This is a genomic window from Paenibacillus sp. Y412MC10 (assembly GCF_000024685.1).
GTDB classification, from domain to species: Bacteria; Bacillota; Bacilli; order Paenibacillales; family Paenibacillaceae; genus Paenibacillus_AQ; species Paenibacillus_AQ lautus_A.
The window spans coordinates 6187501-6402500 of the sequence record NC_013406.1 but is presented as its reverse complement, the minus strand read 5'-3'; the positions used below and the strand labels follow the sequence as shown (position 1 = coordinate 6402500).

At 52.1% G+C, this 215000-nt stretch carries 186 protein-coding genes, 11 tRNA genes, 2 rRNA genes and 2 riboswitches (1 of these 201 running past the window's edge); of the genes, 164 read left to right on the top strand and 35 right to left on the bottom strand.

Going from position 1 to position 215000, the window contains the following annotated elements; genetic code table 11:
* Positions 1 to 162 precede the first annotated feature (162 nt).
* The 20 genes from GYMC10_RS28295 to glmS all read left to right on the top strand — a co-directional run bounded on the left by GYMC10_RS28295 (position 163) and on the right by glmS (position 15718).
* Positions 163 to 3091: ribosomal RNA gene (locus tag GYMC10_RS28295) — 23S ribosomal RNA — on the top strand.
* A gap of 67 nt (positions 3092 to 3158) precedes the next feature.
* Positions 3159 to 3275, top strand: a 5S ribosomal RNA gene (rrf, locus tag GYMC10_RS28290).
* 9 nt (positions 3276 to 3284) lie between these two features.
* A tRNA-Asn gene (locus tag GYMC10_RS28285) sits at positions 3285 to 3360 on the top strand.
* A 3-nt stretch (positions 3361 to 3363) separates the two neighbouring features.
* A tRNA-Thr gene (locus GYMC10_RS28280) sits at positions 3364 to 3439 on the top strand.
* 37 nt (positions 3440 to 3476) lie between these two features.
* Positions 3477 to 3551 (top strand) — tRNA-Glu (locus GYMC10_RS28275).
* 43 nt (positions 3552 to 3594) lie between these two features.
* Positions 3595 to 3670: transfer RNA gene (locus tag GYMC10_RS28270), tRNA-Val, on the top strand.
* Between the two features lie 53 nt (positions 3671 to 3723).
* Positions 3724 to 3798 (top strand) — tRNA-Gln (locus GYMC10_RS28265).
* Positions 3799 to 3864: 66 nt separating this feature from the next.
* A tRNA-Lys gene (locus GYMC10_RS28260) sits at positions 3865 to 3940 on the top strand.
* Between the two features lie 14 nt (positions 3941 to 3954).
* Positions 3955 to 4038: transfer RNA gene (locus tag GYMC10_RS28255), tRNA-Leu, on the top strand.
* Between the two features lie 5 nt (positions 4039 to 4043).
* Positions 4044 to 4118, top strand: a tRNA-Gly gene (locus GYMC10_RS28250).
* A 3-nt stretch (positions 4119 to 4121) separates the two neighbouring features.
* Positions 4122 to 4198 (top strand) — tRNA-Arg (locus GYMC10_RS28245).
* 20 nt (positions 4199 to 4218) lie between these two features.
* A tRNA-Pro gene (locus GYMC10_RS28240) sits at positions 4219 to 4292 on the top strand.
* A 76-nt stretch (positions 4293 to 4368) separates the two neighbouring features.
* Positions 4369 to 4442 (top strand) — tRNA-Gly (locus tag GYMC10_RS28235).
* 276 nt (positions 4443 to 4718) lie between these two features.
* A complete protein-coding gene (gene ppc, locus GYMC10_RS28230) occupies positions 4719 to 7505 on the top strand; it encodes a phosphoenolpyruvate carboxylase (protein WP_015737611.1) in 2787 nt (928 codons plus the stop codon).
* Between the two features lie 242 nt (positions 7506 to 7747).
* Positions 7748 to 8317, top strand: coding sequence for an RNA polymerase sigma factor SigW (gene sigW / locus GYMC10_RS28225; protein WP_009589526.1), 570 nt, complete (start codon positions 7748 to 7750; stop codon positions 8315 to 8317).
* 221 nt (positions 8318 to 8538) lie between these two features.
* Entirely contained in the window at positions 8539 to 9153 is a 615-nt protein-coding gene (locus GYMC10_RS28220) for a zf-HC2 domain-containing protein (RefSeq protein ID WP_015737609.1), read from the top strand.
* A gap of 313 nt (positions 9154 to 9466) precedes the next feature.
* Complete coding sequence (gene cdaA / locus GYMC10_RS28215) at positions 9467 to 10300, top strand: diadenylate cyclase CdaA (RefSeq protein WP_015737608.1); 834 nt, start codon at positions 9467 to 9469, stop codon at positions 10298 to 10300.
* Positions 10293 to 11777, top strand: coding sequence for a YbbR-like domain-containing protein (locus GYMC10_RS28210; RefSeq protein ID WP_015737607.1), 1485 nt, complete (start codon positions 10293 to 10295; stop codon positions 11775 to 11777). Before cdaA ends, GYMC10_RS28210 begins: the two co-directional genes overlap by 8 nt.
* A gap of 32 nt (positions 11778 to 11809) precedes the next feature.
* Complete coding sequence (glmM, locus tag GYMC10_RS28205) at positions 11810 to 13150, top strand: phosphoglucosamine mutase (protein ID WP_015737606.1); 1341 nt, start codon at positions 11810 to 11812, stop codon at positions 13148 to 13150.
* A 735-nt stretch (positions 13151 to 13885) separates the two neighbouring features.
* Positions 13886 to 15718 carry a glutamine--fructose-6-phosphate transaminase (isomerizing) gene (gene glmS / locus GYMC10_RS28200; RefSeq protein WP_015737605.1) on the top strand — a complete coding sequence of 611 codons (1833 nt, stop codon included), beginning with the start codon at positions 13886 to 13888 and terminating at the stop codon, positions 15716 to 15718.
* Between the two features lie 171 nt (positions 15719 to 15889).
* Here glmS and GYMC10_RS28195 read toward each other — a convergent pair whose 3' ends face one another.
* Genes GYMC10_RS28195 through GYMC10_RS32685 form a run of 3 tightly spaced genes read right to left on the bottom strand, consistent with a single transcriptional unit; the run spans position 15890 to position 18902 of the window.
* Complete coding sequence (locus tag GYMC10_RS28195; protein ID WP_015737604.1) at positions 15890 to 17806, bottom strand: hypothetical protein; 1917 nt, start codon at positions 17804 to 17806, stop codon at positions 15890 to 15892.
* Between the two features lie 15 nt (positions 17807 to 17821).
* A complete protein-coding gene (locus tag GYMC10_RS28190; RefSeq protein ID WP_015737603.1) occupies positions 17822 to 18757 on the bottom strand; it encodes a hypothetical protein in 936 nt (311 codons plus the stop codon).
* Positions 18750 to 18902, bottom strand: coding sequence for a hypothetical protein (locus GYMC10_RS32685; protein ID WP_009589533.1), 153 nt, complete (start codon positions 18900 to 18902; stop codon positions 18750 to 18752). Before GYMC10_RS32685 ends, GYMC10_RS28190 begins: the two co-directional genes overlap by 8 nt.
* A 312-nt stretch (positions 18903 to 19214) precedes the next feature.
* On the opposite strand from GYMC10_RS32685, the gene GYMC10_RS28185 reads away from it, so the two are divergent.
* From GYMC10_RS28185 to GYMC10_RS28150, 7 genes are all read left to right on the top strand, one after another.
* Positions 19215 to 21002 carry a vWA domain-containing protein gene (locus tag GYMC10_RS28185; protein WP_015737602.1) on the top strand — a complete coding sequence of 596 codons (1788 nt, stop codon included), beginning with the start codon at positions 19215 to 19217 and terminating at the stop codon, positions 21000 to 21002.
* Positions 21003 to 21327: 325 nt separating this feature from the next.
* Positions 21328 to 24717 carry a tubulin-like doman-containing protein gene (locus tag GYMC10_RS28175; RefSeq protein WP_015737600.1) on the top strand — a complete coding sequence of 1130 codons (3390 nt, stop codon included), beginning with the start codon at positions 21328 to 21330 and terminating at the stop codon, positions 24715 to 24717.
* A 3-nt stretch (positions 24718 to 24720) separates the two neighbouring features.
* Positions 24721 to 27105, top strand: coding sequence for a hypothetical protein (locus GYMC10_RS28170; RefSeq protein WP_015737599.1), 2385 nt, complete (start codon positions 24721 to 24723; stop codon positions 27103 to 27105).
* A gap of 37 nt (positions 27106 to 27142) precedes the next feature.
* The gene (locus GYMC10_RS28165; protein ID WP_015737598.1) at positions 27143 to 28408 is read left to right on the top strand and encodes a vWA domain-containing protein; all 1266 of its coding nucleotides are present in this window, start codon (positions 27143 to 27145) and stop codon (positions 28406 to 28408) included.
* 17 nt (positions 28409 to 28425) lie between these two features.
* Positions 28426 to 29067 (top strand): hypothetical protein, encoded by a 642-nt coding sequence (locus GYMC10_RS28160; RefSeq protein ID WP_015737597.1) that lies wholly within the window; start codon positions 28426 to 28428, stop codon positions 29065 to 29067.
* Between the two features lie 78 nt (positions 29068 to 29145).
* On the top strand, positions 29146 to 30405 hold the full coding sequence (locus tag GYMC10_RS28155; RefSeq protein WP_015737596.1) for a hypothetical protein: 1260 nt from the start codon (positions 29146 to 29148) through the stop codon (positions 30403 to 30405).
* Positions 30405 to 33383, top strand: coding sequence for a hypothetical protein (locus tag GYMC10_RS28150; protein WP_015737595.1), 2979 nt, complete (start codon positions 30405 to 30407; stop codon positions 33381 to 33383). The genes GYMC10_RS28155 and GYMC10_RS28150 overlap by 1 nt, the downstream gene beginning before the upstream one ends.
* A gap of 67 nt (positions 33384 to 33450) precedes the next feature.
* Here GYMC10_RS28150 and GYMC10_RS28145 read toward each other — a convergent pair whose 3' ends face one another.
* Positions 33451 to 33801, bottom strand: coding sequence for a winged helix-turn-helix transcriptional regulator (locus GYMC10_RS28145; RefSeq protein WP_015737594.1), 351 nt, complete (start codon positions 33799 to 33801; stop codon positions 33451 to 33453).
* A 124-nt stretch (positions 33802 to 33925) separates the two neighbouring features.
* Here GYMC10_RS28145 and GYMC10_RS28140 point away from each other — a divergent pair, with 124 nt between their 5' ends.
* Together GYMC10_RS28140 and GYMC10_RS28135 are read left to right on the top strand one after the other, a co-directional pair.
* Positions 33926 to 34549 carry a nitroreductase family protein gene (locus tag GYMC10_RS28140; RefSeq protein ID WP_015737593.1) on the top strand — a complete coding sequence of 208 codons (624 nt, stop codon included), beginning with the start codon at positions 33926 to 33928 and terminating at the stop codon, positions 34547 to 34549.
* A 124-nt stretch (positions 34550 to 34673) separates the two neighbouring features.
* Positions 34674 to 35495: a DUF4362 domain-containing protein gene (locus GYMC10_RS28135; RefSeq protein ID WP_015737592.1), complete on the top strand. Its 822-nt coding sequence runs from the start codon at positions 34674 to 34676 to the stop codon at positions 35493 to 35495.
* Between the two features lie 158 nt (positions 35496 to 35653).
* Here GYMC10_RS28135 and GYMC10_RS28130 read toward each other — a convergent pair whose 3' ends face one another.
* A complete protein-coding gene (locus tag GYMC10_RS28130; protein WP_015737591.1) occupies positions 35654 to 36292 on the bottom strand; it encodes a nitroreductase family protein in 639 nt (212 codons plus the stop codon).
* A gap of 119 nt (positions 36293 to 36411) precedes the next feature.
* Here GYMC10_RS28130 and GYMC10_RS28125 point away from each other — a divergent pair, with 119 nt between their 5' ends.
* The gene (locus GYMC10_RS28125; RefSeq protein WP_015737590.1) at positions 36412 to 36771 is read left to right on the top strand and encodes a MerR family transcriptional regulator; all 360 of its coding nucleotides are present in this window, start codon (positions 36412 to 36414) and stop codon (positions 36769 to 36771) included.
* Between the two features lie 138 nt (positions 36772 to 36909).
* Here the strand turns inward: GYMC10_RS28125 and GYMC10_RS33375 are convergent, their stop codons facing one another.
* The gene (locus GYMC10_RS33375) at positions 36910 to 37065 is read right to left on the bottom strand and encodes a MerR family transcriptional regulator (RefSeq protein WP_410002350.1); all 156 of its coding nucleotides are present in this window, start codon (positions 37063 to 37065) and stop codon (positions 36910 to 36912) included.
* 124 nt (positions 37066 to 37189) lie between these two features.
* Here GYMC10_RS33375 and GYMC10_RS28120 point away from each other — a divergent pair, with 124 nt between their 5' ends.
* The 4 genes from GYMC10_RS28120 (at position 37190) to GYMC10_RS28105 (ending at position 43191) form a co-directional block, all read left to right on the top strand.
* Positions 37190 to 37558, top strand: a complete 369-nt coding sequence (locus GYMC10_RS28120; protein ID WP_015737588.1) for a YybH family protein — start codon at positions 37190 to 37192, stop codon at positions 37556 to 37558.
* Positions 37559 to 38001: 443 nt separating this feature from the next.
* On the top strand, positions 38002 to 42018 hold the full coding sequence (locus tag GYMC10_RS28115; protein WP_015737587.1) for a glycosyl hydrolase family 18 protein: 4017 nt from the start codon (positions 38002 to 38004) through the stop codon (positions 42016 to 42018).
* A gap of 148 nt (positions 42019 to 42166) precedes the next feature.
* The gene (locus GYMC10_RS28110; protein WP_015737586.1) at positions 42167 to 42577 is read left to right on the top strand and encodes a VOC family protein; all 411 of its coding nucleotides are present in this window, start codon (positions 42167 to 42169) and stop codon (positions 42575 to 42577) included.
* A gap of 185 nt (positions 42578 to 42762) precedes the next feature.
* On the top strand, positions 42763 to 43191 hold the full coding sequence (locus tag GYMC10_RS28105) for a MarR family winged helix-turn-helix transcriptional regulator (RefSeq protein WP_015737585.1): 429 nt from the start codon (positions 42763 to 42765) through the stop codon (positions 43189 to 43191).
* A gap of 47 nt (positions 43192 to 43238) precedes the next feature.
* On the opposite strand, the gene GYMC10_RS28100 is transcribed toward GYMC10_RS28105, so the two are convergent.
* Together GYMC10_RS28100 and cls are read right to left on the bottom strand one after the other, a co-directional pair.
* Positions 43239 to 43643 (bottom strand): VOC family protein, encoded by a 405-nt coding sequence (locus GYMC10_RS28100; RefSeq protein WP_015737584.1) that lies wholly within the window; start codon positions 43641 to 43643, stop codon positions 43239 to 43241.
* Positions 43644 to 43766: 123 nt separating this feature from the next.
* On the bottom strand, positions 43767 to 45215 hold the full coding sequence (gene cls, locus GYMC10_RS28095; protein WP_015737583.1) for a cardiolipin synthase: 1449 nt from the start codon (positions 45213 to 45215) through the stop codon (positions 43767 to 43769).
* Positions 45216 to 45438: 223 nt separating this feature from the next.
* On the opposite strand from cls, the gene GYMC10_RS28090 reads away from it, so the two are divergent.
* From GYMC10_RS28090 to GYMC10_RS28030, 13 genes are all read left to right on the top strand, one after another.
* The gene (locus GYMC10_RS28090; protein ID WP_015737582.1) at positions 45439 to 46518 is read left to right on the top strand and encodes an AI-2E family transporter; all 1080 of its coding nucleotides are present in this window, start codon (positions 45439 to 45441) and stop codon (positions 46516 to 46518) included.
* A gap of 255 nt (positions 46519 to 46773) precedes the next feature.
* Positions 46774 to 47727, top strand: a complete 954-nt coding sequence (locus tag GYMC10_RS28085; protein ID WP_015737581.1) for a ring-cleaving dioxygenase — start codon at positions 46774 to 46776, stop codon at positions 47725 to 47727.
* Positions 47724 to 48335, top strand: coding sequence for a flavin reductase family protein (locus GYMC10_RS28080; protein WP_015737580.1), 612 nt, complete (start codon positions 47724 to 47726; stop codon positions 48333 to 48335). Before GYMC10_RS28085 ends, GYMC10_RS28080 begins: the two co-directional genes overlap by 4 nt.
* 182 nt (positions 48336 to 48517) lie before the next feature.
* A complete protein-coding gene (locus GYMC10_RS28075; RefSeq protein ID WP_015737579.1) occupies positions 48518 to 49261 on the top strand; it encodes an SDR family NAD(P)-dependent oxidoreductase in 744 nt (247 codons plus the stop codon).
* A gap of 369 nt (positions 49262 to 49630) precedes the next feature.
* Positions 49631 to 49777: riboswitch (cyclic di-AMP (ydaO/yuaA leader) on the top strand.
* Between the two features lie 354 nt (positions 49778 to 50131).
* A complete protein-coding gene (ehuB, locus tag GYMC10_RS28070) occupies positions 50132 to 50986 on the top strand; it encodes an ectoine/hydroxyectoine ABC transporter substrate-binding protein EhuB (RefSeq protein WP_085981253.1) in 855 nt (284 codons plus the stop codon).
* 1 nt (position 50987) lies between these two features.
* Complete coding sequence (ehuC, locus tag GYMC10_RS28065) at positions 50988 to 51641, top strand: ectoine/hydroxyectoine ABC transporter permease subunit EhuC (protein WP_015737576.1); 654 nt, start codon at positions 50988 to 50990, stop codon at positions 51639 to 51641.
* 3 nt (positions 51642 to 51644) lie between these two features.
* Entirely contained in the window at positions 51645 to 52307 is a 663-nt protein-coding gene (ehuD, locus tag GYMC10_RS28060) for an ectoine/hydroxyectoine ABC transporter permease subunit EhuD (protein WP_009589563.1), read from the top strand.
* 12 nt (positions 52308 to 52319) lie between these two features.
* Positions 52320 to 53171 carry an ectoine/hydroxyectoine ABC transporter ATP-binding protein EhuA gene (ehuA, locus tag GYMC10_RS28055; protein ID WP_015737575.1) on the top strand — a complete coding sequence of 284 codons (852 nt, stop codon included), beginning with the start codon at positions 52320 to 52322 and terminating at the stop codon, positions 53169 to 53171.
* Positions 53172 to 53194: 23 nt separating this feature from the next.
* Positions 53195 to 53707, top strand: coding sequence for a diaminobutyrate acetyltransferase (ectA, locus tag GYMC10_RS28050; RefSeq protein ID WP_015737574.1), 513 nt, complete (start codon positions 53195 to 53197; stop codon positions 53705 to 53707).
* Between the two features lie 16 nt (positions 53708 to 53723).
* Complete coding sequence (gene ectB, locus GYMC10_RS28045; RefSeq protein WP_015737573.1) at positions 53724 to 55016, top strand: diaminobutyrate--2-oxoglutarate transaminase; 1293 nt, start codon at positions 53724 to 53726, stop codon at positions 55014 to 55016.
* Positions 55013 to 55405 carry an ectoine synthase gene (locus GYMC10_RS28040; protein WP_009589551.1) on the top strand — a complete coding sequence of 131 codons (393 nt, stop codon included), beginning with the start codon at positions 55013 to 55015 and terminating at the stop codon, positions 55403 to 55405. Before ectB ends, GYMC10_RS28040 begins: the two co-directional genes overlap by 4 nt.
* A 14-nt stretch (positions 55406 to 55419) precedes the next feature.
* Positions 55420 to 56328: an ectoine hydroxylase gene (gene thpD / locus GYMC10_RS28035; protein ID WP_015737572.1), complete on the top strand. Its 909-nt coding sequence runs from the start codon at positions 55420 to 55422 to the stop codon at positions 56326 to 56328.
* A complete protein-coding gene (locus GYMC10_RS28030) occupies positions 56325 to 56855 on the top strand; it encodes a DUF2179 domain-containing protein (protein WP_015737571.1) in 531 nt (176 codons plus the stop codon). The genes thpD and GYMC10_RS28030 overlap by 4 nt, the downstream gene beginning before the upstream one ends.
* Before the next feature lie 137 nt (positions 56856 to 56992).
* On the opposite strand, the gene GYMC10_RS28025 is transcribed toward GYMC10_RS28030, so the two are convergent.
* Together GYMC10_RS28025 and GYMC10_RS28020 are read right to left on the bottom strand one after the other, a co-directional pair.
* Positions 56993 to 57514 carry a DinB family protein gene (locus GYMC10_RS28025; RefSeq protein ID WP_015737570.1) on the bottom strand — a complete coding sequence of 174 codons (522 nt, stop codon included), beginning with the start codon at positions 57512 to 57514 and terminating at the stop codon, positions 56993 to 56995.
* A 76-nt stretch (positions 57515 to 57590) separates the two neighbouring features.
* Positions 57591 to 58550 carry a helix-turn-helix transcriptional regulator gene (locus GYMC10_RS28020; RefSeq protein WP_015737569.1) on the bottom strand — a complete coding sequence of 320 codons (960 nt, stop codon included), beginning with the start codon at positions 58548 to 58550 and terminating at the stop codon, positions 57591 to 57593.
* Positions 58551 to 58647: 97 nt separating this feature from the next.
* Here GYMC10_RS28020 and GYMC10_RS28015 point away from each other — a divergent pair, with 97 nt between their 5' ends.
* The 3 genes from GYMC10_RS28015 to rnhA all read left to right on the top strand — a co-directional run bounded on the left by GYMC10_RS28015 (position 58648) and on the right by rnhA (position 60326).
* Positions 58648 to 59304, top strand: coding sequence for a hypothetical protein (locus tag GYMC10_RS28015; protein ID WP_261979455.1), 657 nt, complete (start codon positions 58648 to 58650; stop codon positions 59302 to 59304).
* Between the two features lie 103 nt (positions 59305 to 59407).
* Positions 59408 to 59632 carry a hypothetical protein gene (locus GYMC10_RS28010; protein ID WP_009589514.1) on the top strand — a complete coding sequence of 75 codons (225 nt, stop codon included), beginning with the start codon at positions 59408 to 59410 and terminating at the stop codon, positions 59630 to 59632.
* 28 nt (positions 59633 to 59660) lie between these two features.
* A complete protein-coding gene (gene rnhA, locus GYMC10_RS28005; RefSeq protein ID WP_015737567.1) occupies positions 59661 to 60326 on the top strand; it encodes a ribonuclease H in 666 nt (221 codons plus the stop codon).
* Between the two features lie 358 nt (positions 60327 to 60684).
* Here rnhA and GYMC10_RS28000 read toward each other — a convergent pair whose 3' ends face one another.
* A complete protein-coding gene (locus GYMC10_RS28000; RefSeq protein ID WP_041622269.1) occupies positions 60685 to 61572 on the bottom strand; it encodes an AraC family transcriptional regulator in 888 nt (295 codons plus the stop codon).
* 149 nt (positions 61573 to 61721) lie between these two features.
* Between GYMC10_RS28000 and GYMC10_RS27995 the strand changes: the two genes are divergently transcribed.
* From GYMC10_RS27995 to GYMC10_RS27940, 12 genes are all read left to right on the top strand, one after another.
* The gene (locus GYMC10_RS27995; protein ID WP_015737565.1) at positions 61722 to 62456 is read left to right on the top strand and encodes a ThuA domain-containing protein; all 735 of its coding nucleotides are present in this window, start codon (positions 61722 to 61724) and stop codon (positions 62454 to 62456) included.
* Between the two features lie 273 nt (positions 62457 to 62729).
* On the top strand, positions 62730 to 63305 hold the full coding sequence (locus GYMC10_RS27990) for a TetR/AcrR family transcriptional regulator (protein WP_015737564.1): 576 nt from the start codon (positions 62730 to 62732) through the stop codon (positions 63303 to 63305).
* A gap of 199 nt (positions 63306 to 63504) precedes the next feature.
* Positions 63505 to 63933, top strand: a complete 429-nt coding sequence (locus GYMC10_RS27985; protein WP_015737563.1) for a hypothetical protein — start codon at positions 63505 to 63507, stop codon at positions 63931 to 63933.
* A gap of 16 nt (positions 63934 to 63949) precedes the next feature.
* Positions 63950 to 66085 (top strand): MMPL family transporter, encoded by a 2136-nt coding sequence (locus GYMC10_RS27980; RefSeq protein ID WP_015737562.1) that lies wholly within the window; start codon positions 63950 to 63952, stop codon positions 66083 to 66085.
* A 117-nt stretch (positions 66086 to 66202) separates the two neighbouring features.
* The gene (locus GYMC10_RS27975) at positions 66203 to 67138 is read left to right on the top strand and encodes a sugar-binding transcriptional regulator (RefSeq protein WP_015737561.1); all 936 of its coding nucleotides are present in this window, start codon (positions 66203 to 66205) and stop codon (positions 67136 to 67138) included.
* A gap of 398 nt (positions 67139 to 67536) precedes the next feature.
* Positions 67537 to 68202 carry a deoxyribose-phosphate aldolase gene (gene deoC, locus GYMC10_RS27970; RefSeq protein ID WP_009589523.1) on the top strand — a complete coding sequence of 222 codons (666 nt, stop codon included), beginning with the start codon at positions 67537 to 67539 and terminating at the stop codon, positions 68200 to 68202.
* 84 nt (positions 68203 to 68286) lie between these two features.
* Positions 68287 to 69465: a NupC/NupG family nucleoside CNT transporter gene (locus GYMC10_RS27965; protein WP_015737560.1), complete on the top strand. Its 1179-nt coding sequence runs from the start codon at positions 68287 to 68289 to the stop codon at positions 69463 to 69465.
* 82 nt (positions 69466 to 69547) lie between these two features.
* Positions 69548 to 70726, top strand: a complete 1179-nt coding sequence (deoB, locus tag GYMC10_RS27960) for a phosphopentomutase (RefSeq protein ID WP_015737559.1) — start codon at positions 69548 to 69550, stop codon at positions 70724 to 70726.
* A 23-nt stretch (positions 70727 to 70749) separates the two neighbouring features.
* Positions 70750 to 71457 carry a purine-nucleoside phosphorylase gene (deoD, locus tag GYMC10_RS27955; RefSeq protein ID WP_015737558.1) on the top strand — a complete coding sequence of 236 codons (708 nt, stop codon included), beginning with the start codon at positions 70750 to 70752 and terminating at the stop codon, positions 71455 to 71457.
* Between the two features lie 178 nt (positions 71458 to 71635).
* The gene (locus GYMC10_RS27950; RefSeq protein WP_015737557.1) at positions 71636 to 72937 is read left to right on the top strand and encodes a pyrimidine-nucleoside phosphorylase; all 1302 of its coding nucleotides are present in this window, start codon (positions 71636 to 71638) and stop codon (positions 72935 to 72937) included.
* A gap of 526 nt (positions 72938 to 73463) precedes the next feature.
* Complete coding sequence (locus GYMC10_RS27945) at positions 73464 to 74426, top strand: MraY family glycosyltransferase (RefSeq protein ID WP_015737556.1); 963 nt, start codon at positions 73464 to 73466, stop codon at positions 74424 to 74426.
* 233 nt (positions 74427 to 74659) lie between these two features.
* Positions 74660 to 75523 carry an SDR family oxidoreductase gene (locus GYMC10_RS27940; RefSeq protein WP_015737555.1) on the top strand — a complete coding sequence of 288 codons (864 nt, stop codon included), beginning with the start codon at positions 74660 to 74662 and terminating at the stop codon, positions 75521 to 75523.
* A 249-nt stretch (positions 75524 to 75772) separates the two neighbouring features.
* Here GYMC10_RS27940 and murQ read toward each other — a convergent pair whose 3' ends face one another.
* On the bottom strand, positions 75773 to 76684 hold the full coding sequence (gene murQ / locus GYMC10_RS27935; protein ID WP_015737554.1) for an N-acetylmuramic acid 6-phosphate etherase: 912 nt from the start codon (positions 76682 to 76684) through the stop codon (positions 75773 to 75775).
* Positions 76685 to 76738: 54 nt separating this feature from the next.
* Entirely contained in the window at positions 76739 to 77695 is a 957-nt protein-coding gene (locus GYMC10_RS27930) for a BadF/BadG/BcrA/BcrD ATPase family protein (protein ID WP_015737553.1), read from the bottom strand.
* A gap of 225 nt (positions 77696 to 77920) precedes the next feature.
* Here GYMC10_RS27930 and GYMC10_RS27925 point away from each other — a divergent pair, with 225 nt between their 5' ends.
* The 16 genes from GYMC10_RS27925 (at position 77921) to GYMC10_RS27845 (ending at position 96123) form a co-directional block, all read left to right on the top strand.
* The gene (locus GYMC10_RS27925; RefSeq protein ID WP_009590115.1) at positions 77921 to 78757 is read left to right on the top strand and encodes a MurR/RpiR family transcriptional regulator; all 837 of its coding nucleotides are present in this window, start codon (positions 77921 to 77923) and stop codon (positions 78755 to 78757) included.
* Positions 78758 to 78802: 45 nt separating this feature from the next.
* Complete coding sequence (locus GYMC10_RS27920) at positions 78803 to 80197, top strand: ABC transporter substrate-binding protein (RefSeq protein WP_009590111.1); 1395 nt, start codon at positions 78803 to 78805, stop codon at positions 80195 to 80197.
* Positions 80198 to 80327: 130 nt separating this feature from the next.
* Entirely contained in the window at positions 80328 to 81245 is a 918-nt protein-coding gene (locus GYMC10_RS27915) for a carbohydrate ABC transporter permease (RefSeq protein WP_009590108.1), read from the top strand.
* 31 nt (positions 81246 to 81276) lie between these two features.
* Positions 81277 to 82110, top strand: coding sequence for a carbohydrate ABC transporter permease (locus tag GYMC10_RS27910; RefSeq protein WP_009590118.1), 834 nt, complete (start codon positions 81277 to 81279; stop codon positions 82108 to 82110).
* Between the two features lie 14 nt (positions 82111 to 82124).
* A complete protein-coding gene (locus GYMC10_RS27905; protein ID WP_015737552.1) occupies positions 82125 to 83231 on the top strand; it encodes an ABC transporter ATP-binding protein in 1107 nt (368 codons plus the stop codon).
* Between the two features lie 26 nt (positions 83232 to 83257).
* Entirely contained in the window at positions 83258 to 83953 is a 696-nt protein-coding gene (locus tag GYMC10_RS27900) for a hypothetical protein (RefSeq protein ID WP_015737551.1), read from the top strand.
* Positions 83950 to 85128, top strand: coding sequence for a DUF1343 domain-containing protein (locus tag GYMC10_RS27895; protein ID WP_015737550.1), 1179 nt, complete (start codon positions 83950 to 83952; stop codon positions 85126 to 85128). Before GYMC10_RS27900 ends, GYMC10_RS27895 begins: the two co-directional genes overlap by 4 nt.
* A 3-nt stretch (positions 85129 to 85131) precedes the next feature.
* Positions 85132 to 86322 (top strand): anhydro-N-acetylmuramic acid kinase, encoded by a 1191-nt coding sequence (locus GYMC10_RS27890; protein ID WP_015737549.1) that lies wholly within the window; start codon positions 85132 to 85134, stop codon positions 86320 to 86322.
* Positions 86323 to 86451: 129 nt separating this feature from the next.
* The gene (locus GYMC10_RS27885) at positions 86452 to 87933 is read left to right on the top strand and encodes an FAD-linked oxidase C-terminal domain-containing protein (RefSeq protein WP_015737548.1); all 1482 of its coding nucleotides are present in this window, start codon (positions 86452 to 86454) and stop codon (positions 87931 to 87933) included.
* 16 nt (positions 87934 to 87949) lie between these two features.
* Entirely contained in the window at positions 87950 to 89347 is a 1398-nt protein-coding gene (locus tag GYMC10_RS27880) for a (Fe-S)-binding protein (RefSeq protein WP_015737547.1), read from the top strand.
* Between the two features lie 322 nt (positions 89348 to 89669).
* A complete protein-coding gene (locus tag GYMC10_RS27875; RefSeq protein WP_015737546.1) occupies positions 89670 to 90236 on the top strand; it encodes a class I SAM-dependent methyltransferase in 567 nt (188 codons plus the stop codon).
* 155 nt (positions 90237 to 90391) lie between these two features.
* Positions 90392 to 91027, top strand: a complete 636-nt coding sequence (locus tag GYMC10_RS27870) for a hypothetical protein (RefSeq protein WP_015737545.1) — start codon at positions 90392 to 90394, stop codon at positions 91025 to 91027.
* 300 nt (positions 91028 to 91327) lie between these two features.
* Complete coding sequence (locus GYMC10_RS27865; protein WP_015737544.1) at positions 91328 to 92113, top strand: TerC family protein; 786 nt, start codon at positions 91328 to 91330, stop codon at positions 92111 to 92113.
* Between the two features lie 531 nt (positions 92114 to 92644).
* Complete coding sequence (gene map / locus GYMC10_RS27855; protein ID WP_015737542.1) at positions 92645 to 93391, top strand: type I methionyl aminopeptidase; 747 nt, start codon at positions 92645 to 92647, stop codon at positions 93389 to 93391.
* 1007 nt (positions 93392 to 94398) lie between these two features.
* On the top strand, positions 94399 to 95211 hold the full coding sequence (pdxK, locus tag GYMC10_RS27850) for a pyridoxine/pyridoxal/pyridoxamine kinase (protein ID WP_015737541.1): 813 nt from the start codon (positions 94399 to 94401) through the stop codon (positions 95209 to 95211).
* A gap of 261 nt (positions 95212 to 95472) precedes the next feature.
* Positions 95473 to 96123 carry a YqaA family protein gene (locus tag GYMC10_RS27845; RefSeq protein ID WP_015737540.1) on the top strand — a complete coding sequence of 217 codons (651 nt, stop codon included), beginning with the start codon at positions 95473 to 95475 and terminating at the stop codon, positions 96121 to 96123.
* A gap of 207 nt (positions 96124 to 96330) precedes the next feature.
* Here GYMC10_RS27845 and GYMC10_RS27840 read toward each other — a convergent pair whose 3' ends face one another.
* Positions 96331 to 96951 carry a hypothetical protein gene (locus tag GYMC10_RS27840; RefSeq protein WP_009590113.1) on the bottom strand — a complete coding sequence of 207 codons (621 nt, stop codon included), beginning with the start codon at positions 96949 to 96951 and terminating at the stop codon, positions 96331 to 96333.
* A 307-nt stretch (positions 96952 to 97258) separates the two neighbouring features.
* Here GYMC10_RS27840 and GYMC10_RS27835 point away from each other — a divergent pair, with 307 nt between their 5' ends.
* Both GYMC10_RS27835 and GYMC10_RS27830 read left to right on the top strand, forming a co-directional pair.
* Complete coding sequence (locus GYMC10_RS27835; RefSeq protein WP_015737539.1) at positions 97259 to 98332, top strand: ATP-binding protein; 1074 nt, start codon at positions 97259 to 97261, stop codon at positions 98330 to 98332.
* A 61-nt stretch (positions 98333 to 98393) separates the two neighbouring features.
* Positions 98394 to 99617, top strand: a complete 1224-nt coding sequence (locus GYMC10_RS27830) for an MFS transporter (protein ID WP_015737538.1) — start codon at positions 98394 to 98396, stop codon at positions 99615 to 99617.
* A gap of 159 nt (positions 99618 to 99776) precedes the next feature.
* On the opposite strand, the gene rnjA is transcribed toward GYMC10_RS27830, so the two are convergent.
* Complete coding sequence (gene rnjA, locus GYMC10_RS27825; RefSeq protein WP_015737537.1) at positions 99777 to 101495, bottom strand: ribonuclease J1; 1719 nt, start codon at positions 101493 to 101495, stop codon at positions 99777 to 99779.
* A 183-nt stretch (positions 101496 to 101678) separates the two neighbouring features.
* Here rnjA and GYMC10_RS27820 point away from each other — a divergent pair, with 183 nt between their 5' ends.
* Positions 101679 to 102431, top strand: coding sequence for a YqcI/YcgG family protein (locus GYMC10_RS27820; RefSeq protein ID WP_015737536.1), 753 nt, complete (start codon positions 101679 to 101681; stop codon positions 102429 to 102431).
* A 322-nt stretch (positions 102432 to 102753) separates the two neighbouring features.
* Entirely contained in the window at positions 102754 to 104157 is a 1404-nt protein-coding gene (locus GYMC10_RS27815) for a glycosyl hydrolase family 18 protein (protein ID WP_015737535.1), read from the top strand.
* Here the strand turns inward: GYMC10_RS27815 and GYMC10_RS27810 are convergent.
* Positions 104152 to 105030 carry a helix-turn-helix transcriptional regulator gene (locus tag GYMC10_RS27810; RefSeq protein WP_015737534.1) on the bottom strand — a complete coding sequence of 293 codons (879 nt, stop codon included), beginning with the start codon at positions 105028 to 105030 and terminating at the stop codon, positions 104152 to 104154. The two genes, GYMC10_RS27815 and GYMC10_RS27810, sit on opposite strands and share 6 nt — an antisense overlap.
* A gap of 172 nt (positions 105031 to 105202) precedes the next feature.
* Here GYMC10_RS27810 and yicI point away from each other — a divergent pair, with 172 nt between their 5' ends.
* From yicI to GYMC10_RS27770, 8 genes are all read left to right on the top strand, one after another.
* On the top strand, positions 105203 to 107530 hold the full coding sequence (gene yicI / locus GYMC10_RS27805; RefSeq protein WP_015737533.1) for an alpha-xylosidase: 2328 nt from the start codon (positions 105203 to 105205) through the stop codon (positions 107528 to 107530).
* A 211-nt stretch (positions 107531 to 107741) separates the two neighbouring features.
* Entirely contained in the window at positions 107742 to 109550 is a 1809-nt protein-coding gene (locus tag GYMC10_RS27800) for a sensor histidine kinase (protein WP_015737532.1), read from the top strand.
* Entirely contained in the window at positions 109525 to 111081 is a 1557-nt protein-coding gene (locus GYMC10_RS27795) for a response regulator transcription factor (RefSeq protein WP_015737531.1), read from the top strand. The genes GYMC10_RS27800 and GYMC10_RS27795 overlap by 26 nt, the downstream gene beginning before the upstream one ends.
* Positions 111082 to 111678: 597 nt before the next feature.
* The gene (locus tag GYMC10_RS27790) at positions 111679 to 112641 is read left to right on the top strand and encodes an ABC transporter permease (protein WP_009592813.1); all 963 of its coding nucleotides are present in this window, start codon (positions 111679 to 111681) and stop codon (positions 112639 to 112641) included.
* Positions 112642 to 112656: 15 nt separating this feature from the next.
* The gene (locus GYMC10_RS27785; protein ID WP_009592812.1) at positions 112657 to 113565 is read left to right on the top strand and encodes a carbohydrate ABC transporter permease; all 909 of its coding nucleotides are present in this window, start codon (positions 112657 to 112659) and stop codon (positions 113563 to 113565) included.
* A 77-nt stretch (positions 113566 to 113642) separates the two neighbouring features.
* Positions 113643 to 115355: an ABC transporter substrate-binding protein gene (locus tag GYMC10_RS27780; protein WP_015737530.1), complete on the top strand. Its 1713-nt coding sequence runs from the start codon at positions 113643 to 113645 to the stop codon at positions 115353 to 115355.
* 170 nt (positions 115356 to 115525) lie between these two features.
* Positions 115526 to 117925 carry a glycosyl hydrolase family 95 catalytic domain-containing protein gene (locus GYMC10_RS27775; protein ID WP_015737529.1) on the top strand — a complete coding sequence of 800 codons (2400 nt, stop codon included), beginning with the start codon at positions 115526 to 115528 and terminating at the stop codon, positions 117923 to 117925.
* 78 nt (positions 117926 to 118003) lie between these two features.
* Positions 118004 to 120037 (top strand): beta-galactosidase, encoded by a 2034-nt coding sequence (locus GYMC10_RS27770; protein ID WP_015737528.1) that lies wholly within the window; start codon positions 118004 to 118006, stop codon positions 120035 to 120037.
* A 171-nt stretch (positions 120038 to 120208) separates the two neighbouring features.
* Here GYMC10_RS27770 and GYMC10_RS27765 read toward each other — a convergent pair whose 3' ends face one another.
* The gene (locus GYMC10_RS27765; RefSeq protein WP_015737526.1) at positions 120209 to 121846 is read right to left on the bottom strand and encodes a response regulator; all 1638 of its coding nucleotides are present in this window, start codon (positions 121844 to 121846) and stop codon (positions 120209 to 120211) included.
* Entirely contained in the window at positions 121824 to 123668 is a 1845-nt protein-coding gene (locus GYMC10_RS27760) for a sensor histidine kinase (protein WP_144374280.1), read from the bottom strand. The genes GYMC10_RS27765 and GYMC10_RS27760 overlap by 23 nt, the downstream gene beginning before the upstream one ends.
* 124 nt (positions 123669 to 123792) lie before the next feature.
* Between GYMC10_RS27760 and GYMC10_RS27755 the strand changes: the two genes are divergently transcribed.
* From GYMC10_RS27755 to GYMC10_RS27735, 5 genes are all read left to right on the top strand, one after another.
* Positions 123793 to 124674 carry a carbohydrate ABC transporter permease gene (locus GYMC10_RS27755; RefSeq protein ID WP_009594044.1) on the top strand — a complete coding sequence of 294 codons (882 nt, stop codon included), beginning with the start codon at positions 123793 to 123795 and terminating at the stop codon, positions 124672 to 124674.
* A complete protein-coding gene (locus tag GYMC10_RS27750) occupies positions 124674 to 125513 on the top strand; it encodes a carbohydrate ABC transporter permease (RefSeq protein ID WP_015737524.1) in 840 nt (279 codons plus the stop codon). The genes GYMC10_RS27755 and GYMC10_RS27750 overlap by 1 nt, the downstream gene beginning before the upstream one ends.
* A 71-nt stretch (positions 125514 to 125584) precedes the next feature.
* A complete protein-coding gene (locus GYMC10_RS27745) occupies positions 125585 to 126871 on the top strand; it encodes an ABC transporter substrate-binding protein (RefSeq protein ID WP_015737523.1) in 1287 nt (428 codons plus the stop codon).
* 115 nt (positions 126872 to 126986) lie between these two features.
* Complete coding sequence (locus GYMC10_RS27740; RefSeq protein ID WP_015737522.1) at positions 126987 to 129029, top strand: beta-galactosidase; 2043 nt, start codon at positions 126987 to 126989, stop codon at positions 129027 to 129029.
* Between the two features lie 48 nt (positions 129030 to 129077).
* Positions 129078 to 131267 carry an alpha-galactosidase gene (locus GYMC10_RS27735; RefSeq protein ID WP_015737521.1) on the top strand — a complete coding sequence of 730 codons (2190 nt, stop codon included), beginning with the start codon at positions 129078 to 129080 and terminating at the stop codon, positions 131265 to 131267.
* Between the two features lie 148 nt (positions 131268 to 131415).
* On the opposite strand, the gene GYMC10_RS27730 is transcribed toward GYMC10_RS27735, so the two are convergent.
* A complete protein-coding gene (locus GYMC10_RS27730; protein ID WP_015737520.1) occupies positions 131416 to 131757 on the bottom strand; it encodes a hypothetical protein in 342 nt (113 codons plus the stop codon).
* A 193-nt stretch (positions 131758 to 131950) separates the two neighbouring features.
* On the opposite strand from GYMC10_RS27730, the gene GYMC10_RS27725 reads away from it, so the two are divergent.
* Entirely contained in the window at positions 131951 to 132853 is a 903-nt protein-coding gene (locus GYMC10_RS27725) for a hypothetical protein (protein ID WP_015737519.1), read from the top strand.
* Positions 132850 to 133404, top strand: a complete 555-nt coding sequence (locus GYMC10_RS27720; protein WP_015737518.1) for a hypothetical protein — start codon at positions 132850 to 132852, stop codon at positions 133402 to 133404. The genes GYMC10_RS27725 and GYMC10_RS27720 overlap by 4 nt, the downstream gene beginning before the upstream one ends.
* A gap of 44 nt (positions 133405 to 133448) precedes the next feature.
* Here the strand turns inward: GYMC10_RS27720 and GYMC10_RS27715 are convergent, their stop codons facing one another.
* Entirely contained in the window at positions 133449 to 133634 is a 186-nt protein-coding gene (locus GYMC10_RS27715) for a hypothetical protein (protein WP_015737517.1), read from the bottom strand.
* Between the two features lie 122 nt (positions 133635 to 133756).
* Between GYMC10_RS27715 and GYMC10_RS27710 the strand changes: the two genes are divergently transcribed.
* The 7 genes from GYMC10_RS27710 to GYMC10_RS27680 all read left to right on the top strand — a co-directional run bounded on the left by GYMC10_RS27710 (position 133757) and on the right by GYMC10_RS27680 (position 141338).
* Positions 133757 to 134551 (top strand): sulfite exporter TauE/SafE family protein, encoded by a 795-nt coding sequence (locus tag GYMC10_RS27710; protein ID WP_015737516.1) that lies wholly within the window; start codon positions 133757 to 133759, stop codon positions 134549 to 134551.
* Positions 134552 to 134601: 50 nt separating this feature from the next.
* Positions 134602 to 135507 (top strand): aldo/keto reductase, encoded by a 906-nt coding sequence (locus tag GYMC10_RS27705; protein WP_015737515.1) that lies wholly within the window; start codon positions 134602 to 134604, stop codon positions 135505 to 135507.
* A gap of 316 nt (positions 135508 to 135823) precedes the next feature.
* On the top strand, positions 135824 to 136693 hold the full coding sequence (locus GYMC10_RS27700) for an ABC transporter ATP-binding protein (RefSeq protein ID WP_015737514.1): 870 nt from the start codon (positions 135824 to 135826) through the stop codon (positions 136691 to 136693).
* Entirely contained in the window at positions 136686 to 138887 is a 2202-nt protein-coding gene (locus GYMC10_RS27695; protein WP_015737513.1) for an ABC transporter permease, read from the top strand. Before GYMC10_RS27700 ends, GYMC10_RS27695 begins: the two co-directional genes overlap by 8 nt.
* 88 nt (positions 138888 to 138975) lie before the next feature.
* A complete protein-coding gene (locus GYMC10_RS27690; protein ID WP_015737512.1) occupies positions 138976 to 139665 on the top strand; it encodes an RNA polymerase sigma factor in 690 nt (229 codons plus the stop codon).
* The gene (locus GYMC10_RS27685; RefSeq protein WP_015737511.1) at positions 139646 to 140488 is read left to right on the top strand and encodes a hypothetical protein; all 843 of its coding nucleotides are present in this window, start codon (positions 139646 to 139648) and stop codon (positions 140486 to 140488) included. Before GYMC10_RS27690 ends, GYMC10_RS27685 begins: the two co-directional genes overlap by 20 nt.
* A complete protein-coding gene (locus GYMC10_RS27680) occupies positions 140481 to 141338 on the top strand; it encodes an ATP-binding cassette domain-containing protein (RefSeq protein ID WP_015737510.1) in 858 nt (285 codons plus the stop codon). The genes GYMC10_RS27685 and GYMC10_RS27680 overlap by 8 nt, the downstream gene beginning before the upstream one ends.
* Before the next feature lie 75 nt (positions 141339 to 141413).
* Here the strand turns inward: GYMC10_RS27680 and GYMC10_RS27675 are convergent, their stop codons facing one another.
* Positions 141414 to 141671 carry a DUF3949 domain-containing protein gene (locus tag GYMC10_RS27675; protein ID WP_015737509.1) on the bottom strand — a complete coding sequence of 86 codons (258 nt, stop codon included), beginning with the start codon at positions 141669 to 141671 and terminating at the stop codon, positions 141414 to 141416.
* A gap of 240 nt (positions 141672 to 141911) precedes the next feature.
* Between GYMC10_RS27675 and GYMC10_RS27670 the strand changes: the two genes are divergently transcribed.
* Complete coding sequence (locus tag GYMC10_RS27670) at positions 141912 to 142739, top strand: SDR family NAD(P)-dependent oxidoreductase (RefSeq protein WP_015737508.1); 828 nt, start codon at positions 141912 to 141914, stop codon at positions 142737 to 142739.
* Positions 142740 to 142889: 150 nt separating this feature from the next.
* Positions 142890 to 144182: a homocysteine synthase gene (locus tag GYMC10_RS27665; protein WP_009594125.1), complete on the top strand. Its 1293-nt coding sequence runs from the start codon at positions 142890 to 142892 to the stop codon at positions 144180 to 144182.
* An 87-nt stretch (positions 144183 to 144269) separates the two neighbouring features.
* Here GYMC10_RS27665 and GYMC10_RS27660 read toward each other — a convergent pair whose 3' ends face one another.
* A complete protein-coding gene (locus tag GYMC10_RS27660; RefSeq protein ID WP_015737507.1) occupies positions 144270 to 144884 on the bottom strand; it encodes a nucleotidyltransferase domain-containing protein in 615 nt (204 codons plus the stop codon).
* 317 nt (positions 144885 to 145201) lie between these two features.
* Between GYMC10_RS27660 and GYMC10_RS27655 the strand changes: the two genes are divergently transcribed.
* The 5 genes from GYMC10_RS27655 (at position 145202) to GYMC10_RS27635 (ending at position 151390) form a co-directional block, all read left to right on the top strand.
* Positions 145202 to 146179 carry a PEP-utilizing enzyme, TIM barrel domain protein gene (locus GYMC10_RS27655; protein ID WP_261979448.1) on the top strand — a complete coding sequence of 326 codons (978 nt, stop codon included), beginning with the start codon at positions 145202 to 145204 and terminating at the stop codon, positions 146177 to 146179.
* A 340-nt stretch (positions 146180 to 146519) separates the two neighbouring features.
* Positions 146520 to 148544 (top strand): heavy metal translocating P-type ATPase, encoded by a 2025-nt coding sequence (locus GYMC10_RS27650; protein WP_015737506.1) that lies wholly within the window; start codon positions 146520 to 146522, stop codon positions 148542 to 148544.
* Between the two features lie 130 nt (positions 148545 to 148674).
* Positions 148675 to 149739 (top strand): leucine-rich repeat domain-containing protein, encoded by a 1065-nt coding sequence (locus GYMC10_RS27645; protein ID WP_015737505.1) that lies wholly within the window; start codon positions 148675 to 148677, stop codon positions 149737 to 149739.
* A 406-nt stretch (positions 149740 to 150145) separates the two neighbouring features.
* Complete coding sequence (trxB, locus tag GYMC10_RS27640) at positions 150146 to 151087, top strand: thioredoxin-disulfide reductase (protein ID WP_015737504.1); 942 nt, start codon at positions 150146 to 150148, stop codon at positions 151085 to 151087.
* 66 nt (positions 151088 to 151153) lie between these two features.
* Entirely contained in the window at positions 151154 to 151390 is a 237-nt protein-coding gene (locus GYMC10_RS27635) for a glutaredoxin family protein (RefSeq protein ID WP_006212730.1), read from the top strand.
* Between the two features lie 118 nt (positions 151391 to 151508).
* On the opposite strand, the gene GYMC10_RS27630 is transcribed toward GYMC10_RS27635, so the two are convergent.
* Both GYMC10_RS27630 and GYMC10_RS27625 read right to left on the bottom strand, forming a co-directional pair.
* On the bottom strand, positions 151509 to 151712 hold the full coding sequence (locus tag GYMC10_RS27630; RefSeq protein WP_015737503.1) for a hypothetical protein: 204 nt from the start codon (positions 151710 to 151712) through the stop codon (positions 151509 to 151511).
* 151 nt (positions 151713 to 151863) lie between these two features.
* Entirely contained in the window at positions 151864 to 153036 is a 1173-nt protein-coding gene (locus GYMC10_RS27625) for an ROK family protein (RefSeq protein ID WP_015737502.1), read from the bottom strand.
* A 368-nt stretch (positions 153037 to 153404) separates the two neighbouring features.
* Between GYMC10_RS27625 and xylA the strand changes: the two genes are divergently transcribed.
* The 5 genes from xylA to GYMC10_RS27600 all read left to right on the top strand — a co-directional run bounded on the left by xylA (position 153405) and on the right by GYMC10_RS27600 (position 161122).
* A complete protein-coding gene (xylA, locus tag GYMC10_RS27620; RefSeq protein WP_015737501.1) occupies positions 153405 to 154721 on the top strand; it encodes a xylose isomerase in 1317 nt (438 codons plus the stop codon).
* 216 nt (positions 154722 to 154937) lie between these two features.
* Complete coding sequence (gene xylB, locus GYMC10_RS27615; protein WP_015737500.1) at positions 154938 to 156434, top strand: xylulokinase; 1497 nt, start codon at positions 154938 to 154940, stop codon at positions 156432 to 156434.
* A 269-nt stretch (positions 156435 to 156703) separates the two neighbouring features.
* Entirely contained in the window at positions 156704 to 157327 is a 624-nt protein-coding gene (locus GYMC10_RS27610) for a bifunctional 4-hydroxy-2-oxoglutarate aldolase/2-dehydro-3-deoxy-phosphogluconate aldolase (RefSeq protein WP_015737499.1), read from the top strand.
* A gap of 193 nt (positions 157328 to 157520) precedes the next feature.
* Positions 157521 to 159872, top strand: a complete 2352-nt coding sequence (locus GYMC10_RS27605; protein ID WP_015737498.1) for a YcdB/YcdC domain-containing protein — start codon at positions 157521 to 157523, stop codon at positions 159870 to 159872.
* Positions 159873 to 159979: 107 nt separating this feature from the next.
* A complete protein-coding gene (locus GYMC10_RS27600; RefSeq protein WP_015737497.1) occupies positions 159980 to 161122 on the top strand; it encodes a transglutaminase domain-containing protein in 1143 nt (380 codons plus the stop codon).
* A gap of 73 nt (positions 161123 to 161195) precedes the next feature.
* Here GYMC10_RS27600 and GYMC10_RS27595 read toward each other — a convergent pair whose 3' ends face one another.
* Positions 161196 to 162647, bottom strand: a complete 1452-nt coding sequence (locus tag GYMC10_RS27595; protein WP_015737496.1) for an amino acid permease — start codon at positions 162645 to 162647, stop codon at positions 161196 to 161198.
* 113 nt (positions 162648 to 162760) lie between these two features.
* A riboswitch (Lysine riboswitch) is annotated at positions 162761 to 162940 on the bottom strand.
* A 119-nt stretch (positions 162941 to 163059) separates the two neighbouring features.
* Positions 163060 to 164190: a virulence factor gene (locus GYMC10_RS27590; RefSeq protein WP_015737495.1), complete on the bottom strand. Its 1131-nt coding sequence runs from the start codon at positions 164188 to 164190 to the stop codon at positions 163060 to 163062.
* Between the two features lie 356 nt (positions 164191 to 164546).
* Here GYMC10_RS27590 and GYMC10_RS27585 point away from each other — a divergent pair, with 356 nt between their 5' ends.
* From GYMC10_RS27585 to GYMC10_RS27570, 5 genes are all read left to right on the top strand, one after another.
* Positions 164547 to 165899 carry a cytochrome ubiquinol oxidase subunit I gene (locus GYMC10_RS27585; protein ID WP_015737493.1) on the top strand — a complete coding sequence of 451 codons (1353 nt, stop codon included), beginning with the start codon at positions 164547 to 164549 and terminating at the stop codon, positions 165897 to 165899.
* Positions 165896 to 166927, top strand: a complete 1032-nt coding sequence (locus GYMC10_RS27580; RefSeq protein ID WP_015737492.1) for a cytochrome d ubiquinol oxidase subunit II — start codon at positions 165896 to 165898, stop codon at positions 166925 to 166927. Before GYMC10_RS27585 ends, GYMC10_RS27580 begins: the two co-directional genes overlap by 4 nt.
* Positions 166928 to 166932: 5 nt before the next feature.
* Positions 166933 to 167034, top strand: a complete 102-nt coding sequence (cydS, locus tag GYMC10_RS33370) for a cytochrome bd oxidase small subunit CydS (protein WP_015737491.1) — start codon at positions 166933 to 166935, stop codon at positions 167032 to 167034.
* A 127-nt stretch (positions 167035 to 167161) separates the two neighbouring features.
* Positions 167162 to 168193 carry an MBL fold metallo-hydrolase gene (locus GYMC10_RS27575; RefSeq protein ID WP_015737490.1) on the top strand — a complete coding sequence of 344 codons (1032 nt, stop codon included), beginning with the start codon at positions 167162 to 167164 and terminating at the stop codon, positions 168191 to 168193.
* Between the two features lie 445 nt (positions 168194 to 168638).
* A complete protein-coding gene (locus GYMC10_RS27570) occupies positions 168639 to 170264 on the top strand; it encodes an ABC-F family ATP-binding cassette domain-containing protein (RefSeq protein WP_015737489.1) in 1626 nt (541 codons plus the stop codon).
* Positions 170265 to 170385: 121 nt separating this feature from the next.
* On the opposite strand, the gene GYMC10_RS27565 is transcribed toward GYMC10_RS27570, so the two are convergent.
* Positions 170386 to 170574 (bottom strand): hypothetical protein, encoded by a 189-nt coding sequence (locus GYMC10_RS27565; protein ID WP_009594046.1) that lies wholly within the window; start codon positions 170572 to 170574, stop codon positions 170386 to 170388.
* A gap of 222 nt (positions 170575 to 170796) precedes the next feature.
* Here GYMC10_RS27565 and GYMC10_RS27560 point away from each other — a divergent pair, with 222 nt between their 5' ends.
* Positions 170797 to 171672 carry a cation diffusion facilitator family transporter gene (locus GYMC10_RS27560; protein ID WP_036663860.1) on the top strand — a complete coding sequence of 292 codons (876 nt, stop codon included), beginning with the start codon at positions 170797 to 170799 and terminating at the stop codon, positions 171670 to 171672.
* Between the two features lie 108 nt (positions 171673 to 171780).
* Here GYMC10_RS27560 and GYMC10_RS27555 read toward each other — a convergent pair whose 3' ends face one another.
* Positions 171781 to 172125, bottom strand: coding sequence for a hypothetical protein (locus GYMC10_RS27555; protein WP_009594133.1), 345 nt, complete (start codon positions 172123 to 172125; stop codon positions 171781 to 171783).
* Positions 172126 to 172313: 188 nt separating this feature from the next.
* Here GYMC10_RS27555 and GYMC10_RS27550 point away from each other — a divergent pair, with 188 nt between their 5' ends.
* The 3 genes from GYMC10_RS27550 (at position 172314) to GYMC10_RS27540 (ending at position 175159) form a co-directional block, all read left to right on the top strand.
* The gene (locus GYMC10_RS27550; RefSeq protein WP_015737487.1) at positions 172314 to 172892 is read left to right on the top strand and encodes a hypothetical protein; all 579 of its coding nucleotides are present in this window, start codon (positions 172314 to 172316) and stop codon (positions 172890 to 172892) included.
* 255 nt (positions 172893 to 173147) lie between these two features.
* Entirely contained in the window at positions 173148 to 173597 is a 450-nt protein-coding gene (locus tag GYMC10_RS27545; RefSeq protein ID WP_015737486.1) for a MarR family transcriptional regulator, read from the top strand.
* A gap of 56 nt (positions 173598 to 173653) precedes the next feature.
* Entirely contained in the window at positions 173654 to 175159 is a 1506-nt protein-coding gene (locus tag GYMC10_RS27540) for a DHA2 family efflux MFS transporter permease subunit (protein WP_015737485.1), read from the top strand.
* A 122-nt stretch (positions 175160 to 175281) separates the two neighbouring features.
* On the opposite strand, the gene GYMC10_RS27535 is transcribed toward GYMC10_RS27540, so the two are convergent.
* Positions 175282 to 175446: a DUF1328 domain-containing protein gene (locus GYMC10_RS27535; RefSeq protein WP_036663891.1), complete on the bottom strand. Its 165-nt coding sequence runs from the start codon at positions 175444 to 175446 to the stop codon at positions 175282 to 175284.
* Positions 175447 to 175724: 278 nt separating this feature from the next.
* On the opposite strand from GYMC10_RS27535, the gene GYMC10_RS27530 reads away from it, so the two are divergent.
* The 11 genes from GYMC10_RS27530 (at position 175725) to GYMC10_RS27480 (ending at position 187765) form a co-directional block, all read left to right on the top strand.
* Positions 175725 to 176246 (top strand): DUF948 domain-containing protein, encoded by a 522-nt coding sequence (locus GYMC10_RS27530; RefSeq protein WP_015737484.1) that lies wholly within the window; start codon positions 175725 to 175727, stop codon positions 176244 to 176246.
* Between the two features lie 56 nt (positions 176247 to 176302).
* Positions 176303 to 176836, top strand: coding sequence for a hypothetical protein (locus GYMC10_RS27525; protein ID WP_015737483.1), 534 nt, complete (start codon positions 176303 to 176305; stop codon positions 176834 to 176836).
* 87 nt (positions 176837 to 176923) lie between these two features.
* Entirely contained in the window at positions 176924 to 177265 is a 342-nt protein-coding gene (locus tag GYMC10_RS27520; protein WP_009594092.1) for a general stress protein, read from the top strand.
* Positions 177266 to 177516: 251 nt separating this feature from the next.
* Positions 177517 to 178692, top strand: a complete 1176-nt coding sequence (locus GYMC10_RS27515) for a PP2C family protein-serine/threonine phosphatase (RefSeq protein WP_015737482.1) — start codon at positions 177517 to 177519, stop codon at positions 178690 to 178692.
* Positions 178689 to 182348 carry a response regulator gene (locus tag GYMC10_RS27510; protein WP_015737481.1) on the top strand — a complete coding sequence of 1220 codons (3660 nt, stop codon included), beginning with the start codon at positions 178689 to 178691 and terminating at the stop codon, positions 182346 to 182348. The genes GYMC10_RS27515 and GYMC10_RS27510 overlap by 4 nt, the downstream gene beginning before the upstream one ends.
* Before the next feature lie 78 nt (positions 182349 to 182426).
* Positions 182427 to 183281, top strand: coding sequence for a CheR family methyltransferase (locus tag GYMC10_RS27505; RefSeq protein ID WP_015737480.1), 855 nt, complete (start codon positions 182427 to 182429; stop codon positions 183279 to 183281).
* A gap of 20 nt (positions 183282 to 183301) precedes the next feature.
* Positions 183302 to 184981 (top strand): response regulator, encoded by a 1680-nt coding sequence (locus tag GYMC10_RS27500; protein ID WP_015737479.1) that lies wholly within the window; start codon positions 183302 to 183304, stop codon positions 184979 to 184981.
* 112 nt (positions 184982 to 185093) lie between these two features.
* Entirely contained in the window at positions 185094 to 185417 is a 324-nt protein-coding gene (locus GYMC10_RS27495; protein ID WP_009594079.1) for an STAS domain-containing protein, read from the top strand.
* 32 nt (positions 185418 to 185449) lie between these two features.
* A complete protein-coding gene (rsbW, locus tag GYMC10_RS27490; protein WP_015737478.1) occupies positions 185450 to 185899 on the top strand; it encodes an anti-sigma B factor RsbW in 450 nt (149 codons plus the stop codon).
* Complete coding sequence (locus tag GYMC10_RS27485; RefSeq protein WP_009594120.1) at positions 185896 to 186666, top strand: sigma-70 family RNA polymerase sigma factor; 771 nt, start codon at positions 185896 to 185898, stop codon at positions 186664 to 186666. Before rsbW ends, GYMC10_RS27485 begins: the two co-directional genes overlap by 4 nt.
* 121 nt (positions 186667 to 186787) lie before the next feature.
* The gene (locus tag GYMC10_RS27480; RefSeq protein ID WP_015737477.1) at positions 186788 to 187765 is read left to right on the top strand and encodes a magnesium transporter CorA family protein; all 978 of its coding nucleotides are present in this window, start codon (positions 186788 to 186790) and stop codon (positions 187763 to 187765) included.
* A gap of 99 nt (positions 187766 to 187864) precedes the next feature.
* Here GYMC10_RS27480 and GYMC10_RS27475 read toward each other — a convergent pair whose 3' ends face one another.
* The 3 genes from GYMC10_RS27475 to GYMC10_RS27465 all read right to left on the bottom strand — a co-directional run bounded on the left by GYMC10_RS27475 (position 187865) and on the right by GYMC10_RS27465 (position 189147).
* A complete protein-coding gene (locus GYMC10_RS27475) occupies positions 187865 to 188296 on the bottom strand; it encodes a DUF5665 domain-containing protein (RefSeq protein WP_036663874.1) in 432 nt (143 codons plus the stop codon).
* Positions 188297 to 188430: 134 nt separating this feature from the next.
* Positions 188431 to 188841, bottom strand: a complete 411-nt coding sequence (locus GYMC10_RS27470) for a YtxH domain-containing protein (protein ID WP_009594054.1) — start codon at positions 188839 to 188841, stop codon at positions 188431 to 188433.
* Between the two features lie 48 nt (positions 188842 to 188889).
* On the bottom strand, positions 188890 to 189147 hold the full coding sequence (locus GYMC10_RS27465; RefSeq protein ID WP_015737475.1) for a GlsB/YeaQ/YmgE family stress response membrane protein: 258 nt from the start codon (positions 189145 to 189147) through the stop codon (positions 188890 to 188892).
* Between the two features lie 281 nt (positions 189148 to 189428).
* Here GYMC10_RS27465 and GYMC10_RS27460 point away from each other — a divergent pair, with 281 nt between their 5' ends.
* Together GYMC10_RS27460 and GYMC10_RS27455 are read left to right on the top strand one after the other, a co-directional pair.
* On the top strand, positions 189429 to 190433 hold the full coding sequence (locus GYMC10_RS27460) for an asparaginase (protein WP_015737474.1): 1005 nt from the start codon (positions 189429 to 189431) through the stop codon (positions 190431 to 190433).
* A 65-nt stretch (positions 190434 to 190498) separates the two neighbouring features.
* The gene (locus GYMC10_RS27455) at positions 190499 to 191218 is read left to right on the top strand and encodes a pirin family protein (protein WP_015737473.1); all 720 of its coding nucleotides are present in this window, start codon (positions 190499 to 190501) and stop codon (positions 191216 to 191218) included.
* A 106-nt stretch (positions 191219 to 191324) separates the two neighbouring features.
* Here the strand turns inward: GYMC10_RS27455 and GYMC10_RS27450 are convergent, their stop codons facing one another.
* Positions 191325 to 191552, bottom strand: coding sequence for a DUF1128 domain-containing protein (locus GYMC10_RS27450; protein ID WP_015737472.1), 228 nt, complete (start codon positions 191550 to 191552; stop codon positions 191325 to 191327).
* Positions 191553 to 191730: 178 nt separating this feature from the next.
* Here GYMC10_RS27450 and yyaC point away from each other — a divergent pair, with 178 nt between their 5' ends.
* The 5 genes from yyaC (at position 191731) to GYMC10_RS27425 (ending at position 197945) form a co-directional block, all read left to right on the top strand.
* On the top strand, positions 191731 to 192270 hold the full coding sequence (yyaC, locus tag GYMC10_RS27445; RefSeq protein WP_015737471.1) for a spore protease YyaC: 540 nt from the start codon (positions 191731 to 191733) through the stop codon (positions 192268 to 192270).
* Positions 192271 to 192376: 106 nt separating this feature from the next.
* Positions 192377 to 193168, top strand: a complete 792-nt coding sequence (locus GYMC10_RS27440) for an alpha/beta fold hydrolase (protein WP_015737470.1) — start codon at positions 192377 to 192379, stop codon at positions 193166 to 193168.
* Positions 193169 to 193507: 339 nt separating this feature from the next.
* Positions 193508 to 194200, top strand: a complete 693-nt coding sequence (locus tag GYMC10_RS27435) for a DUF6483 family protein (RefSeq protein WP_015737469.1) — start codon at positions 193508 to 193510, stop codon at positions 194198 to 194200.
* A 37-nt stretch (positions 194201 to 194237) separates the two neighbouring features.
* Entirely contained in the window at positions 194238 to 195419 is a 1182-nt protein-coding gene (locus GYMC10_RS27430; RefSeq protein WP_015737468.1) for a class I SAM-dependent methyltransferase, read from the top strand.
* Positions 195420 to 195785: 366 nt separating this feature from the next.
* Positions 195786 to 197945, top strand: a complete 2160-nt coding sequence (locus GYMC10_RS27425; protein WP_041622060.1) for an O-antigen ligase family protein — start codon at positions 195786 to 195788, stop codon at positions 197943 to 197945.
* 241 nt (positions 197946 to 198186) lie between these two features.
* Here the strand turns inward: GYMC10_RS27425 and GYMC10_RS27420 are convergent, their stop codons facing one another.
* The gene (locus GYMC10_RS27420) at positions 198187 to 198501 is read right to left on the bottom strand and encodes a hypothetical protein (RefSeq protein ID WP_015737466.1); all 315 of its coding nucleotides are present in this window, start codon (positions 198499 to 198501) and stop codon (positions 198187 to 198189) included.
* 163 nt (positions 198502 to 198664) lie between these two features.
* On the opposite strand from GYMC10_RS27420, the gene GYMC10_RS27415 reads away from it, so the two are divergent.
* The 20 genes from GYMC10_RS27415 (at position 198665) to GYMC10_RS27320 (ending at position 214074) form a co-directional block, all read left to right on the top strand.
* Positions 198665 to 199276, top strand: a complete 612-nt coding sequence (locus GYMC10_RS27415; RefSeq protein WP_009594089.1) for a DedA family protein — start codon at positions 198665 to 198667, stop codon at positions 199274 to 199276.
* Positions 199277 to 199279: 3 nt separating this feature from the next.
* Positions 199280 to 199846, top strand: coding sequence for a thioredoxin family protein (locus GYMC10_RS27410; protein ID WP_015737465.1), 567 nt, complete (start codon positions 199280 to 199282; stop codon positions 199844 to 199846).
* Positions 199847 to 199848: 2 nt separating this feature from the next.
* Positions 199849 to 200487, top strand: coding sequence for an MBL fold metallo-hydrolase (locus tag GYMC10_RS27405; protein WP_015737464.1), 639 nt, complete (start codon positions 199849 to 199851; stop codon positions 200485 to 200487).
* Positions 200488 to 200667: 180 nt separating this feature from the next.
* The gene (locus tag GYMC10_RS27400; RefSeq protein ID WP_015737463.1) at positions 200668 to 200859 is read left to right on the top strand and encodes a hypothetical protein; all 192 of its coding nucleotides are present in this window, start codon (positions 200668 to 200670) and stop codon (positions 200857 to 200859) included.
* Positions 200860 to 201095: 236 nt separating this feature from the next.
* Entirely contained in the window at positions 201096 to 201653 is a 558-nt protein-coding gene (gene sigY, locus GYMC10_RS27395; RefSeq protein WP_015737462.1) for an RNA polymerase sigma factor SigY, read from the top strand.
* Complete coding sequence (locus GYMC10_RS27390) at positions 201637 to 201975, top strand: YxlC family protein (protein ID WP_015737461.1); 339 nt, start codon at positions 201637 to 201639, stop codon at positions 201973 to 201975. Before sigY ends, GYMC10_RS27390 begins: the two co-directional genes overlap by 17 nt.
* Complete coding sequence (locus GYMC10_RS27385; protein ID WP_009594077.1) at positions 201972 to 202181, top strand: hypothetical protein; 210 nt, start codon at positions 201972 to 201974, stop codon at positions 202179 to 202181. The genes GYMC10_RS27390 and GYMC10_RS27385 overlap by 4 nt, the downstream gene beginning before the upstream one ends.
* Before the next feature lie 35 nt (positions 202182 to 202216).
* Entirely contained in the window at positions 202217 to 202411 is a 195-nt protein-coding gene (locus tag GYMC10_RS27380; protein ID WP_015737460.1) for a PLDc N-terminal domain-containing protein, read from the top strand.
* Positions 202408 to 203331, top strand: a complete 924-nt coding sequence (locus GYMC10_RS27375; RefSeq protein ID WP_015737459.1) for an ABC transporter ATP-binding protein — start codon at positions 202408 to 202410, stop codon at positions 203329 to 203331. The genes GYMC10_RS27380 and GYMC10_RS27375 overlap by 4 nt, the downstream gene beginning before the upstream one ends.
* A complete protein-coding gene (locus GYMC10_RS27370; RefSeq protein ID WP_015737458.1) occupies positions 203328 to 204104 on the top strand; it encodes a hypothetical protein in 777 nt (258 codons plus the stop codon). The genes GYMC10_RS27375 and GYMC10_RS27370 overlap by 4 nt, the downstream gene beginning before the upstream one ends.
* A gap of 211 nt (positions 204105 to 204315) precedes the next feature.
* Positions 204316 to 204696 carry a hypothetical protein gene (locus tag GYMC10_RS27365; RefSeq protein ID WP_009594088.1) on the top strand — a complete coding sequence of 127 codons (381 nt, stop codon included), beginning with the start codon at positions 204316 to 204318 and terminating at the stop codon, positions 204694 to 204696.
* A 174-nt stretch (positions 204697 to 204870) separates the two neighbouring features.
* Positions 204871 to 205158, top strand: a complete 288-nt coding sequence (gene gatC / locus GYMC10_RS27360; protein ID WP_009594109.1) for an Asp-tRNA(Asn)/Glu-tRNA(Gln) amidotransferase subunit GatC — start codon at positions 204871 to 204873, stop codon at positions 205156 to 205158.
* Between the two features lie 20 nt (positions 205159 to 205178).
* On the top strand, positions 205179 to 206636 hold the full coding sequence (gene gatA / locus GYMC10_RS27355; RefSeq protein ID WP_009594131.1) for an Asp-tRNA(Asn)/Glu-tRNA(Gln) amidotransferase subunit GatA: 1458 nt from the start codon (positions 205179 to 205181) through the stop codon (positions 206634 to 206636).
* A gap of 30 nt (positions 206637 to 206666) precedes the next feature.
* Entirely contained in the window at positions 206667 to 208106 is a 1440-nt protein-coding gene (gatB, locus tag GYMC10_RS27350; RefSeq protein WP_015737457.1) for an Asp-tRNA(Asn)/Glu-tRNA(Gln) amidotransferase subunit GatB, read from the top strand.
* A gap of 217 nt (positions 208107 to 208323) precedes the next feature.
* The gene (locus GYMC10_RS27345) at positions 208324 to 208782 is read left to right on the top strand and encodes a GNAT family N-acetyltransferase (RefSeq protein ID WP_015737456.1); all 459 of its coding nucleotides are present in this window, start codon (positions 208324 to 208326) and stop codon (positions 208780 to 208782) included.
* Between the two features lie 49 nt (positions 208783 to 208831).
* The gene (locus GYMC10_RS27340) at positions 208832 to 209545 is read left to right on the top strand and encodes an MgtC/SapB family protein (protein ID WP_015737455.1); all 714 of its coding nucleotides are present in this window, start codon (positions 208832 to 208834) and stop codon (positions 209543 to 209545) included.
* Positions 209546 to 209741: 196 nt separating this feature from the next.
* Complete coding sequence (locus GYMC10_RS27335) at positions 209742 to 210359, top strand: hypothetical protein (protein ID WP_015737454.1); 618 nt, start codon at positions 209742 to 209744, stop codon at positions 210357 to 210359.
* A 57-nt stretch (positions 210360 to 210416) separates the two neighbouring features.
* Complete coding sequence (locus tag GYMC10_RS27330; protein WP_015737453.1) at positions 210417 to 211736, top strand: DUF4097 family beta strand repeat-containing protein; 1320 nt, start codon at positions 210417 to 210419, stop codon at positions 211734 to 211736.
* An 87-nt stretch (positions 211737 to 211823) separates the two neighbouring features.
* Positions 211824 to 212243 carry a Fur family transcriptional regulator gene (locus tag GYMC10_RS27325; protein ID WP_015737452.1) on the top strand — a complete coding sequence of 140 codons (420 nt, stop codon included), beginning with the start codon at positions 211824 to 211826 and terminating at the stop codon, positions 212241 to 212243.
* Positions 212244 to 212322: 79 nt separating this feature from the next.
* Entirely contained in the window at positions 212323 to 214074 is a 1752-nt protein-coding gene (locus tag GYMC10_RS27320) for a glycosyl hydrolase family 18 protein (RefSeq protein WP_144374358.1), read from the top strand.
* A 131-nt stretch (positions 214075 to 214205) separates the two neighbouring features.
* On the opposite strand, the gene GYMC10_RS27315 is transcribed toward GYMC10_RS27320, so the two are convergent.
* Positions 214206 to 214571, bottom strand: coding sequence for a YgzB family protein (locus GYMC10_RS27315; protein ID WP_006212663.1), 366 nt, complete (start codon positions 214569 to 214571; stop codon positions 214206 to 214208).
* 185 nt (positions 214572 to 214756) lie between these two features.
* Here GYMC10_RS27315 and GYMC10_RS27310 point away from each other — a divergent pair, with 185 nt between their 5' ends.
* A protein-coding gene (locus tag GYMC10_RS27310; RefSeq protein WP_015737450.1) for a nucleotidyltransferase-like protein crosses the window boundary here: on the top strand, positions 214757 to 215000 show its 5' end (the start). 638 nt of this gene lie beyond the right edge of the window; 244 of the gene's 882 nt are visible here — the first part of the coding sequence; its start codon is at positions 214757 to 214759; its stop codon lies off the right edge, out of view.

The following is a 215000-nucleotide window of genomic DNA, read 5'->3' as shown; positions in this document are numbered from 1 at the left end:
ATATCCTTTTAGCTGAACTTGTGTCAAACAAGTTTAATAAAAAGTAGCGCGAAGGTTTTGGGATCATCGATCCTTTGGAAGTTTGTTTCTACCTATTGACTCGTTTAATAGATCAGGAAACAAACGAACAACAGAGCGATGAGCACAATAACCGGAGCAGTTGGTTAAGCTACTAAGAGCACACGGAGGATGCCTAGGCGCTAGGAGCCGAAGAAGGACGTGGCGAACAACGATACTGCCTCGGGGAGCTGTAAGCAAGCTTCGATCCGGGGATGTCCGAATGGGGAAACCCAGCTGATGTAATAGTCAGTTACCCGTATCTGAATACATAGGATGCGAGGAGGCATACCCAGGGAACTGAAACATCTAAGTACCTGGAGGAAGAGAAAACAAGAGTGATTCCGTCAGTAGCGGCGAGCGAACGCGGAACAGCCTAAACCAGAGAGCTTGCTCTCTGGGGTTGTGGGACGTCTCACATGGAGTTACAAAGGAACATATTAGGCGAAGAGGTCTGGAAAGGCCCGCTATAAGAGGTAAAAGCCCTGTAGCCGAAAGTATATTCCCTCCGAGACGGATCCCGAGTAGTGCGGGGCACGTGAAACCCCGTATGAATCCAGCAGGACCATCTGCTAAGGCTAAATACTCCCTAGCGACCGATAGTGAAGCAGTACCGTGAGGGAAAGGTGAAAAGCACCCCGGAAGGGGAGTGAAATAGAACCTGAAACCGTGTGCTTACAAGAAGTCAGAGCCCTATTTATGGGTGATGGCGTGCCTTTTGTAGAATGAACCGGCGAGTTACGTTCCCATGCAAGGTTAAGGCGAGAAGCCGTAGCCGCAGCGAAAGCGAGTCTGAATAGGGCGACTTAGTATGTGGGCGTAGACCCGAAACCGTGTGATCTACCCCTGTCCAGGGTGAAGGTGCGGTAACACGCACTGGAGGCCCGAACCCACGTATGTTGAAAAATGCGGGGATGAGGTGGGGGTAGCGGAGAAATTCCAATCGAACTCGGAGATAGCTGGTTCTCCCCGAAATAGCTTTAGGGCTAGCCTCGGAATGAAGAGTCGTGGAGGTAGAGCACTGATTGGGTGCGGGGCCCGCAAGGGTTACCAAGCTCAGTCAAACTCCGAATGCCATAGACTTATATCCGGGAGTCAGACAGTGAGTGCTAAGATCCATTGTCAAAAGGGAAACAGCCCAGACCATCAGCTAAGGTCCCCAAGTGTGTGTTAAGTGGGAAAGGATGTGGAGTTGCACAGACAACCAGGATGTTGGCTTAGAAGCAGCCACCATTTAAAGAGTGCGTAATAGCTCACTGGTCGAGTGACTCTGCGCCGAAAATGTAACGGGGCTAAACACACCACCGAAGCTATGGCTTGATGCGTATGCATCAGGGGTAGGGGAGCGTTGTATGCAGGTTGAAGGTGTACCGTAAGGAGCGCTGGACAGCATACAAGTGAGAATGCCGGTATGAGTAACGAAAAGATCAGTGAGAATCTGATCCGCCGAAAGCCCAAGGTTTCCTGAGGAAGGCTCGTCCGCTCAGGGTAAGTCGGGACCTAAGGTGAGGCCGAAAGGCGTAATCGAAGGACAACAGGTTGAAATTCCTGTACCACCGTAAACCGTTATGAACGATGGGGTGACGCAGGAGGGTAGTGACGCGGACTGATGGATGTCCGTCCAAGCAGTGAGGCTGATGTGTAGGCAAATCCGCACATCGTAAGGCTGGGCTGTGATGGGGAGTGAAAATTACAGTAGCGAAGGTCATGATCTCACACTGCCAAGAAAAGCCTCTAGTCAGGTGAAGGTGCCCGTACCGCAAACCGACACAGGTAGGCGAGAAGAGAATTCTAAGGCGCGCGGAAGAACTCTCGTTAAGGAACTCGGCAAAATGACCCCGTAACTTCGGGAGAAGGGGTGCCTCGGTAGGGTGAATAGCCCGAGGGGGCCGCAGTGAAAAGGCCCAAGCGACTGTTTAGCAAAAACACAGGTCTGTGCGAAGCCGTAAGGCGAAGTATACGGGCTGACGCCTGCCCGGTGCTGGAAGGTTAAGGGGAGCGGTTAGGGGTTAAACCCGAAGCTGTGAACCGAAGCCCCAGTAAACGGCGGCCGTAACTATAACGGTCCTAAGGTAGCGAAATTCCTTGTCAGGTAAATTCTGACCCGCACGAATGGCGTAACGACTTGGGCGCTGTCTCAACGAGAGATCCGGTGAAATTTTAATACCTGTGAAGATGCAGGTTACCCGCGACAAGACGGAAAGACCCCATGGAGCTTTACTGCAGCTTGATATTGGATTTGGGTACGATCTGTACAGGATAGGTGGGAGCCTAAGAAGCATGAGCGCCAGCTTGTGTGGAGGCGACGTTGGGATACCACCCTGATCGTATCTAGGTTCTAACCTGGTACCGTAATCCGGTACGGGGACAGTGTCAGGCGGGCAGTTTGACTGGGGCGGTCGCCTCCTAAAGAGTAACGGAGGCGCCCCAAGGTTCCCTCAGAATGGTTGGAAATCATTCGAAGAGTGCAAAGGCATAAGGGAGCTTGACTGCGAGACCTACAAGTCGAGCAGGGACGAAAGTCGGGCTTAGTGATCCGGTGGTACCGCATGGAAGGGCCATCGCTCAACGGATAAAAGCTACCCTGGGGATAACAGGCTTATCTCCCCCAAGAGTCCACATCGACGGGGAGGTTTGGCACCTCGATGTCGGCTCATCGCATCCTGGGGCTGAAGTAGGTCCCAAGGGTTGGGCTGTTCGCCCATTAAAGCGGTACGCGAGCTGGGTTCAGAACGTCGTGAGACAGTTCGGTCCCTATCTGTCGTGGGCGTAGGAAATTTGAGAGGAGCTGTCCTTAGTACGAGAGGACCGGGATGGACGTACCGCTGGTGCACCAGTTGTTCCGCCAGGAGCATGGCTGGGTAGCTACGTACGGACGGGATAAGCGCTGAAAGCATCTAAGCGTGAAGCCCCCCTCAAGATGAGATTTCCCAGTATGTAAGACCCCTTGAAGACGACGAGGTAGATAGGTTGGAGGTGGAAGTGCAGCAATGCATGGAGCTGACCAATACTAATCGGTCGAGGGCTTATCCAAAATATATTTCAATGTGCTGCAAATATCGTTTCGTATCTAGTTTTCAGGTGATCAAGCATCTGAACCGTTTGGTGGCGATGGCGGAAGGGTTCCACGCGTTCCCATACCGAACACGACCGTTAAGCCTTCCAGCGCCGATGGTACTTGGACCGAAGGGTCCCGGGAGAGTAGGACGTCGCCAAGCGGTACATATTCCCTGATAGCTCAGTTGGTAGAGCACTCGACTGTTAATCGAGTTGTCACAGGTTCGAGTCCTGTTCGGGGAGCCACTTGCTTCCATAGCTCAGTAGGTAGAGTGCATCCATGGTAAGGATGAGGTCACCGGTTCGATCCCGGTTGGAAGCTCCAGATTCGCTTTTGGTTTGGACATGCATCATGAAAATGTGGCCCGTTGGTCAAGGGGTTAAGACACCTCCCTTTCACGGAGGTAACAGGGGTTCGAATCCCCTACGGGTCACCACTATTTTATTGCATCAGGGGATGAGAACCCCATGAGTTTATACGGAGGCTTAGCTCAGCTGGGAGAGCATCTGCCTTACAAGCAGAGGGTCGGGGGTTCGATCCCCTCAGCCTCCACCATTTCATGCATGATTCTAACGAGAATCGGCAAGATAGAAGTAACTCAACGATTTTGGGGATTAGCCAAGCGGTAAGGCAACGGACTTTGACTCCGTCATGCATAGGTTCGAATCCTATATCCCCAGCCACTTTACTCCAAATAGTAAAGTTACGCTTTGAAGGTGATTCCGAGTATTTTCGGTGGCCTGAAATGCGAGCCATTAGCTCAGTTGGTAGAGCACCTGACTTTTAATCAGGGTGTCGAAGGTTCGAGTCCTTCATGGCTCACCATTGTTTCATCTTGTGCGCGTGTGGCGGAATTGGCAGACGCACTAGACTTAGGATCTAGCGTCTTTGACGTGGGGGTTCAAGTCCCTCCACGCGCACCATTAATGCGGACGTGGCTCAGCGGTAGAGCATCGCCTTGCCAAGGCGAGGGTCGCGGGTTCGATTCCCGTCGTCCGCTCCATTTGCGCCCTTAGCTCAGCTGGATAGAGCGTTTGACTACGAATCAAAAGGTCGGGAGTTCGAATCTCTCAGGGCGTGCCATTTTTTAAAAAGATTAATATCGGGATGTAGCTCAGCTTGGTAGAGCACCTGGTTTGGGACCAGGGGGTCGCATGTTCAAATCGTGTCATCCCGATTTGCTTAAGAATTGAGGCCCGGCAAAAGTAACCGAATATGCTTTGAAGCATAACGTCACTTTTGTGGGTTGATATGCGGGTGTAGTTCAATGGTAGAACTCCAGCCTTCCAAGCTGGTAGCGTGGGTTCGATTCCCATCACCCGCTCCATACATAAGCAGGACATCACCGTGTGTGATGTTTTTTTTACATATTCATACGACTATCCTGCGAAGTGTTAATGCAATAAAGAATGCTTGTCGTATCAACGGTTTATAGGACTAATGTCCGTGGGCTATGGGTATAACATGACCATGAGTTTTGTCGATTTGGCTAATTTTTTCGCCTGAAAAATGCAGATTTTCATTCGCTTTTATTGTATGATGTTAGGAAGGCGTTACGTCCTATAGATAAACTGCTGAAACGGGTTGAGATGGGAGGAGTAGCATGACTGAACTTACAGTAACCGCAAAAAGCAATTCCAACAATCTGCTGCGGCGAGATGTACGGTTCCTTGGCAATATTCTTGGAGAAGTTCTTGTCCATCAAGGAGGCAATGAGCTTTTAGATATAGTTGAGAAAATTCGCGAAACGAGTAAATCGTTGCGATCCGTATTCTTGCCAGAATTGTTTGCAGATTTCAAAAGGATCATCAGCACGCTGGAACCCGACATTCGCCATCAGGTGATTCGCGCGTTTGCCATTTACTTTCAATTGGTTAACATCGCCGAACAGAATCATCGCATACGGCGTAAACGCGATTACGAGCGTTCCGCCGGGGAAAGTGTTCAACCAGGTTCCATCGAAAGTGCAGTCCAGGATTTGAAAGAGCGCAATATTACGTTTGAAGAAGTTCAAGAAATTCTCGAAAGTCTATCCCTTGAGCTGGTGATGACCGCTCATCCAACAGAAGCGATGCGTCGGGCTATTCTGGATATCCATAAACGGATAGCGGACGATGTGATGCAGCTGGACAATCCGACACTGACGTTCCGCGAACGGGAGCAGCTTCGGGAGAAACTACTGAATGAAGTGATTACGCTATGGCAAACCGATGAGCTTCGTGACCGTAAACCTACTGTTCTGGATGAAGTCAGAAACGGTATGTATTATTTTCACGAAACCCTGTTTCACATTCTGCCAGAGGTTTATCAAGAACTGGAGCGCTGCCTAACTAAATATTATCCGGGTCACCATTGGCACGTTCCAACCTATTTGCGTTTCGGTTCGTGGATCGGTGGCGATCGGGACGGAAATCCTTCAGTGACGGCGGACGTAACATGGAGAACGCTTGAAATGCAGCGGAAGCTGGCGATTCGTGAGTACCAACGGATTTTGCGTGAATTCATGAAATACCTGAGCTTCAGCTCGTCAATCGTTAACGTTTCGGATGAATTGCTTCAATCCATTGAAAAAGACCGCGAGCATGTAACACTGAAGAAGATGGAAATTTGGCACAATGAGAAAGAGCCTTATCGTGTAAAACTGGTATATATGCTGGCTAAAATGAGTCACATTCTGGATGAGAACATGACGGGCGGCGAGCGTTATCAGACCCCCGAGGAATTCATCGAGGATTTGAAAATCATTGATCGAAGCCTGCGTTTCCATTTTGCTGACTATGTTGCAGACACCTATATTCAAAAGCTGATTCGCCAGGCGGAGTTGTTTGGTTTCCATACCGCAACGCTGGATATCAGACAGCATAGCCAAGAGCATGAGAATGCCATGGCCGAAATTCTGCGGAAAATGAACGTGACGCAGGACTACGCCCAATTGAGCGAAGACGAGAAGATCGAACTGCTCAATAACTTGCTTAACGATCCGCGTCCGTTGACTACGCCTTATCAGGAGTATAGCGACAGCACCGAGGAATGCCTCGAAGTATACCGTACCGTTTTCCGTGCGCAGCAGGAATTCGGCGTGAAATGCATCTCCAGTTATTTGATCAGTATGGCCGAGGGCGCAAGCGACATTCTGGAAGTGATGGTATTTGCCAAAGAAGTCGGGCTGTTCCGGAAGGATAACGACGGTTCCGTAATCGCTACGCTGCAGGCTGCGCCATTATTCGAGACGATTGACGATCTTCATGCCGCCCCGGATATCATGCGCAAGCTCTTCAGCCTGCCGATCTACCGTGAAGCGGTGAGCGCCATGAACGAACTGCAGGAGATCATGCTGGGCTACTCTGACAGCAACAAGGACGGCGGAGCCATTACGGCGAACTGGGAGCTCCAGGTAGCACTCAAAGAGATTACGGCCGTAGCCAATGAATTCGGCATCAAGGTAAAATACTTCCATGGACGCGGCGGATCGCTCGGACGCGGCGGTATGCCTCTGAACCGCAGCATTTTGGCTCAGCCGGCATCGACCATTGCAGGCGGCATCAAAATTACGGAGCAGGGCGAGGTTATTTCGTCCCGTTACTCCTTGAAGGGCATTGCCTACCGGAGTTTGGATCAGGCGACCTCAGCACTGATTACGGCTTCCCTGAATGCCCGTTACCCTGAAAAAGAATCGACCGAAAAAGAGTGGGAAGTGATTTCCTCCAGCATTTCGGCCGTTTCTCAGAAAAAATATCAGGATCTGATATTCCGCGATCCGGATTTCCTTACTTTCTTCAAGGAATCCACGCCGCTTCCTGAGGTGGGCGAGCTGAATATTGGTTCCCGGCCTTCCAAGCGCAAGAACAGCGACCGTTTCGAGGACCTGAGAGCCATTCCTTGGGTGTTTGCATGGACGCAGAGCCGTTACCTGCTTCCGGCATGGTACGCGGCTGGTACGGGCTTACAGAGCTTCTACCAAGGCAAGGAAGAGAATATGAAGGTGCTTCAACAGATGTACACGAGCTATCCGTTCTTTACGTCCCTGATCGATACCCTTCAGATGGCACTTGCCAAGGCAGATCTGATCATCGCCAAGGAGTATTCCTTGATGACGAAGGATGATCAAGCACGCGAGCGCATCTTCGGTCTGATTCAGGAAGAATTCAAATTGACGAAAGAGCTGGTTCTTAAGATTACAGGACAACAGGATATTCTGGATAACCAGCCGGTTCTGCAGGAATCGATAAGACTCCGCAACCCTTACGTGGATCCGCTCAGCTATCTGCAGGTTCAACTGCTTAACGAGCTGCGTGAACTAAGGGAGCAGGAGCAGGATGATCCGGATCTGCTTCGGGAAGTACTGCTGACCATCAACGGCATTGCCGCCGGGCTTCGCAATACAGGCTGATCCCTGCAGAAGCTAAAGCTGTTTGAAAGGGATAGTATAAGGCGAGGTTCCCTAGAGGGACCTCGTTTTTTTCATCTATGCGCAGCTTGCGTCCTAATGATTAATGTATCGGCTGCAGGTGAATTGTCTTTGATACACGAATGGGATTCTTTTTGAATTATTGTTGATTTTTAGAAACAGTTGAATTACGATTTGAATGATGCGTTTTTAGACGTTACCCATCAGACCATTCTGGGGGAATTATGGTGGACAATTTGGATGTAAGACTGGCAAAACTGGCCCGAAAAGGGGACCAAAGGGCATTTGCCGAAATCGTAGAGCTTTATAAAGACAAGATTTTTCATTTGGCTTACCGGATGCTGAGCAACCGCCATGAGGCCGAGGATGTCGTACAAGAGACTTTTTTGCGTGTTTACAAGAACCTTGACCGATATGACGAGAACCAGAAGTTCTCAACTTGGATATACCGAATTGGCACGAATCTTAGCATTGATCGGCTGCGCAAGCGCAAGCCTTCTTTCTCGTTGGACGCCGACCTGAACGAAAGCGAAGGTATGGACGGCTACTCCCTGATCCCAAGCGATAACCGTACGCCTGAGAGCGAGATGCTGCTATCGGAAACGCAGCGCATTATCCATCAGGCCATTGACGGACTTCCTGCTAAGTACAAGACCATTATGATTTTAAGGTACATCCAGGATTTATCCCTGCAAGAGATCAGCGAGATTTTGGACCTGCCTGTAACAACGATCAAAACGCGCGTACATCGCGGACGCGAATTTTTGCGGAAAAAATTAGAGTACAAATTGTGAGGAAAAAACGCCTATCGCCGTTCTTTGAGGAAGAGAGACCGCGTTTAAGGGCGCTTTTTTTCTTGCGGAAATCAGAGAGTCAGTGCCCGTAATTTTTTTCTGATTTTCTTTTAAAAAAGTTGAAACATCCCCGATTCCGGCACGTATGAACAATAAGCAAGTCTTATGCCCCTAGGGGGATAGACCCAGCAAAGAGATTGAATGAAAGGATTGGCTCACAAATGGATTGCAAATTAGCCGTCTCTTTGATGCATGATTATCTGGATAATGACTTGTCCGACCCGCAGCAGCTAGAATTGCAGAAGCATTTGCTGGATTGTGCTGACTGTCGGAATTACTTCGAGAAGCTGGAGCATACCGATATGCTTCTTTTTTCCTTAACTCATCATGCGACCAAGCCATCCGATGATTTAACGGAACGTATAATGGGCATGCTGCCGCAGCCCAAGAAACAAAAAGCTTGGGTCAAATGGGTTAAGAATCATCCTGCGATCACGGCTGCAGCTTTGTTTTTGGTCGTCATGCTCTTTAGCACGATCAGTTTCTGGAGTCAGGACACTCAGCTGGTTGTAAAGAGCGATGAATTCGAAAAGCTGGTGATTGAAGGGGATACGGTCATTATTCCACCGGATCAGATCATCACGGGAGATATTACGGTCGAGAACGGAAAGACTAAGGTTTACGGTCAGGTTAATGGCAATGTGACCGTTATCGACGGAGAATTATTTCAGGCTTCCACCGCGCATATAGCGGGTCAAGTGAAGGATATAGATAGAGCCATGGATTGGATATGGTATAAGATCTCCACTCTGTTTACAGATGCCGCTTACCGCTAGGTGAAAACCGCAATTACGAAGCAAAGGCGCCTCTTTTCAGTGAAAAGACGGCGCTTCTTTTGTTGATTTTATGCGGATTTGCATGGAAAGCGGAGGGAGTCCGCTTGCATCGGAAAGATTAACGTTATAACCTAGAGAGTGTAGAGTACATACTACATATATAGTCTCATGCGTTATTAAAGAGGATGTTCAAGAATCTCCGCGTGATTAGAAGGATGATGGAAAGCAGGCTCGGTTTCAAACCAGGGCGTTCATCTTCGAAGGAACCGGATTTTTTGGGCCCGCACTTAAAGGAAATGACGGGGGTTGCTGTATGGTGGAGTATTTCACAGATATGACCTGGGGTGAATCCATTAAAGATATCATCGATATCCTTATCGTTACTTATATAATATACCAGATGATTCTGCTCGTCCGCGGCACGCGGGCGGTCCAGCTGCTCAAAGGAATTTTGGTGCTGGTGGTCATCTGGGCGCTGAGCACCTGGTTTGATCTGTATACGCTCAAGTGGCTGATGAACCAGATCTTTACCTTTGGGGTGCTGGCGATCTTTATTATCTTCCAGCCTGAGCTCAGACGCGGTCTGGAGCAGCTCGGCCGAGGCAAGCTGTTCGGGCGGACCGCGGATATTGACGAGGAAACGAATAAGTTAATCAGCGAAACCATTAAGGCGGTTAATTATTTGTCGCGGCGCAAAATCGGGGCGCTGATCGTGTTTGAGCGAACGACAGGCCTAAATGAATACGTAGAATCGGGAATTCCGATGGGATCGGTGATCAGCTCGGAATTGTTCATCAACATTTTTATACCGAATACGCCTCTCCATGACGGAGCCGTCATTATTCAGAACGGCCAAATCGCGGCCGCTGGCTGTTATTTACCGCTATCGGAGAATCCTTTCATCAGTAAGGAACTGGGGACGCGGCACCGTGCCGCTATCGGAATCAGTGAAGTGGGGGATGCGATTTCGGTTGTCGTATCCGAGGAGACTGGGCAAGTATCGCTGGCCTTAAATGGACAAGTGGTTCGGGATATTAAGGAAGAGTCTCTGATATCGAAATTGTATGAGGAGCTCAGACCTGCCGCGTCCATCAAGGAGAAACGCACGTTCTTCTGGAAACGGAAGGGGGACGGCAGCAATGGATAAATGGATCAAGAACAACACGGCAAGCAAGCTCATTGCACTCGCTGTCAGCATTCTGTTATGGGCAATGGTTCATATGGACAGCGGCACGCCCGCACCGCCCACGACCTTTTATGATACCAAGATCATTGAAGGCGTTAAGATTCAAACCTATGGATTTGATGACGGCGAATATGTGCTAACCGGCATTGATCAAGATCGCGTGAATCTCGAGGTGCGGGGGAAGAAATCCAATATTTCGCTTTTGACCGACGAATATAAAGTAAAACTCGATCTGAGCAACGTCAAAGAACCGGGTACGCACACACTTCCCCTGACCTACTCCATCCCAAGCGGCGTGGAGATGGTATCGATGGAACCATCCGTTGTTACGGTGACCGTAGAGCCGAGAGTGTCGAAATCCGTGACGGTAAGTATTGGCACGAAGGGCGAGCCTGCTAAAGATTACCGGGCCGGAACGCCCGTGCTGATTGACCCAAGGCAAGTCACGGTTACCCTGCCGGAATCGTCGATGGCAAATTTAGGGCAGGTCAAAGGTAACGTGGAGCTTGATGGAGCCAAAGAGAAGATTACGGAGAAACGAGTCAAGCTAACAGCATATGATAAAGAAGGCGCCGAAATGGAGGATGCGGTCATTGAGCCTGCTACGGTAGCGGCTGAAGTACCGATTGAGCCTGCATTTGTCACCTTGCCGCTGGAGCTTCAATATACCGGAAGGCTGCCGGAAGGGTTTGTCTTATCCAAGGTAGAACAGAAGGTCAAAGAAGTGAAGCTGTTCGGCAGCAAAGAGGTACTGGCAGGAGCTGAGACCTATATCGAAGCCGCCATCAATCTGGGAGAAGTTAGAAATTCGGGAACAACAGTGCTTACGGCCGACTTGACGCCGCCTGAAGGTTTTGAGAAAATCGAGCCGAGCTCTGTAACGGTTGAAGTTACGGCTGTATCGCATGGAGAACGGGAGATTACCGGCATTCCGATCACGTTAAAAGGTGTCGCCTCCGGCCTGGATGCCGTCATTACGGATCCAAAGACGAAGACGATCTCCCTGACGCTCACCGGTGCGCCTGACTTGCTTAATAGTCTGGAGCCAACGGATATTGGAGTTGAAGCGAACGCGACCGGCTTGAAAGCCGGCGTTCATGAAATTCCGCTGCAGATTACGCTGCCTAATTTCATCAACCGCACGGACCAGGATCGCCCTGTGATAAAGATAGAGCTCAAGGATAATTCGAAACCCGTGACAACGAACCCGGGTACTTCGAACAACGAGGGAACCGACAAAGACAAGCCTGATGTACCGGGGACGGGAACGGGCACTGGAACCGGAACAGGGACGGGCAATGATCAAGGGGAGGATCCAGAGACGCCTCCCGCGAATGAGGGCACGGATAACTCCGGGTCAGGAGAAAACCCATCACATCCGCCGGGAGACGGATCAAGCGATGGAACAACGGGCACAGAAACATCCAATGATGGATAATATCGAAGAGTAGATAAAGGAGTATATAAAACATGGGGAAATATTTTGGTACAGATGGAGTAAGAGGGGTTGCGAATCAAGAATTGACGGCGGAAATGGCTTACAGCATCGGCCGCTGCGGCGGCTATGTGCTTACGGGCGATAAAGAGAAGCCAACCGTTATCATCGGGATGGATACCCGGGTATCCGGCGCTATGCTGGAGTCGGCTCTGGTTGCAGGCCTGCTGTCCATTGGCGCACACGTCATTCGCCTTGGCGTCGTAAGTACGCCGGCGGTGGCTTATATTACAAGACTTTTGAAGGCTGATGCGGGCGTTATGATCTCGGCTTCGCATAACCCGGTGCAGGATAACGGCATCAAGTTCTTCGGTGGCGACGGCTTCAAGCTGTCGGATGAAACCGAGCTCAAGATTGAAGAGCTGATGGATGCGGAAACCGACAATCTGCCGCGACCGATCGGGGCTGATTTAGGTGAATTGCTGGTAGATAACGAATCTAAGTATAAATACCTGGAATATTTGAAAACGACGATCAGCAACCGGTTCGACGGCCTGAAAATCGTGCTGGACTGTGCAAACGGGGCTGCGTATGAGCTCGCTCCGAAACTGTTCCGTGAATTGGGTGCGGATGTGATCACCATCGGCGCTGAGCCGAATGGCCTGAATATCAATGATCACTGCGGATCGACTCACCCGGAGAAACTCGTTGAGGCCGTACTCCAGCATGGCGCTGACCTCGGACTGGCCTTTGACGGAGATGCGGATCGCCTGATTGCCATCGATGCTAAAGGCGAGGAAGTGGACGGCGATTTCATCCTGTGCATTTGCGGGGATGCCATGAACCGTGCCGGCAAGCTGAAGGAAGGTACGATCGTTTCGACCGTGATGAGCAACATCGGTTTCTATAAAGCATGCGACAGCCTGAAGCTGAAGACGGCAAAAACGGCAGTCGGCGACCGCTACGTCATGGAAGAAATGCGCCGCGGCGGATACAACCTGGGCGGCGAGCAGTCGGGACATGTCATTTTCCTGGACCACAACACCACAGGAGACGGCATTCTGACCGGGATTCAATTGGTGGATACGCTGGTAGCCTCCGGCAAGCCACTGCATGAGCTGAAGAGCAGCATGCGTAAGTATCCGCAAGTACTCGTTAATGTCCGCGTTGGCGATAAGAGCAAGTACCAAGGCAATACCGTTATCGAGTCTGCGATTGCTGAAGTTGAAGGCATTCTGGGGGATAACGGTCGTGTCCTGGTGCGCCCATCGGGAACGGAATCCCTCATTCGCGTCATGGCGGAAGGCCCGGACAAAGATGAGCTTGACCGTTATGTAACACAGATTGCAGACGTGGTGAAGCGGGAATTGGCGTAAGACTAAGGGTGTATTTTTTAAGGAAAGCAGACTAATTTCTGTCAGGGCCAGTGAACTATGAAGTTTCGGTTCACTGGCCCGCTGTTTTCCAGAATGCCGGTCGAATGAAAGCGCAACACCCCCTGTCCTGCCTGCAAAGAGGTGCTTGTCCGGCATCGCTTGCGAAAATAGGCCATTCGGTGTCATTCATGGGGTTCATCCTAGGTAGGGCTTGGCATTGTCAGGAACCAGCCGAGTTGCCAAAGTGATAGGGCATGAATATAATAAAGGATGTCATTCAAGAATAGAAAGCGAGGATCGTGAGGTTACTTCAAGCTTTATAAGCGCCAGAGCTTGTACCTGCGCGGGGATTGGTTATAGCCATGCTAAGGATAACCAAACGGCAGAACGCAAGTTGACGAGGTAGAGGTGTTCGGATTATTCGGCGGGGACCTCTCGGTTATGCATCAACCGTAAGCGGATAACGGAAAAGGAATGGGCGACCGTTCTTACAACGTATTCGCAGATGCGTATTCATCACTTATATACAAAACATGAATGTGCGATCTAGAACAGGGCAGCGCGGTGGAAGAAGAGTGCATTCATGTCTGTTCAACTAAACAGCCTAACGAACTGCTGAGTTTCTTGAACGTTGATAATTGAATAGATCATTCTTCTTTCCTGATGCCGCACAGATGCTGCCGTGTTCTATTTCCGCCTAACTATTATAGGGAAATCGAACGGAGGAATCATACAATGTGTGGTATTGTCGGATATATTGGAAATCAGAAAACGCAAGCGGTGTTGATCGAGGGATTGAGAAAGCTTGAGTATCGTGGATACGATTCAGCAGGGATTGCCGTCTTTACGAATGAAGGCCTGCGCGTTGCGAAGGCACAAGGACGTCTTGCCAATCTGGAGGAGCGACTGGAGTCTGCACCCCTGGTAGGGACCGCAGGTATCGGTCATACCCGCTGGGCAACCCATGGCCGTCCATCGGACGTGAATTCGCATCCGCATACGGACGAAAGCCAGAAGTTCTCCGTTGTTCATAACGGGATCGTTGAGAACTATCTGGAGCTGAAGGAAGAGCTGATCAGTCAAGGACACCAGTTTGCTTCCGAGACCGATACGGAAGTTATTTCCCATCTCATTGCGCGAGAATATGACGGAGATATCGTTAAGGCCGTGCAGAAGGCGATCTCTTACATGAGAGGCGCATTTGCCCTTGGCGTATTGACCGAGTATGAGCCGGATCGATTAATGGCTGTGCGTCAAGCAAGCCCGCTTATTATCGGTCTTGGCGAAGGAGAGAACTTCATCGGTTCTGATATTCCGGCTATTTTGAAATATACGCGTAACGTTTATATTCTCAACGATGGAGAGATGGCCCTGCTGACGGCAGATGCTGTCGAATTAATGACCATTGAGGGGAACTTTATTTCTCGGGAAATGATTCGTGTCGACTGGGATGCCGTTACAGCGGAAAAAGGCGGATTCGATCATTTCATGCTGAAGGAGATCCACGAGCAGCCAAAAGCATACCGGGATACGATGCTGGGCCGTGTGGATGAGAGCGGACGTAAAGTCGTTCTGCCTGAGCTGAAGCTGACACAGGAACAGATCAAGAACATTCGCAATGTTCAGATCGTCGCCTGCGGTACGGCTTACCATGCAGGGCTGGTGGGACGCAGCGTGATCGAAGAGATGGTACGCATTCCGGTCGAAAATGACGTGGCGTCCGAGTACCGTTACCGCTCGCCGATCGTTACGCCGGAAACCCTTGTCATCGTTGTGAGCCAATCCGGCGAGACGGCAGATACCTTGGCTGCGCTTCGTGAAGCGCAAAGCCATGGCGCTCATGTTCTGGCCATCACGAACGTGGTAGGCAGCTCGATTGCCCGTGAAGCCAACGATGTGCTTGGCACCCTGGCTGGTCCGGAGATTGCGGTAGCCTCCACGAAGGCTTACACCTCGCAGTTGATTGCGTTCTATCTGTTTGGTCTGTACCTGGCTCAAGTGCGCGGTACGATGACAGAAGACGCCGTTGCTGAAGTGATTGCAGCGATGGAAGCACTGCCTGAACAGGTAGAGTCCATGCTGACCAACGCGGAATCGATCAAGGGATATGCCGAGCAGATTGCTGAGCATGAGAACCTGTTCTTCATCGGCCGCGGCCAAGACTACGCCGTAGCTCAGGAAGGCTCCCTCAAGCTGAAGGAGATCTCTTACATTCACTCCGAGGCTTATGCTGCCGGCGAACTGAAGCATGGTACGCTTGCCCTGATAGAAGAGGGAATTCCGGTCATTGCCTTGGCAACCCAAGAAACCGTTCTTGAAAAAACGGTAAGCAATATCAAGGAAGTGAAGGCCCGCGGCGCGGAAGTGATGGCCATTACGCATGAAGAGCATGTGGCCGGCCTGCTGAAATCCGTGGATCAAGCCTTTGCCATTCCGAAGACCTTGCCGATCTTGACGGCAGCTTTGTCTGTCGTACCGCTGCAGCTGCTTGCCTACTACGCATCGCTTGCCCGTGGCAACGACGTGGATAAGCCGCGCAACCTGGCGAAGAGCGTGACGGTGGAGTAAGGCAGGAGCGGGCAATTAAGATCTCTGCTCTAGTTGTTCTGTTAATGAAATTTAGGATTCATCTCGCTTGAATTTATTAATGAAAAGGCTTCGCCCCTGGTGATTAGGGGCGAAGCCTTTTGTCATGTTTAGAAGGATTCAAGATATTAAAGTGATTAAAGATTCAATAACTTACTCGATCGATTCCACCTGAATGACCGGCACCTTCGTGATCTGACCGGATGCGGCGCTTTCGCTGCTTCCGCTATGGTCTTGTTGAACATCATCCGGATTGATCTCCTCGGAAGTGACGGGATCGCTTGGATTCTCAGTTTCATCCAGGTGATCTCCGTCAACTTGTCCGGTCTCCGGCTCGGCAGGGTCCGGAGACGCAGGTGGTTGGCTGCTTACCGGGATCTCCCGCTTCTGATACTCGCCATTGAACGTTCCGATTAGCGTCGGGCTCCCCGCAGGGAAATCCAAGTCTCCCCTTAAGACGATATAGTATCCATTACGTTCTGCCATGACTTCGCCATAGCCGCCTTGCGGGATATGGACAGAGAAGCGTACTTTCTCATTCGGATAACCCTCGATATTAGCGATATTGATGTCGGTATATTGAACCTGATACCCAGTGAATCCGTATTGGTCTCCTTGACGCTCAAAGATGGCGATCTCGTCCGGACTGACTCCTTCCAGATTCGTGACCAGCAAAGATTTGTCCGGCAGCACCTGGTAGCCTTCGGCCGTAAATTGGAACAGCGGCGTCAGATTAGAATCTCTGGCTTCATATGCTGAATAGAATACCAAGTCGGTCCCCGCAGAGCCCTCCACAAGGATGACCGGATTCTTCTCGGTGCTAAGCGATTCCTCGACTGAAACCTCATGGATCGCGACATCGGACGGGTAATCGTGGTTTTGGAATAATTGCACCGTTTCATCGGCATTCAAGACCGCTAAGTAGATGATGCTCCCCTCGACGACCCCAATGGCATATGCCAATCCTCCGAAACGATTGCCGCCTCCGCTGACGTAGCTGAAGCTGCCTTTCAGACCGGCCATGTGGAACAAACGAATCGGATCGTGGATCGTCCAGGCCAATTCGGCAGCTTGCCGTTTACCGCTCATATCCTGGTACCCCGACAAGGCCACATAGAGTGCGACCGCTTCCTCGTAGTTCTGGCTTTGTACCATCCCATCGGCCGCTGCGACCCAGCGGTTGATCTCATTCTGAATATACGCCATGATCTCCGCGTTCTTCCGCTCGTTCCGTTCCAGGTACTTTCTGTAGCCTGAGGCGTGAGCTGCAAAAACGGCCGGTTGTTCCCGCTGCACATCCCTTTGCAGCATGGCATACACAAGTTCATCGGTCTTGCCGTTCAACCAGGCAGCCGATATCGACCGGCTGGCATACTCGGAACCCATGGATTGCGACCAATTCAACAGGTCGGCATACTGCCCGGCCCCTGCCAGGCGGGTCAAAACCATCTCGTCGTATCGCTGGAACAGGCGGAGCAGCTTCTCATCCTTCTGTTTCTCGTTGCCGTAGAAGGAATCCGGAATGCGAAGTAGATTCCATTTAAAGCTGTTATCCTCGTACTGCTGCTCTTCAAGCAGCTCGTCGGCCCTGCGCGTAAACAAATCGATGAATTGCAGGAATGTCCGTTTCACATCATCGGGTATGCCATAGAACGCCGCAATTTCGTCGTAATACGAGGCGAGGGAGCCCTGTTGTTCCGAGAACTTCTTCTCCGCCTCAAGCAATTCGGCATATACGTTCATGAAGCCGGAGAAATCTCCGGCCTCCCCGACCTGGCTTAATCGATGATCAAGAGAGGAGAGACTTTCCCTCATGGACGTAATGGGCGCAAGCTCTTGCAGCCTTGAAGCAAGCAGATCTTCTTTATATAGAAGGGAACGGTTATTCCGGGCCTTCTGATACCACTCTTCTGCCTGAACGAGCTTTTTCTGGGCATACAACGACTCGGCTTGCGTCATCGCCTCGATTTTTTGATAGATGTGAATTCCCTTATACCCGATCAGCAGCAGAAGGACGATACATAAAAAAAGATACAAATTTCGCAGGGTTAGCGTGTTTTTCATCGTCATAACGGTATAGCCCCTCTAATCCCATTTTTGAAAGTCAGGGTCCGAGCGGTAGTGTTCATTATAAATCGCCGATACCCGATCCCGCAGGCCGTTCCACGACAAGCCGGGATTGCGGCGCACGATCTGATACAGGCGGAGGAAGCGATACCTTGGCAATCCATCCGCATAGCGGCTAATGAAATCAGGAAACGTATCGATATATTTTTTCTTCCGTACCGCTGCTCCGACAGCGTCGATCATAATCTGCCTGCCATGCTCCATCCGTAAAATGTCAGCTTCATGATCGAGCAGGTAAGAAATGGCTTTGCTGTTGATCAGCTCGCGTTTAATTTTGGCGATTTCTCCGATATAGGCGGCCAGGTCCGGATCAAACTCGTCCAGAAGCAAGGGCTCGAGTTCAAGATCCATATCCTTGCGGAGGCTGAAGCTTTGCAGAAGGACGATCTGCTGCAGGCGAATCCGGTCATTCCGGACCAACGAAGCAATTTCCCTGACGATCTCAAAGCCTAGCTGAGCATCTTCCTTGATGGCGGCGGCGGCCGTCGCTTTGTTCAGATCGAGGCCTTCCAGAATCTGTTCTCGATGACTTCTTATAAGCTTGTCCAGCGCGTGCAGGGTCTCGGTATGCAGCATTCGCCGCTGGGTCAGCCATAACCATACGAGCAGGGCCAACATGCAGGCAAAGGCGATCGCGATCTGCAAGAAGGTCTGACCGAGAAGCACGGCGGAGAGTCCTATAATGTAGAAAAGAAGCCGATCGCTCTGCATGGACCGTTTGGCCATTTTCTCTGCAAGTTCCATAACGGGGACCAGGGTCTGGCGTTTACAGTGAGCGCAGCTGTCTTCCCAAAGAATCGTGAAATTGTGGCAATGTTTGCAAACCCTTAACTTTTGGTAGACATATCTCGTTTTAGAATAGGGACGAAGTTGTACCGGCTTTTTCTTATCCATGCTGTTCCCTCTTTGAGTTGGCCGCTTCAAGCAAAGTTTGCTGCAGCTGCTCCGGTGTCGGGGCGTTCTTCTTACGCTTGGAATAGGCCGTGATCTTGATGATGACAAAAAGAAACAAAATCCCGAGACATCCGTATGTAATCATATGTCGGTTCCTTTCGGTATCGAAATTTGTTCGAAAATGCGGGTGAGCCTTGTGTCCTAAGTCCGGGTGGCACGACTGATGATGTTGAACTTTGGCAGGTATAATTATATCATATGGACATAGTGCTGGGATATTTTAGTGACTGACATGGTATTTTCTATATAAACACAGTAGGAATATGGATATTCCGATGATTATTTTAAGCTTCCTTTCATGTAATTTTAAGACTTTTTGCCTACAGTTAGACTAGTCTCTGACGAACGAACCGAGACATCCGCCGATGCTCGACTAAATGGATGAAGGAGTAAATCTATGCAACGTAAAAATAAATGGCTGCTCTCTCTGATGGCAGCGGTGCTGCTGATCATGACCTGGAGCGGAGGAGCCTTGCCTAAGGCAGCGGCTGCCTCCCAAGGCTCCAACATCGATGCCGTACTGGTGATGGATGCCAGCAATTCGATGAAAAATAGCGATCCGGAGCGGATTAGCGGCGAAGCGATGAAGATGTTCATCGACATGCTGGCGACAACCGGCGACAAGGTCGGCATCGTTTCCTATACCGACCGGATTCAGCGGGAGAAAGCCTTGCTTGAAATTCAGTCGGAGGCGGACAAAACCGCGCTGAAGGAATTTATCGATCAGCTGGATCGCGGACCGTACACCGATATGTCTGTCGGTCTCGATGAAGCCGTGAAGGTGCTGAAGCAGGGGATGGACCCGGCTCATGCGCCGATGATCGTTGTTTTGGCCGACGGTAACAATGATCTGGACCCCAACACGGGCAGGACGAGCAAGGAAGCGTCAGAGCAGTTGAACCAAGCCGTCAAGGAGGCCAAGGGAAGCGGTATTCCGATTTATACGATCGGACTCAATGCCGACGGGAAGCTGAACAAAGAAACGTTGGCTGAGCTGGCTAAACAAACGGGCGGTAAATCCTTTACGACCAGTTCGGCGGATGACCTTCCGCAAATATTAAGCGAGATTTTTGCCAGCCACCAGCAGCTCAAGATCGTTCCGGTACAGTCGATTACCGGCAACGGAAGCTATCAGGAGGTTACGGTCCGCGTGCCGAATGCCAACGTATTGGAAGCGAACATTTCCATTATGTCCTCCAGCCCCGTGGACGTGAAGCTGGTTGATCCCACCGGTGCTGAGCAGAGCATTCCTTCCGCTAGTGTGCTGCGCTCCACGTCCAATTCCTATTCGCTGCTCAAGCTGCTGAAGCCGCAGCAGGGCGACTGGAAGCTGCAGGTGAAGGGCGTATCGAAGGACAAAATCGACATCAACCTTGTGTTCAACTACGACCTGGAGCTGGCTATGGATCCTCCGCCATCTTCCAAGGTAAAGGCAGGGGATACGATTGACATTAACGCGTACCTTGTCAGCAATGGACAGAAGCTGCAAGACCAAGAACAGTACGGCAATATGACGGCCAAGCTGTTGATCAAGGACCTGGACACCGGGGACGAGTCGGAGGTCGAACTAGAGAACAAAGAAGGCAGCTTTGTAGGGGATTACAAGATTCCGCAGAAGCATGACTACGAGCTGAGGGTACGTGCGGAGGAGCAGAGCTTCTACCGTGAAAGCCCGCCTGTGAAGATTAGCGCGAAGGCGGCAGCCTCCGGCTCCGGCAATGGCGGCAAGGAGATGACCGCGGGCGAGGATGCGAAACCTTTTCCATTATGGCCCGTAATCATTGGCATCGCATCGCTGCTCATTGTTGGAGCGGCAGCTTATTTCATTCTCGGCGCGATCAAGAAAGCGAACAAGGGCTTTGTCGGCCAGATCGTGATTGAGATCAGGGACGAGAACACCGGCGAGAAGACGTCCCCGCAATACAAGAAGCTGACTTCCTTCAGAGGGAAGTTCAATCTGCATCAGCTTCTGCAGCTTGCTCCGGAGCTCAAGGAAACGGAGAAAATCCTGTTCATGCCGGGCAAGAACGACCGCATCATACTTAAGAACCTTTCTTCAGCCGTCATCGAGAAGTCCGGACGGGCTCTGGATGCAACGAACGGGACGGAGCTGAAGAACGGAGACCGGCTGAGAGTTTCCCTTCAGCAGGCGGACAAAACGATATTATTTGAATATTTGGCTTAAAGTGCGAGTTCAAAAAGTCGGATTTTCAGCACCGAGAAGGTTGGATGAAGCTAGGGAGTGAGGAGCGGAGCGTACGTTTTGGGTACGTGAGCACCGGAAGTCCCGGCAGAATTCAAGATTCGATGCCGAGCTGCTTCCTGATTCACTTCGTGTTAGATATAGAATTTATAAGTTATCTTGTTACGCTGATGAAATTCTGTATCGCAAGAAAACCTACCTTTAAATCGCGGTCGCTCGTCCCTGAATTGACCTCGATTGGTTTTCTTATCAAAAGCGGACTTTTTGAACAACCTCTTAATGCCATGACCTATCAGGAGGGGAAGTTATGAAACCGGTAGTTAGAGAACATATACAACAGCTTGACGTTTCACTCGGTGGCGGCATTGTCAGCGAGAAAATACGGGTGGATACCATCGACAATCCGATCCTCATCATCGGACTTGGAGGGACGGGGATCGATGCGCTGCTGCGCCTGAAATATCAGATTAACCGCCGTTTCAAGCTGCCTGAGGATCCGTTGTCCAAGAAAAGAATGGACAAGCCGGATAACGTGGAGTTTCTGGCTTTTGAGACCAACGAACAGGATAAGAATAAGCGCTACAAGGGGATCGGACTGGATCCGATCAATGAATTCGTGCTTCTCTCCAATGCCGAGATCGGAGGCCTTCTCCAGAACCGCAGCATCCTGGAGCCTTACATTACGGATTGGCTGTCGCCCGAGCTGAGCATTACCGACGGCATGAACGGGGCCGCAGGCGTACGCCAGGCGGGCCGCTTGCTCCTGTTCACGAAGATTACCCAAGTGGTGCAGGCGATCGACAAGAAGATCAAAACGCTGTCGGTCGGCACGAACAAAAAGCTGATGGTCTTCCTGCTGACGGGGCTCTCCGGCGGTACGGGCAGCGGCTGCTTCTTGGACATCGCCTATATCGTCCGCGGCATTATCGAACGCGATCACGGCTCTGCCGGCATCGACCGCGTGAACACGCTCGGCTATCTGTTTACGCCGGATATCAATCTGGCGAACAAAAGCTTGAGCGAGCACACGCGCGAGTACATCAAGAAGAACGGTTATGCCGCGCTCAAAGAGCTGGACTACTGGATGAACGTGGATGCCAGAGGCGAACGGTTCAAGCAGCAGTACGGCAACATTCTGAACGTGAATTCTCCGCTGCCTCCATTTAATCTATGTCATCTGATATCCGCTACGAATACGGAAGGCAAGCTGCTGGAGAATGCCTACGATTACTGCATGAACGTTACCGCGGAGAACATCACGAATTTCATGGCCAGCGAGGAAAAACAGTCCGGCGAAGAATTTGCGATCCATGACTATATCAGCAACATCCGCACCAATATTGCGCAGATGAACAAGGCGTATCCTGCCAATTACGACTACAACATCATCGGCGCATCTTCGGCTGTGCTGCCGATCGAAGAGATGACGACGTATCTGGCATACCGCGTCTTCGGCAAAATGCAAACCATGTTCGAGAAAGCGCCGAGCCAGGAGGACGTCGAGAAATTTGCGAGCAAGCTGGGCATCGACCTGGACTCGATGACCAAGAACTTCGAATCCCGCGTACCGGAGCCGCTGCCCGGATACCAGAACAGCGAGCGACTCAGCTACGCGAACGTGGTGAAAAACCAGGTCATTAATATGGACACGGAGCTGGAACAGAATTTTCTGGCCAGAGCCCGCGAGGAATACATCAAAGCGAAGAAGCAGCTGCCGGGCGAGATCGTGGCTCAGTTCAGCGATCAAATCCGCCGGATGTTCCTGCATCCGCAGCAAGGACCGTTTTACGTATCGCGGTTGATCTATACGGAGAAGGGCTTTAGCCTGCTGAAGATGCTGCTGTCCTACATCGAAGCGCTGCGGGAGAATCTGACCCGCATACCGCGGGACATCGAGTCGGCCAGAGAACAGGCGATCGATCGTCTGGGCGATGCAAAGAGTGCTTTTGTCTCGAAGGACAAGAAGAAAAACATCTATATCGAAGCCAAAATCAACGAATATTGGCTGGAAGCCGATGTGGAACGCACCGAGCAGATGATTGAATTTTACGAGGATTTATACGATCTGCTGAACCAGGAGAATAACCGGATTTATAGCGTATATACGGAGATTCTGAATGCGCTGAATTCGATTTTCGCCAAGAACGGCGACATTCTCGTGAACGGGGAAGAACAGCAGGATCATAAAGGGAACAAGACGTATTACTGGAACCTGGTGAGCGTGCCCGACATTTCCGACGTCATCAACAAAATCATGGATCAGAAGGATGTGGACGATCTTATCCGCGATTTCGCCCAGGAGCTGCTGAGTCATGCCAATCGTTGGACCCGGGAGCAGGAGATCGATGTCGTCCGTTCCATTTCGGAGTTTCTTACCGATAAATTCGGCGATCTGATCACCCGTTCGATGGAGGATTTCCTGGTCATGAAATTCGGTCAGGAGGATTCCATCGAAAAATTCGTTGAGCGCAGTATCGCCAGCAAGCTGGATGACGAAGCCGTGCCGGTCTTCCATCTGAGCAACAGCGCAGGCAATCTGTACTTCCCTTCCTGGGGCTTCGTGTCCGTGCCGGTACAGGCACCGAGCATTCTGAAGGGGATTCGCAATTATCAGAACAATTCGGTCGGTAAATCCCATTTCACGGTGAAGGAAAGCGAAGTGAAGAACCGGATCTTCTGGCTGAATACGAAGAACGGCGTGCCGCTGTTCGTCTACACGCCGCTGAAGGTTTATGAGGAGAGCTACGAACGCACGATCATGGACAAGGAAGGCGTTGGACGCCATTTGGTGCAGACCGACGGCAACAATTGGACGTACCTGCCGTCGCCGATTCCCGAAAAATCCTGGGGGGATACCTACGTCAACCCGCGGGTTCAGGAGTACAATGCCCGGGTTCGGTCCGAATTCAGCCAAGCGCTTGAGTATAAGGTCGTCATCCAGAAGGACGTTGACCAGAATACGAGCAGCCGTTATGCGGTCGTGTTTACGAAGCCGTTTGACCTGAATGAGCTGCTTCGCGCTTATGATCTGCAGCTCGATAGTCCCAAGCCTAACCTTGGCGAGGTCAAGCGGGCATGGACCGAGCTGAAGCGATTGATGAACGAGGGGCTGGAGCGGGTAGGCTCCAAGGATATTTTCAACAGCATCCACGAGGAAATGGCCAAGGAGAATTTGATCCGTTCGCCGGAAATGATCCGCATCGTGCGGGAAGAGCTGAAGAAATATGCTGCCATCGCGGCCAAAATCACGGAATTCGAGCTCTTGATCAGCGACAATCAGAATGAAGAGAAATGGCTTGATCAATTCATCGAGGCGTTGTACACCGGGACGATCACCAAGAAGGGTGCGCTCTTCGTTTATGATCGCGATCCGGAGGAAGATTCCTGGGAGCCGTTTGCCAACCTGCTGAAAAGCGTGAACGACGTGGAGTATGAAGTCTACAAGCACTTCCGTCAGCTGGACGAGAAAAGCCGCAGCACGCTGCTTCGCAAATCCTCCCGCCGCGATCAGGAGCTGACCGCTTCCGAGGATATTACGCCGCTGCTCACGAAGCTGGAAGAATTGGCCGAACGGTTCCTGGAAACGCGCGACCGGCTGGAATACGAGAAGGTGGAGCTTGCGGACGGCGAAGAGCGATACCAGTTCTACAGACAGGTATCTTCGAAATTAAATGACATCCGAAGAAGGTTGAAATAGACGATGAGGGAGATTCTTCGCCAGTATGCTGCCGGCTATGCCAAGTCGGAAGAGCAGCTTACCTTGATGGAGGATGATCAGAGCAGCATCCACTATCCGGAGGTATACTTGTTCATTGGCGATAAGACAGCGTCCGCCATCGAACCGATCATGGAAATTCAGGATCGCAAATGGGATAACAGCGCCAGCGTCGTTTATTTTCATGTAGGCACGGACCGGAGCGAAGGACGAGAGCCCCAAGGCTCCGGACTCTCCGGTCGGCTTCACCGATACCACCTGCAGCTGCCGGTGTCGGACACTCCATCCAAATCGATGCGGAAGGAGCTGTACCGGAGCTTCTATCGGAACCCGCCTCATCTGTCCGGGTTGAATCAAGCGATTCGGAAGTTAAGCCACCATATTTCAGACTTTGGACGCAGCTATGCTTCGTTTGACCGGGTTCATCTGTCTGTCATTACACGGGTCGATGACCCGTTTAATGTATTTATCCCGGAAATTTCATTGCTGGCCGAATCCATATTCCAGCAGTCGTTCAAGTCGGTGCAAATGGATTTGTATGCGCTCATTAATGAAAGGGAGCAGATTGATTCATACGGTTATGCGAGCTCCGTAGGCGTTGCGTTTCTGCGGGAACTGGAGCTGATGCAGAGCAGGGAATACAGCTTCTCCGCGCCGCTGCAGGTAACGGAGGACGGGCTGAAGATTCCGGTCGTCCACCCGGCATCCCCATTGTTTGATCTCGTCTATGTGCTGTCCGACAAGAATGAACGCGGCATTTCGGGTTACGCCGGCATGCAGGATATCTACGATATCATCTGCCACCTGGGCCTGCTCAAGAACCGGAAGCAGAAGGATGAGACCTATGACGGAATCCGAGGCATTTACAACAATACGTCATTCAAAAGCAATATCATGACCGAATCCGGCCGCCAAGGCTTTGTCTCCGCCGGATTTGCCCGGGTGAAGAGGCCCAATGAGCCGATTGCGCTAACGGTCCTTTACCATCTGTGCCGCGGACTGCTGCTTCGCATGAAGAACAGGCCGGAGCCGGAGGTTCATGAATGCCTGGCCTATTTCGGTCTCGACTCGGAGGCCGTAACGGCAAGAGCGGACCGGATGCTGCCGGCCCCCGAGCATCTGGACGGACTGAAAGGCATGATGTCGCATCCCGTCAGTTATGCCGGGCTGAAGCGAATGAATATTCGCGAGGCGGAAGAGGCGCTCTTCGGAGATGGCTGCCGGCAGTTTTTTCGCGACAATTACGAGCTGGCGGCCCGAAAGAGACTGAGCGATATGAGCACCGCAGAAGAACTGCATGATGCGCTGCTCCGCTCTTTGGCGACTCACCCGCAAATCGGTTGTTATCAAATTGCAGCGTGGACGAGCGACAAGGCCGGAGCGGGCATTGTGCTTGAAGCGGTTCGATCCCGGATCCGGGATCTCGGCAGCTTGCTTAAGACCGAGCAGGACGAACTAAACCGCTATTATGAGGAAAGCGTCGAAAGCCAGCCGTTTAAGAAGCTTCCTTTTCGGGATAAACAGAATGTGCACCATTTCATTCGATATTTCGTGGGCGAGGTCTATCGGCGCAAATATGAGCTGCTGCAGCTGGAGACGGAGCTTGAGCTCTACAGGCTGTATGAGACGGAGCTTGAACGTATTCACCGTCAGTACAAACAGCAGGCAGGCATGCTGGATCAGCTGGAGGCGGAGCTGCTGGAGGCGGCCCGTTCCAGCATCCGTGCCGCAGACGATTATATCGGCCAGAACCTGATGGAGTATTACGGCCTCGTGACGGAGGAGCTGATGCTGGAGCTGGAGAGCAAGCGCGGCGAAGGCGTGTTCTTCGAGGAACGGTATGTCGGCAATCTCTCCATTGTTACGCATGAAGGGATCGAACCGATGCTGTCGAACATGATCCGGGTCTGTCTGAGGGATCTATTGACGGCAGAGCCGTTCGTGCAGACCTTCGAGGAAGAACTGCTGCGGCGGGCGAACGTCACCATCGACTACAATAACAAGCAGGTGCTGGCCAAGGAAGACCTGTTTAAGGTGTTATACCGGATGCTGGAGGAAAACTCCGTTACGCTGGTCAGGCTGCTTGATTATACGCAGGAGCATCGATATGAGGAAAAATATTTCTTCGGCGATGCCGACAGCGAATTCGTCCGCTATGCGATCCATGCCGATGAAGCTTTACGGGTGTACAAGCTGGGCATCGTGCACGAGAAGCGCTCCAGCGGGGTCGAGAAGCTGAACCTGATGGGAGGTTTCCATCTGGAGGATCTGATGTATTACCGGAATGGCAGAACCTACTACGAGACCTACACGGCAAATGGTTACGAATTTCATGGCATGGAACCGGCGCAGCTTCCCGAGCTGCGTTAGCGTTCTTAGATTCTGATACAGAGAGTAGGCGTGTATTGTGCAACGAAAATTAAACCCTCTCCTGCTGCTGCTTAGCCTGGTCGGTGGGGGACTCGGATTTGCCATTGGGGAGTTTTTGCTTCGCCAGTGGGGGACAGGGCTTCCTGTCATCGTGGTTACGGGGATTTATTTCGGGATTCTGGCCTTATGCATCGGCTTGGCCTGTTTAATCGCAGAACTGATCTCCCCCCGTTTGAGCGGAAGCTCATGGAGACAGCGGTACACGGGCACATCATGGAAGCTGCTGATTCCATCCACGTTGGTGGCCCTGTTCCTCCTTGGCATGCTGTTTGAATGGGCGTACCAGTTGAACCCGGGCAGCGCCAAGCCCGTGAAGGATATCGTGCTGGTCATTGACAATTCGGGCAGCATGAATGAGACGGACCCGAATCAGGACCGGTACACGGCAGCCAAAAATCTGATCAACCGCATGGATCGGGATAACCGCGTATCCGTGATGGTGTTTGATCATGCAACAACGTTACTGCAGCCGTTCACGCGCGTGAAGAACCAAGAAACCAAGGATGAGATCATCGCGGAAATCGACGGTTTGGCAACGAACGATGGCGGTACGGACATCAGTCTTGCGCTGGAGGATACCATGTCGCATATTCAGGAAAGCCGGGATGCCGGCCGAAGCGCCATGGTCATCATGCTGTCGGACGGATTTAGCGAAACCGACCATGATCGTGTGCTTGCGGAGTACAAACAGCAGCAAATCGCGGTAAATACGATTGGCCTCAGCCTTGTCAACCCGGACGGTGCACAGCTTCTTCAGACGATTGCGGCGGAAACGGGCGGACAATATTACGACGTTCAGCATGCGGAGGATTTGTCTTTCGTTTTCCAGAAAATCTATGACGACGTTGGAGACCGTTCGCTGTTGACGAAACGTACGGGCGCTATGGAAGACAGCGTGTATCATCAGATCGGAAGAATCGCTGCGATGCTGCTCATCGGCGCTGCCATGGGCCTGGCCCTCGGCACGGTGTTTGACAATCGCCATCTTGCGCTGAGCTTCAGCATCGGCGGCGCGGTATCGGGCGTACTGGCAGGCGTGGTTCTGGAATACGGCCTCTCCGGCGAGGAAATCGGGGATGCCTCCGTTCGTCTGATTGCCTGCCTTTTGCTCGCGGGGATCATCGCTTTGTTCACGCTGGTGATTCCGGTTAAGGAGAGCAGCAAGATCATCCGCAACGTGCAGCGGCCGGGCCGAACGGGAAGAGGGCAGCGGCCGAATGATTCAACAAGCCGAGGATTTTAAAGCAGGGGGCGTTCGAGATGCGGTTTAAACATGCGGAGCCCGGAGAATGGGTCATTCAGGGATTAAGCTATCAACTAGACGATGGTTACTGCACGCTCCGCTGGAGCTGGCCGCCGGGTCTTCAAGCGGTATACATCCACCGTGCGATGGACGACGGATTCGGCCAGCCTGCAGGCGATTCGCAGCCAGGCGGGATGCGTTTATACACCCGTGACGAGTATAAGGCTAACAACGGGTACCGCGACCGGCTTGACGGGATCGGTCAGATCACGTACACGGTCTACGCCTTGTCTTCCGAAGACGGAGAGATGGCGTTAATCAGGCAGGAGGATGAATCGAACCGCATTCGGTTCAGTACCGGCAAAGCGAAACTGGTCTACTCCATTCGCGAAAAAAGCCGCTGGCTGCAGCCCTATAAGACGATCGAAATCCAGGTGACGGCAGAGGTGCCGGTACCGAAGGAAGCTTTATGTTACGTGAAGAAGCAGGGCGCTTATCCGGTCAACAAGGAAGACGGCATCTTGTACCCGTTCGTGAGGGATTTTGCTGCCGGACGCAACGATTTGCCTGCGATCGAGGTGGGCAAAAACGATTACGTTCGCCTGTTTTTTACGGACGGCAAGAAATACGGACAACGATATGAGCTGGTGTACAGATAGATAGAGACCGAAGAACACACGGTTAACATCGATGAACGTCCGTGTGGATTTCATAGGGTTCAGAGGGAGGTACGAAAGATGGGCATTTTTGATATATTCAAGAAAAAACCGGAGCCGGAGCCAAGGCCGCTGTTCTATGATATTGTCTGCCCTTACTGTTTCAGTAAGTTCGCTCCGAAGGAGGTTGTCTTCCGGGCTGCCCACGACCGCGAGGATGACGAGGATTATGCGCTTGGGGAAGATGAGGAGCTGAATCGGTACCGTGAACGATTCGGGCTGGATTCGGTGTATGATATCGAAGCGATCATCCTTCCGAGCGATATCCCGGAGGAGCAGCACATTTATTCGGAACACGTCCTGGTTGGATTGAATGACCGTTACGGCATCGTCACGCGCAGACGGCTGTGCCCGAAATGCCACAATGAGCTGCCGGTTACCGCCGGGAAGGTGCCAAGCAACATTATCTCGATTATCGGTGCTTCGCAAGTGGGCAAATCGGTTTATATGACTTCGCTGATTCATACGCTGCAGCATACGACGGCAGATCATTTCGATGCGGCCTGCATGCCGCTGAATGCCGAGATCAGCCGCAAGTTCCGCACCGGCTATGAGGAGCCGTTGTTTGAACGCGGGGATTTGCTGGCGTCTACGCAGAAGGAGAAAATGCAGGAGCCTTTTATTTTCCAATTCGTGTTCAAGGATGAGTCGAAGCCGCCTTTGACGCTCGTATTTTTTGACGTGGCGGGCGAGGGCATGGTGGATGAGGATTATTTGGGGCTGCACGGACAGCATATCAAGAATTCCGCGGGCATTCTGTTTATGGTGGATCCGCTCCAAATTCGCTCCATTCGGGAAAAAATCCGTTTGAAATTCGGCGATCAGCCCGGAGAGTGGGTATCCCAGTATGATGAGCCGCGGGATGTCGTGCTGACCATGTTCGGCGATTTCATCGCGTATGAGGACAAGGGCAAGACGGATATTCCAACCGCAGTCGTCTTGACCAAGAGCGACATGCTTCACGCGCTTAAGGATGAGGATGGCGAATATGTGAAGCTGAACAGCAATATTTTTAACAATGTGGTGCACCGCAAGTTTTTGAATTTGACCGAGTTCGAAAATATTGACGGCGAAATCCGCCGTTTTATCGAAAAGGTCGACCGTCCGTTCAAAGGGACGATGGATGTATACTTTTCGAATACCGCCTATTTTGCCGTGTCGGCGCTGGGCAGCAACCCTGTCGATCAGAAGCTGCAGAGCGTGGTCAGCCCGATTCGGGTGGATGAACCGTTCATCTGGCTTCTGTACAAGCTGAAGTACATTCAGGGGAGGGAAGACTAGTGCCGGAATTCCCAACCCGAAACATACAGCAGCAGATGTACACGCGTGAGCGGCGAGGCATATTCCGCTCGGCCGAAGGTTTTGACACGGTGGCCCGTTCGTCCGGATTGGAGGCTTCCTTTATTAAAAAGGTGCTGCATCCCTTCTGCCAATACGAAGCACCTGCCGAGCTGACGGCGCGCAGTGAACGGGACGCTGCGTCTTATCCGGCTGCCCTTCATCTGTTCCATACCGAATCAGGGGAAACGGTGCTGGGCCGAAGCGTGTTTCAGCCTGCGGATTTCACGGGGCTGCGCAGCGCCTTTTTTACGCATCATTACGTCATTCCGGAAGGCTTCCATCGAGATGATCATAACGCTTACCGGACATGGCTTCAGGCCGCTTTTGCCGATCATTACGATATCGAAGAAGGCGTCGATCTGCCGCAGCTTCCTGCGATTCCGGTACAGGCCGATTCCCGGGCCGCTGTCTCGTCCGAGAGGACGCCAGCCTTGCTGCAGGAGCTTGGAATCGACGAGAAAGTATTCAAGCAGCTGATCTATGCCTGCATATCCGCGGCTGCCGGGAAGAAAAAGGTATACATCGTTCTGGATGTCCCGGTGGAACAGTTGTCCGCGAAGGCGGAGCAGCTGCTCTTTGTGCTGTTTGGCCGATTGCCCTATGCGCTGCGCCGGGTGCTTGGATTCGTAACTTATGCCAAGGAGCCGCAGAGCAAGAAGGGGCTTCATCTCATGTTCGTGGAGAAGGGCAGCCTGCGCCTGAATGACCGGAGCATCGAGAAGGATTACTTGTTTGAACTCGCTGCCGGCCGGGTCATCAATGCCGATCTGAAATGGTCCGAGCAGCCTTATCTTGATTTTGCTTGGGATACGCTGCTGGACCCGGATCGGTCCGAACGTTTTTTTGCCTTCGCCGAGCAAATGCTTACGGACATGGAGCCGATACATCAGATCTCGCTGGACAGCTATGATGATTTATGTATGCTGTTCCAGATCGAAGAAGGCCATGAAGGCCTGTACCATGAGCATAAACATGCCGTGCTGCGTGCTTCGCTGCTCTATCTGCAGCCGGCAGGCGCACTGGATGCGAAGCAACGTCTGGATCAGCTGTTTCTTGCCCTGTTTGCCAAGGAGTTCGAGCTCGTCAAAGGCGGGCATGTTCCGGATGCCGCGATCGCGGGATTCCTGAAGGATTATCATGGCATCAATCCCCGGCAGCATAACGATTGGATCGTGGAATATTTTATCCGCTCCTTAAATAATGCCTTATCGAAGCAGCGTCAGGATACGACTATGGCGATTTACGAGCTGTTGGAGAGCAGCCCGTCTTTAAGCCGAGCCTTTTATGCGAGGGTGCTGACCAGTCCGGGGCTGCCGGCGCTGATGTTCGATCCCTACATGAAAACGCGCATGAAGCAAGCGGCAACGCCTGCAGACCTCGTGGATTTGATCGGCTTGTGGGTTCGGAATCACCCTCTCCTGCTGGAGCAGGAGAATTATGTACGGCTTGCGGAAGCCCAGCTTATCGATAAGCTTCAGCAGGATTCCGACCCTGTGAGAACGGTCAATGCCGTACTGGATCAATTGGATGCGCTGGAACGCGATCCGCAAAAGGGAATCGGCCGTTATCAAGGCGGGCGTGCCTTTGCGGACCGGATGATCTATGCAGCCAATCTCTTTCTCTTGCGTGAGCTGGAGCCTGAGCAATTAAGCCAGAAGCAGCTGATGGATATCGGGTTCCTGCAAATGCCGAAGGAGTTCAAAGGCTGGGTAGAGCGGTTCGATTCCCGGATTCGGTCCAAAGCCGCGGTCATGCTGGCCCTTCACCAGTGGTCCGGCCATGAAGAGGTTAGAGCGGAAGTGCTGGCGGAACTCTCGGCAGAGGAACGGGAGCGCACCCAGCATATCATGCGGAAGTGGCTGCAGCATCATGTGGAGCCGTCCAATTTCGAGAGCATAACCTTGGCTTTCTGCACGGATATCAATTCCAGTGCGGTAGACTATCGGAGCTTGCTGGATTACTTGCACAGATACGGCAAGAGCCCGGACGTGGTATACCAATATATTCAGTGGTCTGCCGAGCAGCCGGTATTCGTTAGACCGCGCGGACTTGTTCCCGCTTATGCCGCCGCCATCATCGATTATTTCAAAATCCACGACCGCGAAGCCTTTAAAAATAAGGATTACGTAAAAACTTATTTCAGTTCGCCTGCACCCATCCTCAAACCGGTGTATGCGCAGGTTAAGGCCGAGTTGGCTTCGCCGTTGGTGCAATGGTTTCGCCGGCATTCGCGGTTCGTAAAAATCACTTCTTCCTTGCTTGTGGTAATCGTTGTTGCTGGCGCTGCCTTCATGATGATCCAAAACGGCAAAGGTCCCGCGGACGGCGATGCCAATCCGAATCCGGCCGTTACGCCGCCGGTTACGGTACCGCCGGCTTCTTCCGAGACCATAGATGAGCAGCCTTTATTAACGGCGACGGTGGTGGAGGAAGGTGAGCAGGCGGGAAGCACCGAGCTGAATTTCCATTTTAAACAGCCGGCGGCTTGCCGGGATTTCAGTGTGGACAAATTACAGATTATAGGCAAGGATGGAAGCACGCTGCTTGAAGAGGCCAGTCCTGAATTATCGCGGGTGTGCGCGGATGAAGCCACAGGGGAAGCCGATGCTGCTGATCCGTCAGGATCCGAGACGGATTCATCCGGGAACCAAGCGGATCCGAATAGCGGGACAACAGAAGGGGAAAACACGTCTGATCCTGTTGAAGGTGAGGATGTGGAGACCTCGGATGACCTTGGCACCGTTCCGGCAAACCCGGCTGGTACGAGTCAGGTCACCGTGAAGCTGGATCAGGCGCTTGACGTATCCCTAGTCGAGAAGGTCGTAGTGGATGGCGTCTCGTATGAGCTGTCCTCCGAAAGCGCGCTTTCGGAGGAGCAAGAGCAGACTCCCGAGAATGAGACGGATGAAGGAGTTTGAACATAGAACGAGCAGACGAATGATTGTCTGCTCGTTTTTTTTCGCGCCACTATGTATGCACGACCACTTATTCATGCTGGCGACAGATTTGTTCTTCTCTTTCGAGGTTTTGTAAGGTTGCGTAGGTGTTGCCCCATTCACACATGGTATGTAGTACAGGCACGAAGGATTGGCCCAGCTCAGTTAAACTGTATTCTACCTTAGGCGGTACTTCTTTAAATACTTCTCTTCGGACAAGCTCATCTTTTTCCAGCTGCTTTAATTGCTCGGTTAAGACTTTCTGCGTAATGGTCGGCATGAGCAGGTAGAACTCCTTAGTTCTCCTTGGCTTTTGACTCAGAAAGAAGAGAATTAAGCATTTCCACTTTCCTCCTACCGTGTTCATAAAAATATTGATTCCCGTGTTGAGGCTGTTCATTATGTATTCCTCCTGAATAGGCACATAAAGGTGGCTAACCCACTTTATTGTGCGTTATTTTCTGCCACTGTACGGTCCATTATAATCGGAATGTGAAGCAAATAAAACATATGGAGTGAGCACAATGAGTGTGAGAGATATATTAGAGCAAAGACGTTCTGTCAGGCATTATGACCCCCATTATAAAATGGAATCGGAAACGTTGGCGGCTTTGATTGAAGGAGCCAGTAAATCGCCCAACGGAAACAATATACAAGCCACACGGTACCTGGTTATCGACGAACCGAATTTAAAAAACGTGTTACTCCCCATTGCCTTTCATCAGCAACAGGTAATAGAAGCGTCGGCTCTAATCGTTGTACTGGGCGATTATCAAGCATTTGAAAAAGAGAATATTATACATATCCATGAAGAAGGATTTCAAAAGGGTTATTTTGACGCATCATTAAAAGATTATTTAGCCAGCGCGGCTATTCAATATTATCTAAATAAATCCAAAGAAGATTTAAAGCTCGAATTAGTAAGAGACGCAAGCCTGGCGTCTATGTCGTTAGTCTTACTGGCGAACGAGGCGGGTCTCCATACGATTACCATGTCCGGGTATGATTCCGAACAATTAAAGTCAACCTTACAGATTTCTGACAGGTATGAAGATGTGATGCTTATAGCCATTGGGAAAGGAATTAAACAAGGTCATAAAACCGTTAGACACGATGTGGGCAAAATCATGTATACAAACAAAATATAATTCATGGCATGAAATATTGGCTTGCTTGTTGTTTGTTCATGCAGCGGGTGGAACAAAATAGGATAAACATCCGTCTAATAGTTACGCCGTCTCCGACGTATTTCTATTAGGAGGGAATAGAAGGATGAGAAAAGGCCTGGTTGCTGCAGCACTTTTAGCGGTATGGATCGTGTTAGGTTGTTTCGAGAAGGAACAGGCAGTTCCGATCATAGATGAGGCCATGGATGTGATCAGCCAACATGGTGTGAACGTGAAAAATCGGGGGAAACTGGATGCCTTTATCGATCAGCCGGAGGGAACGCAGCGAGTTGTACATTATACGATTGAGGGCGATCCTGTATTTCATGAATTGAATCATATCGGAGATCGAATTGAGCTGCGTTATGACAATAGGTGGGACAGGGAAGGGAATCAACAAGTTACTACCCGTATGTGCAGCGAACTGAAGCGAGTCGAGACGGATACTTATCTGAGTTATACGCTGACTGGTTGTGACGGTGAACGTTCTGAGGTGGATATCCTGCGAATGGAGTATGAGCTTAGGCCGAAGGTAACGTTCGACATGGAATTGAGGTTCGGCGTTAATCAGAGGAACGAAATCAATACAAAGGAACGAACCGTCGTGAAGGATCTTCAGAATGGAGAGACTGCGACGATCCGCAATTTCGAATTCACCGATAAGGACCGTCAGAGCATCTATAAGGCGTTGGTGCTTGCCGATTATCAAGAGGACAAATCCTTAATAACTGCATGCAATAAAAAGCCGCATGAGAGCTTTGACCTGACGGTCAAGATAGCGAATGGAAGTTACCACTTTGCATGGAGCGAATGCGATAAGAGCGAAGACGGTAAACGGATGACCATGCTGGTTGATGATATCATCGGCATGGTGGAGGAGCGGGAGGAGTATAAGCAATTGCCTGCTGTGCAAGGATATTACGAATGAGGACCCAACGATGTTACCTCGGCTGCTTGTTTAACCATCATAAGCAGCCGATCACAATGACCGGCTGCCGTTTTCTTTTAGATTGAGTTTTTCGGTTTGCATAAACCTACGGTTTGAGTCTGATGTTATTTTGAAGAGGAATCGACTACGGATCATGGTTATCTCCAGAATGTAATCTTGTCAGGCACTAATCGAACGGACTCATGCCCATCTTCCTTGGCTTTTCCTAATGAAATAATCATGACTGGAGCATAGCGTTCTTCATCTAAATCGAATGCTTTGGCTAACTGATCAGCTTCAAAGCCTGCCATTGGATTCGTGTCATACCCATGCGCACGAGCTACTAACATGAACTGCATGGCAAAGAGGCTGCTATCGATTTTTGCAATTTCAACTTTCATTTCTCTTGATAGAGTCGGAAACAGGGATAGAATGGTTTCGAGTTGACGATCTCGTACTTCTGCCGGCATTTTTCCTTGTTCCACAGCCGTATTGTAAATTTCTTCAGCATATAAATAGCTTTGGGTATCGCCAAAAATCAATAACATGGCTGATGAAGTATCATTCTGTAACGTATTGAACCTCACAAGAGGTCTTAGCTTTTCTTTTCCTTCCGGAGTATCGACCACAATTACACGCCAAGGCTGCATATTAGCAGAGGATGGAGCCAAACTGGCTTCCGAAATCATGTCGCTCATCTCTTCTTTCGATATTTTAAAGTTCTCATCATAATTACGGACAGAACGTCGGCCCATAACGATATTGGCGAAATCGTTGTTTTGAATATGGTTAAACATAGAACCTCTCCTTTTGATAACATTGATTTTTTTTGACATTGTGGATGTCGTTCGTTATCATATTTCGTATTATGAACTATGAACCTAGGTTTATAGCAAGAAATAAAAGAGGTCCTATTATGAAAATAAACGAGGTTTCAAAATTAACGGGTCTGCCCATATCGACGTTGAGATTCTATGAACGTAAGAACCTAATTCCGGACACATTTGTTAAACGAGATGCAAATAATTATCGAATTTATTCCGAAGAGATTGTGGAGTTTCTAGATGATGTGAAGGTACTTTTATCGGTAGATTTTTCTATAGAAGAATTAAGTTTGTTAGTCAATCAACAACTTAACCTGTCATACGAGGCAAAGACGAAAATGGTAGAACAAAAAATCAAAGAAATTGAAGAGATCCAGAAGCGATTGAAAAAGTCGAAGACATTCTTGAATGCCGTCTTGGAAGGAAAGGCGAATTTTCAAACCAAGTGTTAAAGTAAAAGTATGTGAACGATACGATAAGGGCTGCGATATCTTTAGGGATGCTCGCAGCCCTATTATTAAGGGATCCGATCATGACGATTGGTCAGATTTTGTTGATCATTCAACTAATAACCATACACGCGGAATCACTCATGGATGTGTCCAATCATGAACTAACAGTCTTCGTAACACCATACATTGATCTGGTTGCCATATGGATCGTAGGTGTGGAACTCCTTTAGATTCATAGAAACGAAGCGCACTGGGGACCATGCCGGTGCGTTCTGCGAATTGAGCGATGCTCATCATGGGCGTTCACCTGTTGTTTTTTGAGAATAAAATTGCCTACATATCATACCATAAAGATTGCTAGAATCGTGGCGTGGATCCTGAAGAATACGTAGGATATAAGATAGGGAGGTGCGAAACAATGTCATATCAAAAAGCATTTGAGGCCTACATAGCGGCTACGAATACGCATGATTTTGATCAGGTAGCCCGGCTGCTGGATGAGGGAGCGGTGTATTGGTTCTCGGACCGGAGCTGCTGTTGCCTGGAGGAAATCAGGGCCTATTTCGAGCACGCTTGGGACGTCATTCGAGATGAGGTGTACCGGGCGGAGGACGTGGTGTGGATTGCGACTGATGTACATTCGGCTGTTTGTATTTATACTTATCGCTACGAGGGGTATTTTCAGGGGGAATTCACGACCGGGAGCGGGAGAGCAACGAACGTATTCGTTCGAGATGCCGACGGCGCATGGAAATTAAAGCATGAGCATCTAAGTTCAATGGGATGAATCGGCCGTCACCTGTTACATAGGAAACAGAAGAAGAGCCTTTGGAGGGCTCTTTTTTGTAGATTGAATTTATTAACAGAATATAAAATTACAAGAATTTATCCCATGTCTATGGAAATGTATCCCTTCTCAATCGATGGCGCAGGTTCCATGATACAACTATATGAATATGGATTGAACAACATGGATTTCATTGAAAGGGGGCCGTAGTAGAGCGATCGAGCAAGTGAGTGTAGGTATGGAGCGACAAGGGGGAGGGATGAATTTTACATAGTTAAGTTCACCTGGATTGGTAACCGCTTTCAAAAACGAATGGATTTCGAGCGATATGCGAAGCTGGGCAAGTCATCAAGGATACCACCCGGGTGACACCAAGAGGAACAGACATTCATGGAAATGCTGTATCATTTGCAATCGAAATTTAATCGACAGAGGTGAAAACGGTGATACCCTATATCACGAAGAGACGCCCAAAATGGGTACTGTGTTTTTTGGCCCTTATTCTCATGTTTACCCCACTGCTTCATGCGCCTGCATCCTATGCAGCAGAAGGCGCATCTCCTTCAGAAATTGCCGCAACGAGCTCCGGCATCGATCCGGTGACGGTAACTAGCTCGACCTATGGCTCCCAGGATCGGCTGGCACCGCAGAATCTGCGAATTGTGCAAGACTCCATCACGGCCACCGAAGCAACGATACTATGGGATTACGACAAAAATAATCCGCAGCATACGTTTGATATTGATGTCTGGAACGCCGTGGATGATGCATGGTATACATGGGGGAACGGCGGAAGCCGGACCCTGGATGATTTGAAACCCAACACAACCTATAAATTATACATTACATGGTATGAGAGACCGTCTCAAGGTCCGGACCAACGGCATAAGAGTAATGTAATCGAGTTTACTACGCTGGATGGCGAGGTTAAGCCTCCAAAAACGTCCGCTCCCCAGAATCTGCGATTAGTGGAGGTAACGCATAACCAGGCTACCTTTGAATGGGATTTCCTCAAGGGAGACAAGAACGATATCGATGTCTGGAATGCAGATACGGATGCTTATATCACGTGGGGAAATTTAACCACGCATGCTGTTACAGGGCTTAAGCCCGAGACAACCTACCGCATATATATTACCTGGTATGACCACAGGCCCTCAAAGGATATGAAGAGCAATATTCTTGAATTCACGACCACCGCGGATCAAACCGTATATGAACAAGCTCCGATTTCACCTCCGAGTTACCTGAAAGTAACGGACGTTTCCCAGAAATCGGTGACATTAAATTGGGGAGCAAGCTCAGGAGCTACCGGATACGAGCTGTATGTGGACGGCCATAAAGTCGATACTTTGGAAACGGTGACGTCGGTCACGTACTCCCTGGACCCAACAGCCAATCGCGATTATATCTTTGAAGTTACTGCTCAAAAAGCATTGCAGGGACAGAACCCGGAAACTTCGGTGAAGAGTAACGCTGTACATTTAAAATGGGGAGAGCTCGCTGCACCAAAGGGGCTGCAGGCTGTTACAGCTACAAGGTCTACCGTCTCCTTGGGATGGGCTCCGGTTCCGGGAGCAACGGGCTATCATATTTATCAGGACGGAAATAAGGTGGCGACAAGCAGCGAGAACCGGTTTGTGGCTGCCGGATTGCAGGAAGGTAAAACGTATTCGTTCCAGATCATCGCTGTAAATCGTTTATGGACATCGCCGATCAGTCAAGCGATTATTGTTATACCAGGCAGCAATTATAATAATATTACCTACTACACCTCTTGGTCAGCACTACCAGCCGAACGGAATTTCTATCCGTCCGATCTTGACGTTTCTCAAATCACGCATATCAATTATGCGTTTGCTGATTTGTGTTGGAAGAAGTTCGGAAGCACGGTAAGAGCATGTGAAGACCCGAAGGTTCCGCTGCAAAATCGATACGTGTATGATGGCGAGATGATACTTGGCGATCCCGAAAAGGATTTCGAAAATTTCCAAGCTTTCGAATCCGTCAAAGCCGCTAATCCGCATTTGAAGCTTATGATATCGGTTGGCGGCTGGTCCTGGTCCAATCATTTCTCCAACATGGCCAAGACCGAAGAAACACGCCGGGCCTTTGCGAATTCCGCGGTGGATTTCCTCCGAGAATACAAATTCGATGGTTTGGATATCGATTGGGAGTATCCTGTTGAAGGCGGGGAAGACGACAACTCCCGAGGACCGGAGGATACGGAAAACTTCACATTGTTAATGAAGACCGTTCGCGAGGCGCTGGATGCTGCCGGATCAGAAGACGGGAAGTACTATCTGCTGACGATTGCTTCCGGGCAGGGCGATAATTTCGTTAAAAATGCCGATCTTGCGAATTCCGTGACGTATCTCGATTTCATCAATATCATGACTTATGATTACAGCGGCAGCTGGGAGACGTTGGGTCACCATAATGCACCGCTGTTCTTTGACCACAAGCATCCAAGAGCCGCCTCCTCCGCTCCGAGAAATCATGTGCTCGGCGGTTTGTTGGGCCATCTGAACGGCGGGGTGCCAACGCACAAGCTGATCGCCGGGGTGCCATATTACGGTAAAGGCTGGGATGATTGCCCGCCTACCGGCCAATATCAGACTTGCAAAGGCGGATCCGCATTAAAGACATGGGAAGCGGGCATTTTCGATTTCAGCGATCTCGAGAATAACTACATCGACAAGAACGGTTATAAGAGATACTGGAACGAATCCGCCAAAGTTCCATACCTGTACAATGAGCAAAATAAAGTGTTCATCACTTACAACGATAAGGACACCATGAAGTATACGGCTTCCATCGTGAAATCGCTGGATATCGCAGGCGTCATGAGCTGGGATATCAGCGGCGACCGCAATAAGACGCTGACGACCCAACTCGTTCACGATCTGCCGATCAACGGCAAAGCCAATGCATCGGCACTCCCAGCTCCAGGGAATCTGTCCAAGGTAAGCGCCGATTCCGGCTCCATCCAGCTGAAATGGGATGCCGTGACGGGAGCAACGGGATATGAAGTGTACGTGAATCATGCGTTGTCCGGCTCGGTAGCAACGAACGGTTATACCGTGAAGGGCCTCAGCCCCCTAACGAATTACAAGATCCATGTGCTTGCCGTGGATCGAACGGGAGATGAGATCAACCGCGTCTCCAGCGCTTCGAATCAGCTGAGCATCACGACTTCGGGCAACGGCTCCGGTGGCTCTGAAGGCGGAGGAGGCTCCGGCGGATCCGGTTCTACAACGCCATCGACGCCACAGCCGCCTAAAGGCAAGGATCAACTCGAAGCAAACGTTGTGCTTGAAGGAGATAAGGCTCTAGTTACCGTGCCTGCGGCTGCGGCAGTTAACAGCATTAACCATTCGCAATCCTCCAACTTCCAGCTCCATGCGGGTGCGGGCGCGAAGCAGGCGGTGCTGGAAATTCCGCAAGAAGTGATTGCGGCCATTGCGAAAAAAGGGGCCAAAGCCAGTCTGTCCGTATTCCTAAACGGTACGGAATACCGGATTCCGGCTTCGCTCATCTCGGTTTCCGGGCCGGTGAGAGTCTCGATTGTGGCTCCAGATAATAAGGACGCAGCAAGCCTAGCCGCCTTGCTTCAAGGGAAAGAAACACTGGCGAGTCCGCTGCAGTTCAAGCTTGAGCAAGTACACGCGGATAAAACGGCAACCGAGCTGACACGCTTCGGGAAATCCCATGTCAGCGAGTTTGTTACCTTGGATGCGAAAAAGATAAATATAAAACGTGCGACCGGAGTGGTCTATATACCGGGTACAAACGAGCTTCGATCCGTTCCGACATTGTTTAAAGTGAATACGGACGGCACGGTGACCGTTGAAATCAAGAAAACCGGCAGCGGCGTTTATGCGCTGGTACAGCAGGACATCCGATTTAGTGACGCGATTCCTTCATGGGCACGGGAAGACGTGGCGCAAGCTACCGCCAAAATGATCGTATCCGGAGAAAATAACGGTTCGTTCGGTGCAAATAAAAACATTAGCCGTGCCGAGATCATCTCCATCCTGGTGAAAGCGCTGGGTCTATTGCCTGACGACAAGGATTCCAGCTTCAAGGATGTGGATCCGAAATCCCGATATGCCAGAGAAATCGCGGCTGCCAAAGCTGCAGGACTGGTGAAGGGACGCACAGGCGATATCTTTGATCCCAACAGCTTGATTACGCGCGAGGAATTGGCGGTTATTCTAAGCAATGTGCTGGAGTATGCCGGTAAGAAGAATGATGAAGCTAACAAAGGCCTGTTAAACAAATTCAAGGATCACTCCAGGGTTTCGTCCTATGCGAAGTCTTCTGTCGCCTTTGTCGTAGAACAGAAGATAATGCTGGGGGTGTCTGCTACCAAGCTGGATCCGCAATCTCACGTAACCAAAGCTCAAACGGTCGTAACGGTTATGAGATTACTGCGTGCAGCGGAGTTATCGAACTAATATGACGGTATAAGAGAGCGGAGGCCATTTTACGGATGTGTTTTTCACGGAATTGGACGAATACTGGCTTGAACATAGCAAGCGAAAAGAAATGCCATGCCGCTGCCCATGCTAAGATGAATCTATCAAATGGATGAGGTGATCGTAGATGGCATTGAAAATCGATAATATTTTTGTGAATCTTCCGGTTAAGGATCTGGAGAAAACGAAAGACTTTTTCTCGAAAATCGGTTTTGAGTTTAATGAGCAGTTTACGGATAAGAATGCGGCCTGCCTGGTCATAGGCGATAACATCTTTGCCATGCTGCTCACCGAGGATTATTTCAAGACGTTCACCAAGAAAGATCTGTCGAATGCGGCCAACACAACGGAAGTGATTCTGGCGCTGTCGGCAGAAAGCCGGGAGCAGGTGGATGACATCGTGAACGCTGCGCTGGCTGCTGGGGGATCGCCTTCCAACGACCCGGTGGATCACGGTTTTATGTACGGATGGAGCTTCCAGGATCCGGACGGACATCTATGGGAAGTCATGTACATGGATCAGAGCCATGTTGAATAAAGCAGCGTTATCCTAAGCAGGATCGCAACCTGAACGACATATCCTAATAGAATGAAGCGGCAGATGACTCCAAGAGACGGGGGGAAACTGCCGCTTTACTTTTATTTCGAAATCCACTATATTTGTATGTGCAAACAATATGTGGTGTTTCAACATGATGAACTTCAGCGAAAGAGGTAACCGTTATGCTCAATACGTATATCAAGGAATGCCTTTACTTCACAGCCAATCGCCTTAGCCGGGTCATTACCAAGATGGCCGAAGACGAGTTTGCCGCAAGCGGATTGTCGCCTACGTATGCATATCTGCTTATGGCTGTATATGAGAAGGAAGGAATCTCGCAGAAGGAATTAGGCGAAATTCTTCACCTCCAGCCATCCACCGTAACCCGACTGATTGAGAAGCTGGCCGCTAAAGGGCTGGTATACAATCGGGTGGAAGGAAGGATGTCGCTGATCTATACGACCGATAAAGGAAAGGCTCTTGAGAAAGTAATACACGAGTGCTGGAACAATCTGCGTAGTCGATACGGCGATATTTTAGGCAATGCCCAAGGGGATGAATTATCCCTGCGTCTATACGAGGTCAGCGATCGATTAGAGAATAAGGACTGAACGCAAAAAAGGCCCTTCAAGCCAAACTTGAAGGGCCTTTTCTAAGATTAATTGGCTTGGACTTCCGTCGTGACCTGCCATAACACGCCGAACTTGTCTTCCAGCACCCCGAACAGCGCTCCCCAGAATTGAGTCTTCAGCGCATCAATCACCTTGCCGCCCTCGGCCAAGCGGTCAAAAGCTTCATGGGCTTCGGCATCGCTCTCAAACGACAGGCTTAGATGAATTCCGTTCCCACGCTCCAGGGTTTGGAAGATCGAGTCCGACATAAAGATCGGGATTCCTCCGGCTACCAGACTCAGATGCATAACCTTGTCTTTCAATTCTTCCTTGGTTCCGGGAACCTCGCCATGGGTTTGCACGGATAAGATTTCCCCTCCCAGTGCTTGGGTATAAAATTCAGCCTGCGCTTTTGCATCCTCAGAGAAAATATACGGTGTCAGTTTAGCCACGTTCAACATCCTTCCCAGGTTTTAATATGATCGATTCGTTTTCCTTGGTTTTAGTATAAATGGTCTCTGGCCCTCACATTTCTTCTGGATTGCTAAATGATACGGCAGCGTCTCGGGGTTGTCCTATAGAATAGGCGACAACAGGCGGGAGATGGACTCCTTGAACTTGATCCACCGTGAACGCTCCAGATACTGCTTCATCGTAAGCTGGCTGGATACCCGCAGATCCTGGTGGAAGATGTGGGTCAACTGTTTCGATATATGCTCATCGTACAGGAATGCGTTCACTTCGAAATTCAGCTTGAAGCTTCGAACGTCGATATTCGCCGTGCCCACGGATGAAATCTTCTCATCGATGATGATCGTCTTGGCATGAATAAAGCCATTATTGTAGAGATACACATTAGCCCCGGTACCCAGCATTTCCCCGATATAAGATAAGGTAGCCCAATACACGAAGGGATGATCCGGTTTATCCGGAATCATCAGATGCACCTCTACGCCGGAAAGCGCCGCAATACGCAGTGCATCCAGGAGGCTGGCGTCCGGGATAAAATAAGGCGTCTGAATATGAATCGATTTCTTGGCGGACGAAATCATTTTGATATAACCGTTCTTGATGTGTTCATATCGGGAATCCGGACCGCTGGTAACAATCTGAATCCCGACATTGCCGGGCGAATTGATCTTGGGAAACAGATTCGATTCGTAAGTGATATCGTTATGATGCGAAGCCTGATTCCAGTCCAGAATGAAGCGAACCTGCATCGCATAAACGGCCTCGCCTTGGATGCGCAGATGCGTATCCCGCCAATACCCGAACCTGGAGTTGAGGCCCAGGTACTCGTCCCCGACGTTGAAACCGCCGACATACCCGATATTGCCGTCGATGATCGCCAGCTTTCGGTGATTCCGGTAATTCAGCCGCAGGTTAATGAAGCGCAGCTTGGACGGGAAGAAGGCCTCGGCTTCTCCGCCGGCTTCGCGGAATGCCTTGAAGAAGCCTTTGGTTAGTTGACGCGATCCCAGCTCATCGTATAGAACACGGACCTTCACGCCTTCATTAGCCTTTTGGGTCAACAGGGAGATTAGCTTCTTGCCAAGCTCGTCGCGGCGGATAATGTAGTACTGAATATGTATATAGTCTTTGGCTTCCTCGATATCCTGAAACAACCGTTCAAACTTCCTGCGTCCATCCGTAAAAATTTCAACATGGTTGTCGTCCGTAAGGATCGCCTGGTTCTCATTGATATGCATATGGATCAAATCGCTGTTGTCCGCCGCCGCTTGATTGGTAAACGGGTATTCGCCGTTGTTCATCCCTTCCATTTGGGACAGCAATACTTTCTCGATGCCGGTTTTTTGCAGATCGTCCCAATGAAAGAGACGGATTCTTCTTAAATTCTGGGCGAACAGCAAGTACAGCACAAAGCCCAGAATCGGGATAAAGGATAGCACCAGCAGCCATGCCCAGGTGGAGCCGGCATCCCGCCGTTCCCTGAAAACCACGAACATGGAGAACACGATATTCAGAACGATGATCAGACCAAGAATGATGGATGTAACATGCATGTTTATGATATCCTCCTACACTATAGCCTTGCCCTAGCAATCCTTCATATTATACGTGAGGCGTTAGAAGAAGTATATATCGGCGGCATGGAGTGAAACCGAAAGGTCCTAAAACGTTGGCGGCTAGGATAAGGCCTCTTGTAACGAATATAGAAGGAGCCATTTGAATCCGTACTCGTTGTCATGATACGATGGTGAAAAAATAGGAGAAGGGGCATGCTTTTTGCTGAAAATGAACAAGTTTTTCAAATTGTGTCTTGCCGTGATCCTGGTGCTGACCATCATTTATTTGGGATCGCTGGTGGATTTTATATTCAGACCCGTACTTTCGTTCTTCTCCATCATCCTCGTGCCGTTGATGCTGTCGGGATTCTTCTATTACCTGCTCAGACCGCTGGTTGATCTCCTCGAAAAACGCAAGCTAAATCGCTCGCTGGCCATCCTGCTCCTGTATGTCGTGTTCGCGGGCATCCTTACCGGCTTTATCCTGGGCGTATGGCCATCGCTGCGCGATCAGATCGTGGCTCTCGTACAGAACGCTCCAGCCTTGTTTGCCAAGCTTGGCGAGCAGCTTCAGGAATTGGAGAATAACGGCTTTTTCCAGGATATTTTTCCGGAGAACGCCAACCCGCTTACACAGCTCACCGATTATTTGAATCAAGGCTTCACGTTCCTGACGAATTATATTATGAATCTGTTCTCGTTCGTGTCGAATTTTGCCATCGTATTGTTTACGTTCCCGATTCTCCTGTATTACATGCTGAAGGAAGGCGGGAAATTCGGGAAGATGGTGGTCAGCTTTTTGCCTGACCGATTCAAGGGCGAGGGAGCCTCGGTGCTGGATGAAATCAACAATGCACTCAAAGGCTTTATCGTAGGCCGGGTTCTCGTCAATTTGGCGCTGGGGGTTTTGATGTATATCGGATTCCTGATTATCGGCCTGCCTTATGCGCTGTTGTTGACGGTCGTGGCGGTCATCGCGAATTTCATACCGTTTATCGGCGCCATTCTATCCGCGATCCCGATCGTGATTATCGGCTTTATTCAGTCCCCGGGAACCGCGATCTGGTCCCTTGTCGTCATTCTGGCGGCCCAGCAGATTCAGGATAACCTGATTGGTCCGTATATCTTCGGCAAACAGCTGGCGATCCATCCCATTACCATCATTATCCTGGTGCTGGTAGGGCAGGATCTTGGCGGGATTATCGGAATTCTGCTGATCGTACCGATCTATATGATCATTAAAATTATCGTAACCAGAGTGTACCAGCTGTTCTTTAAGGAGAAATGGAAAAAGGCTTAAGCCGTGGGATAGGGAGACGGCTTTTAGCCGCATATTAAAGCCGCCCAAGAGCGAGGAATCGTTCTTGGCGGCTTTTTATATATTTGGGGTGCACAGGAGCTTGACAACGATAAGAAAATTATATAATCTTAAAATAAAGATATTAAATTTAAAGATTATTTAATTATTTATGGTTTATGGCTCATCCATCATGCAAAACGGATCATGAACGGAAATAAAGGGTTTCGACACGAAACGGTGAGGGAGAGATGGGATATGACATTACATACGGCAGGCATTCATCATATTACCGCTTATGCGCAGGATCCGCAGAAGAACGTTGATTTTTATACAGGCGTGCTAGGACTCAGAATGGTAAAGAAGACCGTGAATTACGATGCGCCCGAGGTATATCATCTGTATTTCGGGGATGAGGGAGGACAACCCGGAACGATCATCACTTTCTTCCCTTCCTCCGCTTCGCGAAGAGGGCTGCGTGGAGGAGGACAGGCAGGATATACGACCTTTGCGGTTCCTGTAGGGGCCCTGCCTTATTGGGAACAGCGGCTGCGGAGCTTTGGCGTTCCCGTCATGAAGGCTTTCCGGTTTAACGAACAATATCTTCAATTCTCCGATCGGGACGGGCTTTCGCTAGAGTTGGTGGAGCGGGAAGGCGGTCCGAATAACAGCTGGTCCGTGGACGATATAACTCCGGATACAGCCATTAAGGGATTCGGCGGCGCGGTTCTGTTCAGCAGCAAATGGGAGGAAACGAAGAAGGCGCTGGAGAACGTCATGGGACTGACCTACATTGGAGAGGACGTCAATTATGCCCGGTTTCAAGCTGCGGGCCCCTTCGGCAACGTGATTGATCTGCCGATGCGGGATATTCCTTTGGGAGCCGGAGGTGCCGGAACGACCCATCATATCGCATGGCGGGCCCAAAATGATGAGGAGCACGGCAAATGGCATGAATGGGTGAAGGAGCAGGGATTTCGCCCTACGGATATCAGGAACCGTAACTATTTCAAAGCGTTATATTTCAGGGAACGTGGGGGGATCCTGTTTGAGATCGCAACCGATCCGCCCGGATTTACGGTGGACGAAGACCTGCACTCGCTGGGGGAACAATTAAAGCTTCCTGCCTGGTTCGAACCGGAGCGTGCCCGAATCGAGCAGGGGTTGGAGCCTATACAAGTCAAAAATACTGGAGAGGGGCAACTCAAGTGATATCCATTGACCCGAATACCCAAAGCGAACGGGACACATACAAGCTGCTGATTGGAAGCGTCGTTCCGCGTCCGGTCGCTTTCGTTACGACATTATCGGCGGATGGCGTGCTGAATGCGGCGCCGTTCAGTTACTTTTCCATTGTGTCGAGCAATCCCCCTTTGCTGTCGGTTTCCGTTCAGCGAAAGAACAGTGCACCTAAGGACACGGCGAGAAATGCCATGCAGAGCGGCGAGCTTGTCATCCACATCGTGGATGAAGATACCGTTGCAGCCGTGAACGAAACGGCGGCGAATCTGCCTCCGGACGAAAGTGAGCTTGACCGAACCCGTTTAACCCCGGTCGTTAGTGACGTTGTAAAGGTTCCCGGCGTTCTGCAATCCAAGATCCGCATGGAATGCGTGCTGGAGCAGGTCGTCACGTTGGATGGCGCGGATCAGCTGCCTGCCGCTGATCTATTGATTGCCCGCGTCGTCCGATTTCACGTGTCCGAGGAGCTCTACGAGCATGGCCGGATTGACGCATCGAAGTTGAAACCTGTGAGCCGCATGGCAGGAAATATCTATTCGACCCTGGGAGAGATGTTTACGATTGAGCGTCCGGTCTGACAGGGCTTGAGCTTGAATAGGGTTATTGCTTTGCGACTATTTTTAGCGAACATTCTTTTTCTTCGATAGGTTGCTGGTCATTCATTAGGAAACGGGGTATTGGAATATCATGGTCGGTATTTGCCTATTCTACATGAATGGATAGCCGGTTGATGAATTTACAACATAGGAGTGATCAACGCATGAAATTTGATTCCAAGGTTGTCATCGTGACGGGGGGCGCCAGCGGGATTGGCGAAGCGGCAGTCAGACTTTTTGCAAAAGAGGGAGCCAAGGTCGTTATCGCGGATTATTCCGACCAGGGCCAAGCGGTTTCCGACGAATTGAGAGGAGCCGGCTTTGAAGCGCTGTTCGTCAAAACGGATGTAACCCAAGAGCAGGAAGTCACGAATATGGTGAATCAGACGGTGCAGCATTTTGGCCGTGTCGATGTATTGTTTGCCAACGCAGGCATTGCCCATGATGCTCCTGCCGATCAGTTAACGATGGATAACTGGCAGAGAACGATTAATATTAATCTGACAGGGGTCTTCCTGTGCGATAAATATGTTATTCAGCAAATGCTGTCCCAAGGAACCGGAGGGGCAATCGTAAACTGCGGCTCGATCCATAGCCATGTCGGAAAAGCAGGGGTAACCGCCTATGCTTCGGCCAAGGGAGGCGTCAAGCTGTTAACCCAGTCGCTCAGCGCAGACTATGCCTCCAAAGGAATCCGAATCAATGCCGTGTGTCCGGGATATATCGATACGCCGCTGATCAAGGGAAGAACGGAAGCGATCACGCAGCACCTGGTCGGCCTTCATCCGATGGGCCGTTTGGGACAGCCGGAAGAAGTGGCCAAAGCCGTGTTGTTCCTCGCCAGTGAAGATGCCTCCTTCATTACGGGCACGAGCCTGCTGGTGGATGGCGGCTATACCGCGGTATGATGAGAAAAGCCCTGATGCTAAGCATCGGGGCTTTTTTTCAAGTCATTCCAGGCGTTGTTATCAGACTTATTATGGAGTGTTTCAAAAATTTTTTTTCGGTCCCGTATTTCATACGGGCAGACTTCCTGATCCGGGGCTCATTCATGGCATAAAACATATATGGCATGAACGATTTCCGCAAGACCCGTCAAATGCCTGCTATATAGCGGAAAATGGAGCATGGATTCCATGACCAATCCGGTGTATGGACAGCCTTAAATAAAGTGTTCAAAAGGCTCAATATTCTCGTTGCAAAAACGGTGTTTTTTACTTCTGAATTTCCAGAAAAAGCGGTTAAAGGGGTTTGACTTTTCCTGAGCTTCCCTTTATCATGAACACACGCTTAGTTTCCGGCATACATATTCCGGAAAGCGGGGGAACCAGTTTCACCAGGGGCGAGTCACTTGGAATTCACGAGTGTAGGGTACCATCTTACCCGAGTCCGTCAGCTAACCTCGTCAGCAGTGGATGGGTCTTGCATACATAATGGATGTTCATACAAAAGGCCCTTTATTCTCTATAGGGGCCTTTTCTCTATTTTTTGACCCCCTGCTGGCGGAGCTATGTCTAGATCCCCTGTTTGGTGGTCTTTTTGCATTCTGTTACGGAGGAGGGGCAGCGCCTGCAATTGTGGAACGAATTGAATCAGTCAGACGGCATTGGGTCAAAGCGTGCAAGGAAGCGGATGAATCATCTTCCCTGAAGCCTCGTCCCATGCACGGGTATCTGAATGTCTATTTATCCAAGTTAACACATGTGCTAACACGGATAATTTCGTCATGCCGTTTTTTTAAGAAAGTGAAAAGCTATTACGAAAGGTTGTGGAAGGTTTTGAAGAAAGTGGTTGTGCTGGTGTTGTCCGTGATGATGGTGGTATTGCTCGCGGCTTGCGGCGACAAAGGAAGTACGCTGGATCGAGCCATTGAGCAGGGATATATCACCGTAGGGTTTGCGAACGAGAAACCGTATGCCTACAAAGAAGCCAATGGGGAGCTCACGGGCGAAGCGGTTGAGATTGCCCGCGTTATTCTGGAGCGTCTTGGCATCAAGGAGATGAGAGGGGAGCTAACGGAATTCGGTTCGCTGGTCGCCGGATTGCAGGCCGATCGGTTTGATCTGATCACGGCAGGCATGTTCATTAATCCGGACCGCTGCTCTGCCGTCCTGTTCGCGAATCCGGAGTACAGCATCGGGGAAGCCCTTGCGGTAAAGCAAGGGAATCCGATGGAACTTGGAAGCTATGAGGACATTGCCAAGAATGAGCAGGCCAAGGTGGCCGTCATGACCGGTGCGGTCGAAATCGGCTACATGGAGAAGTCGGGCATTCCTGCGGACCGGATCGTACAGGTCCCTGACCAGGCTTCGGCGATTAGCGCCCTCCAGGCCGATCGGGTGCAGGCGATTACCATGACGGGGCCGTCCCTGCAGGCGATGCTGGATTCAGCCAGCGACGACAGCATCGAACGCGTGGCTGATTTCGAGCAGCCGGTCATCGACGGCGAAAGCGTTCGCGGTTACGGGGCTACGGCTTTCCGCCAAGCGGATACCGAGTTCCAGGAGGCTTATAATGCCGAGCTTGAAAAGATGAAGGAGTCGGGCGAGCTGCTGGAAATTTTGCAAGAGTTCGGGTTCACGGAAGAAGAGCTCCCGGGTGAGATGACAGCCGCTGCGCTCTGCGGGGAATAGTATGCCGAATTCTTGGATCGATTTTCTTCCGACGCTGCTCAAAGGAGCAGAGATCACGATTATCGTCGCGTTCTTTTCAGCCATCCTGGCTATCGCGATGTCCTTTGCAGCCGGATTGTGCCGGCTGTCGAAGCTCTGGATCGTCCGCACGGCGACGGCCGTGTACGTCGAAATCTTTCGGGGAACCTCCTTGCTGGTGCAGCTCTTCTGGTTGTATTTTGCCCTTCCGTTCATCGGCATCGAGCTTCCGAAAATGCTGGCGGCGATTCTCGCGATCGGACTTAACTTCGGCGCATACGGCTCCGAGATTGTTCGCAGCGCGGTGCTGGCCGTTCCGAAAGGACAGTGGGAAGCTGCCGTGGCGCTTAATATGAAGCCTTGGCAGAGGCTGTGGAACGTTATACTGCCCCAAGCATCCCTGCGAATGCTTCCCCCGTTCGGGAATCAACTTGTGGAACTCATCAAATCCACCTCGCTCGTTTATTTCATCACGATGGCGGATTTAACGTATCAGGCGATGGTGCTCCGCAACAATTACATCTCCTGGACGACCGAGATTCTGGTGCTGCTGCTCTTCATGTATTTTGTCATCGCCACGCTCGTCTCGATGGCGGTTCGACTGCTGGAGCGCAAACTGACCGCGGGGAGGCTGTAGCGGATGTGGGATTGGAAATATGTGTTTGAAATACTGCCGCAGCTTCTGAGCGCATTAAAAATGACGGTATGGGTCACGCTCTGTGCTTTTGTGGTGGCATTGATTATCGGACTGCTGCTTGCCTTTGCCGCGCGGAGCAAATTTAAGCCCTTGTCACTCATCACCAAAGGAATCATAGAATTTATTCGCAATACCCCCTTGCTGGTACAGGTGTTCTTCCTGTATTACAGCTTGCCGCTGCTGACTGGCATTTCGATTCCGGCCTTCTATGCGGGGGTCATCGGCCTGGGGCTGCATTACAGCACGTATCTGTCGGAGGTGTACCGTTCCGGGATTGAAGGGGTGCCGAAAGGACAGTGGGAAGCCGCAACCGCACTGAACTACACGAAATCCCAGACCTGGCGGAGCATTATACTGCCGCAAGCGGTGCCGCCGATCATCCCGGTGCTGGGGAATTATTTGATTGTCATGTTTAAGGAAACGCCGATTCTATGCGCCATTACGCTGGTCGAGATGATGCTGACAGCCAAAAATATCGTGTCGCAATCATTTCGCGCTTTCGAACCGTACACGCTGGTCGGGATTCTGTTCCTGATCATCAGTTATATCGCGTCGTTGCTGGTGCAAAGGCTGGAGAAGCGTTTGAATTTGCAGCGTGGAAAATAAGGAGGGAGTCTATTGAATGCCGTTGTAATCGATGAGCAGGCTGAAGAGGCGAAGAAGCCGGAGCGGGAAAGAAATCCCGTTACGGGTTCACAGCCGATCGTGAAATTTGCGGGCGTGACCAAGTCGTATGGCGACCTGCAGGTGCTGAAGGGCATCGATTTGGAGATGCAGCCGGGAGAAAAGGTGGCCGTGATCGGTCCGAGCGGATCTGGCAAAACGACGATGGGCCGGATGCTGATGACGCTGGAGGAACCGACCGAGGGGATCATCGAGGTTGATGGCGAGCTGCTCTGGCATATGGAGGAGAAGGGCAAGCTGGTCCGGGCAAACGAGAAGCATCTGCATCGGATGCGGTGCAACGTCGGCATGGTCTTCCAGCATTTCAATCTGTTCCCGCACATGAATGTGCTTCGCAACGTGACGGAAGCCCCGCGCAAGGTGCTGGGGTTGTCCAAGGAGGAAGCGGAGGAGCGGGCCGTCTCGATGCTGGGCAAGGTCGGTTTGGCCGATAAGCTGAAGATGCACCCGTCCAATTTGTCGGGAGGCCAGAAGCAGCGCGTCGCCATCGCTAGAGCGCTGGTCATGCGGCCGAAGGTGATGGTGTTTGACGAGGTAACCTCGGCGCTGGATCCTGAGCTGGTCGGCGAGGTGCTGGAGGTGATCCGGGAAATCGCCGAAGAAGGCGAAATGGCCATGATGCTGATTACGCACGAGATGGATTTTGCGAAGGAAATCGCGGACCGGGTCATCTTCGGAGCCGACGGCAGGATCGTTGAGCAAGGAACACCCGAGGAAATATTCGATCATCCGAAGAGCGAGCGGCTGCAGAGCTTTCTGCAGCGGTTCCGCTCGAACGGAAATTAGTCTGGAAAGAGGTGTTTATGTAGATGGCTGTGGATACCGGAACCGAAGTGGTTTACCGAAGACCGGAGGCGCGGGACGGCACCCGGGTATGGGAGCTCATACGCGACACCGGATCGCTTGATCTGAACTCGCCTTATTGCTACATGCTGCTAGGGGATTACTTCAACGATACCTGCATGATTGCGGAGCATGAAGGAGACATCGTCGGTTTTATCTCCGCTTTCCGTTCTCCGCGCAATCCGGAGACGCTCTTTGTATGGCAGGTGGCGGTTGCAAGCTCGCACCGGAGGCAGGGGATCGCGAAGGCGATGCTTACAGGCCTCATGAACCAGAAGGCCTGTCATGGCGTCCGTTTCATTGAAACGACGGTATCGCCCAGCAATATGGCATCACGCCGACTGTTTCTCGGTTATGCCGAGGAGAAATCCATTCCGAGCACCGTAACGGTGGGTTATGGAGCAGAGATGTTTCCGGATGGTACGACACATGAAGATGAGCCGTTATTCGTGATTGGCCCCTTTTTCAATGACATTTAAACAAATGGAGGGAACTATGGACAACCAAGTCATGGAGAAACCGAAGCTTACCGTGTTTAACAAGCTGGAATCGGAAGTGAGAAGTTATTGCCGGAGCTTTCAGACGGTCTTTGACAAAGCCCGGAATGCCAAGCTGTGGGATACGCAGGGCAATGAATACATTGATTTTTTTGCCGGCGCCGGCGCCTTGAATTACGGGCACAACAATGAGAGGATTCGCGAAAAGCTGGTCGACTACATCCTGCAGGACGGCGTTACGCACAGCCTGGACATGGCTACGGGAGCGAAGGAAACGTTTCTGACCCGCTTTCAGGAGATTATTCTGAAGCCGCGCGGGTGGGATCACAAGGTGATGTTTCCCGGACCGACCGGAACCAATGCCGTGGAGGCCGCGCTCAAAATCGCCAGAAAAGTGACGGGGCGCAGCACCGTTCTGTGTTTCACGAATGCCTTTCACGGCATGTCGCTGGGATCGCTGGCGGTGACCGGCAATGCCTTCAAGCGCCAGGGCGCCGGCGTGGATCTGAGCCACTCGGTATTTATGCCGTATGACGGTTACTTTGGCAGCGACGTGGATACGATGGCATATATGGAGAAGCTTCTGGATGATCCGGGAAGCGGCATTCCGCTGCCGGCAGCGGTCATCGTCGAGGCGGTTCAGGGGGAAGGCGGATTGAACGCCGCCAGCCGCCAATGGCTGCAGAAGCTGGCGCGCATCTGCAAGGATAAGGGGATGCTGCTCATTCTGGACGATATCCAGATGGGCTGCGGCAGAACCGGTTCGTTCTTCAGCTTCGATGATGCGGGCATCGAGCCGGACATCGTGTGCCTCTCGAAATCGATCGGCGGCTTCGGCTTGCCGATGGCCATCACGCTGATCAAGCCGGAGATCGACATCTGGGAGCCGGGAGAGCATAACGGCACCTTCCGGGGCAACAATCTCGGATTCGTTGCCGCTGCCGAAGCGCTGAGTTATTGGAAGACGGAGGATTTTCAGCTCGATATCGGCATTCGCGAACATCGGATTCGCCAATCGCTCGAAGACGTCGTGAGGGATTATCCCCGGCTTAAGGGCGAAATCCGCGGCAGGGGCATGATCCAGGGGGTAGCCTTTGATAAGCCGGAGCACGCAGGAAGACTATCCGAAATCGCCTTTGAACAAGGACTGATTATGGAAACGTCAGGACCGCATAGCGAAGTTGCCAAGCTGATGCCGCCCCTGACCATTGAAATGAACACGCTGGCAGAGGGATTGGGGATTTTTGAGAACAGCATGAAACAATTAGCTGCAGAGGAGAGGTTGTCATGATCGTTAAACATTTGGAAGAAATCGTGGATACGAAAGACGACATCGATACAACGACATGGAATTCGAGAAGGCTGCTGCTGACCAAAGACGGCATGGGCTTCTCTCTTAACGACACCCTGATCAAGGCCGGAACGGAGACGCTGATCTGGTACAAAAACCATGTCGAGGCCGTGTACTGCATCGAGGGGGAGGGAGAAATCGAGGTTGTCGGCGGCGAGACCTATCCCATCACCCCTGGCATGATGTATGCGCTGGACGGACACGAGAAGCATTATTTGAGAGCCCGTTCGCAGATGCGGATGGTCTGCGTATTCAATCCGCCGTTAACCGGCGCGGAAGTTCACGATGAGGAAGGAACCTACCCGCTGCTTGCCCCCATTACGGATTAAGGAGATGATATGCGATGAGTAAGAATCATGCGTCGGCCCTTCAGGAAAAAGAAATGGACGTCTACCCTTCAAGAGTGCATGCGGAGCCCCGGATCTTAAAAAGGCAGGATCCGGTCGTACATTCGGAGTGGACGCCGGATGCGCCCCTAACGCAGGAGCAATCCGACTTCTACGAGCGCAACGGATATTTATTTCTGGAAGGCTTCTTTGATCGGGAGGAGCTTTCGCGATATCAGGAAGAAGCTCGCAGGCTGCAAATAACGGCACGGGAATCGGAGAAAGATGAAGTGATCCGGGAGCCCGGCGGAGACGAAGTGCGGTCGGTATTTGCGGTGCATGAGAGCCATGAAGTATTCAAGCAGCTCTCCCAGCATCCGAGGCTCCTGGCAATCATGGAATACCTCTTGGGAAGCGAGACGTATATCCATCAATCCCGGATTAATTACAAGCCGGGATTTACGGGCAAGGAGTTCTACTGGCACTCCGATTTCGAAACGTGGCATGTCGAGGACGGCATGCCGCGCATGAGAGCGCTAAGCTGTTCCATTGCCCTGGAAGATAACTATCCTTATAACGGTCCCCTTATGGTGGTGCCCGGATCGCATAAGGAATTCGTGGCCTGCATCGGCCAAACGCCGGAGGATCATTTCAAGGATTCCCTGCGCAAGCAGGAGTACGGCGTTCCGGATCATGACAGCCTGACGCGGATGGTGAAGGAGGGCGGGATCGACACGCCGGTCGGCAAGGCGGGCTCGATCGTGATTTTTGACTGCAACATTATGCACGGCTCGAACAGCAACATCACGCCGATGCCGCGAAGCAATATATTCATGGTCCATAACAGCGTGGAGAACAAGGTCAAGCAGCCGTATTCGGGCCAGAAGCCAAGACCGGAGTATATCGCCACCCGTGATTCTCTATGATCTCGCTGTCGCTGATCGGCTCCATCATCGGCATCAACGTGGTTTATGTCTCGATTTTTTCGCTGCGGCTGATTCTGATGATCAAAGGCAGGAGAGGGATAGCTTCCCTTCTGGCCATGCTGGAGGTATTCGTGTACTTGCTCGGCCTCAATCTCGTCCTGCAAAATCTGGACAATCCCTTTAATATGGCGGCCTACTGCCTGGGCTTTGGGCTAGGCGTGTATGCCGGCAGCCGAATTGAAGAGTATCTGGCACTCGGATACATCGTGGTGCAGGTGATCGTCAATTCCGTTGAGACGAACCTGGCCATGAACCTGCGGGAGAAGGGATACGGCGTGACCGCTTGGGAAGCGGACGGCAAGGATGGCAAGCGGCTGGTGCTGCAAGTGCTTGTGAAACGGAAGAATGAGCGGCGGCTGATGGAGTCACTTTCCAAAATGTCGCCGCAAGCGTTCATTATCTCCCATGAACCGAAAAGCTTCAAAGGCGGCTTCTGGGTGCGATTGACGGAAGGTCGCAAATTGTAACAAGCGTATAAACGGGATGTAGGATAGAAAGCCTGCTTCGGAACCGGGTTTCTGAAGCAGGCTTTTTGGTTTTTGTCGGGCAGATACCGGCATGGAATTTCAGAGATCCTGGACTTCCGCGGCTGTTCTGAGCACCATCAGGCGAAGGCGGGCTCCGGTTTATTCTGGTACCAAAAAAAAGCGTAATCGGTCATCGCGGAGGAGCTTCCGAGCTGGCGCAGCATGGCGGCAATATTTCCACGATGGTAAGTGCCGTGGTTCACGACATGCAGCACGATCTCGGATAGACGGGTATCCCGGATGCCGGCATAAGGATTATCCAATCGGATCATCCGCTCCAGGTCAGGCTGCTGGCGGAGAAACGCAGCGTATCGATCCGACAATTCGATAAACCGCAGGTTCAGGTCTTCCAGCGAAATCGCTTCAAGCTCTTCCCGAAGCTGGTAGGCCTCAGCCAATGCAGAGCTCATGTCCTTCCCGGATAAAATGTTCATCCAGCCGAGATCCACCGTGTAGATATGAATCAACGCTTCCGATACGGTCGGAAAGATACTCGTGATGGTCCGATTGTACAATTCGCCCGGAAGTTCCAGCAGACGGTTGAATATGGCCTGGTTGGCCCATACATGGTATTCATACATTTTTACAGGATAGTTCATTAAGATCGTCCCCTTTGGCTTCGTGTTATCTTCCTTCTTGGGAACATTGTAAATAAAAAAGTATGACAGCGGACTGTCATACTTTTGCGTACACTTGCAGCATTTTTTCTAATTTGGCTTGCATGCGGATCCTTAAGTCGGCCGGCTCCACAATCTCGATCTCCTCGCCAAAGCTCAGCAGGGTAGACCAGAACCACCAGGAATCCGGATCATTGACCTTGAACGTGAGACGGAGGGAGCCGTCTTCATGAAATTCCCGCTGTACGTCATAGAATTGATCCATGGCTTTGGCCAGGGCTCCGGGGGACACGTGAAGCACGACTTCTACGGCATCGGGCGATGATTCCCAGTTATGCCGTTCGCTCCGCCCATATGGATGTTGCTCTTGAAGCTGAGGTCCGTGCGTATGCTCCTCGGAGTGCTGGCGCATAAAGGGCTCGGCGGAGGGGGACAGCTCCGACATTCTCGAGATCCGGAATTCGCGGTAATCGTTCCTCGTTCTGCAGAAGCCGTACAAGTACCAGGATCCGAATTTATACATGAGTCGCAGGGGCTCGACTTTTCGATAAATGCGTTCATTCTTGGCGCTTATGTATTGAAAGGAGATCACATGCCTGTCCGTAATGGCGCGGCGAAGAAGACGAAGGATTTCATTGTAAGACCGCCAGCTCCCGATATCCATGGACAATCCCTGCGAAGCGGTGTTGGCGGAACGGTCAATGGTCTGCAGGCGCTGAATCGTATCCAGGGCCCGTTCATCCTCGAACACCGTAGACATGCTGTGCAGGATGGTGATCAGGGCGCTGACATCGTAGGAACCGAGCAGGCTTTTATCCATCTTGTATTGCTCCATAATGCCGTATCCGCCGTTTACCCCTTGATAGGATACGACCGGAATGCCGGCGGCGCAGATGGCATCGATGTCGCGGTAGATGGTTCGCTGGGACACGTTATATTTCTCTGCCAGGGCTGACGCGGACAGAATCTCATTGTTCAGCAGCATGTAAATCATGGATATGAGCCGCTCCAGTTTCATCGGTACACTCTCCTATCATAATTGGATCTATTCTCCAATGATTCCGTATTATATCATAGGTTTACAGGAGGGAGAGGATTTAAGGATGGGCCGGAACATGAAAAAACTACTACTATTAGGGTTGATCGTATTATCGGTTGCGGGAATGTCCGCTTGCGGCGGCTCGGGCTTGTCGGAGAACGAACGGGAGCAGATTGTGAACCAGGTCGAGAAGCTGGAGCCGGCGGAATATAAGCTGCTGCATTTTCAAATGGATTATCCGGCATATTTGGCCGAGGTGGACGGGATTGTCAGCGAGTCTTACATGCAGGCTATGAGCGACCGGATTATTTTCGGATATAACGAGAAGGAATATCGTGCAAGCGACATGATGGGAATGTCCGCCGAAGAGTACGAAAAGCATAAGGAGCATATGCGGGGGCTGGTCAAATCAATGGGAATGAACGAAGAGAAGGCCGCGATTCGCATTTCGGACCCTTATGAGAGTGAACAAAGTGGGGAGGTGTTTGTATATGCATCGGAATCCAGGGAACTGAAAGGAAAAACGCTGACTCAAATGAACCGCAGGTATTCTCTAGACAAGACGGAGGGGGCCTGGATCATCACCGCCGTGGAACAGGATAAGGTCACGATCGGCAGCGATGAGACGGAGACGGACGCCGCAGCGAAGCTGGATGCACTGAAATACCGGACGCATGAAGGAGTGGAAGTACAATACCGAGATAAAATCCTCACATTTAAGGGATGGGAATAAACGGGGGTCAAATGGGTGGCGGAGCCCGAGCGGCTCGGGTTCCATTCCCTTCAATTTTGCCGTACAATATAGGGAGTTCTATAATAGAAGGAGTGTGAGCCTCATGGCCCGTACCAAAACGCAAAAAGCGCTCCGCAAAGCGGAACGCGCCGGCATATGGTCAGCCGTCTCGATGAGAAAGACCAACGAGGATTATAGCGCCCTGTCACAGCATGTGAGAGTGAAGCCGACGAAACAGGAACAATTGAATAAGGTCAAACATAGAAAGCGGATCGGAGACGATGGCGCTTTTTTTGTTGGTTTCGGAGGATGTGATATAGTACGCTAGAGAGGTTAGTTCAGGATGGAGGTTTATGATGGCAAAGCAAAAATATTACGTAGTCTGGGTAGGCAAAGTACCCGGAATTTATACAAGCTGGGGCGAATGCCAGCAGCAGGTGAACCAATTTACAGGTGCGAAATTCAAGGCGTTCGAATCCCGAAGCGAAGCGGAACAGGCCTATGCGGCAGGGTATAAAAATTACTGGGCGCAGTCCGGAAGCGGATCAAGCAGCTCGGGCTCCAAGAGCAAGAGCTTTAAGCGCAGCAGCAGCTCCGCGGCCGAGGATCCGGGAGAGATTGATTATGACAGCATCTCCGTGGATGTGGGAACGCGGGGAAACCCGGGACCGGTGGAATATAAAGGCGTGGATACGCAGACGGGGGATATTCTGTTCTCGTGCGGGCCGATCCAGAAGGGGACGAACAATCTCGGCGAGTTCCTGGCGATCGTCCATGCGCTGGCTTATTTGAAGAAAATCGGCAGCACCAAAACGGTGTACAGCGATTCCATGAATGCGCTCAAATGGCTGAAGCAGAAGAAGGTGGTCTCCACGTTGCCGCGCGACGCGTCAACCAAAGAGATTTGGGATCTCGTGGACCGGGCCGAGCACTGGCTTCGAACCAATACATACGAGAACAAGGTGCTGAAATGGCAAACGAAGAGCTGGGGAGAGATTAAGGCAGACTACGGGCGCAAATAAAAGAATGATCCTGTCCCGGAATATGCGAAAAAATCCAAATCTCCGGACGTGGATAATTGCATTCTATAAAACGAATGGAGTCAGCATGAACTGTGCATAACCTAGTCATAATTTCGTTTATACACAGAGTTATGAACATCATCCCCATTCTTTCAGCGCAAGCTGCATTTTGCTCCCTGATTCCAGGGGAGTTATCCAGCGTTTGTGAACAAATGTGGAGAAGTGCAAGGATAACTTCCTATTAACTTGGTGGGGCGGCGGGTTATCCCCAAGGAAGGAGGGGCGCCCGGAACGTTCGCTATAACTTATCCACGATGCGCCAACCATGATGCCGGACGCTGGCCACAGGTCCCCCGCCTTATTCCTTGTCGCGAACCTGCTTATAGTATTGGTTCGGCGACATGCCGACGTATTTTTTGAACACCTTGCTGAAATAAAAGGGATCATCCAGGCCGGTCAGATATCCGATCTCCCCGAAGCTGAGATGGGTGGCCTCGATTAACTCTTTGGCATGATTGATCCGGACCTGATTCACGTATCGCATGATCGTATGGCCCGTGAGTTTGGCAAACACCCGATTGATATAGTCATAGTTGCATTCGAAGCGCTGTTCGATATCCGAGCTGATGATTTTCTCGGCATAATGTTCGTGGATGTAGTCGAGCAGCGCATGCACTTTCATATAGGACTTGGTGTGCGGGCTGTTCTTCTCCAGTTCATCGAACAGGCTTTCGCGGGACAGCTCGATCAGCATTTCCATGAATTTGAGCGCGGTCAAACTGCGGTTAAAGTGCTTTCTTCTGTAAAGCTGCAGCATTTCACTGAGGGCATGGTACATGTGATGAAGACTTTTTCTTTGGGTTAACGTGCATGTCTTCGGAAAGTACAGCGGCCTGCCGTCATCCTTGCCTGCCGGCTGATTCTCGCTCATGATCCACTGCTTGGCCAGCAGGGACAAGGGACGTTCGGGCGCCTGCTGAATATCGGGATGCTCAAAATGAATATAGTAGTAGTCGCAGGGATGCTTCTGGGTTCCCTCATGGTCCAGATGCGGCTCAAGCACCAGCATGTCGCCTTTTCGGAGCACATGGGATTCGCCGTTCTCCCGCATATGAAGCTCGCCGCTCTTCACGAAATACAGAATATGCTCGTGGGTGTTCCGTTTGAAATGAATCCAGGGGTTCTTATAGGAGACGAAGCCCATCAGTTTGATTCTAGGCACATAGTCAGCGTTCATCGATAGCACGAGTTCCACCCTCTCTCCTTAAAAAACGCGAAGTCGTTTTTGTACAAAAAGAGTAACTTTCACACATTCCCGTTCATTGTAACACAGCCTATACTTGGGGTGAATGTATAAGAGGTCTTTGGATTTCAATTTAAAGGAGGCCGCCATCCTTGGCTAATATCAATGTAACGGTATGGAACGAATACCGGCACGAAAGACATAATGAACAGATCGCGAAGATTTACCCCGAAGGCATCCACCGGACGATTGCCGATTTTCTGGGGAAGGATGCACAGTTCGTCGTACGCACCGCCGTGCTGGATGATCCGGAACACGGATTGACGGACGACGTGCTCGCTTCAACGGACGTTCTGATCTGGTGGGGGCATGTGGCGCACAGTGAAGTACGGGATGATATCGTGGAAAAAGTGCGCCAGCGCGTATTGGACGGCATGGGGATCATCGTGCTGCATTCCGGCCACGGCTCGAAGATTTTCCAGCGCCTTCTCGGCACGAACACCGGCGCGCTGAAATGGCGCGACGACGGCGAGAAGGAACGGTTGTGGGTCATCGATCCCGGCCATCCGATCGTCAGCGGGCTCGGTGAGTATATCGAGATTCCGCAGGAGGAAATGTACGGGGAGCGTTTTGAGATTCCGGCGCCGGATGAGCTGGTGTTTGTCTCCTGGTTCGAAGGCGGCGAGGTGTTCCGCAGCGGCTGCTGCTACAAGCGCGGACGCGGCAAGCTCTTCTATTTCAGACCGGGTCATGAAGCGTTCCCTACCTATCACCAGCCTGAAATTCAGCAGGTGATTGCCAATGCCGTGGCTTGGGCGGCACCGATTCAAGGTGCGAAGGCGTCCTATGGCCGGGTATCTCCGCTCGAATACGTACAGCCGGTATAGGCTCTAAGCTTTTGATGAATTCGTGGGAAGTTTACCTTCATAACGAAGCAGCGTGTCCTGACGGCTGCTTCGTTTTTTATTTGCGTGCAAATTTGGTCAGCGCTTATTTGGCGATCGAGCCCGATACCTGAGTTAACATCAAGTTGCCGGAAGGAATCGTGCTTTCTTCGCGATTTGACGTGTTAGGACCTGTCGCAACAGATGGTGGTTGCACCTTACGGGCTCTTTAGCTATCCTTAGCTAAAGAGTCGTTTATTCGTAAGAGGTGAGCAGATGGCACGGGAACGGAAATTTTCAACGCAGTTATTGTTTCAAACGGGGAAGGACCTGCTGCTGCGGCATGGATATGAAGGGTTCACGTTCGGCATGCTGGCGGACCGGTTGAAGGTAGCCAGGGGAACGATTTATAAATACTACGAGAATAAAGAAGAATTTATTATGGACTATATGGTATATGAAATGCGTCGATTTTTGAAGGATCTGGGGGATTTTGAGAAATCTGAGGGCTTTGAGAAGCAACTAAGGGAACTGCTGAACATCATCCATAAACATAGCAACATCCACCAGATACTTGGTATGAATCAACAGATACCGGCCGAAGCGGGCGATAAGGTCAGATCGAATAAAGAACTGCTGGAGAAACTCCATATGGAGATGTATGGACGATTTCAGGGTTTTATTAAGCAGGGGCGGGACGAAGATCTGCTGAATCCCGGGCTTCCGGATCAGTTGGTCCTGGGGATGATATTCCAAACGATCAATATCCCCAATCATGAGGGCCTCCCCAAAACAGAGTGGCTAGATGCTATTCAGCTGATGATTTGTCACGGAATCTACAAAAATAATTAATTGACACTTGTGTCACTTTGCGGGATACTGTCCATGTGACACAAGGAAGCATGATTTCCATGACGCTCATAAAAGTGACACTTATGTCATATTGGAGTCATTGTCTTCAACGCGGGAATAGAAGCGATTCTATCTCCAAAGTGACACATGTGTCACTTGCAGCTAAATACCACTACTCGATGAAAGTGAGGGTTTCCTAATGTATGAGCTTTCTTATTTTATCCACATTGCAGGAATTATTTTGTGGATAGGGGCTTTTTTTAGCTTTGGTTTACTGTTGACAGGCATGATCAAGAAGGGGGACGCACTTCGAACGGGCGATCAAATCCGCAAAATCGTTAACCGGGTCATTCTTCCCAGCTCCATTATGATTGTACTCAGCGGATCTTACATGATCAGTCAATTTGAAAGGGGCAATCTTCCGTTCTACTTGTCTTTGATGGAGATGGCAGGTTCGATGATTGTGCTGCTCAGCATTATCGTCCTCAGCGTGTTGAGCCGCAAAATATCTAAAGCCGTTAATGTTGACAAAAAGTCTTCGTTACTTGGGTATTATCGGACAACGATTATCAGTTCGGCTGTACTCGCCCTCGGGGTCGTTCTGATTACGGCCCTCAGATTGATGTGAAGGAGGAAGATTACCCGTGAAGTCATGGTTAAACTGGCTAACCGACCGCGTGGCGACAAGACAAGGGATGTGGGTTACCCTGATCATTTGGTTTGCTGCCGCAATGCTGCTGGGTGCCCTTGCTCCAGGCGCCAAAGAATACGAGGTCACTCGAATAGACTCGCTTCCTAAAGACATGCCGTCTGTAATTGCCAAAGATAAACTTGGTGAATATTTCCCGGACGAAGACAGCATGCCGGCCGTATTCGTCTTTCAATCTAAACAAGGAGAGATTGATCAAGCAGAAATCCAAAAGATGATGGAAGGGATCGAGCATAACCATCAAGAGGCCATACAAGAGTCTGTTCCGCTGGATAAACTGCCGCCGCAGGCATGGGAAAGCCTTTACTCGAAGGATAGGAAGACAGTAGCTATCCCTATGCAGTTTGTCTCTTCTTTGGAATCCAAGGAGCTTAGGGATATCCTTAACAAGATCAAGGATGAGGTTGAGCACAGCTCGGGGCTGGCTGTGTACGTTACGGGACCTGCCGGAATCTCGGCTGATTCGCTGGATCTGTTCTCAAGAGCGGATGTGGTTCTCCTTCTTTCAACGGTGGGACTGGTGCTGGTCCTCCTGATCGTGATTTACCGCTCGCCCTTGCTGGCCTTCATTCCGCTGCTGGCCGTCGCTTTTGTTTATGAAGTGGTCAACCAATCGCTTGGGCTATTGGGGAAAGCGGGGCTTCTCCTAAACAATCAATCTTTGTCCATTATGATGATACTGTTGTTCGCGGCCGTCATCGATTATTCGCTGTTTGTGTTTTCCCGGTTCAGGGAGGAACTGAAACGCTGCGACAACAAATATGAAGCGATGAAGTCAGCGATGAGAGAAGTTGGCCTGCCCGTATTTTTCTCGGGCGGTACCGTGCTGGCTGCCATGCTGATCCTCTTTTTCGCGAACTATGGAGAATATCGGAATTTCGCTCCGATTTTCGGGACGGCTATGGTTGTTATCATGCTGGCGTCCGTGACACTGATTCCTGCGTTGTTTACCTTGTTCGGAAGAAGATCATTCTGGCCAAAAATTCCGAAAGTCGGCGATCCGACAGTAGCGCAAAGCTCCGCCTGGGGGAGTATCGGTCGCTTGGTAGTCAAGAGACCTTTACAATCCGTTATTCTTGTGGGCATCATTTTACTATTATCGATTAGCAATCTATTCAATTTGAACTACTCCTTTGACAACATCAAATCCTTTCCAGAGGACATGTCATCGAGAGTAGGCTATGAGGCGTTGGAGAGTGGGTTCGATAAAGGCGATTTAGCTCCTACCACGGTATTGTTCGAATCTGCAGGTCCAATGAAAGAGGACGACATCCGGGAACTGATGGCTATTCTGGAGGGGCAACCGCTTGTCGCAAACATTCGGATGAACGGAATGACGGATTCTGGTGACGCTGTGCGGTACAGCCTTACGTTCGACGAAAGTCCTTACGATACCCGCTCGATGGATGCGTTGAGCGATATTCGTGACCGCGCGGAGGAGTTGGTTAAGCAAAGCGGGATGGAGGGCAAGCTGTACTTTGCCGGGGAAACGGCATCCCAAGTGGATGATCGCTTGGTCAATAACCGGGATCTGGTGGTCATTGTGATCCTTGAGACGATCATGATTCTGATTCTCCTTATCGTGATGACCCAATCGATCCGTATCCCCCTTTACATGGTCGGGACGATCCTGGTGTCCTTTCTGGCAGCACTTGGTCTAGGGATGTTTCTTACGCAGATGCTGTTCGGTATCGACTCCATCAGCAACCGGGTTCCGATCTATTCCTTTGTATTCCTGGTCGCACTAGGCATCGATTATAACATCATTCTGATCTCCAGATTTCTGGAAGAGCGCAGGAAATACCCGCTTGCCAAAGCGGTAGAAATTTCGGTTGCGAGCACAGGCGGAGTCATTTCATCCGCCGGTATTATTCTTGCTGCTACCTTTGCGGTTTTAATGACGCAGCCGGTCGAGGTGCTGTTCGTATTCGGATTTATCGTGGCGGTGGGCATTCTTATGGATACGTTTATCATTCGCGGCTTTTTGCTGCCGGCATTGCTCGTTCTCCTTGAAAAAAAGAAACCCATCGATCAAGAGGAGCGGCATCCCGCAAAATCAACCGATGTTTAATGGTTCTGTCCATAAGCACGCTGACATTCATGGAATTAATGCGGCTATCGAAATCCGCAGCATAACGATGTATAATGGACCCAATTCGATTACGACATAATAAAAGTGGGTTGGATCATGGATCAGGATAAACAGCGCCTCAGCATTGAGGCGGCAAGATTGTACTATATGTCGGATTACAGCCAGCAGGATATCGCCACGAGACTCGGCGTTTCCCGCCCTACGGTCTCCAGGCTTCTTCAGCACGCCAAGGAGCAGGGGTATGTGCAGATCAGCATCGTGGACCCTCTCGAGGACCTGGGCGCTTTGGCCGAAAGGGTGAAGAAGGCTTACGGTTTGGAACACGTGCAGGTGAGTTATTCTCCCGTCAACGAATACCGCGAAATCCAGAAGCATATCAGCAAAAAGGCAGCCGATTACCTGCAGGAAACGGTCCAGGATGCGGATATCATCGGCGTTACCTGGGGAACGACCATGCATGCCGTGGCGCTTCAGCTGCAGCAGAAGCCCGTTCGGGGCGTCGAGGTCGTGCAGTTGAAAGGCGGCGTCAGCCATTCGCATGTGAACACGTATGCCGCCGAGATCGTCAATCTGTTCGCCGAGGCGTACCACACGATGGCGAGATATTTGCCGCTGCCGGTCATCTTCGACACCACGGAGCTGAAGGAAATGGTGGAGAGGGACCGGCATATCCAGCGGATCATCCAATTAGGCAAACAAGCCAATATCGCCATGTTTACGGTGGGTACCGTTCATGAAGACGCCCTGCTGTTCCGGCTCGGTTATCTGAGCAAGGAAGAACAGAAGCTGCTCCAGCGGATCGGCGCGGGAGATATTTGCTCCCGGTTTTTCGATGCGGAGGGCAGGGTGTGCAGCGAGGATATTAACAAGCGTACGGTGGGCATAGATTTGGACGATTTGCGCCACAAGGAGAAATCGATTCTCGTGGCAGGCGGGCAGCGCAAGGTGGAGGCCATCCGAGCTGCGCTGATCGGCAAGTATGCAAACATCCTGGTAACGGACCAGTTTACGGCGCAAGCCTTGCTTCCATGAAATGTCCAACATATTGTGCAGTTTTACGGCACCTCGTTCCGGAAGGTCGAAGCGGCAATCAGCTTCCTCTGTCTGGATGGGGTGTTTTTTTGCGTATTATTGCGTATTGGAAATCAGCTTCCCCAAGCCGCATGGGAGGCCGATTCTCTGTTTATGTTTACGCTGACAGGGTATAGAGCATAGTAAACGGCGTGAATTGTTAGATTATTCCTGAATGATGAATAGTTCTTCAGCGAACAATGATAAATATCATTGCCATAAATCGGAATGAACATATTTTCAATATATGTTTTACATATGTTCAAGGCTATGATATGATGGTCCCGTCTAAAGGATTAAGCGTTATGATAGCGCTTTTACAAGATTGCATAAAACAATATAAGGAGTGTTTTAACCAGATGAATATAGCAGGAATGATCGACCACACGCTGTTGAAGGCGGATGCAACCCAGGCCGAGATCACGAAAATTACGGATGAGGCCAAAAAGTACGGATTTGCTTCGGTTTGCGTGAACCCGACTTGGGTATCCTACTGTGCTGAGCAGCTTGCGGGCACGAGCGTCAAAGTATGCACCGTTATCGGCTTCCCGCTGGGAGCTAACACGACGGCCGTAAAAGCTTTTGAAGCGAAGGATGCCATCGCTAACGGGGCTACGGAGGTTGATATGGTCATCAACATCGGGGCGCTGAAAGACCGGAACGATGAGCTGGTGCAGCAAGATATTCAGGCTGTCGTGGATGCAGCCAAGGGCAAAGCCCTGGTCAAGGTCATCATTGAGACAAGCCTTCTGACAGAAGAAGAAAAGGTGCGTGCGTGCCAGCTGTCCGTGAAAGCCGGAGCCGATTTTGTCAAAACCTCCACAGGATTCTCCACGGGCGGAGCTACTCCGGAGGATGTCGCCTTGATGCGCAAGACGGTCGGTGAGAACACGGGCGTTAAGGCTTCCGGCGGCGTGCGCAGCAAGGAAGACATGGATCGCATGATTGAAGCGGGCGCAACGCGTATCGGAGCCAGCTCCGGCGTGAAAATTATGGAGGGCGGCCAATCCAGCTCTTCCTACTAAATCGTTTATTGGAGTATAAGGTTTTCAATGATTCGGTAGCCATGCCATCTATCAAAAAAATTCACCTATGGGGGAACATCGACGATGAAATTTCTAATCGCCATACTAGGTTTGCTGGTCGTATTCGGTCTTGCGTTCCTTATCAGCAATGATAAGCGCAACATTCGTTATCGCCCGCTGGTCGTCATGATTGTGCTGCAGCTGATCCTTGGATTCGTTCTGCTGAACACAAGCATCGGCGAGTATCTTGTTAAAGGGATAGCCAGCACGTTTGAAGCGCTGCTTGGCTATGCCGGAGCCGGAATCGAGTTTGTATTTGGCGGCATTGCCAATGAAGGTGCAGGTCCGTTCTTCTTGAATGTCCTGCTGCCAATCGTGTTTATTTCCGCGTTGATTGGTATACTTCAATATATTAAGGTACTGCCGTTTATCGTAAGATATATCGGCCTCGTCTTGAGTAAAGTCAACGGCATGGGTAAGCTGGAGTCTTACAATGCGGTAGCTTCCGCGATCCTGGGGCAATCCGAGGTGTTTATCTCGGTCAAAAAACAGATCGCCTTAATTCCGAAGCACCGCATGTATACGCTCTGCGCTTCCGCGATGTCCACGGTATCGATGTCGATCGTCGGCGCATACATGACCATGATCGAGCCGCGGTATGTGGTGACCGCGCTTGTATTGAACCTGTTTGGCGGATTTATCATTGCTTCCATCGTCAATCCCTACAAGGTGGAGAAGGAAGAGGATATTTTGGAGGTCCAGGAGGAGGAGAAGCAATCCTTCTTCGAAATGCTGGGCGAATACATCATGGATGGTTTCAAGGTCGCGATTACCGTTGCGGCGATGCTCCTCGGCTTCGTTGCTTTGATCGCAATGATCAACGGCATTTTTGATATGATTTTCGGAATCACCTTCCAGGAGCTGTTAGGTTACATCTTTGCTCCATTCGCTTTTGTGATGGGCGTGCCTTGGAAAGAGGCGGTGGATGCAGGCAGCATCATGGCTACCAAGCTGGTATCGAATGAGTTCGTGGCGATGCTTGATCTGGCCAACTTCACGAATATGTCCGAACGAACCGTAGGTATCGTATCGGTATTCCTGGTGTCCTTCGCCAACTTCTCCTCCATCGGCATCATTGCCGGCGCGGTCAAAGGCCTGAACGAGAAGCAGGGGAACGTGGTGGCCCGCTTCGGCTTAAAGCTGCTGTACGGGGCGACACTGGTAAGCGTGCTGTCGGCCACCATTACCGGACTGTTCCTGTAAGCCTGGCAGGAAACGAACTACTACAAGCGAGCCTTATGGATAGTTTGATTGAAAAACTCATATATGAGGGGGAGCAATGAATATGGAACGTTTTGACCGAATTCACTTGATCGTATTGGACTCCGTGGGAATCGGGGAAGCACCGGATGCGGCTGATTTCGACGATATCGGCTCCGACACGCTGGGGCATATCGCCCGCGAATGCGGCGGGCTGAACATGCCGAACATGGCAGCGCTCGGGCTGTCCAACATCCGGGAGATCGAGGGCGTCCCTGCAACGGATCAACCTCGGGCTTACTATACGAAAATGCAGGAAGCTTCGAATGGCAAAGACACCATGACAGGCCATTGGGAAATCATGGGCTTGTATATCGATACGCCATTTCGCGTATTCCCGGACGGGTTCCCTGACGAGCTGATTCAGCGCATCGAAGAGAAAACCGGACGGAAGGTTATCGGCAACAAGCCGGCCAGCGGAACGGAGATTATCGAAGAGCTTGGCGAAGAGCATGTAAAAACTGGGGCCTTGATCATCTATACCTCTGCCGATTCCGTGCTTCAAATCGCTGCACATGAAGATGTGGTTCCTCTCAAGGAGCTGTACGAAATCTGCGAGTTCTGCCGCGAAATTACGCTGGAAGATCCTTATATGCTCGGCCGGATCATTGCCCGTCCTTTTATTGGCGAGGCAGGGAGCTTCAAGCGTACGGCGAATCGGCATGACTATGCCTTGAAGCCTTTCGGACGTACCACGATGAACGAGATGAAAGATGCTGGTCTTGACGTCATCGCCCTCGGGAAAATCTCCGATATTTATGATGGCGAAGGCATTACGAAGGCTGTCAGAACCGTATCGAATATGGACGGCATGGATAAAATGGTGCAAACCCTGGGTGAATCCTTCAAGGGTCTGAGCTTCCTTAACCTCGTGGATTTCGATGCCGTGTACGGACACCGTCGCGATCCGAAAGGATACGGCCAAGCGTTGGAGGATTACGATCGGCGCCTCCCCGAGGTGTTCGAAAGAATGACGGAGAACGATCTCCTGATCATCACGGCAGACCACGGGAATGATCCTACTTACAAGGGCACGGACCATACGCGAGAATACGTGCCGCTGCTTGTATATTCCCCTCGCTTTGCGGAAGGCAAGGAACTGCCGCTTCGCAAGACCTTTGCCGACATCGGCGCCACGGTTGCCGACAACTTCGGCGTGAAGCTGCCGGAGCACGGAACCAGCTTTTTGAATGACTTGAAATAATCGAACAAGTGGAGGAATGGGACATGAGTACACATATTGGAGCGAAACCGGGAGATATCGCGGAGTCGATTCTTCTGCCAGGCGACCCGCTGCGGGCTAAATTCATTGCCGAGACGTATTTGGAGGACGTGACCTGCTACAACGAAGTGCGGGGGATGCTTGGATTTACGGGAACCTATAAAGGAAAACGCATTTCCGTTCAGGGTTCGGGCATGGGCGTGCCTTCCATCGGGATTTATGTTAATGAACTCATTCGGGAATATGGCGTCAAAAACCTGTTCCGCGTCGGAACCTGCGGCGCGATGCAGGAGCACGTCCAGGTGCGCGACGTCATTCTGGCCCAGGCGGCTTGCTCGGATTCCGGCATGAACCGTCACCACTTCAACGGTTATGACTTCTCCCCGATTGCCAGCTTCCCGCTGCTGCTCGGCGCGTATGAGCGAGGCAAGGAGAAAGGCCTGAAGATGCATGTCGGCAACGTGTTCACGTCCGATGTGTTCTACCGCGAGGACAAATCCGTCGTGGAGAAGCTGATGCAGCACGGCGTGCTCGGCGTGGAAATGGAGACGACGGCGCTCTACACGATCGCGGCACGATTCGGCGTGAATGCCCTGACGATCCTGACCGTTAGCGATCACTTGCTCACAGGGGAAGAGACTTCTTCCGAGGAGCGGCAAACGACGTTTAACGAGATGATGGAAGTCGCGCTGGATACGGCGATTTCATTGTAAAGAAACTGCCCTGAGCGCAGAAGGCGGAATTGTTTTGGAGAAGCGACCCCGTCACCTTTGCCCACGGATTCCAATAATCAAGGAATCTGGGGGCAGCGGCGATCGGAAGAACAGTCCGTATTTGTAGTGATTCCCGTGGAAGGAATACAATCATCGCAAACAGTGAGGAGAATGTACGATGAGAATGGTTGATTTAATTGCGAAGAAACGCGACGGCAAGGAACTGACAACAGAAGAGATCAATTTCTTTATCGACGGATATACCAAGGGAGATATTCCCGACTATCAGGTGAGCGCCATGAACATGGCGATTTATTTCCAGGACATGTCCGACCGGGAGCGGGCGGACTTGACGATGGCGATGGTAAACTCCGGCGAAACGATTGATCTGTCCGCAATTGAGGGAATCAAGGTCGATAAGCATTCCACCGGGGGCGTAGGGGACACGACGACGCTGGTGCTGGCTCCGCTCGTAGCGGCTCTGGATATTCCGGTAGCGAAGATGTCGGGACGCGGCCTAGGCCATACCGGAGGAACGATCGACAAGCTGGAATCCATCGAAGGCTTCCATGTGGAGATCAGCAAAGACGAATTTGTGAACCTTGTGAATCAACATAAAATCGCCGTCATCGGCCAAACCGGGAACCTCACGCCGGCGGACAAAAAACTGTACGCGCTCCGGGATGTGACGGCCACCGTCAATTCCATTCCACTGATTGCAAGCTCGATCATGAGCAAGAAGATTGCCGCCGGCTCGGATGCGATTGTGCTGGACGTTAAAACCGGCGCAGGCGCGTTCATGAAAACGGTGGAGGATGCCAAGGAACTGGCACACGCCATGGTCAGCATCGGCAACAACGTCGGCCGCAAAACGATGGCGGTCATTTCCGATATGAGCCAACCGCTTGGGGCCGCGATCGGCAACTCGCTGGAAGTGCAGGAAGCGATCGATGCGCTTCGCGGCGAGGGTCCGAAGGATCTGGAAGAGCTGTGCCTGGCGCTGGGCAGACAGATGGTGTACCTGGCCCAGAAGGCGGACTCGCTTGAAGATGCCGAAGAGAAGCTAAAAGAGGTGATTCGCAACGGCAAGGCACTGGAGAAGTTCAAGGAATTCATCCAGAACCAGGGCGGAGATCCGTCCGTGGTGGATCATCCGGACCGTCTGCCGAAGGCACAGTATCTCATTGAGCTTCCCGCACAGCAGGACGGCGTTGTCGCCGAGCTGGTAGCGGATGAGATCGGTACGGCAGCGATGCTGCTCGGGGCCGGCCGCGCGACGAAGGAATCCGAAATTGATTTGGCGGTAGGCCTGATGCTGAACAAGAAGGTCGGCGATACCGTGAAGAAGGGCGATTCCCTTGTCACGATCCATGCCAACCGCGAGAACGTGGACGACGTGAAGCAGAAGCTGTATGAAAGCATTCGAATCGCTGATCATGCGGATGCGCCTGTATTGATTTATGACATCGTGACGGAATAAGGCGAACTTCGATCCGAAGCGAGCCATAACCTGAACGCTGGCGCTGTTTGGAATGAGTGCCTCGTACGCTGTCCGGAATGAGTACCTAGCACCTTGTGCGCTGCTCTTCCCCCGTGCCTGCGTGAGATGCAAACCTGCCCTCGAAAGTTATCTGAACGGGGCAGGTTTTTTGGCGGTTATCGTCATAAACGGGGGATGAACCCTCATAGGATGGTAATGGGGAAAACGTAAGGCATTTAACGGGAGAGGGAGATGCGTAGTCCGGCAAGAGCCATCCTGCCATTCAAGGAGGCTTTTGGCCATGACCATCGATCAGTTGATTGCTTTGCTGGCACTTATCGTTATGATCATTGGGCTTGCGGTGAAGAAGGAGTCTTAACCGATGAGTCCGAAAAGGGCTGCTGCTAAGTAGAAATTCTACGGATGCGGCGGTCTTTTTCTTTTTGATAGGTTGATAGGATTCGCTATAAGTCATATACTTAGATTGCAATGTTCTCCATTATTCATCATTCATTGGGAGGAAACCATGCTCTATTTTGCAGCGTTTGTCATATCCATGGTGCTGGTGTTGGTATTGATTCCGCCATTTCGCAAACTTGCGATCAAGATTGATTTTGTGGACAAGCCAAGGCCGGACAGCGAGCGGAAAATACACCGCGAGCCGATACCGCTGACGGCGGGAGTCGCCATATTCATCGGATTTTTCATCACTTATTTTGCGCTTACAGGTACCATCTCAAGGGAAGCTGTAGGTATCTTTATCGGTAGCGCGTTGATTCTTGGGATCGGCCTCGTGGACGATTGGTATAAGTCCCAGGGCAAGGAGCTGGCTTCGCTGCCGAAGCTCATTGTACAGGTCAGCGCAGCCGTCGTTGTATACAGCTACGGCATCGCGTTCGAAGGATTCAACAATCCGTTTACGGGTCACTATATTAACTTGCCGGAATGGCTGCAGCTGATCTTAACGATTCTGTGGATCTTCGGGGTTACGACGGTTATTAACTTCTCGGACGGCATCGATGGTCTGGCAGGAGGGCTATCCGCCATATCCGGAGGTACGCTGTTTGTTGTCGCGATTACGATGGGCCGAGGCGAATCCGCCTTGCTCGCCGTCATACTCGTAGGAGCCGCGCTGGGATATTTAAGGTACAACAAGCCGCCGGCCAGAGTGTTCATGGGGGATGCCGGCGCTACCTTCCTCGGGTTCATCCTTGGGATCATTGCTCTGGACGGCGCGTTTAAGGGTGCAACCCTGGCGTCCTTGTTCGTTCCCATCTTTGCGCTGGGCGTGCCGATCTTCGATAATATCATCGTGGTCATCCGCAGAATGCTTCAATCCAAGCCGATCTATCAGGCCGATGCTTCCCAGGCCCATTATCGTTTGCTGGCAACAGGGCTCAACCAGAAGCAGACGCTGGTATTCCTGTGCCTGCTGAATCTGTGCTTCGGACTGGCTGCGATCATACTCGCCATGAACGGCGGTGCTTGAGGCGTATAAGCCTGGCATAAGCTTTCTTTAGTACGTAATTGAAGTCTCGTCTCCAGATCGATGTTGGTGGCGGGACTTTTTTTTAGAGATAAGAAAGTATAAACTTCAGAGGCTTACCATCCTAATCCCGCAAGAAAAACTTCCTCTAAATGCGGTCTGTCTTCTGAGAAAGTACGTCGATAGACGTTTTTTTTATTACAATGGTAGAAGGATACGAACAGGAGGTCAGCGGGATGAATGACATGACAGGAAAGATCGTCATCGTAACAGGGGCCAACTCCGGCATGGGCCTGGCAACGACGTCGGAGCTGGCAAAAAGCGGAGCGCACGTGATTATGGCCTGCCGTAGTCAAGCCAGGGGCGAAGCGGCTCTTCGGCAGGCGCAGCAGGAGAGCGGCAGCTCGAACATTGAGCTGATGTCGCTGGATTTGGGGTCTTTTGACAGCATTAGGGCATTTGCTTCCGAATATAAGGCCAAATACGAGCAGCTTGACGTTCTGGTGAATAACGCCGGCGTGGTCACCATTCAGCGGGAACTGACGAAGGACGGATTCGAAGCGATGATCGGAGTCAACCATCTGGGGCATTTTTTGCTAACGAACGAGTTGCTGGAGCCCCTTCAGCGTGCCCGGCAGGGGAGGGTCGTAAACGTTTCCTCCGGAGCGCACAAGGTGGGCAGCATCCACTTCGATGATCCAAATCTTGGGAAGGGATTCAATGTGGCCAAGGGTTACGCGCAGTCCAAACTGGCTAACATCTTATTCACCAAAGAGCTGGCCCGCAGGCTGCAGCCGACAAGGATAACGGTTAATGCGCTTCATCCCGGCGCCGTTAGCACCAGCATCGGCGTGAACCGGGATACAGGCTTCGGCAAAGCCGTCCACAAGCTGCTTCGTCCGTTCTTCTTAACCCCGCTCGAAGGAGCCCGGACAGCGATTTATTTGGCGTCAAGCCCTGAAGTGGAGCATGTAACAGGGGAATATTACGTCAAATGCAAACCGGCCAAAACGACCGAGAAGGCAAGGGATCCGAAGCTGGCTGCGCGCCTGTGGGAATGGAGCGAACAACAGGTCGGCTGGGCATCGGGCAAGGAGTGATGAACCCACGGTTGTTTACAAGAAGTCCAGGTTTCGCGAGGGGCTGAAGCGAACGATCCGATGGGGCAGAACGGGCATCCATGAACGATGAAACCCGTCGGCCCATCAATAAGGTGACGTCTATCCGTACATAAGGGTCCAAGGCTGGCAAACAAATAAACGGGATATCCTCCAGATCGACCGGACCTGGGATATCCCGTTTAACATTTCACGATGGGTGCCATAGTTCGCACATAAGCACACGTTATGTTATTTCGTTGTTTTCATATCGATCGCGCTGCGCACAAACCCGCTGGTACCGTCAAGAAGCTTGGAGGCTTCCGCGGCACTGACGTTGGCAAGCAGCATCACGATCGCGGTTTTGACATGGGCGCCGGCTTCATGGTAGGCCTTCTCCACGGCCTCCTCCGATGCTCCCGTTGCCAGGGTAATGATGCGCTTGGCGCGATGGACCAGCTTATTGTTCGACGGGTTGAGGTCAACCATCAGGTTTTTGTACACCTTGCCGATCCGAATCATGGCGGTGGTCGTCAGCATGTTCAGAATCAGCTTCTGAGAGGTGCCGGCCTTCATGCGCGTGGAGCCCATGATGACCTCAGGGCCTACGACGGCCTCGATCACGAATTCGGCATACTGATGCATCGGCGATTCGTAATTGTTGCACAGACCGATAACAACGGCCCCTCTTTCCTTGGCGCGTCTCATGGCGCCAAGGACATACGGCGTGCGTCCGCTTGCAGCGATGCCAAGAACGACGTCCTTCTCGTTGATACCGTTTTCATTGATATCCTGCTCGCCAAGCTCTTCGCTATCCTCAGCGCCTTCGATGGCCTCTTTGACGGCCTTGAAGCCGCCGGCAATCAACCCCTGCACCATGGACGGGTCCGTTCCATAGGTAGGCGGGCACTCGGATGCGTCCAGAATCCCGATGCGACCGCTGGTCCCCGCACCGATGTAAAACAATCTGCCGCCCTTCTGGAAAGCTTCGACGACGTGATCGGCTGCCCTGGCTATCAGAGGAATGAGTTCGCGAATCGCATCGGTGATCAGGCTATCCTCATTGTTGATGAGGATCATGATTTGTTCCGAGCTCAACTGATCAATGTTCTGGGTATTTTCATGAGGCTGTTCGGTTGTCAATTGACTTAGAATATTCGTCATGAGACAGGTCTCCTTTTTTGCCTTGGAATATGGACGGGCACTGATGTGTGGAAGCTACAGCAAGTCAGAGACGCCGTCAGTAAATAGCTTGCAGGCCAACAGGGCCCCGCCCTGCGCGGGCGTTCGCTCACGGTTTCCTTCAGGGAAACGGAGCAGGGGGTAACGTGTAAGCATAAGGCTGGTGTACGTCTCCCGGAACCATCGTGAATGCTTGAAAATCGAGCCGATTCCCACAAGCTCGCTCTCGGCGAATTCGGCGTTCTGTCGAATGAGCGCGCAAGTGGTATCGGCCAGCTCTTCGGCCTGCTGCCTGATAATGCGTAGTGCCGTTTCATCGCCGGCGTCGGCTGCCTCGATGCAGCAGCGGGCGAAGGAGGCGATATCCTGTTTCGTTATAGCGGGCTGGTAAATGTAAGATTTGAGGTCGGTAATATGCCGGATCGGGTAGGATGCAACGATCAGGCTGCTCATGAGGGTGGGGGGCGTTATGCCTTCATGGCTCTTGATCACGGATTTCAGAGTCTGAAGTCCGATCTGATAACCGCTGCCTTCATCTCCGAGAAGATGTCCCCAACCACCGACGCGGTGGATGTCTCCCGATTGGGTGATGCCGTAGGTATTGGAGCCTGTTCCTGAGATTGCGAGTATTCCATGCTGACGCCCCAGTACCGCCATCAATGAAATTTCGGCTTCCGAACGCATGTAAATACGCAGCGAGAGCTGCCGCTGCCGGAAGTAGGAATGCAGGTGAGATTGTACACGTTGCCGCTCCTCAACCGAACTTATACCTGACATACCAAGACATATTGATGTTAATAAAAACGACTTATTAAAAAGGGGGGACAGGAGCTCATCCAACACGGTTCGGAGTTCCTCCATCGCTTTATCGAATGTTACAATGTAAGGATTGGTGGAACCTCCGGTAAAACGGGACAACACTTCTCCAGCGTTATTGATAGCGGTTGCTTCGGTCTTTGTACCGCCGCCATCGACACCGATAAAAATTTCCATATTGAACCACTTCGCTTTCTATATCCAGTATAGGAGAAAAACCAGGTGTTGTAAAATAAAATTTTAAATAATGAATTATGTATTGAAATATAATTTCATACAATTTATAATAAACTCAATCCACTGATAGTGAAAGCGATACCAGTCATGCTTTCATTCAAGATGTGTAAAGTAATATTACATAGTAGTGACCATCAGAGGATGATTTGAAAAGGGGGGCAAGAAATGAACGGCGGATTGGTTCGATTGCGCGAGGTGTATGATTCATTAAATCCGTCCGAGCGCAAGGTTGCAGCCTTCATTTTGCAGGAGCCGGCAGAGATGATACAAATGTCGGTGGCGGATCTTGCTGTCCGAAGCGGCTCCAGTCAGGCAGCGATTGTGCGCCTGTGCAAAACGATGGGATTCAAAGGCTATCAGGATCTGAAGCTGAAGGTAGCCGGAGACTTGCAGGAGCCATTAGCCACCGGATATCAGGATATCCGGCCCAATGACAGTATTTCTGCAATTATACAGAACGTCTCGAACAATAACATTCAATCGATTCGGGATACGATGAAGATTATGGAGGAAGGGATGGTGGAAGAGGCCGTTCTGGCCCTCGATCAGTCGAAGCGCATTTTCATGTTTGGGGTAGGGGCTTCCAATCTGATCGGGATGGATGCCCAACAGAAATTTTTGCGGATCAATAAGGTATGCATATCTTTTCCGGACCCTCATGTTCAGCTCACCTCGGCGGTGCTGCTGACTCCGGATGATGCGGCCGTATGCATTTCCTATTCCGGTGAAACGGACGAGGTGATCCGCGCAGCAGCCATTGCCAAGGAGAAGGGATGCAAGACGATTGGCATTACCAAGTATGGCGATTCTACCTTGAGCCGATCGGTCGACATCCCTTTGTACACCTCCTCGACGGAGAACGAGATTCGCAGTGGCGCGATGTCCTCTCGTATTACGCAGCTTAATCTTATCGATATTTTATATCTTGGCGTCGCCAGCCGGAATTACGAGAATTCAGTGAAATACCTGGATGAAAGCCGGCGAGCGATCAAGCGGTTGTAGTTCATAGCGAAACCACAAATATATAAATGATAAGGGGAGTAGTACATGAAGAAAAAAGGTTGGCTTACATTGTTGGCTTCTTTGATGCTCGTGTTTACCGCGGCCTGCGGCGGTTCCGGCGGAGCGAAGGCACCGGAAGGCGGAAGCGGGACGGCTTCGGAAGGAAACGGCGAAGCTGCGCCGAAGCAGGACACGGTCGTTGTCTGGACTTATCCGGTACATGGTAAATACGAAGATGAATTGAAAGAGCATGTGGCGGATTTGAAGGAGAAATATCCGCATATTACCGTACAAACCGAAGTGCTCTCCTGGGCGGAAGGCCCGAAGAAGTTCGACGTCGCCTTGAATGCCGGCAACCCGCCTGACCTATACTTCCACGCGGTGGATGGAGCTTATGTGGATACGGGCCTGGCACTGGAACTGACCCCTTATATTACGGATGAAATCAAGAACGACTACCTGCCGGGAACGCTTGAGCTGGGCCAAATCCAGGGCAAGCAGTATGGTCTCCCGCTGTACCAATCCCTCTGGGCTTGGGGCGGCAACAAGAAGATTCTCGAAGAAGCAGGCATCGACTGGAAGGCTATTCAAGAGAACGGCTGGACTTGGACCGAGTTCAAGGCTGCTGCCGAGAAGCTGACCAAGAAACTTCCGAACGGCAATACGCAGTATGCGCTGGTGACGGACGGTACTTCCCTGGACTTCATGGAAATGCTGACGCGCAGCAACGGCATGCCTGACGTTCTGAACGACAAAGGCGAATTCCAATGGAATGACGAGCGGATCCTGGATACGATGACGTTCGTGTCCGATCTTATGAAAGCCGGACATCTGCCTGCCGAGACTGCCGCGATTACGCCGGCGAAACGGATGGACCTGTTCTATGCCGAGGAAGCCGCGATCGTGTCCAAGGCGATCCCTTACTATGACGTGATGCTGCAGAACCGCGCGAAGGATATTGACAGCGGTACGGTCCAAGGCGCGAAAATCGACTTCGTCCTGCTGCCGGTTCCGCATAATGACGGGGCTGAGCGCAAGACCTCCATGTTTGGCGAAGGCTACGTAGCATTCAAACAGAAGAAGGATAAAGGCGAAGAGCATGCAAAGAACACGTTCCTGATCATGGAAGGACTGAGCGGCGCGAAAGCCGGTAATTCCGCGAATGAACTGGTGCTGCCTTTCGTTCGTAAATCCCAAGCGGAGTTTTATGAAGGCAAAGGGCTCGGTACGGAATCTACTATTAAAGCAGCGGAAATTTTCGCGAACTTCAAGGAAATTCCGGTGACTTTGAATCTCGATGCGGATGCTTCGGGCAACCAGAAGAAATTCAAGGAGCAAGTGGTGAAGCCGAACATTCAAGCGCTGTTCTCGGGCGAGAAGACGCCGGAGCAGATCGCACAAGACTTCAAGGACAAAGGCAAACAAATTTTAGGACAGTAATTGAAGTTATAAGGGGGTGTCCCGTTGTCCTTAGCAGGAACGATCGGGGCACTCCCTTTTTAAACCAATTGCTCCAGGCTCAATAAGGCTTCATGAAAATACTTCACCTGTGCGCAAAGGAGGAAATCAAATGCAGACTGCCCCGGCGCAAGCCCGGCCATCACGTCCCCCCATGAAGGGGTACATACGAGAATATGGATGGGCGTATTTATTCATTCTGGCTCCCGTACTGTTGTTTTTGATATTCACGCTCTACCCTGTCGCCTCCGCTTTTCTGATGAGTTTTCAGGAATACAGCGTGATGGGCTCCGAATGGATTGGAGCAGACAACTACACACGGATGGTACAGGATGAAGTGTTCTGGAAATCCATGAGGAATACGGTCATCTTCACGATCGGTACCGTTCCGGTCAACATTGTCATTACGTATGCATTATCCTTTTTTATTTTTCAGATGAAAAATAAATGGCAGACCTTCTTCAAGGCTACGATGTATTTGCCGGCCGTTGCCTCCGGGGTCACCATTTCGGTGGTATGGCTCGCGATCTACGATCCGACCCAAGCCGGGCTGCTGAACCGTTTCATCGGTTTGTTCGGATTCGATCCGGTCATATGGCTCGGCAAATCGAACACGGCGCTCTTTTCGCTCATTCTGATGAACTGGCTCGGTTCGCATGGCGCGGGCATTATTCTCTATTTGGCCGCCATGGGCGGGATTCCGAAATCGCTCTATGAAGCCGCGGACATCGACCATGCCAGCGGTTGGTCCAAATTCTGGCGCATTACGTGGCCGCTGATGAAACCAACCACCCTGTACCTGCTGGTGACGGGCGTCATTACGTCTTTCCAGGTGTTTATCTCGGTGTACCTGATGACGCAGGGCGGACCGAACTTCGCGACGACAACCATCGCCTATCTGATTTACAGCACGGCGTTCAATTTCTATGAATTCGGACTTGCGGCGGCGCAATCTTTTGTCCTGGCTGCCTTGATTATTGTCATTTCCATCATTCAATTCAAATACTTCTCGTCCGACGTGGAGTACTAAGGCCTATTTTTGAAGCTAAGGGGGTGCACCTATGAAATCAAGATCAAAAGTGATCATGCTGATTGTGGCCTCGGTCATCCTGGTGGTATGGAGCGTTCTGACGATCATTCCGATGTACTGGATGCTGATCGGCTCTGTACAGGACACCAAGTCAGCGGCATCGTTTATCCCGAAAATGATACCGGAGGTATTCTCCGTAGCCCCGTACGAGCGTTTTTTTGGCAAAACCGACGTCATGAGGTGGCTCTTTAACTCCTTATTGATCTCATCCATCCTAACGGTGACCAACGTATTCCTGGCTTCGCTCGCAGGGTATGCTTTTGCGAAGCTGAAGTTTCCGGGGAACAAAGCGGTATTCTGGATTTTGCTCAGCACGATGATGATCCCGGCGCAGGTGACGCTGATTCCGCTTTACATTTTGATGATCGACGTATTTGATCTCGGGAATACATACACGGCGATTCTTCTTCCCGGAATCGTAAGCGTGGGCAACATTTTCTTGATGAAGCAGTACATGTCATCGCTGCCTACCTCTTTGATACATGCGGCGCGCATCGACGCTTGCGGCGAATTCGGCATCTTCTGGAAGGTCATTCTTCCGATGGCGAAGCCGGGTCTTGCCGTGCTTGCGATATTCACGTTCGTTGCATCATGGAATGATTTCTTCTGGCCCTTCCTCGTGACCAACTCGACGGAAATGAGGACGATTCAGGTCGGTCTTGCTTCCTTTGTCTATGCGGACACGACCGATTTCGGCGCACTTATGGCTGGAGCAACCGTCGCGGCACTGCCGATGATGATCCTGTTCTTCTCGCTTCAGCGCTATTTCCTGCAAGGCATCACCATTGGAGCCGTTAAAGGCTAGAAGGAGGCAAAGTTATGGCACGCGTAGAATTCCGAAATATACGAAAAGAATTTGTAGACGACAACAAAGGGACGTTTACCGCTGTAGCGGGGTCGGACTTTGTGATCAATGATAAAGAGTTCGTGGTATTCGTCGGTCCGTCCGGCTGCGGCAAAACCACCTCGCTGCGCATGATTGCGGGGCTTGAACGTCAAACGTCCGGCGACATCATCATCGGCGACCGGGTGGTCAACAATCTGCATCCGAAAGACCGCGACATCGCCATGGTGTTCCAGGATTATGCGCTGTATCCGCATATGACGATCCGCGAGAACCTCTCCTTCGGTTTGAAGAACCTGAAGAAGCCCAAGGCTTACATCGAGCAAAAGGTATCGCAGGCAGCCTCCATACTCGGCCTGGAGTCGATGATCGACCGGAAGCCGCGCGAGCTGTCCGGCGGACAGCGTCAGCGTGTTGCGGTAGGGCGGGCGATCGTGCGCGACCCGCAGGTGTTCCTGTTTGACGAGCCGCTGTCGAACCTGGATGCGAAACTTCGCGTGCAAATGCGGGTAGAGCTGTCCGAGCTGCACAAGCGCCTGGAAGCTACCATCGTATACGTCACGCATGATCAGGTTGAAGCGATGACCCTCGGTGAGCGTATCGTTGTAATGAATAACGGCATTATCCAGCAGATCGCCTCACCGACCGAGCTGTATGCGAATCCGCAGAATATGTTCGTAGCCGGCTTTATCGGATCCCCGCCAATGAACTTCATCGACGTGCAGAAGGAAGGAAATGTTCTCCGGATGGAAGGCGGGACATTCACCATTCCGGATTCGATGGCAGGTGCCCTAAGCAAATACGACAACAGGCATCTGATTCTGGGGATTCGCCCCGAGCATATTACCGGCGAGGATATGCCAGGCACAACCAATCTGGATTACAAATATTCCACCAAGGTTCAGGTCGTTGAACATCTCGGCTCGGAGAATCTGGTGTACTTCCGCGTAGGCAACCGGACCGTGACCGCGAAGGTTCATCCGGAAACGACGGGTTATCCGGGCATGGACAAAACCTTCATTTTCAATTTCGATAAAGTGCATTTCTTCGATCCTGAGACGGAGCAGCGTATCGATTGGTAAACAACGACGAAGAGGAGAGGAAAGCTATGCGCAAGCTGAATGATGTGTTAAAGAAGACCGGGGTTGAGATTTACCGTGAGATTACGGCGGTGGCCTTGTACAGCATGATTACCTCACTGGTGCTCGTGACGGTGGTCATGTTCGTTCCGCTGTGGGCAGCGCTGGTGCTGCTGCCGGTTCTGTATATGCCGCTCTTCTATGGTGTTTGTTATGCCTATCACCGCAAGACGGAGCGGGGCAGGTCCAGACTGAAGGACGTGTTTCAAGGTGCGCTGAAAGGGCTTGGCCCCGCCGTCGTGATGGGTTTCTTCTTCGTCGTGATGACATTGATCCTATGGTCCACCTGGTGGTATTACGGGGGAAAAGAAGGGATCGGCTATCTTGCGATCGGCGTGTTCCAAACCTATTTTGTCATCATGGCGCTCATCTCCCAATTCTACACCTTTCAGCTTGTCCTTCAGGAAGGGATGGGGATCTTCAAGGCCATGGCGCACAGCGTCAAGCTGTTCTTGAAGTTTCCGGCCTATACGCTGGGCGCGTGCTTCCAAGCCTTCTGCGTCGCCATTCCGCTGCTCGTCACGGTTGTTGGCTTTGGATTCTTATTTAACGGCATGTGGGCCATATACCAGCATAAGGTTACGTATAATGTACTGAATCCGGAAGAGGCCAAGCCGGCGGAAGACGGTGTGGTAGCCTCCGAAGCGAGAGGTGTGAGCATATGATAAAAGTCAATGTGCGAAGCGGCATTGATGTGCTGCCGGGCATCAAGCACGAGAAAATCACGGGTCGTCGCCTTGGCGTCATTACGAATCCGACGGGGCTCACGTCGGATTTTCGTTCATCTATCGAGGTGGTTGCAGGCTTGCCAGAGTCGGAACTGACGGCTTTGTTCGCCTGTGAGCACGGGCTGCGCGGCCAGCTGCAGGCAGGCAAGCACGTGGATGACGAAGTGGATCCGGTATTCGGCGTGCCGGTGTACAGTCTGTACGGTTCGCGGCGCAAGCCGGATGCTGACATGCTGAAGAACGTGGACACGGTCATCTTCGACATTCAAGATCTTGGCGTGCGCTTTTATACGTATATGACGACGCTGCTGTATGTTATGGAGGCATGCGCCGAACATGGCAAGAGCCTGCTTGTCCTGGATCGACCGAATCCGCTGGGCGGCGAGCGCTGCGAAGGAGGTTTCCTTAAGCCGGGATATGAATCCATGGTGGGCGGATGGCACATTCCGATTAACACCGGGATGACCATCGGCGAATTTGCGCGCATGGCCAATGACATGCGGGGAACCGGCTGCGATCTGGATGTCATTAGGCTGGAAGGCTGGACGCGCGGCATGGAATATACCGACACGGGCTTGCCGTGGGTGCTGCCTTCGCCGAACATTCCCACGATGGATACGGTGCGGCTGTACAGCGGGACCTGTTTCTTCGAAGGGACCAATCTTTCGGAAGGTCGGGGGACGACCCGGCCGTTTGAATGGATCGGCGCTCCATGGGTCAACGGGGAGGAGCTGGCCCAGGCGTTCAACGCATACGGACTGCCCGGCGTCCATGCCCATTCCATGTACATGACCCCTACCTTCTCGAAGCATCAGGGCGAAGGCTGCGGCGGGGTCATGCTGTTTGTGACCCATCCGGCAGAAGTAGAGGCTGTGCGCACAGGGCTTGTGCTCCTGCATCTTGTCAGCCGGATGTACCCGGATCAGTTCCAGTGGCTTAGCCCGCCGGAAGGGCGAAGCCGGTACTTCATTGATTTGCTGACGGGAAGCGAGGATGTCCGCCGGCACATCCACGAAGAAGCCGGACTCCAGCGTCTGGTTGCGGAGTGGGGCAAGGACGCGGAGCAGTGGAGAACGATGCGGGCTCCGTATCTGCTGTACGGGGAGGCGTAAAATATGATGTTCTCGCCATGGAAGGAGGGCAGGCCGGCCATTGTGGTCGGCCTGATGTCCGGTACTTCGCTGGACGGCATTGATGCGGCCATCGTCCGCATACAGGGAAGCGGTTTCGAGGCATCGGTTGAGCTGCTGCATTACTATAGCAAGCCTTACGAACCGGAGCTCCGTCAGCGGCTGCGCGATTTGTGCAGTGAGGAGAATTCGAACAGCGCTGCTGTCTGCAGCATGAATGCATACTTGGGGTATCAGTTTGGAGCCGCAGTCCTGGAAGCGGTTGCCGATGCCGGCATGCGAATCGATGAGGTGGATTTGGTAAGCTCTCATGGACAGACGATTTGGCATCAGCCCGTACCCGAACAAGGGGATCCCTATGCTGTCGCTTCGACTCTACAGATTGGCGATATTTCCGTTATCGCCAAGCACACCGGCAAACTTACGGTAGGAGACTTCCGGCCCGCGGATATGGCGGTTGGGGGCCAAGGGGCGCCGTTTGCGCCTTACGGAGACTTGATCCTGTTTCGGCATCCGGAGCGGGGGAGGCTGCTGCAGAACATCGGCGGGATCGGTAATTGTACGGCGCTGCCCGCAGGGGCGGATCCTTCGGATGTGATGGCCTTTGATACCGGACCCGGCAATATGATCATGGATGCGGTGGCCCATATGCTGACCGAAGGGCGATTATCCTATGATGAGGGCGGCACATGGGCTGCTCGGGGGAACCCGGATCAGGTCTTATTAAGGGAGATGATGGCGCATCCCTATTTTCAAGCAGAGCCGCCGAAATCAACGGGCAGGGAGCTGTTCGGTCACAACTATGCGGTTTCTTTTCTGGAGCAAGCCAGGCTCAGGCGCCTCTCGGATGAGGACGTGATGGCCACCGCCACGGCGTTTACGGCGCATTCCATTGCCGATAGCTATGTGAACTATGTGTTTCCTCACCACAGAATGGATGAGGTGATCGTAACTGGTGGAGGGGCTCATAACAAGACGCTGCTCTCGATGTTAGGGGAGCTGCTGCCGGAGCAGAAGGTCATGACCTCCAAGGCACTGGGCTTCGATGACGATGCCAAGGAAGCCGTGATTTTTGCGCTGCTGGGCAATGATTTCATGCTCGGCGTTCCTAACCATTTGCCAGCGGCAACCGGTGCTCGCAGGCCGACCGTTATGGGAAAGCTGGCGCTGCCATAGACCATTCACTAAAGCCAGCAAACGGAAGTAACAGGCGTTGGCACATAGATAATGTTAGGCAGCGATTTGGCGGTAAGTAAAGGGATTATCTTAGTAGTCAAACCCGTAAAGGGGAGGGGGAGAAACAACATGCTGGAATCTGTCATTCGCGAGCAGCTGGCCGCCGTGGTTGGCGGGAAGTGGTTCAAGGATGATCCGGAAAGTCTCGTCTCATACAGTTATGATGCTACGCCGCTGTATCAAGCGATGCCGGACGGAGTTATCTTTCCTGGAAGCACGCAGGAGGTCTCCGACATCGTCAAAATTTGCTCGAAGCACCGGATACCCGTTATTACGCGGGGAGCGGGCAGCAATCTGTGCGGCGGCACCATCCCGCTTCAGGGCGGTCTGATCGTGGTTATGACCCGTATGAACAAGCTGCTGGAGATCGATGCGGATAATCTAACCGCGACCTTCCAGACGGGTCTGAATACAAAGCAGTTTCATCTGGCGGTCGAGCGGACGGGGCTGTTCTATCCTCCGGATCCGAGCAGCATGATCATCTGCACGATGGGCGGCAATATTGCCTTGGGAGCCGGCGGGCTGCGCGGATTGAAGTATGGAACGACCAAGGATTACGTACTCGGCCTGGAGGCCGTATTGCCGGACGGCAGTATCCTGCGCACGGGCGGCAAGCTGGTGAAGGATGCCGCCGGGTATGATTTGACCCGATTATTGGTGGGATCGGGCGGAACGTTAGCCATACTGACGGAAGCCACGGTGAAGTTAATTCCGAAGCCTTCATACAGAAAGGCCATGGTCGCTGTATATGATGACCTTCAAGCGGCGGCTCGAACGGTATCCAACATTATAGCCAATCATATATTCCCGTGCACCTTGGAGTTCATGGATCAGCCGACTCTTCAGGTGGTTGAGGATTTTGCCAAAATCGGGCTCCCGGTTCACGCCAAAGCGATGCTGGCGATCGAGCAGGACGGCAGCGTGGAGGATGTGGAGCGGGATCTGAAGAAGCTGGAGGAGATATGTCTTGCTTCCGGCGCGGTGCAGCTGAATATCGCCAAGACCCCGGAAGAAGGGGCGAAGGTGATGGAGGCGAGACGGAGCGCGCTCGCTGCGCTGTCCCGTCTGCGGCCGACCACGATCTTGGAGGACGCAACGGTTCCGCGTTCGAAGATTGCGGACATGGTGCTTGAAGTTCAGCGCATTGCCCAGAAATACGATGTGCAGATCTGCACGTTTGGCCATGCCGGGGACGGCAATCTGCATCCGACCGCGATGACGGATGCCCGCGACCCGGAAGAGATTCATCGCGTGGAAGAGGCATTCGCCGAAATCTTTGAGGCGGCGATTGCCATGGGCGGCACGATTACCGGCGAGCATGGCGTCGGTATCGTGAAGGCGCCTTACCTGGAATGGAAGGTGGGGGAAGCCGGCATCCGGATGATGAAATCCATCAAGGATGCAATCGACCCGCACCAGATCATGAATCCGGGCAAGCTGTTTGCGGAAACCCGAAAGCGCATCGTATTCCAGGAGCGGACGGAGCAAGCTGGGCGGGACTCAGCCTCGGATCAGGATCAGGATCAGGATCGGAAGATCGAAACATCGTGAGAGGAGGCGATCGCGCATGAATTCAACCCATGAGAAGCTTGCACAATCGCTGAAGCTGACGCTGGACGAGGATCAATTGACGAACTGTATGCGCTGCGGGTTCTGTCAGACCGCATGTCCGACATTCATCGAAACCGGGCTCGAGGCTGCCTCCCCACGCGGGCGGATCGCCCTCATGAAAGCGGTTGTTGATGGTTTGATGGAACCGGATGAGAGCTTTCGGAGCCAAATGGATCTCTGTCTGGGGTGCAGGGCATGCGAGCCGGCATGTCCGTCCGACGTGAAATACGGCCAATTGATCGAGCAGACCCGGGCGGCCATTGCGGCGGAGAAGCCTTATTCGCTGCCGGTACGAGTCGTCCGCAAGACGTTCCTGCAAGGGATTTTCCCGCATCGCGGAAGACTGAAGCTGATCGGCAAGACGCTTTCGTTCTATCAGAAATCCGGGCTGCAGAAGTTTGCGCGCAACTCCGGGGCCATGAAGCTGCTTCCCGACCATCTTCAGCAGCTGGAAAAGGCGCTGCCTGACGTAACGGGCGATGGTCTGGAAGAACTGTGGGGCAAGGCCGGCTTACCCTACCGCCGCGAGACGACAGGGAGCGGTTCCAAGCTTATGGTGATCCCCGCGTCCGGGGCCAAGGTCGGCCGGGTCGGCATGTTCCGGGGCTGCATTATGGATGTCATGTTTGCTTCTACGAACGTGAACACCGTGCGGCTGCTGCGCCAGGCCGGGTTCGAGATTGTCATTCCGGAGGAGCAGGTATGCTGCGGTGCGCTGCATGCCCATGCCGGTGAAATGGACGATGCCAAACAGCTGGCCGGCCAGAATATATGGGCTTTTGGGGAAGCGAACGTGGATTACATTGCAAGCAATGCGGGGGGCTGCGGCGCCCTGCTGAAGGAATACGATCATCTGATGCATGCCGAACAGGATGAGCGGCTTCAGCAAGCGGCCGTTCGTTTCGCAGAACAGGTAAAGGACATCTCGGAGCTGCTGAGCAGCCCGGGACGGCCGCTTACGCCGATTCAAGCGGAAAGCGCGAATAAGACCGTCAAGGTCACCTACCAGGATTCTTGCCATCTGCGCAACGTCATGCGGGTGCAAGGAGAGCCTCGCCAGCTGATGCAGCAGCTTCCGGGCGTAGACATGTGCGAGCTTCAGGGGGCAGAGGTATGCTGCGGGTCTGCAGGCATTTACAATCTGACCCAGACGGAAATGTCGACAACGCTGCTCGATCATAAGATGGAGCATGTGGAGGCAACAGGGGCCGAGGTCATCGTGACCTCGAATCCGGGCTGCCTGCTGCAGATGAAGTGGGGCATCGAGCGTGCCGGGAAACAACGCGGCATCGAGGCCGTTCATCTTGCCGATTTTCTGGCAGGGCAGGTATGGATTGAGGATAAGGGCGAGTAACGAATCGGGGCATTTCCATGGTCAACATGATCAGGGAAATGCCCTTTTCTGGTTCAACTCCTTATTATGGCCGCAGTTCCTATTCCAATCCAACGATCTCTTGCATGGTTCTTTCGTACAGTTCGCGTAGCATCAAGAGGCTATCTGAGACATGCCTAGCGGAAGAGGATCGGCGGTAATCGTTATAGATCAACGAACCGGTTTACATCGTTCCCAATCAAAGGTATGGTAGACCCACAGGGAGGATTCCTTATCACATTTGATACAAATACATATTGCAACATGCCATGAAATGCGATTCATCGAGGAGGAGAGCGATAACATGAAAGAGAGTTTTGATCCGTCACTCATCGAGCGATTGGAAAGTCCGGAAAGGAAAAAAGAGCTGCCGGCTTCTTCGCTGCTTAAGATGCTTCAGGTGAATGGCGAGGTGGATGTGCTGGATATCGGGGCGGGCACCGGCTATTTTTCCATACCGGCAGCCTCATTAACGACAGGCACCGTTTACGCGCTGGATACCGAGCCAGCCATGCTCGACATGATGCGCGGGCGTGCACAGGAACAAGGAATCACGAATGTGAAGGTCATGGAAGGCGTGTTGGAACAGCTTCCTTTCCAGGATGAAACCGTGGATCGAGTCATCGCCTCCTTGATCCTTCACATCACCGACCAGCTGGAGGAGTCGATCTCCCAAATCGCAAGAGTGTTACGGCCAGGCGGGCGCTGCTTGTGTCTGGAATGGCAGGAAGACCCGTCCGAGAAGCGGGTTCCGAGGCCGAACCGGGTTGACCCGCAGGTGCTAAAGGCTATGTTGGAGCAAGCAGGGCTGCAGGTTGACGGAATCCGGTATCCCACGGATCGTCACTACCTGATCATCGCCAGCAAGTAGTTCATGACGTTGGCAGCTTCTTGCGGGGGTGCTTCCTTAGATCGGCAGCCGAAATGCGCCGTTATCCCTCCCTCATTTTTGGAGTGGATCGGCGCATTTATGGATAGAGCTGGAACATTTTAGAGGGAAGGGCCGTCTAAGGATTGAGGTGACCCATGATGAGAAAATCCAAGGTTATGATCATGCTTAGCTGTTTGCTCTTGCTCGTCAGCCTGTATACGATACAACCATCCGACGTATTTGCTTGCTCATGTGCCGGACCGCCTGAGGTTGCGGAAAGCCTGGAACGGAGCGCAGCGATATTCGCAGGCAAGGTGACTCAGATCGCGGGCCCGCCGCGGAAGCAGGTCATGTCCTCGGCTGATCCGGTTCATGTTACGTTAGAGGTAACGGAAATATGGAAAGGTGAGCTGAACCCCGTAACGGAGCTTACCACGGCCATGTCATCGGCCAGCTGCGGTTATGACCAGTTTGCCGTAGGCAGCGAATATCTGGTGTTCGCGTCCGCGGAGTCGGGCCGGCTGATAACAGGGCTTTGTGACGGAACGAAGCCGCTCACCGCCGCCGGCAAGGAGCTATCCGAGCTAGGGGCCGGATATCCTCCGAAAGCTGCGCCTCCACCGGGCGAAACGGGGTCTGATACGCTTGCTGAGGGAATGCTTCCAAGTGAAGGTGAGGCTGCAGATCAGACATTTATGCAGAGGCCTTTCCTGTGGGGGGCTGTCGTCGTGCTGCTGGCAGCTGGACTATGGCTCTATTTTTGGAGGAAGAAAAAAAGAAATGTAAAGTGAATGTAAAATTTTTGAAAGTCTATTGGCGGTGGTAAACGGCCATGCTATAATTCATGTATTCAAGTAAAGGGGAGTAGCAGTCGCAGCAAAGTCGTCAATTCGTGACACGAACGTGTCTCCGGCTTTGTTGGCAACGAAAGTTGTTTGCGAGACCTTTGCCGATTCGGTAAAGGTGCTTATTCCTACAGCCTATTTCTGGGTAGATACCTTTATCGCCGATTTTCGGGATAAAGGTTTTTTTGTTTTATACGCCTTTGAAACGTAAATCGGATCATCCTATACATGAAGGAGAGATTGCGTTTGGAAATGGGACTGTTGCTCGAATATGGGTGGGTGCTGCTGGTGTTGATTGGACTCGAGGGGATTCTCGCAGCCGATAATGCCCTGGTGATGTCCATCATGGTTAAACATTTGCCGGAGGACAAAAGGAAGAAGGCGTTATTTTACGGATTGGCCGGTGCGTTTGTGTTCCGTTTCGCATCCCTCTTCATTATCTCTTTTCTGGCGGATGTCTGGTACGTACAGGCGATTGGAGCCTTCTACCTGCTGTATATCAGTATCAATCATATGGTGAAGCAGTTCTTTGTAAAGAAGAAGAAACATCTGAAGGAAGCGGAAATGAAGCAAGAAAAATTCTGGGTTACCGTGTTAAAGGTAGAGCTTGCGGATATTGCGTTTGCGGTTGATGCGATTTTGGCTGCCGTAGCCCTTGCCTTGACGCTGCCCGAAACCGGCCTTCCGAATATCGGAGGCATGGACGGCGGACAATTCCTGGTTATCCTGGCAGGCGGAATTATCGGCTTGGTGATCATGCGGTTCGCGGCATCGTATTTCGGCAGGCTGCTCGTAAGAAGGCCCGGCTTGGAAACGGCTGCATTCCTGATCGTGGGATGGGTAGGAATCAAGCTGGCCGTCTATACGCTCGCGCACCCGGATATCGCGGTATTAGAGAAGACGTTTCCCAAGAGCGCCGGCTGGAAGCTCATATTCTGGGGCGTATTGATCCTGATCGCGGTCCTCGGCTGGTTCTTATCCAAGGAGAAGAGCGATATGACCCAGAAGGAACGGAAACAAGTGGAAAGCTAAAGCAACGGCCCCTTTTGATATAATGAACATAGAAAAAGAAAGGAATCGTGATCTCGCGTGTAAAATTATCGTTTCTGCGCAACCTTTAATATATAGATATGAGGAGAAACGATTGTCATTGGATAAATGAAGGTTAAAACTGGATAAAATGCTGCCCGCCCTGATTCTGTTCATGGTCATTGAGAGTCATATGACTTTCTGGGTTACCGCCGAGTTAAAGATGCCTCCGGAGAATGCAAAACGGTTATGCCGCGGCATCCGTACCTGTCCGCATTTGACCGAAAGGCAGAAATTCCTAACGGAAATCATTGAGGTTACCTTGGCTTAAGAGTAGAATAAGATCATGTAGGGCGCTATTAGCTTTTCTTTTTTGGATACAAGACAAGAAAGCAGATACACCTTGTGATTGTGAATCAGCCTTATTGGCCGGGGAGTGAGGAGGACGCAGATGCCTGTCCTGAAGCTCCTTCGGTCAGCTAAGGCTTTTTGATTTGAGTAGGAGATAACAGCCATGAAAAGGAGTGAGCAGGATTGATAATCCTCAAAACACAAGAACAAATCGCCAAGATGAATAAAGCCGGCGATATTCTCGCCGAATGCCATCGTCAGATCGCCAACATGATCAAGCCGGGCGTAACGACGCTGGAGATTGATCAGTTTGTCGAACGGTTCCTGGCGGAGCGCGGCGCGACGCCGGAGCAGAAGGGGTATCATGGTTATCCGTTTGCGACCTGCGCGTCGGTCAACGACGTGATCTGCCATGGTTTCCCGAGCCATGAGCCGCTGAAGGACGGGGATATCGTTACCATTGATATGGTGGTGAAGTATGATGGCTGGCTCGCCGACTCGGCTTGGTCCTATCCGGTCGGAAACGTCTCCGAGGAAGCGCAGCATCTGCTGGACGTGACGAAGAAAGCTCTGTACCTCGGAATTGAGCAAGCGGTGATCGGCAACCGGATCGGCGATATTTCCCATGCGATTCAATCCTATGCGGAAGCACAGAATTTATCGGTTGTCCGCCACTTTGTGGGGCACGCCATCGGCGAAAATATGCATGAGGAACCGCAGGTTCCGCATTACGGGCCACCCAACCGCGGGACTCGGCTTAAAGAGGGCATGGTCATCACCATCGAACCGATGCTGAACCTGGGAACATATCAATGCAAGATCGATTCGGACGGATGGACCGCCAGAACCGTGGACGGGAAATGGTCCGCGCAGTATGAGCACACGCTCGCCATCACGAAGGATGGCCCGGTGATCCTGACGGAACAATAAGTGGCGACTCCATAGTGTGAGCCTAGACAAAGGACTCCGACGAAGCAGGCGGAATTATTCTGTAGAAGCGAAGCGTTCGCCTTTGCCCCCGGATTCCAATGATTGATATTGTCGTTCAAAGGAATCTGGGGGCAACAGCGATCGGAAGAACAATCCGCAGGCGAAGTGATGCGTGACCATGCAAAATTCAACATCAGCGAATCATGCTGAATTGAATTTGTCTTTAAGGATTATAAAGATAAACTCCAACGAAGCAGGCGGAATTGTTCTGTAGAAACGGTAGTGGTCGCCTTTGCCCCCGAATTCCAACGATAGATATCGTGGTTCAAAGGAAATTTGGGGGCAACAGCGATCGGAAGAATAATCCGCAGGCGGAGTGATGCGTTACCATGCAAAATTCAACATCAACGAATCACGCTAAATTGAATTTGTCTTAAAGGGTTGTAAAGATAAACTCCAACGAAGCAGGCGGAATTGTTCTGTAGAAACGGAGTGGTCGCCTTTGCCCCCGAATTCCAACGATTGATATCGTGGTTCAAAGGAATCTGGGGCAACAGCGATCAGAGTAACAATCCGCAGGCGAAGTGATGCGTTACCATGAAGGATTCGACATCTACGAATCACGTTAAATTGATTTTGTTTTAAAGGGTTTTAAAGATAAACTCCAACGAAGCAGGCGGAATTGTTCTGTAGAAACGGAGTGGTCGCCTTTGCCCCCGAATTCCAACGATAGATATCGTGGTTCAAAGGAAATTTGGGGGCAACAGCGATCGGAAGAACAATCCGCAGGCGGAGTGATGCGTGATCAAGCAAATTTCGACATCTACGAATAGACGTCAATCCCAGTTTTTCTTTAGAGATCAGGAAGAGAAGGCATCGAAGCTCAATCGACTTGATCTCGCAAGAAAAACAACCGCTAAAGAAGGATTCGACATCTGCGAATAGACGTCAATCCCAGTTTTTCTTATAATAGAGTAATCATTTTACAAGCGAAGGGAACATGGAACATGACGATACGAAAAGCATTAACCGTAGCCGGCTCGGATACAAGCGGCGGCGCTGGCATCCAGGCCGATCTGAAAACCTTTCAGGAATTTGACGTATACGGAATGACCGCACTGACCACGATTGTCTGCATGGAACCAAAAACATGGGATCACCAGGTTTTCCCGGTAGCTTTGGATATCGTTGAAACGCAGCTGAAAACCGTGCTCGAGGGCATCGGCATCGATGCCATGAAGACCGGCATGCTTGGATCCGTAGAGATCATCGAGCTCGTTTCCCAGTATATCGACCGCTATGATCTGAAACGGATCGTCATCGATCCGGTGATGGTCTGCAAAGGCACGGATGAAGTGCTGCAGCCCGAAAATACGGAAGCGATGCTGGAATTCCTTCTCCCGCGCGCCGATTTGGTAACGCCAAATCTGTTCGAGGCGTCTCAGCTGGCCAAATCCGGTCCGATCACGTCCCTGGATCAAATGCAGGAGGCTGCCGCCATCATTCACGAGCGCGGCGCAAAGAACGTGCTGATTAAAGACAGAGGCAAAATCCGCGAAGGTAAAGCCATGGATCTGCTCTATGACGGAAACAGCTTCGAATGGTTCGAGGCCGACGCCATCATTACCAAGTACACCCACGGTGCGGGCTGCACGTCATCCGCTTCCATCACGGCCAATCTTGCCAAGGGCTTGAGCGTTCGCGAGTCGGTACAGCAAGCGAAAGCCTTCATTACCCAGGCGATTTCGAACGGCTTCCCGCTGAATGAATTCGTAGGTCCGACAAGGCATTCCGCACACCGCAGTTTATCTGCAAATTAAACAAGATGCATTTCTTTGCAAGCTTATTCATGTTTGAAATTCGGCTTGCGAGGAGCGACCGAAAACCTTTCTTCCTGGAAGAAAGGTTTTTTTGTTGTTAGTCGAACCTGCTGCATATAGTATATAGGTGCAAAGGCATGCTTCGTTCTGCGCGTTTTTTCGGCAGGGATCAAGCGGCCTAGGTCCTTTCCAGTATAATTATGTGCTATACTTTATAAAGGGTCTGATAGAAACAGGAAGAAAATGTTTAGGGGTTGAGACATGTTTCAGGACATTTTGGATTTTTTGATGAAGTTTGGTCCATGGGGATTGTTTATTCATTCGTTTGCGGATGCTGTCATTTTTCCGGTTCCCGCCTTTTTTCTGCAGGTTTCGCTTAGCATCATGCACCCGCAGAATGCACTGTGGCTGGCAACGTATGGTTTTATCGGATGCTTGCTGGGGACGCCGCTGGGCTATTTGATCGGAAAGCTGCTTGGGAAGTCGGTATTATACAAGATACTGAAAAAAGAGTGGATTGACGCTGCAACGAACATGTTTCAAAAAAACGGCGAAGCCGCCATACTGATCGGCTCCTTTACGCCGGTTCCCTTTAAAGTGTTTACGATTCTGTCGGGATGTTTGAAATTCCCGCTATGGAGACTGTTGGCATATGCCGCGCTTGGCCGGGCTACCAAGTTTTATGTGGTGGGTACCCTGTTCTATCTGTACGGTAACGCCGCGGAGGGCATGGTTAAGGATGTATCGTTATATATTGCGCTGATCGCCGTTCCGCTTCTGTTGATCGGCGTGTACTTCAACCGCAAACGCAAGCGCAAGAAAATGGAGCAGCAAAAGCTGGCTGAATCCGGTCCTGTCGTGGTGGAGAAGGCGGTTCTGGAGCAGGCGTCGGATCAGACTCCATCGGCCTAACGCTAGAGAATGACGCCGGGGGTTAACCCCCGCGAGGAACATATAAAATAACCCCACAAAGTGGAGCCTATGCTTCGATGCTTATTCCAAATACTTTGCGGGGACCCCAAAAAACTTATTTAAAAAAAGCAGCCGGGTGCGAGCCCGGCTGCTTTTTTCCAAGGTATCAGAGAAACATATTTATATCATAGCTACATATTCTCGGTATTAACCCGTTTTTCCGATTCTGAAGAACTTGCCTCGGCCTTTCGTGGTCACAGGAACAAACGTCGGCGACGGGGACAACGGGGCTGGCATATCTTGAGCAAGATAACCGTGGAGAGGCCCGCGATAGACTTCATTCAACTGGGGGGAGTGGGAGAAATCTTCCGGCGTTACAAGATGACAAGGCTTGTTCACAGGCCGCAGGCCTGCTTGCTCCAGCACCGTCGCGACAAAGTGGGAGCAGAAAAAAGCATCATCACGATCGATATGAATCCGAAACAATATACCCAGCAGCCCTAGCAGATTATATTTGTAGCGGTCCTGATCACGCATCATCTCTTTGACAAGATTGTGCATGCGCTGATAGTCTTCATTACTGACGCGGAAGCGATATACCGCGCACTCCGAAGTGTAGAAGAAAGGGTCACGCAGGTTCTCGCGAACCAAACCGCCGTCAAACGGATTGTTCGCCTTCTTTCGCCCAAAGCTGTACACTTCGCGTAACTCGGAATCAAACGCTATGGATGCATGGTTAAGTGGGGCCTTCGTGAAATATTGGATCATTCTGCTGAACCAGGTGCCCGTGCCTGTAAGCACAATCCAAATATCTTGTTCCGTGTACATACTCGCAAACTCCTTTGTTAACGATCCTAACGACTAGCAATTGTAAATGACTTGCTTTCTTTCACAATAAACGAAAAAGCCATGGCGTTCAAGTCAAAAAAAACCATTTTCTCTCAATTTCACTAGAATAGCGCTGGGATAGACACCAAATATTAGAAACCTCATATCCAATATATTCGCTTCATGTCCGAATTATCCTTTGGATTGTTTTATTTATATTCCATATAGGCTAAAGGAGAAGCAATCCCATATCTAGAAATTAGGTAAAACCGATTTGAACAATGAAAGACAGGAGGATCTCCAAACGATGATGAATAGTGAATGTCTCAGCTATGATTTTATGGTTCAGGCGATAGAAGTTGCGCCGATAGGAACGGTATTCATCGATTCAGAGGGGAGCATTATCCGAATCAATCCGGCCGCTTGCACGATGCTCGGATATGAGGAGGACGAATGTCTGCATCATCCCTATAACGATTGGGTTTATCCGGAGGACGTAAATAAGGACAGGGAAATGATGGAAAAATTTAAAACGGGCCGGATCTCTTCCTTGCAAATGGAAAAGAGATTGATACATAAACAGGGAGATATCAGGTGGGTATCGTGCAGGCTTAGCACAGCCCGCAGCAGAGAGGGAAGGGCGCTGGGCTATGTAGCGCATTTGACGGATATCACCGACATGAAGAGAGCGGCCGATCAGGAAGAGAAGCGGCTGATCCAGTCCGACAAGCTGTCCATGGCCGGGCAGCTTGCCGCAGGAATCGCCCATGAAATCCGAAACCCGATGACGTCCATCAAAGGGTTCGTGCAGCTGATTCGCTCCGGCGCCGGACGGAAGGATGAATATTTCGATATTATCTCTTCGGAGATTGAAAGGATCGAACTGATCGTCAGTGAGCTTCTGTTCTTGGCGAAGCCGCAAAGCGTGAAATTCGAGCGTGCCGATATCCGGCAGCTGCTGGAACAAGTGATTACGTTATTAAATACGCAGGCGATTATACATAACGTAGAGATCATAACCGATTTTGGAGAGCAAGAGGCCAATGTGGACGGTGACGTGAACCATCTGAAGCAGGTCTTCATCAACTTTATAAAAAATGCGGTGGAATCGATGCCGGACGGCGGCGAGTTGACCATACGACTGGAGAGAGGTAGCGACGAGACCGTGGCCATCCATTTCACGGATAACGGATGCGGAATCCCGGAATCGATCCTATCCCGTCTCGGGGAACCGTTCTTCACAACGAAGGAGAAGGGCAACGGCTTAGGGTTCATGATCAGCAAAAAAATGATCGAGGATCACAGAGGGCAGGTGTATGTGACCAGCAAGCTTCAGGAGGGAACGACCATAACGGTCATGTTACCGCTAAGCATAATCTAGCTTGACCGGACGTATGGTTCGCTCTACATTATAGAAAGATATAGGAGAGGGGGCGGTTAAAATGGGCAACATGCAATTGTTAAAAGAGCCCAAACGGCGCAAGCTGCTGTTCAGCGCGGGTGCCAGCTGGATGTTCGATGCGATGGATGTCGGCATGATTTCGTTTGTTGTTGCGGCGTTGGCAGCAGAATGGTCGCTAAGCTCGCAGCAGGTCGGCATTCTGACAAGCACCACATCGATCGGAATGGTATTCGGCGCGGCCATGGCCGGATTTCTGGCGGATAAATATGGACGGAAAAATATTCTGCTGTGGACACTGCTCATATTCTCGATAGCGAGCGGGCTTTCCGCTCTGGCTACCGGTTTTGTCATGCTGTGCTTGATGCGCTTTATCGCCGGATTCGGACTTGGCGGAGAGCTTCCGGTAGCTTCAACGCTGGTATCCGAAAGCATGCCCGTTCATGAACGGGGAAGAGCGGTGGTGCTGCTGGAAAGCTTTTGGGCGGCAGGCTGGATACTATCCGCGCTTATTGCTTACTTCGTCATTCCGGATTACGGCTGGCGGACAGCCTTTGTCATCGGGGCTTTGCCCGCGTTCTATGCTCTCTACCTGCGGCGAGCCATCGAGGATTCGCCAAGGTATATCGAGCAGAAGGCCAAGGCCGTCCGGAAGCTGACCTTCGGGCAGCGTGTGGCCTCGGTCTGGTCGGTCGAACATCGGCGTACGAGCATTATGCTGTGGATATTGTGGTTTACGGTCGTATTTTCATATTACGGGATGTTCCTGTGGCTTCCCACCGTCATGGTCGATAAAGGATTCAGCTTGGTTCGAAGCTTCCAGTACGTGCTGATTATGACGCTTGCCCAATTGCCGGGGTATTTCACGGCGGCGTATTTTATCGAGAAGTTCGGACGTAAGTTCGTGTTGGTTACTTATTTGGTGCTTACGGCGCTGAGCGCAATTTGGTTTGGCTACGCCAATACGGAAGGCTCGCTGCTCGCCGCAGGCATATCCTTGTCCTTCTTCAATCTGGGAGCATGGGGAGGCTTGTATGCGTACAGTCCGGAGCTTTATCCGACGAAGGTTCGTTCAACGGGGGTCGGGCTTGCCACATCGTTCGGTCGGATCGGCGGCGTGATCGCGCCGCTGCTCGTCGGCGTGCTGAAGCAGAATGGTACCCGCATCGAAATCATTTTCGTGATGTTTTTCGTAACCATCCTGATCGGGGCGCTGGGGGTACTGGTGCTTGGCAAGGAAACGAAAGGCCTGGAGCTTGCAGACTAAAGCAGGCCCGTGCTTTATGGCTTGATTTACAGGAAGGGCGATAGGCTTCGAAATTCATGCTTTCTAATATGACTAAAAAAGGGTGGATCCCAAGGTTCAATGACTTTGGGTCCACCCTTATTTTAGTGTACAGCGTCAAGCGTCAGCGAGATCGAAGCATTATACCTCCATGATGGAAGGCATAATGTACGGGCTTCTGCCAAGCTCCCGCTTGAAATAGCGGTTGAGCGTGTTGTTGGTCATCTGCTCCCAGGCAGCACGATTGTATTCCCGCTGTTCGCCGGCTTTGTTCAGCTGTTTGCGGAGCATCGCTTCGGCCCGGCGCAGAAGCGGCTTGGAGTCCTGCATATACACGAACCCGCGGGTAATCAGCTCCGGTCCGGAGAGCAGCTTGCGCGTTTCCCGGTTGATGGTAATCGCGACGATCACCACGCCATCGTGAGCGAGCTGAACGCGTTCCTCAAGCAGCTCCTTCTCATGGGTGCGCAGTTCACCATTGTTAATATAGACGTCACCCGAAGGGATGTTCCGGCCTTTGCGCGCATAATTGCGGAAAAGGGACAGCGTGTTGCCGATGTTCATCAAGTAGACGTTGCTGTCGGGAACCCCGACCTGCACGGCAAGATGACGGTGATTGAGCATCATCCGGTATTCTCCGTGAATCGGCACAAAGTATTTGGGACGCAAGCTGCTGATCATGAGCTTCAAATCTTCGCGGCAGCCGTGGCCCGAGGTGTGGATATCGAGAATGGAGCCGTATTTAACTTCGGCCCCGGCCCGCATTAAGAGATCGATGCTGCGGTTAACGTTCTGGGTGTTTCCGGGAATCGGCGATGACGAGAAAATGACGGTGTCCTCCGGATGAATCTGGATCGAACGATGGGCACCCGAAGCGATGCGCGTCAGCGCCGCATTAGGTTCGCCCTGACTGCCCGTGCAAATAATCAGCACCTGGTCGTCGCGATAGCGGTTAACGGCTTTGACGTCAATCATCATGCCGTCCGGCACGCGAATATAACCAAGCTCCTGGCCGATCACAAACACCTTTTCCATGCTGCGGCCGACGATGGCGATTTTGCGGCCGGTTCGAATGGCGGCTTCGACCACCTGCTGCAGACGATGAACGTTGGATGCAAAGGTCGCAAACAGGATCCGCCCGGGACACTCCTGGAACAGGCGCAGAATGGAATCGCCGACGGTGCGCTCCGAAGGGGTAAAGCCGTCGCGTTCGCTATTGGTGCTGTCGGCCATCAGGGCCAGGACGCCCCGTCCGCCGATATGCAGAATTTTGTGCAGATTGGCAGGCTTGTCCTCCGGCGTAAAATCAAATTTAAAGTCCCCGGTATGTACGATCGGTCCGTACGGAGTTTCGACAACGACCCCGAAGGCATCCGGAATGCTGTGGGTGGTTCTGAAAAAATGAACGGAAAGATGACGGAATGCAATCGTCTCGTCTTCATGGAATATGCGCAGATCACTCTGATCCAGCAGGCGATGCTCTTCCAGCTTCGCACGAACCAGGCCGATGGTCAGGGCTCCGCCATAGATCGGCATCTGAATTTGACGAAGCACGTAAGGAATAGCCCCGATATGGTCTTCATGGCCATGGGTCAGGAACATACCCTTTACTTTGTGCTTATTATCGAGCAAGTAACGGATATCCGGAATAATGTAATCGACGCCGCTCATTTCGGCATCCGGGAATTTCAGTCCGGCATCGATGATAATGATCTCGTTTTTGAATTCGACGCCGTACATGTTCTTTCCGATCTCGCCAAGCCCCCCCAGCGCAAAGATGCGCACGGGAGGAGCGGACGGCCTCGGTTTTTTGGCGGGTTTGGCAGTTTGAATCTTATCGGTTAGCAGGGGTTTAGACATAATGTGAAAGAATCCTCTCTATGGTAATTAAGGCATAAGCCTGGTATTTTAATTTCTTCTCTACTTAAGATATCAGAAAGTTCAAGCTTTTGGGAAACGCTTTTCAAAATTCATGTGCATTTCGTCCGTGACAGTCACCTATTTTTACCCACTCTTATATGCTGTAGAAGAGGAGGACTGGTGATGAGCGGTTTAATGAGGTTGGACGATATGGATGCAGCCTATGGATTGCCGGAGGAATGGCAGCGGGAAGCGAACGTTAAGCTGACTGAGAAAATGACGGATCGTTCCGCCAAATTCCCCTGCATTCCGGCAGTGCAAGGACATGCGCTGAATCATTTTAGATACGGTTTTATCAACCGCGGCGAATCGCAGGAGGCGGCGGGGCAATTGGCCGCACTGCTGCATGAGTTCGGGCTCGGCTCCAGGGGCTTCGGCCCGTATACTTCCCTTGTCGTATTTATAAATACGGAACATGGCCGAGATAGCCTCGAGGGCGTGGAGTATTATGAGCGTTTGTTCTGGCAGCTGCTGAGCCGGACCACCGAATACGATACGGAGCCTTGGCCGGCGGACCTGCCGGGGGAACCAGACGATCATCTGTGGGAATTTTGTTATGCAGGCGAGCCTTATTTCGTATATTGCGGAACGCCGGCACATGAGCTTCGCCAGAGCAGGTATTTCCCCTACATGATGCTTGCTTTTACGCCTCGTTGGGTTCTGAAGCAGTTCAATGCCCGGGCCAGGCAAGCTGAACATACCAAAGTGCTGATACGCAAGCGGTTGACCGAATATGATCCAGTCCCCCCGCACCCGGACTTGAAGTTCTACGGGGCGGAGGACAATTATGAATGGAAGCAATATTTCCTGCGGGATAACGAGGAGTCTCTGTCGAAATGTCCGTTTGCAAGGCTGCACAAAGAGACTCATAAATAGAAAAATAACATGCTTCTATCATCATACCCTAAATTGGAGTAAGGGTTAACAGGCATTCCATTTCAAAAGCTGCCACTTATGCGATCATCCGCAGGGTGTCGGCTTTTTTTTGCGAAGATGCGCTGCTGTGACAAGGTATAGGATTTTGCCCCTGAATTAGTAAATCTTATCCTTGTTGTACAAAAAATGACCAAGTTACACTTAAAGTGTTTCATTCGATTTCATCCCAATGCGTCAGGAGGTGTATAAGGTACGGAGCTTTCACCAGATTTGAAAACGCTTTAATGAGCCGAATACCCATGGAGAAGGAGTTGTTTAATGAATGACAAGGCTGTCCAGAACGATGAAAGGATGGATTCTCGGACTTATCGCCGTACTGGTGTTCAGTGTCTTTCCTACGTCCCAGGTTCAAGCCGCCGAGGCCTGCGCTGAGCCTGCTTGGAGCAGTTCTGCCGTATATGGCGGGGGCAATATCGTATCCCACGGAGGTAAGGCCTGGAAAGCAAAATGGTGGACTCAGGGTGAGATGCCCGGAACGACGGGACAGTGGGGAGTATGGGAGGATCTGGGAGCGTGCAATCCAGGGACACCACCGGTAGATCCCCCGGTGGATCCGCCAGTAGACCCGCCGGTAGATCCTCCGGGGACTGGTGATCGGATGTACGTCGCTTACGCCAGCTCATGGAACACCAGTATCTACGATTTGACGACTGCGAACATTCCCAATTACATCACGCATCTCAATCTAGCATTCGTAAGGCCGGACACCACGTATACGCAAGGGTCGTATGCGTTTGATCAAGCCGTAGCGGGCTTGGAATTCGTGGAAGGAGCCACGACGCCGAATGGGCAGCGTAAATTTACGGCCCAGCAGTCGCAGGATCTGCGCAACAACATCGCCGCACTGAGAGCCCGCGGAACGAAAGCGTTCCTCTCGGTAGGAGGCTGGTCGTACAGCCAAGGATCGCAGTGGTCCAGATTCAATGCCAAGAACATCGTCGATTTGGCCCTGGATCTTGGCGCAGCCGGCGTCGACATTGACTGGGAATCCAGCGGCAGCAACTGCAACAAAGGAACGGCTGCCCAGTTCAGCTGTACCAAGGATGGCGAGATCGCAGGCATTATAACGAGCCTCTACAATGAAATCCAAGCCAGGAACGCGAATTTACAGATTTCCATCGCCGGCTGGTCCACGGGCGCCTATTATGTGAAGGGGACGCCGTTTGAGGAAGGCAAGGTCCAATGGGGTTCTCCTTTTGGCGGTACCATGTACCGCGTGGTTAAGGATCATGGCAGCAAGATCGACTTTATCAATCTGATGTCCTACGACGGCGGTATTTACTACGACCCGCGCGAAGGTTATGAATCCTACAAGGCGATATACAACGGACCCATCAATATGGGCATGCAGATTGCGCCGGAGGGATCCGGCGGGGCCGTCCTGCAGTTGAATGCCGCACCGGGAACGGTATACGATGCCGATATGATGAACGGCCAGAATAACATCGCGACGGCATATTATAATGTAGAAACGATGGTAAACTACATCAAGAATAAGGGAAGAGCGAACGACGGATTCATGCTGTGGCAGCTCTGGAAACAGCGGGTTCATCAGCCAGCCCCGTCAGGCGCGGCGAACGAGAACAGCGCCGGCCAATACGTATGCCGGAACCTGCCGCTCCAAGGGGACTGCAATCAGGTCATACCAAGCCTGCCGAAATTATAATTTCTTCCGATATTCAGAAGGCGTGCAGTTCATGATTTTGCGGAATACCCGAACAAAATAACTGATGTGTCCAAATCCGACATCGAGTGCGATGTCGGATATTTTATTGTCCGGCGAACGAAGGAGCTCGGCCGCCTGGCGAACGCGATAGGAATTCATATAGTCGACGGGCGTTTGCCCGGTCATGGATTTGAAGAAGCGGCAGAATTGGCCTTCGCTCATCGGAATCAGGTCAGCCAGCTCACTTAGACGAATAGGACGATGGTAATGACTCTGGATGTAGAGAATGACCTTCTTTAAGCGTTCCGTTCTCGTCATGTCCGCCGCTTCGCTCCGGCTGCGGTTGGCAAGCCTGCCGGAGGATGCGGCCTGAAACAGCATGAGAAACAGATGCCCCTTAATGGCAGCCTCATATCCAGCCGGTTTGTGCTTGGACAGCAGCATCATTTCTTTTATATGCTCGAGCAGGCGCTCATCGGTCCCGGAGGTCATCCGTCTTGGAAAGGCGGCTCTCCGCTCCTGGAAGGGAACGATCATCCCTTCCTGCACAAGATCATAGCTGCTGCTGGCGAGCATGCCGACATCGAACACCATGGCGCAGAAGCTGCACCCTTCATTGCCTTGGGCGTGGCCAGTATGCAGATCTCCCCCATCGATAAATATCGCCTCGCCCGCACGGACGGGGATATATTCCGAATCGATCTGAAACAGCACCTCGCCTTCCATCACGTAAAAAATCTCCGCTTCCTTATGCCAATGGGAGTCTACCACATGGGCGCCGGGGGCAAATTGATACCAATAGGCACCGAATGGGAAACGCTCATTCCCGTGGACGGTGCTTTCTTTTAACGACTGGCGGAAGGATTGATCCATGATGTACCTCCTTGGGATGTGAAATGTCCCTGAACACTGCTTTCTGATATCAAAATTGTGCTATAAAACAATCGGATATTGTTAGAATAGGTAAAAACGGATCAGTATAATGATATTATAACGCTTACATCTGAAAGTTCAATTTTAAAAATATAGAAGGGCGGAAGTAACGATGAAATTTACAGACGGCAACTGGCTAATCCGGGAAGGATATTCCGTTTCGGGAGCGGTTCAGGCCTATGATTTTGCGGTAAAAGGAGATACGTTGACGGCTTATGCTTCCACGGCACCGATTCCGGGCAGAGGAGCGACCATCAATGCGCAGCTGATCACCGTGCAGTTTCATTCCCCGGCACCCGGCGTCATCGGCGTGAAGCTGGTTCACTATGCGGGCGTAAGAGATCGTGGACCTGCATTCGAATTGTACAAACAGGAGGGTGACCATACGGTCATCGAAGAGAACGATCAACAGGCTGTTCTTCGGAGCGGCAATCTGAGCGTCGTGATCAAGAAAGGCCCGGAATGGTCGGTCCACTTCTATAGAGGAGAAGAGCGCATCACCGGCAGCAGAGCCAAATCCATGGCGCATATCGTGGAGGACGGCGGACAGACCTACATGCGCGAAGAGCTCGATCTTGGCGTGGGCGAGTGGGTGTACGGCCTTGGCGAGCGATTCACTTCGTTTGTGAAGAACGGCCAGGTTGTGGATATTTGGAATCAGGATGGCGGCACAAGCTCCGAGCAAGCCTATAAAAATATTCCGTTCTACGTGACCAACAAAGGCTATGGCGTGTTTGTCAACCAGCCGGACCTCGTATCCTTTGAAGTAGCTTCAGAGAAGGTGAAGAAGGTTCAGTTCAGCGTGCCGGGCGAGTCGCTGGAGTATTTCGTGATTGACGGGCCCGACCCGAAAGGCGTTCTGGACAAATATACAAGCCTGACAGGCAAACCGGCGCTGCCGCCGGCTTGGACCTTCGGTTTGTGGCTATCGACCTCCTTTACGACCCAATATGACGAAGCGACCGTAAACTCCTTCGTGGACGGTATGCTGGAGCGCGACATTCCGCTGCAAGTGTTCCATTTTGACTGCTTCTGGATGAAGGGCCTCAACTGGACGGACTTCCAATGGGATGAAGAGGTATTCCCGGATCCTGAAGGCATGCTGAAGCGACTGAAAGAAAAAGGCTTGAAAATCTGCGTATGGATCAATCCGTATATCGCGCAGCGTTCGCGCCTCTTCGAGGAAGGCCGTGAGAAGGGCTATCTCGTGAAGAAAGCCAATGGCGATGTTTGGCAGTGGAATTTGTGGCAGCCGGGCATGGCGCTGGTGGACTTTACGAATCCGGATGCTTGCGAATGGTATGCAGGGTACCTGCGCGAGCTGGCTGATATGGGCGTGGACAGCTTCAAAACGGACTTCGGCGAGCGCATTCCGACGGACGTTGTGTATTTTGACGGCTCCGATCCTCATAAAATGCACAACTATTACACCCAGCTGTACAACAAAGTGGTCTTTGACGTGCTGGTCGAGAAATTCGGCAAGAATCAGGCGGCGGTATTCGCACGCTCCGCAACCGTTGGCGGACAGCAGTTCCCTGTTCACTGGGGCGGCGATTGTTATGCGGATTATGAATCGATGGCGGAGAGCCTGCGCGGCGGCTTGTCCCTCGGTCTCGGGGGCTTCGGCTTCTGGAGCCATGACATCGGCGGCTTCGAAAATACGGCTCCGGCGCATGTGTTCAAGCGCTGGCTGGCATTCGGCTTGCTGTCCAGCCACAGCCGTCTCCATGGCAGCAGCTCTTACAGGGTGCCATGGTCTTACGACGAAGAGGCCGTAGACGTTACGCGCTTCTTCACGAAGCTGAAGAGCCGTCTGATGCCGTATCTGTTCCATACCGCGGTACAGGCATCGGAGCAAGGCGTGCCGAGCATGCGCGCCATGTTCTTGGAATTCCCGGAGGATCCTGCAGTCGAAATGCTGGATCGTCAGTACATGCTGGGCGATTCCCTGCTCGTAGCACCGGTATTCAGCGAGAAAGGCGACGTGAAGTATTATCTGCCGAAGGGCCGCTGGACGCATCTGTTAACCGGAGAAACGGTGGATGGCGGAACCTGGCGCAAGGAAACGTACGGTTTCCTCGGACTGCCGTTGTTCGTACGCGGCAACTCGTTCCTCGCCTTGGGTGCGAGCGACGCCCTTCCGGAATATGACTATGCAGACGGAGTAGAGCTTGGCTTGTATGCATTGGAAGACGGCAGCGAAGCTTCCGCCATCGTTCGCAACATGAACGGAGAGAGCGAGCTGGTTGTACGGGCTGTGCGTGCAGGCAGCCGGATCCATTTTACGGTGGAAGGCAGCGGCAAGCCATTCTCGGTGAAGCTGCATGACACAGGAAACGTTTCTTCCGTGGAGGGCTCGGGAGTGAGCCTGCAGGAAGGAAAAATTCAAGTGGAAGCCGGTCAACAAGCAATGGCCTTCAGCGTTGCGCTCGAAGGATAAGCTCGGGTTCCCCCTGCTGTTAAGCGGGTAAAAACATAGTGAAGATGAGCCCGGACCAGCTTTGTGCTGGAGTCGGGCTTCTTCCATATTTTAGCTGGCCTTGAAAGGGAGGCTGTGCTGATATAATAGGCCTGAGGCAGGCTTTTTCGATGGAATGTAACCGTTTACTTTTACTTGCCGAAGATTAAAGGACAGGAGCGTCGACGGTCCGATGTTATCGAATTTCATTCAGCTTATAAATGACATGAAAATCCGCAATAAATTGATATTGTCATTTGTGGTCGTGGTCTTTGTACCGGTAGCCATCGTAGGGATATTCCTTACGGGAGAGCTCCGTAAATTTGCATTCGACAATGCGTTGGAACAAGCCTATCAGAACGTGGACCGGGTCAAGAAACGGTCGACCGAAGTCATCAACGTGGCGGATGATTTATCGTACCGCTTGTCCTACGACGAGCGTCTGAGGAATCTGGCCAACCGGCAATATGAAAGCGTATACGACGTGTTCGTGGCTTACAGGGAGTATCCCGATTTGCAGCAGGCGATACGGATGTACAAGGAAATATCGAATATCCGCTTCTACAGCGACAATCCGACCATGCTGAACAATTGGGAGTTCCTTTATCCCAAGGATGAAATCAGGAGTACGGAATGGTATCGGCGGGCGGAGGACGATATCGGGGTCATCTATTGGGACTACATTGAGGATGAGCGTGATCAGAAGGTGTACCTCAGCTTGATCAAGGGGGTTGATCTTGGAAGCAAGGACAACCGCGGCGTGCTGGTGATCAATGTCAACACCGGCATGCTCAATACAATCCTGAGCCAGGAAGCGTTCGACACGATTATCGTGGACAGCAGCAACAATATTGTTGCGGCTAACCGCCCGGAGCTGTACGGGAAAACGTTAGCCGAGATTGAAGATGCCAGCGGGGCCGTTTACCACGCGAGCGGCAGCTACGAGTCGGTCATCCATGACGAAGCCTCCAAGGTGCTGATCGAACCGCTGAATACGGAGTCCGGAGTGAACGGCTTGCGCATTATTTCGATATTCTCGATCGATAGCATCGTGGCGGATGCCAACCGGATCAGCAAGCTGGCGATGACCGTCATCATCATCAGCCTGCTGCTGGCTGTTCTTCTGATCTACAGCTTTTCTTCACTGATCTCGAACCGGCTGCTGCGTCTAAGCAAACATATTACGAAGGTAGGTACCGGTAATCTCGGCGTTGCCATGGAGATCGACGGCAAGGATGAGATCGGCCAGCTGTCCCGTCAATTCAACTCCATGGTGGGCAACGTTAACGACCTGATGAACGAAGTGCAGGAGTCCAACGAACAGAAGCGGTTAATGGAGCAGAAGCAAAACGAAATCAAGTTCAAAATGATGGCCAGCCAGATCAATCCGCATTTTCTCTTTAATGCGCTGGAGTCCATTCGCATGGAGGCCCATCTCAAGGGCGAGACCGAAATTGCCCGGATCGTGCGGCTGCTCGGCAAAATGATGCGGAGCAATCTGGAGGTGGGCAGCGGAAAAACCACAATCAAGGACGAAATCGAGATGGTACAGTGCTATCTCGACATTCAGAAGTTCCGCTATGAGGACCGCCTGAAATATGAACTTCAGGTGGACCCTGAAGCGAACCGGGTAAGAATCCCGCCCTTGATCATCCAGCCGCTTGTGGAGAATGCGGTCATACACGGGATGGATCACAAGGAAGAGGGAACCTCCATAAAGGTCAGGGTCACGGCCAGCGAAGGGAAGCTGCACGTCATGACCGAGGACAATGGTGCAGGCATATCCCTGGACAAATTGCAGATGATCTACGGCTATTTGAACGATACCGACGAGAAGGACGGCGGACGGATCGGGCTCCGTAACGTACATGTCCGTCTGCAGCTCACGTACGGCCCTGAAGCGGGTCTGATCATTTATAGCGAACCGGGCATAGGAACGCGTATTGAATTCAGTATTCCGACAGGAGGAGAGAGCGATGATGAAAGTGTTGATCGTGGATGACGAACCCAAACTGCGCGAAGGGCTGAAGAGCATTGTGCCATGGACCGAGCTTGGGTATCAGGTTGTTGATACCGCAGCGAACGGGAACGAAGCGCTGGAGAAGCACGGGAAGTACGACCCGGATTTGATGCTGATTGATATCCGGATGCCGGGAATGGACGGATTGCAGCTGATCGAAGCCATCCGAAACCTGGATGCCGAGATTCATCTGCTCATCCTGAGCGGATATGCCGATTTTGATTATGCCAAGCGGGCGATCTCCCACCGTGTGGACGGATACCTTTTAAAGCCGGTGGATGAGGACGAGCTGAGCAAGTATTTGCTTCAGATTAAAGAAGCCATCGAGCAGGAGCAGGAGAGGAAGGCACTGAACAGGGCAGCCTCCGAAATGAGCCGCGAGCAGTTCATTCAGACGTGGTTCAACCCGGAGAGCAAGCCCGATTCAGCCGCTTTGCGGCATATGGCCGAGCGGTCGGGACTGTTATGGAACCATTACCAAGTGCTGCTTTTTCATCATAACGGCAGCGATGAATCCGGTGAGGAAACCGACGACCGGTTGAAAAACCAGCTGATCGAAGCTTTTGAAGAGAACGGCCGCGGCGCGGTGTTTTCCTTGCATGGACAGCTCGGTATCCTAATGCCCACGCCTGTCTTGACGGCAGGTGGACGTAAGGAATTGCTGCAGTTGGTAGAGGAAGCCGCAAGCCGGGCCGGCACGGCGATAACGGCCTCTTTGGGACGTCAGGTCCACCGTCTGGAGGATGTAGCGGATTCGTACCGTTGTGCCAAAGAACGGATTCGCGAACGGTTCTTCTATGCTCCCGGGGAGATGCTGTTTCCTGAATCCGAGCGGTTTGCCGGCGGCAACACGGATGAAGAACGGCAGCCCTATGATCCGGAGCAGCTGATGGAACAGCTCTATTATGCGGTGGATGTGGGCAACGTGGAGGTGCAGCAGAAACTGCTGTATACGGCAGCCTCAGCCATGGTGAAGGAAGAATACACGGAGGAGAGGATGAAACGCGCCTTCGTGGAGCTCCTGACCGGGGTGCACAACAAACTGATGCAGCATCATACGGAGCTGCAGTCCCGCACGAAGGAATACTCGGATCGGATTGCGGCAATATTCCGACAGCGAACGGCCTATGATCTGTGCCGCCATTCGTCCCAATTCCTGGAGGAGCTGATCTGGCAGGCGGGCAATGGCGGACGGGATCAGGAGATGAAGCGGATCATGGATCTGATTCAGCGCAATTACAACGAGAACATTAAGCTGGAAACGCTGGCTTCGATATTTAATTACAACAGCGCTTACCTCGGAAAAATGTTCAAGAATACGACCGGGGAATATTTCAATACGTATCTCGATAAGGTCCGGATTGACAAAGCCAAAGATTTTTTGAAGCAGGGCATGAAGGTGTATCAGGTTGCGGAGAAGGTCGGTTATACGAACGTCGATTATTTTCATAGCAAATTCAAAAAATACGTCGGCACGTCTCCGTCCAATTTTCGCAAGGAGCTGGACCTGTAATTTAGCCGTGCCGTAACGCGGATTCGCACAACGTGATCGAGCCATGGATGCGGCACCGAGGTCATAAAGCCTATCATGACCAGAGCATCACATGAGGGAACCGCGGGAGCTGGCGCACAGCAAATAGGGTGCAAGCAGCTCCGCGCCGTCTGATGCCGTATTTAATGGTTAATGATAGTTTCTCCAATAGCGTTCACTTACCTTACAACTAGACTACACATAAGTACTTCCATATCGCTACCCTATAAGACGCGACTAAGGTACGCGTCTTTTTGTTTTCCCCTTTCCTTCCCCAAGGCATTAGCGGGGAATCCAAATGCTGCGAAGCAAAGAGCGGAGGGGCCGGAATCGTATCGGAGAAGCGCCAGCGCTCGCCTTTAAAGCCGGGAAACAAACCTTACCCTATCATCCGAGGTTTCCCGGGTTTAACAGCGATCGGAGATACGATCCGGACACGGAGCGGCCATAGTTGTTTTCGAGCATTCTTTTCTCCCTGTGTAATGTCTAATTTTTATATGATTTTTAAGCCAATCCTTCGGGTACTTCACCGCCCCAGCTTGGTTTATCATCAGGATATACAAGAGAGGAGGGGTTGGTTTGAAAGCGGTAACAAAAACGGAAAGCAGCATCCAACCTGCCGCAAAGAAAAAGAAAGGCTTTTGGACCACTTTCAAAGAGCAGAAAGTACTGTACGGAATGTCGCTTCCATTCATCGTCATTGTATTCATCTTCAGTTATTTGCCGGTGTGGGGCTGGCTGATGGCATTCCAGAATTACAAGCCGGGCAAAGGGATATTCGAGCAAAAATGGGTGGGCCTGGACCATTTCGCAGCACTTTTCGCGGACGATAAGTTTTATCTGGTGTTGCGAAATACACTCGCCATGAGTTTCATGGGATTGATCGTTGGATTCACGATTCCGATCCTATTCGCAGTCTTGTTGAATGAGCTTCGTGGAAGCGTATTCAAGAGGACCGTACAGACGATATCTTATCTGCCGCATTTTGTGTCCTGGGTCGTAGTCGCCGGTATCGTGACCAAAATGCTGTCCACGGATGGAGGCGCTGTCAATCAGCTGCTGATGTGGCTGGGGCTCATTGATCAGCCGATACAGTTCATGGCTCAGGGGAACCTGTTCTGGTACATCGTAACGGGCTCCGATATATGGAAGGAAATGGGCTGGAGCGCGATCATTTATTTGGCAGCGATTACAGGGATTGATCAGGAGCAGTTCGAAGCAGCCAAGGTTGACGGCGCGAGCCGGATTCGCCAAATATGGCACATTACGCTGCCGAGCATCGCCCCTACGATTGCTATCCTGCTGATCATGTCCATCGGTCATTTGATCAGCATCGGTTTCGAGAAGCAGTTCCTGCTGGGTAATCCGCTGGTGGTGGATTATTCCGAGGTGCTTGACCTGTATGCGCTGAATTATGGACTTGGCATGGGACGTTTTTCATTCGGTACGGCCATCGGAATGTTCAACTCGGTCGTAAGCATCATCCTGCTGCTGCTAGCCAACGGCGTGTTCAAAAAATTCACGAAGCAATCGATTATGTAAGGGGAGGGAAACAGCATGGCACGAACCAAAGCAGCATTCAAGCCCTCGCTCTCCGATCGGGTGTTTGATATCGCGAATTTTACCATCATGGCACTGGTCATGATTGTCACACTCTACCCGTTCCTGAACGTTCTGGCGATATCGCTGAACGATTCCGTTGATACGGTGCGCGGGGGAATCTACATCTGGCCGAGGGAGTTCACGCTGGATAACTACGTGCAGATTTTTAAATACGACGGCTTGGTCACCGGGGCCAAAAACACGATTCTCCGTACGCTTGCAGGGACCTTTCTGGGCTTGCTCAGCGGCACGATGCTGGGCTACGTCCTCAGCAGGGTAGATTTTCAGGGAAGAAAGTTCATGTCGACCTTTCTTGCGCTGACGATGTATTTCTCCGGCGGAATGATTCCGGTGTTCATCCTGATCCGCGACCTGAACATGATGAATTCGTTTCTGGTCTACATCATTCCGGGCATGGTGAGCGCGTTTAACGTATTCGTCATCCGGTCTTTCATCGACAGCCTGCCGTACTCGCTGCAGGAATCGGCAAAGCTTGACGGGGCCAACGATTTTACGATCTATTACAAAATCATTCTTCCGCTCTGTAAGCCCGTGTTGGCTACCATCGCCCTGTTCCTGGCTGTCGGGCAGTGGAACTCTTGGCTCGATACGTATCTTTACAACGGCAACGCACCCCATCTCACCACGCTCCAATTCGAGCTGATGAAAGTGCTGCAGAGCACCCAAGGGCAAACCAGCGGCATGATGACCGGGCAGAATATGGCCGAGATCGTGAAGCAGGTGTCGCCGGAGTCGATCAAAATGGCAATCACGATCGTGGTAACGGTTCCAATATTGCTCGTGTATCCGTTCCTGCAGCGGTATTTTGTGAAAGGTATGACGCTTGGAGCGGTAAAAAGCTAGGCGCATGTAACGGTATCAGCAGGCACAACGTCCTGTTATACGATAGATGATCAAAAATCGATTTAGGGGGTATAGCAATGAAACATAAGAAGAGATTGTCGCTCCTGCTCGCGATCATGATGATGGCTACATTCGTTCTGGCGGCGTGCGGCAACGGCGACAGCAACAATAGCGCAAACGGCAGCGATGAGGGCAGCGGCGGAAGCGATACGCAGCAGGAAGAGAAGCTCGAGCCGATCACCATGACGTATTACAGCGCGGATTCCAATGCGAACTGGGCCAACATGCAGGATGCGGTCGGGAAGAAGCTGACCGAGAAGACCGGCATTACGATCCAAGCCGAATATGCGGTGGACGGCTCTAATCAGAAGCTTCCGCTGATGGTGGCGAGCGGGGAGTACCCTGACTTGGTATTTGCCAAGGGGGACGCCAATCTGTTCGTGGATTCCGGGGCGTTTATCGATCTGACGGATCTGATCGAAGAGCATGCGCCAAACATCAAGAAGGTGTACGGAGAATATATGAGTCGCCTGAAATGGAGCAACGAGGATGAGGCCATCTATGTCCTTCCGACGCTTGCGGCAGTGGATCATCAGGCACTCGATGCCGGCGGCACGTTCCAGATCCAGCATGAGGTGCTGAAAGAACTCGGATACCCTGAGCTGAAAACGGTGAAGGATTATGAGAAAGCGCTGAAAGACTATGCCGAGAAACACCCGACCATTGACGGTCAGCCGACGATTCCGCTGACGTTAAATGCGGACGGATGGAGAATCATGATCTCGGTAACGAACCCGGCGTTTATCGCGACAGGCGTATCGGATGACGGTGAGTACTATATCGACCCGGAAACAACCGAGGCGAAGCTTCATTACAAGCGGCCGGAAGAGAAGGAATACTTCCGCTGGCTGAATCATATGAACGCCGAGGGCTTGTTGGATAAAGAAACGTTCGTGCAGAAGACGGACCAATACGAAGCGAAAATTTCCTCCGGCCGCGTCCTTGGCGTCATTGATCAGGAGTGGGGCTTCGGCAATGCAACGAACGCACTGAGAACTGCCGGCAAGGAAAACCGCACCTATGCGAGATTCCCGATCCAGCTGGATGAGTCCACGAAGGATGCAACGTTCCAAGACACGGGTTACGTCGCCGGATGGGGCGTAGGCATTACGACATCCGCCAAGGATCCGGTTCGAATCATCAAGTTCCTGGATTATCTGGCTTCCGAAGAAGGGCAAGTTTTGATGAATTGGGGTATTGAAGGCGAGCATTACAACGTGGTGGACGGCAAGCGAGTTATTCCTGAAGACGTCCAAGAGCGTAAAACCTATGACAACGCCAACTTCACGAAGGAAACAGGAATCGGCTTGTACAATGCGATGTTCCCTCGTTACGGCGACGGCGTGAAGGATTCGACGGATAACTATTACACGACGAACTTCCCGGAGACGATCATCGAGAATTATACGCCGGCCGCGAAGGAAACGCTGAAAGCGTACGGCGCGGAAATGTGGAAAGACCTGTGGCCGAAACAAGAGGAATTTGATGTGAAGCCGTGGGGCGTTGCTTACAACATTCCGGTACCGAGCGACTCCAATATCAATATCACGTACAAAAAGGTGGAAGAGATTACCCGGAAGCGGATTCCGGAAGTCATTCTTGCCGATCCGGCGAAATTCGATGCACTGTATGACCAGTTCATCAAAGAACTGAATGATGCCGGCGCCGAGAAAATGGAGCAGGAATACACCCAATTGGTACGCGAACGCGTGGAACTCTGGAATAATTAAGGTAGAGGCGAATCGAAGGGGCCGGCAATATGCGGCCTCTTTTGCCGCTATTCAAGGCAGGCTGCTGTTATAATCGCAGACCTCGATTTATTAGAAGAAATACAACCATAGATGAAGGATTTCAGGTGCTCTTCGAGAAGACCTTTATAAATCATTGGACATAAGGGGGGATTACGCTGTATTCAGCAGAGCATAGGAACACAACCCTGTGGTACCGGAAGCCTGCGGCCAAGTGGGAAGAAGCGCTTCCGCTTGGAAACGGCCGCCTTGGCGCCATGGTGTTCGGAGGCGTGCAGGAAGAATGCATGCAATGGAACGAAGATACGCTCTGGTCCGGCTTTCCCCGGGACACGAATAATTACGAGGCTCTCCGGTATCTGGCAAAGGCGAGGGAACTGATTGCGTCCGGCAAGTATGCTGAAGCGGAACAGTTGATCGAGGGCAGGATGGTTGGCAGAAATACGGAGTCCTTTTTGCCGCTGGGAGATCTGTTGATCCGACAGTCGGGAATAGGGGATTCATGCTCGGAATACAGGCGCGAACTGAACCTGGATATGGGGATTGCTTCCACTCGTTTTCAAGGTGGCGGCTCCAATCATATTTTCAGCAGGGATATGTTCATCAGTGCGGTTGACCAGGTCGGGGTTATCCGTTATGAATGCTCGGGGAGCGGATCCATCCAATTGGAGATCGGGTTACGTTCACCGCTTCAGCATCGCACACGTACAGAGGAAGACGGGACGCTGGTGTTGCATGGGCATGCTCCGACTCATATTGCTGATAATTACAGGGGCGATCATCCTGGGTCGGTGCTTTATGAGGATGGGCTGGGCATTCGGTACGAAATGAGGCTGCTGGCCTTGACGGACAGCGGTCAGGTGACGGTCGATGACAGCGGCATGCGCATTTGCGCGGCAGGCTCGGTTACGCTGCTGATTGCGGCTGCTACGAATTTTGAAGGCTTCGATCGTTCTCCGGGTTCTGGCGGTACCGATCCGTCCGGCATATGCAGGGAGAGACTTCAGGACGCCATGCGGCATGGTTTTGAACAATTGCGCTCACGGCACGTCCAGGACCATCAAGCCTTGTTCAGACGCGTGGAGCTTCAGCTTGGCCGTCCAGAGAATGAGCGTTCCATAGCAGCTTTAGCCACCGACGAGCGGATGGAAGCGTACCGGGAGGGACGGGAGGATTCTGCGCTCGAAGCGCTGATGTTTCAATTCGGAAGATATTTGCTCATTGCCAGCTCCCGGCCGGGTACACAGCCCGCCCATCTGCAGGGTATATGGAATCCCCATGTCCAGCCGCCATGGAACAGCGATTACACAACGAATATCAATACCGAGATGAATTATTGGCCGGCGGAAACGACGCGTCTGAACGAGTGCCACGAGCCGCTAATCCAAATGATCCGGGAGCTTAGCGTAAGCGGTGCCCGGACCGCGAAGATTCACTATGGCGCCCGTGGATGGGTCGCCCATCATAACGTGGATTTATGGCGAATGGCCAGTCCGAGCGATGGCAGAGCCATGTGGGCCTTCTGGCCAATGGGTGGTGCTTGGCTGTGCCGGCATCTATGGGAGCGTTACCAATTCCAACCGGATCTTGAATACTTGCGGGAAACGGCGTATCCGCTGATGCGTGGAGCCGCTTTGTTTTGCCTGGATTTGCTGATTGAAGACGGGGAAGGGCATCTGGTGACCAGCCCATCGACATCGCCGGAGAATCAGTTTCTTACCGCGGAAGGTCTGCCTTGCAGCGTGTCGGCAGGCTCGACCATGGATATGGCCATCATTCGCGATTTATTCCATAACTGCATCGAAGCTTCGCAGCTGTTGGAGCAAGATGATGAACTGCGGGAGGAATGGAAAGCAGCGGTCGCGCGCCTGCTGCCTTACGCCATCGATGACGAGGGCAGGCTCATGGAATGGAGCAAGCCGTATCCGGAAGCGGAGCCCGGACATCGGCACGTATCCCATTTGTACGGATTGTACCCCGGCTCTGATATTACCCTCCAAGATACGCCGCAGCTTGCGGAAGCCGCTTATCGCACGCTTATGTCGCGCATCGATCACGGAGGGGGGCATACGGGCTGGAGCTGCGTATGGCTGATTAACCTGTTTGCCCGACTGCAGCAGCCGGACAAGGCTTATGTTTATGTCCGGACCCTGATTTCCCGCTCCATGCACCCCAATCTGCTCGGGGACCATCCCCCGTTCCAGATCGATGCGAATTTTGGAGGCAGCGCCGGACTTGTAGAAATGCTGCTCCAGAGTCATTTGGATGCCATTCAGCTGCTGCCGGCGCTGCCGAAAGCGTGGGCGGAAGGCTCCGTGCGGGGATTGAAGGCCCGCGGAGGATTTATCGTGGATATGGAATGGAAGGACGGCATTCTTGCGTCCGCAAGCATAACCTCTACGCATGGCCGGATCTGCAGAATTCAATATTCCGAGCCTCTCGCCGTTCTAAGGGAAGACGGGAGCGTTGTGACGACGGGAGATCGGCTTTCTTTTGAGACGGTGAGCGGCATGACCTACCAGATTGCATTGGCTGCCATGAAGGCATTGTGAATAAGGGCTAATCTCGAGCATGGCTGGATGAACGATAACCGGATACGAATTGATGAAGGCTAAAGGAGCTGAATGCTGATGATTAACGAAAAGCTGCCGAAAATGTGGTACGGCGGGGATTATAATCCCGAGCAGTGGGATGCGGAAGCGTGGAAGGAAGATGACCGCATGTTTAAGCTGGCGGGCATCGATGTAGCCACCATAAATGTATTCTCCTGGGCTTTGAGTCAGCCGAATGAGGATACGTACGATTTTGCTTGGATGGACGAGACGATTGACCGGCTGTACCGGAACGGGGTGTATATCTGTTTGGCAACGAGCACGGGAGCCCATCCGGCCTGGATGGCGCGCAAATACCCGGATGTGCTGCGCGTCGACTACGAGGGCCGCAAACGCAAATTCGGCGGACGCCATAACTCCTGTCCGAACAGCCCCACCTACCGAAAATACGCCAAAATCATGGCAGGCAAGCTGGCGGAACGCTATAAGGATCATCCGGCCGTCCTGATCTGGCACGTATCGAACGAATATGGCGGGTACTGCTACTGCGACAATTGCGCCGCGGCATTCCGGACTTGGCTCGAGCAGCGATATGGCACGCTGGATGCCGTAAACAAGGCATGGAATACCCGCTTCTGGGGCCACACCTTCTATGACTGGGAGGACATCGTCGTTCCTAACGCTTTAAGCGAGGAGTGGTCCGGCAACCGGACGAATTTCCAAGGCATATCCCTGGATTACCGCCGTTTTCAGTCCGACAGCCTGCTGGACTGCTACAAGCTGGAGCGGGATGAATTGAAGCGGATCACGCCGGATATACCGGTGACCACGAATCTTATGGGTTTTTATCCGGAACTGGACTATTTCAAATGGGCCAAGGAGATGGATGTCGTATCCTGGGACAACTATCCGTCGCTGGATACCCCGTACAGCTATACCGCCATGGCGCATGCCCTGATGCGGGGGCTTAAGGGCGGTCAGCCCTTTATGCTGATGGAGCAGACGCCGAGCGTTCAGAACTGGCAGCCGTATAACTCGGCCAAGCGCCCTGGGGTAATGCGATTGTGGAGCTACCAAGCGGTCGCCCACGGCGCGGATACGGTGATGTTCTTCCAACTGCGCCGTTCGATCGGAGCCTGCGAGAAGTATCACGGCGCGGTCATCGAGCATGTCGGACATGAACATACCCGCGTATTCCGCGAGTGCGCCGAGCTGGGCAAGGAGCTGCAGCAGCTGGGAGACCGGATCCTGGATGCCCGTTCCGACGCCAAAGTCGCGATCATCTACGACTGGGAGAACCGGTGGGGCATTGACCTGTCGAGCGGTCCGAGCGTCGCCCTCAATTACGTGAACGAGGTGCATAAATATTACGATGCCCTGCACCGGCTGCATATTCAGACCGATATGATCAGCGTCGAAGAGGACTTCCGGAAGTATGACGTTGTCATCGCGCCGGTGATGTATATGGCAAAACTGGGATTTGCAGAACGCGTGGAGGCCTTTGTATCGCAAGGCGGCACCTTTGTGACGACCTTCTTCAGCGGCATTGTGAACGAGAATGATCTTGTGACGCTTGGCGGTTATCCGGGCGAGCTGCGCAACGTCATGGGAATTTGGGCCGAGGAGATTGATGCGCTGCTTCCTGGCCAGCAGAATCAGATGGTAATGCGGGGCCGGAAGGGCCAGCTGGAAGGCACCTACGACTGCGGCATTCTGTGCGACGTGATCCATGCCGAGGGAGCAGAGGTCGTTGCCGAATACGGCTCGGACTACTATCAAGGCATGCCATCGTTGACCGTGAACGCATTCGGACAAGGGAAGGCCTGGTATGTGGCCACGAGCCCGGAGCCTAAATTCCTGCGAGATTTGATGCAATCGATATGCAGCGACCATGGCATTGAGCCTGTTCTGAACGCTCCCGAAGGCGTTGAGGTGACAAAGCGGGTGAAGGAGGGCGCGGAGTTTACTTTTGTGCTCAATCACATGCCCGAGCGCAAATCCGTGTCCTTGGATGGGGAAACCTATGTTGACCTGCTGACAGGGGAGGAGTTTCGGGATACCTGCGAAGTGCCGGCACGAGGCGTGATGATATTAGAGAAGCGGTTGGGATAGAGATAAAATAAGGGCTTTCCAAGAAGAGTGAATAGCTTGGAGCGCTCTCAACAAAAAGCAGAGAAGGCGGGGACTCCGGCCTTCTCTGCTTTATTTTTAATCTGAAGCTTATCCTCTTGATCCCACAACCACTCCATCACAACCGACCCAGGGTGTCGACCGCTGCCCATTCTAAGCTTCCTTCTCGTGCAGCTTTCGGAATTCCTTGGGAGAAATGCCCTCTTGTTTCTTAAAAACAAGACTGAAATATTTTTCGTTCTTAAAGCCGACCATCTCGGAAATCGCGGCCATTTTCAGCCCCGGATTTTGCAGGAGGATTTTGGCCTTCGAGATGCGGATCCGGTTCAGATGCTCGGGGATATTAATCCCGTGCTTCTGCTTGAATTTGCGGGAGATATACTCCCGGCTGACGTGAAACCGGTTTGCAATATCGTACAGAGACACGTCGTTCTGATAGTTTTGCTCGATAAACGCCGTAATGTCGTAGATCAGGTCCTGCCCCGTCTGCTTCTGGGACTGCAGCGCCGAGGCCAGCAGGCTCATTAATTGATCCCAATACTGCTGCCATTCTGCCAGGGAGCATACATATTTGTCCGGGCTTGGCCGCTCGATGGTGGCGCTTTCCTCTTTGTACAATTTCAACAAAGCCTCAGACGACGGGTTCGCGGTTTCATGAATGACGTGATTGGCGAACCGATCAATTTCGCGGTCCCATCGCTCCAGAAGCTCCGGCGTGAGAACGCCGCTTTTTCGGATGGCGGCAAGGAACGAATCGACGGCCTCGCCAATGGGAGCAGGCTGACCGCTAAGCACAGCGAGCTTCCAGGTATCCTCGAACCCGCTGAACTGGACGCCCCGATGATGATCCATTCCGGATCGTCGCAGCTGCTCGGCATCGTGGATGAAATGGTTCAGGACCGTTAAATCACGCGAACGCAGGGCATTCGAGCATTGGGCATAGAGCTCGGGAACGTCTACCGGATATTTGCCTTCCGGACTTATGCCAAAATGCATCTGGCGCGACAGCGTCCGAAACATCCCGCTATTGATCTCTTGAAGCAGCGTAGGGACCGTGGCGAGTTGTTCCCACAATAAGAGAACCAGTTGATGCGGCGATCCGAATGGACGGAAAGCAATCCCGATCCGGTCCTTTTGCAGAAATTCATTGCAAATATTCAACAGGGCGAACATCAGCAGATCCTGATGATGGCCGAAGCGGCTGTACAGCACATGATCCGACTTGTCGATTTGCATGACGGCCAGGCGTATTGCGTTGGTCTGCGCCGGCACGATGCCTTCATCCCTGAGGCGGTTAACCACCTGGGAATGGGCGCTCCTGTCATCGATAAGGCTGGATAACAGCTTCTCCGAATAGACCGGCCGGTACTCGTTCACCTGAACATGCTGCTGCCGCGCCGCAAGGCGTTCTTGTTCCTCCGCCATCCAGGCCGCGGTCGCCTTGGCGACCGCTTGGTTGATGACGTCCTCCTCGATGGGTTTCAGGATATAATCCGTGCCGCTGTACCAGATGGTGTTGCGCACGAATTCGAAATCGTCATGCCCGCTGATGACGATGAATTTGATGTCCGGGTAATGCTTGTGAATCCATTCCATGAGATCCACGCCGTTTTTGAGGGGCATCAGCATGTCCATCAGCACAAGATGGGGCCGAAACGCCGGGATCAGCTCCATCGCCTCCAGCCCGTTGGCCGCTTCCTCTATATCGGTAATCCCGTGCGCTTCCCACTGGACCAGCAGGCGGATGGCTTTGCGCACGCGAGACTCGTCATCCACGATCAATGCCTTCATCCGTTTCACCTTCCACATTTATAGTCAGCACTACACGAAAGCCGTGCGGCTGGTTGTTTTCGATGTTGAATTTGGATTTTCCACGATAGTACAGCCTCAGCCTCGTCATGATGTTGATAAGTCCGATTCCGCTGCTGTCTTCCGTCTCCAGCTCGGACACAACCTGAAGCTGTTCCAGATCCAACTCTTCCATCCGAAGCAAATGCTCCTGAAGGGTTTGGAACGGCTCCTCCTGCATCCCGTTTCCGTTATCTTCGACCGTGATCTGCACGATCGAGGCCGATAGGCGCCGGCTTGTGAGCGCAATGAAATTGTCTTGCTCCAAGGGGTTCATGCCATGCTTGAAAAAGTTCTCGATCAGCGGCTGAACCAGCATCTTCGGAATCAACACCTGCAGAGTCGACTCATCCACATCGTAACGGAAGTCGAACTGATTCTCAAATCGTTCCTTCTGCAGTTCCACGTAATCCTTGATATGATCGAGCTCCGTGGCCAGCGTGACCGGCTTGTCGGTATTGTACATGCTGTATCTCATCATCCGGGCCAGAGCGGAGATCAGGGAGTATATCCTCTTCATGCCATGCTCCAGCGCAAGGGTGCCGATGGTCTGCAGCGCATTGTTCATGAAATGCGGATTCACCTGCGCCTGCAGCGCCCGGAGCTGGTTAGTCCGGTTCGCCAGCTTCAGCTTGTATTCCTGCAGGATGAGGTTGTTGATCGTATCCATCATGCTGCCGAACCTGCGATGGAGGGCTCCGATTTCGTCTTTGCGATTGGAGGAGATATCCACGGTCATTCGTCCGCTTTTGACCTGGCTCATGAGGCCAACCAATTCGCGGATCGGGGCCGTGATATAGACCGAAATCCAGATCGTGGCGGCGATGATGAGAATAAGGGACACGCCGATCAGCAAAATATTGACGAAGGCAGCTTTGTCCGCGCTGCTTAAAATATAGGAGGAAGGAATCTCCTTGATCATCGTCCAGTCGCTGACCGACGTCTTGATATTGTTATATAAATAGATTTTGTTGTTATACTCGAAATGGCCTTCCTTCTTGCCGGATTGCTTGATGCTGGCGTACCAATCCGCCTGGACTTGTTGTCCCAGCATTTCGTCATCGCCGGAATACATGATATACCCGTCTTCATTGGCAATGTACAGCTGTTCATGATCAGGTTGGAACAGCTGGCCGCTGATCCGGCTCAGGAAATCCATGTCCAGATCGATGGCGAGAATGCCCAATCGTTCGGTTGAAGGGACCCGTTCAATGACCCGGTACATCGTGAATACTTGTTGATCGGCTTCATAGGGATAAGCTAACTGAAACCCGTACGTATGAAGGGGATGCGGCGGCTGAAGGACCACCGTATCGTTACGAAGATCGGGAATCTCGGGATAGAGGTTGACCTCGCTTGTTTTTCTGGCGATATCCTGCGCGAATAACGTGGCTTCCCGTTTGCCGTCGACGTAAAGATAGACCTGCCTGGAGCCGCTGATGGCTTTTTGAATGGATTGCAGCGTGGCGGATTGCCTGCCGCTGGCGTTGATGTTCTCATGACTGTAATAGAGGCTGCGGAAAAAATCCGGATCCGAGTAGACCGTAAGGGAACTACGGTTCATCTCTTCCAAATAACTCTCCAAATTTAACCGTCCCTGATAGAGAAGATTCATATTCTCAACAACGGCCCGTTCCTTGAGCGAGTTCGTTGTCATGACATAACTGATGATCATGGAAATGGTGGTCGGAATGATGGTCGCCATGATCATGAAGGTAATCAGTTTGGTGCGGATGCTGTTCCAGTTCCAGTTCAATATTTTCACCGCCGATCAATTTTCTATACCAATTAGTTCACATCCTATGGTAGTCCCAAGGTCTTCATCTTAGCATAATTAAATCATAGAGAAATGGATAGAGAAACGATAGGACAAGCGGAGGGGGATTAACATGAACAGCAAGAGAACGGCTGCTTTGACTCAGCAGTTGGTTTATATCGGACCCGCGCTGCTGTTTTTCGGTATTACGATCATTATCCCATTTGTGATGGGGATGTATTACTCGTTTACCGACTGGAATGGCGTTTCCGGGAACGTCGAATGGGTCGGGCTGGACAATTTCAAACAGATTTTCACAAATGACAGCGCATTCGCCCAATCCTTCTGGTTCACCACCAAATTTACGATCGTCGGGGTGCTTCTCACGAATTTGGTCGGATTCTTCCTGGCCTACTTCTTAACGAAAAACATTCGGGCGCGCAATTGGCTGCGGACGATATTCTTCATGCCGAACGTGATCGGCGGATTGCTGCTCGGCTTCATCTGGCAGTTTATCTTCATAAAAGGCTTTGCAACCGTTGGCGAAGCGACGGGAATTCCGTTTTTTAATCTTCCGTGGCTGGGAGACGAAGTAACCGGCTTCTGGGGCATCATCATGGTATTCGTATGGCAGTCGTCAGGCTATCTGATGGTCATCTACATCGCCTCCATTACGAACGTGTCCAAGGAAGTCATGGAAGCTGCCGAGATTGATGGGGCCAACCGGTTCCAAGTGCTCAAGAGCATCATCGTTCCGCTTATTATGCCGGCGGTTACCGTATGTTTGTTCCTGGCGATTTCCTGGTCCTTCAAAATGTTCGACCTGAACCTATCGCTGACTAAGGGCGGACCTTACCGTTCCACGGAATCGCTGGCAATGAACGTGTACAACGAGGCGTTCCTGAACAACCGGTACGGTCTCGGGACGGCCAAGTCCTTGATCTTCTTCCTGGTCGTCGCCGTCATTACGCTCATTCAAGTCCGTTTAACGAAGCAGAAGGAGGTTGAAGCTTAATGAGATCGAAGAAACCTCCCATGTCGGCCTCCACGATCGTATTGCAGATTGTGATGGTCATTGTTGCCTTGATCTTCTTGGCACCGTTCTACTTCCTGCTGGTAAACTCGGTCAAATCGCTGGGCGATATTATGGTCGACGCGGCCAACTGGCCAACGGCCTTTCACTTTGACAACTACAGCAAGGCTTGGGAAATGACCCGCTTTCCGGAAGCATTCACGAACTCCATCATCATTACGGTCATCAGCAATCTGATCATAGCCCTGCTGAGCGCGATGGCAGCTTACCGGATGGTCCGGTCCAATACGAGATTCAATCGAATCGTGTTCATGCTGTTCGTATCGGCCATGGTCATTCCGTTCCAATCCATTATGATTCCATTGCTGCAGGTCATTAACTTTCTAGGCGTCAACAACAGCATCGTGGGTCTGATTCTCAGTTATCTCGGACTCGGCATCCCGCTGTCGGTCTTCCTGTTCCACGGTTTCGTGAAAGGCATTCCGCTGGAGATCGAAGAGGCCGCCACGGTCGACGGCGCTTCTCCGTTCAGGGTATTTGCCCGCATCGTTATGCCGATGCTGAAACCTATGATGGTAACGGTCATCATCCTGAACTGCCTGTGGGTCTGGAACGACTATCTGCTGCCATCCTTGATCCTGCAAAGTCCGGAACTGCGGACGATTCCGCTTGCGACCTTTGCGTTCTTCGGGCAGTATTCGAAGCAGTGGGATATGGCGCTGCCGGCGCTCGTGCTGGGCATTACGCCGATCATCATCTTCTTCCTGTCACTGCAGAAGTACATCGTTGAGGGCGTCGCTGCCGGCTCCGTTAAGGGGTAAGGGCAGCGGGCGCCTCGCCCATAACCGGTTTTTCCATCTTTATATATAATCATTATCAGGGGGTAGTAAAGATGAACAAAATGAAATTATCACTCGTGATGCTGCTGGCTTTCTCGCTGCTGCTTGCAGCTTGCGGCGGCAAGTCGGAAGAAGGCCAGGGCGGAAGCTCGAATGGAGCTTCCGGCGAAGTCAAAACGGTCAAGATTTTTCAATTCAAAACCGAGATCGTGGACGGCTTGAATGAGCTTAAAGTCGAATTCGAGAAGGAATACCCGAACATCAAGCTGGATATTCAAACGGTAGGCGGCGGCGCTGACTATGGTGCTGCATTGAAAACCAAATTCGCATCCAACGATGCGCCGGATATTTTCTCCAATGGCGGCGACGCCGAGATGGAGATGTGGATCGACCGTCTCGAGGATCTGTCCGATCAGCCTTGGGTGAACGATCTGGTCGACATGGCGAAAGAGCCGATGACCAAAGACGGTAAAGTATACGGCATGCCGATGAACCTTGAAGGATGGGGTTACATCTACAATAAGGATTTGTTTGAGCAGGCCGGCATTACCGAGCTTCCAAAAACATATACTCAGCTGGCAGATGCCGCGAAGAAGCTGGAAGCCGCAGGCATAACTCCTTTTGCGAACGCTTACCAGGAATGGTGGTTGATCGGCAACCAGGGCATTAACCCGGCATTCGCCCAGCAGGATGACCCGAATGCGTTTATCCAGGGCTTGAACGACGGCACGCAAAAATTCGTGGGCAATGGGAAGTTCGAAGAGTGGACCAAGCTGATGCAGCTGACATTGGACCACGGCAACAAGAACCCGCTGACCACCGACTACAATACGGCCATTTCCCTGCTGGCTACAGGTAAAGCGGCCATGATGCAGAACGGGAACTGGGCTCAAACCGAGATCGATGCCATCAATCCGGATCTGAATCTCGGCTACCTGCCGATGCCGCTTGGCGACAATGCGGAGCAAAACGACAAGCTGAACGTCGGCGTACCTGCGAACCTGGTCATTAACAAAGATTCCGCGTCGAAGGAAGAAGCGAAGATCTTCCTGAACTGGTTTGTCACATCCGATATCGGCAAAGAGTACATCGTGAAAAAATTCAAATTCATCCCGGCCTTGAAGACCATCGAAGCAACGCCTGAGGATATGGGCGATTTGGGTTCGGCCGTATGGGAGTACGTGCAGGCAGGCAAAGTGCTGCCAAGACAATCCGCGAAGTTCCCGGACGGCGCGGCACAGGAATTCTCCGGCGCGATGCAGGCATTCTTCGCCGGCAAATCCGATACGAACAAAATGCTTGAAGATATGCAGACATCCTGGGATAGCTTGAGCAAGTAAGGAGCCATGCAAAATTTAAGTTAGCAGACCGTTCATAAGAGGTATGATCCCTTGTCCGACAAGATAGGGGGTGGTACCTCTTTTCTATAGCAGAGTCTACGAAGGAGGCAATTCTATGATTAATCAACGTTTTCCTAAGATATGGTATGGCGGGGATTACAACCCCGAGCAATGGGACAAGGCAACGATGGAAGAGGACCTGCGGATGTTCGAGCTGGCGGGCGTCGACGTGGCGACCCTCAATGTATTCTCCTGGGCCAAAACGCAGCGCGATGAGGAAAGCTATGATTTCGCGTGGCTTGATGAAATTATGGACCGCCTGGCGGAGGAGCAGGTTCACGTCTGTTTGGCAACCAGCACGGGGGCGCACCCTGCTTGGATGGCCAAGAAATACCCGGACATCCTGCGCGTCGATTACGATGGACGCAAACGCAAATTCGGCGGCCGCCATAATTCATGTCCGAACAGCCCGACCTATCGCAAATACTCCGTGCTGATGGCGCGCAAGCTGGCTGAACGGTACAAGGATCACCCGGCGCTGGTCATCTGGCACGTCTCCAATGAGTATGGCGGGTATTGTTATTGCGACAACTGCGAGCGTCAGTTCCGCGTCTGGCTGAAAGAGCGTTACGGGTCGCTAGATAAGCTGAACGCCGCATGGAATACCGGGTTTTGGGGCCATACCTTCTACGAGTGGGACGAGATCGTGGTACCGAATGCGCTCAGCGAGGAATTCGGCGGAAACCGGTCGTTCTTCCAGGGAATATCGCTGGATTACCGCCGTTTCCAGTCCGACAGCCTGCTGCAATGTTACCGGCTGGAAAGAGATGAGCTGAAGAAGGTCACGCCGGATATTCCGGTCACCACCAATCTGATGGGCTTTTATCCGGAGCTTGATTACTTCGAGTGGGCGAAGCATATGGATGTGGTGTCCTGGGACAACTATCCCGCGATCGATACGCCGGTGAGCTTTACGGCGATGTCGCATAACCTGATGCGCGGGCTGAGAAGCGGACAGCCGTTCATGCTGATGGAGCAGACCCCGAGCGTTCAGAACTGGTCGCCCTATAACTCCGCGAAGCGTCCCGGCGTCATGCGGCTGTGGAGTTATCAGGCCGTAGCGCACGGCGCGGATACGGTCATGTTCTTCCAGCTCCGCCGCTCCGTGGGGGCGTGCGAGAAATTCCACGGCGCATTGATCGAGCATGTCGGACATGAGCATACCCGGGTCTTCCGGGAGTGCGCGGAGCTGGGGCAAGAGCTGCAGCAGCTCGGAGACAAGCTGCTCGACTCTCGTTCGGACGCCAAGGTGGCGATCATGTACGACTGGGAGAACCGCTGGGCGCTGGAGCTGTCCAGCGGGCCTTCCAAAGCCCTGAACTACGTGGATGAGGTTCATAAATATTATGACGCGCTGTATCAGCAGAATATCCAGACCGATATCATCAGCGTCGAAGAGGATCTAAGCAAGTATGATATCGTGATTGCCCCCGTGATGTACATGGTGAAGCCGGGCGTTGCCCAGCGCGTGGAGCAGTTCGTATCGCAGGGCGGTACCTTTGTGACCACCTTCTTCAGCGGCATCGTCAATGAGAACGATCTGGTGACGCTCGGAGGTCATCCGGGCGAGCTGCGCAACGTGACCGGCATATGGGCTGAGGAAATCGATGCCCTGCTGCCCGGAATGCAAAATCAGATCGACATGAAGCAGGATTGGGGATCGCTGCGTGGAAGTTATCCATGTGGAATTTTGTGCGATGTCATCCATGCGGAGACGGCGGAGGTTCTGGCTGAGTACGGATCCGACTTCTACAAAGGCACGCCTGTTTTAACGAAGAATGCGTTTGGCGAAGGGCAGGCCTATTATGTGGCCAGCAGTCCGGATGCGCAGTTCCTGCAAGGGTTTCTTGCCAATCTGTGCGAAGAACAAGGCGTGAAGCCGCTGCTGGATACGCCACAAGGGGTAGAGGTGGTGGAACGGGTGAAGGACGGAAACTCCTATCTGTTCATATTGAACCACAATGCCGAAGAGATGACGTTTGATGCAGGTTCTGCCAATTCATTCGATCTCCTGGGCAGCCGGCAGGTTACGGGCCATGTCACGATTCCGGGAAGGGACGTCATGATTCTGGAACGGGCTGCCGCCGCCCGGTCTTAAAGAGAGCAAGGAGATCTTACTCGGACCTTGGTTAGGGGGCAATAAACAGTGAGTATACATTTTCATGAGGATCTGGGGATATTCCATCTCCAGAGCGATCAGTCAAGTTATGTGATTGAGCTGGTGCGCGGCGTATATCCGGCGCATGCCTATTGGGGACGCCGGATTCGCGATAACCGCGTCCTAGGATTGCTGGAACGGAGGGGAAGAGCATCCTTTTCGCCGACGCCGTTTCGCGAGGATGCTTCCTTCTCCCTGGACAGTTTGCCTCAGGAATACCCGGGCTATGGCAGCGGCGATTTTCGGCAGCCTGCATATCAGGTGCAGCTGGCTAACGGGACCACGGTCACCGAGGCGGAATATGTCCGTCACCGGATCTACAGCGGCAAGCCGAAGCTTGAGGGCTTGCCTGCCGTATACACGGAACAGGATGACGAGGCGGATACGCTGGAGCTGGAACTGTTTGATCGGATAAGCGGTTTGACGATTTATTTGTCTTATACAGTCATGAAGACGTTTGATGCTATTTCCCGCTCCGTATCCTTCCGCAACGACAGCAAGGAGAACATGACGCTGCTGCGTGCCATGAGCGCTAGCGTGGATATGGATCACAGCCGTTATGACCTGCTGCATCTCCATGGGGCATGGGCGAGAGAGCGCCATGTGCAGCGCAGAAGACTATCCCCGGGCATGCAGGGCATCGAGAGCCGCAGGGGGTCAAGCAGCCATAACCACAATCCGTTCCTAGCGCTGCTGTCCGAGGGGGCAGGCGAAGAGTTCGGCGAGGTGTACGGCTTCAGTCTGGTATACAGCGGCAGCTTCTCCGCACAGGTCGAGGTGGACCAATACGATACGGCCCGGGTCACGATGGGATTGAATCCGTTCGATTTCACGTGGCTGCTGGAGCCGGGACAGTCGTTCCAGACGCCGGAAGCGGTGATGGTCTTCTCGGCGGAGGGCCTGGGCGGCATGTCCAGACGCTATCATAAAATGTACCGCACAAGGCTGTGCCGGGGGCAATTCCGGGATGCCACGCGCCCGGTGCTGGTGAACAATTGGGAAGCAACCTACTTCAATTTCAATGCCGATAAAATCGAGCAGATTGCAAGCGCGGGACGGGATCTCGGCATCGAGCTGTTCGTGCTGGACGACGGATGGTTCGGCAAGCGCAACGACGATACGACTTCCCTCGGGGATTGGGTCGTTGACAAGAACAAGCTGCCCGACGGCCTCGAGGATCTCGTGAAGAGGGTCCGCGGTCTGGATATGCAGTTCGGCTTGTGGTTTGAGCCTGAAATGATATCGCCGGACAGCGATCTGTACCGTCAGCATCCCGACTGGTGCCTGCACGTCGAAGGGCGCCGGCGGACGGAAGGGAGACAGCAGCTGATCCTGGATTTCTCCCGCCAGGAAGTAGGCGACGCGGTGGCCGATATGGTTCGCGGCATCCTGAGAAGCGCCCCGATCACCTACGTGAAATGGGACATGAACCGGAACATGACGGAGATCGGCTCGGCTGCGCTGCCGCCTGAGCGCCAGCGGGAAACGGCCCATCGCTATATGCTGGGTCTGTACAGGGTGATGGAACAGCTGACGACGGAGTTCCCGCATATTTTGTTCGAGAGCTGCTCCGGGGGCGGCGGACGCTATGATCCGGGAATGCTGTATTACATGCCGCAGACGTGGACAAGCGATAACTCCGATGCCGTCAGCCGATTGAAGATCCAATACGGAACGAGCCTGGTTTATCCGCTTAGCTCCATGGGAGCGCATGTGTCCGCCGTTCCGAATCATCAGGTGCACCGGAATACTTCGCTGCGGACGAGAGGACACGCGGCAATGTCGGGCAATTTCGGTTATGAGCTGGATCTGACGGCCTTCAGCGAACAGGAGAAGGAGGAGGTCCGCGAGCAGGTAATGCTATACAAAGAGATTCGGCATCTTGTGCAGTTCGGGGATTTCTACCGTCTTCGGAACCCGTTCGAAGGGAATGAAGCGGCCTGGACGATCGTCTCCGAGGATCGCTCGGAAGCGGTGCTGTATTATTTCCGCATCTTAAGCGAGGCGAATGAGCCGATTCGGTGGCTGCGTACGATGGGGCTGGATCCGGAAGGGGATTACAACTGCCTGGAGGACGGGAACATCTACGGCGGAGACCGGCTGATGAACGCCGGCTTGGCCGTTCCGCCGATGCACGGCGATTTCCAAAGCTTTATCTGGAGATTCGAACGGGTATAAGTTGTTTACTAAAAGCCTGCGGAAGCTATCTGTGTCCATAGCGCAACGTTATATCAAGGTTGATCCAGCATCAAGCTGTATAGAAGCCAAAAGAACCGCCAGAGAAGCACTCTCTGGCGGTTCTTGCTGTTTCTATAACCGGCTGCTTTCAGGTCGCCGTGATGGAATAAATGCCGCGTTCCGTTGTGAGCACCACTTGACGGTCTTGAATCTCCGCGGCCGTTAACCCGTCCAGCCCGATGACGAAGGCATTGCTTGGCAGCGGGGCTTCGTGGCCTGCCGTAATGACCACGCCGGGGCCGTGCAGCAGAAGAGCGTGGCGATCTCCATACCCGTCGATGGACTGCGCTTGCTGCTGCTGATGTTCAAATCGTTCCAGCCGTAATTCAACCTGGTCTTGATCCTTCTCTTCTTGCTTGGATATGTGCAGCGTGCGGTTGCTATTGGATTGAAGCCAGTTCGTAACCTCTTCGATCGATGGATTCATCATGGACACCTTCCTTGATTTTAGGGTGGCTTCAACTAGTCTGTCCACGAATAGGGTTCGTTATTTCAATTCGGACCGGGTTTCTCCCGCAGGAAGTCGACGGAAAAATTAACGCAGTTCAAACCCTCTTCTTCGATATTACGTGTTAAGATAGTTAAAGAATATGGAACAAACGCATGCTACATATGGAGGGGCTATGAGCAAGAAATGGTATTACGTGCTCGCCATCCTGCTCGCAGCCTGCAGCTGGATCGGGAATGTCTGGTATTACGAAGCCAACCAACTGGGAAGAACCGTATTCCTCGAGCATCATGTGGAGACAAGGGAAGGGGGAGGCCGCGTATTCGACTTGTATTATGTGGAGGACAAACAAGCAGATAAGAGGCTGAGCTCCATCCGGATCGAAGGTTACCCTGGACAGATCGTCACGCCCTATCCCCAATATGCGGAGTATCAGAGGCAGTATTTAGGAAAAATGATGGTGAACTTAAATGCCCCTGAGAAAAAAGGGACGGGAGAGAAGCTGGAGGAGCCGGTTCTCATTCGGGAAGCTACCGCGCTTTATTCCGACGGAAGCTCGGAGCAAGTGAATGTCGGGGAAATATACGTTTGGCCCGGCGTATATCGTCAGGAAGAGCAAGATCCGATATCGTGGACATCCGGCGGATCTTCCTCCGATCATTCGGGATACGACTCCGCTGTTTTGAAGCGTCCGGTACAGTTAACGGCGTTCTCCTCGAAACTGCTGGATATCGCTCTAGAGGGGCATCTCCGAATCTATGCCGACATTTCAAGTCAAATACCAGGTACCAGCTACCGGTCGCAGCCTTCGGAAGCGCACATCGAGTTAAGAGGCGAGCCCATCGATGAGATTCAGCTTCCACTTAACATTCATAAAGGGGATTCCATTAGAATCAGCCACCAATTTGATATGCCGTCGCTTGAGAAGAGTTTGCAGGTTTACCAGCTCCTATTGAAAACAACCTTTATGGAGGAAAGCGGTCGCCAGTGGCATGGAGAAACGGTAATTCCCTATCACCCGAGACCGACAGATCAAGAATTGTCGGAATTTGTCCGGGATAGCAGGAGGACACCATGACTAGGGCTTACGGGCGTATGGGCTGGGGCCTGTTGTTTGTAATTGTCGACTTTAAGCTGGACTCGGTGGATATGTTGCCCGATATGCTCGGGTACCTGCTGATCGCTTCGGGACTATGGCGGCTCCAGAAGTTGAACGGATATTTTAAGGCAGGGCATCTGTCGGCTTGGCTGCTGATGGCCTGGTCGGTGTTACAATTGTTTTGGTTTACCGAAGCGGGGATAGACGGCTTACCCGTGCAATCCGCGAAGGATGTATGGATCCAGCTGCCTGCCCTCTGCTTGCATACCGTATTGATTTACGGAATTTGCAGAGGCATCCAGGCGCATTTCGCGGGTAACGCGTCCGGACTGGATCATAAGGCAAGCTTCCGGCTGCACTTATTTATGGCGGGACAGCTCCTGTGGCTGATCGTGTACCCATTCTTTTTAAATCTGGATTCGGGCGATATGTTCCTTGTGTTCTTTCTGTGCTCGCTTATCGTAATGGCGGCCGAGATCGCGGTTCTGCTCCTGGTCAGGCTTGCCGTACGGGAATCGACCGAGATTTAGGAATAAAGCGCTATACCCAGGTTTGTTAACGATTATGAAATCAATCATGTTGAACCATTGTCTTTGCTGGGATGATACACGATCGTAACGCCCAGCTGGTTATATATTTCTTCGGTGTAGTGGTGATCCGGGCAGTGCTTGATCGTTGCCATGTCTTCTTGCCTGGAGATCAGCTTCTGCTCGCAGTCGGGACAGCGGTCCTGGAAAAGAAATTTCAGCTTATTCAACATGATCACCACACACCTCCTTAATTTCCGATACAAATACTTGGGTTTATTATAAATCAAGAGCGAGGCACATTCAATAGCAATGTGCCCCGGCAACGATATCAAATGAACGGAGATCGATCACCTTGATAGTGCAACTTGTAGTCATGGTCTTTATAGGTATCATCGGTTCTTTTTTCTCAGGGCTGCTGGGAATAGGCGGGGCGATCATTAATTTCCCCCTGCTTCTATATGTACCGTCCTGGTTTGGACTGGAGGCCTTCACCTCCAAGGAGGTCGCGTCCATCAGTATGCTGCAGGTATTTTTTGCTTCCTTGTCAGGCATGCTAACCAATCGGATGAGTTCGCGCGGCGGTGAGTCGTACGTTCACAAGCGATTGGTTATCCAGATGGGGGCCAGTACCCTGATTGGCAGTCTGATCGGGAGCCTGTCCTCGATGCTTATGACGAGCGGAACGATTAACGTGATTTATGGATTTCTGGCGGTAATCGCGGTGTTATTGATGATTGTGCCGACCCGGGCATCCATGGAGAACAGATCGGTGAGCGAGGTGACTTACCATGCATGGATTGCAATGGGAGCTGCCTTTATTGTCGGCGGCATTGCCGGAATCGTCGGGGCCGGGGGCGCCTTTATCCTGATCCCCATTATGCTGACGGTTCTTAAGATCCCGACGCGAATCACCATCGCATCCTCGCTCGCGATTGTCTTTCTGTCCGCGGTCGGGGGCGTTATCGGCAAAATCGCCTCGGGCGACATTCCGATTTGGCCGTCCCTGTTTGCCGTTGTCGGAAGCTTGATGGGTGCCCCCATCGGCGCGATTATCAGCCGCAAGATGAACGTCCGCCTGCTGAGGTACGCCTTGGCTCTTCTCATTGCGGTGACGGCGGTCAAGATCTGGATCGATATTTTAGGGTAAGTAAAGAGGTAGAACCTTATTCATCATGATGGAAGAGGAGGAGATGAACGATGAAAACCAATCGGCTGGGCTCTTCGGAATTGTATGTAAGCGAAATCGGGCTGGGCTGCATGTCGCTGGGTACGGACGAAGGACAAGCGGTGAAGCTTATTCATGAAGCGTTGGATCAGGGCGTGAATTTTCTGGATACGGCGGACTTATATGATGCAGGCCGCAACGAGGAACTGGTAGGCAAAGCGATTCAGGGTCGGCGCGAGGACGTCATCATCGCCACCAAAGTGGGCAACCGCCGCGTGCCGGGACAGGAGGGCTGGGTATGGGATCCTTCGAAGGACTACATCAAATCAGCCGTTAAGGACAGTCTGCGCAGGCTGGGTACGGATTATATCGATCTGTACCAGCTTCACGGGGGGACGCTGGATGATCCGATCGAAGAGACGATTGAAGCTTTTGAAGAATTGAAGCGGGAAGGGTGGATTCGATATTACGGCATATCGTCCATCCGGCCGAACGTCATCCGCGAGTATGTCGCGAAATCCCATATCGTCAGCGTCATGAGCCAGTACAGCATCCTGGACCGGAGACCGGAGGAAACGGTCCTTGATCTGCTTGAGGAGAACGGAATATCCGCGATTGCCCGGGGTCCCGTTGCCCGCGGCATCTTGTCGGACCGAGGACAAGCCAAAGCCGAGAAGGGATACCTGGATTACAGCAAACAAGAGCTGCTCGACGTGCTCAAGAGGCTCGAAGCGTTCGGAAGAGGCCGGGATTTGTCCCAGCTGGCGATTCGTTATGCTTTGGCCCATGCCGCTGTTGCCTGCACCATTCCCGGAGCAAGCTCGCTTGAACAGCTGCTGCATAACCTGGCTGCGGGGGATATGGAAGCTTTATCTCCTCAGGACATCCAATCGATCCAGGCGATCAGCCGCGCCAACCAATATGAGGCACATCGGTAACTCCGGGAGCGATAAGCGTGTGAATGGTCTATCCCGTTAATCTTTTGGGGCATGAAATATTTATGGCCTGAAGATTTACGGATGAACCGCATTCCCGCATGTTATAATAACTGGATAAGAGCCTGACGTCAGGCGAAATAGTTCATGCCCGCAATCCGCTTTAGGATCACGGGCTTTTTTGTACCTTATTTGTACTTTATCAATAAATTGGCGTCAAACCTTGGGGAATGTCAAACTTTTTGAAGCGATGGTTCGTTCCAAGGAACGTAAACCGCGCGGCTTATGCCATAATCGTACATGGTGAAAGGATTCTAGAATGATTACCATTGAGCATCTATCAAAAACCTATCGCAAGGGCGCTTGGGCGCTCTTGGATGTTTCATTACAATTGGATAAAGGCATGACGGGTCTGCTAGGACCCAATGGCGCCGGCAAAACAACCTTAATGCGCATCCTGGCAACCTTATTGACGCCGACCTCCGGGCAGGTGAGGGTGAACGGAATATCCCTTGGACGGCCGGAGGAGATTCGGCAGATGATCGGTTATTTGCCGCAGCATTTTCACATTTACCCACAGCTGACCGGCAGAGATTATCTGGATTATGTGGCGGCCATGAAGGGGATCACGGACCGGAACGCCAGGCTGAAGGAGATCTCCAGGCTGCTTGAGATGGTCAACCTTCAGGAGAAGGCGGACAAAAAAGTGCGCACGTACTCGGGGGGCATGAAGCAAAGATTGGGCATAGCCCAAGCGCTGCTCGGTTCCCCGGATATTTTGATCGTAGACGAGCCGACGTCGGGGCTGGATCCCCAGGAGCGTGTCCGGTTCCGGAATGTGTTAACCCGTTTCAGCATCGACCGGACGGTCCTGTTGTCCACTCATATCGTAGCGGATATCGAGAGCAACTGCCGTCGCATCGCCGTAATGAACAAGGGGAGATTGGCCATGAACGGCAGCCTGCCCGAACTGCAGGCCTGCGGGAAGGGACAAGTGTGGGAAGCGGTGATGGGTCATGAAGAATTTGCCTTGATGGATCCCATGTCCGTCGTGTCCACTCGAACGGTACCGGAAGGCGTGCTTTGCCGGTTTATCAGTGCAGCGGCCCCCGTGACCGGCGCGTTTCCGGCGGATCCGACCCTGGAGGACGGCTATCTGGCTCTGCTGCGGAGGGATCGCCATGCATAAGTGGTGGAGGCATAGTCTGCTGGAGCTGCGGCTTTTGTTCGGCAATCCCTTGTTTGCCTCGCTTCCGGTCCTCTACGCGATCCTGTTCATCGTCATCATGCTGCAGGCGGCAAGCGGAAACGGACCGAATCATAACCTGTATTCGGCTGCGTATTCCTTTCATATGCTGGGTCATACGATGACGCTGGGTCCGGCGATGTTAATCGGCATCTTGTCCATCCGGCGGGATGTCCGCCGTCGGTCGTTTGAATGGAACCACAGCCTGCCTGTGTCCTTCTTCACCCTGCTGTCGTCGAAATATGCGGTCAGCTTGCTGTACTTTTCCCTGTTTACCCTCTCGACGTCGGTTATATTCTATATCCTGTCGATCAGCCAGGGGATAGCCGGTGATATCGCGATGGTGCATACGATGCAATTCGCGGTGCAGTATGAGGTTTCCTATATGGTGACGCTCGCGCTAGCGATGCTCCTCGGGGCAAGCATACCGAACCGGATCGTGTATTTGATCGGTTTCTGTGCATGGATGTTTGGAACGTTTTTCATGGAAATTTATTTCATCAGCGAATTAAGATGGATGCCGGCCCAAGTGTTTCACCTTAACCAATTCTTCCTTCAATCCAATCGGTTTGAATATGAGAATTGGGGGTACGGCCTACTATCCAAGGATATTCAACTGTCCCGTTGGTTCGTGCTGGCCTTCACCTTCCTGCTGCTGACGGTGTGTTTGTTCTTGTTAAACTCGAAGCGCCCTACGATGCTGAAAAAGGCAGGGTGGCTGGGCGTGCTGGGGGCTGTCGTGTTGACGGCAGCCGCCGCCGTGCCCTATGGCACGCTTTGGGCGGAACGATATGCCCAAATTGATGCGAAGCTGGAGGACCCGACGATTTCTTATGTCGATGATCCTGAAAATATAGCCTTCTATCATGTGTCTTCCTATGACATCAAGCTGAAACGGCTGCCAAACGACGAGCTACGCGTGACGGCGAAGCTAACGATACCAGCCTCCGAAATATCGGGCATGAGGCAGCTGCCGTTAACCTTGAACCGGATGTTCAAGCTTGAACGTGTCCAACTCCAGGGCATCGATGCTCCTTATCGCAGACAGGGAGAGCGGATATCGATCAGGATGGTTGGCGATGCCAAGGGAGGGAACCTTCAAGCCGAGCTGGAATATAGGGGCAAGGTGATGGATTTTATGTCCGGGTACTCCAATGAAGAATTTGCGGCCTATAGCGTGGGGCCTGAAGTTAAGCTGGAGGGGCATATGGCCTGGTATCCGCTTCCCGGTCATCAGGAGGTATATTTAAAGAGTGATAATGGAGACCTTTCGTCGAAATACGTTTATCTGGGCTGGCAATACGGCAAGCTGCGCTACTCTGACGGAGAGATGAAGCTGGTTGTGGAGGGGTATCCGCAACCCTTGTATACGGGAATGAAAGAGCTGGAGCGGAAGCCGGGCTACCAGCGGTTTGAGGACAGGGAGATCGAGCAGAATATCTCTCTGTACGGGGGACAATTCTGGAAGGAAATCCACCGGAATGATCTCCCGATTACCATCGTGACAACGCCTTATCTGGAGAAGGCATCCGTAACGCTGCTGAGGGATATGAAAAAGAAATATGACTATTTTTCCGAGTGGATACCCGAGTTCAACAGCAGCGTCGAGAAGATCTTGTATTTGGGCCAAGGTTTTGATTACCCTCAGGTGAATCATCGCCTGATTCTGTCCTCGAACCACTACACCTATAACTTCGCGAATTTGCCCGGCGAATGGATGAACTCGATTCTGTTCGGCAACCAGGGTGCGTTCCATTATAATTTTGAGCATCCGGAACAAGACGTGCGCGGAAAGATCAGCAGTCTTTTCTGGTATGTATATTACGTGGAGGAGAAAGGGCTTAGCGATAAACAATTAAGATCGGCCTACGGAAATCTCCGGTCGGTACAGCAGCTGTTGTTCAAAAACGGAAGCGGGGAGGATCCCCAGAACCAAATAGGCATAAGTATGGCCAGACAGGTTAGAAAGGCGCTGGAGGAAGGCAGAGGGAATCAGGTCAAAGAGCTGCTGGTGCAGTTTTATGGGCAGGGACTGATGCTTCCCGACACCGAACGCAACCCGTCCTTACGACCGGAGAAGCCGATCACGTACAAAGAGTGGCAGCAGAAGTGGGATGCCATGATGAATGTCAAATAATGACGACTATGCACCTGCACGCGGTCGGTTATAATTGAGAAATAGTTATAACGGAAGATGAGAATGCATGTAGAAAGGGGGGGAAGGCATGATTTCCGATCAGCAGCTGTCCGAACGCATGGCTGCCGGCGACCAGGAAGCGTTTGAAATGCTGGTGACGAGGTACCATGGTCCGCTGCTCAGTTATACGACCCAGAGGCTGGCCGACAGGCAAAAGGCCCAGGATATCGTTCAGGAAACCTTTATCCGGCTCATCCGGCATCTGAAGCAGCACGGGACGCTCGAGCATGTTCGCTCCTGGTTGTACCGCGTCGCTCTGAATATGTGCAAGGATTATTGGAAAAGCGCATCCTACAGGTCCGAAGGTCTTGCGGGTGAGGAAATGCCGGATGCATACGACCCTGAACCGGGCGCGGAGGAGCTTGTGGAAAGACAGGAAACTTCCCTCGAAATTGCGGCGTCGCTCGAGACCTTGCCCGATATACAACAGGAAGTCATATCGCTTCGGTTCTTTCATGACCTGAAGCTGCAGGAAATCGCCGACCTGGTCGACCTCCCCTTGAGTACGGTCAAAACGCATTTATATAACGGCTTGAGAAAGCTAAAGAAAACATTGTCCACGGAGCATTCCGATTTGGTTCCCGTCCATTCGTCCCGAAGGACGCGGGAGAAGAATCCTCAGGAACAGGTACGGAACCGCTCCAAGTCGGAAGAGTCTGATTCGCAGAGCAAAGTAAAAGAAAGTGAGGTGTATCTCCATGGATCATCCATTCGATAATGAATTGAGAAGACTTGAAGACGAGCTTCGCGGCCCGCTCAGACGCGCGGCTCTTCCGTCGCCGACGCCGGATGAGACGGCCCAGCTCATCGCGTCCCTTCAGGGGGAGTTCAATCAGCTCCGGATTGAGCCCGAGTCTCCCAAGCTGGATTTTAATCCGCAGGTCGACCCGCCCTCATTGAAACAGATCCTTCGGAGCCAGATTCGATTGAATCAAAGATCCATTCTGCTCACGGCAGGCGCGGTATTCTGCATGCTGGTCATGCTGATCGATCCGGAATATCCGCTTGATCAATTTGCCGGATTGCCCGGCGGCATTTTTCCATTGATTACCCCTCTGCTGCTGATCGTATCGATGCTGTTCAGCAGCCGAACCTGGGATAAAGGGATGCGGGCCGTGGAGACGCTGACCCCTTACCCGCCGGCACTGGTCTTGTATACCCGCCTGCTTCTCGTGACAGGCATCGTCGTCGGAATGGCCTTGCTCAGTACCCTTGCGCTCGGGCTTCGATCCATCCAAGCAGAATCCTCCCGCTTTTTATTCGGACCGTTTATTCTGGAGTGGATGGGCATTCTGCTGGTGACGGGAGGGGCCGCGATGTATATGCTGTTTCGCAAAGGCATGGTCTATTCGCTGATCTCGGCGGTGTTGGTGTACGGCATGTGGATCGTGATACAGGGCCAGATCGTGGACCACGGCGTTTCCATGAGCGGCAAGATGCTGACAGACATGTCCCTGCTTGTGATCGGCTTGATTCTGCTGATTTCTTCCTACGGACGCAGCTTGAAGCTGAACGGAGCCTGGAGATTGGCGAATGATTAGGCTGGAAGGACTGGAACGGCAGGCAGGTACGTACCGGCTTGAAATCGAGAAAGCGGAGATTCAATCCGGCCTGAACCTCATCGTGGGGGCGAACGGCGCCGGAAAAACAACCCTGATCGAGCTGCTGACCACGCTGCAGGCACCCGATGCAGGCGAGATCCTGTACAGCGGGCGCAGGGCAGGGGATCATTTGCCGCTGATCCGCAGTCAAATCGGGTATGTTCCGGCGGATATCGAGCTGTATGGAGATATGAAGGTCGGCAAGCTGCTGACCTATATGGCCGAATTGAAGGGCGTGTTTAACCCGGAGGCTATTGACAGGCTGATGGCGGACTTTCGGCTGGAGCCTTTCCGCAAGAGCAAGCTCAAGAATTTGTCGCAAGGGGTGCAGCGGCGCATTGCCGTCGTACAAGCGCTGTTGGCCTCGCCGTCTTTTCTGTTCTTGGATGAGCCTTTGAACGGCATGGACGCGGAGGAGCGCAAATTTCTCATCACGTATCTGACCAAATACGCCCGGGGCCGTATGGTGATCGTTGCGGCCCACGAGCTGAACGAATGGGAAGAGGCGGCGGATACCGTGATCTGGATACACCGCGGCCGCCTCCGGTTTATCGGTTCGCCGACCCAATGGAAGCTGAATGTGGCCTCCAGCGTCTGGGAAGGCGAGATCGATTTGGAAGACTTTGAGCGGATACCGCAGGAGCTGCTGATTCATTTTCAAATGACGGAGCATCGGATGAGAGTCAGGCTGATGGGGAAAAAGCAGCCGGGTCCCGAGTTCATGGAGAAGGCGCCTACACTGGAGGACACCTTTTTCCTGCATATGAACGCCTTAGCCAGACGCGGCTGAGTATAGCTTGGATCATGAAAAATCATCGCCTTCATTCGGGCGATGATTTTTGCGTTTTCATTCGTTTAAATTCGCCTACTTGGTCGTTTTTCCGCTCTTATGCCTCCAATTATAAATCCACGAAGCAACCATGGTGGAAGGCAAAAACAAGACTTGCGTATTGTAGTGGAGCTGTTCTTCTTGAAACGACATGTTGTTGTAATACGTTTCCTGATCGACCCCCTGCTTTCGGGGATCTTCCTTTAACGCTGCAATATACCGGTACTGTACGGGAATCATGATCAGGAATGCGGCGACCAAAACGCCCGCAATAATCCACATCTCAGAACTCATACGTACACGCTCCTTTGGTTTATCGTATATGGAAAGCCATATTAATATACACTACGTATAAATCTCGGAATGGATTCAAATATTTACCATATGAACGCCCGTCATGCCGATTTTATCTATCGAAAGCCAATCATCCGTTTCAGAACAGGGTAAGGAAGGGTAGGCACGGTGCGCGTCATCGTTGAACGGCGGCAAGCGACTGTGGCATGAAAGGATGAATTCGGAAGGGAGCGAGAAATCATGGGAACCGTAAGTAAACAGGGAACGGAGAAGGTGGCGCTGGTAACGGGCGCTGGCGCGGGAATCGGACGAGGCATTGCCAAGGTGCTGGCTGAAAAAGGCTACCGGCTGGCGATGACCTACAATTCGAGCAAAGAAGGAATCGTGGATGTAGCGGAGGACATCGGCCATACCTATGGCAAGGAGCCGCTTATTATTCAGAGCGATTTAACCGTTCGCAGCGAAGCGGAGAATACGATACGAAAGACGCTGGAGGAATTCGGCCGGATCGATTTGCTGGTGAACAATGCCGGTATCGGTCTATACGACGAGCTGACAGAGCTTGAAGAGGATGCGCTGGACATGACGATTCATCTTGATTTCCGGGCGCCGATGCTGCTCAGCAAATATGCGGTTCGGGAGATGATCGCCCAAGGAATTCCGGGAAATGTCATTTTCATTACGTCCTCCCGGGGAGAGAGAGCCTATCCGAAGGACAGCATCTACGGCGGCATGAAGGCGGCACTGATCCGCGCGGCGCAATCGCTGGCGCTGGAATGGGCGCCGCATGGCATCCGCGTAAACTGCGTGGCACCGGGGGCAACCGTTCACAAGCCGGACCAATCAGCAGAGGACGAGCCGCTGGGAAGAAAAATTCCGCTAGGAAGGCTCGGCACGCCGTCGGACATCGGGGAAGCCATCGCTTGGCTGTGCTCGGATGCGGCTTCCTACATTACCGGCATTAACCTTCGTATTGACGGCGGCCTGATCTTGCCGGGCATGCCGGAGGATACGTCCCCGGAAGCCGGATATGGATGGGGTAAAGTTTATCAAGAGGAGAAGGAATGAAGGGGTTTTCAAACCTCATGCAAAATAAAATATTATATTCCGATGTAATTAGTTGGGTATAGCTCTTTTCAAACGAAGGAAAGTATGAGAGAATGGGAGCAATTATGAAATGATCATACTTTCCATATGAAGAAAAGGGAGGAAATACCCATGTCAGAAGAACGCCAATTTTCCATTGAAACGCTAGCGGTTCACGCCGGTCAGGAGCTTGACCCGACCACATTATCCCGCGCGGTCCCTCTTTACCAGACCACTTCCTACGGGTTTAAAGACAGCGAGCACGCAGCTAATCTGTTTGCGCTTAAAGAATTCGGCAACATCTATACGCGTATCATGAACCCGACCACGGATGTATTCGAGAAACGGATTGCAGCGCTTGAAGGCGGGGCCGGAGCACTGGCGACATCTTCCGGGCAGGCAGCTATCACCTTCTCCATTCTGAACATCGCGGGTGCAGGTGATGAAATCGTTTCCTCCTCGAGTTTGTATGGCGGTACTTATAATTTATTTTCCAATACGCTGGCGAAGCTGGGCATCAAGGTCCACTTCGTGGATTCCACGGATCCGGAGAATTTCCGCCAAGCGATCAACGGCAAGACGAAGGCGCTGTTCGCCGAAACGATCGGCAACCCGCAGGGGAATGTGCTGGACGTGGAAGCCGTTGCGGCCATCGCGCATGAGAACGGCATTCCGCTGATCGTCGACAATACGTTCCCTAGCCCGTATCTGCTGCGTCCGATTGAATATGGAGCGGATATCGTCGTTCATTCCGCGACCAAATTCATCGGCGGCCACGGCACTTCCATCGGCGGGGTCATTGTCGATAGCGGTAAATTCGATTGGACGGCTAATGACAAGTTCCCGGGATTGACGCAGCCGGATCCAAGCTATCATGGCGTCGTGTATACAGAAGCCGTAGGCCCGATCGCTTACATTATCAAAGCGCGTGTGCAGCTGCTGCGGGATATCGGCGCGTCGCTGTCCCCGTTCAATTCCTGGCTGCTGCTGCAAGGACTGGAAACGCTGCATCTCCGGGTGGAGCGACATAGCGAGAATGCGCTGAAGGTTGCCAAGTATCTGGAGAATCACGAAGCCGTGGAATGGGTCAGCTATGCAGGGCTGCCGAGCCACCCTTCGTATGAGCTGGCGCAAAAGTACCTGCCGAAGGGCCAAGGCGCCATTCTGACCTTTGGCATTAAAGGCGGGGCAGCAGCAGGGCAGAAGGTGATCGAGAACGTGAAGCTGTTCTCACACCTTGCCAATGTTGGCGATTCCAAGTCGCTTATCATTCATCCGGCCAGCACGACGCATCAGCAGCTGTCCGAAGACGAGCAGCTTACGGCAGGCGTCAATCCGGAACTGCTGCGTCTGTCGATCGGGACCGAGTCCATCGACGATATTTTGTACGATCTGGAACAAGCGATTGCGGCCAGCCAGAAGTAAGACAATCCTGCTATATCGATAGGTAAGACAAAGGGCGCTTTCCCTCTTGGGGGGAAGGCGCCCTATTTTTGTGATGCCACACGGCAGTTACCCCGTTGATTCGATGTAGTCGATCCAGGGATGACCTTCCGGAAATTGCGTGCGGAGCGATTGGGCCAGCCACTCTATAGCCTCATGGTCCAGGGTGGGTAGGACCGTCCTGAAATCCCGCTCGTCTTTATCGCGGATGTTCCTGCTGCCTCCTTTACACAGGAGTTGTATTTCCGGCTTCAGGTAGGGGATTCCTTGGTCTGTCTTCAACAAGATATCGCGAAGCGGTCTTCGGATCGACGGTTGCCGGTGATAGACCCAGCAATCCTGTTCGGTTTCCGTCAACATGAGCTGGAATGCAAATGGAGTTTTGTCATTCCTGCTGACCCATACGTCCCCGACGGAATGCAGATACTCGCCTTCTTCCCATAACGACAAGTTTCCTTGATCGGCTTTGTACAGCGTCCAAGCTTTGGTTAAGGCGGCGTAAACATCGGCCTGCTCTTCGCGATGGATCAGGATATCGGTATCGCTGTGTTCTCTGGTCTGCTCTCCCAAATGCAAATCTAACGCCCATCCTCCTGCGATATACCAGTGAACAGGAATTTCCGCAAAAATCCCGGCAGCCTCCGATACGCTGACGGGTTCCCAATGGTCATAATCGGTTCGCATGTCCATGCCTCCTCTTTGTTCTCTCGCTTCGGCCCGTTCCTCCATTATATATGGTCGGGAAATGGTCGGGAGTGGATATTTTTTCGATCGGCGTTTATCCCGTGCGCTGTATATTTCCAATTGTTTCATAATAACCTGTAAAGAAGCGTTTATCCAATTCAAGGTGAAAGGGAGTAGAAGGATAACCATGACGGAAAGGCATTGGGGAGCAGGCAGTGAATTGGGAGAGCGTTTATGGGAAGATAAGAAGTTTATAAGCAGAGGACATCACGGCAAACGATTTTTCTCCCGAGACGGATCTGCTGAAGCATTTTGCTATGGCAGGAGGAGTCACCCATGAGGAGGTATTGCTGTTACTGGCATCGCCTGACGACATTGAAGAAGCCCTCAGGGTTTCGGGGATTCGTCATAACGGCACGGACAGACCTTCCTTGACCCGACTGCTGGGGTGGAGTGACAGGAACCGAAGACTGAAAGTCATGAGCCGATCCGCGGATCCTGAATCCATCACACGTGATCTCGAGCAGGGTGCTCAGGGAATCGGACTGATACGCGGTGAGGATGCTTTGCAGCATGGCCTGCTGCAGGAGGTATATTCGGCATGGCTGAATTCACGGAGCGCGGAGAAGAGCGCTTTGTTAAGACGGAGACTCATTATGTTATGGGTGACGTATTGGGTGTTGGTGTTTCAAGCGGCAGCCGGAGCCCGATGCGCGATCAGTTTGCTGCAAGATGCCCGGCTTTCCAATACGATGGATTTACGCGAGGCGCAGGATGCTCAGCTCGAGTCCTTGTTCCGGGCGATGGAGCAGTGCGGGGCGGAAGGCATAGACTGCCATTTAGAGCTTTTGGCTGTGCGTCCGGCACATGCGGATGAGTTTATATCGATCCATAATTTTATCGAAGAAGTGGCGGAGCAGACCTTGATGGATCAGAAGCGTTTTGTCCGAATCCGTTACGGGGCGCTGCTTGGCGAAGGAATGAGTCCGTCGGTTGCGGCGGAGATTGCCCGTTTGGCCGATGTGTTGGTATTCGATTGCGAAGGCATAGGGAATTACGAATCGTCGGATGAAGCAGGTCAGAAGGTCTCGGCGTTCTCGGATATGATCAGTCGAATCAGACGAACGAAGCCGCAGTTGACGCTCCGGATCAATGGCGTGGGCACTGCGGATTTGCGGATGGTGTACCGGCAGGGCATACACGAGGTATGCTGTCATCCTTCGGAACTTGCGGCCATACGGATAACCGGCGCGAGATTGGAAATGCGGCGCAGATGTTCCACGATCGTCGATTGAGGGAATGAGAGCGCTTTATACGGCGTGGTTCATAAGAGAGGTCCTTGCGAAGAAATCGCTAGGACCTTTTTTACGTTTGGAAGCTCATCTGCCTCATATGTGTGGACAACAACTCCGATATTGCTCTTCAGAAATTAAGATGACGTGAAAAATATGGTTTACAAATGAAAGCAAAGTGAGTATGATACATATAAAGTTGTACGAAGGAAAATAAATTGTATAAGTTCAAAAATGATTCTCATTCTCATTTAGCATGCTGCTCCGGCCTAGCCGGGGCAGCATGTGTCATTTTAAGGGTAGTAATAATGGATTTCATTCTCAACTAGGAAGGTGATTGGTTATGCAATGGATACAAAATCAAACGACAACTGGACGCATATCGACGATAGAAAATGGAGCTGATCCGCGTGAGCCGAGGCAGCCGGGGAAATGGGATATCCGCAGCCTCCTGAGCAATGCGGAGGTAGTGGCTGCGCTTGGCAGCGGTCTGCTGATGCTGGTGGCCTGGCTGACCAGCCAATGGTCTGAGCCGCTCTCGGTTGTGTTATACGTGATATCCTACGCCGTAGGCGGATGGGTGAAAGCCAAAGAAGGCGTCGAGACCCTTCTCAAGGAACGCGATCTGGATGTGAACCTGCTGATGATCGCTGCCGCTATGGGGGCTGCGGCGATCGGATATTGGAACGAAGGCGCGATGCTGATCTTTATCTTTGCCCTCAGCGGAGCGCTTGAGAGTTATACGATGGAGAGAAGCCGCAAGGACATCTCGTCCTTGATGGAGCTGCAGCCGGAGACGGCCCTTCGCATCGAGAAGGGGGAAATGGTGTCGGTATCCATCAACAAGCTGGAGATCGGCGATCTCATCCTGGTGAAGCCGGGCGAGCTGATTCCGGCAGACGGCAAAATCTATCGCGGCAGTTCCTCCGTTAACCAGGCCTCCATTACCGGCGAATCCGTGCCGGTCGATAAGTCCGTAGGCGATGAAGTGTTCACAGGCACCTTAAACGGGGAAGGGGTCCTGTACATTGAGGTTACCCAATCGGCGGAATCTACTTTGTTCGCCAAGATCGTCCGGCTGGTGGAAGAAGCGGAGAACGAGGTGCCGGAATCGCAGCGGTTCATCAAGCGGTTCGAATCGATTTATGCCCGCGTCGTAGTCATTGCGACCGTGGCGCTGATCGTTCTGGCCACTCCCGTTCTGGGATGGGATTGGGATACTACCTTTTATAAAGCGATGGTGTTTCTCGTAGTGGCATCCCCTTGCGCGCTGGTGTCTTCCATTATGCCAGCGATGCTGTCGGCGATTTCCAATCGCGCCCGAAAGGGTGTCTTGTTCAAGGGCGGCGCCCACATCGAGAATATGGCGCGCACGGCCGTTGTCGCATTTGATAAGACCGGTACCTTGACGCTCGGCTCACCCGTGGTTACGGATTTTATTGCAGGTGAGGGATGGGATCGGCACGAACTGCTTGGCATCAGCGCTTCCATCGAACGGATGTCGAAGCACCCGCTGGCTTTAGCGATTGTCCAATCAGCCGAGAAAGAGGGAGCACCGCTGCAGCAGGTAGAGAACGGTCAGTCCATCACTGGCTGGGGCATGCAGGCGGAAGTTGCAGGAGTCACCTGGAAAATAGGCAAAAGCGATATTCTGGATGAAGGGACCGGAGATCCGCGTTCGGGTGCGATTTCCGATCAAGATGAAAGGTTGGGCGCGGTTCAAGAGAGTCGCCAGCACTGGCTGTCCATTCGGAACACGCTGGAATCCGAAGGCAAAACGGTATCCGTTATCCTGAAAGGGGACAGCATCGTGGGCATGATCGCGCTGCAGGACGCGGTCCGTCCTCAGGCAGCCATGGCTGTGAAGCGGCTCCAGCAGCTGGGCATCAAGGTAGCGATGCTGACGGGGGACCGTAAGGCGACGGCAGAAGTCATCGCCAAGCAAAGCGGCGTCGACATGGTGTTCTCCGACCTGCTGCCGGAAGATAAGGTTACCCATATTAAGGACCTGCGTGCCCGTTACGGCCATGTGGTCATGGTAGGGGATGGCGTGAACGATGCGCCGGCGCTGGCCACGGCAACCGTCGGCATCGGCATGGGCGTTTCGGGAAGCGGAACCGCGCTGGAGGTAGCGGATGCGGTGCTGATGAACGACAACATCGATGAAATCGCCGGTACCGTCAAAGTGGCACGCAAGGTTCAACGCATCGTGAAGCAAAACATGATCTTTGCCATTATCGTCATCTTGACACTGATTGCAGCCAATTTCATCGAAGGCGTAGCGCTGCCGCTCGGGGTCATCGGCCACGAAGGAAGCACGATTCTGGTCATCCTGAACGGGCTGCGCCTCCTGCGCAGCAGCCGTTAATGGACTGAGCATCGTCTGCAATGACAAAGCGTCCCCTTCTTTTCCTTGCTGGAGAAGAAGGGGATTTTACTGTGGGCAGCGAAATAAACAGGCTGCTTGAAATCGTGGAAGATGAGAGGTGATCAGCAATATGGCATTCTTTTACGACTCTCCAAGGGGAGCTGCTTATTCCTGGCTGATTGATTATGCGATGGAGCGGTCGGCGGTATTCGTGTTAGCAAGGCGTGGAGAGTTCCGGCTCATGGAGGAAGCCGAGCGTGTGTTTTCGCTGCTTGAGCCTTATCTGATCGAAGAACGCAAGATTAGCGAGCACGATATCATGAAGCGATTGGATGAGGAGACCGTGCGTGGCAACGGGATTGAATACGGAGCGGGCACTTACTATATTTATAAATGCTGCGAGGAAGCCGCTGTTGTGTTGAAGCAGGCGGCGGATGATCTGTTTGCATGGCAGCATCCCCATCTGCCGGAGGATTTAAACTTTTGGGATCATGATGGACAGGACCTCTTACATCATGTAGCTCATGAACGAATGGGCGGGCTTCAGATCGGCCAAGAAGAAGCCGAGAACATATCGGCCATGGTTCCAGGCCTGTTTCTAAGCCGTCCGGAACATAAGAAGTTTGAATTATTCTGGCAGGATGTATTGTTTCACAAACCGCGCAAGCTTGAAATTTTCGGTTTTGGCATCCAGGAGATTCCTGAAAGCATCGGAGAGCTGAAGGAGCTGAAGGAACTTATGATCCATGAAAGTTACGTCACCAGACTGCCTGCGGCCCTGTTTGGTCTTACGGAATTAGAGGATTTGACGGTATATACGGAGGATCTGGTGGAGATTCCGGCGGAGATCGGTGATTTGACCAAGTTAAAACGCTTGAATATCGCGTGCGGGAGTTATCATGGACCTACAGATCATGTGATCCGGAGAGAGGAAGTATCGCTCACGCGGCTCCCTCCCGAGATCGGACGATTGAGGTTGCTGGAGCTGCTTAGTATTAATTACACGGGGATTATGGAACTTCCCATGGAGATGGGGCAGCTGCAGAATCTGAGTTTCCTTGACCTAAGCAGAAACCAACTCCAGAGCGAGCCGGAATTCATAGAGAAACTGACGGGACTTTCGTATGTTAATCTGTCGGATAACCGGTATAACCCAAGTCCTCAAAATCAGCATTGGGGTGATTACACTGAATAATCGGAGCATCTGGAAAATAATGACCTAGCTAAGAATCCCTCTGAGCTCGCATGGCGAGTACAGGGGGATTTGTGCAGTATCGCGTTTTGCTTCGGAACTTCATCAAACATTCATCTTCCCACCGTTAATCGTGTGGTGGAAGTCTTTTCGCAACCCAAAATTCTTCTAACCTGATCTCAGCGCACTCCTGACCTCGAAGTAAACGTTTTACAACGAGGTGTTCTTTCGAGCACGAGATTCATTTATTCAAAATAGTAAATTCCCCAGCGGTTTATGAAGAATGGATTAACAATATTTGCAGTTGGGGTGTGATGTGACATATTGACAGACGGCTCCGATATAACCATAATTAATATTAATTTATAATGATTATAATTAAGTGTTCCATATATAGGAGGGAAACGATATGTACAAATCCGTTATTATAGGCACAGGCCCTGCCGGGCTTACGGCTGCCATTTATCTGGCTCGCGCGAATTTGAGCCCGCTCGTCATTGAAGGTCCGCAACCTGGCGGACAGCTGACAACCACGACCGAAGTTGAAAATTTCCCGGGGTTTCCCGAAGGCATCATGGGTCCTGAGCTGATGGACAATATGCGTCAGCAGGCGGAACGTTTTGGCGCGGAATTTCGTACAGGCTGGGTGAACAGCGTGGAATTCGGAGAGCGTCCGTTCAAGTTGGACGTTGACGGAATGGGCGAGGTGGTTGCCGAGACGCTGATCATCTCTACGGGCGCAACCGCCAAATATCTCGGCATTCCAGGAGAGCAGGACAATGTGGGACGCGGCGTCAGCACTTGCGCAACCTGCGACGGATTCTTCTTCCGCGGGAAAGAGATTGTTGTTGTCGGCGGCGGCGATTCCGCGTTGGAGGAAGCCAACTTCCTGACCCGCTTTGCATCCAAAGTAACGCTGGTTCACCGTCGGGAGGAGCTTCGTGCATCGAAAATCATGCAGGATCGCGCCCGCGCCAACGAGAAAATCGAATGGGCATTGAACCGCACGCCGCAGGAAGTCATTGCGGACGAGACAGGCGTTAAGGGCATCAAAGTGCTCAACAATGAGACCGGTGAAGAAGAGACGATCGCGGTCAGCGGCGTGTTCGTGGCGATCGGCCACCATCCGAACACCGGTTTCCTTGGCGGAAGCATTACGACCGACCCGAACGGTTATATCGTAACGACACCGGGAACATCCGAAACGAATATCCAAGGCGTATTTGCTTGCGGCGACGTTCAGGACACCCGTTACAGACAAGCGATCACGGCAGCGGGAAGCGGCTGTATGGCGGCTATGGATGCGGAGAAATACATCGAGAGCTTGGAACACAGCGCTGTCGTGTTGTAAACTGATAGATAGAGATCGAACCGGCTGTAAGCAGCCCAAATCATGAGTAGAGGAGACTGACCGACCATGGAAAACGTGATTGTATACACTTCGAACAACTGCCCGCACTGCAAACAAGTAAAAGGCTTCTTGTCCGATCAAGGCATCGAGTTTGAAGAGCGCAACATCGAGCAGAACGACGAATTCGCGCAGCAAGTATGGGATATGGGCGTTCGCGCGGTACCTCTCACCATCATCGGTGAGCACCGAATTCTTGGCATGAACAAGCTCCAGTTCAACAAAGCGTTGAATCCGGAAGCTTAATCTCATCAGCAGATGGCAAGCCAATCGCTTGCTTATGATAAAAAGCTCCTTCCCGAGGTTCGGGAAGGAGCTTTTTGTGTTGCCGAGCTATGCTGCCACACGTTCGTACAAATCATGTTCACTTGCTGAAAAACAGACTCATGATGAACTGGAATACAACGTATGCGGCCACGCCGGAGCCGAGGAGAATGAAGCCGGCTTTTTTCTTGCCTTGAAAAAAACGCATGATGGCGAGACTGAACAAAGGTGCGATAACTAGGAGACACAGCAATACGGTCACAAACATTTCCGCCGATATTTCCGCAGTGCTTACATAGGTCATTTGAGCGTTTCCTCTCCCTTTAGTATAACGATCGCACGTTTCTCACGAAGAGAATCGTGATTTAAATTACAGGATGAGATTAATTATAGCGGAAAATCGCTGGATTTTCCTTAAGATGCTGGTCGCTAATTACGACAAAATATCGTCAATTTTAATGAATCGGCATGGAAACCCGTACCGGGCCAAGAAATTGCGAAATGGCAGAGTAGGCCGCACCGATCATGGTAGAACGGCTGCCCAGCTCCGCAAACCGGATCTCCATCCGCTCGCGGTGGTAAGGTAGCGTGCGCTGGGCAACGACCTGCTGGAGCGTTTCTTCGATCCAAGCCCGGGCGTCGGACAGCGGACCGCCAATGATGACCGATTGCGGATTGAATCCGTTGACAAGATTGGTTATGCCAATGCCGAGATAGCGTCCAAGCTCCTCGAAATGCCGGATCGTATCCTTATGGCCGAGCTCGGCATGATGCACAAGCTCGGATGTCCGCCTGGACGGAAGAACGGCATCTTTGCCGTCGTAGGATTTCTCCGAGGCGTACAGCTCCCAGCAGCCGCGGTTGCCGCAGCTGCATTCCCGTCCCTCGGCTTCGATGGACATATGGCCGCTTTCGCCGGCATATCCGCGGGCTCCCTTATAGAGCTCGCCATTGATGATGATGCCGGAGCCGATACCGCTGCCGGCACTGATATAGAGGAGATGGCGGGCGTCCCGGCCGGCTCCGAAGCGGAGCTCGCCCTGGGCACCCGCGTTCGCTTCATTGTCGATGGTGACGGGGAGTCCGAGCTCGAGCTCGAGCTGCTCCTGCAGCGGAACCATGTCCCACCCCAGGTTGGGGGCGAAGAGGACGGTGCCGTCGCCGTCGACCATTCCCGGGACGCCCACGCCGATCCCGATGATGCCGTACGGGGAGGGAGGGGCCTGACGCATCAGGCCGTGGATCATGCCCACCATCAGCCTCGTCACCGATTCAACGCCGTGCGCTTCAAGCGCCGTGTCCTCTTCGGCAAGGATCCGTCCTTCCAGATCGGTAAGCACGGCGGTTATCTGCTTCACGCGCAGCTCGACGCCGATGGCATACCCGGCTTGTCCGTTAAACAGCAGCAGCTGCGGCTTCCTGCCGCCGCTGGATTCGCCGGGCCCGATTTCCTGGACCAGGTGGTTGCTGCACAGCTCCTGCACAAGATTGGAGACGGTAGCCTTGTTCAGGCCTGTCAGCTTGGACACCTTCGCCCGGGAGACCGGCGCGTGTTGACGTATCGTATCGAGAATGATGGAAGTGTTTATTTTTTTGACCAGAGCCTGGTCACCGGTAATATTCGTCATGTGTATTCATCCTTTTAGTCTTGCTTTCCTAATCCAGTTAGGCTTGTGAGACTTGATATGCTCATAGTCTAGGGGCAAAGCCGGGAAAATGCAACAGCCCGTAACGCAGCTTAAGTCACGGAATCTTTAATGAGCCGGGTCCGGTGGGCGATGTCTTCATCCGAATGTGGAGGAAGGGTGTACCCTGGATTAGACGTGGAACATGTCCTTTGCCGCAGAGCGAAACCGTCACAACGGCAGGCGGAATCGGTTTTGAAAAACTTGTAAAGGAATAACTTTGTTTAACCAATAGACAAAGTGGTGGAGCTGTGATAGGATAACCTTGTAAGCGTTAACCACACCTTAACAAGGTATAGGAGGATTTATTCATGGCCTATTTTAACAACATTAGCAAAGTCGAGTACGAAGGCAGCAAATCGACCAACCCTTATGCTTTTAAATTTTATAATCCGACAGAAGTCGTAGCCGGCAAAACGATGGAAGAGCATCTCCGTTTCGCGATGGCTTACTGGCATACATTGACTGCAGGCGGCTCCGATCCGTTCGGTGCCGACACGGCGGTTCGTCCTTGGGGCAACTACTCCGGCATGGACCTTGCCAAAGCACGCGTTGAGGCAGGCTTTGAATTCATGGAGAAGATGAACCTTCCGTATTTCTGCTTCCACGACGTGGACATTGCGCCGGAAGGCAGCAGCCTGCGCGAGTTCTACAGCAACATCGATACGATTGTGGACTCGATTGAAGACCATATGAAGTCCACCGGCAAAAAATTGCTGTGGAACACGGCCAACATGTTCACGAATCCTCGTTTCATGCATGGTGCGGGCACAACGTGCAACGCGGATGTATACGCTCATGCGGCAGCGCAAATCAAGAAGGGCCTCGAAGTCGGCAAACGCCTCGGCGCCGAGAACTACGTGTTCTGGGGAGGCCGTGAAGGCTACGAGACCCTGCTGAACACGGATATGGGCCTTGAACTGGATAATCTGGCGCGCCTGTTCCATATGGCGGTGGATTACGCGAAGGAAATCGGCTTTGACGCTCAGTTCCTGATCGAGCCTAAACCGAAGGAGCCGACCAAGCACCAATATGACTTCGATGCGGCTACTACGATTGCATTCCTGCAGAAATACGGTCTCGACAAGCACTTTAAATTGAATCTCGAAGCAAACCACGCCACGCTGGCCGGTCATACCTTCGAACATGAGCTTCGCGTAGCACGAATCAACGGCATGCTCGGTTCCCTCGACGCGAACCAAGGCGATATGCTTATCGGATGGGATACGGACGAATTCCCGGTTAACATCTATGACGCTACATTGACGCTGTACGAAGTGCTGATGAACGGCGGCCTCGGCCGCGGCGGCGTGAACTTCGACGCGAAGGTTCGCCGTCCATCCTTCGAGCCGGAAGATCTGTTCCATGCGCACATCGCCGGTATGGATACTTACGCAAAAGGCTTGAAAGTGGCAGCGAAGCTGATCGAAGACCGCGTATTCGAGGACTTCATCGCGAAGCGCTACAGCAGCTTTAATGAAGGCATCGGCGCAGACGTCGTATCCGGTAAGGCTACGCTGGCTTCCCTTGCGGAATACGCGCTGAACAACGAGTCCCCTCGCAAAAACGAGTCCGGACGCCAAGAAATGCTGAAGGCGATTCTGAATCAGTACATTCTTGCGAATTAATTCATAACGGTTCGGCTGTTTAAGCTTGTTCCATGAAATCCAAAACCTTCACCGGCTCCCTCCAGGGATGCCGGTGTACTTATTTCAAACCGGAAACGATGGCGCGAGCGATGGTCGGCAGTCATTGGCGGCATGCCCCGGACTAGACGATGCGCCCAGGGAGAATGCCAACGATGTTTTCATGTTCGGTTCATGAGGAGACGAAGGAGGATATAGATGAGTTACGTTATCGGAGTTGATTTGGGGACCAGTGCCGTGAAGACCGTGCTGGTGGACCGCAGCGGCACGGTGGTTGCCGAGCATTCGGAGTCATACCCGCTGAGCCAGCCGAAGCCCGGTTACAGCGAACAGCGGCCGGAGGACTGGGTGGACAAAACGGTATTGTCGTTACGACAATTAATGAAAGGAAACAACATAAATCCATCCGAGGTTGAGGGATTGAGTTTCTCCGGCCAAATGCATGGTTTGGTCCTGGTAGACGGAGAGGGCGCCGTGCTGCGGCCGGCGATCCTGTGGAACGACACCCGGACAACGGCGCAATGCCGCCGCATCGAGGAGACATTGCAGGAGAAGCTGCTCGGCATTGCACGCAATCGCGCGCTGGAAGGCTTCACTCTGCCGAAGATTCTCTGGGTTCAGGAGTTTGAGCCGGAGCTGCTGGAACGGGCTGCCCTGTTCCTGCTGCCTAAGGATTACGTGCGTTTCCGCTTGACCGGACAATACGCGATGGACTACTCCGATGCAGCCGGCACGCTGCTGCTGGACGTGGCCGGGAAATCCTGGAGCACCGACATTTTGGATGCTTTCCAGCTGCCGCACACCTTATGCCCGCCGTTGGTCGAATCCTTCGACGAATGCGGCACGCTGCTCCCCGAGATTGCCGAGCAAGCCGCTCTGCTGCCGGAGACGAAGGTATTTGCCGGCGGGGCGGACAACGCCTGCGGCGCTATCGGCGCCGGCATTCTCGAAGAAGGGCAAACGATGTGCAGCATTGGTACATCGGGCGTGGTGCTGTCCTATGAGGAGCGCCATGAGGTGGATTTTGAAGGAAAGGTCCATTTCTTTAACCATAGCGAGAAAGACGCTTATTATATCATGGGGGTAACCCTCGCAGCGGGATACAGCCTGACCTGGTTCAAGGATACCTTTGCTCCGGATGTTTCCTTTGACGCGCTGTTAAGCGATATCGGGAATATCCCGGTAGGCAGCGGCGGGCTGCTGTTCACGCCGTATATTGTCGGCGAACGCACGCCCCATCCGGACGCCACCATCCGCGGCAGCTTCATTGGCATGGACGCCGGGCATAAGCTGCCTCACTTTGCGCGTTCGGTACTCGAGGGGATCACGTTCTCTCTCCGCGAATCCATCGATATCCTCCGGGCATCGGGCAAGCAGATCGACCGCGTGATTTCCATTGGCGGCGGAGCCAAGAACGAGACCTGGCTGCAAATGCAGGCGGATGTGTTCAACGCGGAAATCGTGAAGCTGGAAAGCGAGCAAGGCCCGGCCATGGGCGCGGCGATGCTTGCAGCTTACGGCTGCGGCTGGTTCCCAAGCCTTCAGGGCTGCGCGAAGGCGTTTTTGCGTCCGGCACGCTCGTATTCTCCAAACCCGCAAGCGGTTCAGGCCTATGACAAATTGTTTGGACTCTATCAAAGCGTATACGGAGCCACGCGTGAACTTGGCGCGGAGTTGTCCGAATTCCGCGGATAACCTACAGATGTTGAAGAGCAGGTCGGGAAGACATTCTCCCGGCCTGCTTTTTTTGCGTGAACGCTCCGGACCGCATATACTTGAAGCAGGTTGAAGTCATAAGCAGGTTACGCCGGGGAATGAGGGTTGACCCTATTCGATGAGAACCGGTTTGGATATCGATTTTCAGGTTCCCTTTATTGGATGGCCTGTGATCATTGTGTAACATCTGCGGCCAATCCGATTAAGGATGGCGCGGAAAGTGTAAAAAAAGAGATGGGGGGACGTCAATGAAACTGACAGCCGAACTGAAACGCGAGAAAATCGTTGCTATCGTGCGCGGCATTACAAAAGAACAAGCGGGCTTCGTGGGGGAAGGATTAAGCAGGGGCGGAATCCGGTTTATGGAAGTGACGATGAATACGAAGGGCGCTTTACATATGATCCAGGATTGGCGCGCCCGCTATGACGGTGACGTGTATGTCGGCGCGGGTACCGTCCTTGATGTGGAGATGGCCAAGGAAGCGGTCTCTGCGGGAGCCCAGTTCCTGATCTCGCCGAACACGGATCTTTCCGTCATCGAATTTGCCCTGGAGCAGGGAGTCGACGTATGGCCCGGGGCTATGACTCCAACGGAGATCGTTGCGGCGTACGCCGCCGGGGCGGAGATCGTGAAGCTGTTTCCTATGGCAAGCCTCGGCTTGTCGTTTATCCGGGAGCTTCAGGGCCCGCTGAATCACATTCCGCTGCTTGCCACGGGCGGAGTTACGCTGGGCAATCTTCCGGATTATTTTAACGCAGGCGCGGCAGCGGTGGGTTTAGGGAGCGCGCTGCTTCCGAAGGATGCGCTTGCGTCCGGGAATTCGGACGAGATCCAGCGCCGTGCAGCGGCTTTTGTGGAAGCGGCGAAATAGTTACACTTTGTTCATCCTTAACCACGCAGGTTATGTTTTGGAAGCTTACTACATAAGGAATATATAGACAAGTTATGGTATTATTTAGGTAGCTTGGTTATGTCATTGCTGCCGTGTACAGGCACTTGTTGAGGATAGCATCGTGTGTAAGTAATGCATGGTTAGGTTCAAGAAATGGAAGGGAGCGAATCAAGTGAATTCATCGGGGAAGAAGAAAGTAAGGGTAAAAAAGACCGTTTGTGCGGTTACGGCTACGGCCATGCTTTGTTTGGCGCAGCCGGTATGGGGGGATAATTCTGTTCCGGGCAGCGGAGTCGCTGTATCCGAAACGGTAACTTCCGTCGACAGCAGTGGTCAAGCCGGTTCCGAAAGCGTTACGGATAACGAAATACCGAAGGGTGCAAAAATTTCGTCCAAACAGGCGGAAGAAATCGTGAAGAAGGCTTTTCCTGAACTCAAGAATGTAAAGGTGTCGAACGTGCAGTTCCTGGAGAATGACGACATGAGATCAAGTGCGCTTGCATGGGATCTGCAATTGGTGCTGACCAAAGGGAACTCAAGCTCCGGCTTCAATGCCCAGGTCAATGCGGTTACGGGTGAACTTATTCATATCTATCTCCCTAACTCTTTGTTGAAGCAGGATAGCGACAAACCGGCGTTAACCCGGGAAGCAGCCAAGGAGAAGGCGCTGAAATGGATCAGCACCCACGTGTCGGACGTGAAGGCAAGCGAGCTTAAGGAGAATGAAGCGTATCTCGGTATGCAAGCTGCTTTGTTCAGTCCGCCCCGGTTTGATTTTTATTTCCAGACCTCGGTGAACGGAATTGAATCGGATGTGAACAGCATTACGATCACGCTGGATGGACAGGGCAATACGATTCAATATTCCCGCAATCAAGTCAGTGAGGAGTTTCCTTCATCTACGCCGAAATTGAACGAGGCCTCGATCCGCAAATTGTTTGAAGATCAATTCCAAGTATCCTTGGCCTATGTGCCGGAAAATTTATATAACAATGCCAAAGGCGAATATTTTTTAGGTTACATACCTAATGATCTGTCAGGTTATTCAATGGATGCCAATACCGGCAAATTCATCAGTTTCACGGGGGAAGAGAGCGGGCTTGTCTCCGTTGAGGACGGCACGATTCCGGCAACCGAAGAAACCTTTAAGCCGATCGCGGGTCCATTCGCCGGCGGTGATGCGGCAGCCCGATGGGTGGAGTCGCAGATCAAGCTGCCGTCAGGCTTGAAGACAGAATCCAAGAGTCTGGGTACAAGATGGAACAACAAAGAGGTTAAGACGTGGAACATCAGATGGGGCGAACATGCGATCTCCGCCATGGGCGGAGGAGAGATGGTATCCGCCGAGGTGGACGCCAAGACCGGACAGATCTACTCGTACAACCGATATCGTTATGACCGGACCGAAACTGCGGAAGTGAAGAACCCGATTTCGCAGCAGGCTGCGCAGGATCTTGCTTTCAAGACGGTAAGCAAGCTGGTGCCCAATGCTTCCGAGGAATGGAAGCTGACATCGGTTGATAAAATGGGTAAGGACACGAAAACCCTCAACTATCAATTTTCATTCCAGCGCTATGTCGGCGATATTCGCGTCATGGGCGATTCCCTGAACCTCACGATTGAGGCCAACGGGCAAATCCAGGGCTTTAGCGTGAATTCGGAAGGCGTCCTCTCCAAGCTGCCAACGGACGTAAAGCCGGCCATTACCGAGGAGCAGGCAAGAGCGCAGTATTTGAAGGAGATTGACCTGAAGCTGAAATACGGCTATTACGGCGGTTACCTGTCTGCCAATAATGAAATCACCAAGCCTTTCATCAAGCTGATTTATTATCCGACACATAAACAGCAGGCTTTAGGCGGCATGCAGGTACCGCTCGATGCCAAGAGCGGAGAATGGCGCGATATCATGCCGGAAATGAACCGGAAGGATATTCCGCCAGTGACTGACGCGGCGGGGCATTCAGCCGAAGCGGCTCTCAAGGAGCTGGTGAAATATCGGGTATTGGTTCCGGACAAGGACGGCAAGGTGTACCCGGATCGTCAGATCACCCTTGGAGAATGGTATCAGCTGGTAGCGGCTTCGGTTAGCCCGTCCTACGAGCAGGTGTACGGAAGATCCACCATGGATCCGTACGCGGGCCTGCAGCCGGACCATCCGTATTACCAGGCCATCCAAGTGCTGATCGGGCAGAACTGGATTCCGTATGACCCGGACAGCCCGCTGCAGCTGGACCGTAAGCTGACCAGGGATGAACTGGCAAGCTCGCTGACCCGGATTTTGAATTACGAGAAGCTGTCCAAAGCCTTTATTCTTCCAACCGATGTGCAGGGGATATCCGATGCCGACGCCGTGACGAACAAAGGCGCAGCCCTGATCGCGCTCAAGCTGGGACTTCTTCCGGCGGTGGATGGCAAGTTCCTGCCTAATCGCGAAGTGACGCGCGCGGAAGCGGCTGAGGTTCTGGTCCGTATGTCGAAGCTAGCGGGACGAAGCGATTCCTTCTTGTCCTCATTCTATTGGTAGTATTTAATATTCGTGCCCGGTCGACAAAACTAGAACCCTTAAGCCCTGATGTTATGTGTTACAATGATGGTGCATACGGATGAGGAAGATGAAGGGCGGGTGTACCGATGAAACGAAGCCGAGGAACGATCGTTAAATTACTGTTCATAGGGACTTTGGCGGTAACCGTTGCAGCAGTACCAGAACCAGCTAATCTCAGTGATGTCTATGCCACTTCCAACAAAGCGGTCGTGAAGTCGGTCCATGCGATACAGCAGAAACTGCTGACAGCGATGAGCGACAGGCAATCGACGGTGCGTTTTGTTTACCAGGGCGAGACCAAATCGCTGAAATCGCAGCTAAAAGACGCACTTGATCAGGCGATGGCCAGTGATCCTTATATCCATTACACCATCGCCAGCTATAGCTACGACTATCGTGGAACATCCAGTTCCGCCAATGTTACCGTCCGGTTGAGCTATCGCGAGACCGCGGAGCAGACGAACTACGTGAACCAGCATACCGACCGCATTTTGAAGCAGATCATCAAGCCGGGCATGAATGATCATGAGAAGGTGAAAGCCATCCATGATTGGGTTGTCCGCAACTTGAAATACGATACGACGCTTACGAAATATACGGCCTATGACGGGCTTTACACGGGGAGCACGGTATGCCAGGGTTATTCTCTATTAACGCATAAGCTGCTGAAGGAAGCCGGGATTCAGAACAAAATCGTGGAGGGTACGGCTTACGCCTCCGACAATCCAGAGGGCCAGCTCCATGCCTGGAATTTGGTCCTTTTGGACGGCAAATGGTACCACCTGGACACGACGTGGAACGATCCCGTTCCTGATCGTGACAACGAGGTATCCTACACGTATTACCTCCGAACGGATGAGCAGATGGGCCGGGATCATACCTGGGTGAAATCCTATCCGAAGGCGAATACGCTTTACCGCAACACGCTGGCCGGGCTGGCCGCGAAGGATCGTTCGAAAGCGGGATCATATGAAGCGATTAAGAAGGATCTGGAGTATCAGTTATACGATGCCCGCGCCATCGTCAGCTCCCACCTTCAGCTTCAGCCGCTGGTGAAGGCAGCGAAGGCGGAAGGCAGCCGTAAGCTGGTATTCCGGTTTGACGGGAGCGAGCGAGAGCTTGTGAGCGTGCTCCAGCAGCTGCAGTTAAAGAACAATCTGGGGTCCATCAAGTATTATCACAATGCTTTTGAAAACACGGGTGATCTTAGAGTGCAGATCATATGGTAGATGTCCGTGCAAATGAAAAACAGCTTCCTCCCGACAACGGGAGGAAGCTGTTTTTTTTGCATGTTCGTCTTTATTATGATTTGGCATCCGTGCTCAAATCGCACTCATCCAATGGCACGATGCGGCTCTTCTTAATCAAGCGGTAGCCGAACCAGATGGAGAGAAACAACGGAATGCTGACATACGTGGCAATGATCGTTAACCAGTCGATCTCCCCGCTGAAATTGCCTTGACCGATAATGGCCACGAGACAGAGCAGGAAAGCGAAGATGGGGCCGAAGGGGAACCAGCGCGCACGGAACGGAAGATCCTTCAGGTCCTTGCCTTGGGCAACGTAGGCTTTGCGGAAGCGGTAATGACTCACCGCAATCGCCAGCCAGTTAATGAATCCGCACATCCCGGAGGCGTTCAGAAGCCACACGTAAACGACGCCATCGCCGAAGAAGGAGGCCAGGAACGCCAGCATGCCCACGGCGGAGGTTACGATCAGGGCTGCAACCGGCACGCCGCGGCTGTTCAGGCGGCTCAGCCATTTCGGAGCCATGCCCTGCTTCGCCATGGCATACAGGACGCGGGTCGAGGCATACATCCCGGAGTTGCCGGCCGACAGCACGGAGCTGAGAATGACCGCATTCATTACGGAAGCCGCAAACGCAAGGCCGGCTTTCTCAAACACCAGGGTGAATGGGCTGACACCGATATTGTCGACCCCGGATTGAAGCAAGCTCGGATGGGTGTATGGGATCAGCATACCGATAACAAAAATGGCGAAAATATAGAAGATCAGGATGCGCCAGAAAACCTGACGAATGGCTTTGGGCACATGTTTTCTCGGATTCTCGCTTTCGCCAGCGGCTACCCCGATCAGCTCGGTTCCCTGAAAGGAGAAGCCTGCAGCCATAAACACGCCGACCAGCGCGAAGAATCCGCCGTGTACCGGCCCGTCGCCTAGGCTAAAGTTGCTGAATCCGACCGCTTCGCCGCCAAGAATGCCGAAAATCATCATGACGCCGATGATAAGGAAAACAATGACAGTCGCTACTTTAATGATAGCAAACCAATATTCCGATTCGCCGTATCCTTTGGCGGATAGAATGTTTAAGCCGAACATAATCGCCAGGAACAGAAGGCTCCACAGAAATGACGGGCTGTCCGGGAACCAGAACTTGATTATAACCGTCGCCGCCGCGAGTTCGGCGGCAATGGTAACGGCCCAGTTGTACCAGAAGTTCCAGCCGACGGCAAATCCGAAGGCGGGACTGACAAACCGGGAGGCGTAGGTGCTGAATGAGCCGGAATCCGGAAGATACGTAGCGAGTTCGCCCAGGCTGGTCATCAGAAAGTAAACCATGAGGCCTACGGCGGCATACGCGATAAGCGCTCCGCCCGGACCGGCAGAGGCGATGGCCGTTCCGCTTGCCAGGAACAGGCCCGTACCGATTGATCCGCCAAGGGCGATCATCGTCATATGACGGGCTTTAAAGCTCTGCTTAAGCGAAGCAGCCGGTGCTTTTTTGCGATTCAAGGTCGAACACTCCTTCTATACATTAAGAAATGATATTTAAAATATACCCTGTTAGAACAAAAAGACCGCAGGTCCTATACCTGCGGTCTTGATCGTATCCGCATCATACCCTCCATGAAGATAGCACAACACGGGGAAATCCCCGTGACAGTTCCGTCTCTTTCGACAACGGCCCCAGCACAGGATACAAGAGGATACCCTGCACTTCGGCATTCATGCCTTTCACTGTGCTTCACCGGCTTCTCTTTGCCTCGGCACAACTACTGATCATGTCTGCAACCTCTACCTCATCTTGGAATGATGAGGCTATCTGTATATTCAATTTCTAACAAGAGAGTCCTAAGTATAAATCACATTCCATGTCAGAAGCAATGGTTAATTTTTACGGTTCAAGGCGGTTTCCGCCGAGCGATTACGATTGATTCCGTTTAGCCATTTGCTGCCAGACGGTTCCGGCAGCTTCTTCGCCGGATTCGATGCGCTCCAGCGCCATTCGCGCCTGCAGGCTTACTTCGAATTCCGGATCGTTGGCGGCTTCTTCAAGGGCGGAACGCGCTTCCTCCGTACCGACTTCATACAGGAAGCGGGCTGCACGCCAGCGAACGATCTTGCTGCTGTCTTTGAGCGATTCGACCATGACCGGGGTAGCGGCGGCATCGCCGATATCGGACAAGGTATCTCCAGCGGTACGGCGAACGGCCGGCGTTTCGTCGCGCATGGCTTCATACAGGAGCTCCATCGCTTCAGGCGTCCGAAGGTCGCCCAAGTACACGACGACGAGCCGGCGGATCTGCATCTTCGGATCCCGAAGCGCTTTGCGAAGCAGCGGAATGTGTTTCTCCGTCGGCTCCAGCGCATCCAGCGCGGCATAACGTACGCGCCAGTCCTCATCCTGCATCGCGGCCTCGGTTTCCTCGTCCGTCAGCTTCCGGCGCTGCTCGACGAAATCCTCGTCGCTGGCACCGTGGGCAATCGCCTGGGCAATGACCTTATCGAGGCGCTCCTGCGGGAATGCGGCTTCCAGCTCCTGCTCCACGTCACGGGCGATGTCTTCCAGCTGGCCGTAGCGTACGCCGTACTCCTTGAGTTTGCGTTCCTTGATAAGCGTCGAAGTCCCTACGGCGGCTACGGCTTGGGAGAAGCGCTCCGACAGACCGATACGTTCTTCCTGATTCCCGCTTTTGACACGAATTTGCATCGGAATATTGCGGAAATATTGCACGAACACCTGGGCTTCCCCAAATGCGATATCATCCGCGCCTTCCTTGAGTCCGGCGGCGAGTCCCTCCTGGCCGAATATTTCTTGAACGGCTCCCAGAATGGAAGGCCAATCGGCGTTGCCTTTACGGTCGAGCGCGATGAAATCGAGGGTGTGGAACACGCTCTTTACGCCAGGGATATGGAGCAGCTGTCTGATCCAGGGAGGAGCCGACCGTTCGTTGTCTAGTGTATATGTTCTGCGAATTCCGGACTCCAGGGTTTCGTCAAGATGAAGCATCATGGAGTTCGGGCTCGGGGTTGGTTCAATGAATGTAATTTTCATGGGTTTTTATCGCCTCCTTATCCTCTTATTGTACCTCTTTTCCATGCCGGAAAAAACATCATGCACAGGATTCCAACAAATTGACCGGACTTTGGATAAAAAGAGGAAGGGTTTGTAAAACTGATAATGTTGGATGGAATTCATTCATGTTTTTCAAAGAATTACGGCGAAGGGCGGCACCCCTTGCAGGAAGTCCGAAATACATAAGGGAGGCTAGGCTGTCGATGTACAGGAAGCAGGAGAAAAAGCTTGCGATTCTATGTTTTATCGTGGCGGCCATTATGCTGTACGGAGCCGTGAAAGGATATTTGCGCTACATGCATCATTTTGGATAACACACCCGAGGAGTGAACCTGATGTCATCACTGGATCCAGTACTGATGAGCCGGATACTGACCGGACTGACCCTGTTTGTACATATTGTTCTGGCAACCATCGGCGTCGGGATTCCCATTATGCTGGCTCTGGCGGAATGGAGGGGGATTCGGACGGGGGACGACCATTATACCTTGCTCGCTAGGCGCTGGGCGCGGGGATATGTGATTACCGTGGCTGTTGGCGTCGTGACAGGAACCGCTATCGGCTTGCAGCTCAGCCTGCTGTGGCCCACCTTTATGCGCGTAGCCGGTAAAGCCATTGCGCTGCCGCTGTTCATGGAAACCTTCGCTTTTTTTGTGGAGGCGATCTTTCTTGGCATTTATCTCTATACGTGGGATCGGTTCAAAAACAAATGGACCCACTTGCTGCTGCTAATTCCCGTGGCGATCGGCTCCTCCGCTTCTGCATTCTTTATCACGAGCATGAATGCATTTATGAACCAGCCGCAGGGCTTTGAGCTGGTGGACGGGGTATTTACGAACGTGAATCCGTTCGTGGCCATGTTCAATCCGGCGACGCCGACCAAGGTGAGCCATGTGCTGGCGTCGGCGTTTACGACAAGCGCAGCGGCGCTGGCCAGCATCGCGGCTTTCAGCTTACTTCGGGGAAGCAGGCACGTCTATTTTAAGAAAGCGCTGAAGCTTACCGTCGTTTCCACCTTTGTTTTTGCCGTGGCCACCGTGATGATCGGTGACTTTTCCGGCAAATTCCTGGCCAAATTCCAGCCCGAGAAACTGGCGGCAGCCGAGTGGCATTTTGAAACGATGAGACAAGCCCCGCTCATTTACGGCGGCTTTCTGGATGAGAATAACGAAATCAAGTATGCGTTAAAGATTCCGTACGCGCTTAGCATACTGGCAGGGAACAGCCCCAGTACGGAGGTCATCGGCCTGAATGAATTTCCAGAGAACGAGAGACCGCCGATGTCCGTGCATTATTTTTTTGATTTGAAGGTGACCAGTGGCGCCGTGATCGTCCTGATTCCTCTCCTGTATATGTTCCGAAGGAAACTTCCTGGCAAAAAGCCTTACCCAAAGTGGCTGCTGCTCAGTATATTGGCTTTAGGGCCTTTATCGATGTCAGCCATATGGCTGGGCTGGTTCCTTGCCGAGATCGGAAGGCAGCCGTGGATTGTGCGGGGATATATGAAGGTATCGGATGCGGCGACCACTTCATCGAGCGTCGGCTGGATGCTGGTGCTGTTTATTCTACTGTATTTGGTCTTGTCCGTATCCGCAATCCGCGTGCTGAGCCAATTGTTCCGGAATAAAAGCGCGGAAGAGGAAATCCGGCTGCTGGGACTCGAAATCGAAGGAGGAGACCGCAAGTGAGCTATGCCATGGTAGCCATAACCGTTCTATGGACGTTCCTGTTCGGCTATTTGCTGGTGGCCTCGATTGATTTCGGTGCCGGATTCTTCAGCTTCTATAGCGTGCTTACCGGACATGAGAACAAGATCCACAATATCATCCAGCGATATCTGTCCCCCGTTTGGGAAGTGACCAATGTGTTCCTGATCTTTTTTGTGGTCGGGCTCGTCGGATTCTTTCCCGATGCCGCGTATTATTATGGTACCGCGCTGCTTGTCCCGGGCAGCTTGGCGCTAGTGCTGCTCGCCATCCGAGGCGCTTACTACGCCTATCATACGTATGGCAGCCAGACGGGCAACAATATCGTATACATGGGACTATACGGAGCGACGGGGCTGCTCATTCCTGCCGCCTTGTCGACGATATTGGCCATCTCCGAAGGCGGCATCATCTATATGGACGGCGGGAAGGTGGAGCTTCACTGGTACACGTTCTTCACGAATCCGTACACGTGGTCGGTCATTCTGCTTGCCCTTGTCAGCGTTCTGTACATCTCGGCGATGTTCCTGTCCTATTACGCGCAGCGTGCCGGGGATGAGGCGGCGTTCGGCGTGGTCCGGGGTTATGCACTGGGGTGGAGCGGGCCGACGATCCTGGCTTCGGTTTTCGCGTTTTTCCAGATCAACCATCAGAATCCGGTCCATTTTGGGCAAATGCTGGATATCGCCTGGATGTTTATCGCGTCGTTCGTCTGCTTCGTGATCGCGGTATACCTCGTGTGGAAACGCACCCGCCTTGGCATCGCATTTATCATGGTCATCCTTCAATTCGCTTTTGCCTGGTACGGATATGGTCGCTCGCATCTGCCGTACATTCTCTATGATTACATCCACATTCATGAGAGCATCACCAACGATACGATGGCCATCGCTTTGATTACCGCGTTTATTCTCGGCTTCTGCGTGCTGGTGCCTTCCCTGATCCTGCTGATGCGATTGTTTCTGTTCGATGCGAACTACATTCGCGGCAAATCCGCGAAGAAGGGGTGAGGCAAGTGGAGGACTTCGGCATTTTCATAGCACCGCTGCTCACGGTACTGGCTGCCGTAGCCTTTATGGCGATTTACGTCGTCAAGTATAAAGACCCTTCGGATTGAGGGATGGACAAAATAAATCCGGGCTGTTTCGCCAAGAATCATTCGGTGTAAAAAGAACAACAAAGCGCAAAGTTGAGCGGATAGCTCAATACGGGTAAAATACAGGGTAATGGAAGGAGGAGGCTGCATGCCAAGAATTCGCTATAACAATATCGATAACGTCAGCACGGACAAAACGCTTAAACAGTTCAAGCAGTGGCGCGACGAACGTCGTCAGAAGAAGAAGGATTATTCCTACTGCATTCCGAACCTGACGCCGGATCTTCAGTATTTGCATAGCAACCGGCACGAAACCTCCGTTACCTGGATCGGGCACGCCACGTTCTTCATTCAATACGAAGGCATGAATATTGTGACTGATCCCGTATGGGCGCGGAGAATGGGGTTTAATAAGCGCCTTGGGGAACCTGGACTTCCCATTCATGAGATCCCCCCGATCGATGTCATTTTGATATCGCATTCCCACTATGACCATATGCATGTTTCCTCGATCCGTAAGCTGTACCGTGCCGATACCACCATCATTGTACCGGTTGGTCTGCGTCGGAAAATGATCAATAAAGGCTTTCGCCGCGTGATCGAACTGCAGTGGTGGGAATCGGTCGCCATAAAAGGCGTGAAATTCTCCTTCGTGCCGACACAGCATTGGACGCGGCGCACACCGTTTGATACGAATACGTCCCATTGGGGAGGATTCGTGATGGAGCCCGTGCTGCAGGATGGAAAGACGGATTCGAGTTCTTCCGATGAATCGCCATGCATTAACGAACCCGTCGCAGAGGACGGCACCCGACTGCTTCCGCCGAATTTGTATTTTGCCGGAGACAGCGGTTATTTCGAGGGTTTTAAGCTGATCGGCGAACGGTTCAACATTCACCTCGCTTTAATGCCGATCGGGGCATACGAGCCGGAGTGGTTCATGACGTCTCAGCACGTCAATCCGGAAGAGGCGCTGCAGGCGTTTCAGGACGTGAAGGCGGAGACGATGATTCCGATGCATTACGGGACCTTCAAGCTGGCCGATGATACGGCCAGGGAAGCGCTGGACCGGATGGAAGCGGAACGAAAGCGGCTCGGGATTGCCAAGGAGCGGATTCGCGTCTTGAAGTACGGGGAAACCTTCAAGGTTCAGCCGGAACGAAGAAGCGTGACTTCGTAACGGAAACCCAAGAAGCGATTCCGATCGGCATACACACTACAGACTGCCTAAAAAGGCCCGAAAGGTCGTATAACCTTTCGGGCCCATTTATTAGTTGCTTCTAATCGTCATCGTTTTGGGCAAAATACCGACCGCTCTTGCGGCAGCAGCGCTTTTCTTAGCCAACCGCACGAGATCGTCAATCGATTCCCGGTGAAGTCTATGGTAAGACAGCGGATCCGGTCCGACTGGTTTCTTCTAAATTAATAGAAACGCCTCGGTTCTATGAAACTTGGAGAAAGGTAATCTTTGATCGTCGGCCTCCTGTGGCTGGTCAGCATGAAATGGCCCATGCAGGAGGTTATATTTGTTTAAAACCGTTTTATATCGTCCAGAAGCTTCGATAACCGTCGTACTTATGCTATAATGTGCTGAAACCAATAGTGATAAAGGATGGTAATGCTTAATGATCAGTACAAGCGGCGTAACGCTCCGCTATGGCAAACGAGCACTATTTGAAGATGTCAATATAAAATTCACCCCGGGCAACTGCTACGGCCTCATCGGCGCCAACGGGGCGGGTAAGTCTACATTTCTGAAAATCCTCTCCGGTGAGATTGAACCGAACCAAGGCGAAGTTCATATGACACCGAATGAGCGGATGGCGGTTCTGAAGCAGAACCACTATGAATACGATCAGTATCCCGTCCTGGAGACGGTTATAATGGGTCATGCCCGGCTGTACAACATCATGAAAGAGAAGGATGAGCTGTATGCGAAATCCGATTTCTCCGAAGAAGACGGCATGCGTGCGGGTGAGCTGGAAGGCGAATTTGCAGAGCTGAACGGATGGGATGCAGAGCCGGATGCGGCGGCGCTCCTGATCGGTCTCGGCATTCCACGTGAGCTGCACGATAAGAAGATGTCTGAGCTGAGCGGTAACGAGAAGGTGCGCGTTCTCTTGGCGCAGGCGTTGTTTGGCCGTCCGCATAACCTTCTGCTCGATGAGCCTACCAACCACTTGGACCTGGAATCGATTCAGTGGCTCGAGAACTTCCTGATGGATTATGAAGGCACCGTTATCGTGGTATCCCATGACCGTCACTTCCTGAACAAGGTGTGTACGCATATTGCGGATATCGATTTCGGTAAAATTCAGCTGTATGTCGGCAACTACGACTTCTGGTATGAATCCAGCAAGCTGGCGCTTGAACTTCAGCGGGATGCCAACAAGAAGAAGGAAGAGAAGATCAAGGAATTGCAGGCATTTATTCAACGCTTCTCGGCGAATGCTTCCAAATCGAAGCAGGCGACTTCCCGTAAGAAACAGCTCGACAAAATCACGTTGGAGGATCTTCGTCCTTCGAACCGTAAATATCCGTTTCTTCATTTCAAACCTGAACGCGAGGCGGGCAAGCAGCTGCTTACGATTGATGGCATCACCAAGTCGATGGATGGGGAAAAAGTGCTGGATAATGTCAGCTTTGTTGTAAACAAAGGCGACAAAATCGCATTTGTTGGACCGAACGGGATGCCGAAAACGACGCTGTTCCAGATCATAACCGGTGAAACCGAGGCGGATGCCGGTGAATACAGCTGGGGGGTAACAACAACCCAGGCGTATTTCCCAAAAGACAACTCTGCCTATTTTGACGGTGTTGATATCAACCTCGTGGAATGGCTGCGCCAATATTCCAAGGATCAGGACGAAACGTTCCTGCGCGGATTCCTTGGCCGCATGCTGTTCTCGGGCGAGGAAGCGCTGAAGAAAGCGAGCGTATTGTCCGGAGGCGAGAAGGTTCGCTGCATGCTGGCCAAAATGATGCTGAACGGCGCGAACGTGCTGATCTTCGATGAGCCGACGAACCACTTGGATCTGGAGTCCATCACGGCACTCAACAACGGCTTGATCGATTTCGACGGAACGATTCTGTTCACCTCGCATGACCATCAGTTCATTCAGACGATTGCCAACCGGATTATCGAGATTACGCCTAACGGCATCATCGACCGCAGCATGAGTTATGACGAGTATCTGGAGAGTGAAGAGATCAAGGGGCTTCGCGAAAGCATGTACCCGGTTGAAGTTTAAAGAAATTAAGCGGCGGGATGATGGCAACAAGCTGTCATCCCGCCTTTTGTTCATTAAAAATGCTGCACCTCCCAGGTATGGGAGGTGCAGCATTTTTTGGCGTGCGTTACGGATCGGCTCTTTACGAACCGCCGGTACGACGACGCTGGTTGTTTGGTTTTTTGTTGTTTTGGCTTTTCATTTTTTGCGCTGAACCGGCTTGGAATTGTCCCGGCTTGTTCGCGGATGTATTTTGCTGTTTCTTTTGTTCCAGCTTTTGCTTGATCGCATCAGCCAAATTCACTTTGCGTGGCTCATTATTCTCGGGCATAGAAATCACCCTCCTCTTCGTGTTCGCTTGTCCTCATTTTATTCGTTTTTAAATCGTCCGGCAAGGGTAACAATGATTAATACCATTTTCTACGTCCATGGTTCTTTGATCGAAGCAATTATGTTTCTCTAGACCCACACGAAAGACCTTTGCTAGGATTAAATATGGATAATGATGGATATCGCTTGAAGTCTGCACGGAGCAAGCAAAGGAGAGACGCGTATAGTGAATGCCTATGATAACATCAAACAAGGGGAGCGAGGGGCCTGGATCAGCATTGCGGCCTACCTCGTATTGTCATCGTTTAAAATATTCTGCGGATACTTGTTTGCATCCAGTGCTTTGCTCGCCGACGGTTTCAACAACCTGACGGATATCGTGGCATCGCTCGCCGTATTGATCGGGCTGCGGATTTCCCAGAAGCCGCCGGATTCCGATCATGCGTACGGACACTTGAGGGCGGAGACGATCGCGGCGCTGGTGGCCTCCTTCATCATGGCGGTCGTGGGCATCCAAGTGCTGGTTGAAGCCGTCCGTTCTTTTTTTGAAGGCTCCAAGGAAGTGCCGAATTTATGGTCTGCCGGCGTAGCCGGCATCTGTGCCGTTGCGATGCTGGGCGTATATCGTTACAATCGGAACCTTGCGCGGCGCATCGATAACCAGGCGCTGATGGCAGCGGCCAAGGATAACTTGTCCGATGCGCTCGTCAGCGTTGGGGCCGCTGTCGGCATCATCGGCGCACAATTCGGCCTGCCCTGGCTGGATACCGTGGCGGCCGTAGCGGTTGGCGTCATTATTTGCAAAACGGCTTGGGAAATATTCAGGGATTGTACCTATAGCCTCACGGACGGCTTTGATGAAAACCGTTTGTCGGATTTGCGCAGCACGATTGCCCGTACGCCCGGTGTCGAGGGAATCAAGGATATGAAAGCCCGAATCCACGGCAATCATGTATTGGTGGATGTCGTCATCGAGGTAGACCCGGATATCAGCGTTTTGGAGGGGCATCAGATCAGTGACCGAATCGAAGAGCAGATGGAGAAGATTCATAATATTATGAGCGTCCATATTCATGTGGAGCCTAAGGGATCCTCCTAAGGGATACCGAATGTGCAGGTATACAAATGGCAGGCCAAGATTCTCTTGACCTGCCATTTAACATGCCGGGGTGCATGAAGGATCATGAAGCCCGATAGCCATACACGATTACTCTACATAAATCCAAGCTTTACCGAGCCATGTATATACTTCAACCCATTCCCCGCCAAGCATGACATCGTAACGATTGCCGGTGGTGTCGAGCTTTTGCGGAGCCAAGGCACCAAGCTTTTCGCCGTTTGGAGCGTTGTAGAAGTAAGTTTTGCTTGTAAGCTCAATCATCGGCGTCGGTACGATCACGACTTCTTCAGGTTTGATGATCGGGTCTTCCACCGAGATCGGAGCCGGTCCTGAAGTGTTGGATACCGTACCGTTAATCGGATCCGCGCTTGCTACGGCGGTTAGGGACAGGGTGAGTGCTAGGGCTGCAGTAATGCTTAGCGTTTTTTTCATGGAATGATTCCTCCTTGGGACCGAAGTAGTATTTGACAATATCGTAATAACCACCATTTGGATGTTTTGAACCAAGAAAGTTGGGTACAATTCTCAAATCGTGACAAGTTTCCAGGATTCCTATATACTTTGGGGATGGGAAAAGCCCTGCTCCAGCAGGGAAATCCTTAGGGAGGAGGGATCTTTGGATGGTACGCCGAAAGAAACGAACCGGGCGATTCCTATTGGGAATACTTGTCTTGTTGCTTGTGATCATCGGTGCGGCAGTCTGGTTTGTTTATCCTACGCAATCCCTGGACATGCGCTATCGATCCGTTGATTTCAAGGACAAATTGATGACCATGGTGTCGAACCGGGATACCCGCATGAAACTAAGCACGGAGGAAGTCGGGGAACTCAGCAAGAAGAACATGGTGAAATATATGAGCACGCATAACCTTGGCGTCGATATAACCGGTGCCGATTTCGTAATGAACGGTACCACCATGACAGCCCGCATGAACGGAAAATGGGGCGTATTGCCGTTTGGAGCCGTCCTGCGCTTCCAGATGTCAGCCGAGGGAAGCTATCTTCACCTGACGCATGAATCGACAACGATTCGTGGCGTTGAGATTCCGCTGAATGTGTTCCGGCTTGACCCCATTCAAATTTCGCTGAAGGACTATTTGCCGGATTTGGTAACCGTGAAGAATGTTAAGTTTCTGTCCGATGGCCTGGAATTGAACTTTACGATGGATTGGATGTCGATTCCTTCGTTGTTTAAGTAAAACAAAAGAATCGGCTAAAGACTCAGACAAGGAAATGATGTCTGGGTCTTTTTGCATTTTCTTTCATGAGACAGCATTATTTTCAGAAAATAATTATGAAAAAAATATATATGTAAACATTGACACTGAAATGATACCCTACTATAATCAGTAAATGTTTAGAAATAAATGTTTTAGTACTAAAGTATTTAGAGGCGAAGGAGAGGGTGTCTCTATTGAAGGAGTGCTGGACCATTAAAGGAGTGTAAAAAATACATGTCCATGCGGAATGAAATTCTGGAGTTGGAGATGCTATTTAAGAAGATGCTTCGGACTGTGCAGAATGAATGGCAGAAGGAGGGGTTCCCTAAGCTGGGGAGAACTCAGTACACCGCCTTGGAGAAGCTCCACGAACAGGGTGCTTTGAGATTGTCTGACTTGGCGGATTCCATTCATGTGACGTGCGGTGCGGTCACGGGCATATCCGATAAATTGATCGAAGGCGGATTCGCGCGACGCGTAAGGGATACAACCGACCGCAGGGTCATTCATCTGGAGATTACGCCGCTCGGGCGGGAGCTGATCGAGCAGTTGGCCAATAAACGCGCCGAACTGAGCGATTTGTTATATGGTTTTCTAACAGATGAAGAGGTTAAGCAGTTGAGTTCCCTGTACCGCAAAATTTTGACGAATGTTGAGTATATCCAAGGTCAGCTGTCCACATAGAACAAACATGCTATTGATATGAACGAACTTACTTAGAAAGAGAGTGAAAGCTTCCGATGAATACCCATACTGCTGCTCGCCCCGGCGAGCCTGTCAAGAAAGGCCCCATCATTGCCGCATTAATGATTGGCGCTTTTGTCGCCATTCTTAACCAGACTTTGATGAATGTTGCTTTGCCGAGCATCATGGAAAATTTAAGCATCAAACCGACGGTAGCCCAGTGGCTGACCACAGGCTTTATGCTGGTGAACGGGGTGCTGATTCCGGTTACCGCCTACCTGATCGCGCGATTCTCGACCAGGCAGCTGTTCATCAGCGCCATGACGCTGTTTACGATCGGCACCTTGCTGTGTGCCATCAGCCCTAACTTCGCATTCCTTCTAACCGGACGCCTCGTCCAGGCAGCGGGTGCAGGAATTCTCATGCCGCTTATGACCGTCGTATTTCTGAACATTTTCCCTATCGAGAACCGCGGTAAAGCCATGGGGATGATGGGGATCGCCATGATTTTTGCTCCTGCGATCGGTCCTACGCTTTCCGGATATATCGTGGAGCATTACGATTGGCGGGTGCTGTTCTACATGATCCTGCCTTTCTCTGTTATCGCTACGTTAATCGGGGTCTTCTTCCTTAAAAACGTGACCGAGGTCAGCCGGCCCAAGCTGGACATGATCGCTATCATTTTGTCGACGCTCGGCTTCGGCGGCTTGCTCTACGGTTTCAGCGACGCCGGGAACGACGGCTGGTCCAGCACGCCGGTTGTGACGACCCTTGCTGTCGGCACGGTTGCCCTCATCCTGTTTGTATGGCGGGAAATGAAGGCCGACAATCCGATGCTGGAATTCCGTATATTTAAGTACAACATGTTTACGTTAACGACCTTGATCAATGTCATCGTCACGATGGCGATGTATGCCGGGATGATCCTGCTGCCGATTTATCTGCAGCAGATTCGCGGGTTCACGCCGGTGGAATCCGGTCTGCTCATGCTTCCCGGCGCTATTCTGATGGGAATTATGTCACCCATCACGGGCGCGATATTCGATAAGGTTGGCGCAAGATGGCTGGCTGTTATCGGTCTGGCGATTACGGTCATTACGACGTGGGAGTTCAGTAATCTGACCGAAACGATGTCTTACGGCCAGATCATGATTATCTATACGGCCCGCATGTTCGGTATGTCGATGCTCATGATGCCGATTCAGACCGCGGGATTGAATCAGCTGCCGCGGAGCTTGAACGCCCATGGTACGGCCATGTCGAATACACTCCGCATGGTTTCCGGCTCGATCGGAACCGCGATTCTCGTTACCGTCATGTCCACCCAGGCGGAGAGTCGAGGAGAAGCCTTGATGCAGTCGGGGCTGTTCGATCCGAAGAATCAGGCCGACCTGCTTAAGCTGGGCAACGAAGCAACGATTTATGGCATTAACTATGCCTTTGTTATTGCCACCTGGATCAGCGTGGTTTCCTTGATTCTGGCTTTCTTCATCAAGAAGACGAAGCCGGCGGAAGAGCCGAAGGCAGCCGGAAGCCGGGAGGCCGCAGCAACGAACGCTTAAGCCGCCTCGAATTCAAGCACGCCATAAAAAGGGTGTCCCATCCGTTTAACAACGGAGGGACACCCTTTTTCATATTCCTATGTGTATATTCAATGCACGGGCTTTAACAACATGTGACGCCGTCACATACTTCGTCTGCGTCCGGTAAAGAGAGAGATCACAAACAGGACAACGAAGACGAAGAACAGAACCTTCGCGATACTGGCTGCAGCCTCAACGATGCCGAAGAAGCCGAAGATCCCTGCAATCAGTGCAACCACCAGAAAAATTACGGACCATTTTAACATCATATTCACCCTGCTTTCTTCATCGATTTTATTGGATATATGGCATGTCATCGCATGCTGCTCCAAGTAAGGAGCTCTTATCCAATTTGAAGATCGGTAGGGGCCATCGGCGTTGCCGCAGCGCCCTTCGTAGTGTTCTTTAACCGGGGCGGCAGGGGATGAAACAAGCTGGAGAACAGTGGCATGGATGGCAAGGAACCCTTTGTTTCGTGAGGTGGGGGATAGGGTAACTATTGCGTATCCGAAACCAAACATAACTTGAAAGCGAGGGACAACGTATGCTAACTCAAATCAGTGTTGCCATTATTGCCGTGGCATTTGCGGTTCTCGTATTCTTCTTGATCAAGACATTGAAGGCGGCCACGCAATCGCTCGAAAAGGTAACACAAACGCTTCAGGAAGTACAAAAGACGGTCGACGAATTGAGTTATGAAGTGAAGCAGACCATTCGAAATACGAACGATATTACGGTGGATGTTCAGCATAAGATGAAACAAATTGATCCGGTTATGGATACCGTCAAAAACCTGGGAGAAGCTTTAAGCGAAGTCACTTATGCGGTGAAGCAAATATCCGCCGGCATGGTTAGCCGCTTTAAGCAATCCCGGATAGAGCAGAAGAAAGAGCAGCCCGCCCGCATGGAAGTGCCTTTGACGGCACAAGATCGCACGTTCCAGTCGTATGAAGCCGTCTATCAGAAGACGGAAGCGGAAGAAAAATTCCGCAGCCGGAACTGGCTGTCCTACGTGGACACGGCAGTTGGCCTGTGGAACAGTTTCCGTCGTCAAAAAGCCAGATAACAGGTTTAAGCCAAGCCAGGGTATAACACGGCAAGATGATGAAAGGAGGAGGTCGCATGTGGAATGTCGCACTGTTGATGGTCGGGCTCATGGTTTACTCCGGAGGTGGAGGTGCTGCGGCAGCGCAGCAGCCTGCTGCCGAGATATGGCAACCGCCTGTAGTTCATGCCGCTGCGGATGTTGGACAAGCACACACCGGCGACAACTCTTCAGAGGGCTATGGGACGTTAAACGGGATATCGCTTGCGGATACCAAGCGTGATATCGTCCGCAAGCTGGGAACGCCTGCACGAATCGAGCAGGACGGGCTGAGCGGAACCACTAAGCTTCTTTATAAAGATATGGAAGTTGGAGTCCGCAACGGCTACACGGAATATGTTCATGTCAAGCCCTCTGCCGAGTCCTTTCAGGTTGAAGGCCAGCATATAGGCATGTCAACCGATCATGTCCGGTCATCCCTGGGTAAGCCGTATTTTAAGGCGGAGGACGGAGATGTATACCTTGAGAACCATCATGCGCTTAAGGTATACATTGACCGGGATACCGGTGAAATTGAAGGCGTCGATTTATTTTTCGATTATAGTGAATAAATTTGTTTCAACCTTGAGAATTACGGTTAATAACCAATGGACTATAACCTAAATTGAGGTTTAACACTATTAGGGGAGGTTTTCACAATGGAATTCACCAATACGAAGTCATATGCCAAAGTCGTGGAAAACGGGACGCAAGCGGTTCAGGAGGTTCAGAATCTACGGCAGTCCGGTTACGATCTGGATCACATTTATGTATTGGCCCATGATTCGGACAAGACGAGCCGGATTGTGGAAGCAGCCGATGCCAATAATGTAGGCATTAAGGAAGAAGGCGTGTTTGATGCCCTGGCGAATCTGTTCCGGTCCCGCGGGGATGAGCTGCGTGCCAAAATCGTATCGCTTGGCTTTACCGAAGCCGAGGCGGGATTTTACGAGAAACAATTGGACCTTGGCAAAGTGCTCGTGATTGCTAAGAAGGATTGAGGAAGCATTGAACGTTCAGCCTGGCACTGATTCGACATAGGAGTTATAGGACTTAAAACATAGATAAGGAATGAGACTATTGACGTCTCATTCCTTATCTATGTTTTAAAAGAATGTTCCATATATCTATTAAAAGTGGAAGATTCAAGCTTGAGAACCTTTTTCTATGGCAAATGATCATAGGGTTATTATAGTATAATAGTAGGAAAAGGATTTCTGCCGCATAAGCCGTAACGTTAAAGGAGAGGGCAATGAGAATATTAATCGTAGATGACAATCCGACTAACGTCATTATTATTCGAGAAATCTTGAAGAAGGAAAATTATCAAAATACACTATCTGCATCTTCAGCCCTGGAAATGCTGGAACACTTGGGGATCGGCGATCGCAGCCATGATCCGAATCCCCGTAGGGCGGATATCGATTTGGTGCTGCTCGATATGATGATGCCTGAGATGGATGGAATAGAAGCTTGCCGTATTGTTCAGCAATACGAGCATTTGAAAGATATACCGATCATTATGGTCACCGCCGTCGGAGATTCGAAGAAGCTGGCGGAAGCGCTGGATGCCGGTGCCGTCGATTACGTCACGAAACCGATCAACAAGGTGGAGCTGATGGCGCGGATACGCCTCGCGCTTCGGTTGAAGCACGAGAAAGACTGGCATATTGAAAGGGAACAGCGGGTCCAGGCGGAATTGAAGCTTGCGGCCATGGTTCAGAATGCCGTGTTAAGCTCGCCCATCGAAGATGAACAGCTGGAGATTCATGCCCTGTACCAGCCCTCGGCAGAGCTTGCTGGAGATTTGTATGCATGGTTTCCGCTAGGCGACGGACGTTATGGCGTGATTCTGCTGGATATGATGGGACACGGGATTACTTCGTCCCTGTTTTGCATGTTCATCGCTTCGGTGCTGAAGGATACGGTGACGACTTATGTTGAACCGGAGAAGGTGGTTCAAGAATTGAATCGCAGATTCAATCAGTTGAACCTGGGCGAACAGCTGATTCAGTACTATTTTACGGCCATCTATCTTGTCGTGGACACTCGTTTGAAGCGGGTGGACTATGTCAACGCAGGACATCCCCCGGCTCTGTTCTTCAAAGAGGACGGCGAGGTCATGACGCTGGATCAAGGTTGCTGCCCGGTTGGCTTGTTCGACCGGATCGAGGACATGGAGCCAAGAAGCTTTCATTATGAAGGCGAAGGTCATTTGGTTATGTATACGGATGGCCTGCTCGAACTGGTAGAGGGCGGACATGACGAGAAACTGGATTACCTGAAGACGCATTTGGGCGGCCCTCACCATTGGAGAGAAGACGAAATGAAGGAACAGTATTTTGTGGATGATCCATCGCAGGAGCGAGAGGACGATAAATGCCTGGTTTGGATATCTCTTAAAAAAGGAGAGGAAACCAATCAATGAAGCTTAAGAGCAAGTTAGTCATTGGGTTTACAACATTACTGGCGCTTATGCTGGTATTGACTCTGATCGGGTACGACCGGATCAGTTATATGAACAACCAGATGGACCAAATCTATCAGGAGCGTTACCAGAAGGTGCGAAACTCCAGCGGCATGCGCGGAGAAGTCAACAATATGGCGCGAGAGCTTACGAATATGATCCTGAGCAACGATCCGTCTACGTATACGGTGTCCAAACAGGAAATCGAGACGATGACGGCGCAGACGGAGGAGTATTTTAGGGCCATCAAGGAAAGCGTAAATACTGCAGAGGAACAGCAATTGCTGGTCCGGATCGAGCGTGCGGTTAACGAATATATTGTGTATCAGAACAAGACGCTGGAACTGCTCTCTACCAGCGACGCAGATGGGGCCAACGCACTCCGTAATTCCACCGGGCAATCAGTCCAGGAGGAGATGCTGATCAGCCTGAACGAGCTTAGCAGCTACGAGAATCAGAAGATCAATGATGATATAGCCGCAGCGAAAGCCGCTTACGACCGCTCCGTGCAAATATTCATCTACATCATGGCCGGCGGGCTTCTTATCGGAATGTTGGTCATTCTATGGATTCTCCCAAGCATTACCCGGGGCATCAACGTGGTCTCCATGATGCTGAAGAGCTTCGGCGAAGGCAGGCTGAAGGCCATCCGCCGTATCAAGGTTACGTCCAAGGACGAGTTTGGGGACGTAGCTCGAGTATTCAAAGACTTGTCCGAAGACATCATCGAGAAGCAGCGCATCGAGGAGACCTATCTCCAGGCGCAGCGTGATCAATCCTGGCTGAACTCTAACATGGCCAGAGTCACCGAGCTGCTGGAAGGAATCAATTCCCTGGAAGAGGTCGGCCAGCGGTTCATCAGCGAATTCACGCCGATCTTGGGAGCTCATTACGGAGCCATCTATATCCGTCAGGAAGACAAACATCCGAACAAATTGGAGATGAAAGGCTCCTATGCCCATGAAGGCGGAGAAGAGCCGAAGGTTGCGTTCATGATCGGGGAAGGGCTTGTAGGCCAGGCGGCGCTCGACAAGAAACCGGTCGTACTGAAAAGCGCGCCGGATGACTACATGAAGGTGGAATCCGCTTGGGGAGCTTCCAAGCCCGTATCCATTATGATCTACCCGATTCTGTTCGAGAATGAAGTGCTGGGCGTCGTCGAGTTGGCTTCGTTCGAGGAAACGACATCTTTGCAGGAGCAGTTGATGTCTCAGCTAAGCCAGTCCCTCGGGATCATTCTGAACAACATCACAGGCCGACTGCGGGTAGAGCAGCTGCTGCGCGAATCCCAGGCCATGACCGAGGAGCTTCAGGTTCAATCCGAAGAACTGCAGACGCAGCAGGAAGAGCTTCGCCGTACCAACGAGAATCTGGAGGAGCAGACCAATGCCCTCAAGCGTTCCGAGGACCTGCTGCAGCGCCAGCAGGAAGAGCTGGAGCACTACAATACCGAGCTTGTTGCCAAGACGCGTGCGCTTGAGGAGCAAGTGCAGGAAGTGGAAGAGAAGAACGATGAAATCGAGAAGGCGCGAGTGCAGCTCGAGCAGCAAGCGAAGCAGCTCTCGATTACAACCAAATACAAGTCGGAGTTCATGGCGAACATGTCCCACGAGCTGCGCACCCCTCTTAACAGCCTGCTGATATTGTCGCAGCTTCTGTCTGAGAACAAGGATGGGAACCTAAGCTCCAAGCAGATTGAATATGCACAGACGATTTACATGTCGGGCTCCGACCTTCTCAAAATGATTGATGAAATTCTCGACTTATCGAAAGTGGACGCCGGGAAAATGAAAATCAACTATGAAGACGTCCAGCTTCCGGATATCGAAGCCTTCGTGGAGCAGAATTTCGCCGCGGTGGCATCGCGCAAGCATATCAATTTGGGCGTGCATATTGAAGAGGATATCCCGCAAAGCATCGTGACGGACAGTCATCGCGTGAAGCAAATTCTGCGCAACCTGTTATCGAATGCTTTCAAGTTTACGAATAGCGGCTCTGTCGAGCTGCAGGTGGAAAAGGCCGACAAGGACAAGCTTCCGGTTTACCTAAATGCCGAATCGGACTATGTGGCCTTCGCTGTCAAAGATACCGGAATCGGCATTCCGGCAGACAAAACGGATCTGATCTTTGAAGCCTTCCAGCAGGTAGACGGTACCACTAGCCGCAAATACGGCGGGACCGGGCTTGGCCTTTCCATCAGCCGCGAGCTTTCCCGCCTGTTGGGCGGGGGCATTACGGTTGAATCGGAGGAAGGCAAAGGAAGCTGCTTCACCCTCTTCCTGCCGGCAAGCCATCCAGAAGTGGCTGACGGTGCGAAGGAAGCGGCCGCAGCGATGGAGGCACCGCCGGAGAGCTCTCTGATCGTACCGAAAGCCAAGATGGTTACGAAAGAGGTTCAGCCTGCCATACAGGTAGACGATGATCGTAACCAGCTCGGGCCGACGGATAAAGTGCTGCTCATCATTGAGGATGACGTGAAGTTTGCCAGAATCCTGCTCGATATGGCCAGAGGCCGCGGCTTCAAGGCTTTGGTCGCACTGCAGGGTGACATCGGACTGGAGATGGCCAAGTCGTACAGACCGGATGCCATCATTCTGGATATCCAGCTCCCGGTAATCGACGGCTGGTCCGTCATGGGCGAGCTGAAGAGCTCTGCGGTTACCCGCCATATTCCGGTGCATGTCATCTCCGTTGTGGATGAAGTGAAGCAAGGCTTAATGATGGGAGCGATCGCTTACCTGAAGAAACCTTCAAGCCGGGAAGCGCTGGAGGACGCGTTTACGCATATCCAATCCTATGCGGAAAAATCGATGAAACATCTCTTGATTGTCGAGGATGACGATATTCAGCGGAATTCCATTATCGAATTGATCGGCCATGACGATGTGTCGATTACGGCGGCATCCACAGGCGCCGAGGCGCTCAGCGAGCTGCGTAAGCAGCGCTATGATTGCATGGTGCTTGATCTGATGCTGACGGATATGACAGGCTTTGAACTGCTTGACCAAATTCGCGATGACGAGAACCTGGTGGATCTGCCTATTATTATCTACACCGGCAAGGATTTGGATTCGAAGGAAGAGATGCAGCTTCGCAAATATGCGGAGTCCATCATCATTAAGGACGTGAAGTCCCCGGAACGGCTTTTGGATGAAACGACGCTGTTCCTGCATCGGGTTGAGGCCGATTTGCCGGAGGACAAACGTAAAATCCTGCAGAAGCTGCACAACAAGGAAGAACTGTTTGAGGGCAAGAAAATTCTGCTTGTGGATGACGATATCCGCAACGTGTTTGCCCTCTCCAGCGTGCTGGAGGGATACAATATGGAAGTAACCTTTGCCGAGAACGGCCGGGAAGCGATCGAGCTCCTTCAGCAGAATCCGGATTTCGATCTGGTGTTAATGGATATGATGATGCCGGAGATGGACGGTTATGAGGCGATGCGCCGCTTACGCGAAATGCCGGAATTCGACAAATTGCCGATTATTGCCCTGACGGCCAAAGCCATGAAAGAGGACCGCGCGAAATGCATTGAAGCGGGTGCTTCCGATTATATGAAGAAGCCGATTCAGACAGAGCAACTTCTTTCCCTAATGAGGGTTTGGTTGTATTCGTAAGCCGCTTTTGTGGGTAAAGTACAAGTAGCAAATAAACACTCGGAAAGCGGTGCAAGCGTAATGTCATCTAGTGACCATATGGAATCAGAACAACTGTTGTTGACAGAGAATAGCGAGCGTGAACTGGAACAAATCGAGATTGAACTTCTTTTGGATGGCATTCATCGATTCTATGGTTACGATTTTCGAAATTACGCCATTCCTTCGTTGAGGCGGAGAATCTGGCATCATGTTCATGCAGAGGGTGTTTCCACGATTTCTGCCCTCCAAGACAAAGTACTGCACGACCGTTCATGTTTTGAGCGGCTCATATATAATTTGTCGATTCCTGTTACGGAAATGTTCAGGGATCCGAAACTATTCCTGACATTCAGGCAGTCGGTGGTTCCATTGCTTCGTACGTATCCGTATATACGGATTTGGCATGCAGGCTGCTCAACCGGAGAAGAAGTGTATTCCATGGCCATTTTGCTTCATGAAGAGGGGTTGTATGAAAAATCCCGGATTTATGCGACGGACATGAATTCGCGTTCGCTCCAGCAGGCCAAGGAAGGCGTATTCGATATCAAACGCATGAAGCAATATACGAAGAATTACTTGGAGGCGGGCGGTACCCGCTCGTTCTCCGAATACTATACCGCGAAGTACAACTCGGTTATTTTTCAGCCGTTTTTGAAGAAAAACATGATATTTGCCGAGCACAATTTGGCAACGGACCGTTCCTTTAACGAGTTTAACGTGATTTTTTGCCGGAATGTCATGATTTATTTTAATGACCAGCTGCGGGATCACGTGCACGGATTGTTTCACGAGAGTCTAAGCCATTTCGGTATTCTCGTCCTGGGCGCCAAAGAGTCCATACACTTTACGAATTATAGCGAAGCTTATGAGACACTGGACCGCGTCGAGAAAATTTATCGAAAGATTAAATAGAAGTTTTGTAGGAGGATCTCATGGGGTTTCACGAACCGATTCATATTCTGTTGGTAGATGACCGCCCTGAAAACTTACTTGCACTCGAAGCTGTTCTGGACAGCGAACAATACACGCTCATTAAAGCTACTTCGGGCGAAGAGGCTTTGCGATATCTCTTGAAGTATGATTTTGCCGTGATTGTTCTTGATGTCCAAATGCCCGGCATGGACGGCATTGAAACGGCAAGGCTGATCAAGGCGAGAGACAAGACAAAGGATATTCCGATAATATTCATTTCCGCAAACAGCAAGGACGCGGAGCATCTTTTTGCGGGATACTCCGCCGGTGCAATCGACTATATGGTTAAACCCTTCATCCCTCAAATCTTGAAATCCAAGATCGAGGGTTTTGTCGATATGTATCGGACCAATAACAGGCTGAAGATCCAGTCCGCGCAATTACACCAGAAGACTCAGGAACTGGAAAAGATTAATCAAGAGCTAGTGCTGGCCAAGGAAGAAGCCGAGATTGCCGCCAAAGCCAAAACCGAGTTTCTGGCGATGATGAGTCATGAGATCCGAACGCCGATGAATGGCGTCATCGGGATGATTGATTTGCTGATGGACAGCGAGCTTCAGGATGAACAGCGTGAATATGCCACGATTATCCGCAACAGTGCGGATGCCTTGGTTAACATCATTAATGACATTCTGGATTTCTCCAAGATGGAATCCGGCAAAATGGAGCTGGAGGAATATCCGTTTGATCTTAAGTCCTGCGTTCAGGAAGTGTTCGGTTTGTTCTCCGGAGAAGCCTCCAAGAAAAACCTGGAGCTTACGTATTATATCGAGGATCAAATCCCTTCGATGGTATTCGGCGATATGGGGCGCCTGCGTCAAGTATTGGTGAATTTGGTATCCAATGCCGTAAAATTTACGAATGAGGGCGGCGTGTATTTGGTTGTTTCGCTTGCCAAGGCTGAAGAGAATCGATTAACGCTTGAATTCACGGTAAAAGATACGGGAATCGGTATCTCATCGAAGAAGCTTGACCGGCTGTTCAAGCCGTTCTCTCAACTGGATTCCTCGATGACCAGACGCTACGGCGGAACAGGTCTGGGGCTAGCGATCTGTAAATCGCTTGTGCAGATGATGGGCGGAGAGATCGAGGTTGACTCCAAGGAAGGGGAGGGAGCCACCTTCGTATTCACGATCTGCGTTCACACGCATGAGGAGGAGCATCCTCGGCTACGGGAAGAGGAACATTCGGACAAATATCGGGTGCATGGGGGAAGACAGCCGAACATTCTGATCGTGGACGACCATCCGATTAATCGAAAGCTGATGGAGAGCATGCTTGAAAAGATGGGAATGATTGCGGATATGGCCGAAGACGGCAGGCAGGCCGTTGAGATGGCTGCCGGGCCTAAAGCTTACGACATGATCTTTATGGATTTGCAAATGCCGGTCATGGACGGTTTGGAGGCCGCTCGCCTCATCCGCCAGATGAAGCCGGAAGCGGACGCTCCCGTACTCATTGCGATGACAGCCAATGTCATGGACGGGATTCAGAAGCGCTGCTTTGATGCCGGCATGAATGAATATATCAGCAAACCGGTCAAAATCAGCTGTGTAAAGCACCTGATATCCCGTTATATGCCGGTAGAGCCGGACGGGTGGGGCATCAGCCCAAGCCAAGTCCGGATCATCAACGGCTAGTGAATGTATCGTTTTCCATATATTAGCGCGTCTTTATCCCTCGTTAACCTGTTTCAACAAGCGAGATAACGGGTTATGTAAAGGGAAAACAAATTATTGGGAGAGAGTGTCTATGAATACAAAAACGAATGATAAGTTCAATGCCAAGACCCAAATGAACGAGGGCGTATGCACTGTATTTTTGAGCGGTGAACTTGATTTGTCCGTCGCTCCGGATTTTCGATTGGTAATGGAGCCTCTTGTCGGCAATTCCGAAGTAGACTTGATCGTCAACATGAAGGACATGACATATATTGATAGTACGGGCATTGGTATTCTTCTGTCGATACTGAAAGCCAGACATGGCATGGAAGCACGCTTTGCAGTTGAGGAAGTTCCGCCGCAAATTCAAAAGCTGTTCGATATGACGGGTATTGCGAAGTTCTTTCAGTCGTAAGAAGAATTCCCAATAGGAAAGGATCGAAAAGAATGAATTCAGATGTACAAAGAATAACACTTAATTTGCCTGCCAGTGCTGAATACGTGGATATTGTAAGATTGAATCTATACGGGATAGCTTCCAAGATGGGCTTTTCCTATGAAGAGATCGAAGATATGAAGGTTGCGGTGTCGGAGGCCTGTAACAACTCGGTTCTATATGCTTATAGCCAGGAAGGCGGAATGGTAGAGGTTTTATTTCAAGTGACCGGCGAGTCGCTATCCATTACGGTCAGAGACGAAGGGGAGAGTTTCGACAGTGTGGGGGCGGTTGGCGATCGTACACTTCATGATAAAGATCTCAGCGAGGTCCAAATCGGAGGACTTGGCTTCTACCTGATGGAGGCGCTTATGGACGAGGTGAGCGTGACAAACCAGGCTGGAAAGGGAACCGAGGTTACGCTGACGAAGCGGCTCGCAAGAAGCGAGGAGCCAGTATGAGTGATAAGGCGACTCCCCAAGAGTCCAGAGATGAAGCAGTTCATTTAATAGAACAGTATCAGCAGACGAAGGATAACGATATCGCAACGGTGCTGATTAAAAAATATGAACCGATGGTCAAGATGGCAGCAGGCAAAATTGCCCGGAATCGGCCCGATCTGTATGAGGATTTATATCAGGTTGGTCAAATGGCATTAATCCGTTTGCTTCAGCAATACGACATTAGCCTGGGGATTCCGTTTGAGCCCTACGCCATGAAGAGTATGATCGGGCATATGAAAAACTTCCTCCGCGATAAATCATGGTACATTCAAGTGCCAAGACGAATCAAGGAGAAGGGGGCCTTGGTCCAGCAAGCGATTGATGAATTAATGGTGAAGCTTGAACGATCTCCTGATGTGAATGAGATTGCATCCTACCTGGATCTTTCCGTTGAGGAAACCGTTGAAGTGTTGGCGGGAAGGGAATGCTATCATTATGTATCATTGGATTCCCCATTGTCTCAGGAAGAAACCGGGGCAACGCTTGGAGAGCTGATCAGTTCGGACGTGAATGACTTTGATTCCGTCGAGAAGCGCATGGATCTTCAACAGGCGATGAGCCAGCTGAAGGAGCAGGAGCAGAAGGTGCTGCTGCTGGCATTTCAGGAGGGGCAGTCCCAACGAGCGATCGCTCAAAGGTTAGGCGTGTCGCAAATGAGTGTCTCGCGTATCCAGAAGCGGGCAACGGAAAAACTGAAGCAAATCATGTCCAATTCTTCGTATTGATATGGACAAGCTTCGTAGAGACAGACGTATAGCAACATAAGGCACGCTTCCTCCATCACGGGAATGCGTGCCTTTTTTGAACCTAATATCCGTATTTATCGAAGGGAGTGGCAAGGAAATCATGCTTGGGCCGGATACGACAGAAGGTCAGGATATTTATGATTTTGCAGGGGGGTGGCAATGGCACGATGTCCGAACCGATAACTGGCAATCCTCCTGGATCGGCGAGCTTCGGTCACGCTATCCTTATACAGCCGAATGGTTTAATCTGGCACCGTCGTTAAAGGACCGGAATTACTTATCCGTTCGTTTCAAGGATGGGGTGGAGGCGGTCATTATGGGGTCCATGCTTTATAAGGTTACGAATGAACACGAGCATCATAAGTCGGAACAGTTCTATTTCTATGTGGATGCTCAAGTGCTGATCACCATTAATTTGGATGGGCATACCCGCAGCGTGATGGCCAAGGCCGATAGAGCCTCGATGCTTCATCAATGCGAGCGGCCCGTAGACGGCCTGTTTGTATTAGCCCGGGCCATTCTGCATTATTACCATGCAGGAATGGATCAATTCGAACATAACCTGCGTCTTGTCGAAAAGGATATGCGTACACGCAACCGAAGATCTTTAATGGATAACATTCTCTCGTCAAGGTTTGAGCTGCTGGAATGGAGCAACCTGTTTATTCCTTTTCAGGAGCTGATCGCTGCGGCGAAGGAGGGGTATCACGGCGAGCTGGATGCCAGCCGCTCGTTTCAACAGCTCCTGCATCGAGTAGAAAGAATGGAAAGGCTGATTTATCACTATGAGCGCGAAATCGATACGCTGGTATCCATAGATGATGCCATCTCGGCGTTCCGCGGCAATGAAATCATGAAGACCTTGACCATCTTTACGGTCGTATTCACACCGGCAACCGTGATCGGAGCCGTATGGGGCATGAATTTCGAGAACTTGCCCGGCATTAAGACGTTCTGGGGCTTCACGGCAGTCATTGGCTTCACCCTGCTCTGGACCGGAGGGATGTACCTTTGGATGCGTGCGAAGGGATGGACGGGGGACCTGCTTCAAGTAAAGTCCAAAAACAGGAATATTTGAGTACGAAGTACACGCTTGCATAAGCAGTGCAGCAATAACTCATCACAATCGCCCGGTAACCGTTAAAGGTACCGGGCTTGTTCAGGTAAAAGAGACGAATTAGGATTTGGATTGTTCAATATATCCCTGCAGGTTCGAGATGAAATCCCCTATCATCGGCACATTGACAAAGAAGCTGAGAATATAACCCAGAAGACCCAGCACGAGAGCCGTGCCAAGGGTTAAGCCCAACCCCCGGGCCAGGCCGGCAGTGAGGTTGGCAATGATGCGTTTCTTGGGATTCATGTAATTATCGATCATGTCCTTCATTTCGGACTTCTCCAGCGTAGCGGCGATTTTGTCCAGTCGCGTGTTCAATTTCTTCACTTCGTGCCTAAGCTCAAAGGGATGCTCCTGCACCTCATCCGCCTCTTTCGAGTGTCTTTCCCTGGATGATTCGGATTGCACTCGTTGTTCCTCGTTTCGTGTCGAACGACTGCCGCTTCGGGTTGAGAAGCCGGAGCCGCCATGATATGGGTTTGCTTTACTCATGAAATATCCCCGCTTTCCAGGCAGATGCGCCGTTTCATTTCACTTCGGAATCCATACGATGTTGATAAGACAACGTGCCGGATCTGGCACAAAAATAGCCAGCTGCGTCAGCTGGCTATTCGTGACCCTACGAATTAATAATTCGTTGTCGTTTTCATTTCACGGCTGACTTCGGAAGAGGTGTCCATCGCTTTATCCTTCACATCTTTGGAAGCACTTGAAACCTCGCTCGACACGTCTGCCGATGCTTCCTTGACGCTGGACATAATGCTTTGGCGGCCTTCGTTCACGGTGGCCATGACATCGGAGGCTTTGCTTCCTACCGTTTTTGCCAGTTCAGAAGCTTTATCGCCTACGGTATAAGCGACTTCTTTGGTTTTATCCGACACCATGCTCAGCTTCTCGGATAAATCCCCGCGAAGCTCGCGGCCTGGCTTTGGAGCGAACAACAGAGCTGCCGCCGCTCCGACCAAGGCACCGATAAAAGCACCTTTGAAGAATGTGGAACCGCTTTGTACTGGGTATTCTTGTTCTGCGTTATTCATAACTTTCACTCCTTTTAGTTAATATAAAAATGAATATAAACACGAGAATCAGGCTGTGCGTCTAAACAACTTGGCAACAAGACCGAGCAGGAATACAAAGATGGCCGTACCGATGATTGCGGGTACAATGGCAAATCCGCCTATGACAGGACCCCATGCTCCGAAGAGCCACGGTCCGAGCCATGCGCCTATGAAACCTGCGATCATGGAACCGATAATTCCGCCCGGCATTTCATGACCGACCAGCGCATCCCCGATTATCCCGATGATGATTGCCATCACGATGCTGATGATGATTCCCCACATACGATCGCCTCCTTTTTCAGAGCAATGTGTTTCGAGTGGGCTTGCTTATCTCGTAATTAAACGCAAGGCCACACCATGAAACAGGAGACGTGCAAAACGGGAGATAAATGAAATGTCCGTCCTCTATGGAACGTATCCTGCTGTCAATTGCAGTTTTTTGTACTATACTGAATACAGATTTGCAATCATTCTCGAATAAGCGTGATCTCGGAGAGATGCAAGCATACAGGCTTCTCAAGGCATCATACGTAACAGACGGTATATAGAAGGAGTTATTCAACATGGACAGTGTATTGGTGAAGGAATATCGGGCGGACATCTTGGAGTGCGTCCACAATGGACATATATGTATTGTGAATGAACAAGGTAAGGTCGAGGCTTATGCGGGAGATCCGGATTATGTCGCATTTACGCGTTCTTCGGCCAAGCCGATGCAGGCGATTCCTTCTATTCGCGGCGGGCTGGCCGATCATTACGGACTGTCCGATGAGGAAATTGCGATCATGACGGCTTCGCATCGTGCGGAGCAGGCTCATGTGGAAGTGTTGGAGCGTTTTGCACGCAAGGCGGGCATCAGCGAAACCCACATGGTGTGCGCATCCAGCTGGCCGCTGGACGAAGGAAGCAAAGAAACACTTTTGCGAGGCGGCGGCGATAAAAGTAAATGGTACCATAACTGCTCCGGCAAGCATTATGGCATGCTGGCCTACTGCCAGATGGCGGGATATCCGTTGACGGGATACGATCAGCCGGAACATCCGCTGCAGCAGGAAATCCTTCGGACGGTCGCCTATTTGGCGGGATTGGCTCCCGGCGATGTTAAACTGGGAACCGATGGATGCGGACTGCCGGTATTCGCCATGCCGCTCCGCGCTTTGGCAACAGCCTACATGAAGCTTGCATGCCCGGACCTCATAGAGGACGAGCCGACGCGAAAAGCGGTCATGCAAATCACGAAGGCCATGCATGCAGCCCCTTATATGGTGGCGGGTAAACACAAAGTGGATACCCTTCTTCTGGAAGATCCTAATATTGTGGCCAAGGGCGGCTTCAAGGGAGTGTACTGTTTCGGTCTTAAGAAGGAGCGGCTCGGCATCTCTTTCAAAATTTCGGACGGCTCCGAGGAAGAATGGGGCTGGATCGCGGAGTCCATATTGGAACAAATCGGCTATGGCAGCAAAGCGACCATCGAACGGCTGAAAGCTGCATATCCTAAGGATTTATATAATGATGAGGGTCTTCGAGTAGGCAGGGTAGAAACCGGATTTAAGCTGCTCCACGCTTAAAGGCGACTGATTAGACCGGAAACCGCCGGGGTATTGAATAGTAAAAAAGGCGGAGGTGACCGGCCATGATTAAAATCATGACGGCAGCGGAAAGACATACTACCCATGAAGACGGTATTCACAGCGAATTCAGCTTTTCTTTTGGTGATTATATAGACCCGCATAACGAGCACTTTGGAAGCCTTCTGGCGCATAATGAATATGTTCTCCAACCGATGGAGGGGTTTGATCGAAGGTTTCATCATGATTTGGTGATTGTGCATTTGGTGCTGGAAGGCACGTTGACGTATGAAGATGATACAGGGAAGCTCATGGAGCTTACGCCCGGTACGATTCATGTCGTGAATACAGGCTCCGGCGTGTACCATGCCGAGAGGAATGCCTCCTCTTCGGAGGACGTACGCTATCTGGAAATGTGGTTTCTGCCCGCGGAGCCGGGCCTTGAGACCAGTCACCACCAAAGCAATTTTACAAAAGAACAGCAATTGAACCAGATGCTTCCGATCATCGGTTCAGGCAATGGTAAGTCGAGCCTGCCCCAGTCGCTGGATGTTGTGATGTACAGCAGCATACTGGAGACCGGACAAGAACTGACGTACAGTCTGGCCGGGGATCGTAGAATGCATCTATATGTCATAAACGGTCATGTCGAAATATCATCGGAAGACGGCGTATTCGATATTAAGGCGGGCGATGCGGCAAGGATACAGCGTCGTCATGAGTTGACCTTCCGGGGGAACTCCAGTGAGGGGAGCTCGGAAATGGTCCTTATCGATATGCCATAACGTAAACAGAAAGCCCCGGGATTTGCGAGATTCGCAAGTACCCGGGGCTTTTGTCATGACAAAAGCGCTTCTAAAGAATACACTCAAAGTACGTGAAGATACAGTCCTACTGGTTTCCGCGGAGCTGTCCAAGCTCGGATACAACGGCTTCCACTTCCGAAATACTAAGATTCTGTTTATTCATGACCATATCGTACAGATCATAAATATCATCATATTGGTTAACCGAGAAGGCAGAGGCCTGCATGGCAGCGCCTGTAGCCATCCGTAGCTTCGTTTTAATCTGTTCGATCATATACTCGACATTGGCTTGGGATTTTTCACTCAAATCCATGGAATAACACCATCCTCTCTTAGGCGGATTTACGATTTTCATCCCTGTATTGTAACATGTTAGCGTGCGGCTCGACCAATGTTTTTGCCATCGGTGAGGAAGATAGGTTAAAATCAGAAAAAAACGCTTCACCGTCAGCGATGCTAATCATCGAACCATTTAATCAAGGAGGTCCGTCATGAGCGAACAAGCCGGCAAGACGCCAAGCGTGCATGCTGCCAAAGCCAAGATGTCGGGCCATGAACTGGCCGGTTTTTTTCTGGGGATTTCGCGGCGCCATGCGCTGGGCAGCATCGTATTTTTATGTATTGGCACCGACCGTTCCACAGGTGATGCGCTCGGTCCGTTGACTGGAAGCCGGCTTGTGGAATACGGTTTTCCGCAGGTGATCGGAACGCTGCCCGAACCCTGTGATGCTTTCAATCTTGAGGCAAAGCTTCAAGGCATACCCGAGGATCAGGTGGTTATTGCCATTGATGCTTGCTTGGGACAATCCTCTTCCGTCGGTTATTTCTTTGCAAGCGAAGGTCCGCTGGCGCCGGCCCAATCCGTCGGCGGGAAGTTGCCGGCAGTGGGAGACTACAGCGTGGCGGCGGTCGTGAACGTTCATGGACCGAAGCCGTATTGGACCCTCCAAGTGACGTCCCTTTACCAGGTCATGGGAATGGCGGAGCAGATAGCGAAGCAAGCCGCTGCGGCCTTTGGCCTTAGGCCGTAAGACACGCGTTTCAACCGGGGTTGTTTTTGTTTAATAATAGTTCATTCTTTATAAAATAATGGGTGTCTATCCTAGGGCATCGCTGAATAGAAAGAAGGGTATCGCTATGGAAAAAGTACAATGCAACGGCAGCACGATTTGCTACGTGGATCAGGGACAAGGTGAGCCGGTCATTCTGCTTCACGGTTTCTGCGGAAGCTCCGCCTATTGGGAACAGGTACTGCCATATCTTCAAGGTTTCAGAGTCATTGTACCGGATCTCCGGGGTCACGGGCGGTCTGATGCACCGATGGGATCGTATACCATCGAACAAATGGCGGACGACGTCCTGCTATTGATGGATGAGCTCGATATTCCGAAGGCGGCGTTGCTCGGTCATTCCCTCGGAGGATATATAGCGCTCTCCTTCGCCCAGCGCTACGCTTCTCGATTGAACGGCTTTGGCCTGATCCATTCTACGGGCTATCCGGATTCGGATGAAGCGAAGGAGAAACGGGTGAAAGCGGTCAGCACCATCCAAGGGGAGGGCATTACGGCTTTTGTTGACGGATTGGTGCCGGGCCTGTTTGCTCCGGATACGAAGGAAACCAAGCCGGAATGCATTCAGCGGGCGAAGGAGATCGGTTACCTTACGCCACCGCAAGGTGCGATAGGGGCGGCGCTGGCCATGCGCGAGCGTCCGGACCGGCGCGATGTGCTCTCGGCATCCACGCTGCCGATCCTGCTTGTAGCAGGAGAGAAGGACGGCTTGATTCCGGCGGAGCGCACCTTTACCACAGACCATGACAACGTAACCCGGATCGTGATCGAGGGCGCGGGTCATATGAGTATGATGGAGACGCCCGAGAAGCTCGGCGAAGTCATTTCCTCTTTCATGGGACGGCTGGAGCAAGAATAAATCCATATCGTTTATAATAAACGGATACTCCTATTGCGGGGTATCCGTTTATTGCATTGCGGGCTGCAGTTGCAGTGGACCCTCCATCGTTTCCGGACCCCGCCCTGAACAAAGCGTGAACGGGCAGGAGGGCGGCTACTGGAATTCTGGTCCCGGATAGCCTACAATTTAATCGTGATCCGGATTGGAATAGACCCGGCATGAATGCACCTGCAGGGGATTCACCGAAGCTGCCTGGCATGCCGGTCCTAAGTCCTCGGCAGTGGGAATTGCCGGAAGGTTAAAGATGAGGTCAACAATTTGCTGCATCCGGCACGGATGCAGATTGGGGGCGAGTGCATGTTTCGTAGGGATTATCTTGTGCGGCTTATTGAGGATATGACACAGATGATAGCCAAAGTGTTTTCGCTCAAGCAGGAGCGCAAGCATACCGAAGCTTTATGGGAGCTGGATGAGCTTTTTAAACGGCAGTTCCGGCTGAATTCAGGGCTGCTTCGCTCCTTGTCCGCAGCCGATATCGAGCAGCTCTTTCGCAATCATGGTTATCTGGAAGCGGACAAGCTGCAGAGTGCCGCAAGGCTGATGGAAGAGGAAGCATCGCTGCTGCTCGAGCTTGAGCGCGAAGAAGAAGCCGTTATGCTCTATACCAAGGTCTTTCAGTTATATTTGAAGTCAGCCCTGCAAGGGGCGGATCCGAAACTGATCGGGTTGACGGAACGGATCGGTCTGCTGAAAGAACGTTTAAGGGCTTACGCGTGGCCCGAAACGGCGATGCTGGATTATTATGCGTATACGGAGCAGCAGGGGATGTTCGCGGAAGCGGAGAATACCCTGTACCAGTTGCTGGATAGCCGTAAGATCGAATATGACGAAGGCGTAAGGTTCTATCAAAGATTGCAGCAGAAACGGCCCGAGGATTTGGCAAAAGGCGGGCTTCCGCTGGAGGAAGTCGAGGAAGGAATGGACGAGCTCCGCCGCCGTTTTCCACATGCGGTTGCGGACGGAGACAAATCGTTTCCCGGCCTCGATTAACCTGTCTATAACATAAAAGAAAGCGAGATGTACTCTTTTGGATGCATTAAGAAAATTGATTCATAACATCATGGAAGAAGCATCATTGATTACGGCTACGCTAAGCCAGCTTCGCAAGCGGGAAGGCATGACCTACAGCAAAGTAACGGTTAAGCCCGTAGAGCTCAAGAACAAGCTGCACTATCAGTTCGCTTATTATTCCGCAACCAAGGTCACTCATCAGAATGTGCCGGCGGATGAGGCGGAGGCCGTACTGTTGGATATGTTCGAAAATGTATTCCGGCAAGCGATGATCTATACGCCGGAAGCGGACTATCAGGTTCTGATTTCGAAGAAATACAAGGTTTCGATTCTGACCAAATCCGCTTCGAAGACCAAAACGGATTTGTCGCATAACCGGAAAAAGACCTACATTCTTGAAGAGGGAGAGCCGGTTCCGTTTCTGGTGGAGCTGGGCATCATGAGCGAGGATGGCAAAGTATTTGCCCGCAGATACGATAAATTTAAACAGATCAACCGCTTCTTGGAGATGGTGGAGGATGTCCTCCCTCATCTGCCGGAGGACCGTCCGCTTACGATCGTCGATTTCGGCTGCGGCAAATCCTATCTGACCTTCGCCTTGTATCACTATTTGGCGGTAACCGCGCGCAGAAAGCTGAATATTGTCGGATTGGATCTCAAGGCGAATGTCATCGAACACTGCAGTATGCTGGCGAAAAAACTGAATTATACCCAATTGCGGTTTCTTGTCGGCGACATTGCGGATTATGACGAACTGGAGCAGGTGGATATGGTGGTCACGCTGCATGCATGCGACACCGCAACCGATGCGGCGCTGGAAAAAGCGGTCCGCTGGGGGGCTTCGGTGATTCTGTCGGTGCCTTGCTGCCAGCACGAGCTGTTCGCCCAAGTCCAGAGCCCAGTCATGGAGCCGCTGATGTCCCACGGCATACTGAAGGAACGCTTCTCGGCGCTGGCCACGGACGCCATTCGGGCCAAGCTTCTCGACCTGATGGGATACAAGACGCAGCTGCTGGAGTTTATCGATATGGAACATACGCCCAAGAATATTTTGATCCGTGCGGTCAGCGGTTCTGCCGGAGACCGGAATAAACTATGGCAGGAGTATACTGCGTTTCGCGATTTTTTAAGCGCCTCGCCGTACCTTGAACGGGCTTGCAAGGACCTGCTCCCGAATACGGAAATGGAATCGCGTTGAACCGGATTGGCGATGAACGTGCGAGCGCGCACGTTCATCGCTTTTTTAATGGAAAATAGGAACTTCGGAGCCGGCCTTCCGGTTATCGCAACAAAATCAACATCTAAACGCGGTCATTCTTCTAAGAACGTGCGTCGTCGATAGAAGTTTTTCTTGCGATGGCAATCAAAGCCTTAATCCAGGGAATCGTGTGGCCCTTACAGCACCAGATGTGATCGCCAACATTGAATCAAGAATAACGCCGACCGTCCTTGTCCACAATGGCTATTAGGCGGGTTTCATGTTCAGCACGCGGAGGAGCGGGAGCGTGCAAGTGGCAGAAACGGAGAAGGGTTACGCATTCTTTCTTGAACGGGGCGTGGTGTAATGGCATCGAATACCCTGCATCGTGTTTGCGGGATGATGCTGATCGGGCTGGGGCTTGCGGCCAGTATCCGGAGCGGAATGTTTTTTGACGAGGATATATATTGGATCGGAGCAGGTTTCGGCGTGCTTCTGCTGCTCATGACGGGAGCCGTTTGGCACGGTGCCGTTCAAGGCGGGAAGAATCATGGCATGGGAAAACTGCCGGAGGCGGTTCCTTCGGACAGAGAATTGCGGGTGGTTCTTGGCTGCATCTGCGCAATCCTTCTCATCTACGTCATTCACGGGATAGGGCGCCCCCTCTCTCTGGAAGGCACGATGAAGGAGATCATCCTGTGGGGAAGCTATGGTTCTTTTGCCATTGCTGCTTGGCGCGCGTGCCGTACAGGCCCCGGCTTACGCATCATGCATGCCGGCTGGCATCTGCTGGGCGCCGTGCTGTGCGGCAGCGCCTTGCTTGCCGTATACGGGCTTATGGAGCTGCCGTATGGGATCTATCATACGGCGGATGCGGACATTAGCGCGACCGGCGCGAGGCTCGGCGGCCTGCTTCAGTACCCGAACACGTTCGGGGCGGTGATGGCCGCCTTTTTGCTGGAGCGGCTGTTCGCGCTGCCGTCGGTCCTGCGGAACCGGACGGGCACGCTCCGCGCAGCGGCTGCGCTTCTGCCGCTTGCGCCCTATACCGCCGCGCTGCTCCTGACGGAGTCGCGCGGCGCCTGGCTCGCGGCCGCTCTTGCGTGCGCGGCCGGCTTCGCCAAGGAGCGGCGTGCCTTGGCGCCGCTCCTTGTGGCTGCCGCCGCGCCTGTGGCGAGCGCGGCGCTGCTGTACCGCCAGCTGGCGGATGCCAGGCTGGCGCCAGCCGTGCTGCCCGGCCTGCTGTGGCTGGCCGGGCTTTGGGCCGGCGGCGTCCTCGCCGGCCTGCTGCTGTGCCGCTGGCGGCACAGCGGGGGGCCCGGGCGGCGTTACGCCGCGCCCGGGGCCCTGGGAGCTGCGGCCTTGCTGGCAGCCGCAGCGGTTGTCGTGATCCTGCTCCAGGTGCAGGATCGGACCCTGGGCGGCGCGGCAACGCTCAGCGCGCGCCGCCTCATGTACAGCGACGCCTGGCAGCTGGCCCGGTCGTCGCCGTGGCTGGGACGGGGAGGGGAGACGTGGCGGCAATCCTACCTTGCCATTCAGTCCCAGCCCTATGTGGGTGCCGAGGTGCATAATGGATATATGGATATCCTGTTGAATACGGGAATCATTGGGCTGCTGCTTGTCCTTATTTTGGTTATCTTTATGGTTGCGAGGCTCATCGCGGCAAGCTCCCGATTCATGCCCCCCGCCCTCGTGCTGATCGGACATGCGTCAGTGGATTTCGATTGGGGCTTCGGGTTGGTATGGCTGCTCCTATTGTGGCTTACGGTAATGGGCTTGGCCGGGGGTTCCCCCGATGAGGCGCCGCAGCATGGATCTATGGCAACTCGGCTAACCCGGCCGTTCAAACGATGGAATCAACTGCAAGCCGGCTATGAAGGGGGGCGGGCCCCTTCCCTGCTGCGACGGCTCAGGGTTATGGCGATTCTCCCGCTCGTGGCTTGGACTTTTCTCGCCGCGGCGCTGGGCATCAGCGAGCTTCAAGAGCGATGGGCCGTATCAGAGCCGCCAGGCCGGCAGATCCTGCTCCTCCGATCCTCGTTAAAGTGGAACCCCGCCAATACGGATGCGGCCATAAAGCTCTCGGCATGGCTTCCCCCAAGCGAGCAGATTCCGCTGCTGAAACGAAGCATGGTGCATGCGCCGAATCACCCGGGTTTAAGCTGGAAGCTGGCAGAAGGTTATTCCCTAAGAGGCGAATCGGAGGAAGCGGCGGCATGGTTCAAAAGGGGCATCGAACTGGATCGTTTCAATCCGGTCAAGCAAACCCGGGCCGTGCTGAAGCTGGCCGCCCTTGCGGACTGGCACCGCAGGGCGGGAGACTCCGCCGGAGCGGTTGAGGCGGCCCGGGCCGGATGGGATACCTTGAAGCGCTATCGCTTCCTTGCGGCTGCCCTTCATGAGCTTGATCCTTTTCGAAATGACCGTGGCTTTCATCTGTCCGTGCTTGCGGCTCGGCAGGCCAACCGCTTCGATAACACGATGACATGGGGAGAACGGGAGCATGCCGCAAGGCAGCCCTGATATCCGTTATCCCCGCACAGCCTATGGCGAATCATGCCGAATCGCAACCGATTGCGGCGACTTACCTTGCCCCACATTACGCGGTACCATGAAGGGCGGCATGGCGTTGACGACGCTTTGCTGGTTCGCCTTAGAACGAACGGTGTAGAATGGACCGACCTATCAATCTACGGTTGACGATCCAAATGCAGCCTTTTGTCGTAATTTCTCACGGTGTGACAGGGGGAAGAGGGGGGCCATGTCATCCCCCGAAGGCATCCCGAAAGGCGGAGGCCAGCTGGCGCTCCGGAACCTGCCAGAGCTCGGCAAGCTCGCTGCAGACGTCTTTTTCCCACCAGTCGCACAGCAGTTTTTTGTTGCTGTAGTTTTCGTGAATCCAGATCAGGTTTCCGATGACCTTCCGATAATACAATTCCTCTCCTTGCTTTAAGGTTTCCGGAGGAAGGTACAGCTTGAGCCGCTTGGTCGTACGGTATAATTCTTTGCTGCAGGCCCGCCGTATCCCGCGCGGGGAGGGGGGCTTGCTGCCCGGTCGTTTGGCATGGGGAGAATGCATGCTTTAACTCACTCCTTTGCTTCACCATATGTCCCGAAACGGGCGAAAGTCACTGCACCGCCCATAATTGGGCGCATTATAAGGCATGTAGAAGGCATGTCCCGGGCTGTGTTAGAATAGGCTAGTACTAGAAATCAACGCAGTAGGAAGGCGGGGGACAAGCGTGGAATTCTTTTACGAGGCTGTGGGCCGACTGTTTGAATGGATCCAGCAGCTGGGCTATTTCGGAATCATGCTCGGATTAATGGTGGAGGTCATCCCAAGCGAGATCGTACTCGCCTATGGCGGTTATCTGGTTTCCATGGGTGAGGTTCATTTTATCGGTGCCATGATTTTTGGTACCGTTGGCGGCGTGCTCGCCCAATTATTCATTTATTGGATCGGCCGTTACGGGGGCAGACCCTTTCTGGAGAAGTACGGGAAGTACATACTGATTAAGAAGAAGCATATCGACTACGCCGAGGAATGGTTCGGCAAGTATGGTACCGGCGTTATATTTACGGCTCGGTTTGTACCGGTGGTAAGACATGCGATTTCCATCCCGGCGGGCATATCCAAAATGCATGTGGGCAGGTTTACGCTGTTGACCACCCTTGCGGTTATTCCGTGGACGGCATTATTCTTATACCTCGGATTGCTTCTGGGCGACCAGTGGGAGCATATCGACGAGAAGGCAGGGCCTTACGTTCGGGAAATTCTGCTGGGCGCATTAGCCGTCATGATTCTTTATTTTTTGATAAAATGGATAAAATCAGCGAAGGCGAGGTCGAAATAACGAATGAGTATGAATATGGCAAATCATTTGGGTACGGGCATATCTCCGCAGCAATTCATGGACGGCATGCAGAAGAACCAGGATACGTTCAAGGCAGGCTACGAGCAGTTTAAATGGGAGAATGAAGAGGATAAAGCGTTTTTTGAAAGCCTCAATTTCAGGGATGATCTACGGGTCCTCATTCTGGCAGCGGATTGGTGCGGCGATGTTGCGCGCAATATCCCTGTCGTATTCCGTGCGATGGAGACCGCGGGGATTGAGACGGAAGTGCTGATTATGGAAGAGAATCTGGACGTCATGGATCAGTTCCTGACCATGGGCGCCCGTTCCATTCCGGTTGTGATCATTTCGGATACCGGGGGACATGTCCTCGGCACATGGGGACCGCGTCCGGCGCATGTTCAGAAGTTTATGATTGAGTTCAAGCAGAACAATCCGGATCGTGAAGCAACGGACTATCAGGACAACCTTGCCGTCACGCGGCAAAGCATCATTCAAGCCTACGGGGAAGGGTATGAGTTTCACGCTGCCATCATTAAGGAATTGCGTGAACTGATGTCAGGGTTTTAATCATGACACTTCATATTGAGACCTTTAATTTAGGACCGCTTCAGACGAATGCATATTTACTGACAGGGCCTGTAGAAGGCAAAGCGATCATTATCGATCCTGGCATGAACCCGGGGCCGCTCGTGAAGCGAATAGCGGATTTGGAGATTGAAGCGATCCTGCTGACCCATGCGCATTTTGACCACATGGGGGGCGTCGAGGAGATCCGCAAGCTGAAGGACTGTCCTGTTTATCTCCACACCTTGGAGAGCGAATGGCTGGCCAGTCCAAAGCTTAACGGTTCGCTGATGTGGCCTCAGGTCACCGGACCGCTGTCCACCGAGCCGGCGGAGTACGATTTGGCCGATGGACTGGAGCTGCAACTGATCGGGCATACCTTCAAGGTCTTTCATACACCGGGCCATTCGCCGGGAAGCGTGAGCTTCAAATGCGGAAATGATCTGTTTTCCGGCGATGTGCTGTTCCGTCTAGGCGTTGGGCGAACGGATCTTCCGGGCGGCCGTGAACGCGATTTGGTTGATTCCATTCAGAACACGCTGTATACGTTTGCGGATGAGGTCGTTGTGTACTCCGGCCACGGGCCTCGAACAACCATTGGCTATGAAAAGCAGCGGAATCCTTATGTTCCTGCGAGCAGGTAGGATAACATCCGACATAAATCGGGAAACTTTGTCTGGACAAATATAGACAAGATTGATACAATACGGTTAATTAAATGTTACCCATTGCGAAGCACGCAGACTGTGGAATTTATCCCGGTTTGCGTTCTTTTATTTTATGGGGAGTTTTTTTGGCATGGACGTGATTAGGGGGAAGCGCCAGTGAGAAAAGATCATCTATCGCTGCTGAACGGGAATGTTACAAGAAGCGAAGCGATTGATCGGCAACCGGAGTTCCGCCGGCGGGGCCAGACGGATATTTCATCCGTTGTCTGGGACAGGCTGGTGAAGGATGAAGGGATCGCGCAGCAGCCATGGCATCATCGGCTGCAGGGTATCAGATTGAATCAATAGGTGGACCGCTACCATGACACCCTCATTATGAAGTGAGAAACAATGATCCTCCGATTGGAGACTGCAGCCGGGTCAACCGGCTGCTTTTTTTTGTTTTTTTACGGATACCATAAGAAATTTCTGAAGCATCCGGAGGCATCTATATAAATTACATCATTTGGTACACGATAAATATAATAACCGTTTGAACGATTGGCTGCAGTTATTCGTACTACAGGCGAAGGCGAAAGAAGGTGATGATTTCAATCATGATCCCTGGCGAAGAGGATTTGATACGACAAGCGCAGTTAGGAGATGCTGCTGCCATGGCGCTGCTGTTCAAGCAGCATTACTCCTTCCTTTATAAATATTTGCTGAAAGTGACGATGGACCCGATGCTTGCCGAAGATACCGCGCAGGATACCATCGTTCGATGCATGGAGAATATGAACCGTTACAACGGGACTTCGTCCTTCTCCTCTTGGATGATTACCATTGCTACCCGTTTGTTCATCGATAATACCCGGCGAAAGAAACGGGAGAAGAAATGGCTGGAGCAGGAGGCGGTTCAGTCGGCAAGGCGGATGCGCTGGCAGATGGAGCGGCGGGGAGAAGACTGGACGGATATGCTGGATGGATTGTCCCGATTATCCGAGGATCATCGGATTGCCATCCTGCTGAAGCACTATTACGGCTACAGCTACGAGGAAATCGGAACGATGCTCGGCATTCCCGAAGGAACGGTGAAATCGCGGACCGCCTACGGCATTAAACAGCTGCGAAAGGAGATGGGTGACGATGGTCAGAGGACCTGAACATGAGGATGAAAAATGGATTGAAGAATTGAACCAGGAAATGAAGCGGGTGGATCAATTGTTTGAAGATGCGCCATCCCCATCCCTGGAAGGACTGCATGCGTTGGCCGTTCATACCTTGGAACGCAAACGGAAGCGGATGAAATACGAGTTGCTTCTCTTTCTTCTGGTTGCGCTCTTTATCGTCGGTGGGGGATTGATGGCTGCCTTGGCAGCGCCGATGATCCTGCTGTTTATTCACGGGTTCGGCATGGTCGCGGGAATTTCCGTCCTTGTATTTTCCAAGAGTCTGAGATCTGCCGGAAAGAAGGGAATCCGATGAATGAAGTGAACGAGAGCCCGCTGGTAGTGATCGTCCTTGCCGTTGTGCTGGTGCTGATCCAAGGGACATGGCTTTTCCTGGATGCAAGGAAGCGGGGGCTTGGCAAGATGGCTTGGTTCTGGGGGATATGGGGGTCTACGACGATGCCGTTGCCGCTGCTCTTTTACTGGATATTCGTCATTCGTAAAGACGGCAGCGAGTCTTAAGCTTCTTCATTAAATATGGAACATGGGGGATTGTTATGGATATTAACTGGGGATTGATCTGGCCGATTCTTGCACTGCAAGCGATTCTTGCGGTCACGGGTCTTATATCTTTGTTTCGGGCAGAGCCGGCAAACATACGTGGGCCGAGATGGATGTGGGTGTTGATTATATTGCTGGGTAACATTCTTGGCAGCATTGCTTATTTTATTGCGGGGAGGCGAGAGGCTTGACGGAGAAACTTCTTAGCATTCATGAACTGACCAAAAGCATCGGAAGCATCATGCCGGTTAAAGGCATCTCGTTTGAATTGAAGCGCGGAGGCTGTACGGCACTGCTGGGACCGAACGGCGCAGGGAAGACGACAACGCTGCGAATGCTGGCAGGATTGATTCCTCCGACCCGGGGCGAGATCCGATATGGATCGGGAGATGGCCATACGGACAGTTGGCGTCACCGGATTGGTTACTTGCCGCAGTATCCGAAGTTTTATAGCTGGATGTCAGGTATGGAATATTTGTCGTTTAGCGCCAAGCTGTCGGGATTATCCGGAAAAGAGGCCCTTCGGCGAAGTCGGGAAGTGATCGAGATGGTGGGCCTGCAGCAGGCTGCCAAACGCCGGATATCCGGTTATTCCGGCGGAATGAAGCAGCGGCTTGGCATCGCACAGGCGCTTGTGCACGAGCCGGAGCTGATCATGCTGGACGAGCCGGTATCGGCGCTGGACCCAATCGGACGCCGGGAGGTTATGGACCTGCTCGACCGCCTGCGGGGGGAAGTCACCGTTCTGTTCTCGACCCATGTGCTTCATGATGCGGAAGAAATTTGCGATGACATGATACTGATGGTAGACGGGGAGATTGCGGAGAAGGGCGCGCTTAGCGAACTACGCACGAAATACCGCCAGCCGGTCTTATCGATTGATGTTGAACCGGGGGAGCGGGAAGTTGCTTGGCTCGACAGTCTCGCGAACCGTCCTTATGTGCAAGAGATCGAGCTCGGCAAACGCGGCGCCAAGCTGATGGTGACGGATATGGAGGTGGCGCGTGCCGCTTTAATCCAAGAGCTTGCCGACGGCGGAATCGAGCTGCTTCGTTTTGAAGCCGGCACGTCTACGCTCGAGGATATGTTTATGAAGGTGGTGGGCTCATGAAGCCGTTCTGGATCTATTATCAAAAAGAGATGCTTGAGTCCGGCCGGACCTATAAATGGATTTGGGTCCCCGCCGTTTTTCTGCTGCTTGGCATTATGCAGCCGGTATCGACCTATTATTTGCCGGAAATCCTGACCATGGCCGGAGAAGTGCCGCCGGAAGCAGCGGCGTTATTTACCGTCCCGTCCGCCGAGAGCGTGATGGCGTCAGCCTTAAGCCAGTTCAGCGTCATCGGCCTGCTGGTGCTTGTGCTTGCGGGGATGAACACGGTAGCTGGGGAAAGGGCCACCGGCACGGCTGAGCTTGTTCTTGCCCGCTCGGTATCCACGATTCCCATGATGGCTGCCAAATGGGCCGCCATGATGACTTTGATAGCCGCATCCTTTGCGCTTGGGCTTGGCGGCGCAGCGTATTATACGCATCTGCTCATCGGTCCCTTGGAATGGGGAGCGGTGGCCAGCGGCGGGGGATTGTATGTCGTATGGCTGGCTTGGATCGTAACGCTTGCCTTGCCGCTCGGCGCCGTCCTCCGCGGCCCTGCTGCTGCTTTCATCAGCTTGGCGGTGGCCGGCGCGCTTTCGCTCTTGTCCGGTTTGCTGCCCTCCCGCCTTCAATGGAACCCGGGCCGATTAAGCAGCATGGCCGCGGAGCGGATTGTCGGCGAAGTGAGCAGCGTCTGGTCTCCGATCATCGTGGCGATACTGCTCATGGTGCTGTCGATTATCGTTGCCGCGAGGCTGCTCAGACGGAGCCCATTGTCCCCGCAATCCTAGTTTCCATGGGAGATTCAGGTTTTATCTGAATCACATGGACATCTCTATCTTTTTTTAGTAGACTATGAAGATAAGAAAATGGCAATCGACTTACTTTTCGGAAGACAGACCGCATATAGCGGAAGTTTTCTTGGGAAATAAGGATGATTAGCTGTAGAAGTTTATACTTTCTTATCGCTTGAAAAAGGATAGACAACTCAGGAGGTAGACGATGCTGCGTTTAGGGGAAAAGATCACAATCGTTGCGGATGCCTTTGAGCAGAATCTTCCAATCGGTCAATACGGTTATATCATCGCGTATGACCGAAATCCGGACAATGCGTTCGATTACGTCATTCGGATTCCGAGCCTCAACCGTAATTTTTTTGTTCCGGCGGATGATGTAGAGCTGGAATCAATCGTGTTGAAACAGGAAGCCGAGCGGGTCGAGCGGGAAGCGCTCATCGATTTCGCCCTGTCGACATATAATGAGAAGCTGTTTCGTCAAGTGATGAACGGCGAGTTGGAAAGTGTTGAAGAGGAAGAGGAAACCAAGGAAGCAATGTCCCAGGCGGACTTCATCAAACAGGTGAATCTTCGCGCTTGGATCTAGAAGAGTCGGCTGAGGCCGACTCTTTTTTGAAGTGACGGGCAAGCAGTTCCAGAAAGCTCCACGCTTCAAGCCATTGGATTGAATCTTCCATGCTTCTACAATATAATGAGAAAAGTTATCGAGACAGACTTTACCCCTTTAACTGGATAGGGGCATGAAGGAGGACACAAAGCCATGAGCATTACCGATAAGGATGTTCAGCATGTAGCAAAGCTGGCCCGATTAAATTTGACGCCTGAAGAAGAGCAGATGTTTACCGGCCAACTGAATGCGATTTTACAATATGCCGAGAAATTAAACGAATTGGATACAGACGGCGTTGAGCCGACTACGCACGTGCTGCACCTCAGCAATGTCATGCGGGAAGACGAAGTGCGCGAGAGCCTGCCGATCGAGAAAGTGCTGCTCAACGCACCGGATGAAGAAGACGATCAAATTAAAGTACCTGCTGTTTTGGAATAGCCTGGAGGGAGGATACACACTTGAGTCTGTTTGATTACAAGTTATCGGAGATACATAATAAGCTGCAGAATAAGGAGCTTTCCGTAACCGATCTGGTCGACCAAGCGTTTACCCGTATTTCCGAACGTGAGGATCGGGTAAAGGCATTTATTACGCTGGACGAGGAAGGCGCGCGTACATCGGCCAAGGCTTTGGACGACAAGCTGGCTGCTGGGGAGACGCGCGGACTGTTGTTCGGACTTCCTGTCGGAATTAAGGACAATATCGTAACGGAAGGGCTTCGCACCACATGTGCAAGTCAGTTTCTGTCTAATTTCACGCCGGTTTACGATGCGACGGTTGTCGGTAAATTGCGCGCGGCGGACACCGTAACGATCGGCAAGCTGAACATGGATGAATTTGCAATGGGAGGCTCCAATGAGAACTCCAGCTTTTATCCCGTACGCAACCCATGGGACTTGGACCGTGTACCAGGCGGATCGAGCGGCGGCTCGGCTGCGGCCGTAGCTGCCGGCGAAGCTTACTTCGCGCTGGGCTCGGATACCGGCGGCTCCATTCGGCAGCCGGCTTCTTACTGCGGCGTCGTGGGACTTAAGCCGACCTACGGACTCGTATCCCGGTTTGGCCTTGTCGCCTTCGCTTCATCGCTGGATCAGATCGGGCCTTTGACGAAAAACGTAGAAGATTCTGCCTATGTTCTTCAAGCCATCGCCGGTTATGACCCGATGGATTCGACATCCGCCAAAGTGGACGTGCCCGACTATCTGAGCGCGTTGTCCGGAGACGTTGCCGGTCTGCGCATCGCCGTGCCTAAAGAATATTTGGGCGAGGGCGTTGATGCCGAAGTGAAGGAAACCGTCCTGAACGCGCTGAAGGTGCTTGAATCGCTGGGCGCTACCTGGGACGAAGTTTCCCTCCCGCATACCGATTATGCGGTCGCTACGTATTATCTGCTTGCTTCTTCGGAGGCTTCCTCGAATCTGGCCCGCTTTGACGGCGTGCGTTACGGCGTTCGTTCCGACAATGCAGGCAGCCTGATCGACCTGTATCACGAATCCCGCAGCCAAGGCTTCGGGGATGAGGTGAAACGCCGCATCATGCTGGGGACTTACGCGCTCAGCTCGGGCTATTACGATGCCTATTATTTGAAGGCGCAGAAAGCCCGCACCCTCATCAAGCAGGACTTCGATAAAGTATTCGAGCAATATGATGTCATCATCGGACCTACGGCTCCGACTACGGCTTTCAAGCTGGGGACGCAAGTCGATGATCCACTGACGATGTATTTGAACGATATCCTGACGATTCCTGTCAGCCTGGCGGGAGTGCCGGCAGTAAGCGTCCCTTGCGGATTCGCGGACGGACTGCCCGTAGGAATGCAAATTATCGGGAAAGCTTTTGATGAGTCGACCGTGCTGCGCGTCGCGCATGCCTACGAGCAAAATACAGATCATCATAAACGGCGCCCTGAACTGTAAACCGGCGGCAGAGAAGGAGGGAAACAATCGATGTCTACATCTAAATATGAAACGGTTATCGGATTGGAAGTTCACGTAGAGCTGCATACCCATTCCAAAATTTTTTGCGGCTGCTCCACTGCGTTCGGAGCTCCGCCGAACACGCATACATGTCCCATCTGCCTTGGCCATCCCGGCGTACTGCCCGTATTGAACCGCCAGGCTGTGGAATATGCCATAAAGGCTGCCATGGCGCTGAACTGCACCATCGGCGATGTCAGCAAATTCGACCGCAAGAACTATTTCTACCCGGATTCCCCGAAAGCATACCAGATTTCACAGTACGATCAGCCGATCGGCGAAAACGGCTGGATCGATATTGAGGTGGACGGGAAGACGAAGCGGATCGGCATTACCCGCCTGCACCTGGAGGAAGATGCCGGCAAGCTCACGCATGTCGACGGAGGTTATGCATCGCTGGTCGACTTTAACCGGGTCGGAACGCCGCTCGTTGAGATCGTGTCCGAACCGGAGATCTCAACGCCAGAGGAAGCCAAGGCTTACTTGGAGAAAATGCGCGCGATTATGCAGTATTGCGACGTATCCGACGTGAAGATGGAAGAGGGCTCGCTTCGCTGCGACGCCAACATCAGCCTTCGTCCATGGGGACAGAAGGAATTCGGAACGAAAGCCGAGCTGAAGAACATGAACTCCTTCCGCGGCGTGCAGCGCGGATTGGAATATGAGCAGTTCCGTCAAGCGGAAATCCTTGATGAAGGCGGCGTGATCGTACAGGAAACGCGGCGCTGGGACGAAGCCCAGGCGAAGACCTTCTCCATGCGAGGCAAGGAGCAGGCGCACGACTACCGCTATTTCCCGGACCCGGATCTGGTATCGGTGCATATCAGCGAAGAGTGGAAAGAGGCGGTTCGCGCGACGATCCCCGAGCTTCCGGATGCTCGCAAGGCCCGCTATGCTTCCGAGTACGGCTTGCCGGACTATGATGCTGCGGTCATTACGTCATCCAAGCTGCTCGCCGACTTTTTTGAGGACAGCTTGAGCTACACGAAGGATGCCAAATCCGTATCCAACTGGATCATGGGCGATCTGCTGGGTTATTTGAACTCGAACAATCTGGAACTGTCTGAAGTGAAGATTACGGGCCAAGGCTTGGGCGAGATGATCGGCTTGATCGAGAAGGGGACCATCAGCAGCAAAATCGCGAAAACCGTCTTTAAGGAGATGCTGGAAAGCGGCAAGCTGCCTGCGCAAATCGTTGAGGAAAAGGGACTTGTCCAAATCAGCGATGAAGGTGCGATCAAAGGCATCGTCGAGCAGGTGGTCGCGAACAATCCGCAATCCGTGGAGGATTACAAGGCAGGCAAACAGAAGGCGATCGGCTTCCTGGTTGGTCAAGTGATGAAAGAGAGCAAAGGGAAAGCCAACCCGGCCCTCGCCAACAAACTGCTGGTTGAGGTGCTGAACGGATAATTAAACGATCCGGGGGTTTCCTCGAATCATGTTTTTAGAAGATGTGGAGCTTGTCCCGAAATCGGGGCAAGTTCCTTTTTAAGATATCAGAAAGTATGAACTTCGGAGAGGCTGCTGCCTGATATCGCCAGAAAAGATACCGTTAAACGCGGCCTGTCTTCTTTGAGAGAACGCCGATGACTTTTTTCTTACAATAACTCGGTTAGGGGATGAACGGATGATTAAGGAACTATCCTTGGAGGATCGGGATACCGTACAGCAGATATGGAGCCTGCAGCACATGGCGTACCCTTTGGAAGCCGAATTGATCGGATTCTCCGAAATTCCTCCGCTGCTGGACACCTTTGAGACGATCCGTGCGAGCGGGGAAACCTTTTTTGGTTATATAAATGAAGAAGGGGATCTTATCGGAGCCATAGCGGTAGAGCCCGAAGAGGATCAGGTTACCATATCGCGGATGATGGTCCATCCCGGTCATTTTCGCAAGGGTATCGCGGGGAGTTTAATTCGCCACGTGTTGGAATCTTATAAGGAGGCGCCCATGTTCGTGGTCTCGACAGGGACTCGTAATACACCTGCGGTAACCTTGTACGAGAAATTCGGGTTTGTTAAAAATCACGCTTTTGAGGTAGCTCCGGGTGTGGAATTGACCGAGTTCCATCTTCATATACAATGAATGATCAAGCATAAGCGATTGAAGCAGATGTGAGGGGAGTATCGTTCTTTTGAATAATCCTTGGGTGATAGATAATGTATCCATTTTATTAAGATTGCTGCTGGCTATGCTGCTTGGCGGCTTGATCGGTTTCGAACGGGAACGTTCCAACCATGCTGCAGGACTGCGCACGCATATATTGGTATGTTTGGGTTCTACGCTTATTATGCTGTTATCCATTTACGGCTTCTCCGACTTTGTAGACGAGATTAACGTTCGGATTGATCCAGCGCGCTTGGCAACGGCCGTCATTACAGGGATCGGTTTCTTGGGTGCCGGTACCATTCTGTTTACAGGTAAATCCATTACCGGACTAACCACTGCTGCATCCATCTGGGTTGTGGGGGCCGTGGGGTTAGCGATTGGTGCCGGCTTTTATTTTGCCTCGATCGTATCGACGGTGCTGATTCTTCTTAATCTGGTTGTCTTCAATAAGCTGGAGCAGCGTTACATCCGCGGCAGCAAACTGCATCTGATTACTGTCCATGCAGCGAATACGCCGAATATTTTGGATGACATATCCGCTGTTCTGGAGGAACAGGAATTCGTGATCAAGAAGCTTATCGTTAACGAACGAAGCAGTGCGGCATACGGGGAGCTGCAGCCTGCGGTATTAGGCCTCGAAATCTCGCTGCAGGTTTTGACCGATCGCAAATTCGAACCGATGGAGATCACCCGGCAGTTGCGGGGAATCGGCCACGTAACGATGGTAACGGCTGAGTAACCGGTTTCCATCATCATAACCAAACGGCATCTGCTGAATTACCGGCAGGGCCGTTTTTTTGTAGGCTTATCAGCTTCTCCTGAACGGCCTATCCAGTTTTTTGCCAGTTACTTCGGCTTCGCATTGGGGTACTATCAAAGAAAAACATCGGTAAACAACGCCAGTCCCTTGATGTTTGGAAGGAGGCGAGAAGGTTATGAATCCAACCACCGAAATGCAAACCGCAGTCCGCAAGAAAAAAAGGCGCTCGATTCGGATGAAGCGGCATCCCGGACTTCAGCGAAAAAGACGGAAACTCTACGCGCTTTTATTAGCCGCTCTCATTCCAGGTTTGGGTCATCTGTACCTCGGCATGTACCGTAAGGGAATCACGTTCATCATGCTACTGCTGCTGGATATATCGGCGCTTCTATATTTCTCTTCCATCGGCATGCAGATCAACGTTCCGCTGCTTGTCGTGCTGGGGCTTCTGATTCCGGTCGGTTATTTCTATAACGTGTATGACGTGCTGCAGGCAGCCGAATATATTATTTCCCGAAAAAGACGCGGCGAGGCAGCCGCTGCTTCCGGAGGTGACGGAAGAGGGAACGGGGCGAATCATCTGTTCCGCGGCGAACGGGGAATCGCTTTTGGCTTGATGCTGGTTGTTACCGGGTCCCTGCTCATTTTGTTTCACCAGAAGCCGCCTTGGCTGCAGCAGGGGATTCGCGACTACGGTGCGGAGGCCTCCGCCGTCGTGCTCATCGTTATCGGGATTTGGGCCGGGATCCGGGAAGCTCTCAGGCATCATAAAGACAAGAGAGAATCCCTATAGTACACGTACAGCGGCACATGGGTGAAAGCCGCGTAATCAGACGAGGGGAGGAGACGGATGAAACATAAAATCAGAGTTGGGCGATATACGGCCGCCTTGCTGCTTGTCAGTACGGGCGCTTTGCTGCTGCTTGACGAGTGGAGAGGGACGGATTATATATTCATGCTCCAGCGTTGGTGGCCGCTGCTGTTTATCCTGCTCGGCGTTGAATATATAGTCAGGTATACGCTGTCCCGCGCCCTGGGCCGGCGCAGGGAATTTCGGTTTCGGCCGGATATTCGGGGAATTCTGCTGGCAGTCGCCGTTACGGCGTCCGTATTCGTGATTTCCCAGCAGGAGCATTTCCTTCATCTCTGGAACCGGGTGAGCCTGAATTTGACGGCAGCGGGCGTGGATTACAGCGAAGCGGAAGATAACCGGTTCCAGAAGCCGGCACTGGATATACCGGTGGAGCTCGACACCGAGAAGATCATCGTCGATCACTTGAACGGAGATATCTCCATCACGCGACAGGATGTCGACGATATCCGGGTCGAAGCGGTAGTGTGGGTCGACCGAGAGCAGCCCGGTGTAGCGGAGGCGATCGCCGAGCAGTCGACGATCGAGGTCGGGGAAGGCAAGACGATCACGATTCGGTCCAAGGGAAAAGCCTATGGAGAATCGGGTAAACGGCAGCCCCGAATGAATTTGAATATCGAGGTCCCGGATGATCGCCGGTTCAATTTTGAGATACGGACGATGAACGGAGCGATTACCTTAAACCGCGTGGAGGCGATTGAGAATATTTTGCTGGAGAGCGGGAATGGGCCCATCACGATGGATCGGGTCTACGGGAATGTCACAGGCAAAACGCTGAACGGCGAAATAACCGCGCGCGGCGTTATCGGTAATATTAAAATGTCCACCAACCGCGGGAATATGCTGGCCGTCGACATCACGGGCGAGACCGACTTGACCACGCAAGTAGGAAACATGACGGTAAAACGAACGACGGATCATATCCGGGTCCAGACGAGGAACGGCAATATTCTGATCAGCGGCGCGGAGTCGCAATTAAGCGCCGAGTCCCTTAATGGCGGAGTAGCCATTCGTTCCCCTCGGATCGGAGGCGATTGGAATGTATATAGCGCGGTTGGAGAGATGAATCTTCACGTTCCTCTAGAGGGCGATTACAAGCTTGAAGGGACGATTAGTTATGGAAGAATTCTGACCACGCTGCCTAATCTTAAGATCGAGCAGAAAACCATTTCCGGGGAATCCGGCACCGGCGAGCATTCCATTCGGATTGAAGGTAACAGTAACCTGAACATTTACCGGAGCTACCCGGAACAGGAGGAAGGCCGGAACAGCGGGGGCTGGACGCCTCTGCCGGATTGACAACAATCCAAGAAACGCCGTACAATAAAGCGTAAGAGCGATCTAAGCTTTGTAAAAACCAGTTAACCTTGAAGGCGGTGGGCAACCATGGGAACGTCCGTACAGCATGCGCTGGAACAACTGAAAACGACCGGTGTCCGTATCACGCCGCAACGTCATGCGATTTTAACGTATCTGGTGGAATCTATGGGCCATCCGACAGCGGATGAAATTTATCGGGCTCTGGAACCTAATTTTCCTAGTATGAGCGTAGCCACAGTATATAACAATTTAAAAATGTTTATTGAAGCCGGCATGGTGCGTGAGCTGACGTACGGAGACAATTCGAGTCGTTTTGACGCCAACGTCTCCGACCATCATCATGTCATCTGTCAAAGTTGCGGCAAAATCGAAGATTTCAGCTATCCGTCCCTCGAAGATGTGGGAGTGCAGGCTGAGAAAAGCACCGGATTTGAAGTAAAAGGACTGAGAATGGAGCTGTATGGGCTCTGCAAGTCCTGTCAATAGACGCCGGTTGTTATAGATGATGAACGTGCGGAATGAACCATTCCACACGTTTTTATTTTTAAGGGCTTATTTTTTCGCGATGGCATTGGGTGCGAAAGTGAAATGGGGGAGCAGTTTGGCAAGAAGAAGATATCGGGGAAAAAAGAGGCGTACAAACAGAAGCTCTTTTTATCTGGGGCTGATGCTGATTGCGGCGGGGGTTTGGTGGGTTGTCACCACGTTGTTTCCGAACCAGACCTATACCGTACCGGACTGGCGCGGAATGGACAAGCCGATTTTCGTTCAGGGCGAATTGAAGGAGCATCCTGCTCTGGGGTCTGGCGAAGAGCTGCTGCTGCCGATCACGGTGATTCAGGAGAGCGTGGATGCCAACATCCGTTACGAGCAGGAAACGGAATCCATTATTATCACGACTTCCGAATCGGTTTTTCGCATGAAGATGGATAGCACGAAGGGGGAACTGAACGGCAAAACGGTGACCCTGCCGTATGCGCCTGAACTGGTTAACGGCATTGCTTATGTTCCGCTGAAGCCGCTCAAACAGCATTATGGCGTGGCCGTTCACGAAGACTCGGTAACAGGCGCGATCATTTTGATGCGCGCCGGGGATGCGATTCAGCTTGCGAAGGCGGCTCCCGGTAAACCTGAGGACACCGTGGCTCTGCGCGAGAGCGGGGAGAAGAAGTCCCCGATTGTACTGGACATGCCGGCCGGTGAGCGGATTCGGGTATGGCGCGAAGAGGAGGGATGGTTATTCGTTCAGGCGGATAACGGGTATACCGGATATGTTCTTAAAGAGCAGATCGAGCTTGGGGAACTGAAGGAAATTCCGGCTCTGAAGCAGACCCCTTCGCGGGCTGAGCTGGAATGGAAGGACAAGTCGGTCAACCTGGTATGGGAAGCCGTTTACACCAAGAATCCAAGCACGGATAGCATTGGCGAACTGCCCGGTGTCAACGTGGTCAGTCCGACCTGGTTCAGCATCGTGGACGGAGAAGGAACAGTCAAGTCCAAAGCGGTTAAGCATTATGTGAGTTGGGCGCATAACAGGAACAAGGAAGTTTGGGGTCTTATGGACAACAGCTTTGACCCTGACCTGACAACTGAAGCGCTGTCTACGTTCGATAGAAGATCCCATATCATTGAACAGATGCTGGCTTATGCCAAGCAATACAATCTCGACGGTATCAATATCGACTTTGAAAATGTCTACACCAAGGATAAAGATCATGTCGTACAATTCGTGCGGGAAATGAAGCCGCTGGCCAAAGCCAGAGGTTTGGTTGTGTCCATCGATGTTACGCCCAAATCGAACAGCGAGATGTGGTCGCTCTTTCTCGACCGGAAACGACTCGGCGAAACCGTTGATTACATGATGGTGATGGCCTACGACGAGCACTGGGCCACCAGTCCGAAAGCTGGATCGGTCTCCTCACTGCCATGGGCTGAGCAGTCGGTAAGGCGAATCATGGAAGAGGATGCAGTACCGCCATCCAAGCTGGTGTTGGGCGTACCGTTATATACAAGGGTCTGGACGGAAACGAGCGAAGCGGGAGAGACGAAGGTGTCCTCCAAAGCGATTGGTATGGAGAAGCTGCAGGCCCTGCTGAAGGAGCAGAAGGTGAAAGGCTCGCTGGATGCCGGGACCGGACAGAATTATGTCCAATTCACGGAGGGAGAGTCCATTAAGAAGATATGGATGGAAGACGGCACTTCATTGCAATCCCGGGTCAAAATGGCCAAAAAGCTGGAGCTTGGCGGCATTGCTTCCTGGAATCGAAGCTTTGCCGTCCCGGAAACCTGGCATGTTCTTAAGACGATACACGATTAGGGATCCATGAACTTATCATTCTCATCCTAAACACAAAGAACCCGGTTATCGCGAGGATAACCGGGTTCTTTGTGTTTATTCGTCTTAAGCGTTGCGAATCCTACATAATAAGCAGGTTCTGCAAATCCTTGTTAGGATTTGGTCTGCTGGGCTTCAAGCTCTTCTGCTGTGATGTTGGCTTGGCTTGGATCCAGCGTCAAAATCGTATGACAGAACATGCAGCGGTCGGTTTTGCCCAGCATTTTGGTCAGTTTATTGCACTCCGGGCACTGGATTTGGACGGCGCTCGTGGACAGCATGCCTGCCCAAAAGTAAATGCCGAGACTTCCCAGCATCATAATCAGGCCAAACACCAATCCGATACCGGCAAATATTTTGCCTGCTTGTCCAAAGAATACGATACCGGCTGTGCCAAGCACCATAAGGCCCATGCCGAGCATTGTCAGCAGCAATCCCCATGTGCGGAAGGCGTTGATTTTTGCATTCTTAAAGATCATGCTCGAAAACTCCTGTCCATTCAAATAGTTGTTTATGGAATAAGGCGAAACAAGAAATGAAATCTTGAATTCCGTTTGTCATCTTATAAGATCTTATCTCCTAAAAGAAGGAACTTACATGGACATGTAGAATTACATTATAACTGAAATGGCTGAAATTCGCCAAGGAATGTATGGAGGGAAACGTGGAATTAACCAACTTTTCTTTTTATTATGGAAATACGGTTGATGAGGAAGCTGTAGGAGCGATAGCATACCGTAATTCGGACAAAATGCAGCGAGGATCACTAGTTCACGATTTTGAGGTCAATATTGTTGTCGTGTATGACGGAACGCCTGATGAGCCTCCCATCCAGCATTCTATCGTAGGCGGGGAACGCTGTCAGGTGTTAAGCATCGGCTTGGACGAATTGCATCGGGAACTCCTGA

What these genes read in the sequence shown, in the direction of transcription:
- ppc (WP_015737611.1), top strand. Translation starts at nt 4,719, where the DNA reads ATGACTGAACTTACAGTAACCGCAAAAAGCAATTCCAACAATCTGCTG.
- sigW (WP_009589526.1), top strand. Translation starts at nt 7,748, where the DNA reads ATGGTGGACAATTTGGATGTAAGACTGGCAAAACTGGCCCGAAAAGGG.
- GYMC10_RS28220 (WP_015737609.1), top strand. Translation starts at nt 8,539, where the DNA reads ATGGATTGCAAATTAGCCGTCTCTTTGATGCATGATTATCTGGATAAT.
- cdaA (WP_015737608.1), top strand. Translation starts at nt 9,467, where the DNA reads ATGGTGGAGTATTTCACAGATATGACCTGGGGTGAATCCATTAAAGAT.
- GYMC10_RS28210 (WP_015737607.1), top strand. Translation starts at nt 10,293, where the DNA reads ATGGATAAATGGATCAAGAACAACACGGCAAGCAAGCTCATTGCACTC.
- glmM (WP_015737606.1), top strand. Translation starts at nt 11,810, where the DNA reads ATGGGGAAATATTTTGGTACAGATGGAGTAAGAGGGGTTGCGAATCAA.
- glmS (WP_015737605.1), top strand. Translation starts at nt 13,886, where the DNA reads ATGTGTGGTATTGTCGGATATATTGGAAATCAGAAAACGCAAGCGGTG.
- GYMC10_RS28195 (WP_015737604.1), bottom strand. Translation starts at nt 17,806, where the DNA reads ATGACGATGAAAAACACGCTAACCCTGCGAAATTTGTATCTTTTTTTA.
- GYMC10_RS28190 (WP_015737603.1), bottom strand. Translation starts at nt 18,757, where the DNA reads ATGGATAAGAAAAAGCCGGTACAACTTCGTCCCTATTCTAAAACGAGA.
- GYMC10_RS32685 (WP_009589533.1), bottom strand. Translation starts at nt 18,902, where the DNA reads ATGATTACATACGGATGTCTCGGGATTTTGTTTCTTTTTGTCATCATC.
- GYMC10_RS28185 (WP_015737602.1), top strand. Translation starts at nt 19,215, where the DNA reads ATGCAACGTAAAAATAAATGGCTGCTCTCTCTGATGGCAGCGGTGCTG.
- GYMC10_RS28175 (WP_015737600.1), top strand. Translation starts at nt 21,328, where the DNA reads ATGAAACCGGTAGTTAGAGAACATATACAACAGCTTGACGTTTCACTC.
- GYMC10_RS28170 (WP_015737599.1), top strand. Translation starts at nt 24,721, where the DNA reads ATGAGGGAGATTCTTCGCCAGTATGCTGCCGGCTATGCCAAGTCGGAA.
- GYMC10_RS28160 (WP_015737597.1), top strand. Translation starts at nt 28,426, where the DNA reads ATGCGGTTTAAACATGCGGAGCCCGGAGAATGGGTCATTCAGGGATTA.
- GYMC10_RS28155 (WP_015737596.1), top strand. Translation starts at nt 29,146, where the DNA reads ATGGGCATTTTTGATATATTCAAGAAAAAACCGGAGCCGGAGCCAAGG.
- GYMC10_RS28145 (WP_015737594.1), bottom strand. Translation starts at nt 33,801, where the DNA reads ATGAACAGCCTCAACACGGGAATCAATATTTTTATGAACACGGTAGGA.
- GYMC10_RS28140 (WP_015737593.1), top strand. Translation starts at nt 33,926, where the DNA reads ATGAGTGTGAGAGATATATTAGAGCAAAGACGTTCTGTCAGGCATTAT.
- GYMC10_RS28135 (WP_015737592.1), top strand. Translation starts at nt 34,674, where the DNA reads ATGAGAAAAGGCCTGGTTGCTGCAGCACTTTTAGCGGTATGGATCGTG.
- GYMC10_RS28130 (WP_015737591.1), bottom strand. Translation starts at nt 36,292, where the DNA reads ATGTTTAACCATATTCAAAACAACGATTTCGCCAATATCGTTATGGGC.
- GYMC10_RS28125 (WP_015737590.1), top strand. Translation starts at nt 36,412, where the DNA reads ATGAAAATAAACGAGGTTTCAAAATTAACGGGTCTGCCCATATCGACG.
- GYMC10_RS33375 (WP_410002350.1), bottom strand. Translation starts at nt 37,065, where the DNA reads ATGAGCATCGCTCAATTCGCAGAACGCACCGGCATGGTCCCCAGTGCG.
- GYMC10_RS28120 (WP_015737588.1), top strand. Translation starts at nt 37,190, where the DNA reads ATGTCATATCAAAAAGCATTTGAGGCCTACATAGCGGCTACGAATACG.
- GYMC10_RS28110 (WP_015737586.1), top strand. Translation starts at nt 42,167, where the DNA reads ATGGCATTGAAAATCGATAATATTTTTGTGAATCTTCCGGTTAAGGAT.
- GYMC10_RS28105 (WP_015737585.1), top strand. Translation starts at nt 42,763, where the DNA reads ATGCTCAATACGTATATCAAGGAATGCCTTTACTTCACAGCCAATCGC.
- cls (WP_015737583.1), bottom strand. Translation starts at nt 45,215, where the DNA reads ATGCATGTTACATCCATCATTCTTGGTCTGATCATCGTTCTGAATATC.
- GYMC10_RS28085 (WP_015737581.1), top strand. Translation starts at nt 46,774, where the DNA reads ATGACATTACATACGGCAGGCATTCATCATATTACCGCTTATGCGCAG.
- GYMC10_RS28075 (WP_015737579.1), top strand. Translation starts at nt 48,518, where the DNA reads ATGAAATTTGATTCCAAGGTTGTCATCGTGACGGGGGGCGCCAGCGGG.
- ehuC (WP_015737576.1), top strand. Translation starts at nt 50,988, where the DNA reads ATGCCGAATTCTTGGATCGATTTTCTTCCGACGCTGCTCAAAGGAGCA.
- ehuD (WP_009589563.1), top strand. Translation starts at nt 51,645, where the DNA reads ATGTGGGATTGGAAATATGTGTTTGAAATACTGCCGCAGCTTCTGAGC.
- ectA (WP_015737574.1), top strand. Translation starts at nt 53,195, where the DNA reads ATGGCTGTGGATACCGGAACCGAAGTGGTTTACCGAAGACCGGAGGCG.
- ectB (WP_015737573.1), top strand. Translation starts at nt 53,724, where the DNA reads ATGGACAACCAAGTCATGGAGAAACCGAAGCTTACCGTGTTTAACAAG.
- GYMC10_RS28040 (WP_009589551.1), top strand. Translation starts at nt 55,013, where the DNA reads ATGATCGTTAAACATTTGGAAGAAATCGTGGATACGAAAGACGACATC.
- thpD (WP_015737572.1), top strand. Translation starts at nt 55,420, where the DNA reads ATGAGTAAGAATCATGCGTCGGCCCTTCAGGAAAAAGAAATGGACGTC.
- GYMC10_RS28030 (WP_015737571.1), top strand. Translation starts at nt 56,325, where the DNA reads ATGATCTCGCTGTCGCTGATCGGCTCCATCATCGGCATCAACGTGGTT.
- GYMC10_RS28025 (WP_015737570.1), bottom strand. Translation starts at nt 57,514, where the DNA reads ATGAACTATCCTGTAAAAATGTATGAATACCATGTATGGGCCAACCAG.
- GYMC10_RS28020 (WP_015737569.1), bottom strand. Translation starts at nt 58,550, where the DNA reads ATGAAACTGGAGCGGCTCATATCCATGATTTACATGCTGCTGAACAAT.
- GYMC10_RS28015 (WP_261979455.1), top strand. Translation starts at nt 58,648, where the DNA reads ATGAAAAAACTACTACTATTAGGGTTGATCGTATTATCGGTTGCGGGA.
- GYMC10_RS28010 (WP_009589514.1), top strand. Translation starts at nt 59,408, where the DNA reads ATGGCCCGTACCAAAACGCAAAAAGCGCTCCGCAAAGCGGAACGCGCC.
- rnhA (WP_015737567.1), top strand. Translation starts at nt 59,661, where the DNA reads ATGGCAAAGCAAAAATATTACGTAGTCTGGGTAGGCAAAGTACCCGGA.
- GYMC10_RS27990 (WP_015737564.1), top strand. Translation starts at nt 62,730, where the DNA reads ATGGCACGGGAACGGAAATTTTCAACGCAGTTATTGTTTCAAACGGGG.
- GYMC10_RS27985 (WP_015737563.1), top strand. Translation starts at nt 63,505, where the DNA reads ATGTATGAGCTTTCTTATTTTATCCACATTGCAGGAATTATTTTGTGG.
- GYMC10_RS27975 (WP_015737561.1), top strand. Translation starts at nt 66,203, where the DNA reads ATGGATCAGGATAAACAGCGCCTCAGCATTGAGGCGGCAAGATTGTAC.
- deoC (WP_009589523.1), top strand. Translation starts at nt 67,537, where the DNA reads ATGAATATAGCAGGAATGATCGACCACACGCTGTTGAAGGCGGATGCA.
- GYMC10_RS27965 (WP_015737560.1), top strand. Translation starts at nt 68,287, where the DNA reads ATGAAATTTCTAATCGCCATACTAGGTTTGCTGGTCGTATTCGGTCTT.
- deoB (WP_015737559.1), top strand. Translation starts at nt 69,548, where the DNA reads ATGGAACGTTTTGACCGAATTCACTTGATCGTATTGGACTCCGTGGGA.
- deoD (WP_015737558.1), top strand. Translation starts at nt 70,750, where the DNA reads ATGAGTACACATATTGGAGCGAAACCGGGAGATATCGCGGAGTCGATT.
- GYMC10_RS27950 (WP_015737557.1), top strand. Translation starts at nt 71,636, where the DNA reads ATGAGAATGGTTGATTTAATTGCGAAGAAACGCGACGGCAAGGAACTG.
- GYMC10_RS27945 (WP_015737556.1), top strand. Translation starts at nt 73,464, where the DNA reads ATGCTCTATTTTGCAGCGTTTGTCATATCCATGGTGCTGGTGTTGGTA.
- GYMC10_RS27940 (WP_015737555.1), top strand. Translation starts at nt 74,660, where the DNA reads ATGAATGACATGACAGGAAAGATCGTCATCGTAACAGGGGCCAACTCC.
- murQ (WP_015737554.1), bottom strand. Translation starts at nt 76,684, where the DNA reads ATGACGAATATTCTAAGTCAATTGACAACCGAACAGCCTCATGAAAAT.
- GYMC10_RS27930 (WP_015737553.1), bottom strand. Translation starts at nt 77,695, where the DNA reads ATGGAAATTTTTATCGGTGTCGATGGCGGCGGTACAAAGACCGAAGCA.
- GYMC10_RS27925 (WP_009590115.1), top strand. Translation starts at nt 77,921, where the DNA reads ATGAACGGCGGATTGGTTCGATTGCGCGAGGTGTATGATTCATTAAAT.
- GYMC10_RS27920 (WP_009590111.1), top strand. Translation starts at nt 78,803, where the DNA reads ATGAAGAAAAAAGGTTGGCTTACATTGTTGGCTTCTTTGATGCTCGTG.
- GYMC10_RS27915 (WP_009590108.1), top strand. Translation starts at nt 80,328, where the DNA reads ATGCAGACTGCCCCGGCGCAAGCCCGGCCATCACGTCCCCCCATGAAG.
- GYMC10_RS27910 (WP_009590118.1), top strand. Translation starts at nt 81,277, where the DNA reads ATGAAATCAAGATCAAAAGTGATCATGCTGATTGTGGCCTCGGTCATC.
- GYMC10_RS27905 (WP_015737552.1), top strand. Translation starts at nt 82,125, where the DNA reads ATGGCACGCGTAGAATTCCGAAATATACGAAAAGAATTTGTAGACGAC.
- GYMC10_RS27900 (WP_015737551.1), top strand. Translation starts at nt 83,258, where the DNA reads ATGCGCAAGCTGAATGATGTGTTAAAGAAGACCGGGGTTGAGATTTAC.
- GYMC10_RS27895 (WP_015737550.1), top strand. Translation starts at nt 83,950, where the DNA reads ATGATAAAAGTCAATGTGCGAAGCGGCATTGATGTGCTGCCGGGCATC.
- GYMC10_RS27890 (WP_015737549.1), top strand. Translation starts at nt 85,132, where the DNA reads ATGATGTTCTCGCCATGGAAGGAGGGCAGGCCGGCCATTGTGGTCGGC.
- GYMC10_RS27885 (WP_015737548.1), top strand. Translation starts at nt 86,452, where the DNA reads ATGCTGGAATCTGTCATTCGCGAGCAGCTGGCCGCCGTGGTTGGCGGG.
- GYMC10_RS27880 (WP_015737547.1), top strand. Translation starts at nt 87,950, where the DNA reads ATGAATTCAACCCATGAGAAGCTTGCACAATCGCTGAAGCTGACGCTG.
- GYMC10_RS27875 (WP_015737546.1), top strand. Translation starts at nt 89,670, where the DNA reads ATGAAAGAGAGTTTTGATCCGTCACTCATCGAGCGATTGGAAAGTCCG.
- GYMC10_RS27870 (WP_015737545.1), top strand. Translation starts at nt 90,392, where the DNA reads ATGATGAGAAAATCCAAGGTTATGATCATGCTTAGCTGTTTGCTCTTG.
- pdxK (WP_015737541.1), top strand. Translation starts at nt 94,399, where the DNA reads ATGACGATACGAAAAGCATTAACCGTAGCCGGCTCGGATACAAGCGGC.
- GYMC10_RS27845 (WP_015737540.1), top strand. Translation starts at nt 95,473, where the DNA reads ATGTTTCAGGACATTTTGGATTTTTTGATGAAGTTTGGTCCATGGGGA.
- GYMC10_RS27840 (WP_009590113.1), bottom strand. Translation starts at nt 96,951, where the DNA reads ATGTACACGGAACAAGATATTTGGATTGTGCTTACAGGCACGGGCACC.
- GYMC10_RS27835 (WP_015737539.1), top strand. Translation starts at nt 97,259, where the DNA reads ATGATGAATAGTGAATGTCTCAGCTATGATTTTATGGTTCAGGCGATA.
- GYMC10_RS27830 (WP_015737538.1), top strand. Translation starts at nt 98,394, where the DNA reads ATGGGCAACATGCAATTGTTAAAAGAGCCCAAACGGCGCAAGCTGCTG.
- rnjA (WP_015737537.1), bottom strand. Translation starts at nt 101,495, where the DNA reads ATGTCTAAACCCCTGCTAACCGATAAGATTCAAACTGCCAAACCCGCC.
- GYMC10_RS27820 (WP_015737536.1), top strand. Translation starts at nt 101,679, where the DNA reads ATGAGCGGTTTAATGAGGTTGGACGATATGGATGCAGCCTATGGATTG.
- GYMC10_RS27815 (WP_015737535.1), top strand. Translation starts at nt 102,754, where the DNA reads ATGACAAGGCTGTCCAGAACGATGAAAGGATGGATTCTCGGACTTATC.
- GYMC10_RS27810 (WP_015737534.1), bottom strand. Translation starts at nt 105,030, where the DNA reads ATGGATCAATCCTTCCGCCAGTCGTTAAAAGAAAGCACCGTCCACGGG.
- yicI (WP_015737533.1), top strand. Translation starts at nt 105,203, where the DNA reads ATGAAATTTACAGACGGCAACTGGCTAATCCGGGAAGGATATTCCGTT.
- GYMC10_RS27800 (WP_015737532.1), top strand. Translation starts at nt 107,742, where the DNA reads ATGTTATCGAATTTCATTCAGCTTATAAATGACATGAAAATCCGCAAT.
- GYMC10_RS27795 (WP_015737531.1), top strand. Translation starts at nt 109,525, where the DNA reads ATGATGAAAGTGTTGATCGTGGATGACGAACCCAAACTGCGCGAAGGG.
- GYMC10_RS27785 (WP_009592812.1), top strand. Translation starts at nt 112,657, where the DNA reads ATGGCACGAACCAAAGCAGCATTCAAGCCCTCGCTCTCCGATCGGGTG.
- GYMC10_RS27780 (WP_015737530.1), top strand. Translation starts at nt 113,643, where the DNA reads ATGAAACATAAGAAGAGATTGTCGCTCCTGCTCGCGATCATGATGATG.
- GYMC10_RS27770 (WP_015737528.1), top strand. Translation starts at nt 118,004, where the DNA reads ATGATTAACGAAAAGCTGCCGAAAATGTGGTACGGCGGGGATTATAAT.
- GYMC10_RS27765 (WP_015737526.1), bottom strand. Translation starts at nt 121,846, where the DNA reads ATGAAGGCATTGATCGTGGATGACGAGTCTCGCGTGCGCAAAGCCATC.
- GYMC10_RS27755 (WP_009594044.1), top strand. Translation starts at nt 123,793, where the DNA reads ATGAACAGCAAGAGAACGGCTGCTTTGACTCAGCAGTTGGTTTATATC.
- GYMC10_RS27750 (WP_015737524.1), top strand. Translation starts at nt 124,674, where the DNA reads ATGAGATCGAAGAAACCTCCCATGTCGGCCTCCACGATCGTATTGCAG.
- GYMC10_RS27745 (WP_015737523.1), top strand. Translation starts at nt 125,585, where the DNA reads ATGAACAAAATGAAATTATCACTCGTGATGCTGCTGGCTTTCTCGCTG.
- GYMC10_RS27740 (WP_015737522.1), top strand. Translation starts at nt 126,987, where the DNA reads ATGATTAATCAACGTTTTCCTAAGATATGGTATGGCGGGGATTACAAC.
- GYMC10_RS27730 (WP_015737520.1), bottom strand. Translation starts at nt 131,757, where the DNA reads ATGATGAATCCATCGATCGAAGAGGTTACGAACTGGCTTCAATCCAAT.
- GYMC10_RS27725 (WP_015737519.1), top strand. Translation starts at nt 131,951, where the DNA reads ATGAGCAAGAAATGGTATTACGTGCTCGCCATCCTGCTCGCAGCCTGC.
- GYMC10_RS27720 (WP_015737518.1), top strand. Translation starts at nt 132,850, where the DNA reads ATGACTAGGGCTTACGGGCGTATGGGCTGGGGCCTGTTGTTTGTAATT.
- GYMC10_RS27715 (WP_015737517.1), bottom strand. Translation starts at nt 133,634, where the DNA reads ATGTTGAATAAGCTGAAATTTCTTTTCCAGGACCGCTGTCCCGACTGC.
- GYMC10_RS27705 (WP_015737515.1), top strand. Translation starts at nt 134,602, where the DNA reads ATGAAAACCAATCGGCTGGGCTCTTCGGAATTGTATGTAAGCGAAATC.
- GYMC10_RS27700 (WP_015737514.1), top strand. Translation starts at nt 135,824, where the DNA reads ATGATTACCATTGAGCATCTATCAAAAACCTATCGCAAGGGCGCTTGG.
- GYMC10_RS27695 (WP_015737513.1), top strand. Translation starts at nt 136,686, where the DNA reads ATGCATAAGTGGTGGAGGCATAGTCTGCTGGAGCTGCGGCTTTTGTTC.
- GYMC10_RS27690 (WP_015737512.1), top strand. Translation starts at nt 138,976, where the DNA reads ATGATTTCCGATCAGCAGCTGTCCGAACGCATGGCTGCCGGCGACCAG.
- GYMC10_RS27685 (WP_015737511.1), top strand. Translation starts at nt 139,646, where the DNA reads ATGGATCATCCATTCGATAATGAATTGAGAAGACTTGAAGACGAGCTT.
- GYMC10_RS27680 (WP_015737510.1), top strand. Translation starts at nt 140,481, where the DNA reads ATGATTAGGCTGGAAGGACTGGAACGGCAGGCAGGTACGTACCGGCTT.
- GYMC10_RS27675 (WP_015737509.1), bottom strand. Translation starts at nt 141,671, where the DNA reads ATGAGTTCTGAGATGTGGATTATTGCGGGCGTTTTGGTCGCCGCATTC.
- GYMC10_RS27670 (WP_015737508.1), top strand. Translation starts at nt 141,912, where the DNA reads ATGGGAACCGTAAGTAAACAGGGAACGGAGAAGGTGGCGCTGGTAACG.
- GYMC10_RS27665 (WP_009594125.1), top strand. Translation starts at nt 142,890, where the DNA reads ATGTCAGAAGAACGCCAATTTTCCATTGAAACGCTAGCGGTTCACGCC.
- GYMC10_RS27660 (WP_015737507.1), bottom strand. Translation starts at nt 144,884, where the DNA reads ATGCGAACCGATTATGACCATTGGGAACCCGTCAGCGTATCGGAGGCT.
- GYMC10_RS27655 (WP_261979448.1), top strand. Translation starts at nt 145,202, where the DNA reads ATGGCAGGAGGAGTCACCCATGAGGAGGTATTGCTGTTACTGGCATCG.
- GYMC10_RS27650 (WP_015737506.1), top strand. Translation starts at nt 146,520, where the DNA reads ATGCAATGGATACAAAATCAAACGACAACTGGACGCATATCGACGATA.
- GYMC10_RS27645 (WP_015737505.1), top strand. Translation starts at nt 148,675, where the DNA reads ATGGCATTCTTTTACGACTCTCCAAGGGGAGCTGCTTATTCCTGGCTG.
- trxB (WP_015737504.1), top strand. Translation starts at nt 150,146, where the DNA reads ATGTACAAATCCGTTATTATAGGCACAGGCCCTGCCGGGCTTACGGCT.
- GYMC10_RS27635 (WP_006212730.1), top strand. Translation starts at nt 151,154, where the DNA reads ATGGAAAACGTGATTGTATACACTTCGAACAACTGCCCGCACTGCAAA.
- GYMC10_RS27630 (WP_015737503.1), bottom strand. Translation starts at nt 151,712, where the DNA reads ATGACCTATGTAAGCACTGCGGAAATATCGGCGGAAATGTTTGTGACC.
- GYMC10_RS27625 (WP_015737502.1), bottom strand. Translation starts at nt 153,036, where the DNA reads ATGACGAATATTACCGGTGACCAGGCTCTGGTCAAAAAAATAAACACT.
- xylA (WP_015737501.1), top strand. Translation starts at nt 153,405, where the DNA reads ATGGCCTATTTTAACAACATTAGCAAAGTCGAGTACGAAGGCAGCAAA.
- xylB (WP_015737500.1), top strand. Translation starts at nt 154,938, where the DNA reads ATGAGTTACGTTATCGGAGTTGATTTGGGGACCAGTGCCGTGAAGACC.
- GYMC10_RS27610 (WP_015737499.1), top strand. Translation starts at nt 156,704, where the DNA reads ATGAAACTGACAGCCGAACTGAAACGCGAGAAAATCGTTGCTATCGTG.
- GYMC10_RS27600 (WP_015737497.1), top strand. Translation starts at nt 159,980, where the DNA reads ATGAAACGAAGCCGAGGAACGATCGTTAAATTACTGTTCATAGGGACT.
- GYMC10_RS27590 (WP_015737495.1), bottom strand. Translation starts at nt 164,190, where the DNA reads ATGAAAATTACATTCATTGAACCAACCCCGAGCCCGAACTCCATGATG.
- GYMC10_RS27585 (WP_015737493.1), top strand. Translation starts at nt 164,547, where the DNA reads ATGTCATCACTGGATCCAGTACTGATGAGCCGGATACTGACCGGACTG.
- GYMC10_RS27575 (WP_015737490.1), top strand. Translation starts at nt 167,162, where the DNA reads ATGCCAAGAATTCGCTATAACAATATCGATAACGTCAGCACGGACAAA.
- GYMC10_RS27570 (WP_015737489.1), top strand. Translation starts at nt 168,639, where the DNA reads ATGATCAGTACAAGCGGCGTAACGCTCCGCTATGGCAAACGAGCACTA.
- GYMC10_RS27565 (WP_009594046.1), bottom strand. Translation starts at nt 170,574, where the DNA reads ATGCCCGAGAATAATGAGCCACGCAAAGTGAATTTGGCTGATGCGATC.
- GYMC10_RS27555 (WP_009594133.1), bottom strand. Translation starts at nt 172,125, where the DNA reads ATGAAAAAAACGCTAAGCATTACTGCAGCCCTAGCACTCACCCTGTCC.
- GYMC10_RS27550 (WP_015737487.1), top strand. Translation starts at nt 172,314, where the DNA reads ATGGTACGCCGAAAGAAACGAACCGGGCGATTCCTATTGGGAATACTT.
- GYMC10_RS27545 (WP_015737486.1), top strand. Translation starts at nt 173,148, where the DNA reads ATGTCCATGCGGAATGAAATTCTGGAGTTGGAGATGCTATTTAAGAAG.
- GYMC10_RS27540 (WP_015737485.1), top strand. Translation starts at nt 173,654, where the DNA reads ATGAATACCCATACTGCTGCTCGCCCCGGCGAGCCTGTCAAGAAAGGC.
- GYMC10_RS27535 (WP_036663891.1), bottom strand. Translation starts at nt 175,446, where the DNA reads ATGTTAAAATGGTCCGTAATTTTTCTGGTGGTTGCACTGATTGCAGGG.
- GYMC10_RS27530 (WP_015737484.1), top strand. Translation starts at nt 175,725, where the DNA reads ATGCTAACTCAAATCAGTGTTGCCATTATTGCCGTGGCATTTGCGGTT.
- GYMC10_RS27525 (WP_015737483.1), top strand. Translation starts at nt 176,303, where the DNA reads ATGTGGAATGTCGCACTGTTGATGGTCGGGCTCATGGTTTACTCCGGA.
- GYMC10_RS27520 (WP_009594092.1), top strand. Translation starts at nt 176,924, where the DNA reads ATGGAATTCACCAATACGAAGTCATATGCCAAAGTCGTGGAAAACGGG.
- GYMC10_RS27515 (WP_015737482.1), top strand. Translation starts at nt 177,517, where the DNA reads ATGAGAATATTAATCGTAGATGACAATCCGACTAACGTCATTATTATT.
- GYMC10_RS27510 (WP_015737481.1), top strand. Translation starts at nt 178,689, where the DNA reads ATGAAGCTTAAGAGCAAGTTAGTCATTGGGTTTACAACATTACTGGCG.
- GYMC10_RS27505 (WP_015737480.1), top strand. Translation starts at nt 182,427, where the DNA reads ATGGAATCAGAACAACTGTTGTTGACAGAGAATAGCGAGCGTGAACTG.
- GYMC10_RS27500 (WP_015737479.1), top strand. Translation starts at nt 183,302, where the DNA reads ATGGGGTTTCACGAACCGATTCATATTCTGTTGGTAGATGACCGCCCT.
- GYMC10_RS27495 (WP_009594079.1), top strand. Translation starts at nt 185,094, where the DNA reads ATGAATACAAAAACGAATGATAAGTTCAATGCCAAGACCCAAATGAAC.
- rsbW (WP_015737478.1), top strand. Translation starts at nt 185,450, where the DNA reads ATGAATTCAGATGTACAAAGAATAACACTTAATTTGCCTGCCAGTGCT.
- GYMC10_RS27485 (WP_009594120.1), top strand. Translation starts at nt 185,896, where the DNA reads ATGAGTGATAAGGCGACTCCCCAAGAGTCCAGAGATGAAGCAGTTCAT.
- GYMC10_RS27480 (WP_015737477.1), top strand. Translation starts at nt 186,788, where the DNA reads ATGCTTGGGCCGGATACGACAGAAGGTCAGGATATTTATGATTTTGCA.
- GYMC10_RS27475 (WP_036663874.1), bottom strand. Translation starts at nt 188,296, where the DNA reads ATGAGTAAAGCAAACCCATATCATGGCGGCTCCGGCTTCTCAACCCGA.
- GYMC10_RS27470 (WP_009594054.1), bottom strand. Translation starts at nt 188,841, where the DNA reads ATGAATAACGCAGAACAAGAATACCCAGTACAAAGCGGTTCCACATTC.
- GYMC10_RS27465 (WP_015737475.1), bottom strand. Translation starts at nt 189,147, where the DNA reads ATGTGGGGAATCATCATCAGCATCGTGATGGCAATCATCATCGGGATA.
- GYMC10_RS27460 (WP_015737474.1), top strand. Translation starts at nt 189,429, where the DNA reads ATGGACAGTGTATTGGTGAAGGAATATCGGGCGGACATCTTGGAGTGC.
- GYMC10_RS27455 (WP_015737473.1), top strand. Translation starts at nt 190,499, where the DNA reads ATGATTAAAATCATGACGGCAGCGGAAAGACATACTACCCATGAAGAC.
- GYMC10_RS27450 (WP_015737472.1), bottom strand. Translation starts at nt 191,552, where the DNA reads ATGGATTTGAGTGAAAAATCCCAAGCCAATGTCGAGTATATGATCGAA.
- yyaC (WP_015737471.1), top strand. Translation starts at nt 191,731, where the DNA reads ATGAGCGAACAAGCCGGCAAGACGCCAAGCGTGCATGCTGCCAAAGCC.
- GYMC10_RS27440 (WP_015737470.1), top strand. Translation starts at nt 192,377, where the DNA reads ATGGAAAAAGTACAATGCAACGGCAGCACGATTTGCTACGTGGATCAG.
- GYMC10_RS27435 (WP_015737469.1), top strand. Translation starts at nt 193,508, where the DNA reads ATGTTTCGTAGGGATTATCTTGTGCGGCTTATTGAGGATATGACACAG.
- GYMC10_RS27425 (WP_041622060.1), top strand. Translation starts at nt 195,786, where the DNA reads ATGGCATCGAATACCCTGCATCGTGTTTGCGGGATGATGCTGATCGGG.
- GYMC10_RS27420 (WP_015737466.1), bottom strand. Translation starts at nt 198,501, where the DNA reads ATGCATTCTCCCCATGCCAAACGACCGGGCAGCAAGCCCCCCTCCCCG.
- GYMC10_RS27410 (WP_015737465.1), top strand. Translation starts at nt 199,280, where the DNA reads ATGAGTATGAATATGGCAAATCATTTGGGTACGGGCATATCTCCGCAG.
- GYMC10_RS27405 (WP_015737464.1), top strand. Translation starts at nt 199,849, where the DNA reads ATGACACTTCATATTGAGACCTTTAATTTAGGACCGCTTCAGACGAAT.
- sigY (WP_015737462.1), top strand. Translation starts at nt 201,096, where the DNA reads ATGATTTCAATCATGATCCCTGGCGAAGAGGATTTGATACGACAAGCG.
- GYMC10_RS27390 (WP_015737461.1), top strand. Translation starts at nt 201,637, where the DNA reads ATGGTCAGAGGACCTGAACATGAGGATGAAAAATGGATTGAAGAATTG.
- GYMC10_RS27385 (WP_009594077.1), top strand. Translation starts at nt 201,972, where the DNA reads ATGAATGAAGTGAACGAGAGCCCGCTGGTAGTGATCGTCCTTGCCGTT.
- GYMC10_RS27380 (WP_015737460.1), top strand. Translation starts at nt 202,217, where the DNA reads ATGGATATTAACTGGGGATTGATCTGGCCGATTCTTGCACTGCAAGCG.
- GYMC10_RS27370 (WP_015737458.1), top strand. Translation starts at nt 203,328, where the DNA reads ATGAAGCCGTTCTGGATCTATTATCAAAAAGAGATGCTTGAGTCCGGC.
- GYMC10_RS27365 (WP_009594088.1), top strand. Translation starts at nt 204,316, where the DNA reads ATGCTGCGTTTAGGGGAAAAGATCACAATCGTTGCGGATGCCTTTGAG.
- gatC (WP_009594109.1), top strand. Translation starts at nt 204,871, where the DNA reads ATGAGCATTACCGATAAGGATGTTCAGCATGTAGCAAAGCTGGCCCGA.
- gatB (WP_015737457.1), top strand. Translation starts at nt 206,667, where the DNA reads ATGTCTACATCTAAATATGAAACGGTTATCGGATTGGAAGTTCACGTA.
- GYMC10_RS27345 (WP_015737456.1), top strand. Translation starts at nt 208,324, where the DNA reads ATGATTAAGGAACTATCCTTGGAGGATCGGGATACCGTACAGCAGATA.
- GYMC10_RS27335 (WP_015737454.1), top strand. Translation starts at nt 209,742, where the DNA reads ATGAATCCAACCACCGAAATGCAAACCGCAGTCCGCAAGAAAAAAAGG.
- GYMC10_RS27330 (WP_015737453.1), top strand. Translation starts at nt 210,417, where the DNA reads ATGAAACATAAAATCAGAGTTGGGCGATATACGGCCGCCTTGCTGCTT.
- GYMC10_RS27325 (WP_015737452.1), top strand. Translation starts at nt 211,824, where the DNA reads ATGGGAACGTCCGTACAGCATGCGCTGGAACAACTGAAAACGACCGGT.
- GYMC10_RS27320 (WP_144374358.1), top strand. Translation starts at nt 212,323, where the DNA reads ATGGCATTGGGTGCGAAAGTGAAATGGGGGAGCAGTTTGGCAAGAAGA.
- GYMC10_RS27315 (WP_006212663.1), bottom strand. Translation starts at nt 214,571, where the DNA reads ATGATCTTTAAGAATGCAAAAATCAACGCCTTCCGCACATGGGGATTG.